This is a genomic window from Vibrio sp. 1F279 (assembly GCF_041439815.1).
GTDB classification, from domain to species: Bacteria; Pseudomonadota; Gammaproteobacteria; order Enterobacterales; family Vibrionaceae; genus Vibrio; species Vibrio tasmaniensis_A.
Genome location: NZ_JBGOOU010000005.1, coordinates 1 through 205769, shown reverse-complemented (window position 1 = coordinate 205769; position 205769 = coordinate 1). Strand labels below are relative to the sequence as shown.

General features: G+C 43.7%; 188 protein-coding genes and 9 pseudogenes. 77 read left to right on the top strand and 120 right to left on the bottom strand.

What is annotated here, in order from left to right; genetic code table 11:
* Positions 1–140 precede the first annotated feature (140 nt).
* Positions 141–1181, bottom strand: a complete 1041-nt coding sequence (locus ACED60_RS06385; protein ID WP_102579818.1) for an AraC family transcriptional regulator — start codon at positions 1179–1181, stop codon at positions 141–143.
* Positions 1182–1369: 188 nt separating this feature from the next.
* On the opposite strand from ACED60_RS06385, the gene ACED60_RS06380 reads away from it, so the two are divergent.
* Both ACED60_RS06380 and ACED60_RS06375 read left to right on the top strand, forming a co-directional pair.
* The gene (locus ACED60_RS06380) at positions 1370–1705 is read left to right on the top strand and encodes a DUF805 domain-containing protein (RefSeq protein ID WP_029189200.1); all 336 of its coding nucleotides are present in this window, start codon (positions 1370–1372) and stop codon (positions 1703–1705) included.
* Positions 1702–2229 carry a hypothetical protein gene (locus tag ACED60_RS06375; RefSeq protein ID WP_016769326.1) on the top strand — a complete coding sequence of 176 codons (528 nt, stop codon included), beginning with the start codon at positions 1702–1704 and terminating at the stop codon, positions 2227–2229. The genes ACED60_RS06380 and ACED60_RS06375 overlap by 4 nt, the downstream gene beginning before the upstream one ends.
* Before the next feature lie 257 nt (positions 2230–2486).
* Here the strand turns inward: ACED60_RS06375 and ACED60_RS06370 are convergent.
* Positions 2487–2656: pseudogene (locus ACED60_RS06370) on the bottom strand (IS630 family transposase); the annotation flags it as partial.
* A 165-nt stretch (positions 2657–2821) separates the two neighbouring features.
* On the opposite strand from ACED60_RS06370, the pseudogene ACED60_RS06365 reads away from it, so the two are divergent.
* A pseudogene (locus ACED60_RS06365) lies at positions 2822–3469 on the top strand (HAD family hydrolase).
* Between the two features lie 310 nt (positions 3470–3779).
* Here the strand turns inward: ACED60_RS06365 and ACED60_RS06360 are convergent.
* The 3 genes from ACED60_RS06360 to radC all read right to left on the bottom strand — a co-directional run bounded on the left by ACED60_RS06360 (position 3780) and on the right by radC (position 6350).
* Complete coding sequence (locus tag ACED60_RS06360; protein WP_102537271.1) at positions 3780–5096, bottom strand: type II toxin-antitoxin system HipA family toxin; 1317 nt, start codon at positions 5094–5096, stop codon at positions 3780–3782.
* A complete protein-coding gene (locus ACED60_RS06355) occupies positions 5090–5440 on the bottom strand; it encodes a helix-turn-helix transcriptional regulator (protein WP_017082657.1) in 351 nt (116 codons plus the stop codon). The genes ACED60_RS06360 and ACED60_RS06355 overlap by 7 nt, the downstream gene beginning before the upstream one ends.
* A gap of 424 nt (positions 5441–5864) precedes the next feature.
* The gene (gene radC, locus ACED60_RS06350; RefSeq protein ID WP_102257500.1) at positions 5865–6350 is read right to left on the bottom strand and encodes a DNA repair protein RadC; all 486 of its coding nucleotides are present in this window, start codon (positions 6348–6350) and stop codon (positions 5865–5867) included.
* Positions 6351–6458: 108 nt separating this feature from the next.
* Between radC and ACED60_RS06345 the strand changes: the two genes are divergently transcribed.
* Positions 6459–6584 (top strand): hypothetical protein, encoded by a 126-nt coding sequence (locus tag ACED60_RS06345; RefSeq protein WP_269461136.1) that lies wholly within the window; start codon positions 6459–6461, stop codon positions 6582–6584.
* 169 nt (positions 6585–6753) lie between these two features.
* On the opposite strand, the gene ACED60_RS06340 is transcribed toward ACED60_RS06345, so the two are convergent.
* The 7 genes and pseudogenes from ACED60_RS06340 to ACED60_RS06310 form a co-directional block, all read right to left on the bottom strand.
* Positions 6754–6891 (bottom strand): hypothetical protein, encoded by a 138-nt coding sequence (locus tag ACED60_RS06340; RefSeq protein WP_230851898.1) that lies wholly within the window; start codon positions 6889–6891, stop codon positions 6754–6756.
* Positions 6892–7074: 183 nt separating this feature from the next.
* Positions 7075–7584, bottom strand: a complete 510-nt coding sequence (locus ACED60_RS06335) for a hypothetical protein (RefSeq protein WP_371727162.1) — start codon at positions 7582–7584, stop codon at positions 7075–7077.
* Positions 7585–8091: 507 nt separating this feature from the next.
* Positions 8092–8391 carry a hypothetical protein gene (locus ACED60_RS06330; RefSeq protein ID WP_016799982.1) on the bottom strand — a complete coding sequence of 100 codons (300 nt, stop codon included), beginning with the start codon at positions 8389–8391 and terminating at the stop codon, positions 8092–8094.
* Positions 8392–8407: 16 nt separating this feature from the next.
* A complete protein-coding gene (locus ACED60_RS06325) occupies positions 8408–9181 on the bottom strand; it encodes a ParA family protein (RefSeq protein WP_016799981.1) in 774 nt (257 codons plus the stop codon).
* A 573-nt stretch (positions 9182–9754) separates the two neighbouring features.
* Positions 9755–10012 carry a hypothetical protein gene (locus ACED60_RS06320; protein WP_102560855.1) on the bottom strand — a complete coding sequence of 86 codons (258 nt, stop codon included), beginning with the start codon at positions 10010–10012 and terminating at the stop codon, positions 9755–9757.
* A 76-nt stretch (positions 10013–10088) separates the two neighbouring features.
* Positions 10089–10321: pseudogene (locus tag ACED60_RS06315) on the bottom strand (type II toxin-antitoxin system RelE/ParE family toxin).
* Positions 10309–10566, bottom strand: a complete 258-nt coding sequence (locus tag ACED60_RS06310; RefSeq protein WP_102560853.1) for a type II toxin-antitoxin system Phd/YefM family antitoxin — start codon at positions 10564–10566, stop codon at positions 10309–10311. The pseudogene ACED60_RS06315 and the gene ACED60_RS06310 overlap by 13 nt, the downstream one beginning before the upstream one ends.
* 233 nt (positions 10567–10799) lie before the next feature.
* Here ACED60_RS06310 and ACED60_RS06305 point away from each other — a divergent pair, with 233 nt between their 5' ends.
* The gene (locus ACED60_RS06305; RefSeq protein WP_017091827.1) at positions 10800–11372 is read left to right on the top strand and encodes a DUF2913 family protein; all 573 of its coding nucleotides are present in this window, start codon (positions 10800–10802) and stop codon (positions 11370–11372) included.
* A gap of 143 nt (positions 11373–11515) precedes the next feature.
* Here ACED60_RS06305 and ACED60_RS06300 read toward each other — a convergent pair whose 3' ends face one another.
* The 4 genes from ACED60_RS06300 to ACED60_RS06285 form a co-directional block, all read right to left on the bottom strand.
* Positions 11516–11746 carry a hypothetical protein gene (locus tag ACED60_RS06300; protein ID WP_371727161.1) on the bottom strand — a complete coding sequence of 77 codons (231 nt, stop codon included), beginning with the start codon at positions 11744–11746 and terminating at the stop codon, positions 11516–11518.
* A 267-nt stretch (positions 11747–12013) separates the two neighbouring features.
* Entirely contained in the window at positions 12014–13180 is a 1167-nt protein-coding gene (locus ACED60_RS06295; RefSeq protein ID WP_371727160.1) for a replication initiation protein, read from the bottom strand.
* 685 nt (positions 13181–13865) lie between these two features.
* Positions 13866–14288, bottom strand: coding sequence for a phage regulatory CII family protein (locus tag ACED60_RS06290; protein ID WP_318276423.1), 423 nt, complete (start codon positions 14286–14288; stop codon positions 13866–13868).
* Positions 14289–14487: 199 nt separating this feature from the next.
* Positions 14488–14700, bottom strand: coding sequence for a hypothetical protein (locus tag ACED60_RS06285; RefSeq protein ID WP_102503212.1), 213 nt, complete (start codon positions 14698–14700; stop codon positions 14488–14490).
* Between the two features lie 91 nt (positions 14701–14791).
* On the opposite strand from ACED60_RS06285, the gene ACED60_RS06280 reads away from it, so the two are divergent.
* Complete coding sequence (locus ACED60_RS06280; RefSeq protein ID WP_102503213.1) at positions 14792–15418, top strand: phage repressor protein CI; 627 nt, start codon at positions 14792–14794, stop codon at positions 15416–15418.
* 366 nt (positions 15419–15784) lie between these two features.
* Here the strand turns inward: ACED60_RS06280 and ACED60_RS06275 are convergent, their stop codons facing one another.
* Complete coding sequence (locus ACED60_RS06275; RefSeq protein ID WP_371727166.1) at positions 15785–15850, bottom strand: SEC-C metal-binding domain-containing protein; 66 nt, start codon at positions 15848–15850, stop codon at positions 15785–15787.
* Between the two features lie 62 nt (positions 15851–15912).
* Here ACED60_RS06275 and ACED60_RS06270 point away from each other — a divergent pair.
* A pseudogene (locus ACED60_RS06270) lies at positions 15913–16348 on the top strand (IS5 family transposase); the annotation flags it as partial.
* Between the two features lie 548 nt (positions 16349–16896).
* Positions 16897–17076, top strand: coding sequence for a hypothetical protein (locus tag ACED60_RS06265; protein ID WP_371727159.1), 180 nt, complete (start codon positions 16897–16899; stop codon positions 17074–17076).
* A gap of 205 nt (positions 17077–17281) precedes the next feature.
* On the opposite strand, the pseudogene ACED60_RS06260 reads toward ACED60_RS06265, so the two are convergent.
* Both ACED60_RS06260 and ACED60_RS06255 read right to left on the bottom strand, forming a co-directional pair.
* Positions 17282–18910, bottom strand: a pseudogene (locus ACED60_RS06260) (methyl-accepting chemotaxis protein).
* 293 nt (positions 18911–19203) lie between these two features.
* Positions 19204–19617, bottom strand: a pseudogene (locus ACED60_RS06255) (ISAs1 family transposase); the annotation flags it as partial.
* 146 nt (positions 19618–19763) lie between these two features.
* Between ACED60_RS06255 and ACED60_RS06250 the strand changes: the two are divergent.
* Complete coding sequence (locus tag ACED60_RS06250; protein WP_054543040.1) at positions 19764–20801, top strand: tyrosine-type recombinase/integrase; 1038 nt, start codon at positions 19764–19766, stop codon at positions 20799–20801.
* Positions 20802–20912: 111 nt separating this feature from the next.
* Here the strand turns inward: ACED60_RS06250 and ACED60_RS06245 are convergent.
* The 3 genes and pseudogenes from ACED60_RS06245 to ACED60_RS06235 all read right to left on the bottom strand — a co-directional run.
* Positions 20913–21053, bottom strand: a pseudogene (locus ACED60_RS06245) (L-threonine 3-dehydrogenase); the annotation flags it as partial.
* A 128-nt stretch (positions 21054–21181) separates the two neighbouring features.
* A complete protein-coding gene (gene tdh / locus ACED60_RS06240; RefSeq protein WP_009845596.1) occupies positions 21182–22213 on the bottom strand; it encodes an L-threonine 3-dehydrogenase in 1032 nt (343 codons plus the stop codon).
* A 109-nt stretch (positions 22214–22322) separates the two neighbouring features.
* Positions 22323–23516, bottom strand: a complete 1194-nt coding sequence (locus ACED60_RS06235; RefSeq protein ID WP_017098369.1) for a glycine C-acetyltransferase — start codon at positions 23514–23516, stop codon at positions 22323–22325.
* A 504-nt stretch (positions 23517–24020) separates the two neighbouring features.
* Here ACED60_RS06235 and ACED60_RS06230 point away from each other — a divergent pair.
* Entirely contained in the window at positions 24021–24953 is a 933-nt protein-coding gene (locus tag ACED60_RS06230; RefSeq protein ID WP_004730200.1) for a LysR family transcriptional regulator, read from the top strand.
* Complete coding sequence (locus ACED60_RS06225; protein WP_371727158.1) at positions 24953–25336, top strand: VOC family protein; 384 nt, start codon at positions 24953–24955, stop codon at positions 25334–25336. Before ACED60_RS06230 ends, ACED60_RS06225 begins: the two co-directional genes overlap by 1 nt.
* A gap of 96 nt (positions 25337–25432) precedes the next feature.
* Here the strand turns inward: ACED60_RS06225 and ACED60_RS06220 are convergent, their stop codons facing one another.
* The 4 genes from ACED60_RS06220 to ACED60_RS06205 form a co-directional block, all read right to left on the bottom strand.
* Positions 25433–26968, bottom strand: a complete 1536-nt coding sequence (locus ACED60_RS06220) for a PepSY-associated TM helix domain-containing protein (protein WP_371727157.1) — start codon at positions 26966–26968, stop codon at positions 25433–25435.
* A 111-nt stretch (positions 26969–27079) separates the two neighbouring features.
* Entirely contained in the window at positions 27080–27430 is a 351-nt protein-coding gene (locus tag ACED60_RS06215; RefSeq protein ID WP_371727156.1) for a hypothetical protein, read from the bottom strand.
* A 326-nt stretch (positions 27431–27756) separates the two neighbouring features.
* Positions 27757–28152, bottom strand: a complete 396-nt coding sequence (locus ACED60_RS06210) for a cytochrome b562 (RefSeq protein ID WP_012600383.1) — start codon at positions 28150–28152, stop codon at positions 27757–27759.
* Positions 28153–28323: 171 nt separating this feature from the next.
* Positions 28324–29070, bottom strand: a complete 747-nt coding sequence (locus ACED60_RS06205) for a phosphatase (RefSeq protein WP_009845603.1) — start codon at positions 29068–29070, stop codon at positions 28324–28326.
* A 279-nt stretch (positions 29071–29349) separates the two neighbouring features.
* On the opposite strand from ACED60_RS06205, the gene ACED60_RS06200 reads away from it, so the two are divergent.
* Positions 29350–32373, top strand: coding sequence for an HD domain-containing phosphohydrolase (locus ACED60_RS06200; RefSeq protein WP_371727155.1), 3024 nt, complete (start codon positions 29350–29352; stop codon positions 32371–32373).
* Positions 32374–32403: 30 nt separating this feature from the next.
* Here ACED60_RS06200 and ACED60_RS06195 read toward each other — a convergent pair whose 3' ends face one another.
* Positions 32404–33423, bottom strand: coding sequence for a DMT family transporter (locus ACED60_RS06195; RefSeq protein ID WP_371727154.1), 1020 nt, complete (start codon positions 33421–33423; stop codon positions 32404–32406).
* Positions 33424–33514: 91 nt separating this feature from the next.
* Here ACED60_RS06195 and ACED60_RS06190 point away from each other — a divergent pair, with 91 nt between their 5' ends.
* Both ACED60_RS06190 and ACED60_RS06185 read left to right on the top strand, forming a co-directional pair.
* A complete protein-coding gene (locus ACED60_RS06190; protein ID WP_371727153.1) occupies positions 33515–34429 on the top strand; it encodes a LysR substrate-binding domain-containing protein in 915 nt (304 codons plus the stop codon).
* Between the two features lie 72 nt (positions 34430–34501).
* Complete coding sequence (locus ACED60_RS06185; RefSeq protein WP_004730185.1) at positions 34502–34822, top strand: heavy metal-binding domain-containing protein; 321 nt, start codon at positions 34502–34504, stop codon at positions 34820–34822.
* A 100-nt stretch (positions 34823–34922) separates the two neighbouring features.
* Here ACED60_RS06185 and ACED60_RS06180 read toward each other — a convergent pair whose 3' ends face one another.
* From ACED60_RS06180 to ACED60_RS06150, 7 genes are all read right to left on the bottom strand, one after another.
* Complete coding sequence (locus tag ACED60_RS06180) at positions 34923–36179, bottom strand: peptidoglycan DD-metalloendopeptidase family protein (RefSeq protein WP_371727152.1); 1257 nt, start codon at positions 36177–36179, stop codon at positions 34923–34925.
* 147 nt (positions 36180–36326) lie between these two features.
* Positions 36327–37166, bottom strand: coding sequence for a tetratricopeptide repeat protein (locus ACED60_RS06175; RefSeq protein ID WP_009845608.1), 840 nt, complete (start codon positions 37164–37166; stop codon positions 36327–36329).
* A gap of 119 nt (positions 37167–37285) precedes the next feature.
* A complete protein-coding gene (locus ACED60_RS06170) occupies positions 37286–39064 on the bottom strand; it encodes an ABC transporter ATP-binding protein (RefSeq protein WP_371727151.1) in 1779 nt (592 codons plus the stop codon).
* Entirely contained in the window at positions 39058–40821 is a 1764-nt protein-coding gene (locus tag ACED60_RS06165) for an ABC transporter ATP-binding protein (protein ID WP_371727150.1), read from the bottom strand. Before ACED60_RS06165 ends, ACED60_RS06170 begins: the two co-directional genes overlap by 7 nt.
* A gap of 226 nt (positions 40822–41047) precedes the next feature.
* Positions 41048–41581: a hypothetical protein gene (locus tag ACED60_RS06160; protein ID WP_371727149.1), complete on the bottom strand. Its 534-nt coding sequence runs from the start codon at positions 41579–41581 to the stop codon at positions 41048–41050.
* 12 nt (positions 41582–41593) lie between these two features.
* Positions 41594–43705: an LruC domain-containing protein gene (locus ACED60_RS06155; RefSeq protein WP_371727148.1), complete on the bottom strand. Its 2112-nt coding sequence runs from the start codon at positions 43703–43705 to the stop codon at positions 41594–41596.
* 504 nt (positions 43706–44209) lie between these two features.
* Complete coding sequence (locus tag ACED60_RS06150) at positions 44210–44728, bottom strand: NUDIX hydrolase (RefSeq protein WP_371694646.1); 519 nt, start codon at positions 44726–44728, stop codon at positions 44210–44212.
* Positions 44729–45097: 369 nt separating this feature from the next.
* Here ACED60_RS06150 and ACED60_RS06145 point away from each other — a divergent pair, with 369 nt between their 5' ends.
* A complete protein-coding gene (locus tag ACED60_RS06145) occupies positions 45098–45352 on the top strand; it encodes a DUF333 domain-containing protein (protein ID WP_009845615.1) in 255 nt (84 codons plus the stop codon).
* A gap of 188 nt (positions 45353–45540) precedes the next feature.
* Here ACED60_RS06145 and ACED60_RS06140 read toward each other — a convergent pair whose 3' ends face one another.
* A complete protein-coding gene (locus ACED60_RS06140; protein WP_371727147.1) occupies positions 45541–46419 on the bottom strand; it encodes a YdcF family protein in 879 nt (292 codons plus the stop codon).
* A 375-nt stretch (positions 46420–46794) separates the two neighbouring features.
* On the opposite strand from ACED60_RS06140, the gene ACED60_RS06135 reads away from it, so the two are divergent.
* The 3 genes from ACED60_RS06135 (at position 46795) to ACED60_RS06125 (ending at position 51038) form a co-directional block, all read left to right on the top strand.
* Positions 46795–48165 carry an L-serine ammonia-lyase gene (locus ACED60_RS06135; RefSeq protein ID WP_135380822.1) on the top strand — a complete coding sequence of 457 codons (1371 nt, stop codon included), beginning with the start codon at positions 46795–46797 and terminating at the stop codon, positions 48163–48165.
* Positions 48166–48573: 408 nt separating this feature from the next.
* A complete protein-coding gene (locus tag ACED60_RS06130) occupies positions 48574–50052 on the top strand; it encodes a peptide MFS transporter (protein WP_086027533.1) in 1479 nt (492 codons plus the stop codon).
* 203 nt (positions 50053–50255) lie between these two features.
* On the top strand, positions 50256–51038 hold the full coding sequence (locus tag ACED60_RS06125) for a siderophore-interacting protein (protein WP_371727146.1): 783 nt from the start codon (positions 50256–50258) through the stop codon (positions 51036–51038).
* A 114-nt stretch (positions 51039–51152) separates the two neighbouring features.
* Here ACED60_RS06125 and gntR read toward each other — a convergent pair whose 3' ends face one another.
* The 13 genes from gntR to ACED60_RS06060 form a co-directional block, all read right to left on the bottom strand.
* Positions 51153–52154: a gluconate operon transcriptional repressor GntR gene (gene gntR, locus ACED60_RS06120; RefSeq protein WP_029223991.1), complete on the bottom strand. Its 1002-nt coding sequence runs from the start codon at positions 52152–52154 to the stop codon at positions 51153–51155.
* A gap of 310 nt (positions 52155–52464) precedes the next feature.
* Entirely contained in the window at positions 52465–53196 is a 732-nt protein-coding gene (pepE, locus tag ACED60_RS06115) for a dipeptidase PepE (protein WP_371727145.1), read from the bottom strand.
* Between the two features lie 476 nt (positions 53197–53672).
* Positions 53673–55181: an NADP-dependent phosphogluconate dehydrogenase gene (gene gndA, locus ACED60_RS06110; RefSeq protein WP_371727144.1), complete on the bottom strand. Its 1509-nt coding sequence runs from the start codon at positions 55179–55181 to the stop codon at positions 53673–53675.
* A 3-nt stretch (positions 55182–55184) separates the two neighbouring features.
* On the bottom strand, positions 55185–55682 hold the full coding sequence (locus ACED60_RS06105) for a gluconokinase (protein WP_061023288.1): 498 nt from the start codon (positions 55680–55682) through the stop codon (positions 55185–55187).
* A 118-nt stretch (positions 55683–55800) separates the two neighbouring features.
* Positions 55801–57123 (bottom strand): TRAP transporter large permease subunit, encoded by a 1323-nt coding sequence (locus ACED60_RS06100; RefSeq protein ID WP_065606581.1) that lies wholly within the window; start codon positions 57121–57123, stop codon positions 55801–55803.
* The gene (locus ACED60_RS06095) at positions 57116–57673 is read right to left on the bottom strand and encodes a TRAP transporter small permease subunit (protein WP_017079674.1); all 558 of its coding nucleotides are present in this window, start codon (positions 57671–57673) and stop codon (positions 57116–57118) included. Before ACED60_RS06095 ends, ACED60_RS06100 begins: the two co-directional genes overlap by 8 nt.
* Positions 57674–57738: 65 nt before the next feature.
* Complete coding sequence (locus tag ACED60_RS06090; protein ID WP_371727143.1) at positions 57739–58755, bottom strand: TRAP transporter substrate-binding protein; 1017 nt, start codon at positions 58753–58755, stop codon at positions 57739–57741.
* 200 nt (positions 58756–58955) lie between these two features.
* Complete coding sequence (locus ACED60_RS06085) at positions 58956–59858, bottom strand: multidrug transporter (RefSeq protein WP_371727142.1); 903 nt, start codon at positions 59856–59858, stop codon at positions 58956–58958.
* Between the two features lie 137 nt (positions 59859–59995).
* Positions 59996–60700: a phosphonate utilization transcriptional regulator PhnR gene (gene phnR, locus ACED60_RS06080; protein ID WP_010428770.1), complete on the bottom strand. Its 705-nt coding sequence runs from the start codon at positions 60698–60700 to the stop codon at positions 59996–59998.
* Between the two features lie 68 nt (positions 60701–60768).
* A complete protein-coding gene (locus ACED60_RS06075; protein ID WP_371727141.1) occupies positions 60769–62478 on the bottom strand; it encodes a putative 2-aminoethylphosphonate ABC transporter permease subunit in 1710 nt (569 codons plus the stop codon).
* 21 nt (positions 62479–62499) lie between these two features.
* Positions 62500–63609 carry a putative 2-aminoethylphosphonate ABC transporter ATP-binding protein gene (locus tag ACED60_RS06070; RefSeq protein WP_371727140.1) on the bottom strand — a complete coding sequence of 370 codons (1110 nt, stop codon included), beginning with the start codon at positions 63607–63609 and terminating at the stop codon, positions 62500–62502.
* A gap of 216 nt (positions 63610–63825) precedes the next feature.
* Positions 63826–65247 carry an FAD-dependent oxidoreductase gene (locus ACED60_RS06065; RefSeq protein ID WP_371727139.1) on the bottom strand — a complete coding sequence of 474 codons (1422 nt, stop codon included), beginning with the start codon at positions 65245–65247 and terminating at the stop codon, positions 63826–63828.
* Between the two features lie 184 nt (positions 65248–65431).
* Entirely contained in the window at positions 65432–66442 is a 1011-nt protein-coding gene (locus tag ACED60_RS06060; RefSeq protein ID WP_017104203.1) for a putative 2-aminoethylphosphonate ABC transporter substrate-binding protein, read from the bottom strand.
* A gap of 350 nt (positions 66443–66792) precedes the next feature.
* Between ACED60_RS06060 and phnW the strand changes: the two genes are divergently transcribed.
* The 4 genes from phnW to ACED60_RS06040 all read left to right on the top strand — a co-directional run bounded on the left by phnW (position 66793) and on the right by ACED60_RS06040 (position 71664).
* Positions 66793–67896 (top strand): 2-aminoethylphosphonate--pyruvate transaminase, encoded by a 1104-nt coding sequence (gene phnW / locus ACED60_RS06055; RefSeq protein ID WP_371727138.1) that lies wholly within the window; start codon positions 66793–66795, stop codon positions 67894–67896.
* Positions 67896–69335 carry an aspartate aminotransferase family protein gene (locus ACED60_RS06050; protein WP_371727137.1) on the top strand — a complete coding sequence of 480 codons (1440 nt, stop codon included), beginning with the start codon at positions 67896–67898 and terminating at the stop codon, positions 69333–69335. The genes phnW and ACED60_RS06050 overlap by 1 nt, the downstream gene beginning before the upstream one ends.
* Before the next feature lie 97 nt (positions 69336–69432).
* A complete protein-coding gene (gene phnX, locus ACED60_RS06045) occupies positions 69433–70251 on the top strand; it encodes a phosphonoacetaldehyde hydrolase (protein WP_009845635.1) in 819 nt (272 codons plus the stop codon).
* A 351-nt stretch (positions 70252–70602) separates the two neighbouring features.
* Positions 70603–71664 carry an OmpA family protein gene (locus tag ACED60_RS06040; protein ID WP_371727136.1) on the top strand — a complete coding sequence of 354 codons (1062 nt, stop codon included), beginning with the start codon at positions 70603–70605 and terminating at the stop codon, positions 71662–71664.
* A gap of 143 nt (positions 71665–71807) precedes the next feature.
* On the opposite strand, the gene ACED60_RS06035 is transcribed toward ACED60_RS06040, so the two are convergent.
* Positions 71808–72206 carry an OsmC family protein gene (locus ACED60_RS06035; protein WP_371727135.1) on the bottom strand — a complete coding sequence of 133 codons (399 nt, stop codon included), beginning with the start codon at positions 72204–72206 and terminating at the stop codon, positions 71808–71810.
* Positions 72207–72402: 196 nt separating this feature from the next.
* Here ACED60_RS06035 and msrB point away from each other — a divergent pair, with 196 nt between their 5' ends.
* Positions 72403–73545, top strand: coding sequence for a peptide-methionine (R)-S-oxide reductase MsrB (msrB, locus tag ACED60_RS06030; protein WP_371727134.1), 1143 nt, complete (start codon positions 72403–72405; stop codon positions 73543–73545).
* Positions 73546–73660: 115 nt separating this feature from the next.
* Here msrB and ACED60_RS06025 read toward each other — a convergent pair whose 3' ends face one another.
* Both ACED60_RS06025 and ACED60_RS06020 read right to left on the bottom strand, forming a co-directional pair.
* Positions 73661–75028 (bottom strand): TrkH family potassium uptake protein, encoded by a 1368-nt coding sequence (locus ACED60_RS06025; RefSeq protein WP_371727133.1) that lies wholly within the window; start codon positions 75026–75028, stop codon positions 73661–73663.
* A 27-nt stretch (positions 75029–75055) separates the two neighbouring features.
* Positions 75056–75712 carry a TrkA family potassium uptake protein gene (locus ACED60_RS06020; RefSeq protein ID WP_017098401.1) on the bottom strand — a complete coding sequence of 219 codons (657 nt, stop codon included), beginning with the start codon at positions 75710–75712 and terminating at the stop codon, positions 75056–75058.
* A 184-nt stretch (positions 75713–75896) separates the two neighbouring features.
* On the opposite strand from ACED60_RS06020, the gene ACED60_RS06015 reads away from it, so the two are divergent.
* The 3 genes from ACED60_RS06015 to ACED60_RS06005 all read left to right on the top strand — a co-directional run bounded on the left by ACED60_RS06015 (position 75897) and on the right by ACED60_RS06005 (position 80136).
* Entirely contained in the window at positions 75897–77009 is a 1113-nt protein-coding gene (locus ACED60_RS06015; protein WP_009845641.1) for a mechanosensitive ion channel family protein, read from the top strand.
* A gap of 141 nt (positions 77010–77150) precedes the next feature.
* On the top strand, positions 77151–78686 hold the full coding sequence (locus ACED60_RS06010; RefSeq protein WP_371727165.1) for a mannose-1-phosphate guanylyltransferase/mannose-6-phosphate isomerase: 1536 nt from the start codon (positions 77151–77153) through the stop codon (positions 78684–78686).
* 16 nt (positions 78687–78702) lie between these two features.
* Entirely contained in the window at positions 78703–80136 is a 1434-nt protein-coding gene (locus ACED60_RS06005; RefSeq protein WP_371727132.1) for a phosphomannomutase CpsG, read from the top strand.
* Between the two features lie 120 nt (positions 80137–80256).
* Here the strand turns inward: ACED60_RS06005 and aroG are convergent, their stop codons facing one another.
* The 12 genes from aroG to ACED60_RS05945 form a co-directional block, all read right to left on the bottom strand.
* Positions 80257–81309, bottom strand: a complete 1053-nt coding sequence (aroG, locus tag ACED60_RS06000; RefSeq protein WP_009845644.1) for a 3-deoxy-7-phosphoheptulonate synthase AroG — start codon at positions 81307–81309, stop codon at positions 80257–80259.
* A 687-nt stretch (positions 81310–81996) separates the two neighbouring features.
* Positions 81997–82311, bottom strand: a complete 315-nt coding sequence (locus tag ACED60_RS05995; RefSeq protein WP_009845645.1) for a DNA-binding transcriptional regulator — start codon at positions 82309–82311, stop codon at positions 81997–81999.
* Positions 82298–82630, bottom strand: a complete 333-nt coding sequence (locus ACED60_RS05990; RefSeq protein WP_012600340.1) for a type II toxin-antitoxin system RelE/ParE family toxin — start codon at positions 82628–82630, stop codon at positions 82298–82300. Before ACED60_RS05990 ends, ACED60_RS05995 begins: the two co-directional genes overlap by 14 nt.
* Positions 82631–83128: 498 nt before the next feature.
* Positions 83129–83611 carry a hypothetical protein gene (locus ACED60_RS05985; protein WP_371727131.1) on the bottom strand — a complete coding sequence of 161 codons (483 nt, stop codon included), beginning with the start codon at positions 83609–83611 and terminating at the stop codon, positions 83129–83131.
* A gap of 151 nt (positions 83612–83762) precedes the next feature.
* Entirely contained in the window at positions 83763–84215 is a 453-nt protein-coding gene (locus ACED60_RS05980) for a hypothetical protein (RefSeq protein ID WP_012604275.1), read from the bottom strand.
* A 583-nt stretch (positions 84216–84798) separates the two neighbouring features.
* A complete protein-coding gene (locus ACED60_RS05975) occupies positions 84799–85017 on the bottom strand; it encodes a DUF3820 family protein (protein ID WP_009845653.1) in 219 nt (72 codons plus the stop codon).
* A 12-nt stretch (positions 85018–85029) separates the two neighbouring features.
* Positions 85030–85701: a DUF3313 domain-containing protein gene (locus ACED60_RS05970; RefSeq protein WP_371727130.1), complete on the bottom strand. Its 672-nt coding sequence runs from the start codon at positions 85699–85701 to the stop codon at positions 85030–85032.
* A 96-nt stretch (positions 85702–85797) separates the two neighbouring features.
* A complete protein-coding gene (locus ACED60_RS05965) occupies positions 85798–86151 on the bottom strand; it encodes a hypothetical protein (protein WP_009845655.1) in 354 nt (117 codons plus the stop codon).
* A gap of 151 nt (positions 86152–86302) precedes the next feature.
* Positions 86303–87277 (bottom strand): heme o synthase, encoded by a 975-nt coding sequence (gene cyoE, locus ACED60_RS05960; RefSeq protein WP_371727129.1) that lies wholly within the window; start codon positions 87275–87277, stop codon positions 86303–86305.
* A complete protein-coding gene (locus ACED60_RS05955) occupies positions 87267–88322 on the bottom strand; it encodes a heme A synthase (protein WP_371727164.1) in 1056 nt (351 codons plus the stop codon). Before ACED60_RS05955 ends, cyoE begins: the two co-directional genes overlap by 11 nt.
* A gap of 116 nt (positions 88323–88438) precedes the next feature.
* Positions 88439–89047: a hypothetical protein gene (locus ACED60_RS05950; protein ID WP_371727128.1), complete on the bottom strand. Its 609-nt coding sequence runs from the start codon at positions 89045–89047 to the stop codon at positions 88439–88441.
* Positions 89040–89987: an SURF1 family protein gene (locus ACED60_RS05945; protein WP_371727127.1), complete on the bottom strand. Its 948-nt coding sequence runs from the start codon at positions 89985–89987 to the stop codon at positions 89040–89042. The genes ACED60_RS05950 and ACED60_RS05945 overlap by 8 nt, the downstream gene beginning before the upstream one ends.
* On the opposite strand from ACED60_RS05945, the gene ACED60_RS05940 reads away from it, so the two are divergent.
* Positions 89875–90105: a DUF2909 family protein gene (locus tag ACED60_RS05940; RefSeq protein WP_029203703.1), complete on the top strand. Its 231-nt coding sequence runs from the start codon at positions 89875–89877 to the stop codon at positions 90103–90105. The two genes, ACED60_RS05945 and ACED60_RS05940, sit on opposite strands and share 113 nt — an antisense overlap.
* Positions 90106–90124: 19 nt before the next feature.
* Here the strand turns inward: ACED60_RS05940 and ACED60_RS05935 are convergent, their stop codons facing one another.
* From ACED60_RS05935 to coxB, 4 genes are read right to left on the bottom strand one after another with little or no spacing between them, the layout of a single operon-like run.
* Entirely contained in the window at positions 90125–90991 is an 867-nt protein-coding gene (locus ACED60_RS05935; protein ID WP_371727126.1) for a cytochrome c oxidase subunit 3, read from the bottom strand.
* 38 nt (positions 90992–91029) lie between these two features.
* Positions 91030–91659 carry a cytochrome c oxidase assembly protein gene (locus ACED60_RS05930; protein ID WP_371727125.1) on the bottom strand — a complete coding sequence of 210 codons (630 nt, stop codon included), beginning with the start codon at positions 91657–91659 and terminating at the stop codon, positions 91030–91032.
* Positions 91660–91670: 11 nt separating this feature from the next.
* On the bottom strand, positions 91671–93332 hold the full coding sequence (ctaD, locus tag ACED60_RS05925; RefSeq protein ID WP_371727124.1) for a cytochrome c oxidase subunit I: 1662 nt from the start codon (positions 93330–93332) through the stop codon (positions 91671–91673).
* Positions 93329–94588: a cytochrome c oxidase subunit II gene (gene coxB, locus ACED60_RS05920; RefSeq protein ID WP_371727123.1), complete on the bottom strand. Its 1260-nt coding sequence runs from the start codon at positions 94586–94588 to the stop codon at positions 93329–93331. Before coxB ends, ctaD begins: the two co-directional genes overlap by 4 nt.
* A gap of 540 nt (positions 94589–95128) precedes the next feature.
* Here coxB and ACED60_RS05915 point away from each other — a divergent pair.
* Positions 95129–96853 carry a phospho-sugar mutase gene (locus tag ACED60_RS05915; protein WP_371727121.1) on the top strand — a complete coding sequence of 575 codons (1725 nt, stop codon included), beginning with the start codon at positions 95129–95131 and terminating at the stop codon, positions 96851–96853.
* A 127-nt stretch (positions 96854–96980) separates the two neighbouring features.
* On the opposite strand, the gene ACED60_RS05910 is transcribed toward ACED60_RS05915, so the two are convergent.
* The 4 genes from ACED60_RS05910 to yegD form a co-directional block, all read right to left on the bottom strand.
* Positions 96981–97613, bottom strand: a complete 633-nt coding sequence (locus ACED60_RS05910) for a LysE family translocator (RefSeq protein ID WP_371727120.1) — start codon at positions 97611–97613, stop codon at positions 96981–96983.
* A gap of 150 nt (positions 97614–97763) precedes the next feature.
* The gene (locus ACED60_RS05905; RefSeq protein WP_371727119.1) at positions 97764–98396 is read right to left on the bottom strand and encodes a fumarylacetoacetate hydrolase family protein; all 633 of its coding nucleotides are present in this window, start codon (positions 98394–98396) and stop codon (positions 97764–97766) included.
* A gap of 394 nt (positions 98397–98790) precedes the next feature.
* Positions 98791–99849 (bottom strand): porin, encoded by a 1059-nt coding sequence (locus ACED60_RS05900; protein WP_102249374.1) that lies wholly within the window; start codon positions 99847–99849, stop codon positions 98791–98793.
* A gap of 510 nt (positions 99850–100359) precedes the next feature.
* A complete protein-coding gene (gene yegD, locus ACED60_RS05895; RefSeq protein ID WP_371727118.1) occupies positions 100360–101712 on the bottom strand; it encodes a molecular chaperone in 1353 nt (450 codons plus the stop codon).
* A 424-nt stretch (positions 101713–102136) separates the two neighbouring features.
* Here yegD and ACED60_RS05890 point away from each other — a divergent pair, with 424 nt between their 5' ends.
* On the top strand, positions 102137–102445 hold the full coding sequence (locus ACED60_RS05890) for a DUF1289 domain-containing protein (protein ID WP_009845670.1): 309 nt from the start codon (positions 102137–102139) through the stop codon (positions 102443–102445).
* A gap of 188 nt (positions 102446–102633) precedes the next feature.
* On the opposite strand, the gene ACED60_RS05885 is transcribed toward ACED60_RS05890, so the two are convergent.
* A complete protein-coding gene (locus ACED60_RS05885) occupies positions 102634–102984 on the bottom strand; it encodes a HopJ type III effector protein (protein WP_135383686.1) in 351 nt (116 codons plus the stop codon).
* A gap of 193 nt (positions 102985–103177) precedes the next feature.
* On the opposite strand from ACED60_RS05885, the gene ACED60_RS05880 reads away from it, so the two are divergent.
* Positions 103178–103837, top strand: a complete 660-nt coding sequence (locus ACED60_RS05880) for a PilZ domain-containing protein (RefSeq protein ID WP_371709538.1) — start codon at positions 103178–103180, stop codon at positions 103835–103837.
* Positions 103838–103982: 145 nt separating this feature from the next.
* Here ACED60_RS05880 and luxQ read toward each other — a convergent pair whose 3' ends face one another.
* The 5 genes from luxQ to ACED60_RS05855 form a co-directional block, all read right to left on the bottom strand.
* The gene (luxQ, locus tag ACED60_RS05875) at positions 103983–106556 is read right to left on the bottom strand and encodes a quorum-sensing autoinducer 2 sensor kinase/phosphatase LuxQ (protein WP_371727117.1); all 2574 of its coding nucleotides are present in this window, start codon (positions 106554–106556) and stop codon (positions 103983–103985) included.
* Positions 106556–107650 (bottom strand): substrate-binding domain-containing protein, encoded by a 1095-nt coding sequence (locus ACED60_RS05870; RefSeq protein ID WP_009845673.1) that lies wholly within the window; start codon positions 107648–107650, stop codon positions 106556–106558. The genes luxQ and ACED60_RS05870 overlap by 1 nt, the downstream gene beginning before the upstream one ends.
* A 306-nt stretch (positions 107651–107956) precedes the next feature.
* Positions 107957–108271 carry a GIY-YIG nuclease family protein gene (locus ACED60_RS05865; protein ID WP_009845674.1) on the bottom strand — a complete coding sequence of 105 codons (315 nt, stop codon included), beginning with the start codon at positions 108269–108271 and terminating at the stop codon, positions 107957–107959.
* Positions 108272–108928, bottom strand: coding sequence for a YceH family protein (locus ACED60_RS05860; RefSeq protein ID WP_009845675.1), 657 nt, complete (start codon positions 108926–108928; stop codon positions 108272–108274).
* A gap of 63 nt (positions 108929–108991) precedes the next feature.
* Positions 108992–109192, bottom strand: a complete 201-nt coding sequence (locus ACED60_RS05855; RefSeq protein WP_009845676.1) for a hypothetical protein — start codon at positions 109190–109192, stop codon at positions 108992–108994.
* 195 nt (positions 109193–109387) lie between these two features.
* On the opposite strand from ACED60_RS05855, the gene ACED60_RS05850 reads away from it, so the two are divergent.
* From ACED60_RS05850 to ACED60_RS05840, 3 genes are all read left to right on the top strand, one after another.
* Positions 109388–109702 (top strand): DUF496 family protein, encoded by a 315-nt coding sequence (locus ACED60_RS05850; protein WP_004730049.1) that lies wholly within the window; start codon positions 109388–109390, stop codon positions 109700–109702.
* A gap of 170 nt (positions 109703–109872) precedes the next feature.
* A complete protein-coding gene (locus ACED60_RS05845; protein ID WP_009845677.1) occupies positions 109873–110499 on the top strand; it encodes a D-Ala-D-Ala carboxypeptidase family metallohydrolase in 627 nt (208 codons plus the stop codon).
* A 164-nt stretch (positions 110500–110663) separates the two neighbouring features.
* Positions 110664–110900, top strand: a complete 237-nt coding sequence (locus tag ACED60_RS05840; RefSeq protein ID WP_009845678.1) for a hypothetical protein — start codon at positions 110664–110666, stop codon at positions 110898–110900.
* Positions 110901–110932: 32 nt separating this feature from the next.
* On the opposite strand, the gene ACED60_RS05835 is transcribed toward ACED60_RS05840, so the two are convergent.
* Positions 110933–113524, bottom strand: a complete 2592-nt coding sequence (locus tag ACED60_RS05835; protein WP_371727163.1) for an ATP-binding protein — start codon at positions 113522–113524, stop codon at positions 110933–110935.
* Positions 113525–114338: 814 nt separating this feature from the next.
* Between ACED60_RS05835 and ACED60_RS05830 the strand changes: the two genes are divergently transcribed.
* Positions 114339–115775, top strand: a complete 1437-nt coding sequence (locus ACED60_RS05830) for a glyceraldehyde-3-phosphate dehydrogenase (RefSeq protein WP_009845680.1) — start codon at positions 114339–114341, stop codon at positions 115773–115775.
* 245 nt (positions 115776–116020) lie between these two features.
* On the opposite strand, the gene ACED60_RS05825 is transcribed toward ACED60_RS05830, so the two are convergent.
* The gene (locus ACED60_RS05825) at positions 116021–117100 is read right to left on the bottom strand and encodes a hybrid-cluster NAD(P)-dependent oxidoreductase (protein WP_065112734.1); all 1080 of its coding nucleotides are present in this window, start codon (positions 117098–117100) and stop codon (positions 116021–116023) included.
* Between the two features lie 112 nt (positions 117101–117212).
* Positions 117213–118874 carry a hydroxylamine reductase gene (gene hcp / locus ACED60_RS05820; RefSeq protein WP_012600311.1) on the bottom strand — a complete coding sequence of 554 codons (1662 nt, stop codon included), beginning with the start codon at positions 118872–118874 and terminating at the stop codon, positions 117213–117215.
* Between the two features lie 276 nt (positions 118875–119150).
* Between hcp and ACED60_RS05815 the strand changes: the two genes are divergently transcribed.
* Together ACED60_RS05815 and ACED60_RS05810 are read left to right on the top strand one after the other, a co-directional pair.
* On the top strand, positions 119151–119381 hold the full coding sequence (locus tag ACED60_RS05815) for a hypothetical protein (RefSeq protein WP_029222888.1): 231 nt from the start codon (positions 119151–119153) through the stop codon (positions 119379–119381).
* 53 nt (positions 119382–119434) lie between these two features.
* Positions 119435–120598: a carboxylesterase gene (locus ACED60_RS05810; protein ID WP_012600309.1), complete on the top strand. Its 1164-nt coding sequence runs from the start codon at positions 119435–119437 to the stop codon at positions 120596–120598.
* A 109-nt stretch (positions 120599–120707) separates the two neighbouring features.
* On the opposite strand, the gene ACED60_RS05805 is transcribed toward ACED60_RS05810, so the two are convergent.
* The 3 genes from ACED60_RS05805 to ACED60_RS05795 all read right to left on the bottom strand — a co-directional run bounded on the left by ACED60_RS05805 (position 120708) and on the right by ACED60_RS05795 (position 122925).
* Positions 120708–121322 (bottom strand): LysE family translocator, encoded by a 615-nt coding sequence (locus ACED60_RS05805; protein WP_009845685.1) that lies wholly within the window; start codon positions 121320–121322, stop codon positions 120708–120710.
* 100 nt (positions 121323–121422) lie between these two features.
* Positions 121423–122370, bottom strand: a complete 948-nt coding sequence (locus ACED60_RS05800) for a LysR family transcriptional regulator (protein ID WP_012600307.1) — start codon at positions 122368–122370, stop codon at positions 121423–121425.
* Positions 122371–122463: 93 nt separating this feature from the next.
* Positions 122464–122925: an Lrp/AsnC family transcriptional regulator gene (locus ACED60_RS05795; protein WP_012600306.1), complete on the bottom strand. Its 462-nt coding sequence runs from the start codon at positions 122923–122925 to the stop codon at positions 122464–122466.
* A gap of 243 nt (positions 122926–123168) precedes the next feature.
* Here ACED60_RS05795 and yjeH point away from each other — a divergent pair, with 243 nt between their 5' ends.
* Positions 123169–124434 (top strand): L-methionine/branched-chain amino acid transporter, encoded by a 1266-nt coding sequence (yjeH, locus tag ACED60_RS05790; RefSeq protein WP_012600305.1) that lies wholly within the window; start codon positions 123169–123171, stop codon positions 124432–124434.
* 46 nt (positions 124435–124480) lie between these two features.
* Here yjeH and ACED60_RS05785 read toward each other — a convergent pair whose 3' ends face one another.
* Positions 124481–125938, bottom strand: coding sequence for a PLP-dependent aminotransferase family protein (locus ACED60_RS05785; protein ID WP_009845689.1), 1458 nt, complete (start codon positions 125936–125938; stop codon positions 124481–124483).
* A 90-nt stretch (positions 125939–126028) separates the two neighbouring features.
* Here ACED60_RS05785 and ACED60_RS05780 point away from each other — a divergent pair, with 90 nt between their 5' ends.
* Both ACED60_RS05780 and ACED60_RS05775 read left to right on the top strand, forming a co-directional pair.
* Entirely contained in the window at positions 126029–126688 is a 660-nt protein-coding gene (locus ACED60_RS05780) for a pyridoxamine 5'-phosphate oxidase family protein (protein ID WP_371727116.1), read from the top strand.
* Between the two features lie 83 nt (positions 126689–126771).
* Positions 126772–127674, top strand: coding sequence for an urea transporter (locus ACED60_RS05775; protein ID WP_371727115.1), 903 nt, complete (start codon positions 126772–126774; stop codon positions 127672–127674).
* Between the two features lie 6 nt (positions 127675–127680).
* Here the strand turns inward: ACED60_RS05775 and ACED60_RS05770 are convergent, their stop codons facing one another.
* Positions 127681–128688, bottom strand: a complete 1008-nt coding sequence (locus ACED60_RS05770; protein WP_017097042.1) for an AraC family transcriptional regulator — start codon at positions 128686–128688, stop codon at positions 127681–127683.
* Positions 128689–128822: 134 nt separating this feature from the next.
* Here ACED60_RS05770 and ACED60_RS05765 point away from each other — a divergent pair, with 134 nt between their 5' ends.
* The 6 genes from ACED60_RS05765 (at position 128823) to ACED60_RS05740 (ending at position 135646) form a co-directional block, all read left to right on the top strand.
* Positions 128823–129173: a hypothetical protein gene (locus ACED60_RS05765; protein ID WP_012600300.1), complete on the top strand. Its 351-nt coding sequence runs from the start codon at positions 128823–128825 to the stop codon at positions 129171–129173.
* Positions 129167–130291 (top strand): HlyD family secretion protein, encoded by a 1125-nt coding sequence (locus tag ACED60_RS05760; RefSeq protein ID WP_371727113.1) that lies wholly within the window; start codon positions 129167–129169, stop codon positions 130289–130291. The genes ACED60_RS05765 and ACED60_RS05760 overlap by 7 nt, the downstream gene beginning before the upstream one ends.
* Positions 130292–131128: 837 nt before the next feature.
* Positions 131129–132367, top strand: coding sequence for a cytosine permease (codB, locus tag ACED60_RS05755; RefSeq protein WP_032548041.1), 1239 nt, complete (start codon positions 131129–131131; stop codon positions 132365–132367).
* A 9-nt stretch (positions 132368–132376) separates the two neighbouring features.
* Positions 132377–133654: a cytosine deaminase gene (locus ACED60_RS05750; protein WP_371709548.1), complete on the top strand. Its 1278-nt coding sequence runs from the start codon at positions 132377–132379 to the stop codon at positions 133652–133654.
* A gap of 361 nt (positions 133655–134015) precedes the next feature.
* Complete coding sequence (locus ACED60_RS05745) at positions 134016–134228, top strand: cold-shock protein (RefSeq protein WP_004730009.1); 213 nt, start codon at positions 134016–134018, stop codon at positions 134226–134228.
* A 401-nt stretch (positions 134229–134629) separates the two neighbouring features.
* Positions 134630–135646 (top strand): GGDEF domain-containing protein, encoded by a 1017-nt coding sequence (locus ACED60_RS05740; protein ID WP_371727112.1) that lies wholly within the window; start codon positions 134630–134632, stop codon positions 135644–135646.
* A 265-nt stretch (positions 135647–135911) separates the two neighbouring features.
* On the opposite strand, the gene ACED60_RS05735 is transcribed toward ACED60_RS05740, so the two are convergent.
* Positions 135912–136514, bottom strand: a complete 603-nt coding sequence (locus ACED60_RS05735; protein WP_102249384.1) for a malate synthase — start codon at positions 136512–136514, stop codon at positions 135912–135914.
* Positions 136515–136683: 169 nt separating this feature from the next.
* On the opposite strand from ACED60_RS05735, the gene ACED60_RS05730 reads away from it, so the two are divergent.
* A complete protein-coding gene (locus ACED60_RS05730) occupies positions 136684–138216 on the top strand; it encodes a DUF3612 domain-containing protein (RefSeq protein WP_017097047.1) in 1533 nt (510 codons plus the stop codon).
* A 916-nt stretch (positions 138217–139132) separates the two neighbouring features.
* Here ACED60_RS05730 and ACED60_RS05725 read toward each other — a convergent pair.
* The gene (locus ACED60_RS05725; protein ID WP_371727111.1) at positions 139133–140704 is read right to left on the bottom strand and encodes a DEAD/DEAH box helicase; all 1572 of its coding nucleotides are present in this window, start codon (positions 140702–140704) and stop codon (positions 139133–139135) included.
* A gap of 164 nt (positions 140705–140868) precedes the next feature.
* Entirely contained in the window at positions 140869–142224 is a 1356-nt protein-coding gene (locus tag ACED60_RS05720) for a diguanylate cyclase (RefSeq protein ID WP_371727109.1), read from the bottom strand.
* Between the two features lie 273 nt (positions 142225–142497).
* On the opposite strand from ACED60_RS05720, the gene ACED60_RS05715 reads away from it, so the two are divergent.
* Positions 142498–143706 (top strand): DUF3541 domain-containing protein, encoded by a 1209-nt coding sequence (locus ACED60_RS05715; protein ID WP_371727108.1) that lies wholly within the window; start codon positions 142498–142500, stop codon positions 143704–143706.
* Positions 143707–143803: 97 nt separating this feature from the next.
* On the opposite strand, the gene ACED60_RS05710 is transcribed toward ACED60_RS05715, so the two are convergent.
* From ACED60_RS05710 to ACED60_RS05700, 3 genes are all read right to left on the bottom strand, one after another.
* Positions 143804–144415 carry a class I SAM-dependent methyltransferase gene (locus tag ACED60_RS05710; protein ID WP_371727106.1) on the bottom strand — a complete coding sequence of 204 codons (612 nt, stop codon included), beginning with the start codon at positions 144413–144415 and terminating at the stop codon, positions 143804–143806.
* A 45-nt stretch (positions 144416–144460) separates the two neighbouring features.
* Positions 144461–144730, bottom strand: coding sequence for a hypothetical protein (locus ACED60_RS05705; protein ID WP_065678146.1), 270 nt, complete (start codon positions 144728–144730; stop codon positions 144461–144463).
* A gap of 358 nt (positions 144731–145088) precedes the next feature.
* Positions 145089–146297 carry a NupC/NupG family nucleoside CNT transporter gene (locus ACED60_RS05700; protein WP_371727105.1) on the bottom strand — a complete coding sequence of 403 codons (1209 nt, stop codon included), beginning with the start codon at positions 146295–146297 and terminating at the stop codon, positions 145089–145091.
* 612 nt (positions 146298–146909) lie between these two features.
* Between ACED60_RS05700 and ACED60_RS05695 the strand changes: the two genes are divergently transcribed.
* From ACED60_RS05695 to ACED60_RS05680, 4 genes are all read left to right on the top strand, one after another.
* The gene (locus ACED60_RS05695) at positions 146910–147386 is read left to right on the top strand and encodes a hypothetical protein (RefSeq protein WP_009845706.1); all 477 of its coding nucleotides are present in this window, start codon (positions 146910–146912) and stop codon (positions 147384–147386) included.
* A gap of 285 nt (positions 147387–147671) precedes the next feature.
* Complete coding sequence (locus ACED60_RS05690; RefSeq protein ID WP_009845707.1) at positions 147672–147941, top strand: PTS sugar transporter subunit IIB; 270 nt, start codon at positions 147672–147674, stop codon at positions 147939–147941.
* A 10-nt stretch (positions 147942–147951) separates the two neighbouring features.
* On the top strand, positions 147952–149208 hold the full coding sequence (locus ACED60_RS05685; protein ID WP_009845708.1) for a PTS ascorbate transporter subunit IIC: 1257 nt from the start codon (positions 147952–147954) through the stop codon (positions 149206–149208).
* Entirely contained in the window at positions 149205–149654 is a 450-nt protein-coding gene (locus tag ACED60_RS05680) for a PTS sugar transporter subunit IIA (protein ID WP_009845709.1), read from the top strand. The genes ACED60_RS05685 and ACED60_RS05680 overlap by 4 nt, the downstream gene beginning before the upstream one ends.
* Before the next feature lie 167 nt (positions 149655–149821).
* On the opposite strand, the gene ACED60_RS05675 is transcribed toward ACED60_RS05680, so the two are convergent.
* A complete protein-coding gene (locus tag ACED60_RS05675; RefSeq protein WP_102257520.1) occupies positions 149822–150835 on the bottom strand; it encodes a succinylglutamate desuccinylase/aspartoacylase family protein in 1014 nt (337 codons plus the stop codon).
* A 376-nt stretch (positions 150836–151211) separates the two neighbouring features.
* Here ACED60_RS05675 and ACED60_RS05670 point away from each other — a divergent pair, with 376 nt between their 5' ends.
* The 3 genes from ACED60_RS05670 (at position 151212) to ACED60_RS05660 (ending at position 153932) form a co-directional block, all read left to right on the top strand.
* Positions 151212–152201, top strand: coding sequence for a porin (locus tag ACED60_RS05670; RefSeq protein ID WP_029225491.1), 990 nt, complete (start codon positions 151212–151214; stop codon positions 152199–152201).
* 154 nt (positions 152202–152355) lie between these two features.
* Positions 152356–153246: a DMT family transporter gene (locus ACED60_RS05665; protein WP_017097059.1), complete on the top strand. Its 891-nt coding sequence runs from the start codon at positions 152356–152358 to the stop codon at positions 153244–153246.
* A 68-nt stretch (positions 153247–153314) separates the two neighbouring features.
* The gene (locus tag ACED60_RS05660; protein ID WP_371694606.1) at positions 153315–153932 is read left to right on the top strand and encodes a glutaredoxin domain-containing protein; all 618 of its coding nucleotides are present in this window, start codon (positions 153315–153317) and stop codon (positions 153930–153932) included.
* Between the two features lie 179 nt (positions 153933–154111).
* On the opposite strand, the gene ACED60_RS05655 is transcribed toward ACED60_RS05660, so the two are convergent.
* From ACED60_RS05655 to ACED60_RS05645, 3 genes are all read right to left on the bottom strand, one after another.
* Entirely contained in the window at positions 154112–154246 is a 135-nt protein-coding gene (locus ACED60_RS05655; protein ID WP_012600279.1) for a hypothetical protein, read from the bottom strand.
* A gap of 242 nt (positions 154247–154488) precedes the next feature.
* Complete coding sequence (locus tag ACED60_RS05650) at positions 154489–154839, bottom strand: hypothetical protein (protein ID WP_004731829.1); 351 nt, start codon at positions 154837–154839, stop codon at positions 154489–154491.
* A 122-nt stretch (positions 154840–154961) separates the two neighbouring features.
* Positions 154962–156167: a multidrug effflux MFS transporter gene (locus ACED60_RS05645; RefSeq protein ID WP_012600277.1), complete on the bottom strand. Its 1206-nt coding sequence runs from the start codon at positions 156165–156167 to the stop codon at positions 154962–154964.
* Positions 156168–156275: 108 nt separating this feature from the next.
* On the opposite strand from ACED60_RS05645, the gene ACED60_RS05640 reads away from it, so the two are divergent.
* The gene (locus ACED60_RS05640) at positions 156276–157172 is read left to right on the top strand and encodes a LysR family transcriptional regulator (RefSeq protein ID WP_017100810.1); all 897 of its coding nucleotides are present in this window, start codon (positions 156276–156278) and stop codon (positions 157170–157172) included.
* Positions 157173–157352: 180 nt separating this feature from the next.
* A complete protein-coding gene (locus tag ACED60_RS05635; RefSeq protein ID WP_371727104.1) occupies positions 157353–159197 on the top strand; it encodes a putative bifunctional diguanylate cyclase/phosphodiesterase in 1845 nt (614 codons plus the stop codon).
* A gap of 150 nt (positions 159198–159347) precedes the next feature.
* On the opposite strand, the gene ACED60_RS05630 is transcribed toward ACED60_RS05635, so the two are convergent.
* From ACED60_RS05630 to ACED60_RS05620, 3 genes are all read right to left on the bottom strand, one after another.
* On the bottom strand, positions 159348–160640 hold the full coding sequence (locus tag ACED60_RS05630) for a peptidoglycan DD-metalloendopeptidase family protein (RefSeq protein ID WP_371727103.1): 1293 nt from the start codon (positions 160638–160640) through the stop codon (positions 159348–159350).
* A gap of 245 nt (positions 160641–160885) precedes the next feature.
* Complete coding sequence (locus tag ACED60_RS05625; protein WP_012600273.1) at positions 160886–161185, bottom strand: isoamylase early set domain-containing protein; 300 nt, start codon at positions 161183–161185, stop codon at positions 160886–160888.
* A 123-nt stretch (positions 161186–161308) separates the two neighbouring features.
* Entirely contained in the window at positions 161309–161956 is a 648-nt protein-coding gene (locus ACED60_RS05620) for a hypothetical protein (protein WP_371727102.1), read from the bottom strand.
* A 32-nt stretch (positions 161957–161988) separates the two neighbouring features.
* Here ACED60_RS05620 and ACED60_RS05615 point away from each other — a divergent pair, with 32 nt between their 5' ends.
* The 4 genes from ACED60_RS05615 (at position 161989) to ACED60_RS05600 (ending at position 167223) form a co-directional block, all read left to right on the top strand.
* Positions 161989–162471, top strand: coding sequence for a GFA family protein (locus ACED60_RS05615; protein WP_371727101.1), 483 nt, complete (start codon positions 161989–161991; stop codon positions 162469–162471).
* A 150-nt stretch (positions 162472–162621) separates the two neighbouring features.
* Positions 162622–163296, top strand: a complete 675-nt coding sequence (locus tag ACED60_RS05610) for a YoaK family protein (RefSeq protein WP_009845723.1) — start codon at positions 162622–162624, stop codon at positions 163294–163296.
* 228 nt (positions 163297–163524) lie between these two features.
* Entirely contained in the window at positions 163525–164895 is a 1371-nt protein-coding gene (locus ACED60_RS05605; RefSeq protein WP_012600269.1) for a YjiH family protein, read from the top strand.
* Between the two features lie 456 nt (positions 164896–165351).
* A complete protein-coding gene (locus tag ACED60_RS05600) occupies positions 165352–167223 on the top strand; it encodes a methyl-accepting chemotaxis protein (protein ID WP_371727100.1) in 1872 nt (623 codons plus the stop codon).
* Positions 167224–167389: 166 nt separating this feature from the next.
* On the opposite strand, the gene ACED60_RS05595 is transcribed toward ACED60_RS05600, so the two are convergent.
* The gene (locus tag ACED60_RS05595) at positions 167390–168775 is read right to left on the bottom strand and encodes an alpha-amylase family glycosyl hydrolase (protein WP_009845727.1); all 1386 of its coding nucleotides are present in this window, start codon (positions 168773–168775) and stop codon (positions 167390–167392) included.
* Positions 168776–169058: 283 nt separating this feature from the next.
* On the bottom strand, positions 169059–169337 hold the full coding sequence (gene ppiC, locus ACED60_RS05590) for a peptidylprolyl isomerase PpiC (protein ID WP_009845728.1): 279 nt from the start codon (positions 169335–169337) through the stop codon (positions 169059–169061).
* Between the two features lie 283 nt (positions 169338–169620).
* Between ppiC and ACED60_RS05585 the strand changes: the two genes are divergently transcribed.
* Entirely contained in the window at positions 169621–170535 is a 915-nt protein-coding gene (locus ACED60_RS05585) for a chemotaxis protein (protein ID WP_122046205.1), read from the top strand.
* Positions 170536–170588: 53 nt separating this feature from the next.
* On the opposite strand, the gene hutZ is transcribed toward ACED60_RS05585, so the two are convergent.
* The 3 genes from hutZ to hutW form a co-directional block, all read right to left on the bottom strand.
* Entirely contained in the window at positions 170589–171119 is a 531-nt protein-coding gene (gene hutZ / locus ACED60_RS05580; protein WP_122046204.1) for a heme utilization protein HutZ, read from the bottom strand.
* Positions 171120–171259: 140 nt separating this feature from the next.
* Positions 171260–171781, bottom strand: coding sequence for a heme utilization cystosolic carrier protein HutX (hutX, locus tag ACED60_RS05575; protein WP_122046203.1), 522 nt, complete (start codon positions 171779–171781; stop codon positions 171260–171262).
* A gap of 58 nt (positions 171782–171839) precedes the next feature.
* On the bottom strand, positions 171840–173249 hold the full coding sequence (gene hutW, locus ACED60_RS05570; RefSeq protein ID WP_135380740.1) for a heme anaerobic degradation radical SAM methyltransferase ChuW/HutW: 1410 nt from the start codon (positions 173247–173249) through the stop codon (positions 171840–171842).
* 161 nt (positions 173250–173410) lie between these two features.
* Between hutW and ACED60_RS05565 the strand changes: the two genes are divergently transcribed.
* The 6 genes from ACED60_RS05565 (at position 173411) to ACED60_RS05540 (ending at position 178313) form a co-directional block, all read left to right on the top strand.
* On the top strand, positions 173411–174172 hold the full coding sequence (locus tag ACED60_RS05565; protein WP_371727098.1) for an energy transducer TonB: 762 nt from the start codon (positions 173411–173413) through the stop codon (positions 174170–174172).
* Positions 174173–174174: 2 nt separating this feature from the next.
* Positions 174175–174876 (top strand): MotA/TolQ/ExbB proton channel family protein, encoded by a 702-nt coding sequence (locus tag ACED60_RS05560; protein ID WP_135380738.1) that lies wholly within the window; start codon positions 174175–174177, stop codon positions 174874–174876.
* Positions 174873–175286, top strand: a complete 414-nt coding sequence (locus ACED60_RS05555) for a biopolymer transporter ExbD (RefSeq protein ID WP_009845734.1) — start codon at positions 174873–174875, stop codon at positions 175284–175286. Before ACED60_RS05560 ends, ACED60_RS05555 begins: the two co-directional genes overlap by 4 nt.
* Positions 175287–175461: 175 nt before the next feature.
* Complete coding sequence (locus ACED60_RS05550) at positions 175462–176352, top strand: hemin ABC transporter substrate-binding protein (RefSeq protein WP_017097074.1); 891 nt, start codon at positions 175462–175464, stop codon at positions 176350–176352.
* A 141-nt stretch (positions 176353–176493) separates the two neighbouring features.
* Positions 176494–177531, top strand: a complete 1038-nt coding sequence (locus ACED60_RS05545; protein ID WP_135380733.1) for an iron ABC transporter permease — start codon at positions 176494–176496, stop codon at positions 177529–177531.
* Entirely contained in the window at positions 177531–178313 is a 783-nt protein-coding gene (locus ACED60_RS05540) for a heme ABC transporter ATP-binding protein (protein ID WP_135380731.1), read from the top strand. Before ACED60_RS05545 ends, ACED60_RS05540 begins: the two co-directional genes overlap by 1 nt.
* A 392-nt stretch (positions 178314–178705) precedes the next feature.
* Here ACED60_RS05540 and ACED60_RS05535 read toward each other — a convergent pair whose 3' ends face one another.
* Positions 178706–179167, bottom strand: coding sequence for a TetR/AcrR family transcriptional regulator (locus ACED60_RS05535; protein WP_009845738.1), 462 nt, complete (start codon positions 179165–179167; stop codon positions 178706–178708).
* Between the two features lie 529 nt (positions 179168–179696).
* Between ACED60_RS05535 and ACED60_RS05530 the strand changes: the two genes are divergently transcribed.
* Positions 179697–179996, top strand: coding sequence for a YfcZ/YiiS family protein (locus tag ACED60_RS05530; protein WP_009845739.1), 300 nt, complete (start codon positions 179697–179699; stop codon positions 179994–179996).
* Positions 179997–180032: 36 nt separating this feature from the next.
* Here ACED60_RS05530 and ACED60_RS05525 read toward each other — a convergent pair whose 3' ends face one another.
* Positions 180033–180335: a YnjH family protein gene (locus tag ACED60_RS05525; RefSeq protein WP_009845740.1), complete on the bottom strand. Its 303-nt coding sequence runs from the start codon at positions 180333–180335 to the stop codon at positions 180033–180035.
* 101 nt (positions 180336–180436) lie between these two features.
* Between ACED60_RS05525 and ACED60_RS05520 the strand changes: the two genes are divergently transcribed.
* A complete protein-coding gene (locus ACED60_RS05520; protein WP_017102755.1) occupies positions 180437–181036 on the top strand; it encodes a hypothetical protein in 600 nt (199 codons plus the stop codon).
* A 154-nt stretch (positions 181037–181190) separates the two neighbouring features.
* Here the strand turns inward: ACED60_RS05520 and ACED60_RS05515 are convergent, their stop codons facing one another.
* Positions 181191–182297 carry a 1-acyl-sn-glycerol-3-phosphate acyltransferase gene (locus tag ACED60_RS05515; RefSeq protein WP_029223825.1) on the bottom strand — a complete coding sequence of 369 codons (1107 nt, stop codon included), beginning with the start codon at positions 182295–182297 and terminating at the stop codon, positions 181191–181193.
* A 175-nt stretch (positions 182298–182472) separates the two neighbouring features.
* Between ACED60_RS05515 and ACED60_RS05510 the strand changes: the two genes are divergently transcribed.
* A complete protein-coding gene (locus tag ACED60_RS05510; RefSeq protein WP_017097078.1) occupies positions 182473–183099 on the top strand; it encodes a hypothetical protein in 627 nt (208 codons plus the stop codon).
* A 122-nt stretch (positions 183100–183221) separates the two neighbouring features.
* Here ACED60_RS05510 and ACED60_RS05505 read toward each other — a convergent pair whose 3' ends face one another.
* Together ACED60_RS05505 and ACED60_RS05500 are read right to left on the bottom strand one after the other, a co-directional pair.
* Positions 183222–183713, bottom strand: coding sequence for a hypothetical protein (locus tag ACED60_RS05505; RefSeq protein ID WP_009845744.1), 492 nt, complete (start codon positions 183711–183713; stop codon positions 183222–183224).
* Between the two features lie 22 nt (positions 183714–183735).
* Positions 183736–184257, bottom strand: a complete 522-nt coding sequence (locus tag ACED60_RS05500) for a nicotinate-nicotinamide nucleotide adenylyltransferase (RefSeq protein WP_009845745.1) — start codon at positions 184255–184257, stop codon at positions 183736–183738.
* Positions 184258–184366: 109 nt separating this feature from the next.
* On the opposite strand from ACED60_RS05500, the gene nadE reads away from it, so the two are divergent.
* Positions 184367–185197 (top strand): ammonia-dependent NAD(+) synthetase, encoded by an 831-nt coding sequence (gene nadE, locus ACED60_RS05495; RefSeq protein WP_012600251.1) that lies wholly within the window; start codon positions 184367–184369, stop codon positions 185195–185197.
* A gap of 107 nt (positions 185198–185304) precedes the next feature.
* Here nadE and ACED60_RS05490 read toward each other — a convergent pair whose 3' ends face one another.
* Entirely contained in the window at positions 185305–187146 is a 1842-nt protein-coding gene (locus ACED60_RS05490; RefSeq protein ID WP_371727097.1) for an MOSC N-terminal beta barrel domain-containing protein, read from the bottom strand.
* A 218-nt stretch (positions 187147–187364) separates the two neighbouring features.
* On the opposite strand from ACED60_RS05490, the gene ACED60_RS05485 reads away from it, so the two are divergent.
* Both ACED60_RS05485 and pyrC read left to right on the top strand, forming a co-directional pair.
* Complete coding sequence (locus tag ACED60_RS05485) at positions 187365–187523, top strand: YqaE/Pmp3 family membrane protein (protein WP_008215717.1); 159 nt, start codon at positions 187365–187367, stop codon at positions 187521–187523.
* A gap of 192 nt (positions 187524–187715) precedes the next feature.
* Complete coding sequence (gene pyrC / locus ACED60_RS05480; RefSeq protein ID WP_012600249.1) at positions 187716–188744, top strand: dihydroorotase; 1029 nt, start codon at positions 187716–187718, stop codon at positions 188742–188744.
* A 115-nt stretch (positions 188745–188859) separates the two neighbouring features.
* On the opposite strand, the gene ACED60_RS05475 is transcribed toward pyrC, so the two are convergent.
* The gene (locus ACED60_RS05475) at positions 188860–189765 is read right to left on the bottom strand and encodes a DUF808 domain-containing protein (RefSeq protein WP_017097083.1); all 906 of its coding nucleotides are present in this window, start codon (positions 189763–189765) and stop codon (positions 188860–188862) included.
* Positions 189766–189940: 175 nt separating this feature from the next.
* Here ACED60_RS05475 and ACED60_RS05470 point away from each other — a divergent pair, with 175 nt between their 5' ends.
* Positions 189941–190867 carry a M14 family metallocarboxypeptidase gene (locus ACED60_RS05470; RefSeq protein WP_017097084.1) on the top strand — a complete coding sequence of 309 codons (927 nt, stop codon included), beginning with the start codon at positions 189941–189943 and terminating at the stop codon, positions 190865–190867.
* 203 nt (positions 190868–191070) lie between these two features.
* On the opposite strand, the gene ACED60_RS05465 is transcribed toward ACED60_RS05470, so the two are convergent.
* The 10 genes and pseudogenes from ACED60_RS05465 to xsc all read right to left on the bottom strand — a co-directional run bounded on the left by ACED60_RS05465 (position 191071) and on the right by xsc (position 203325).
* Positions 191071–192678 (bottom strand): BCCT family transporter, encoded by a 1608-nt coding sequence (locus ACED60_RS05465; RefSeq protein ID WP_017097085.1) that lies wholly within the window; start codon positions 192676–192678, stop codon positions 191071–191073.
* 485 nt (positions 192679–193163) lie between these two features.
* Complete coding sequence (locus ACED60_RS05460) at positions 193164–193736, bottom strand: malate synthase (protein ID WP_017064292.1); 573 nt, start codon at positions 193734–193736, stop codon at positions 193164–193166.
* A gap of 235 nt (positions 193737–193971) precedes the next feature.
* Entirely contained in the window at positions 193972–194892 is a 921-nt protein-coding gene (locus tag ACED60_RS05455) for a cache domain-containing protein (protein WP_371727096.1), read from the bottom strand.
* 11 nt (positions 194893–194903) lie between these two features.
* A complete protein-coding gene (locus ACED60_RS05450) occupies positions 194904–196244 on the bottom strand; it encodes a TRAP transporter large permease (protein WP_069595559.1) in 1341 nt (446 codons plus the stop codon).
* A 37-nt stretch (positions 196245–196281) separates the two neighbouring features.
* Positions 196282–196824 carry a TRAP transporter small permease gene (locus ACED60_RS05445; protein WP_017097758.1) on the bottom strand — a complete coding sequence of 181 codons (543 nt, stop codon included), beginning with the start codon at positions 196822–196824 and terminating at the stop codon, positions 196282–196284.
* A 164-nt stretch (positions 196825–196988) separates the two neighbouring features.
* A complete protein-coding gene (locus ACED60_RS05440; protein WP_010431300.1) occupies positions 196989–197990 on the bottom strand; it encodes a TRAP transporter substrate-binding protein in 1002 nt (333 codons plus the stop codon).
* 117 nt (positions 197991–198107) lie between these two features.
* Positions 198108–199592: an NAD(P)/FAD-dependent oxidoreductase gene (locus tag ACED60_RS05435; protein WP_371727095.1), complete on the bottom strand. Its 1485-nt coding sequence runs from the start codon at positions 199590–199592 to the stop codon at positions 198108–198110.
* 48 nt (positions 199593–199640) lie between these two features.
* Positions 199641–200079: pseudogene (locus tag ACED60_RS05430) on the bottom strand (nuclear transport factor 2 family protein).
* Positions 200080–200343: 264 nt separating this feature from the next.
* A complete protein-coding gene (locus ACED60_RS05425) occupies positions 200344–201159 on the bottom strand; it encodes an FRG domain-containing protein (RefSeq protein WP_371727094.1) in 816 nt (271 codons plus the stop codon).
* A gap of 354 nt (positions 201160–201513) precedes the next feature.
* The gene (gene xsc / locus ACED60_RS05420; protein ID WP_004731917.1) at positions 201514–203325 is read right to left on the bottom strand and encodes a sulfoacetaldehyde acetyltransferase; all 1812 of its coding nucleotides are present in this window, start codon (positions 203323–203325) and stop codon (positions 201514–201516) included.
* A gap of 262 nt (positions 203326–203587) precedes the next feature.
* Between xsc and ACED60_RS05415 the strand changes: the two genes are divergently transcribed.
* From ACED60_RS05415 to ACED60_RS05405, 3 genes and pseudogenes are all read left to right on the top strand, one after another.
* Complete coding sequence (locus tag ACED60_RS05415) at positions 203588–204571, top strand: AAA family ATPase (protein WP_371727093.1); 984 nt, start codon at positions 203588–203590, stop codon at positions 204569–204571.
* A 3-nt stretch (positions 204572–204574) separates the two neighbouring features.
* Positions 204575–204940 (top strand): annotated as a pseudogene (locus ACED60_RS05410) (cobalamin biosynthesis protein CobT); the annotation flags it as partial.
* Between the two features lie 78 nt (positions 204941–205018).
* Positions 205019–205769, top strand: a 751-nt coding sequence (locus ACED60_RS05405; RefSeq protein ID WP_371727092.1) for an IS5 family transposase, incomplete at its 3' end; no start/stop codon positions are given.

Genomic DNA, 205769 nt, shown 5'->3' with positions numbered 1-205769 from the left:
CACTAAGATATAAGACAGGAAGTAATTATAAATCAATGCTTTATTGATTTTATTGTTAATTTATAGACTCATCTAAGCGGAGAAGAGCCCTTCATGTACGGCAAAGTTGGCTCTTAGATATTCAATATTAATAGTGAATCTTACTTAGACTGTTGAGCTTTACTTTTACGGTATTCACTTGGGGTCATTCCCACGACTCTTGAAAACTCACGATTAAAGTTAGACTTGGTCTGAAAACCAGAATTCATGAATATTTGCGTAATAGTATCTTGTGACAAATCCAAGGAGTGCTTGGCATGTTCTATGCGATACCCATTTATGATCTTAGAAATATTCTTTTCGTGTACCTGATTAACTGCAATTGAAATTTGTTTTGCTGGTATGCCTAACTTTCGTGTCAGTTTTGAAAGGGTTAGCTCAGGGTCTAAGTAAAGTCTGTCTTGTCGGATTTTGGAGTCTAACAGAGAAGTGATCTCGTGAGCCCTCTCACTGGTCATTACCTGGGAACTGCTTGTCTCGTCATTGTGACTGATTTGTTTAGATTTTAACTCATCTGAAACAGGCGTATTAATACCCACGACAACTACAGCTATCGATAACACGGGTAGAAGAATCAAATGTGCCGCAGTAATGATGTACAGTGAAAATCCACCTTGATTAAAAGTAAAATCTAACGACATGAGCGTGTCTACACACGCTGAAAATATCAGCATCCATCCCGCAATATTCTCCGCTTTCTTTACTCCTTCCCAATTCCCTAACGAGACATTAATCAGTGCTGTTTCTCTTGACGAAAAGCGAATTAGTGCCACTCCATAGCAAGCGTAAATTAAAGTAAGTAGTACATCTAATGAAAGTGCCAACCAAGGTTGAGATACAGCGCTAATTACGACGAATAATGGCGCAACAAAATGCTTAATAGGCAAGGTGCCTAAATCACGATTGGCATGTGCAAACGCATACCACGCAGCAACAGGAATTATGGAGGCCAGAATAGGTTGCGCGATGCTGAAAATGCTAAATCCAAATGTCCAGCGTAAACCAACCATTGCGGTCGTCATAGCACATAATCCTAAAAACATGCTAGCGACTTTACCCTGCTGGGAAAGCTTGGCATAAAGTGATATCGCTAGTAGTCCAAGTAACATGGAAACAACGAACGGGACGGGTATCGCAAGCATAGCAAGTCCTAGATGGATAAATGAGTTCTCACTTTCAGTGAATATCAAGGATAACTCTATGAAATACAATTGAAAACGCAATATAGACCAAAACAGGTTTAAGAACGACCTAAAACCTGTTTTGAGACGTACACACCACTTGTTCCGAGGCAAAATATCATCATCAGTCAAATATTGAGGTGGCATTTATGAAATACTATTTTTTAGCTTGGAAGCGAAGTTTAGACTTTTCTGGTTGTTCGTCCCGCAAAGAATGTTGGATGTTTCTTTTAGTACACACATTAGTAGCGATGGGATGCATTGCGGCAGATATTGCTATGAATATGACAACATGGTTCGACACGATTTATAGCGTTGTAAGTTTCATCCCTATGCTTTCAGTAATTGTTCGTAGACTGCACGATATCAACAAATCTAGTTATTGGGTACTGGTCTTTTTCATACCGATAGTAGGACCGTTTTGGTTAATATATTTGTTAGCTCAATCGACCAATACTAACTTCGACGTGGAGGCTTCAGCATGAAAAAAGTAGCCATTCTACATTTGTTTTTATCGGTCTTTGTTTCAACATCTAGCTGGGCCGAAACTATATCTCCCACAGGTGGTTTTGGAACTCTGTCTGTCGACAACATGACTCAAGGACAACTCCTTTGGCTTAACGGTCGAATAGGAGATGCAATCTACTCATTTACTCTTCAAGATGGAAAGGAGTGCACTTTAAAGGTACCAGTTGCTGTCGGTCGTATCTCTGAGCCAGATTTTGGTATCAGTGAAACTGAAGGTCTAGCCATCGTCGTTATGAGCCAACGCCTCAATGACGCTCTTCTTCAAGGAAAGCGAATAAATAGTGAAGAATGGCGTTTCACCACTAAAGCGTATGATGAAAATATCGACGGGTTGATTATCAATGGAATTAGCTTTGAGGAGGGCTTCGTTTTAAACTCGAAGCGAAAATGGATTTCTTGGTTTCTAAGAGATGAGCAAAACGTTGTTTGTCATTCATCTAAATCGAGTGACTTAATAGGAGAGCCTTTCTCGAGTCAATGAAGGAAATGGGGTCATTGCCACACATTATTTTTTGTAAATCAAAACTAGCTAATTATCTGTGACGTGTTTGGAAGCGTAACAAACTTCGGGGCATTTCTGAGGTAGAATGTACCACGGGTAAAAATTCAGCCTGTGAAGGTTTTGGACAATTATCATTTGAAGAAAATGCTCTAATCGCTGTTATCACCAAGCGACTTTGTCGTTTTTAAGAGCAAAAACGCCTCACATCTGAGGCGTTTCACAGCTAATATACCCAATCAACTTGAAGATGCAGGCTTGAGAACTTGAAATTATCATTAATTCGAGATGTCAAAGAGCCTGCGATCTCTGGAAGAGTCACAGTAAAAAATTGACCTATTGCCGCCTTGAAATCCCGTTTGCTTTTGAAGTAAACATTGTTCCTCGACTTCTCATTCATTACTTTCCATTTAAGTTATCCGAATTCCGCTTATGCACCTATTAGCATTTTAACTTCCTTGCTTTGTTGATAAGGTATTGACTTGTAATTAAGTAACTGAGAGCCGGCATTGTGTGAGAGTTAAAGGCGGCTGTTAGCCGTCTAATAGCGTTATACGAACTCGAAAAATTCAACATGGAGAGTAAATTGAAAAATTATGAAGTCTATCTGTTCGATATGGACGGAACATTAGTAAATTCAGAGCCTTTAAAGGGTAAAGCACTAGCATTGGCTTGTGCCGATTATGGTTCTCAGGTTGATTACAATATCTATAAAGATGTGATGGGAGAAAGTTGGCAAGTCGTGACTGGTCATTTTTTCGCTAATGCAAAAATTGCCCCTGAGCTGACAGAGTTTAATCGTTATTTTCGCGCCCACTATGAGAAAATGCTAAACGACGAACTCGCACTTAATGCTGGTGCTAAAAAGTACATCGAGTAGCTAAAACAGGCAGGAAAAATCTGTGGTGTTGTTAGTTCGGCAGCAGCATGGATGGTTGAGAATATCTTGGCGTCTTTACAATTGGATACAGCTTTTGATCTAGTCATTACCCAAGAGCATGTAAGCAAGCATAAACCAGATCCAGAAGCTTACAATCTTGCGCTAGCAAATTTAGGTGTATCGCCAGAGCAAACAGTAGTATTTGAGGACTCCACAGCAGGCATTAGCGCAGGTAATTCTAGTGGTTGCGACGTTATTGCAGTCAAACATGAATTTAATGGTAAAAATGACTTAAGTGGCGCATTGAAATCCATTAGTGCATACGATGAGGTGTTCGTATAACAAGTATTTAAGGTTTCAAGATACTTTTTCTAATCTTGTATAAACAATTTAGGGCTATAGGTCTAAATCGTTTTTGTCCAGAACCTTTACAGTTGGCACTTCGTAACTCTGTGACTGATGTATCGTTATACTTTTCTATGAAGTGTTGAATTGCTTGTATTTGGTAATCCCTGCTAACAAGCCTCTCATTATAGGAAGTTACTTGCTGGGATCGTCAGCACCTTACAGCGTGCTTCGATTCACTTGTTTGTTAAGTTGATACTTCAAATATTCAGGTAGAGAGCAAACGCTCCCGAAGGAGCGATTGTAATCATACTAGGTTGAGTCTGTGGTTGGACTCTATTTCATCAAGGAACGATGGTTCGACACCTACGTCTCTTGCTATTTCTCGCCATGTTGTCACGGTGGCATGAACCTCACTTAAAATAGCTTCTGCCTCACCTTGTAGCGATGGAGGTACGACTCCTAGTAAGTCTTGTTTGGTAAAATTGTCTCGCTTACCGTTGATCGACATTTGATGGCTCTCTACCCAAGGCGATCCGGGTTTGTAGCTATATGCTAGATCGAATGCTGGCGCGAGTTCCCACTTGTTCGCACTATTGATAACGAATCCCCAGTTTTTTGTGTGGTCATCGTGGTTACGGGCAATCACGTTAAAGGCCATGCGTCTAAACACTTCAAGTGCTGATAGTCGATCAAGTCTCAGTGAGCGCAATAGGGTGAAGAGTTCTTCATAACTGTAACCGCCAGGTTGTTTGAAATCTGCGTGATCCGTAGCGCATAAAGATTGATAATGCACTTTTTCGTTTCCAACGCGGTCAAATCGTTTTGTCATGAAGTGAGCACGCCCGTTTTCTTTTAATAATTCACAATGTGAGATATCGATACCGGCTTTTTTGGCCATTAAGTAATAGGCATATTCCATTAAGCCAAAGCCCTTAGGATCACCAAATACCTCACTAGTGGAGGAGCGTTCGACAACGCCATCAAACTTTAATAGGAAGTGTTCGAAGCCTTTGGGAGCATTTACCTGACCTGAGCGTATTTGCGTGCGATCTGAGTTGACTGCGATAACAGCTTTAGCTCTAGCACCGCCAGCTGAGGTGCCGACTTGAAGGATTCCAGTTAAGGCCTGCTCCGCTTCCTGCTCATTGATGATGGTTTCATCTAGGTTGTTTCTTTCGTCAAGGACGAGTTGCGCCATTGCCACAAGTGAGTCGAATTTAATTGATTCATCTTGTTTTTTATTCGTGTCAGCTAATGCGGGTGTGTACTCAAGAGCTCCCATACCTCGTGAACCGGTATAGAGCAGTCTTTCCAATGCACTGAAAGATTGTGGGTCTCGGCCCTGGCGTGCAAGCCAGGCATTGATTACGGCATTACCAAAGTCATCGGGTAGAGTATCTGCGAAGGCTGCAGGTAGGCCTTTATAGGTTGGATAATTCAGAGTGGGAAAACTAAACGTGCCAGCCTCAAGAGGGAGTCTTTGTGAAATGGCAAACCCAGTTTTTAGCCACTCATCGAAGTATTCAAAGCTAACGATTCCGGTCGTGGCATCTTCAGCTAGAGCGCCGACATCTTTACCGAATATACTGACTTTTGCTGTGTCGTATTTCTTGCCTACCAATCTAAGTCCTCCTCTTTAGGTTGTTGTGGCGTTGAGGCCGGCTTTACCCTTTGGCGTACTTTCCCTTTCATTTTGAGAAGTTGTACTGGGCTAATTCCAGGGTCTGGTAGGAAAGATTCAATGCCTTCCAATGAATCTAACACTCTGAGTACCTTGATGACGTTTATTAGGGTTGATCTACCCTCTATCATATTTTGGTATGTTGACCGGCTGATTCCGGCCTTTTTAGCTAACTGTGCTTGAGTAAGTGACGAACGGTGATCGAGTCTTCGTCTTTCGATTCGACGACCAAGTTCACTGATCAGTGCTTCATCTGACATTGTGTATATATTCGACTTAATCATAATGACCTAAAATTCAATCGTTAATTTAGTTTAATATAGATTATGACTTAAAAGGCAGTCATTACAAATCAATGATAACAAAAAAAACATCAGAGAATGTAATGCCTTTAAAAGCGGTCATAGTGAGAATTTATAACACATAGTGACCGTAAAAAAAGGCATTAAGAGTTCGCTTGGTGTTTATTATACAAGAAAAAGCCCCGCATGTGAGGCTATTAGTCTTAATCCATTAGGGTGCCGTTTGGTGATTCGTCGTAATAGAGAACTCTGAGTAGCTTGTGCTTCTATCTGACTTAACTTGTTTTCCCGCCCGATAGTTGTGTCCCAACCTTCACATAAGTCGCTTTGTAACGCAGTTATGTCCAAAAATGTGTTAAAGGGTAGTCTCCTACCCTGTTTCAATCAGCGGCCATAAGCCGCTTTTTTAAATCCAGCCTCGCTCAGAAAAAGACACCACACACTCAAATGAAACCACAAAGTGGTCCAGTACTCGGATATCAACCAATGCCAACGCATCCGTCAGTTGACGGGTAATGCGTCGGTCAGCTTGACTTGGGGTGGCGTCGCCACTTGGGTGGTTATGATAGAGAATAACCGCACTCGCGTTCGCGGCCAGCGACGCTTTCACGACTTCACGCGGATAGACCGAAGCGGCATTAACGGTACCGTAGAACATCTCTTTGGTGCGCAACACTCGATGTTGATTATCGAGGAAGATAATCCCAAACACTTCAGACTCACAAGCGGCCAAGGACGTTTGACAGAACGATTTCACCAATTCAGGCGAGGTTAATGGCGTTTGTTCTGAGATAAACAGTTTGGATTTGAGAATGCTTGCGGCCTGGTCAAGGATGCCCTTTTCTTCTGATGTGAATAACGAAACATTTGAGTATTGAACAAGTGCTGACATGGTATTTCCTTTCGGTCTTGGTGAGCGTCTGACTGTCCGTACCCAGTTGCAGGTTCTGCAGCGCAAGGGCGCGCAGCGGCGAAGCCTCCCTTGCGTGAGGGTTCTCAAATGGGACGGTTTAAAGGAAGTCGCGACAACAAGCCAAAAGGACAGCCTAAGCCAATATCTCAACCCAAAGTACGTCGCCCAGGTAGAAATGTCCCTTCCCCACCAAGAGAGCGCCCTGCTGGTTAGTCGACTTGCGCCACTCGATAACCTTGGCTACTTAGGACAAGAGCGAACAGGGCCTTGCTCGTCTAAAAACACGAACCGCTTGAATACCGCAAACTGTTGGAATATCGAAACAAAATTCAGACAGATTGATGATCTGATGAGTATTTGAGCCGTCACGCATCTGCCGACTTTAGTCGTCATACAGACAAGAGAGTAAAGCCTTAGCCGACGTGCGATGCTCAGAGGTTGTTCCTATCGTCCTTTCTGCTTTCTTTGCGTAGCCGTAGTCTTCTCGCATCTGTTTAATGGTGGTAGTCAGGTCACACACTGATACTCACCCCCTTGCCTCGGTTGCCTTGCTCTAGTATTAAGGCGTTGGTATACCAACTCATTCACCAAAATTTCATGAACCTTGACGGCCTTACGGTGGAATCAAAGTCGGTCGAATTCACCCAAATCACGTGCATGGATATGTCAGCGGATACTGTAGAACGCACTTTCATGTGACCCCCTAAGCGCCAAAACGCACATCAAAACAAAACCCTGAGCACTTAAACGTCCCCTCTCCCGTTGTCACAAATCGCAACGCGGGAAACACAGAACCGTAAGTGGTGTAAAGAATGATGTGATCCACTCGCTCGTGAAGAAACCATTCACCAAAGCCAGCACCACTTAATTCGATGAAAAAGTCACGGATTTCATGGAAAGCAAAACGACGCGATCCCAATAGCGGAAACTGCTGCTTGATAGCTTCAACGAACCCTTGGTCTTTTAACGCTGCGATATCAGCCTGCTGCTCTGGCGACTGGCGACGACTGAACATTTTTAAACGCTGGATTTTGGAAACCCAATCAGATTTTCTTTTCGCCTCATCACAACACTTTTTGACTTGAGAGCGCAACTTCAATACCGCCAAAGGACTAGAGACATCATTTTTTGGTGAGCTTTCGTGCCCCAGCGGCGAAACGCTGGTCGATGAATTTGAATTAGAGAGAGTTGGGGTTGAGTTTTGTTGCGCCATGAGAGTTTCCTTACTGTTTGAGTATCACTTTTCGGAGCCGCTTGGCTGTCCGCTCTCTCAACATCGTTCTGCTTTGCAAGGGCGCGCAGCGGCGAAGCCTCCCTTGTAAAGCAGGTTGTGGGGAGAAACGGTTAACAGCCTGCATGCCCGAAAATGATGCGAGTGAAAGAAAATCGGCGCATAAGAAAACAAGCCCTTACACGAACTTATTCGAAGACAGAGAGAACAACGAGGAGGGAACGACAAGGCGCTATGACTCTTAGGACAATAACGGGGTTCAAACAAAGCCTAGCCGCAGGGGAACCAAGGCAACGATAAGAGTCATGATTAAAGACACGTTTAAAGTGTTAGTCTTTACAAGGAGAGAAGGCCCAGAACAGGTAATAAGACGCTTCAAGTGTCATGTTCAACCGTGCTAGAAGTTAAGTCCAAACTAAGGCTCTATGAAATGTCTTAAATAGATACAGAGCCTTAAAAGCAAATGTGTATTACATAGGTAATACATATTCAATTCATTTTATTAATCAACTCAACGAGCTCTTCATCATCTATCTTGTCTCGATATAAAGCCAAAGCTCGGTACAGTTTCGCTGCAGACACATTTCTCTCTGTCTGCTCTTGCAGATTTGCTACCCAATCGGTTATCCGTTCTTTATCAGTAAGTGACATTCTAAGAGTCAGAGGAGGCACCATATAAGATGTCGTCACTTTCTTTTTGACAGTCGTAATTCCAGTCGACTTACTTGAACCTTCGTTCTTGTCAGTAGAGATAGCTGTTATAGCTCCTCGTTTTTTCAACTTACTCATATGTATTACCTATGTATTACATCAAATTCAAAAGAAACGCAGCCAGTTTTCGGTAATCGTTATTAACAAGAGAGCCCGATTTATAAAAGCGCACAGGAGAGGAAACGGCATTAGCTTGTCCGACATGCTCAGAACGACGGACAGATACTGGTAGCAATTTATCTTGTACTACCTCCAATTCCTCATCAATGAACTCATTAATAATAGTGTTTCTTGAGTCGACCTCGTTCCTCAGGATCAGATAATTGCCTTCATCCTCCTTAATTTCATAGACAGCTTCGAGTAAAGAGCTAATGCCGTCTAATGAAAATGCACCTGAATCTACAGGGATCAAGATAAGGTCCGAAGCCTGGATTGCGTTAAGAGTCGTTAGGGATAAGTTTGGTGGAGTATCAAGAAGAATGAAATCATAGGTATCACCTAACTTCGCTAATTGCTTTTCTAAAATTCGTTCACGATTAATCTTTGTCAGTGATGTTTCGATGACACGTGATAACTGAACATCAGCGGGAACGACATAGAGGTTTTCAATAGAGTTCCCATTAATCTGTGCAGGTTGAATTAAATCGACAATGGACACAACTTTAGGCTTATCAAACAAAGCAGCCACCGTCTCTTCAAACTTAAAATCACGTTGTCCGGTTAACGTTTTAGAGCAGTTCCCTTGAGGATCGAGGTCAATAACTAACACTTTTCGTTTTCGTGCAAGCTCAGCCCCTAAATTGACAAGAGTCGTGGTTTTTCCAACGCCACCTTTTTGGTTCGCCGCGCTGATGATCTTAGTTTTCATAATAAACATCTCATGTATTACATGTGTAATACACAATATAAAACAAAAAGCACACTGTCAATGTATTACATATGTAATACACTTTTTCTATCAACACTTAAAGTTATTCCCCCGTTACCAGTCGATGATGTCAAGACACTAAAAATCCTAAAGAAAGTGACACCAGCCGCGAGATCACTATCCGTATGAATCAAGTTATTAGGCTCCTCACCAACCAAAACTTCTTGGTTAAGTTAATCCCAACACTAGAATCAAAGTCAGTTCTGAAATTGAAAATATTGTGACTACGACGGGGGACACTGTTTAAGCATGAATCGGATTCATCAAGTCCCGACGCGCCATCGATATTTGGAGCTATCTGACTCACACCAGAAAGACGCGAATTTAAACCCAAAGAATGGCTAAGTTTTGCCTACTGGCGTGATGAGCAGCGCCAACCAACTGGTTGAACGCCACGACAAGATTGAGTCACCCACTGGGCAAAGTCATGGAAGTGAAATCCCACTGTTCATTGCGGCTGTTTGTAGAAAGGTGTTCCCAAAAGAAAATACCCATAATGAATGAGAAGCCCATTTAGTCTTCTACTCTTAACACGACATCGCCCTGCTCTAATAACTCGCCCATCGCTTGTTGGTAAGCTTCTTCGACGATGGTTTGTTCCCAAATATGCTCGTATTCGGGTAAGACTTGTTGTCTAGAGATGGTCGACACCCTGAAGCTTAATGCGCCCTCGATACGATGTCGTCGGCTGGTGATCAGTTTAACCTCCGTCCATGAAAGTACTGGTTTGGCGAGGCGCCTAGATTGGCGTTCCTTTTTCTTTTTCGCCATACTCGAGTCTTAACGGATGTAGACCATCAGCTTATCAGAGGTGGCACAGACGCTTGACTGTTTGCTCATACAAAAATCAACATAAACCTTGCTCCGCGCGCATCACAAACAAGATGTACACCTTGTCCCCGTCTTGCTTGCAAAAAACACGACAAGGGTTGACCACAACTTCTCGGTAATTGAGGTGTTCAACTTTGTCAAAAATATTTTGAATCATCTGCTTGGCCGCAACCAGATATTCAAGGGCAATGTATTTCGCGATATCCTTGAGGTCCGAGCACGCGGCTCACTCCAAATCACTTCAGCCATTTTGACATCTTGTCCTTAGCTTCATCCTGCCTCAAGGACTTGCCTTGTGAAATGGCGCGCTCACCACATGCGATCCCTTCAAGGATAACCAAACGGTTTTGCATAAAATGATAGTCGTCCACATCAACCAAATACGCAGAAGGTTTACCGTGTTCGGTGATTAGCACAGGTTCTTTGGTGTCATGTAAGTCCGCTAGGATTTGGGACGCTTGACGCTTGAGGGAAGTAACGAGCTCGACTTTCATAAGAGTAACTCCAAAATAAGAGTAATAAAGTGATACTGTCATATCACTTTCAAGGTGCCAGGTTTAGCGCAGAGATATTGAGCGTTAAGAATCACTCTTAAGTCATGCTTCTTATGAGTAGGAAACTCACTCAACAACACACAAACAGCAAATGGCGTCACTTTGGTTTCGGCCTTAGAGCCTTGCTATTCTTGTGATAAGATACCCTCACCAGAAAATAATCGATGTGAACAATGTCAGAACATTCATACCACCAACTTCTTAAGTCGACCTTCGAAAACACTCTTCTTCACCTTTACTTCAAAGTAAAAATTTCCAGTCACTTTGTTAAAGAAGAGCAACGAAACAAGATCATCATTGACTTCTTAAAGCCAAAAATCAAACAAGCTCGATATAGCCTTATCAAGAAAAAGCTTAAAACTGTTTGTTTGATGAAGAGTAAGTTTGGCTCAATCGAAAAACACTTAGAAAGCGTTTTATCTCAATATTCAGCGATAGAGAGCAAAAACGACGTTGATAAGCTTTATGCCTTGTTAGAACGCTTTGAGAAGAGCGGATTAGAAACAAAACTTATTGAAGAGACCCCTAAGCAGGAAATGGACGTTGTTTATATCGACAGAGCACATATTGATCATTGCTTCGATAATGAAAACCGTCAGATTGCACCCATTTCGCTGTTTATACATACGAATGAATTAGACAGATTCACTAAGAGCTTAGCAACCCAACCTTATTTCACATATGAGTTGTGCCAAGCAAGTGAAGAGTTGAATAACTATCATTACAAAGTCCACCCAATTAGCTAACCATACTGCTTATCACACACTGTTTAGCCTTAACTGGTCCAAGACTCTTGTGAGTGCTTACCTGTACTTTTCCATCAATTGTCTATCCTGTACCTTAGTAATTGTCCCACAGCTATATGAAGCGCCAACTAACACAACCAAATCTAAAACGTTGGGCACTTCCAGCCCAAATCAAGATGTGTTGTACGCGATTTACCAAGCGGTACTACCGTCCTTTTTTCATCACAATCAAGGCCAATCTTTTGCTCTTCTAGCAGTAAGCTGATCAGATATAAGCCTAACGCTGAATGATCTTGGCCATTCGTCTTCACCGCTACGGCTTCAACAATGAATTCAATTCCTGTTGACAGTGTCTCTTTATCTTTAAAAGACATAACTCCTCCCTTAAGTTACTGTGTAAATATACAGCAATATGGAGCGAGTGAATCCATATTTAAACAAATTGAGACATCAATCACATTGAACAGGGTCATGTCGACTCACCCTTAGAACACATTTCATTTCTTTAAAAAGGAGCTCGCGGACAAAAAGTAAGGGAGAAGATGATTGGATGTCCAATAAATGCAACCTAGTCTTTACTCCATAATTGAATTTACTAAGAGACCTCGTTTTGACTCGATAGTTACTTGTTATTATTCAACTCAAGGAAAAGCCGACTCAAGCACCGCCTTCTTTTTCCCTACTTCATACTCCGCCCTGTCTAACGTTATAGGGGCAGATATCTGATGAACAGCATAATTACCACGAGGCTCTGGCCCATTTCGCCTACTTTCGGATAAAGCAGACTTGACCCATTCAAACAGATAGACGTAACGACTGACGGTCTGGCGACACAAGTTCGCATTACGCGCCACCAAACCAATCGTGAGCTCCTGATTTTTGCGTAACAGAAACAGACAGGCGCGGATAATTCGGCGAGTGGTCTTCGTCCGACGAAGGTTATGAGTTCTTCTGGCCGCTCTACGCTGCCTTTCCTGTAAACTTAATCCACTATCCAACCTCATCACACCTCGCTGGCAATCTGACCGAGCACAATATTTATCCCAGGTCCAACGAGAGACGCTTTTTACCACCGCTAATACCTCACTGCATGGCAAAGACGGCTTACCCACCAAATTGGCATTATTGACATGTGCAAAGCTCTCTACACGGCATTTAAAATTCGTATAGCTGCCCTTTTCCCTTTCTTCGTCGACGATGTCATAAGCGAACCGGCGGGTACGTTCAAACAAAGTACAATTCCGGGAATAAGAAACGTCACGCTCTTGACGAAGCCACGGCCGCGTACTCTCCAGTTCAAGCGAATCCGCTAACTCGTTAAGTTCATAGACACTGCGGTGAAGTTCGGTTGTTTGCCACCAAGGATGAAAGGGCGTTTTGGCAACAGGCCCTGAATAACTCAAGTCCGCCTCCAGTCGCAAGGCTAACGCGCGATAAATGGCTTTGAGGTACTGAATGGGTTTGGAGCGAGCCTGATCGCTGGTACAGACAGGTACAATGGCATAAAAAAGGTGGGCTTTATTACTGGTACGGTTTCGGACAATCATATTGGGGGGCGGCAACCCTTCATCTTGCCAAATGTAGGGATTGGGGAAAGCTCGGTGTTCATGATCAAGATCGAAAACCATCCACGCCTGCATCTCTTTTCGATTGACCTGCATATACGGCCATCTGACGGCGTAGTTTCGAGGCCGAATTAGCATCGCAGTTTTGTTGTCACTGCACCTCGACAAATAAGGCGCTTCCTCAAGCAGCCGGCTCAAACACGACATAGACGAAGACGCAGCGTATTCAGAATGAGCCGTCATCGGCTCGCCCTCACCGTCCGTTGTCCACGTTGACTTCCAGACTCACTCTGGATAAACACCCTTTCCAAGGCCTCGTACGTTACGACCGAGTTGACGCTCTTAGTGGCGCCCAATAAGCCTGTCGAACCTGATGAATCCTTTCCATTCAGGCGTTCAATTGCTAAGTGTTCGTCATTTCCCCTCACCCCGCTTTTCACATGACAGCGGAATGCATCACGCCATTGGTCTTCGCTCACTACCGCTAGATAGAAGACCGCTTCTTGGCTTGTTTGAAGCACCTTACCGCCTATGACCGCCCACTCATGATTATTCATCACGTTTTCCTTGGCTAACAGGCTCTCCTTTGGGAGCAGCCAATGACGTTATTCAGGCTAAGGGCAACGCGTTAAAGCCAACGCTGTCTGACTCTTTGCATTCGCTTTTCAAGACCGAATAAACGAATTCGCAGCCGTACTTGTTCAAACACCCGATTCGAATGCCTTAATTGATACGTTAACCTCATCCACTCAACCAATAATGGCGAAAGTTGACGGTTACATAACTCGCGTCGGATGCGCCTGATATAGCGAAGGCCTCTTCGCTTATCTTCCTCTGTTAATCCATGACCAGACCTTTCAGAAGATGGCTTATGATCCGGAGCAATGAGCATCACCCCTCCGAATGAATACTTGAAACTGATATACCACTAGCGCCCACCTTTCCGCCCTATCGCTTTGAGCAGACCAACACCTTGATTCAGTTTTTCCAAACTATTGAGGAGCAAAACCTGACCGCTGATATTCGCGTGTACGGTCTGAACAATCTCGTATTTCTGTGCCCGAGTAAGCCTAGGCTTTCCTGCATACTCCAAAGCCATTCGAGACAACTCACCCGAATGGGTCGAGCTCTCTAGTGCGCACAAAACAAAGGCATCATCCGTAGTGTTGGGCGGTATATAAGCGGTGACCACCCCAAGTCCAAGAAGTAAGCTGTTTACAATAATGTGATTACCGCTCACTTTGGCGAGAGTGATGGCTTCAACACAACTCAGGACATGAGGCTGATCAGGATTAAGTTTATTCCGCAGCATGGTCGGACTCATCCCTATGACCTCTGCCAGCCTAGCCATATTCTCTGACCTAGCGAACCCGCAACACGCCTCATTAAAGGCTCCTTGTTTTGTGCGAGAAAATTCGCCTATTGAGTCAATTCCATTCATAACCAATACTCAATTGAAGAAAAGTGAAAAAAGAAGCCCAACCAAGAACATTGAACCCCAACGGGCAACGCTCTTTGGTCGAAATAAGGGAAGATAAACGCATGAGCGACTAACCCATTCTCTCCATCGTTTCACGAGTTGCCATTTCTAACAGCATGACCATATTGATTAGCGGGGTTTCTTTACCTTTTGCTTTAGTTTTAATAGGTAAGCGACCATCAGCTACCCAATCCATGATGGTGCGTTTCGGCATTCCGGAGAACTGAGAGTATTGGTCGTACGTCATGAAAGGCGTATTTAGGACTACTTGATATGAGAGCATAGTGATATCCTATTCTGTTATTGAATGTTTAATTTCGGAATGACGAGTTGCACCCCACCATTTCGAACTCAATTGCGATTATTGATCACATATGAATAACAAGCAACTTAAAATAGGCCAAATATCGTATTTGGGAGGTAGAGATATTATCAAGAAGTTGATAGATATCACGAATTCAGACCGCCAACAGGACGTAGCAGACGTATTTGGCATCCCAAAATCAACAATCGCGACTTGGCGACAGAGAAACCTTACTCCCTTTGAAATTGCAGTAAGGACTCATTTGAGCACTGGAGTCTCACTTGAATGGTTACTTCTAGATAAAGGCGAACCGTACCCTAAAACACCAACCCAAAAGCATATTAATAAGAAGAACGAATCGAAAACTCTTTTCGATATCGACTGTTTCTCTATTGACGACGGTAAATTGGTTGGGAAAGGGATACTTGCATTCGATAAAGCTCTTCTAGACGAGTTAGGTGTAAGTAATGTAATAGCAATCAAAGATGGAACTACTACGTTCCTTATAAATAAAGAATCTCACCATGCAGTAAGCGGTACATACCTAGTTGATATGGACGGCCTACTCTCGCTAAACGACATCCAGCGCTTACCAGGCAAAAAACTAGCAATCAGCTTTAACGGTTCGACTCTAACCGTCGAAGAAGATGAAGTAAGGGTTGTAGGTAGAGTTGCGTTAGTGATGGAAAAGCGTTAACTGTTACACTCATCTGTTTGAGAGCACTGCAGTTAATTTGATTAATAGCGTCACCGATACTTAACGAGCCTATTATCACCCTACCCTCGTGAGAAGTTGCACTTGCAAACTAAAAAAGGCTGCCTTATGGCAGCCTTCTTCTTTGGCTCAATGTTGATCGTTGTGCAATCTCTAAGTAGTCCTGAAACATTTTTGGACACTTTCGAGCTAGAAAGTGCCACGTGTAAAAATTCGGCCTATAAAGACTTTGGACAGAAATGGCTTAGAGTTGATGCTCCAAGCCATGCAGTTCGGATAAGCTGAGTTTGGTCAAAATCTAGCTCACAAAAGCCCATCCATACTATAAAAGAAGAAATAGTTATACCTTTACGAAATGCAGCATCGTTTGTATTTTTTTCCACTTCCACAAGGACAAGGTTGATTTCTCCCTATTTTTTCTTGCGCTGTTTTACGCTGAGAACCAAAAGAAAGCTGATCAAGATTTTTTACACGATGCCGAGCTAAATTTATCGACGGTTACAGATGGGGAAGTACTCCCAAATTTACTTAAACAAACACGTCGAAGTATCCTTGAGGTGTCTGGTGATGGCGCTTACGACACGAGAGCGTGTCACGCTGCTATTAAGATTAAGCGAGCCGTTGCGCTTATTCCCCCAAGATAAGGGGGCAGCCTTCTGGGAGCGTGGTCACCCCCGAAATCTCGCCGTGGGTTGCCAGAAGTTATACGGCTCAAATAAGTATTGGAAATAGCGGTATGGGTACCACAGACGTTCACTCTCAGAAACAGCGATGTATCGAGTCAAGCAGCGGCTTGGTGGTCGTATAAGTTTAAGAAATTACAATGCACAGGAGGGTGAAACTTACGCGATGATAAAAGCGTTAAACAAGCTTACTGGGCTAGGTATGCCTGAAACTTGTCGTATTGACTAAGAAACACACGAAACGGGCGGCTCTGTCTCTAAACTGAATTACGCAACAAAGCCTCTCTGCATGTCCAAATTACTCTGTTCTAGCCACTTCTTTGTAAAACACAGTAGCCTTTAAATCGGATGTTGTCATATTTCCCTCTATCTACATAACGCTTGTTATCGGGAAAAGTGCGCATCATTAATTCCATTTATCAAGATCAAGAAATACAGAAACGTCGACTGACTATATAGTTCATAACAGCTAACCTGAGCGTTTGAGGATCTATGCATCCGTGTCAGTATTTCTCAAAGTTATTGTTTTAACAGCACTTATCATCTTATTCATGTATAATGTAATTACTTTAAATTTGTTGATTTTCGGGATTTATATGTTTAGAAGGAATCTTATGGGTTATTGGGACTGTTGCTGGTTGCTCAAACGTTTCGGAAAGTGATGCTCGTTATCTTGATACTTATAGCTTGTGTTACGAAGTTGGTAATAGCGCGCCCGCATACCGCTCTGCAACGTTGGAAGTCGTATCTAAGGAATTAGCTCGTAGAGGTTTAGATATGTCTGATGAGGAATGTAAGAAAGGAACTATTGATTCTCGCCAAGCACGTGTAATACGAAAAGCACAACAGCGAGATGAAGATGCTCAACTAGAGGCTGCATGTATAGCTTCAGGCGGAACTTGGTATATATCCTTTTGTAAAAAAGAGCCCGTTAAAATCGATGTAAATGTATATTAACTCAGATATTGCAAACACAGATGAATAGAATGTGTATGACCATTTACTCTTAGTGATTATGGGGCACTTCTACGTTACGAAGTGCCAACTGTGAAGTGTGATCACCAAGCGATTCTGGACAGAAATGGCTTAGAGTTGATCTTCGAGCTGATTTGATCAACAACGCCACTCCTGATTAAAAAAATCTAAGGCGTAGTGCACCTTTCTATAGCTTGAATGCTCCCATCCTCGATTGAAGATTATGAGCTAGACTACTGATTTCCTGACACGCTATAGCGGTTTGTGAAGTGCCTTCTGCCATTTCTGAGGATGCTGAATTGATATGCTCCACACTTCGATTTAACTCTTCTGACACTGAGTTTTGCTCACTACATGCTGTTGCAATATGAGTACTCATCTGAGCAATATTCTCGACAGAGTGTTCAATCATATCAATTTGCTCTCCAGCCTCATTGACTTGGTCAACACATGTAGCGATACCACTCTGACACTCCCTGCTTGCCTCCCCCATTTTGATGGTTTATTCTTGTAAGTCTTCAACAATATCGACAATCTGCGTTGTAGATTCTTGCGTTCGTTGAGCCAGAGAACGAACTTCATCAGCTACTACAGCAAAGCCTCTCCCTTGCTCTCCTGCTCTAGCAGCTTCTATTGCAGCATTCAAGGCTAATAGGTTCGTTTGTTCCGCAATCCCTCTAATAACATCAACAACAACATTAATGCTACTTGAACTATTTTCTAGATCACTTGCCAATTCATCTGTGTTTTGTATTGTTTTAGTGACCTTATCAATTTCTTGGATTGTTTTATTTAAAATCTCGGTTCCGTGCTTTGCAACTTCAGTTGCTGAGTTTGCTGAGGTAGCTCCACTTTCTGTATTCTGCGCTACCTCGTTAACTGCGGCCTGCATTTCTGTCATGGCCGATGCAACAGAACTCAACTCTAATTGTTGATTTTGCATTCCTGAAGCCGTTTGAGCTGATATTGCACTCACCTCTTCCACCGCTGCTGTTAATTGAATTGTAGAATCACTCACCTCTGAGACTAAAGAATGCAAATTATTTTGCATTGATACTAACTCTTTCAGCAAAGTACCAAGTTCATCTTCAGTTAACTCTCTTTCGTCAATTGTATTATTCAACTGACCTTTAGCTATCTGAGAAGCAAACCATAAAGCTCGATTAACCGGTTTACAAACTACTCGAGATAACAGAACTGACGAAAGAATTATCATACCGATAATGACTAAGGAACCAGCGGCGGCAGTAAGTTTAGTCGATTGAGATTCACTTTGTACTTCTACTTTTAGCTGATTTATAAGCTCATCATTTAAGCTAAGCGTATTGTCCAAGCTAGTAAGAGCTTTTGTATATGTAGTGAAACTAGATAAAACAACTTCATTTGCTTTTTTTGCCTTACCTTGTGCAAGTAAATAATTATATTGCTGCGTTTCAGAAATATAACTATTCCATGTATCTTTAAATACTTTAAAAGAACGCTTTTCTTGCTCACTCAGCGCTAGAGCTTCATACGATAAAATACCTTGTTGAACATTTTCCCTCCATTGTTCAAGCCCCTCTATCCATTCCGCGATTTTGGGATGCTTTGCATTTGACAGAAGCGAAAATTCATCTTTACGAACTTTTGTAATATCAACTTGAATACCTTTAAGCAAGGCAACCGATGGCAGGCTTTTATCAGTTAATATCGCTGTGTTTTTATTCAGTGATAATAAACTCGACATCATCACTACAGAAACAACTGCAAAAACCAGAAATACGGCTAAGTAACTCAACCCAATTTTCTTTACTACACTTAAATCTTTAATACTCATCAATGAACCCACATTTATTCTAAAAATAACGCCATGACTAATGGCACATTACCTACCTTAACAACCGAGGAATGAGAATAAAAATCGTTACGCCCTTATTCATCGAGTGTAATATAGCCGAATATTGACTGAATTAACATCAACTTAGCGTGAATTCGATACAGCAGTTCACTTTTAACTAGAATATGGTGGTATTTTCGTTAAAAAAATAGAGTAAATACCTCAGTTGAATGAGGTTGTATAAAAAACCATAATTTAATGTCAATTGAGCAGCAGGGCGACCGCATGAGTGCCTAGTTTTTCACCGCCTGAGTAAAACCAGCACTTAATACTGCCTCTAGAATGGCTGTATTCATCATGCATCGCTTTTGCTTCCCAACAATGCTTAGCTTAGTTGGCTCTTCTCTGAGCATATTTAAGCTCATATGACGCAAGCAAGATAGATTCTCCGCTCCATGGTCTTTGTATATCTGGCACGCATCACAAACAAGATGTACACCTTGTCCCCAATGCATTGACTCTATATCCCAATGCTCTCTAACTGCCATCGCAGCTTGCTCTGCGCTTAGCACTTTGGAGCTGATATAGTAACGATACTCTAGGTCGATTACTTTTCATTTCTCAATACGGAAGTTTTCAACCATTATAATGCTCTTCAAGTCTTTCCAACGAGAGAAGTTACCTTCCAGTTTTGTACTGTCAAAAACTGCTGTTGCGGATCACAATAACCTATTAGCTTTCTTAGCACTTTGAGATAGGAGCCTAACCTGTGCTTTTTGTCCGATATAAAACATTGTTCTACGTTTCAGCCCCAATTAAACTGTTTTTATATACAGTAATTTTAGGCTTTATTATGTCTATCCGCAATTTAAAAGATGGTTCTACCAAACCTTGGCTCTGCGAATGTTACCCGAATGGGCGAACGGGGAAACGTGTTCGTAAAAAGTTTACGACTAAGGGAGAAGCAAAGGCTTTTGAGCTTCACACGATGAAGGAGATTGACGATAAGCCATGGATGGGAAGTAAACCCGATCACCGTAGAATGAGCGAACTGTTAGACGCTTGGTGGACCATACACGGTCATACGTTGAAATCAGGTAAACAAGCTCGGGAGCTAATAGCCAAGACAATTGAAGAATTAGGGAATCCAATTGCCTCCCACCTTAAAGAACGAGACTATTTAGACTATCGTGCAGCGCGAATACCCTACCGTGGCAAAAATAAATCTATTAAGATTTCACCAACAACACATAACACGGAATTGATTTATCTAAAGGGAATGTTCAAGAAACTGATTAAGTACAATCAATGGAAATACCCCAATCCACTTGAAGCTATCGAAACAATCAAAACAAGTGAGAAGAACCTAGTATATCTAACCAAGCCACAAATTGAAGAGTTCTTAGTTAACCTGAAAAATTTCAACCGAGTCATTACAGTCTCGATTCCACAGCTCATTGTAATTTCTAAGATTTGCTTAGCCACCGGTGCCCGTATAAGTGAAGCTCTAACTCTTACCCGTTCACAGGTAGCTGAATTTAAACTGACTTACACCGAGACAAAAGGTAAGAGGAATCGAAGTGTGCCCATCTCACCAGTTTTATATCAAGAGATCTTAGATATCGCCGTGAGCGACCATGAAATTTTTAACACGAGTTACAAGGACGCCTGGCGCTACATTAAAAGAGCTTTACCAGAGCACGTACCGAGTGGGCAAGCGACGCATGTTCTACGGCATACCTTTGCTTCGCATTTTATGATGAACAAAGGGGATATCTTGGTGTTACAGCGTATTCTTGGCCATACTAAGATCGAGCAGACAATGGCGTATTCTCATTTTGCTCCAGAACATTTGATACAAGCTGTCCACCTCAATCCATTAGAGAATTAATGGCGACAAAGTGGCGGCAGACACTGTAATCGACCGTTATTTAGCGGTTTTATTCGTAAAAAAGGCGACAGTTTTCACTGTCGCCTTTTGCTATTTAGAGCCTAATTTTTTCTATTCCCAATCAAGGATAACCTTGCCAGAAAGCCCACTACGCATAGCATCGAAGCCAGCTTGGAAATCATCAATTTTAAAGTAATGAGTAATGATTGGTGATAGGTCTAACCCTGATTGAATCAAACTTGCCACTATATAAAAAAACAAAAATAACCATTAAATATCAATAGATTATGCTGATTATCAATTAAAAATGGCTACAGAATGGCGACAAAAAAGGCAACAGTTTTACCTGTTGCCTTCTGATATTCAAAACCGGTAGTAACTTACTCCCAGTCTAAAATCACCTTACCAGACATACCAGAACGCATCATGTCGAAGCCTTTCTGGAAGTCGTCCACTTTGTAGTGGTGAGTAATGATTGGTGTTAGATCTAGGCCAGATTGAATCAAAGAAGCCATCTTGTACCAAGTTTCGAACATCTCACGACCGTAGATACCTTTGATAACCAAGCCTTTGAAGATGACTTGGTTCCAGTCTACCGCCATGTCTGATGGTGGAATGCCTAGTAGAGAAATCTTACCGCCGTGGTTCATGTTAGTCAGCATGCTGTTGAACGCAGATGGGTTACCAGACATTTCTAGGCCTACATCGAAGCCTTCTGTCATGCCAAGATCCGACATTACGTCTTCAAGCTTCTCTTCCATCACGTTTACTGCGCGAGTCACACCCATTTGACGAGCAAGATCTAGGCGGTATTCATTTACGTCAGTGATTACAACGTGACGAGCACCAACGTGCTTCGCAACAGCAGCAGCCATGATACCGATTGGACCAGCACCAGTGATTAGCACGTCTTCGCCTACTAGGTCGAAAGAAAGCGCTGTGTGTACTGCGTTACCAAACGGGTCAAAGATTGATGCTAGATCGTCAGAGATTTCTGCAGGGATCTTAAATGCGTTGAACGCAGGGATCACAAGGAACTCAGAGAACGCACCAGTGCGGTTTACGCCAACACCGGTTGTGTTACGACAAAGGTGAGTACGGCCGCCACGACAGTTACGACAGTGACCACATGTGATGTGGCCTTCACCAGATACACGGTCGCCGATTTCAAAACCACGAACTTCTTGGCCGATGCCAACAACTTCACCCACGTATTCGTGACCTACCACCATAGGTACTGGAATTGTGTTTTGTGACCACTCATCCCAGTTGTAGATATGTACGTCTGTACCACAAATTGCAGTTTTCTTAATACGAATAAGAAGATCATTATGACCCATTTCAGGTTTTTCAACCTCGGTCATCCAGATGCCTTCTTCAGGCTTAAGCTTAGAAAGTGCTTTAATTTTCATAATGTTATCCAGTTCATCTCGCCTAACAGTAAGGCGAGAATCAAAAATCTATATGTTCTATTGGGTGTTGTTCTATCTAATCAAAGGATGCAAAGGCACCCCTTTAAAATTAGATGATAGCCATGTCTTTACCAACTTGGATGAACGCATCAATTGCGCGATCCAGTTGCTCACGAGAGTGCGCAGCAGACATTTGCGTACGGATACGAGCTGCGCCTTTTGGTACTACTGGGAAAGAGAAACCTACCACGTAGATGCCTTTCTCTAGTGCGCGCTCTGCGAATTCAGCCGCAACTTTTGCATCACCCAGCATGATTGGGATGATTGCGTGGTCAGCACCGCCCATAGTGAAACCAGCTGCTTCCATGCGAGTACGGAAGTGAGCAGAGTTTTCCCATAGTTGAATACGTAGGTCGCCAGATTCCGCTAGAAGATCTAGAACGCGGATAGACGCCGATACGATTGCAGGTGCAACAGAGTTAGAGAATAGGTATGGACGAGAACGCTGACGTAACCAGTCGATTACTTCTTTCTTACCAGAAGTGTAACCGCCTGAAGCGCCACCCATTGCTTTACCAAGCGTACCTGTGATGATGTCGATACGGTCAACAACGTTGTGGAACTCGTGAGTACCTGCGCCGTTTTCGCCCATGAAGCCAACTGCGTGAGAGTCATCAACCATCACTAGTGCGCCGTACTTATCAGCAAGGTCACAGATAGCAGGAAGGTTAGCGACTACGCCGTCCATTGAGAACACGCCGTCAGTTACGATAAGCGTGTGACGAGCGCCCGCTTCTTTAGCTGCGATAAGTTGCTGCTCTAGCTCTTCCATGTTGTTGTTCGAGTAACGGAAGCGCATTGCTTTACACAGACGAACACCATCAATGATAGATGCGTGGTTTAGAGCATCAGAAATGATTGCGTCTTCTTTGCCTAGAATCGTTTCGAATAGGCCAGCGTTTGCATCAAAGCAAGATGTATAAAGGATAGTGTCTTCTTTACCAAGGAACGTAGATAGCTTTTGCTCTAGTTCTTTGTGAGAGTCTTGAGTACCACAGATGAAACGTACTGAAGCCATGCCAAAACCGTGCTGATCCATACCATCTTTAGCTGCTTCGATAAGAGCTGGGTGGTTAGCAAGACCTAAGTAGTTGTTTGCACAGAAGTTTAGTACTTCTTCACCAGTCGAGATAGAAACCGCTGCTTTTTGTGCAGAAGTGATAATGCGCTCAGACTTGTAAAGACCTTCTTCTTTAACTTCTTCGATTTGAGTTTGAATCTGTTGGTAAAATGCAGAAGACATTGTCTATTCCTTCCTAATTATTATTCAGCAGCATCGCGCGCCGCATTATGTAGGGGATGTAAACGATTTCAATTCGATCATTTACACTGTAAAACTTATACCCCTATTCTAGTTGAACATCCCCTTCTCGATTATCCCTTTAGTTGGAAAAACATTAATGAATCGCAGGCACGAATAATGGTTCATCCCAGTGACACAGGGCACATAAACGCGTCTTACCTGCTCTTTTTAACGTCAAATCCCCTTCCGTTTGTGTCTAATTTCACTTTCATATCAGATCTCTATTTTTCATCTCAGAACGATATGGTGATGATTATCCGCTTCTCTTAGAATGTGCATCAGCAACTCCGCTATACAGATGAAAACCAATGAGATGAAAAGCAAAACACGCCAAGCAGTCAGAGCAATCACGCCAAGTGATTAATGAAATTGATTCACAAATCAGAAGAGATCACTCACAATTGTCAATAAGCTCACCGTTGCAACTAGCCCTACTGGACACTTATGATTAACCCAAAACTCATCGCCCTACTTCCCGATCTCGCCTCGTTTATCTTAGTTGTGAATGAGGGTAGCTTTACCGCCGCAGCAAAGCAGCTAGGCGTGACACCTTCAGCGTTGAGTAAATTGATCACACGTCTAGAAAAAGCACTCTCAGTAAAACTGTTCGAGCGAACCACTCGTACATTGATCATCACGCAAGCAGGCCAGTTGGTATACGATCAAAGCGTGGTCATGATTAATGCGGCGCAACAAGCGGTTGAGCTTTCTACCTCTGACCATACTGAACCTGCAGGCTCTATAACGGTAGCAGCGCCAGAAGCCTTCTTGAACTCCGTGCTACAGCCTTTCGTTGTGCCATTTTTAAATCAGTACCCTGAGATTCAACTCAAGTTAAGAGCCGCCGATGGCGACATCGACATATTGCGCCAAGGCATCGACATTGCCTTTCGCCTTACCGACAAACCTGACGAGAGTTTGGTATTGAAAGAGCTCGGAAAAACAAACCTCGTGTTATGTGCGAGCCCCGACTATTTAGATGCCAAAGGAATCCCTCACCACCCTACCGAGCTGTCTGAGCACGACTGCTTATACCTTGCAGAAACAGATAAAGACCACATTTGGGACTTCCTTAAAGATGATGAGTTTTACACAGTCCCCGTCAGCGGACGCTACGCTGTGAACCACTCTCAGATGCGATTGAAAGGTGTTAAAGAAGGGCTTGGTGTGGGTATTTTCCATGACTTCGTAATTCAAGATGCATTGGCTGAAGGTTCTGTGGTGCAAGTACTGGAAGATTGGACCATCAAGAGTAATTACCATGGCGCTATCGCGATGCAGTTTGCTCAAACCAAGTACATGCCTGCGCGATTGCGTGTGTTCATTGATTATGCGATGGAACACTTGGGTGACAAGCTGGCAGGAGAAATAAACTGATGCTGAAAGGAATACACCACGCCGCCATTATTTGCTCAGACTACGAAGTCTCTAAACGCTTTTATACGGAAGTTTTAAAGCTTGAAGTGATTGCAGAGAATTATCGTGAAGCGCGCCAATCGTACAAGCTTGACTTAGCACTGCCTAATGGCGCTCAAATAGAATTATTCAGCTTCCCTAAGGCACCTGAAAGACCAAGCTTTCCGGAAGCTCAAGGGCTGAGACATTTGGCTTTTTGTGTTGATGACGTTCAATATGCCAAAAGCTATTTGGAAGAACAAGGCATTGAAGTCGAACCGATTCGAGTTGATGAATTTACGGGGAAATCATTTACGTTTTTCGCAGACCCAGACGGCCTGCCGCTAGAGCTGTATCAGCTCTAAAGCTTTATCAAATCTAAAGCCTTCCTCCCAGAATAAGCGCTCGCCTGATTAATAAAACGGACCTTCTCAAGTCGAGAAAGCCCGTTTAAGTGTCAATTAACTCAATGCCGTCTTGAATTTCTCAACGCGTGAAAACAGTAACCAATCCAATAGCATTGCAGTCACAATCGTTGCACCCGCCAGTGGAAACAGTACTGAAATAACCACGACCGTCACCAAGCCTGCCTTCCAAAGCCCTGCATCACCAAACTTTGGTGGTGTACCAAGCTTTCTTTGACCTGAAGGTCTGCGCATCCACCACATCACAGCACCAGTCACAGACACAACAATGAACGCCAAGCAAAACAAGGCATTTAGAAGCTTGTTGATGATGCTGATGTCACCTTGATGCAATGAAATACCCACAGCTAACGTCTTGGCAATGACGTTATAATCTTGCCATGTCACCTCACCCAGAATACGACCTGAGTATTGGTCGAGGTGCGTGGTACGATCCTGCGTTGGATCGATGATGTCACCGCCCATAGTGTTGGCTGTGACCGTGTAAACACCCGTTTCTGAACGCGGGAAATTCACTTTATAGTGCGTAAAGCCAAGTGAGTATGCTTTTTCAATAACGTCATCAATGTCGAAGTTGCTTGCTGACAACATATGTTGAGAGTGATCTTCACCCATCTTAGAGTGATCATGAGGTTCAGTCGCCTCTTCCACATGATGAACGTGTTCTGCTGGCTTATCTTGAGACAAAGGCAGTGGTGTTTGCTCCAAGTTCCAAGGAAGCTCTTCTTCTGAGCCATGGTTAAGAGATGCATGAGTTTTGTCTGAAAGAGGAATATCGTCCCACATTTGAGCAGGGAAAGTGCTCCATGCTTGAACAAGCTTACCGCCCCAAAAACCAGTCCATGCCAATCCAGATAGAATAAACAACAACAGAATAAGCGATAACGTACCACCAATATTCGCATGCAGATCACGCATAAAAATACGCGTTCCTGAACCAAATCGAAGCTTAAGAAAACCAGCGCGGCTCGCGTTATCTCTCGGTAACCACAAGTAAATGCCACTGACGAGCAACAGAATAGACAAGCTTATTGCGACTTCAATCAGGTAATCACCCCAATCACCAATCAACAAAGTGCCGTGGATGTCATTCGCCAGTTGGTACAGGCTATCGCTACGCGGAATCTCTCCGACCACTTCGCCCGTATATTGATTCACCGTAGCGAAGACCAATGAGCCGTCTTCAAGTGCTACCGAAAAACGGTTGGCCAGATCAGGCGTTTTACTCGGTACAAATTGTGTCACCGTACCTTGTGGGTAGTGATTTTGTACGGCAGCTAATTGTTGTGACACCTTGATCAGTTCGCCCGATGCAACAATTTCAATGGCTTCGTGATGGAAAGCGAGTTCGATTTCATCATCAAACAGCATCACCAAGCCAGTAATACTCAACATCAACATAAACGGGATAACGAATAGCCCAGCATAGAAGTGCCAGCGCCAAGTGAGGAAGTAGAGAGTTTTATTGCGGTCTTTGCTTTTTATATTGGTTTTCGAACCAGTTGTTGCACTGCTTTTAGACTGCGAAGTTGCTTGTGCTTTCGCAGGGGTTTGAGATTCATTTCTCAACATTATTATTTCCTTTGACACACGCAAACATACCTTCTGAAAGATCAGAAAGTAATTTGAGCATGTTTAACTTTACTTAATACTTTATTTTTTAATTATTTTAGTGGGTTAGGTTTAAGCAGTAACAAAGGGAGGGCCGCGCGGGGCTTGCCTCATATAGCGTTCGCTTAGAGCCAAAAAAGCGTAGCTGTCTGAGACAATAGAACTCAGTCGAGTTGTCAGTAGTGTAGTTGGAAGTTCATCTTGGTGAAACGTGGAAAAATGGCTAAAGGGACACGGCTTTCCTTTATGAGTATTAGGTTCACCTTCTTCAATTTGAACCCGTTCAAAGCCATTGACCGTACATAACGACGCCCATACTCCCGCACTATTACCATGAGCATTGATAACAGGCATTAATGTCACCAGCACCCAGCTTAATGCTGTAGCAAGTAACATGGAGAAGTTGAACGAGGTTCGGCGCATTATTCCAAATCTTTATAAATTTCCCTTATTATGAGGGACTTGGAATATAGGTAAACGTAAAGATTAACAGCAAGTTAAAAAATTGAAGCTAACGCACACTCTTTTTAGTTAAAAACTAGTTACAACCAAAGAGCCAAAAGAATGTTACGCGTCTATTAGCAGTAAAATGTCTAGAAAAATAGCAGTAAACTGTTTAGAGAAACGACAATAAAAAACGCCGCCTTACACCTTCCCCTAAAGAGGGTAATGTAAGACAGCGTTTTAGAAATCGAATCTTGAGGTTTTGCTCTTTGTTACGTATCTAGCAAACTCAATTGATTGGCAAATTAACCGAAGATCTTGCTCCAAATGCTTGGATTACGCTTCTCATGGTACTCTTCACGAAGGCCGTCAATAGTACGAAGTTCCTGCTGTGCCGACTCTAAGTCACCTTGGTCTAGCTTCTGCTCAATGCTATCCAATGATGCACTGATCTTTTTGAAACCTTCCATGAAGTTATCTTCTTTCTCTATTGGGTAAACACCCGTTTTGAGCTCTGCCACTAGCGTATCTAAACGAACGATAGGCTTTTGCATCTCTTCAATGCTTTGAGCTTCTGCCGCTTGTTTGAACGCAAGCTTCATTTCTTGCATGTTTTTCTTAAGGTCAACATTAGCAAATGCGTTGCCAGACAATACTGAAGCAGCGATTAAGCCAGATAAAAGGATTGAGCGAGTTTTCATTATTTCTCCAAGTGAAGCGGTGTCTTTGAAGTTAGAGCCATCATTATTGTACTGTGGCACTTCGACTTTATTATTTTCGGCTAGTGTATACAAAAATCCGTCGGGCACAAAAATTGATTGTGTCGAAATGCAAACTAGCTAGCTAATTACTGACAAGTACCGGACAAACCATCACTCAAATACCGAAAACTCGGCAATCGATTGACGACCACGTAATACCAAAAAGGCTAGGAATTGCTGTGGTGAATGGGTAATCACTTTACTCGAATCCACGCCCACCTCACCAAGTAGTGAAGACACGAGATCCAACCCACCCACATCTATGCAGAAATGCGCATCGCTACCTGTCGTAATAAACGCACCTTTCGCTTTAGCAATTCTTGCGATCTCGTAACAACGATCAACACTGCCAACGCGGCTATTGCCTTTAAGCGTGGTGTTATTAATTTCGATTGCTACGTTATGTTCCGCCGCACATTGAATCACAACTTCAAAATCGAAATCAAAATTTGGGTTGCCTAAATGACCAAGTGCATCAACACGACCGCCTTTAATCACATTCAACAATGCTTCTGTATGAGTAGCAACATCCGACGGGCGAAAAACGGGCTCGTGGAAGCTGGCAATCACCCAATCTAGATTCTTATCCACACTCGGATGAATGTCGATTTCACCCTGTGTGTTCATGATGTTTGACTCGACACCTCGAATAATAGCGACATCTTCAATAAAACGAGGGAGCACACGTTGGTTACTGAAGAACCAATAGTGTGGCGCGCCCGGCATAGACTCGGAATGGTCGGTCGTACAAAACATAGCTAAACCGTTTTGTTTTGCCGATTTTGCATTCTCGATCAACGTGCTGTAAGCATGACCACTTGCGTATGTGTGGGTGTGGGTGTCTACTTTTAGTTCCATGAATCAATGCCCTCTTCGCTCGGTCAAAAAACGTGCTTAAGAAATGAGTGCTTAATAGCAACAATTCGACCAGTTTATCAGCTGAAAGTGACAATTAGCACCCAAACATAAAGGTTTATTGCTGGTTCATTTACACGACACGGGAATACGTGGCTAACCAGAAGACGCTGACACTTTTCTTATCTAAATAAAATCGAACAGACTCGGTAATTACGCCAATTTTTTGCAACCTACCCAAGTTCGTCAATACTTAAACCAGTCTACAAACTGGAGTGTTAGATGAGAAGAAGACGATATCCGCTGAGTATCCACATCACTAGCCTTTTCTTAATTTTGACCACTCTTGTCGGTACCGTACTGATTTCGATAAGTTATCGGCACTCTCAAGAACTGCTTTTAGGCACCGTGCGCGAAGTCAGTAATGAACATCTCGATAAGCTGGAATCGGTATTTAAACAAGCTATTGCCCCAGTCATCACAACCTTAAACGTGATGGCAGTGAGCCCGTTTGTTGCTCATCAAACCTCCTCCGTCGAAAAAGAATCTTGGCTTGCTTTGGTCGATATCATCTTCAAACAAAATACCAATTTAGTTGCTCTGTTCTATGGCTCTGAAGATGGCGATTTCCGAATCTTTCGTCCTCTGAGTTCCATTAAACAGAGAGCCGACAACAACGCTCCCGCGAAAGCGACCATAATGATCAGCAGCACCAATCTAGATGGTGAAAACTTTATTACCTTTCTCGATGGCGCACACCAAGTGATCAGTACCCGACAAGCCGAGAGTAAGTTCAACCCCACGACTCGACCTTGGTTTCGTAACGCAAAGCCTGACGGCTCAATACAACTCTCTGAGCCCTACCTGTTCTATTTCTTGCAAACCAATGGCATTACGCTTTCTAGACGTTCATTGGATGGCAAGCATGTCGTTGGTGCCGACTTCACGTTGAAATCTCTCTCTTCCCAGATCAGTGAATTGGCCTACTCTCCGCAAACCCGACTCGCCTTGTTCGATCAACATTTCAATCTTCTCGGCCAACATCAACTTGATCTATCGATTCCCAAGCTTACCTCCCAGCCTAACAACACAAGTAAAACTGAGAAAACGAATAACCAAACGACGGGGAAACTCTCTGGCAGTGAGCAAGACCAAAGCTTCTTTAATGTGCCCAAACGTGAACAGTTGGAAGCATTGAAAGCATCCGTCATAGCACCACTTATCTCCGACGAGGAGAAATTAAACCTCAACCTAAAAAACGTTGAATACAACCTAAACACTTGGGCATTAACACTAACGCCTGTTGAGCTCACTCAGAATGTCACTTTATATTTGGCAGAGGCTACGCCACACAATGAGTTGCTCTCTGATCTTATCTCGATGCGTGACAAGCAAGTCGCCGTCGCGATTGGGATGTTGTTCATCTGCTTCGCTATCGTATGGTTTGTTGCTAATCGACTGTCTCAGCCGCTTAATACGCTGATGCAACTCACCGACAACATCGCTCGATTTGACTTCAGGCGTACTCATTATCCCAAAAGCATGATTCAAGAAGTGGCTAACCTCGCTCATTCGATTGAGCTGATGGAACACACGCTTCATGATCTGATTACACTACTTCGAGACACGGCCGGGAATCAGGAATTTTCGATATTAGCCAAAAATATCGCTCATCAAAGCTATTTGATTACCAAAGCAGAAACCATCGTCCTCTTCACTCAATCAAAAGAGAAAGATGTGTTTGATACGGCCGCGAACCTCGCCATTCTTCCCTTTAAGGCCGACATCAATGACTTCATCAAGCACACCCCTTGGTTGCTGTGCCAGCTTAAATCTGGAGAAACCATCCACTTAAACCGAGAAGACAATGTTCTCAACTATTACCAAGATTCGATCTTCAATTCAGATCTGTACCTGTTTCCACTATTAAACCGTGAGAAGTTGTTGGTGGGTATCGTCGCAATTGGCTATGAAAGACCGATTACCAAGATGCAGGCAGACAAGCACGCCTTCTTACGAGAACTGCTCAGTTTTGCGGAAATAGCCAAAGATAACATTGACCAAATGCAGCAACAAAAAGACATGCTTAACGCCTTTATCGAGTTGATTGCATCAGCGATTGATACCAAATCACCTTACACGGGCGGGCACTGCCAACGAGTGCCTGAACTGACCAAATGGCTGACTCAAGCAACCATTGATGATGATCGTTATTACCCGCAATTCTCATTGGATAGTAAACAGTGGGAAGAGTTAATGCTCGCCGCTTGGCTTCATGACTGCGGCAAGGTAACCACACCTGAGTATGTCGTAGACAAAGCGACAAAACTTGAAACCATTTACGACCGAATCCACGAAGTGCGAATGCGTTTCGAACTGTTAAAACAACAGGCTGAAACCGACTACTGGAAAGCCATAGCGAACGGAGCGCTTCAAGAGGATCAGCTTAAGATCCTCGAACAAAGCTTGTCAGAATTGGATGAAGAATTTGCCTTCGTTGCTGAATGCAATCTTGGTGGAGAGTCGATGACGGACGAACAACTAGAACGCTTAGACCGAATAGCCAAGCGCCAATGGAAACGCACACTCGACGATCAGCTAGGGTTATCTTGGTCTGAAAAAGAGAGATTCAATGCACAACAAGACACGACAGAGAAGAGTGAAGCTGAACCAGCAAGAAAAGACCAAATACTACCGGTTATGGAGCCGCTACTTGCCGATAAACCCGAACATAAAATACCTTGGGATAATGACTTTAACCCAGCCAACGTGTGGCAAGAAGCGTTTGTACTCAAACCTGGTGAAGTCAAGTACAACCAAGGTGAATTGCACAATTTGAAAGTACGTCGCGGTACCTTAAACGACGAAGAACGCTTCATGATAAACGACCATATCATTCAAACCTTCACCATGCTCAACAAGCTACCTTATCCATCTTATCTCAAGAACATTCCTGACATTGCCAGCGGACACCACGAACGTATCGATGGCAAGGGTTACCCGAGAGGCTTAAGCGAAGACCAGTTACCTTTGCCGTCTAGAGCGATGGCCATTGCCGATGTATTCGAAGCGCTCACCTCCAGTGATCGCCCATATAAGAAAGGCAAACTCCTAAGCGAATCACTCAATATCATGACCGACATGGCCACCAGCGGTCATATCGATCCAAAACTGTATTTGCTGTTTTTAGAAAACAAAATCTATGACAAATACGCTGAGCGATTCCTAGAGACTAAACAGCGTTGCGAGATTGAACCAAACGAACACATCGACCGAGTAAAAGAGTACATTCGTTCATTGTTCTAGGCTTTTGTCTGTAATCTTCAGCCTCAATGTTTAGCTTTTAACGGCAGAGTCCAAAACCGCAGCATCTGCTACAACCACAGCAGATCGAGGTGTTTGCTTGGCTTTTGCTTTGCTGTGTCTTTTAGCCAATAGAGTATTGGTTATGCTCGCCACGACTATCAAATTGATGCCGATTAACTGCTGAGATGAAAACACGTCATCAAAGAACAAGCTCTGCCATAACGCACTGAACAGCATGTTCGTGAAAATTAGGGGAGCCAACTGAGAACCGCTGTCTGCCAACTTGTACGCTTTCGAGCGGAAGATTTGCGTGTTAATAGTAAATAGAGCCAATCCAAAAGCGCCAAGCCCAATCCAGCGTAAGCCTTCAAAAGATAGCAGAGCCGAAAAGGTTCCATTGCCCGCAGCACTCTCAAGCATATCTGGATCCGCAGATACTGAAGTAAACACAACCATTGGTATCACAATGATTGCCGCGACCAAGAACGTCCACGCGTTAAGCTCTGCGGGTGTCAGGCTAGTCTTGGATGCTCGATACAAACTCACTTGTGAACCCGAATTAAACACACCCGCCAATAACCCTAGCAACAACGCTGGCCTAAAGAACTCTGAACCAAATTCAAACTGCGACCAGTCCCCAGCCATCATCGCTACGCCGACAAAGGTGACAACTAAACAAATCACTGTGGTTGTATGAATTTTGGTTCCAAACATTAATTTTTCTAACAAAGGAATGAACAGAGGGCCAGTGCTGAACAACACCACACCTTCAACCAGCGTTAGGGTTTGCAAAGACGTTAGGAAACACCACTGGCATGCCACCATAAAAATCGCACGCATCACTAAAGGTTTCCACATACCGAGTGAAGGTTTCGTGATTTTGTACAACATCAAAAATAGGAATAAAAACAGACTGGGTAACAAAAAACGCACGAAACTCAATAATGAAACGGGCATTGATACCGATAGATACTTGGCCATTAAGCCACTTAAAGACAAACTGAACGTCGACAACAACATGAAAGCCGTCGCCTTGGTAATATCAGACATAATTATCACCTCCTATGACAGTTATTTTAGAGGCGTGACGTGATGAAAAATAGCGAGTATTATTAACCACAACTGTAAGGAAAGCTTACCAATGAAGAAACTCGTTCCACTTAAATCCGTTTATGCTTTCATTGCTGTCGCCGAAACAGGCAGCATGACCGAAGCCGCTCGCGTGTTGTACGTCAGTCATTCAGCGGTAAGCCAAGCCATCAAATCACTAGAGCAACTGGTTAATAAACCGCTATTTCAGCGAGTAGGTCGTCGTGTTGTTCTTAATGCCGCCGGTAAGCGATATTATCGAAAGGTCGCGCCTGCACTTGAGCAAGTGATAGAAGCCACCGAAGAGCTTGCCAGAACGCCTAACGATCACCGCATTACCCTCAACATGGTCAACTCGCTCGCAATGCACTGGTGGATCCCTCGAGTCCCCGAATTTCAAGCATTTGCTCCCTCACTTGATATCCGTATTTCGACATTAACCGGCCCTTTCGATATCGAACAAGAAGGTGTCGATATTGCCCTCGTACATGGCAAGCCAAACGAATGGGAACAATATTACAGCGAAAAGCTCGGCGACGATGACCTGGTCTTGGTGTGCAGCCCTGCTCTATTGAAAAACCAAATGGGGTTAAGCGTTGAACAACTTGTGAAACAAAACCCAACCATTGGTGCCTTTAACCCAAGGCGACAGCATGACTGGCAGGTGTGGTGTGATCATTACCAAATACCCATGCCGACGTTCCACAGTAACTTGACGTTCGATGTCTCGATTCAAGCCGTGCAAGCTGCAATTCGTTCATTAGGTGTGTTGGTAACGCATCGCTTGTTTGTGAAAGATGACATCAGCCATGGGATGCTAGTAGAGCTGGGCGAACCCGTCGCGAACCCACACCAAGATTTCTATTTTGTTTGCCCAAAAAACAAATTAAAACAAGAAAGTGTGCTAAAACTGAGAACATGGTTGAGGCATGAATTCACTCGCTCAGAGACAAAACTCAGCAAGTAGCCAGTCACCTAGTAACCAACCAACTAGTAACAACTCATCTAGTAACCAACCATCTAACTTACAGAGGCCATTATGATTATTACCACCACTCAATCTGTTGAAGGCAAACGCATTGTCGACTACAAAGGGGTTATCGCCGGAGAAGCCATCCTAGGGGTTAACGTATTCAAGGATATGTTTTCAGGTATTCGCGACTTCGTCGGTGGACGTTCTGGCACCTATGAAAAGGAACTGGAGAAAGCACGTAACTACGCATTCAAAGAGCTGGAGCAGAAAGCGATTGAAGCGGGTGCAAACGCAGTGGTTGGTGTCGATATCGATTATGAAGTCTTAGGAACAGGTAATGGCATGTTGATGGTATCAGCCAGCGGCACAGCGGTTGTCGTCGCTTAATCGAATCTGAAATCATGTGATTCAATAAATGCTTATTCCAACGTTCGGTTTGTTTATCACCAGAAGGTTGGAATAAGGATAAGCCGTGGCTGAAGTGAATTTAACTCGTTCTGCCTTCTTGCTCAGAGATGATCTCATCAAAAGAGGCAATTCGAGCGAGGAACGCCCCCTTGTCTTTCGGTAATATAGAGCTTGCCAAAGGCAGGTCAGCCTTCATCGCGTCGACCGCCCTTCCACGTACCAACACTTCAAAATGTAAGTGAGGCCCTGTTAAACGGCCTGTTGCACCCGACAACGCAATTTCCTGCCCACGCTTAATCTGTTGCCCTTTCTTAACCAAGAATCGACTCAAATGCAGATAACGAGTTTTGTAAACACTGTTATGTTCTATCACTATGTATTTCCCTGCGTATGGATGGTCACGAAGTGCCACAACCCTACCGTCTCCCGTTGAATAAACGGGTGAACCCACAGGTGTGGCGAAATCAGTGCCATTATGTGGTGATATACGTCCAGTCACAGGATGCTTTCGGAATGGGTTGAATGATGAAGTGATTCTTCGGAATTGTTTGTCTATTGGGTATCGATTGAAAGCTTGTTCAAGGCTATTTCCTTCTCGGTCATAGAAACGTCCATCCGCAGCAAAAAAAGCCGCCACTTCCCTATTTCGTAGCTTGATAGAAACCCCTTGCACTTCAGTCTTACCCGTTAAGTGACCTTCCGTGTATTGCTCTTTAACCAAAACATTAAAGCTGTCGCCAGCTCTGAGATCTTTGGAGAAGTTAATTTTATCTTTCAGCGTTCGAGTGATATTGGCTATCTGGGCACTGGTTAAACCGGCCTTGTAAGCTGAAGTGGAAAAACTACCCTGCACCGCACCTGCGTACAGCTTTTCTTTCCATTCCCCAGGAGTCTCGATGAACTGATAACTAAAACTACCGTCATCATTTTCTGTATAGACAGCTTGTTCAACCAAGCTCTCATGGTAAATCAATTCGACTAGCTGCTTAGAGTCACTATCCAACAACAACTCTAGATGATCACCAGGCTTGATCGTGTCCAGTTTCAGTGATTCTAGATCGGCCTCAAGTATCTTTTGAGCCGTTCCGTAAGGGAGTTTCCAAGAGGTAAATACATTACTGAGTGTATCCCCAACTTTGACAAAATAATGAACTCTTACCAGAGAACTTGGCTCAACGTTTGAATTCGATGGCTTCTCATCCGCCGAAACCGCACCTTGGTAAGGTGTTATTTTGATAGCGATGTCTTCTGGTGGTTCAGGAGAAATAGAAAGATATAAAGCAAGTGAAAATGCGCTGATAGCAGTAACAATCAGGCCAGTACGGAGGAACTTCATAAAAATACTTAACGGTTATTACAATGAATCTTTCAAATGTTATAACATAACAATTAATTCAATAAAATAAGCGAAATGTAAGAAACCGTTCCGTAAAAATGATTAAAAGCATAGTAAGCGTACGAAGCTCACCATGCCATTAAATAATTACTCTTCACAAAGCGCTTCAAAACGATCTAAGCCGCGTAGCATCTCAAAATCTGGCTCTTCAGCTAGCAACTCTCGCATTGAGCCACTGGCTTCGATAGAGCGCTCTAAGTCGTCGATTGCCTGACCTTCAGCACCTAATCTTGCATACGAACAAGCTCGTTGGTACAAGGCGTGAGCATTTTGATCATCCACTTCCAATACACGGTTACATAAGCTCATTGCCCAATGGTATTCCTGCATGTCCATTGCGGCATCAGCTTTATAAGTGAGCGCCTCTAAATCACCAGGGCGGACTTTTAAGATCTCATCGTAAATTTCAATTTTTTGCTCGGCGGTTTGAGCATTTTGCGCTCTCAACCATAAGTTGTGTATTTCATTGATGATTTCAATTTCTCGGTTGTTCTCTGAGATAATTCGAGTCTTACGCTTTAGATCCCTTTCAAGAACGTTAAACTTCTTCTCGTACTCTTGAGCGATAGAATTCAATCGCTGGTCAGCCATCTCTTTGGTTGTGTGCTTGAGTTCTTTAAGCGATTGCCACCCAACTAATGCGATAAGTGAAGCGACACCCGCAATAATGTAGAAAAAATAGGTTACAGTCACGTTGGCGTAATTCAGCGATTTGTCCGCCACAGCGAGCTCACGGTCGGTCATCTGAATAGTCAAACGTCTTTCAAGATCTTGTTGGTCCATTCTTAGCTGCTTCAATTCATCCAAGATATAGCGTTCCATCAACGGTCGATCTAAATAGTCCAATTCTGAGTACTCAACCTCTTCGCTTGCAAAACTCATCGTGCTGAACACCGAGATAACTGCAATCAATAAGATTCGAAGCATTATACATTCCTTATATGTTTCATCTTTAGGCTAACTGTATCTTGTAATAGTCATACAAGCTAGGAAGTCGACAAGTTTGGCTTATTCGTATTAGTTAATAGTTATTTATAGCTCGATAGTCACTCACTTCTACAATCGATTCCTCCAACCACGGACTCTTCCAACAATCCTGCATAAATTCCATTGTGTGCTATTAGCTGTCGATGATTACCTTGCTCAACAATTTCACCCTTTTCCAACACCAAAATCGTATCTGAGTGACGAACGGTACTCAAACGGTGTGCAATCGCAATCACGGTTTTTTCCTTGAAAAGGCGCTGCATTGCTTTTTGAATTAGGTCTTCGGTGATTGAATCTACCGAACTGGTCGCCTCATCAAGCATCATCAATTGACCACCCTGTGCAACCGCTCTAGCGAACGAGATAAGCTGCGTTTGCCCTACAGACAAGTTGGATCCGTTCTTTTCCAAGTGGAAGTCATAACCTTGTGGCAATTGTTCAATAAACTTATCGGCATAAACATAGCGCGCAGCCTGTTCAACCTCAGTTCTAGATAGATGCGTTTTACCCAGCGCGATATTGAATTGGATGGTCTCTTCAAATAAGTGCACGTCTTGCATCATCATTGAGAACAAATGAGCAGAGTCTTCGCTTGAGATCTGAGACAGCTCTAATCCATTCAACAAAATGCTGCCTTCATAGTCTTGGTAGGTTTTAGAGATTAGACGCAGAACCGTCGACTTACCTGACCCCGTCGAACCTACAAGCGCGATTTGATGCCCTTTCTCCAATAAAAACGATACATTATTTAGAACATAAGGAGAGTCGTCTTTGTAACGGAAGCTCACGTTCTTAAACTCTAGGCTCACAAACTGTTCGAGCTGTTTTTCAACCTTGCTCGATAGCAACAGGTTGCGCCCTTCTTCTTCAGTCGGCTCAACAAACAGCTCTTCAATATGGTCAAACGCTGCAAATGAACTCTGAATCGAAGCAATCTGCGAAGTAAAGTCACGGATCGGAACAAACACTTTCTCTAAGGTGTTGATGAACGCAATTAGCACACCCAACGTGAGTGCCCCTTCTATCACTTGCTCAGAGCCATACCAGATCATAATTGCGATGGTGATAGAGGTGATGCCAGAGATAAACGAGAACAAAATCGCATCGTATTTATTTATCTTTTTCTGCGCTCTTAAAAACTCATCGGTATAGCCTTGGTAACGCTGTTCTACTTGATCTTCCGCTCGGTACATCTGAACGGTTTTCATACCAAATAAGACTTCTTGTAAAAAGCCAATACCACGAGCGAGCGAAGAACGAGTCACCTTGTACAGTTCACGAAGTCGGTTTCTCACATACACCGTCAAATACATCACAGGCGGCATAATGATCAAAACAATCATCGTTAATTGCCAATCAATGAAGAACATCATCACCAACAGAGCAATGGTATTGATACTGTCCTTCACTAGACCAACAACCGATTGAACAAACGTCTCGCCGATGGTTTCCAAGTCGCTGGTTAGTCGTGAAAGCGTGACGCCAATCGGTGTGTTATCAAAATAGCTGCGTGGTAGTTTGAGCACACGAGCAAACAACACTGAGCGCATGTCAGTTATCGTGTATTGCCCGGTTTTACGCAGGTTGTACGAATAGGTGGTATCCACCACATAGCTCGCCACCAGCACGGCAACGAGATAGAAGACGTATTCGAGCAGACCATCCATATCCCCATGACTCAGGTGAACATCGATCACTTGAATGATCAGCCAAGGGAACAACAAGCTCGTGATGACAGAAAGAGGAAGCATAGCGATGCCCAGAATCGCAGAGCCTTTGTATTTCTTAGCAAACTTAAAAAAGTGCTTGAGGTACTTGAGATCAACACCTTTTAACATGCTGCTGCCTCCGTTTCATTCTGCTGTAACTGCCATGTATCGTAATAGTAATCGCACGTTTTCAATAACGTCGCGTGGTCGCCCTTCGCAATCACCTTACCTTCGTTCAACACGATAATTTCATCCATATATTCAAGGGCATTAACACGGTGTGAAACCACAAGTACCGATTGATTTTCCAAGCGCTTAAACAAGCCCTCTAAAATCTTACGTTCTGTTTCATAGTCGACAGCCGATAGAACGTTGTCCATGATGATCAGGTCGGTGGGTTGCAATAAAGATCGCGCAATGCTCAAGCGCTGTTTCTGACCACCCGACAACATGATCCCTTTCTCACCGACTAAGGTTTGGTCGCCATGCTCAAAACGTGTAACGTCATTGGCTAACTGACTCAGTTCTAAAACCTCATCAACCTGACTCTTTGCCAAGTCAGTATCTAAGCTACCGAAGCGGATATTGTCTTCGACGGTTGCAGAAAACAGATAAGGGTCTTGCGTCACGGTTTTCACGTAACGGCGCAAATCACTGCGCGAGAAGCTAGTGACATCTCTTTCGCCAAGAAAAACCGAACCTTCTGGTACATCCAAGTGATGGTTCAAGCAATTCACTAATGTCGTTTTACCCGCTCCGATTCCGCCTAGCACACCCACTTTCTTACCTGCTGGAATGTCAAAGCTGATGTCATCGAGAATCAGACGCTCTTCACCTGAATAGCTGAAGCTGAGGTTGCGAATAGAAAACGTTTTTCCCTTCAGAGATTCAACATCTAACTCAGTGAGCTTATCTTCATCAAGGTCTGGAACTTTGGCATTAAGAATGGTTTGTACACTTTGAATACCCACCATGCCACGCTGATAAATGGTCGCGATTCTGCCAAGCTGCATCAATGGCATAGCGAGCAAAACCGAGTAAGTCAGAAAGGCAGTAATCTCACCGAGGGTTAGCTCTTGTCTCATTAACATGTAGCCACCGAGCCCAAGAATGATGATTTTCATCAGGTCATTGGCGTAGTCGAGTACTGGCATAAAGAAGACTTGAATACGTGTAATTTTAAGGCGGCATTCAAGTAATAACTGATTCAGCTTTTCAGTTTCAGCTTTCACCCAAGGTGACATCTGCTGGCTCTTAATCAAATCAATCCCAGACAGGTAACTCATTAGCTGAGCAGACAGGTTTTGCAGACGTTTCATGTGCTCTAAATGCAGCGTTTTCATACGCTTGAAGCCCACCCGAAAAATCACAAAAGCGATTGAGATAGGAATAATCGAATACAGTGTGAGTTCTGGCGATATACGCCACATATAAAGAGGTGTCAGCGATAACGCGAGTAACGCATTGAAGAACTGAAGAAACCCCACACCAAACATCAGTCGGATGCCGCTAAGGTCATTATTCATGATTGAAATTAGCCGACCAGATGCAAAACGTTCATGAAAGCTGCTCGGTAAGCGATTCAGCTTTTGTAGAAGTGTACTCTTTAGTGCTGCTTCTGTAATTCGCCCCGGATTAAGCGCATAGATACGAGACAGAATTCTCACCACCACCATGGCAACCGACATGCCGACCACGATCCAAACATAGGTTTGAAGCTGCTGATGGCCCGTTGTTGAAGCATCCTCAATAAGATCGATGGCAAGTTGGATATAACGAGGTATCTCTACCTGTAACCAGTTAACGAGAAAAATGAACACAATCGCCAGTAAGTACGAGGTGCGATTCATGCGCAAATAATGGGCAACAAACTGTCTTTTATTCATAGTCTTCTTTGTTTAGGGCAGGCTCACCGAGTTTTGGTGATTTCGTAAAGCTAGAAACGAGCGTCACTTAAGTAAAGATACACCTAAAACACCGGATTGATAATATCACTCCATTCATTTTATACAGGTTATCTCAGGTCTCGATGTTAGAAAAATTCACAACAAAAGCGCCTAAAACAACGTTACCGCCTAAATAGCGGTAACGTTGTTTGGTAGAAGATAAAGATTAAAGAATCACGTCTACATTATCGTCCTCAATATTTACAAGGAGTTTCACTTCACTTCCCATTGCCGACGGATACCAGACTTCAACCCATACTTTATCTACATGATTGGGTAAAAGGAGAGTTGCAGAGAACTCAATATCTTGATTGATTGGGCTCCTCAGCACTTGTGAGGTGTAATCGACAACATCACCATTGAACTCTGTATAAATACTCATAAAACCTCGAGAACTTTGCGAGCTTGCTACGTCAACGTTTACAGACACTTCTCTCTCCGTAGAAAAATCAAAACCTTCCGGTATAGATAACTCAGATGATTTAATAGACTGCGGTATCACTACTGGAGCAGGTGTCACCACGTTATTGCTACCAACGGTCGAATTACTCGGAGGAGTGACGGAGACCGGAGCCGTAGTATTGCTCGGAGGAGCGACAGTACTTGGAGATGAAGCGGTACTATCACCTCCACCTCCGCCGCCACAAGCTGAAAGGAATACAAAGCCTACACCACTCAAAATTAGTTTGATTGTTTTCATAAATCCTCCTGATTAATCTTCCGTTGACCAAGTTTTGTTGGCGTTAGGGTTTTGGTACCACGTTGGTTTTGAAGCACCGCCTGATGTAGCCCACTCAGCAAACTCGGGGGACACCTCACTAACATCAATGTATTCTGATGGATGATTCCAAGGTGATGAAATTAAGATACCCCAAGGCATGTTTTGTGTCGTTCGGTAGTATTTATCACTAGACGGGTCTGAATCATCTTGTGCAATACCATAGAAATCACTCACTAACGTGCCACGCGACGTTGGTGGGAAGTCCGCAGTATGGATTTCTAAGTCTTTCCCCGGCGATGTAGAGAAACTGTCACCATGGTAATAACCCGCGCCCGCACCAAAGATGAATGGGTCGAAGCCACTTAATGGCATCAGTGAACTCGCTGTGGGCTCGCTTCCAGAAGCAAACGGCAGAGAAATACTGAACGTCATTTGGTCAGCTTCTAAAGTCGGACTACAAGAAGGATTAGTACGGTGGAACATACACTCACCGTTAATCGGCAGATCATTTTTTAGGTTCAACGACGCGACAACAACGAGGTCTCCCCCTGGCGATGCAACACTTTTGTCTTCCCCCGTAAACGGCGAAATATTTACCCGAGTCGCGCCATTCTTTTGCACTCGAGCCGTTTGAAGATCGACATCTGACTCATCGAAGCCATCAAGCTTCCATCCCAGTCCATTACCATAAGAAGCACCGTAGGCCATTATGGTTCCCGTAATATCCATTCGAAGCACTGCGTCCTCTTTACTTAAAATGGTGGTACGGTAGTAAACCACAACGTCATTTAAGTCGAAGTCACCAACTTCTGGCCAATTATCTTCGAAGGCCGCAGTATAGTAATTCGAATGTTGAACCGTTGTGCCAGGATCCGTAACGTTAAACACGTAGTCCTCAACTTCACCATCACCAACATAACCGTCACTCGGAATGTTAGGGCTACTCGCTAAACGGAATCGAGTTTGTACGCTCCCAACGACAGCATCATCACCCACTCGAATTGGGACGACTTGGCTTCCATCTACAACAGAATGATTTTTTAATATCTGCTCGTCATCCTCAAAAGATCCATTCATATCCCAGTCAGCCCAAGCTTGCAGATAACCACTCCCCACAACGTTGACATTAATTAAACTGTCTAAGCCGACTTCAAGATTCGTCAACAGTGCAATTCCGTCATCATCATTTCCGCCAACATCCAAATCATCGCCGTTGGATGATGCACCAGGTTGGCCATCTGTATCGGCATCAACACTAGCACCTAAGTACAGTGTGGAAGATATCGCATGCTCAGCACCGTTACTCGCCTGCAACGTTCCATAACTATCAGGAGCGTCACCAAAATCAGATTCATCTGAACTTTCTATTGGCGTAGTAAATCCAGATAAGTCCCAGTTACCGTCAAATGCCGAGAAAATCGGGTTGGGGAAACTACTGCTACTGCTCGTAACCGTTTCAAATTGTAGAGTTACAATCGAGGTATTCTTGTAGGTGAATTTTACAGCACCGGAAGTGTCGGTTTCCGAATAGTTCGTACCTGGCCCGGTGAATAGAACCGACGTTCCATCGGCACTCTCTTCCGCCGTCAAACTCGCGCTAGCACTACCAAGTTGATAACTGTAGAAACCTTCACTTTTAAACACTCTTACTTGCTCCGACTGCACGGGTTCGCCATCAATGTCATAGCCAATCATGTCAAATTCGGGAAGTGTATAAGGCACTGAGAACGTACCTGAGAGTCCATCCGTACCATCATAAAATTCAAAGGTATAGGTTAGACCTGCAGAGCCCGCAGAGTTAGTTTGATAGAGAAAACCAATATCTCCTGAGGGTTGTGTTGCACCAACTTTGTAGTTAGGAGCATGAAACAAAAATGTCGCATCACCGAACACACTACTAGACACTTTGGCATCTATTGTTTTTCCATCATGTGTACCAACGTTGAGGAAGTGCATCGAAGATCCATCATAGGTTGGCCCAGCCCAGGAACTGCTGCCGTTCGTCGCCTCTACATGATTTGAAAAGTCCAGATCTACCGTCGTTGCATAGACAGGGACACTGGCAACTGCCGTCATAAGATAAATAACTTGCTTGTATTTCATAGTAAACCTCGACTTCTTCTTCGCATGAGCGATTTCCTTGAAAAGTGTGTGAACTCTGAACGGCAAGTTAAAGAAGCGTCTCAGTTAACTCTGAAACAAACTATTCGCATCTTTGTTGATTATGTTGATGCCGATAAAGCGAGCTGCTTAATACAAAGAAGCAAAAGAGAAGCCAAGTTTCCGATCGTTTTAAAACCACCGTATAACATTGAAAAATAAGACTTATTTTTCTAAATTAAAATTACAGTCAGAATGAAACGGTCTTTTCTTCAAAATAAGAATCAATTTGATGAGAGGTTAGTCAACTTGAAAGTCTGTTAGATAAGGAAACGTTCTATGCTGGTTGGAAACGGATAGGTTGTTTACGGACTGGAGGCGTTTTGCTTAAAACTAAAATTACGATGGGTTAGCTCAACTAAAGGAGGGAGGAATTATTGTTGGTTCATGGTGAACAAAACTGTTTAAAACATTCTACTTTTAAACAGTTTTGATTTATTAAAAGGGTTACAGCATTTCCTTTGCGATTAGATGCAGCAAAAAGGTTTCACGTTCAATGCTCATGCCTTTTTTAGGGCTCTCAACCATGGTCTTTTCGTTGTGAGCGATCGCTTCATGGATATTCATCCACACCGGTTTCATCCCGTTTTTCACTTCGTAGTCTTCGTAAGCTGTTTCGCCAAGCTCACGATCAATCTTGCATGAGTAGCAGTAAGAAATCATGTGCATTATATCCGCGTCATCTTTATACCAAGGACGAAACTCTTCAAAAATACCGAACGGTTTAATACTGTGAATGTTCTTCGCACCCGTTTCTTCTTCAAGCTCACGGACCATACCTGCGATCACATCCTCACCGTCATCCAAACCACCACCAGGAATGGTGTAGTCGTGATAACGCTCTGTATAAAGCATCAAAATGTCTTCGCCATCTAACACAATCGCACGTGCAGCATTGCGCTTATATACCGTCTTATTGTCTAGGTGATCGATATCAGGGTGAATAGTGGTTTTTAGGTGTCTCATGATTCTGACTGCTCTACTGAATTTGGCGGCATCATATCATAATCATCAATAGATTCGACGTTCTCCGTCCCCTGAAAGAACACATAACCTCTGCTTTTGATCGCTGTTCCCCCACTGCTATCTAGTAGAAATAACCATCAAGTAGCACCTTATTGACGGAGGCCGTTCCTGTTAGAGCACCAGCTATGCCAGCATGAACAAACACTCAAAAAGCAGTAAAAATATCGAAATATCAACCTATTTCAATATCTTGACCAAATTAGAACAACCTTTTCTGAAATCTAAAATATACTAGTTTCATAGAGCTTCTAATCTGGTTCTGTAGAACTTAACGCATTCGATTATAGAGTTATCACGTAGGAGATAAACATGAAGAAAATTGGTTTGATGGCTGTATTTGCCGTTGTGTTGGGCGGTTGTGCAAACGACTATGCAGAATATAGCGAAGGCCAACGTGTTTCAGTGGCTAACCCTGCTGCGGTTTATTGTGTTCAACAAGATGGTGAATTAGACACCGTAACTGAAAACAATCAACGCACTACTTATTGTGTATTTGATGACGGTGAACGTATCGAACAGTGGGAATACTACCGCAACAACCATGAGCAAAAAGAAGAAAGCTAAGCTGCGACATCGTGAACTGTTGACGTCACACCTATACACGACATTAACCCTTCACGAATACCACCCATCACATGACATTAGGTAAACTGTTCGCTATCGAGCGGTCGGTTTACCTTACTATACACATCACCTTTATACGCAAAGCACCTTTTGGCTACCTACCTGTATTACTAATATTGGTGTTTTCGCTATCTCCACCAGCGATGTGTGTGATCTGATTCTGGATCTAAATAACGATTCAATAAAGTCAGGTTAGTATCGAGCAATGCTAGGTACTCCCTAACTTTTTCTATGTCGATTCCGACTGGGGTATTTTGGATGCAGGTCTCCAATACTGGAAGCAAGCTTTCTACGATATCAAAATGAGATGAACGCCCGACTAAATCCTTTGCCGCTAGCAAGGCTTCCAAAGACAACCTTTCTGGCTCTCGTCGTACTGAATCCAAATCCCTCTTAAATGCACCCACAGAGACACCTTCAAGATAGACTCGGTAGGTCGTCAGAGCATCCATTAACAGAAACAATTGCCCTTGCTCTGTTTGATGAGGGTATGGCACTGCGACATGAGCCTCTAGCTGAGGATCTATTTGTAGTTCCACTCCAAGTGCAGAGCACTTCTCGACCAAAACCTTAAGCAAACCTTGCTCGTCCATCAGCGATTGAATCTCGAAGATACGTTGTAAGTGGTAGTCATTAGAAACGAACGTCACCGTCACACGCTGCCCGCGTGTAAACAGCCCACTTTCAATCATCTCTGAGGCCAAGTTTTGAATGTTCTCAACCGTATTTGTCGAATGCTGCTCAAGTAAAACCGCCCCTATGGGAAACGGATACTCACGTTGATTTTCAAGCTTTCGAAAATACTCGTGCATCACATCGGCTTCAGAAACGGTTTGGCCTTGTGTCACCCCACCACAGAACGCCACAGCCGTTTGCTGGTTCGACTCTTCAGCCAAAGGCCCCAACAGATACTCAACTAAAGCATCAACTCGACTGATTCCTTCATTAGTCAATTTATTCTCATTAAGTCGCTTACCTAGCACAATAAGGAGGTGAATAATGCTCATTTTATGTTCAAGTCTCGTTTTAGTGATTAGATGGAGTGAATTATGTATACAATACTTATTAACAAAAGTATTTTGAAATTCTTACATGTTGCTCTCAATAATGCTCACTATTGATAGCAACATCTCGGGTCATACAAGAATAGACGTGTCGCTTTAAAGCAAACATAGCACGCTCTTGTATTTCATCGCTCTATGCTTGTTAACACGAGTTTCAATAAAAGAGACCTTTCAAGCAAAGAGCCAGCTCAATCGAATAACTGTTTCAGCCAAAGAACTGCTTCACCCAAAGAACAGGTTCACTCAAAGAAGTGGAACTAACGAAATACAAATTTTACACAGAGTTCGTTCATCGAACCGTCTTCACAGGAAGTTACTATGCTGTCTATTTTTGATATCTACAAAATTGGGGTTGGGCCGTCCAGCTCCCACACAAATGGACCAATGATCGCTGGGTTTAACTTTACCCAAAAAATTGATGCTCAGCTTACACAAGTAGAGCGTATTCAAATCGACTTATACGGCTCGTTATCATTAACGGGTATTGGTCACCATACAGACAGAGCGACCTTATTAGGTTTACTCGGCAACCGCCCCGACACCATTAAAATTACCAGTGCTAACAAAGCAATGCGTAAAGCAATTGAAGATAAGTCTCTACTGGTTAGCGGTAACCATGAAATTCACTTCGACGTAGAAAGCGACTTGCTGTTCCATAAAACCAACCTTCCGCTGCATGAAAATGGCATGACCATCTCTGCTTTTGACGCAAGCGGTAGTCTTTTAGAGATGGAAACATACTACTCAATTGGTGGTGGCTTTATCGCAACCGCTGATGAACTACAAAACGGCAAGCAAGAAGCAGAAACGCAAGTTGAGTTCCCTTTTACTTCTGCTGACCAGCTACTTGAATTGTCAGAGCAACAAGGACTTAGCCTTGGAGGCTTAATCCTGCGTAATGAAGTGTCTTTCCAAGGTATGGATGTGATTGACCAGAAAGCCGACCAAATCTGGAAGGTGATGTCTCTGTGCATGCAGCGAGGCTTCGACACCGAAGGCATACTAGATGGCGGTCTAGAAGTGACGCGTCGAGCCCCTGCTCTTTTGAAAAAGCTTGAGGCCAATGCTTCGATTGAAAACGATCCAATGGAGATCATGGATTGGATTAACCTATTTGCCTTTGCTGTAAGTGAAGAAAACGCTGCGGGTGGACAAGTCGTAACATCGCCAACTAACGGAGCGGCTGGCGTTATCCCTGCGGTACTAATGTACTACCACCGCTTCATCAAAGAGCTAGACACCAAGCAGTTGAAAGACTTTTTAGCAGTCTCTGGCGCTATTGGCATCTTGTACAAAACCAACGCTTCGATTTCTGGTGCAGAAGTGGGTTGTCAGGGCGAAGTTGGCGTATCTTCATCAATGGCTGCAGCAGGCTTAACCGCCCTACGCGGTGGTAGCAACGAACAAATCTGCATCGCAGCTGAAATCGCTATGGAACACTCACTAGGTATGACATGTGATCCAATCGGTGGGCTTGTTCAAGTGCCATGTATCGAGCGCAATGCAATGGGCGCAATGAAAGCCATCAACGCATCACGTATGGCGCTGAAACGCACCAGTAAGTGTCTTATCTCGTTAGACAAGGTTATCGCAACCATGTACCAAACAGGTAAAGACATGAACAAAAAGTACCGTGAAACGTCCTTAGGTGGCTTGGCCGTGATCCACATGGCTCCTCCTTGTGAATAACCGCTAAGAACACGAGTCGAGAAAGCCGCTGTAGAGACAGCATTCTCGTAAACGTCGTTTTCGATACCCAAACAGAGCCAGCCACCAAGCTGGCTTTTTATTGGCTAAAATCCAACAGCTAATTGAAAGTGATGCTCACTTGAATATTTTACAAGATTACCACCTGTAACTTTCCTTATTTGGCTTGCGGATTAGCAACAAATAAATCTGACCGACATTTACACAACCATCCACCAGCAAAATCTAATATTGCATATTTAATGCATGAGAAAAATGAATCGCCCGATAAGAAAAGATATAGAGAGCAAAGTAACGAACACAGCAAATGTTTCATTTTATGTATTGCTATTAATGATATTATAATTGGGTAATTACACTACATATAAACACAAATGTTAGAATAAAATAATGTGGAATAGATTAAACAAATCAATGATGTTCTGCCAAATGATGTTCGGACTTTCGTTCTATGGCGTCATGGTGATCTTGACTCGTTTCTTCCTTGAAGATCTGAACTACAACGAAGCCGACACCATGATGGTTGTTGGTGCTTTCTCTGCAATCGGACCGCTATTTGCTATCGCAGGCGGTTTCATCGCCGACAAATTTTTAGGCGCATACCGATCATTGACCATTGCCTTTCTCGGATTCGCAAGTGGTTACGGTCTACTGGTACTCGGTGCCGCAGCGACTAATGTTCCAATGGCATTATGTGGTATTGCTTTAGCGAGTTATGCGCGTGGTTTGATGTCCCCTTCTTACCCAAGTCTTTACAAACGCACGTTCAAAACTCAAGAAGATTTCGAAAATTGCTACCCAATCAACTACTCAGTAAACAATATTGGTGCTCTATTAGGTCAATACCTGTTCCCAATGCTAGTGCTAGTTGTCGGTTTCCACGGTGGCTTCCTTCTTTCAGGTGTTCTAGCAGGTGCTGCACTTCTGATGATGCTCTTTGTTCGCAAAGGCCTTGTTGAAGCAAGTGCTGAAATCGACCAAAAACCAGTTAGCACAAAAAACTGGGCTGCGTTCCTCGGTCTTTCTGCTGCAATGATTGGCTTGGTATTTTTCATGTTCTCTAACATGGATATTGGTCAGAACATCGTTTACGCGATCGGCGCGGCAGCAATCATCTACTTTGTCTCTTTGATGATGAAATCGAAGAAATCAGACATGCTGAAAATGGGTACTATCTTAATCATCACATTTCTGACGACATGCTTCTTCGTGTACTACGGCCAAATGATGACGTCGATGACAATGGTAGCGATCAACACAATGCGTGGCGATCTACTCGGCTTCATCCCTGTAGCCCCGGAAGCTTCAATGGCAATGAACCCACTTTGGTGTATGGTTGCAGGCCCTATTATTACGGGTATCTTCTCTAAGCTAGAAAAGAAAAATATTCACTTCTCTACCGCAACCAAAGTAGGTTTCTCTTTCATTCTGACGGCGATCGCTTTCGGTATCTTAACGATGGCAGTAACGACCGTAGGTGAAGACATTCTGATTCGCCCTGAAGTGTTCTTAGCAATCCACTTCTTCCTAGCATTTGGTGAAGTTATTGTTGGTTCTATGGTTGTAGCCTTCATTCTGTCTGTTGCACCTAAGCACATCGAGAACTTCTCAGTAAGCTTATTCTCTGTAGCAATCGCAATGTCAGGCATTGTTGGTGCCGTATTTTCAACGTCTATTGCACTTGAGAAAGGCCAAGAGATCACACAAGAGATCGTTCAAACGGTTTACGGTGATTACTTCCAAATGCTGACTGTTCTAGCGGTTGTAATGGTAGGTATCGCAATGGCAGCATCGTTCATTATTCGTAAGATGCTAGACGCAGCGAAAGCCGCAGATGAGACGATCGAACTAGAGCAAGCAAACAGCTAATTCTGCTCACGTTAAATAGCTATAACACTTCAAGCCCTTTAGTTTTCTAAAGGGCTTTTTTGTCGGTATGGATGCCAGGGTAAATAAATTGGTGATTCAAGTTACGTTGCTCTGTGTAAATCAAAGTAAATGATAACTATTAGTATTGAGTGTTTTTTAGTTCAGGATTATGATGTCGGAATCAGAACCTAAGAGAGCCTTATATGAGCAAGCCTAGCCCTATCACATTAACTGTTACTCAAACCTCAACCATTACACCGAACATGCAGCGTATAACGCTTAGCGGTGAAGGATTAAGTAAGTATCCAACCGAATGTGCCGGCGGCTACATCAAGCTTTTGTTCTCGCCACTCGGCACCACTGATTTAAGCCAACTGAACGAAGGTGAGCGCCCAACCATGCGCACTTACACCATTCGTCAGTACAACCCTTCAGAGAAGTTTATTGAGGTTGATTTCGTTCGCCACATCACTACAGATTTGCAGTGTGGTTTTGCAGCAAGGTGGGCAATGAACGCGAAAGTGGGTGACACAGTTTCAGTGGCTGGCCCAGGTTTAATTCAAGGACTTAACCTAGGGTCAGACTGGTTCTTCTTAGCTGCAGACATGACATCCCTACCTGCGCTTTCTGCAAAAGTAAAATCGCTTCCAGAGCACGCAATAGGTCACGCCGTCATCCAGATCAATTCAGCAGCAGATAAACAAACGCTTGAAGCACCTAAAGGTATAAAAGTCACTTGGTTGATTGAAGATGAAACTGAAGAAACACTTTCACAAACGGTTCGCAATTTAGAATGGTTAGACGGTCAGGTTTCAATTTGGGCAGCGTGTGAGTTTGAAAGCATGCGCGAGCTGAGACAATACTTCCGCAACGAAAAAGAAGTCGCGAAAGAGAACATCTACATCAGCAGCTACTGGAAACGTGGCGTCACTGAAGACGGCCACAAAGTGTTGAAGCAACAAGATGCTCAAGCTTTAGCGGGTTAAGTCTGTTACTACATACATCTTTTTGCCAGATAAATAAAAACGCCCTTAGCGAAGTTCATCTCGTTAAGGGCGTTTTAGTTTGAATCCAATGAAGAGCAAAGCCGAAGTGTAAGATTAAATACTCTCTCCCACTTCAATCTCGTAACCGAGATCCAGCTTCGCCACCCATTCTTTGTTGCCTTGTAGACGCGCTACAACTTGCTGTGCAGCGACTTTACCGATCTGCTCCCTAGGTGTTACGACAGTCGCTAAACGCGGCGTCATCGCCACTGTGATGTCGTGTCCGTGGAAACCCGCAATCGCCATCTTCTCGGGTACTTGAATACCACGTCGTACGCATTCGTAAAAAGCACCAATGGCCAAATCATCGTTAGTACAGAAAATACCATTCACTTCAGGGTGCTTATCAAGCAACTCACCAATCAGTTTTGCGCCTAAAGTAAACGAGGACGCGTCTTCCGTTTGCAGCGTTACTGGCGTTTTGTCGGCCTCTTGCATCGCATGCTCATATCCCGCCATTTTCAAGCGAGTACGTTCATCCATTCGAGCAGCCAAATAAGCGATATTGGTACGCCCTCGATCGATCATGGTTTTAGTCATCGCTCTAGCCGCTTCAAAGTTATCAAAGCCCACTGCTTGTTCAATACGGGGAGACACCGAATCCATAATTTCAATCACAGGGATAGAAACAGTCTGCAGCATTTTACGCGCTCTATCAGTGTGCACATTTTCTGACAGGATAATCGCGTCAACGTTGTAAGAAAGCAGCGAAGCGATGCTTTGCTCTTCCAGTTCTGCGCTATAGCCATAGTGGGCAATCATGGTTTGGTAGCCCGCAGGCGCGGTAACTTGTTCAATGCCACGGATAACTTCGGCGAAAACTTGGTTAGTTAACGAGGGAACAAGAACACCGATAGCATTGCTTTTTGCGTTAGAAAGAATGTCTGGCGCACGATTAGGGATGTAACCTAACTCGTCTACTGCAGCGCTGATCTTATCTCGCAGTGCTTCTGATACCTGTGAAGAGTCTCTTAGACAGCGACTGACGGTCATTTTGGTTACACCAACTAGGTTGGCAACATCTTGTAATGTGGGACGTTTTTTCTTACTTAGCATACTGACAGCATCATGGTTACGATTAATGTTACTGGTAACATAGTAACGAATTTCGACTACTTTAGAAGAACTAAACACCTAAAACTTGATATCAGATCATAAACACACACGTCGCTTTACCACTAATAAAACTAACAATACTTCTTTTCGAAGACGATGTTCAATAAGTTCTCAACTTACACTTGATGTGTATATTACGTATTAAAAACCCCAACCTTGGATGATCAAGATTGGGGTTTCGTTTAACCCATTGCAATTGCGTACATAGCCAACCCCTATTAAGAGGCAGTAGCCTGTCTCTATTGGTTATCTAGCAACCGATGTCCATCAAGAATGCAAGATCGCAGTCCGCTGCGAACGTTTCAGCAAGTTGACCATGCTTAAAGAGCTTCATTGGCTTGCCTGTCGCGGTGTGGTACGTTAATTTTCCTTCACACACTTGCAGCATCGTCCCTTCAGGGATACCAACAACGACTTCACTTGGGTTCATGCACAAGAACTCTTCAATACGTTCATCACGTGTTTCGCCCATATGCCCAGAAATGGATGCTTCTATATAGTGAGGGTTAATCTGAAATGGCACAAAATTAAGCGCAGGCAAGATAGCAGCACTGACAATTGGCATATCATTAGTAGTACGGATCGTTGGGGTTGCGACATTTGTTCCCGCACTCCAACCAATAAACAGCTTACCTTTGTTGATCACAGCATCACGCATCGGTGTTACCAAGCCTAGGTCGTGAAGCATACGGTTAAGTACCCACGTATTACCGCCACTAATGATGATACCATCAACCTCTTTCAAGGCTTGCACTGGGTCTTCGGCTTCATGAATACTCACCACTTCGCAATCATATTCATCGAACACTTGCTGCAATTGCTGCGTGCGATCTGAGTATTGCCCTCGAATCATTGCGAATGGAATAAACAACATTTTTTTAGGCTGAGTCTTTTCCATCATTGGACGAATCCACTCTTTACCATACTCTAAAAGTGATGTGTCACCTGGTAACTTACCGTTACTAAATAGCATTACATTCATTACAACCTCACTACAATTTGCAAATTTACTATATATTATTTTGATATTCTCTTGAACTACAGCGCTTGCTGCTTTCAAAGACTCTACGGGTAAGTATTCATAAATTGAGGGGAAGTAATGTGCGCCAGTAAACAAGTTCGGAAAAGGAATGACCTTTTGAAATAAAACAGTCCCGTCATAACCATAACGCGAAAGAATTGAACGCATTTCTATTCCAGCATTATTGTAATAATCGAAATCATTAAACATCTTTTCAATTTGGGGAAAATTTTTCTATAACAACCATGAAGTAATCAAGGGAATCTATTATCCCCACAACCAAAGGTGCGCAACCTATGATAGTCATGTTGAGATGATGGTCATACGTTATGGTGACGTCAGTAGTTAATAGATTTGTTCAACATTGTTCGACATGTTTGTTTTGGTTTAAAACGAATAAAAATAACGCTCTCTTATTTGAGGGCGTTATTGATTGTTTAAGCGTTTACTTTTACTTCAGTTCTCGGAGACTGACTCCAAGTGACATGGAATTTTTCGGCTTCCTCTCTATCGACTCGCGAATAGGTATGAGAACCAAAATAGTCACGTTGCGCTTGCAATAAATTAGCTGGTAACACTTCACAGCGCAAAGAATCAAAGTAGCTTAATGCTGAACTGATCCCCGGCATCGGCACACCATACAAAGCTGAGTTAGCAACGGCGATACGCCAAGCAAGCTCACGCTCTTCCACTTGTTTGATGAAAACCTCATCAAACAACAGGTTCGCCAGCTCACCATTTTGTTGATAAGCCGATGTAATACCTTGTAAGAATGCTGCACGAATAATACAACCCGCTCGCCAAATCTTAGCAATTTGAGTGAAATCGAGATTCCATCCCTCTTTGTCTGACGCTGTTTTCAGTAAATCAAAACCTTGCGCGTAAACAGACAACTTGGCGCAATATAGAGCATCGTGAAGCTCAGAAATAACCTCGGCTTTATCCAGCTGACTGGCATCAGCAATATTGCCTTTTAGAAGCTGACTACCTTGAATACGTTGTGATTTTTGACCGCTCATCGCACGTGCATAAACCGCCTGTGCAATGGTTGGAGTTGGGCACCCTTCCTGAAGGCTGTTAACTGCTGTCCATAAGCCTGTGCCTTTCTGGCCAGCCTTATCAAGCACAACATCAACAAATGGCTTACCCGTTGCCAAATCTTCTTGTTGAAGAATGTCGGCACTGATTTCCATTAGGTAACTATTAAGTACACCAGTATTCCATTGCTCAAAGACTTGCCCAATCTCTTGAGCTGGTATGTCAAGCACATCACGCATGAAATGGTACACTTCGCAAATAAGCTGCATGTCGGCATATTCAATACCATTGTGTACCATTTTCACATAGTGCCCTGTACCAGAAGGACCAACATACGCAGCGCATGCTTCACCCGCTTCAAACTGACCAACAGGTAGTCCATTAGCATCCACTTTTGCAGCAATCGCTTCCCACATCGGTTTCACATATTGCCAAGCTGATTGGTCGCCACTCGCCATCAGCGCAGGGCCAACACGAGCGCCTTCTTCACCACCAGAAACGGCGGTGCTAAAGAAGCGCAGTTTGCCTTTGTAGCTCACTTCACGCGCCTCGGTATCTGTCCAAAGGCTGTTGCCTGTATCGATAACAATGTCGTCATTTTCTAAGCCAGCATCAAGCAAGCTATTGACGACGATATCGACAGGTTTTCCAGCAGGAACCGACAAAGCGATTACACGCGGCTTCGCTAGCCCTTGCAGCACATGCTCAAGGCTAGCCCCTTGTGTGAACTGACCTTTACCAGTAAACGATTCATTAAGCAGCTTCGCTTCTGAACTGGCACGTTCAACGTTGTCTGTATTCAAATCAAAGCCAGCAACGTTAAAACCGTTATCAAGTAGGTTGAGTGCGAGGCTTTTGCCCATCACTCCTAAACCAATCATCGCAATATCGTTTTTTAACTGAGTCATGGTTTAGCCTATCTGCTTAATTTGTTTGAGTGCACTTTCTACTACCTGTTCGACATCTTGTGAGATATCAACAAACAACGCATCGGCTTCATTCGGTTCAACCAAGGTTGCGAACTGGCTTTTTAACATTTCTTGACCATTGAAGTAATGGTTCTCGCGCGCTTTGTGGCGGTTCCAAATGGTGTCGAAGCTACCCTGTAGGTACACGATAACTAAACCTTCATTATTCTTTCGTAGAATGTCGCGATATTGAGGTTTCAATGCAGAGCATGCAATCACAGCACTTGGCTGTTCGATATATTGCTTATTCAGTGTTTCTAGCCATCCTTGACGATCTTCGTCAGTCAGCGGAATACCTTGACGCATTTTTTCTACGTTGCTTTGCGGATGGAAGTCATCGCCATCAAAGAATTGAAGATCTAAAGCCTGTGCGATACGGCTACCAATCAGGCTTTTCCCGCATCCAGATACGCCCATCACGAGTATTTTTTTGCTTTTCATAAGGCAAGCCTTCCCTAAGCCCCAACCAAAACAGGGGCTGACAATCGAATCTAATAGTTAAACTTGTGTTGCTGTTGATAGGTTCCTGAACGTTAAACTCGCTCTGGGACCTTCGCTGTTATTGCCACCAAAGCGCGAGCTGTGGGAAGATAATAACCAGTGCCAGCACCAATACTTGAAGTGCAATGAACGGCAGTAGTGAAGAGAAAATCTCACCTAAGCTGATGTCTTTTGGTGCGACCGATTTCAGGTAGAAAGCCGCTGGACCAAATGGTGGTGACAAGAACGACACCTGCATGTTTAGACAGAACACAACGCCGAACCAAACTGGGTCGAACCCAAGGCCAGTAATGATTGGAACGAAGATTGGCATTGTTAGAAGTGCCACACCTACCCAGTCAAGGAACATGCCTAAAACCAGCAAGATAGCCATCATGATTAGCAGTGTTACTGTTGCGTTACCGCCACTGAGCGCAAGGATGGTTTCTTCAACAAAATCAATACCGCCCATCAGGTTGTAAATACCAACCAATGCACTAGCACCGATACCAATCCACATGATCATGCCGCAGGTACGCATGGTTGCGATGGCACTCTCTTTCAGCATGTTGAAATTCAACTCACCACGGATAAGCGCACTGATCATAATACCAACCACACCCAAAGCAGACGCTTCTGTTACTGAAGCGATACCCGTGTAGATACTACCTAGAACTGTTGCTACAGAAAGCAGTGGGAAGAACAGAGCCTTGAAGTAGCTTGGCTGATTTGCGATGTCTTCTTCTGTCTCATCATCACTCGGAAGAGGAGCCAGAGAAGGATTCAGCTTACAGCGAATCAATACGTAGCCGATGTAACAGCCCGCAAGAATAAACGCTGGCAAGAAAGACGCTTTGAACAGGTCTCCAATCGATACGCTGGCTGTCATACCGTAGATGATCAGTACGATACTTGGCGGAAGCATAGTACCAAGTGCGCCACCTGCACAGGTTGTACCGATAGCCAGCTTACGGTCATAACCTAAACGAAGCATTTGTGGCAGTGCAAGAATACCCAGTAGTACCGTTTCACCACCGATAACGCCTGACATCGAAGCCAATAGAACCGCGACTAATAAGGTTTGGACTGCCACACCACCACGAACTTTACGGCCGACAGATTTCATTGCATCAAACAAATCGCGAGCAATGCCCGAACGGTCTAATAAAGCCGCCATCAATACAAACATCGGTACTGCTAAGAACACATAACCAGAAGCAAAACTGTAGGTACGGCTTGCGATCAACGGTAAGGCATCAGGGCCAAACCAGCATAGAGTGAAGAAAATCGCGACAAAGCCTGTTACGAACGCTAGCTGCATACCGGTCAGTAGCAAGCCAATCATCATAACCAGCATGAGCAAGCTGCCCCATGCGATACCAATAGAAGATAAATCAAACATCGTCATTCTTCCTTAGACCCATCAACTCTTGGATTAGGTGCAATACAAACTGGACAACAAGAACACACAAAACGACAAAAATCAGGCCTTTCAGCAGCGCAGGATAAGGCGCGTTTAACACTGACCCTGATGTTTCAAGACGGAATTCACCCCAAGGTGCAAACCATGCTTCCTCTGCGGTGAAGTAAGCCGCATAAGCCAGCATGCCAGCAAAGGCCAAACCCACAATGTGGTGAACAAGATTAAGATATTTGCGTGCTTGGTTAGACACTGAATCGTAGATAAGAACCACACGTACATGCTTATTCGCAGCAAACGCGTAGATGCCACCAATAATGAATAAAGAACCACCGATGAAAGAAGCTGTTTCATGTACCCATGTGGTCGGGGCATCGAATGCGTAACGCATCACAACTTCATAAAATGAAATCAATACAGTAAAGATAAAAAACCAGCTCACGAGATTACTGAACTTTATAACAAAACGATCAAGCGCATTTCTTGGTTGCTCGTCGTTTTCAGCTGGGGCATGGGGAGTTTTGTCTGTCATGGGCCAAATTTCCTGGGAGAATACGGGAGAGCAATGCCCTCCCCCGTCAGTAAACTAAGTTTAAATTACAGTAAGCCGTTTTCTTCTAGGAACACAGTCACTGAGGTGTAAACTTTCCCTGCGTTATCAGAACGCTCTGCAAATACTTTCCATTGGCCTTTCGCGATTTCACGGAACTTCTTACGCTCTTCTTGAGACCAATCATGGATAGTGATTTCTGGGTTCGCTTGAGCTTCTTTCAGTGCCGCTTGGTCAGCCATTTTCAGCTGAGTCGTCATGTCGTAAGAGAAGTCACGCACTGATGTTTGCAGCATTGTTTGTAGATCAGCTGGCATCTTGTCCCATTTCTCCTGAGAAATAGAGATATCGATAAGCGGTAGTGAATGGAAACCCGGTTGAACTGGGTGTGTTGCAATGTCGTTCATGCCCGCTTTTTGGTTGGTAGAGAATACCGTGTAGTCCGCTGCATCAATTACGCCTTTGCTTAGGCCAGTAAATACTTCAGAACCTGGCAGGTTTACTGGAGTCGCACCCGCGGCTGCAAATACTTGTTGTACTAGGCCTTCAGGCGCACGCAGTTTAAGACCTTTAAGATCCGCTACACCGTCGATTGGCTTTTTAGAAATGAATGATTCAACGCCGGTTGTTGAAGCACCAACGAACTGAACACCGTAAGGCTTGTACAGTTCAGTCATTAGCTCATTACCACCACCGTAGTTCATGTACTGAAGCAGTTGTGTAGTGTCTGACCATGCGCCAACCATGTTACCGATAAGACCAAATGCTGGATCTTTACCAGAGAAGTAACCTGTTGCTGTGATGTGACCATCTAGGATGCCCATTTTGATCGCGCCTAGCGTTTCTGTGTGCTTAACCACAGCGCCTACAGGCAGAAGATCGATATCAATACGTCCGTTAGACATCGTCTCTACGCGCTCAGCCCACTTCTGCTGAACCTTGAAGTTCAAGTCACCAGAAGGGTCTGAAGATTGAATTTTAAGTTTAAAGTCTGCAGCCATTGCTGAAGTAGCAAATAGACCAGTGAGGGAGGCAGCAATCAGCGTTTTAGTCAGAGCTTTCATTTGGGTATCCTTATGAGTTTCACAGAGTCCGGTTTGTAATTATATGTTACCGGTAACGTTGAGGTGGATGTTACCGGTAACTTTACAGCCTTGTCTATGAGAAGGATCACATCTTTAACATTAGTAAAACGTTTGCTATCAATAAGAAAAATGCGACTGAAAAGTCACATTATAGGTTGGAGGTAGGATTTAATTTCTTTTTAAGTCAGTGAGATAACTAAACCTGCAATGATAAAAACGACGCCTACACCGCGAGTGGCGTGCCACTTTTCCTTTAAAAAGTAGATCCCCATCACTACGCCGAAGATGATGCTTACTTGCCTTAGAGCGACAACCAAGCTGACATTTTCAGTCATGGTCATCGCAAACAGCACCAAGCCATAGGTCGAAGCCATCATGATGCCAGCAAGTGTTGCTCTTTTACGCAATAACCAAGCATTATGAAATTCGGTTTTTTGATTCGACACGAGCAACCACAGGCTCAGTGGAATCACAATCGCCCAAAACTGAATGCCCAAATAGAAGATCGCGGTGTGCTTGTTAGTTATAACTGGTGTGCTCAAAGGATCGAGTAACAGAAGCGCTTCTTTATCAATGATGGAATAGCCCGTGGTACCAATCGCCGCGATTAACGCCCACAGTACGCCAAGGTTGAGATACGCTTTTAACCTAAGATCTGAAAACTTCTTAAGTGGTACAAACAAACAACCCAAAGCAATCAAGGTGAAGCCAAACCATTGATTAGGTGACAGCTCATAGCCTATCAACACAGTGCCTAAACCCACCATCAACACGGGCAGTGCTCTTGCCATTGGGTAAATCACGCCGATATCAGCCTGTTTATAGGCTGCGCCCAAGCCGATCAAATAGATGATTTGGCAAATCCCGCTCAAGAAAACCAGTTGCCAAAACGGAAGTAAGATATTTGACAGTCCAACGCTGTGAACATACCAGATCAAGTAAGGCGTCAATATCGCGGCAGCGGCAAAGCCAGAGGCTAAGAAGAAAGACGAGCCCGAGCCTTGATTAGATTTACCTAGAACGTTCCAACCCGCATGAAGCAAAGCCGAAATGATCACGATTACAATCGCAGAGAATTCCATTTCATTCCTAAATTCTTGATGAATTAGCACAACGGCTGACAACAGGTGATAAAAAAGGCCTCCGAATAAGAGACCTTTGAGCGTTTCAATTGGGCAATCCTGCATAATTGCAGATATGCCAACGTTATAACGTATGACTAGCGCTCTAGCTGTGCGATCGACTCGATGCTGATCGCGTCATGACGCCAATATTCAATATCGCAATCAATCAAATCACCGTCTTGATTGTAATTAACACGCTCAACCACCATAGCCGGAGAACCCGAAGTCGCGCGCAGTGCTTGCGCTGTTTCGCCCAGCAATGATGTTGTGCTCACACGATAACGTATCTTCTGATACACCACGCCAAAGTGCTCTCGGTATATGTCCGTCAACGACTTAGACAAGTCGTAGTCAAGCAAGTTAGGGAACAGTTCAGGTCGAATGTAGTTGGTCACATACACAACTGGCCTATCTTCAAGGTAACGAACTCTGTCTACTCGATAAACATCCGAAAAAGGTTGTAGCTCAAGAAGCCTAGTTGCTTCCTTGGTTGCTAACATGCCTTTAGCTGCCACTAATTCTGTTTTCGGCTTACGGTTCTGCGACAGAGCCATATTGGTGAAGTTCAGTGTTTGTGTTGGATCGTAACGCAGTGGCGCAGGAGAGATAAACCAACCACGTCGGTCTTCTCGATAAATTCGGCCTTCCGCTTCAAGTGAAGACAAGGCTTCACGTAACGTAACTCGTGTTGTATCAAACGATTCAGCCAGTTTGCGCTCCGCAGGCAGCTTCTGTCGTGGTGTTAACATCCCCGACTCTATCTGCTCTACGATGACATCTTTGATTTTTACGTACTGCACTTCATTTCCTTTTATTCTTGTTCTTGTCGTCAGCCACTCCTTGGCCAACTGCAATATAAAATAGTTCGTTAGCGTTTACGCCAAGCCTGGGTGCGCTTCTCGAATAACTTGTTGATTAACATATGAATCAACTTCGCGCTCGCTGCCGATATCATGATCATCACCGCCATGGCAGCTGCTGCACCCGTTTGTCCCGCATCATCCATATTCAGTACTGAAACTGACGCAGGTATCGTATCGGTAGAATACAAGAATACTACCGCAGATGTCGTGGTAAGTGCATTAATAAACAGGTATGTCGCAATATCTAAAATCGCAGGCAGACATACGGGTACCGTCACCTTAAAGAACAGCTTGTATTGCGGTAAGTTTACCGAAGCCGCTGTTGCTTCAATTTCAGAAGGCAGCTGTTTTAATGCGGTTAATGCCGTCATGTGCCCTACCGTGTAGTAGTGAACCACGGTATTAATCACCAAGAACGCCATCGTGCCATACAAGAAGTTGAGTGGATTACTCAAATCATTGAAGTAAAAGATATACCCCAAGCCCAGCACCATACCCGGAACGGCCATCGGAACAACACTGAGCATTTGCATCGCTTGACGAACAGGACCGAAGGCGCGGCCTTTCTCAATGCAGTATGCGCCTAGGAAAATCAGAACAGTACCAATTATCGCAGTCCAAGCACCAAGCGTTAACGAGTTGAAGAATGGCGCCCAACCATAAGTACTCATTTCTGCGAAGTTATAGTTGTTTAGCGTTAGCGCTTTGTTCCAAGGCCAGAAGGTAACCATCGAACCGTATATCGCCATGCCCAACACGATAACCACAGCAGCAGAGATGATGGTGCAATAAAGGAAACATAAGCCATCACGCAGAGAGCTAGGTTCAGGTTGGTACGCGACAGAACGAGTATCAAACAAGCTCTTCTGTTTCTTTTGAACCCAGCGGTCAACGGTAAACGCAAGCAACGCAGGCAATAGCAGTAAGATACTGGTTACCGCACCCATAGAGAAGTTCTGTTGACCAACCACCTGCTTAAAGATGTCAGTCGATAACACGTTGTAGCTACCACCAATCACCTTCGGAACACCAAAGTCACAAACCACCAACGTAAACACAACGATCAGGGTGCTGATCAAGCCGTATTTTGCCGCAGGTAACGTCACCATGAAAAAGGTTTTTAACGATGAAGTATTGAGTGCACGTGCTGCCTCATAAAGGCGAGCGTCAGAGGTTCTTAATGAGGTGGTCAGAATCATCAAGGCGTGTGGAAACGTCCAGAATATCAAGCCCAGTGAGATACCAATCAAGCCATAAACCGAGTTGCCACCCAAGACTTCTTTAGCGATACCTTGGTTACCAAATAAGAAGATAAGACTGATTGCAGGAAGCAGTGACGGAGCAAGAATAGGCGCAGAACCCAGTACTTGAAAAAGTCCTTTAAAAGGCATGCATGAACGAGTTAGCGCATAGGCATAACCAAACGCCAAGACGCCCACGACAACGGTCACTAGCAATCCAAGCGTGAAGGTATTGCCTACCGACTGCCATAAGCTTTGAGACGTAAAATACGTAGCGAAATTCTGTAATCCTACAAATTCACCGTCTGCGTTCTGAACGCTTTTTTTCAACATTGCCCACAGTGGCATCAGAATAAACAGCGTCATGACCACAGACAAAAAGGCCAACAGCCCAAATAGGATTACGTTGTCTTTACTTAATCGAGCCAGAAAAGGTTGTACTCGTCGTTGAATTAGCAGCTTAGATTGCATCATTTGAGTCGATTCCATGATTATTTACGCCGCCTCGTCTTTCATCACTTGCAGGCTTTTCAATGGGTAAGCTCTAAGGCCATCTTGATCAAACGCCACGTAACGAATATCACTGCGACGCAGCTTCAATCGGTTGAACTCTTTGACTGATACATCAACGATGATCTCTTTCGCCGTTGAGTCATGTTGCAATTGACACTCAACACGATAAAACGCCCCGAGGAACTCGCTTGATACGATTCTCACGGGTAATGACTCACTAAAACGATCCACAAACTGAATTTGCTCTGGACGAACGGCAATATCGAAAACATCACCAAGTTTTGGAGTGAGGTTCTCTAAACCCGGCAACGGTAACATTGACTCAGCAATACGTATCTTGCCTTGCGCTGCGACAGAAGCTTGAATGAAGTTCATGCTGCCAACAAACTCAGCCACAAAACGACTGACGGGTTTTTGGTAGATCTCTTGTGGGGCACCTACTTGCTCAATGACACCATGGTTCATCACCACAATTCGGTCTGCCATCGTTAAGGCTTCATCTTGGTCGTGCGTCACCATGATAGTGGTGATACCCAACTTGCGTTGCAGTTGGCAGATCTCGTCACGCAGATGTGTTCTTACCTTCGCATCCAACGCAGACAGCGGTTCATCGAGGAGTAGCAAACCTGGAGACAACGCTAATGCGCGAGCCAGAGCAACACGCTGCTGTTGTCCACCAGACAGCTGATTTGGGTATTTTTGGCCAGAAGTTGGTAAACCAATGGTTTCTAACCAAGATTCTACCGCTTCCAGAGCTTCTTTGGTCGACACCCCTTGGTTCTTCAATCCAATTGCGATGTTCTCTTCCACAGTCAGGTTTGGAAATAGAGCATAAGATTGGAATACGATGCCAAAGTCGCGCTTTTCTGGTGGCAAGAAGGTCGTATCATTACCGTTCTGCTCAATAGAACCTGAAGTTGGTAAATCTAGACCTGCAATCGCACGTAATAAGGTGGTTTTTCCACAGCCGGACGGGCCAAGAAAACAGACGAACTCACCTTTATCTATCGATAGGGAGATGTCTTTTAACGCTGTAAATTGGCCAAATTGCTTTACAACGTTTTCAATATTCAAATAAGTTTGGTTGCTCATACTACAGCACTCTCTATATGGTATATACCAAATTTAAACTGAGAATATTGCAGTTGAGTGACAAATTTATAGAAGCTAAATGACAGTTATATTGCAGAAATAATAAGCGTTAAAGATTGCTATTTAATCGGCATTAAAAGTTAGTTCAGAAAGCCCTCAATGACTAGCCCATTAGTCACTGAGAGCCTTAGTGTGTACCTCTAATTTAAATCTTATTTATGATTCAACCTTGTCGGCTTTACCTGCCGCACCCGCGAGCTTTGCCAATTGCTTATCCAGCCACAATGGCGTGTTACCAGAATCTTCCGCGTTCTCTTTTCTTCGAACAGCATCTCTAACCATCATTGCCCCAACCCAACGGAATGGCTCTGGCGGGAAATAGCCTCGTGGACCGCTAGTTAAACCACTACGTGTCCATTCGTTATCATCTCCTAACACCATTGAAGACGAAATTTTGCCTCCCATGCGAGTTTGAGCCACACCATTACCTGAGTAACCGAGCCCATAATAGATGTTGTTTTGGCCTTTTAGATTACCGAAAAATGGCAATCCTGTGACGGATCGGTCAGAACCGCCCGACCAGTTGTAATCGAATTCATTCTGCTCCAGTTTAGGGAACAATTTCTGGAAAGATTGATTGAGAATCGGTAGGTAGTTAGTCGTTTGGTTGAACATGCTTTCAACCTGATTCGCAAACGAGAATTTATTGCCGCCTTTGCCCAACATGAGTCGTCCGTCCTGGGTATCTCGGTAGTAGTGGACAAAGATACGCGAATCCACCACCGCCGCCCCTTTCTCTGGGCCAAATTGCTTGATCTTTTCAGGAATAGGCTTGGTCACCACCATATCTGAAGAAACAACCACTATGCTGCGTTTGAACTCTTTAAAGTGATCGAGCATCCATGCATTGAGCGCTAAGATCACTTTATCGGAAGTTATCGTCCCACCCTCAGTTTGGACGCGAACTGGTGAGCCGTAATCAAGAGAAGTCATCTCTGTATTTTCGTAAATTTCGACACCCAGTTCGAGAGCGACTCGGCGCAAACCTCTAGCCAATAACGCAGGCTGCACACTGCCCGCGGCTTCTGAGTAGTAACCCTCAATGTGGCGATCAGATCCCGCTTTATCAGCCAAAGAATTGTCGCACTTCTTCCAGCTATTGATACCCTGCTTAACCAGCTCATTAACAACAGGCTCCATTCCACCCTTTTGAGCTTCATTGGTCGCCGTGTAGTAAGTTCCGCTGCGATATAGATGCGCGTCAATGTTGTGTTCGTTACAGAAGGCTTCGATCTCGTATATAACCTTTTCCGACTCCTTAACCAACCATTTCGCTTGTTCTTTTCCGTAGAGCTTTTTCAGCGTTGGATACTTAGTTGACCACGTCAACATGCAACCGCCGTTCGCACCAGAAGCACCGCTACCACATAGGCCTTTTTCAATCACGACAACATGTTTTTCGGGTTGCTGTTGTTTGATTAAAATCGCCGTCCATAAACCCGTATAGCCACCGCCAACAATGGCGATATCACAGTTGACGTCTTTTTGGAGCGACTTCGCCGAATCTAGCCCCTCATTGATGTTGCCAAACTCTTGCTCTAACGCTTGCTTGAACCAATATGAGTAGTGCTTTGTCATTTGTTGTACCTTACTTAAAACCTAAAGGCGTAAAACTAAAAAAGGAAGACCGAAGCCTTCCTTTACTGATTTCTAACTTCTAATGAGCTGCATATCTAATGGACTACGTGTCTAATAAACTATGTGTCTAATAAGCTCAGTAGATAATTAACTAAGGAGCTCATGAACTAAAAAGCCCGGCAGATTAAGATTTTGGCTCTGATTTAGCATCAAACTTCTCAGACCATGTTTTAAGTACATCAGCACGTTCGCTGCCCATGCGAGCGAAGTCCATTTTTGCCATGTTCTTTTCTACATTAGGGAAGTTCTCTGCTTTGCCTGTCACATCTTGGTGACCAACAACTGGGTACATTTCGATGTAAAGCTCATTTGCCGCTTTAGAAATAGACCAATCGATAACACGTTGTGCTGCATCAGAAGGCTTAACAAGGCCTACCGCTTCAGATTCCCAGCCGATGCCTTCAGGCGTAATAACTGAAAGTGGAGCGCCTTGAGTTTTCAGCTTAGCGCCACGGCTCGCCATAGAAATACCGATAGCGACTTCACCCATACCGGCTTGAACACATGGCTTAGAACCTGAGTGCGTGTAGTGAGCAATATTTTGGTCTAGCTTCTGCATGTAGTTCCAACCTTGGTCTTCACCCATGTTTTGTAACCAAGCCGAAACCTGCATGTAGCCCGTACCAGAAGATGCTGGGTTTGGCATCGCAATGTGACCTTTATAGATAGGCTTAGTTAGGTCATCCCAAGACTTAGGTGCCGGTAGGTTCAATTGCTTAGCAACTACTTCGTTGAAACAAACCGCATTGAAGAATGCGTCGTTGCCATACCAAGCTTGAGTGGACTGTGGGTCGTTAAGGTTTGCACGCAGCGCTTCTACACCTTGAGGCGTATAAGGTTTCAGAATACCCTCTTCTTTAAGCAAAGCCATAGACGAGCCCGCAAGGCCCCACACCACTTCTGCACGAGGGTTGTTTTTCTCGGCCAATAATTTTGCCGTCATGATCCCAGTTGAATCACGCACCCACTTGATGTTGATGTCTGGGTTTTCACTTTCAAATGCGTTCTTGTATTTCGCTAAAATGTCAGTTTCAAAAGCGGTGTAAACCGTCACTTCCTGTGCTGCATAAGCATTACCAGCTAGTAGAGTAACTAATGCTGCAAGTGATCCTTTCATAAAACGGTTTTTCATCATTTTCTCCAGTCAGGCCCGATGCCAAGGTTAGGAATTGCAAAGGTTAAAGTTGTTAAGGCTAGAAGCTCCATCTAGAGGCTTCTATATCCATAAATTCATTTAGGTTGTTAGTACACGCCTTTACATTGGTATGTACCAGATGGCGAGTATTAACCTAATCGACTTTTATGACGGTTAAATGAACAAAAAATGGCAATTTAAAGATCGGAAAATTTCTCAACACAAGTGACAAATTTGAATGTGAAGCTTTTGTGAAAATAACGTTTGGGCTATTTACGACCGTTTAAATTGGTTGTTAAAGTAACTGCAAATATTGGTATAGTCCAGAATACAAATCACGAGAATTGAACATGAGAAACGAATACCTACTACTGACACCGGGTCCTCTATCTACTTCTGAAACCGTTCGCCAAGCGATGCTAAAAGATTGGTGTACTTGGGATGATGAATACAACAAAGACGTTGTTGAAGTGATTCGTAGCAAGCTAGTGACTTTGGCGACTAAGCAAACGGGTTATACAAGCGTACTAATGCAAGGTAGCGGCACCGCTTCAGTTGAAGCAACAATCGGTAGCGTTATCTCTAAAAGCGGCAAGCTTCTTGTTGTTGACAACGGTGCGTATGGTGCTCGTATTGCTCAAATCTCAGAATATTTAAACATTCCATGCCATGTCGTTTCCCCAGGTGAAACATCACAGCCTGACTTGAACGAAATGGAAACGGCATTGGCTATGGATTCAGACATTACTCACGTTGCGATTGTGCACTGTGAGACCACTACGGGTATGTTGAATCCAATCGAAGACATCGCCAAATTGGCAAAACAGCACAACAAAACCGTCATTCTAGATGCGATGTCGAGTTTTGGTGGCATCCCTATGGATATTGCTGACTTAGGTATCGATTACATGATCAGCTCGGCAAACAAATGCATTCAAGGTGTACCTGGATTCGGCTTTGTTATTGCGAAGCAATCGGAACTGGAAAAATGCAAAGGCCAAGCTCGTTCATTAAGCCTTGACCTGTTTGACCAATGGCACTGCATGGAAAGCAACAATGGTAAATGGCGCTTCACCTCTCCAACTCATACAGTGCGTGCTTTCTACCAAGCTCTACTTGAATTGGAGCAAGAAGGTGGCATCGAAGCTCGTCATAATCGCTACCAAACCAACCAAACCACATTGGTTGCAGGTATGCGCTCTCTTGGCTTTGAGCCACTGCTTAATGATGATCTTCATTCACCTATCATTACTTCTTTCTATTCTCCAACTCATAGCGATTACCAATTCAAGGAATTCTATGACCGTTTGAAAGAACAAGGTTTTGTGATTTACCCGGGCAAGGTTTCAAACGCAGACTGCTTCCGAATCGGTAACATCGGTGAAGTGTATCCGTCAGACATTGAAGCTCTCATTGGCGCAGTGAAAAACGCTATGTACTGGGACATCAAATAATGACAACGACCAATCAAGAGCCAGTTCTAAAGGCAACGTACTTTCGAAGCGAAGGCGATGTGAACACCACACCAGCACGCGAAAAATGGAACGAATCGCTAAACGATGATGCGACTCAAGCGATGTTAAAGCGTGACTCTGACGTGTTTCTTCATCAAGCCATGTCAACGCCTTGCCTAGACACACTTGAAGCAGCCGAAGGCATCTATATTCAAGATGCGACGGGCAAAAAGTACATGGACTTTCACGGTAACAATGTTCATCAACTTGGTTATGGCCACCCACACATTATTAATAAAGTGACTCAGCAAATGGCGTCGTTGCCATTTTCACCACGTCGCTTCACCAATGAAACTGCGGTTCAGTGTGCTGAGAAACTCACACAGATCTGCGGTGGTGATTTGAATCGCGTGTTGTTTGCTCCCGGTGGCACATCAGTGATCGGCATGGCGCTCAAACTAGCTCGCCATGTCACCAACAATTTCAAAGTAGTGTCATTGTGGGATTCATTCCATGGCGCGTCACTTGATGCGATTTCAGTGGGTGGCGAAGCGTGTTTCCGCGAAGGCATGGGGCCGTTAATGGCTGGCGTAGAACGTATTCCACCAGCGGTTTCCTATCGTGGTGCTTTCCCGCTCAATGACTCTTTTTCGCTTTGCGGGCAAAACTCCGGCGATGCGAACGAGACCGCACGTGATGTTCACTACGCCGATTACCTTAAGTATGTGATTGAAAAAGAAGGTGGCATTGGTGCCTTCATTGCAGAAGCAGTTCGTAACACAGACGTGCAAGTACCAAGCAAAGCTTACTGGAAGCGCATCCGTGAGATTTGTGATAAGCATAACGTCATGTTGATCATCGACGACATTCCAAACGGTATGGGTCGCAGTGGCGAATGGTTCACTCACCAAGCTTTTGATATCGAACCTGACATTCTTTGTATCGGTAAAGGTTTTGGCGGCGGCTTAGTTCCAATCGCAGCCATGATCACTAAAGACAAATACAACACGGCAGCGCAAGTATCTCTTGGTCACTACACCCACGAAAAAAGCCCAATTGGTTGCGCGGCAGCACTCGCCACCATGGAAGTGATTGAGCAAGAAAATTTACTTGAAAAAGTGCAAGAAGACAGCGCTTTTGTACGTGAACAACTGCTTCAAATGAAAGATAAGTACCCAGTCATTGGTGACGTTCGCGGCATCGGCCTGCTCTGGGGGGTGGAATTGGTCACCGACCATATCACCAAAACCCGAGCGTTCGATGAAGCAGAAGCCGTACTTTATCAATGTCTGAACGATGGCCTGAGCTTTAAGGTGTCACAAGGTAACGTGATTCAATTGAGCCCGCCATTGATCATCAGCCGCAGTGAACTAGAAGTCGCTCTGTCTATATTCGAAAATGCGATAGCAAAAGTCTGCAAAGATTTTGAATACCTTTAATTCATTATCTAAATCAACATTTAAACCAATAAGCTAAAACAATCATTCGTCCTTCCAATAACTTGAACTGGGAGTGACACAAAAATAGGACACTATTATGAACACGACATCACCTATCCAAGCGGTTATCTTTGACTGGGCAGGCACTATCGTTGATTTTGGATCATTTGCTCCAACCAGCATTTTCGTTGAAGCATTCAGACAAGGTTTCGACTTTGATATCGACTTAGCAGAAGCGCGTGAACCTATGGGTATCGGCAAATGGGACCACATCCAAGCGGTTGGTCGAATTCCAGCTGTCGACGCTCGTTGGAATGCTCAATTCGGACGCTCGATGACCAGTGAAGACGTTGATGCGATCTACTCGGCATTCATGCCTCTTCAGAAAGCAAAAGTAGCAGACCACGCAGCACCAATTTTAAACGCGATTGAAGTCGTGAATAACTTAAAAGAAAAGAACGTAAAAATCGGCTCTTGTTCTGGTTACCCACGAGAGGTGATGGACGTACTAATTCCAGCTGCAGCAGATTACGGTTATCTTCCTGACAACGTAGTTGCAACTGACGACTTACCGCAAGGCGGTCGCCCTGCTCCATTCATGGCACTTAAAAACGTCATTGACCTAGGTGTGACGAACGTCGCTGCGTGTGTGAAAGTGGATGACGCAGCACCGGGTATCGATGAAGGCCACAACGCAGGCATGTGGACAGTAGGCCTTGTACTATCAGGCAACGAAGCAGGCTTAACCTACCAAGAATATGTGGATGCCGACGAAGCGACACTTGCAGTTGCGCGAGAAAAAGCAAGCATTAAGCTAAACAAATCAAACCCGCACTACCTGATCGATACCATCGCCGACTTACCTAGAGTGATTGCAGATATCGAAAAGCGTTTGTTAGCCGGTGAGCGCCCGTAACAGCTAAAGCTCCGCTCCCCCCTACAACTCAGACTATGTAGCCAAATAATCCGTTCACACAAAAAGATGAAACCTCGTACCGCCTTAAAATGATACGAGGTTTCATTGTTTCCAACATTTAAGACAACAATTGATCAACAAAAAAGCTATAAATAGCGCCTTGAAAACTATGAATACCAACAATCCGATTGACTATCATACGCAATCAGACTAACAATATATTAGTAGTACTTTAAAAGCTCTACCTGAATCAACGCCTTGATTTACTTACGGTCGCAGTGTCTTAGCCAGTAAGTTATCGCTTTCCAGGCCAGTTCAGATAACAATAAAAATTAATCCAAGGATAAGATTATGAAAAAACTTTCTAAAATCATGTGTGCTGTCGTCGCAGCTTCCGGCTTAGCGGCAGCTCCTTCTATTGCTGCAACCACTTATGTTGGTGCAAAAGTGGGCATGGGTTGGCTAGATAGTGCCTGTGTCGATGGCGTTAAATGCGAAGATGATTCTGTTGCGGGTGGCCTTTACGGTGGCTACAACTTTTCTGACAAGTTTGCTCTTGAACTGAGCGCAGACTACCTAGGAGACTACGATACAAGCTTTAATAGCACAGGAACTTTGAAGCAATATAGTGATTCAATCGTCGCTATCTCTCTGAGCCCTATGTATCGACTCGCTATCCAACAAAAATTTGATATCTTCTTCAAAGCCGGCCCAGCTTACATCATGCACGATGACGAAGATGACGTAGTATTGTCTCTTGGTATCGGTGCTGAAAAGCAATTCGCTGAAGACTGGGCACTGCGTGTTGAATATCAATACTTCGATGATTTCGATGATAAATTCGTGCAAGACTTAAACTCTAACCTTGTTACCGTTGGCCTTAGCTACAACTTTGGTACAGGTAACACAACGGCTTCAGCAGCAGCCGCTTCTGCAGCCGTTGTAACACAGGCTCCTGCAGAGCCAATTGCCGAACCAGAAGTCGTTGTTGTTGAAGAAGAAGTTGTGGTTACTAAAGCGAAAACTGAAAGCTTCTCTCAAGGTATGTTTGAGACAAACAGCACTGAATTATCTTCAGAAGGCAAAACTGCATTAATGCCATTAGTTGAAGTACTGCAAGCTCACCCTCAATCATCAGTTAATGTTGTTGGTCACACTGATTCAACAGGTGCGGCAGAGTACAACATGATGATCTCTAAGAAGCGTGCTGCTGCTGTAGCCGCATACATTGAAGAGCAAGGCATTGAAGCGGACCGCATTACAGCTTCAGGTGAAGGGGAAGAAAACCCTGTAGCATCAAACGCTACAGCTGAAGGTCGTGCGCAAAACCGTCGTGTTGACGCAACGATCCCAAGCTTCGAATACCAAGAAAAAGCGCAAATGGAAGAAGTTATCGTAGAAACCGCTGAATAATAGCACTCTACCTTAATTAAAATAATAAGGGCGGAGCACTTTCAAGTGCTCCGCCCTTTTCTTTATCAGGCTCTCCCCATATGCCGTCAGCTATAAGTAGAAGCCGTAAAAATCAGTCTACCGCCAAACTGTACAATCAGAGACTAGACTATTTCCCAGCTGTGGGTCACCTCTACACCAGCACCCAGCATTAAGCATACTGAACAGTACTTTTCTAATGAATCCGCACAGACCTTAGCTACAAGCTCGGGATCAAGATCATCACCAGATACTTCAAAATGAATATTAATTACAGTGAAAATTTTTGGTGCCGTTTCACGACGTGTCGTTTCAAGTTTTGCATTACAGCCTGTGATGCTTTGGCCTGCAAATTTCAAGCCATCAACCACATCAACAGAGCTACAACCGCCAGCCGCCATTAACACCATTTCCATAGGGCTTGGCGCGGTAGCACCGCCACTGCCATCCATAACGACAGAGTGACCTGATTGAGATTGACCTAGGAATTTAAAGCCTTCGACCCATTTAACTTCTGCTTGCATGTTGTTCCTTAGATGTACGGAAACCGCCATCATTATCTATTATATCAATAATGGACACCCTACTACTGGTAGCATTTATGAGCAAGATTTTCTGTTTGAGATATTTTTTTCATGAATAGTGTAATTTTTTCCATCTAAACCCTGTCTCTATTCGTACATTCAAAATCGAATGAGAAAACGTCAAGATGAGGTATCTATGAATAAATTATCTAAAATATTGGTATCACTCGTGGTTGCACTACCACTGACTTCGCTATTTGTAAGCCAGACTGGCACTGCCAATACAATGGATAAAGCGATGGATTCAGGTAAAAGTGAAATCGCGACACTGGCTGGTGGTTGTTTTTGGTGTACAGAATCCGACCTAGAAAAACTGACCGGCGTCACTGACGTTATCTCTGGTTATTCCGGTGGTGAATTAGAAAATCCAACCTACAAACAAGTTTCCTCGGGTAAGTCTGGACACATCGAAGTGATCAACGTGACTTACAATCCAGATGTAGTTAGCTATGAGCAGGTACTTGACCAATTCTTCAGACACATCGATCCAACCGATGATAAAGGCTCATTCGTAGATAGAGGTCCTCAATATCGACCTGCTATTTTCTATCATAACCAAGAGCAAAAAGACGTTGCTCAGAATTTCATGATGGAAATAGACAAAGCTCAGATCTTTGGTGAGCCACTAAAAACAGAGCTGATTAAGTTTGAAAAATTCTGGCCAGCAGAAGAATACCATCAAGATTATTACAAGAAGAGTAAGGTTCGTTATAACTACTACCGCTACGCTTCTGGTCGTGATCAGTACCTAGATAAAATCTTCGGTGATGATAGAAAAGAAAATCCGAAAACGATCCGCCAAATCATCGATGGCAAAAATGCGACAGCTAATGCTAAAATATACACCAAGCCGTCTGATGCAGAGATCAAAGCATCTCTAACTTCACTGCAATACGATGTCACACAAGACGACGCAACAGAGCGCCCATTTGACAACAAATACTGGGATAACAAGCAAGAAGGTATTTACGTTGATATCGTAACGGGTGAGCCTTTGTTCTCTTCAAAAGACAAATACAAGTCAGGTACAGGTTGGCCGAGCTTTACACAACCAATCAGCGAAGCTTATGTGGTAACAACTACTGACTACAAGCTACTTTACCCAAGAACAGAGGTTCGCAGTAAATTTGGTGACTCTCACCTAGGGCATGTATTTAAAGATGGTCCAAAGCCAACAGGTTTACGCTACTGCATGAATTCAGCCGCTATGCGCTTTATCCCAGCAGATAAATTGGCTGAGGAAGGCTACGAAGAATATGTAGAAATGTTCGAAGGCTAAGAACTCAGAAACTGACTATAAACCTCTGAACCTCTAAAAAACAAAGCCAGCATATTCGCTGGCTTTGTTTTTCTAACGCACTAACAAGAAGGGTTAACTTAGCCTGTTAACCTTACTAACCTGTTAGCACCGTATCTTCTGGGTATTTCAACAAAGAAGGTTCTGGACGAGCTAACATGTACGCCAAAGTGAGAGGACCAATACGTCCGATTACCATCACCACAATCATAATGTATTTGCCCGGCTCAGTGAGATTTGCAGTGAGTCCCGCTGTTAGACCGACGGTTGCAAAAGCAGAAATCACTTCAAACATCACGCGGTCAAACGCGGCTTGCTCAGTGAGCATTAACAAAAACATTGCGGTGGTTAACAGTGCTCCACTTACCACAATAATGGCCAATGACTTTGTTACAGCTTGCCAGGTCACAGTACGTTTAAACATCACTACATGCTTTTTCTGACGTAAGAATGTCCAAGTTGCTACAAAAGCGACCGCAAATGTCGAAACCTTAATACCACCACCAGTTGAAGTTGAACCAGCACCAATCAACATCAGTACTATCATCACCAACAATGCAGGCTGAGTGTACTGAGACAAATCCACACTATTAAAACCAGCAGTACGAGCACTCGCTGACTGGAAAAATGCCGCCAGCCACTGCCCTTGTGTCGACAAGCCCTCCATCGTCGCTGAGTTACTTCTCTCCAATAACCAAAACATCACCGTGCCCACCAACAACAGCGCTGGTGTCGCTGTTAACATAATCTTGGTATGTAAATGTAGGTGTCGAAAACCTTTACGCCAGTTACTCGATAAGTCGCCGACGACTGTAAAACCAAGTCCACCAAAAATAAACAAACCTGCTAATGTAAATATCACCAGTGGATCGTCAACAAAACTCATCATACTGTCTGAAAACAGCGCGAAGCCTGCGTTATTGAATGCAGATATAGCGTGAAAGAGTGCATAAAAGCTTCCCGTTGCCCATCCCATTTCTGGAACCCAACGGAAACAGAGCAACACAAACCCAACAAACTCCGCCACCAATGCAAAGATGATGATCTTCTTCACTAACTTACGAAGGTTAATCTTACGATCTTGTCCAAGTGCTTCTTTTGCCAATGCTTGTTGTTTAAGGCTTAATCGGACACCAAACATATAGAGCAGTACCGCAGACAGGGTCATCTGCCCTAACCCACCAACTTGCATCAAGAACATCAGTAAGATTTTTCCAGCCAAGGTGAAGTGCTGACCAGTATCGACAACACCTAAACCTGTCACACTGATCGCTGACGTGGCAGTAAACAGTGCATCCGTAAAGCTTAGCCCTGTCACCGAGAACACAGGCAGCGTCAGCAAGATTGCTGAGGGGATAAGAACACCTAAGAAGCTCGTAAGGATAATCTTAGGTTCAGAGCCTTTGCGTTGCTTCTTATCACTTTTAAGGGTGTAGAAAGTACCTTTTCGTTTTACCGAATTCATACTGTTACCTTACTTACCAATTACCAATTACCAATTGCGTAGCTTTCTAGATAAAGTCTCTTTCGGCCCAGCGATGATCACCACATCCCCAATTTCTAAACTCACATCCAGTTCTGGTGCTTTCGTTAAGTTCGGGCCTCGCTTAAAGCCAAGTACCTCAACACCATTTTCTTTACACAGCTTAAGGTCACCAAGTTTCTTACCCAACAAATTAGAACCAATAACGATTTCCGTCATCGCTAAGCCACTGCCAAGGTCGATAAACTCAAGAACGCGTCTATCCAACATTTTACGCGCGACACGAATACCCATGTCTCGCTCGGGCATAATGATGTGGTCAGCACCAATCTTAGAGAGAATCTTGCCGTGGAACTTATCATTCGCCTTCACCCAGACTGCTTTTGCGCCTGATTCTTTAACGACCAACGTTGTGAGAATACTGGAATTAACGTCAGATCCAATCGACACCATCACCATGTCGTATTCATCGAGCCTTAACTCTTTAACTGTCTCTTCGCTTGTACAGTTCGCAACAATCGCTTGAGAAACAAAAGCCGCCGCATCTTTCACTCGCTCTTCATCAATATCAACGGCGAGTACCTGTGAGCCTGAACTTTGTAGCTCTTTACAAACAGAGAGACCAAAACGTCCCAAGCCAATAACTGCATATTGTTTGTCACTCATTTATTACTCCACTTACAAAGCTACGTAGCATCGAAAACAAATAATGAAATTGTCTTCATACAAAAAAACGACTATATATCCATATAGAGATACAATTGTCAGCTAATCGCTTGATTTATAAAGGTAGAGAACAAAAGTGATTTCTGCTAATTTCTAACCCACTATTTCTGCGGCAGTACACACAATGAATGAATTCATAACCCAAGTACAAACCTACATTAACCAGAGCCATAGTGATTGGGCAAACAGCGTCCTATTCATCACTATTGCGAGCTTTCTCGCTTGGGTCGCTTGGCGAATTATCCATAATCGCTTAGAAATTCTGGTTCAGAAAACCCCATTCCACTGGGATGACCTACTGCTAGAGGCACTAAAAACACCTGTCAGTACGTTACTCTGGTGTTGGCCTGCAACTGTCTCTGTGGGGTTAATCCTTCAAGACCAGTTTGGTAATGAAATTAATTGGTTAAAAACACTTAAGCACATATTGATTATCTGTACCTTCGTTTGGTTTACCTTGCGAATGATCACCAACACTGAAGCGTACGTCTTAGAACAAAAAACCAGAGACGAAACCACAGTACAAGCTATCGCTAAAGTCGCTCGCTTGTTCTTTATGGTGATGGGCGGCCTGACCATCATGCAGGCATTTGGTCTGAGCCTATCTGGCTTACTCACCTTCGGTGGTGTGGGTGGCTTAATCGTCGGTTTGGCAGCAAAGGATCTACTGTCGAATTTCTTTGGCGGCATGATGATTTACTTCGACCGTCCTTTTAAAGTCGGTGATTGGATACGCTCACCAGACCGCCAAATCGAAGGTACAGTCGAACGCATTGGTTGGCGCATGACCATCATTCGCACTTTTGATAAGCGACCTTTATACGTGCCAAATTCGGTATTCAGTAACATTGTGGTGGAGAACCCATCAAGAATGTTGAATCGCAGAATCAATGAAACCTTCGGGCTTCGTTATCAAGATGCAGACAAGCTGGCTCTAATTGTTGATGAAGTTAGATCCATGCTCGAAACACACCCTGACATTGATGCAAAACAGACGCTGATCGTTAACTTTGATAAGTTTGGTCCATCAACCCTTAATTTCTTTATCTACACCTTCACCAAAACGGTTAACTGGGTGAGATACCACGAAGTTAAGCAAGATGTCCTGCTGCAGGTGTTGGCGATTATTCATAAGCACAATGCTGATATCGCCTTCCCAACACAAACACTCAAGATCGATCCTCAAGATTTTGGCGAAGCTCAAGGTATGGTCATTTCCAACTCAGAAGGTCATTAAGAAGCACATCTATATTGCTTATCGTTTATAGCTTGTCGTTAAGTCGATGGGTTATCGATAAGTAAACTGGTTATCGATAAATAAACAGAGTGAAGCGTGGTAACATGGCGCCAGTATTCAAATACACCTAATTACCACTCTATGATTTTACCTGTGATCCTAGCTGGCGGCTCCGGAAGTCGCCTCTGGCCTCTGTCTCGCGAACTTTACCCTAAGCAATTTCTCAATATTGCTGGCGAACAGTCGATGCTTCAGCAAACACTTCAACGCCTGCAAGGTCTTGAGGACTATCTAACGGATAGCAAGTGCGCAACTCCATTCATTATCTGTAATGAAGAACACCGCTTTATTGCCGCTGAACAAGTTCGCGCCACTAAAATCCAACACAGTGGAATCCTTTTAGAGCCTGTCGGTAGAAATACAGCCCCAGCTATTGCGCTTGCTGCCCTACAGGCTCTAAGCAAATCAGTGGATAAAAAATCGAACGAATCTGACCCTATCTTATTAGTGTTGGCGGCCGATCATCACATCGCTAAAACCTCTGAATTTCAACAAACAATTAGCCGTGGTGTTGGTTACGCAAAACAAGGCAAACTGGTGACATTCGGTATAACCCCGAATGCTCCAGAGACTGGTTATGGCTATATCAAACAAGGCCAACCACTTCCCTCTAGCCTGCAAATAGAAACCAACACTACAGTGCAATCAGTCCATCATGCCTACACCATTGAATGCTTCATAGAAAAGCCTGATAAAGCAACTGCAGAAGAATACATACGTTCAGAGCAATACTTGTGGAACAGCGGCATGTTCATGTTTAAGGCATCCCGCTACCTTGAAGAACTCTCTAAACACCACCCAGAAATATTAGCGGCTTGTCAGTTAGCTCTTTCAAAACAAAATACCGACCTCGACTTTATCCGTATCGAGGCAGAAGCATTCAAAAATAGCCCAAGTGACTCTATCGATTATGCCGTGATGGAGAAGACCTCACACGCCGCAGTGATCCCGATGGACGTTGGTTGGAATGATATTGGTTCGTGGTCTGCTATCTGGGATGTAAGCGACAAAGATGAGCACAATAACGTCATTGAAGGTGATGTATTAACCGTCGATTCTCAACACAACTACATTCATGCGGAAAATAAGCTGGTCGCGACTGTAGGTGTCGACAATTTGATCATTGTCGAAACTAAAGATGCAATATTGGTTGCGAACAAAGACAAAGTTCAAAGTGTTAAGTCGATTGTTAGCCAACTGAATCAGGCTGGTCGAACGGAACATGTCCATCATCGCGAGGTCTTTAGGCCTTGGGGTAAATACGACGTGATCGATCTAGGCAAACGAGACAAAGTGAAGCGCATTACAGTCAACGTTGGCCATAGGCTTTCGTTGCAAATGCATCACCATAGAGCAGAACATTGGGTAGTCGTGGCTGGCACTGCGAAAGTAACCAACGATGAGAAAACGTATCTAATCGAAGAAGATCAATCCACTTACATTCCGTTAGGTCACATACACAGCTTAGAGAACCCTGGCGAGACACCTCTTGAAATGATTGAGGTTCAAACTGGCTGTCACTTAAGTGAAGACGATATCATTCGATATCAAGACAGCTATGGGCGAGATGTTCGAAGCGAACAAGCTTGTCCGCCTCAGAACAACGAATCGAAATAGAAGCGGCGACAATTCAATGAAACCAACATTAGATCTTAGCTGCTTTAAGAACAACGACATTCGCGGCATCATTGGTGAGCAAATCAATGAACCGTTTACCTACCTGCTTGGAAAAGCATTTGGAGAATACGCCCTATCCACGACACCTGAAGCCTCATTCGATGGCTTGGCTCAAGTGGTGATTGGTCGTGATAACCGAGAAACGTCCCTTTCATTACAAGAAGCCATGACCAAAGGCTTAATCGAGTCTGGAATAACCGTCGTTGATCTTGGAATGACAGGGACTGAAGAAGTCTACTTTGCAACTCGCCACCTTGGCGCCATTGGCGCCATTGGCGGAATCCAAATTACGGCAAGCCATAACCCAATTAATTACAACGGAATGAAATTGGTCGGCTTGGACGCTAGCCCGATAAGTAAAAACAGTGGGTTAGATGAAATCAAACGACGCATTGCAGAGCTTAATCAAGAGCTGAACTGCAATTTACCGTTCGTTCATGCACAACCAAGTAACTCTAGTAGATCGACCAGTATTCTCGCCCCTTATGTAGACCACCTACTCTCTTATATATCTCCTTCTGAGCTTTCACCTATGAAAATTGTGGTGAACGCAGGGAACGGTGTCGCAGGGCGTATTATTGATGATTTAGAAGCTCGCTTTGCCACGCTCGATATTCCGATCACCTTCATCAAGGTTCACCATACTCCTGACGGAACATTCCCTAATGGCATTCCGAACCCATTGATTAAAGAAAACCAAACAGCCACCAGAGACGCCGTTTTACAAAGCTCGGCCGATCTTGGTATTGCGTGGGATGGTGATTTTGACCGCTGCTTTTTCTTTGATGAAAAAGGCAATTATATTGAGGGTTACTATATTGTCGGGTTGCTCGCTGAAGCATTTTTGTTAAAAGAGCCGAACGCCACTGTATTACACGATATGCGCATGACATGGAACACAATTGAAATCGCTTACAAACGTGGTGGAAAAGCGATTGGGATTAAAGCGGGACACGCACTTATCAAAGAGAAGATGCGTGAAACGAATGCGGTCTACGGTGGTGAGATGAGCGCACACCATTATTTTCGTGATTTTGGATATTGCGACTCAGGAATGATTCCTTGGCTACTGGTTATTGAACTAATGTCGAAAACCCAACAGTCTCTTTACCAACTGACGAGCGCAAGTATGGATAGATTCCCCTCATCCGGAGAGATCAATCGCAGAGTATCCAACCCAGAGGAAGTCATGGCTTGTGTGTTATTGCACTACCGAGATAATGCCGTTGAGATCGATCACACAGACGGGATCAGCATGAATATGGACACATGGCGCTTCAACTTAAGAAAGTCTAATACCGAGCCATTAATACGCCTTAATGTAGAAACCAGACAAGATAGAGCTTTGCTATCACTTAAAGTCGACGAGCTACTGTCTTTTCTTATTTAAGAGTCCAAGGCGCTTTCCGTTTAAAACTAAAATCCACAAAAAAGCCCTTACTAGCGATTGCTAATAAGGGCTTTGAATTTTCAGCAGCTTAATCGCCGACTGTAATATGCAATAATCAGTCTATTTGTTACGACGTGCTTCAACAGCATCTGCTAGTTGGCGAAGTACTGTTTCAGTATCTTCCCAACCGATACATGCGTCAGTAACAGATTGGCCGTATGTCGCCGCTTTACCGTCAACTAAATCTTGGCGACCTTCAACAAGATGAGATTCAATCATCACACCAAAGATGGCTTTGTCACCGCCTGAGATCTGTGCACTTACGTCATCAGAAACGTTCATTTGGCGCTTGAACTGCTTTGAGCTGTTCGCGTGGCTGAAGTCAATCATCACCTTCTGTGGAAGACCTGAAGCTTCTAGCTCTTCTTTAATCTTACCAACGTGCTCTGCACTGTAGTTTGGCTCTTTACCACCGCGTAGGATGATATGACAATCAGGGTTACCTGCGGTTTCAACGATCGCTGAGTGACCGTATTTAGTTACCGACAAGAAGTGGTGCGAAGCACTTGCAGAGCGAATTGCATCTGTTGCGATCTTGATGTTGCCATCCGTACCATTCTTGAAGCCAACTGGGCAAGATAGGCCTGAAGCCAGTTCACGGTGAACTTGAGATTCTGTCGTACGTGCGCCAATTGCGCCCCAGCTGATTAGGTCAGCAACGTATTGCGGCGTAATCATATCTAAGAATTCACTCGCCGTAGGCATTCCCATATCAGTTAGGTCAAGTAGTAACTTACGTCCTAGACGAAGACCGTCATTTAGTTTGAACGTGTCGTTCATGTACGGGTCATTGATTAGGCCTTTCCAGCCAACAGTGGTACGTGGTTTTTCAAAGTAAACACGCATTACGATTTCAAGGTTATCGCCTAGTTCGTCGCGTAGCACTTTCAAACGTTTACCGTACTCAAGCGCAGCTTCTGTATCATGAATAGAACATGGGCCAACAATAACAAGTAAGCGATCATCGCTATCTTCTAAAATATTGTGGATCGCTTTGCGGCTTTCAAAGGTTGTAGAAGAAGCAATTTCTGTCGCTGGAAACTTTTCTAAAACAGCAACAGGGGGTAATAACTCTTTTACTTTGTTAATTCTTACATCATCAGTCTGGAACATTGCTTACTTCTTCCTATTTTCTATCCTTGAGGCTGAATGCACGTTATCTCACGTCACTTTCCATCAGCATTTATCTTCTTGTTCCCTGTAACTTAACTAGTAAAAACCACAGTTTCAATCACTAATTAAAAAAAAACGCAATTTATTTTGTGTTTTATATTTAAAACACCCTGTATAACATTATTTACACGTTATCGATCGTGCAGTTATCAGACACAGTAAGAACACAGCTCTTCAAACTATCCTGGCTAGATAATGTCTTACGCAACGATAGATAAAAGCTCTTTACCACACTACAGCCTTTACAAAACGCATACACAAAAAATAGAGAGCTAAAGACTTTTCGTCACATAGAGAAAAAATGGGAACTAGCACCACAACCTTGGTTTGGATGTTACTCATCGAAGAATAGAACCGATCAAATTTGGCAATTTCTGCGCAGGAACGGTATATGGAGAATTGTACAGGCGAAACAACAGAAGATGTGACGACGAAAGAAACGAAGAACAGCTAACTGGTTGATAAGATTGCTATCGCGACCTTACCTTGGCCTCGATCGTCTTGTGAAAAGCCTCAAAGCGATGTGCCCTTCAAACTCAATTACACAATTTATTTAATAAAGTGGCTTCGGGCTTGTTCAACACTCGGGATTTAGTGTTGGCTGCGCAACACCCTAGCCCTTATTTGTTATAGCTCAGCGATGTGCGAAAGAGTTTCCGGATGACGCTGAACCAATTTTAGAAGGGTCACAGCTTGTCCATTTGGTGCGCTACGCCCTTGTTCCCAGTTTTCTAATGTTCGGGATGATGTATGCAGTAAACGCGCAAACACACCACGCGACATATTAAACTGTTCACGGATACTCACGATTTCATTAGGTGAAATATCTAACTCACTGATATCGTTAACTTGATGAGTTTTAAGAGTGAGTTTACCCTCTGAATGCTCTTTAGCCTCAACAAGAGCAGTACTTAACTCTGCAAATAGGTCACGATTGCTCATTACGCCACGCCTCCATAAAAGCCTTTAATTGTTTCTTTTGATCTGCAGTTAAATCGGACATTTCATTCTTGCCATAAATTGTCAGCAAGTAGAAACGACGCTTTTCATCGAGGAAGTAATAGATAACACGAGAGCCGCCACGCTTGCCCTTACCTTTACTTGCAACTCGAATCTTTCGCAAACCACCTGTACCTTGAATCACGTCCCCCTGTTTTGGGTTAGACATTAACTCAGCTTGAAAAAGCCTAAACTCATCATCGCTGAGATATTCATTACGGTACTTTTCAAATATGGTCGATTCGACAAATACACTTTTCATACACAGAGTATACGCAAGTGACGTACACATAGCAAAACTATACGTGATTAACGTAGTTATGACTTTTCAGAAGGTGAATCTGACCTGAGCTATAACGCCTGCATACCCACAGCCGACAGCGAAACTTGCACCCACATCTGCACATTATTAGGTAACAACACTCAATAAACTCGGTCACGATGCCCAATTTATGGTTGTCGATTTTGACATGCGTAGAAGTGAGCCGCCCCACCTAGCCGAAGGCATCGAAAATAAGGGGAATGGCATTGACGAAAACAGAGGAGATGTGACGACGAAAGAAACGAAAAACAGCTAACTGGTTGATAAGATTGCTATCGCAACTTTACCTTGGCCTCGCTCGCCTTGAGAAAAGTATCAAGGCGATGTGCCCTTCAAACCCAACCGGACAATTTACTTAATAAAGTGACTTCGGGCTTGTTCAACACTTGGGATTTAGTGTTGGCTGCGCAACACCTTAATCCATATTTGTTATATGCATTATTTTAGAACAAACCCTTTATCGAGATACATAACCTCAAATTGATTTCCTTGGCTAAATAATTCAGTGCATATGCGCTTGTAACTAGCGACTAATCCATCACGTTCAGGAGAACTTTTAGAGTTAATGGTAAAATAAAAGCGATTAATACCAAGTTTATTTCCAATAGCTACGCCTTTTAAAAGAGTATTTATCGCATATCCTTGACGCTTGATTGACTCATCCATCACTACGGCAAAAAAGTGAATTCGACTCATCGATTTTTCCCAGTAAAAGTAGCGAAAGCCTAAAATATTCCCTGATTCATCCTCTACGGTTAACACATAATTTAGTTCCTTTTTAGCCGAGGCTGGATCGGCCTTTTCTAAAAAGTTCGTATGACTATGCACATAGGAATAGAAGCCCTGTGAAACACTTTCTGTCATACGCGAGTCGTAGTCGCTTTCCAATAAGTCATGTGCCAAATACTGTACTATTTTCATCTACTTCCTCTTATGTACGATTGTGCCAATGCATATAACGCCCAATTAAGTAGCTGACAACGCTACCAATACACTAAAATCTACCACCAATATCACTGAAGCTAAACCGTACTGAAAATGCTAAGCGTTGACAGTCTGCTTAAATTATTTGTTAGCTTAAAAACACCACTGCATTATTTAACGCATGAATACCAAATGTAACCCCAAATGCCGCTTTAAATGATTTTTGACGCCAAGTTAAATAGGATATTGAAAGAATAAAAAACAAGAAAAGTACCCCAAATCCATTTGGCACGCTGTTAAAAGTATGTGCTGCGCCCCATGTCAGCGCGCTAATTACTGAAGTCATCACTACTTCAAAATTAAACATTTGTATAAGCTTTAATATCGGAACCATTAGAAACGTTTCGACAGCCGGGGCTAGAATAATCAAAAATAATAATGACGATTCCTGTCTACCATTCGGAGCAACAAGCTCAGAACCCCATATGTATGACGCAGCGAATACTAAAGGAAAAGTCACACAAGCATGCAATAGATATGATTTCACTACATATCCGATTTCATTTTGGTTTGTATTAAATAAAAAACTAAATATTTTCATGCCCACTTCCATGTTTAAGCTAACATTTTAATATCGTGCAAGCACGAATTCATCCGATCAATATATCAAAAAGGTTGCTTATAACCAACTGAATGCTATGCATTTAATATAACAGTGGGTCTAAACATTCAGGGTGAAAACGTGCAAACCCACAGTGCCGCCTATGTAACGCTCATTATTACCCACAAATACCATTATAAATCAACAACTTAATATCAACTCATCGTTAAATCCGTGCTCAATCAGAGTTAAAAACTACTCTTCTTTAGGCCATGATTTATTCACTAAGCAATAAACTGTCTGTGTACAGGTCACTGAGGGGAAGGTAAAGCTAGTCGATTCTGACTTGTCATTAATGAACATGGTGGATGACTAATAATTAATAATGAAGACGAGAGCTTTGAGGAAAAGTGTTAAGGGGGCGATAATACAGCTACAGCGACTCTTGTGGGTTAAATTAGAAAGGCAAGATTCAGTTCTTGCCTCTTTATCGAATGTTCCTCAGAAAATCACCACTACTCGTCACTTAGGTGTATGGGTTTTGGTTTAGAACTTTGGGGGGACGGACTGGGACTAATTAAGGTTAATAGTCATATTTAAGCGGTTGCACCACAGAATCTAAGCCCTCAATCTTGAGAGCTAAACATAACTGCATTAAGTCGCCCAACTCACCTTGTGGGAAGCCCTTTTTATCGAACCACAGCAAGTATTCTTCAGGCAGGTCAATCAAGGTGCGGCCAGCGTATTTGCCAAATGGCATTTGCATTCTGGCTAGCTTAATTAGGTTCTCTTTCTCTAGCATTACAAGCTCTTTCTAGACGTCGTCGATGTTCTGTAGAGTATCACCTAAACGTTCAACCCAATAGTTGATCGCATCTTTGGCATCATCTAGCGAATCAATCATAGTAGAAAAGTCTTTGTTACCCGCTTCGCGGTCGATGGCTGCAAACAACGGTGTGCCGTCTTGCGCATCACTGACCAATAGCTCAACACTGGCGCTCCCAACGTTGGTGTGCTCGCCTGTCGTCACCTTAGATATAGTCGACATCGCAAGGCCAAACGGCAGCACACTGCTTGTCACGGCTAAGATCGGGTTGGGCGTTTCAACATTACTTAAGGCAATACTCAAACGTAGCGTGTTCCCTGTTGGTTCATCGACAATCATTTTATGAGGCGATATTTTCGCTTCCAAACGACTCACCATATGATCTGTGAGCTCCTGAACGTCTTCCTGATCTAATGTGCCTTCTTCTGCTAACACAAAGATTTGGTCGATCACCACAGAGTCATAAGCGTCTAACTTGGATTTCAAACGTTGTTCGTCACGCAGCCCTATCCTTGCCCAAACTAAATCAACGCCTCCATCAGGGCCAGGCCGAAAATCTTCATAACTGGTGAATTTAGTAGCGGTTTTAATTGGGCCGCCTGCACAACCAAACAAAAACATGCTGGTTGCAACAAGCAAAAGGACTTTTAAAGGTTTCATAACGCACTTAAGTAAATCAAAGAATTAACTGAGTATGCCATACCCTAAGTGAAAAAGTTGTAGAAAATGATATGAAACTCAGAGCTCGATCTAAAATCAATGGTTCTGAACGGTATGTGCATACTCCACGATCACCTGATTGCCTTCGATATAAGCATTTTGGATCTCACCATCAACACTCATTCTACTTTTCAGATAAACCACTTTAGGCCCGGATTCATTGTCTTCTTTAAGTGAAGGGAGCACATTCCTTGGCTCCAAATGAAGCAAACGACAGAAGTGACTAACGAAAGACATGGTTAATGCTTTCTCCCCTCTTAGCACTCGCGAAAAATCCAACTGGTTCATTCCTAGCTTTTTTGAAAACTCCATCTGCGTAATTCGCATTCGAGATTTTTGTGACATCCACGTTTGGTACAAAGCATCTCTATCTTGCTCAGTGAATTCCATTACCGGTTCCTTTATATAATTCATACCAATCAATTGTCCGGCTTTTCATACATGTCATGTCAGGATTTGGTTAGTGGAAACCAAAGGTTTGGTTTTGATATGGGAATAACCTTGTTTGATCTGTACAGAGCTATCAGAGCTATCAGAGCTATCAGAGCAAATAATGATCCGCCAACAAAGCAACAAACAAGATCATAAGATGATAAATGGAGAACTTGAAGGTCTTCATCGCCATGTTAGGTTCATCACGATACTTAAGTACCCAAGCGTGATAAACAAACCCGCCATTTAACACCAATGAAGCACTTAGGTATATCCAGCTGCTCATGCCGACCAACACCGGCAATATACACACTATGCTGAGCAACAAGGTATAGAGCAAAATAGAAGTCTTGGTGTATTCGATTCCGTGGGTCACAGGCAGCATGGGGATGTTCACTTTTGCATACTCGTCACGACGATGAATTGCCAACGCCCAGAAGTGCGGAGGTGTCCAAATAAATATGATCATCACCAATAACCAAGCGTTTGAATGAAGCTCATTAGTAACTGCCGTCCAGCCCAATAGCGGAGGCATAGCGCCAGCGATCCCTGCTATCACGATGTTTTGCGGCGTCGCTCGCTTCAGATACATGGTATAAATCACTGCGTAACCCAACAAGCTTGCAAAGGTTAACCAAGCGGTGAGTTGATTGACCCATACCACAAGCGTGACGAAACCAAGTAAGCCGATACCCGCGGCAAAGCTGAACACACGCACACTACTCAGTTCACCGGATGGTAAAGGGCGTCGATTGGTTCGAGTCATCTGGCCGTCGATCTTTTTATCGATTAAATGGTTAAACGCTGCTGCCGAACCTGCCATTAACCCTATCCCAATCATCCCGAACAGAGTTTGTTGCAAAGGCAATCCATTCGGCACAGCCAAACACATTCCAACCAATGCAGTTAGCAGCATCAAAGCCACCACTTTAGGCTTGGTCAGTGTTAAATAGACCTTCCAAACAGCTTTGTTTCTTTCCGCCATTTCATTGCTTAAAGCGATATCATTACTGATTGCTATCTTAGGACTTGAGGCTACGTCTTGAACCACCACTCCATGTTGTGTTGACGTTCTACTGACCATGATTACCTCCTTGTAATATACTGTTTTTCACCAAGCTCTCACTCGGTTTGCGTTGCCACACGACAAAATTGGTGACAACCATGCTGATGAGCAGCATCGCTGCGACTAGGCTATGCAAAACCGCGACTGAGATTGGCAGGTGAAACCATACATTACTGATCCCAAGGCTGATTTGAGTAAACAATACTATTGCGACAATCACGCTCAGCTTTTTTTGAGGCGCTTGGCCAAATTTCCATAGCTGGTACACGACCATTAGCACCGTCAACGTTGCCACAATAGCCCCGAACCTGTGCATGACATGGATGGTGAGCCTTGCGGGATATTCCAACACACCAAACTCATAGTTATCATGGCCGTGTTGAGCAAAATCGAACGCATTTTTGAAGTCGAGATAGCTCATCCAGTTACCTTCACATATGGGTAACTGTGTACACACCAACGCGGCATAGTTCGACGATGTCCAACCACCAAGCAGTATCTGCCCGACCACAATGAGTAGCCCAAAGAGCGCCCAAGCTTTAAGTGATGAAGTGTACGATGCCTCACCAAAACGGCTTTGGAATTGAGACAAACGACAGTAGAGCAAACACAACAGTGACAACAGCGTGAAGCCCCCCATCAAATGCGCCATAACCACAACGGGCATCAACTTGAGAGTCACCGTCCACATTCCAAGCAATGCCTGAAATATCACGGTTGCCGAGATAAGCAACGGTAGTCCAGCTGAAGTGATGTTCTTCTTAATACACCAAGCAACAACGACAAAGATAAGCAGCCCTAATGTTCCTGCAAAGTAGCGATGGATCATCTCTATCCACGCTTTGTCTGCTTCGAGAGCACGTTCTGGAAATTGTAGATTGGCTTGATTCACTGCTTGGGCATCAGAAGGAACGGTTATCTTGCCGTAACACCCTGGCCAATCAGGACAGCCAAGGCCAGCATCCGACAAACGGGTATAAGCGCCGAGCACAATCACGGTAAGGGTTAATAAGATCGTTAATCTCATCATGTGTATGAGTAAATCAGGGGCTCTATTCTGCATCATTTATCTCCCTATATTTATTCCCTTTTCGCTAACAACACTCAGCATTAACGCAATTTGCTACAGCCCACCAACTCAAGCTCATCAATTCCAGCTTATCAACTTAAGCTAATTAACTACCCAACTCGTGACAGCTTAAGCAGCTTTCTTAGATCATGAATCATGCCTTTAGATTGCCCCACTAACTGAGACGGGTCAGAAACGCTTTTGTATTCCATAACCAACTGCCCGAGTGGGTCAATAATGATAATCGAAGCAGGCGAAAACTCAGTACTTAACTGATCACCACCAGCTAACAAAGATAAATCCGGCTTGTTGAGCGAACCCGACAACGAATTACCTTCTGAGACAAAAACAACGGCAGTCACTCGCTCTTTGTTTTTCCCTAACGCTAAGTAGCTTTGATTCAAATAATGAAGCTGTTGTTCACACAAGCTTTCGCACTCCATCGGTGCGATATAACCCACTAACCACCCTTCTCCAGCCATGGGTACCGTTACTCCGAAATCCGCAAGCGTGGTTCTTGGTTCTACCAATTCGCCTGAGTTAGTGACACCTGAGGTATACCAATTCTGGTCTAGCACAGTTTTGGCGATAATGGCTGGCAAAGCGAAAATTAAAACAAGTCCAATTAACACCAAGCGCCCTTTAGTACGACGGCTTCTGAGCTCAGCCATGTTTGCCTCGGTAATTTCCCTGTTCACTTGTGCTTGAGATTTATCCATCCTTATTCCTCGTGATAGGTGTTGCTTTTAGGTACCGATAGCCAATCAACATCGTCAAAAACAAAAGTACCGCAGCCATAACAAACCATTGAAATGAGTAACCAAAATGCTTCTCAGATTTCATCGCCGTTGGACGCCATAACATTTCATAGGGCCATGAATCTAAACTCTGAGGTTGGAAGACAAAGGGCAGCACTTCTTGTCCTGTATACTGTGATAGCGCTGCTATGTTTAGGTTTTGGATTCTATTCGGTGTCGTATTTTCTAAACCCAACTCATGACTTAAAGGATTCACCGAGCGTGTATACAAGCGCCCTGACATTTTGGTTGGTACAGTGATACTTCCTAATTGCGGTAGTTCTCTTCTGTCATTACTTGCCGGAACAAACCCAAGATCGATCAACAACTGTTTTTCAGCCACTAAGGACTGGTATCCATCTTCAAAGCGAACCTCACCCAACATGTAAATCACATACCCTACCGTTCCTTGGCTTATCTGGTTGTCTAACAAGAGCATCAAGTCGCTCGTATTGACTAATTCAACATCAGCCTTTAACCCGTTTAGGGTTTGAGGATTTAATGACTCTTGACCAGATAAATCCAGCTCTCGCAACTCAGAAATAACGACACCTAAAGGTTGTGACGAGAGCTGTGCTCTCTCAGCTAATTGCTGTTCATAACGTAATTTCTCGTTACCACGATCGAGTTGCCACAAACCTAGCTTGATTAAAGCGCCGACTGAAACCACAGTTAAAACAACCGCTATCCAAAAACCTTTACTGCGGAACTTGTGTTCATCATCAATCAATCGGTTTGGAGTTATCACTATGGCGTCATCTACCTTTGTGTTGTTGTTTAAAATTGTATTGGTCGCTTTGCTGTTTTTTATCGCTTTCAATTTGATGAAAGGCCTAATCCAAATCGCCTCGGGCAAACACAATGGAAAAAGGCTCAGTCACTTCTTGGGGCGTCGTGTCATGTGGTCAGCCGTTGTCGTGCTACTTTTATTACTTGCTCTGGGATCAGGAGTGATAACTCCCAACCCTCGCCCCTATTAATCCCCTATAGACTCAACCGTTAAAGCACATAGACAAATACAAACAGGCCCAACCAAACCACATCAACAAAGTGCCAATACCAACTGCCCGCTTGGAACGCAAAGTGGTCTTTCGCAACCCTTGCCAGCAACACAATCAAAAAGATCGTCCCTAAACAGACATGTAAGCCATGAAACCCAGTCAGCAAAAAGAAGGTATTACCGTAGATGCCAGACTGAAGTGTCAGCCCCATCTCTTGATAAGCGTGAAGATACTCTTCAACTTGGAAGAACAAGAAGAAGCCAGCCAGAACAATGGTTATCTCCAACCAGACGATCAAAGCCATACGCTTATTTTGCTCAAGACTGATATGTGCCATGTGCAGCGTCACAGAGGAAAGCAGCAGAATAATGGTGTTCTTAAGAGGGATACCTTGCCAAGGCATGGCTTGTGTCGTTACGCCATCAGGGGTAGTCGTTAGTGGCCATATTGATTGGAACATCGGCCACAATACTTCATGGGTCATTTCATTATTGCCCGCACCACCAATCCAAGGCACAGAAATCATGCGAGCATAGAAAAGCGCGCCAAAGAAAGCGCCGAAGAACATGATTTCAGAGAAAATAAACCAACTCATTCCTTGTCTAAAAGAACGAGAAATCTGCTCAGAATAAACTCCACTTAATGATTCTGTGATCACATTACTAAACCAGCCTGCGAGCATGTAAAGCAGCACTGCAAACCCGACTAACAACACCGCTTTGCCAAATACACCACCTGCGGCGTCGGTACCCATGTTTTGCACCGTCAAGCCAGCGCCAACCGCGACCAAAAACAGCGCTACAGCACCCACCAATGGCCAGTGACTTTGATGTGGAACGAAATACACTTCCTTTTTAGAACTCATCGCTCAACTCCTTATGTTGATACTGGTTCTGTAAATTCCTAGTTACTTGCGAGTACGTTAGGCTCAGATTTATTGGCCGCAGCACCCACCTCATTCGTGATATTGAATAATGTGTAAGAGAGCGTCAGCGTATGTATCGATTCTGGAATATCTGGCTCAATGTAAAATATCAAACCCATTTCTGCGCTCTTGTGCCCGTCCAATGGCTGCTGATTAAAGCAAAAGCATTCCATCTTATTGAAGTAGGTTGCCCCCATACCTGGAGAAACCGACGGTACGGCTTGGCCAACCAATGAGGCTCCAGAAAGGTTTTTGGCAATGTAGTTAGTTTGAACCACCTCACCAGGATGAACCTCTAACACTCGAACTTCAGGCGAAAACTGCCATGGCATATCTGGCTTGATGTGGGACATGAATTCGACTCGAACCGTACGAGAGTAGTCTGGCTGCATTCCCTGAGGTTGCACCGCTGAAACAGTATTAGTTTTGCCATTGATGCCTAAGGCCTCACACATCACATCGTAGAGCGGCACCAAAGCGAAACCGAAGCCAAACATCACAACCACGCTCAACACCAAGTAGCCCGTCAGCTTTTTGGTCGATCGCTTATTAGACAGGCGCTTAGGTTGTTTTTTATCTTGATTGGGATCGCTTTGCTTATCACTCATGGTTCTGCCCTCTAATCCACTTTCGGCGGATGAGTAAAGGTGTGGTGAGGCGCAGGGCTTGGTACTGTCCATTCTAGCCCTTCAGCCCTATCCCAAGGCTTGCTTGGTGCAGGCTCTCCGCCTCTTACGCACTTAATAGCCAGCCATAAGAAAATCAACTGAGACAACCCAAAGGCAAAACCACCAATCGACACCACTTGGTTAACATCAGCAAATTGAATGGCGTAATCTGGAATACGACGCGGCATGCCCGCTAGCCCTAAAAAGTGCATAGGGAAGAACAGTACATTAACTGAGATTACCGACGTCCAGAAATGCCACAGACTGAGCTTGTGATCGTACATATACCCAGTCCACTTAGGCAGCCAATAATAGGCAGCAGCCATAATTGAGAACACGGCGCCTGTCACCAGAACATAGTGGAAATGAGCCACAACAAAATAGGTATCGTGGTATTGGAAATCCGCAGGCACGATAGCAAGCATCAATCCAGATAACCCACCAATCGTAAACAAAACAATAAAGGCAATCGCAAACAGCATTGGGGTTTCAAAAGTCAAAGCACCCCGCCACATGGTCGCCACCCAGTTGAAGACTTTCACACCGGTCGGCACCGCAATCAGCATAGTGCAATACATGAAGAACAATTCAGCAAATACTGGCATACCCGTGGTGAACATGTGGTGCGCCCAAACCAAGAATGACAACAATGCGATACTACAAGTCGCGTACACCATAGAGTGGTAGCCAAACAGACGCTTGCCACTGAATGCTGGAATGATGGCTGAGACAATACCAAAAGACGGCAAGATCATGATGTACACTTCGGGGTGCCCAAAGAACCAAAATATGTGCTGGAACATCACCGGGTCCCCACCACCAGCGGCATCAAAGAAGCTAGTACCAAAGTATTTGTCGGTCAGCACCATGGTAACCGCACCCGCGAGCACGGGCATCACGGCTATTAATAAGAAAGCGGTAATTAACCATGTCCATACGAACATCGGTAGCTTGAACCAAGTCATACCCGGCGCGCGCATGTTGACTATGGTTACGATCACGTTAATCGCCCCCATGATCGAACTGATCCCCATAATATGAACTGAGAATACGAATAGCGCGGTGCTGTCTGGGCCATAAGTTGTTGAGAGCGGAGCATAAAATGTCCAACCAAAACTCGGCCCGCCTCCCTCAGTAAACAAAGATCCGATCAAGATTAAAAATGCAAAAGGCAGAATCCAGAAACTGAGGTTGTTCATTCTCGGCAACGCCATATCTGGAGCACCGATCATCATCGGAATCATCCAGTTAGCCAAGCCCGTAAAAGCGGGCATTACTGCGCCAAACACCATGATCAAGCCATGGACTGTGGTCATCTGATTGAAGAAATCGGGCTCAACGAGTTGTAACCCTGGTTGGAAGAGCTCAGCACGGATCACCATTGCCATGGCACCACCCGTTAAGAACATCGCGAAACTGAACCAGAGATATAATGTTCCGATGTCTTTATGATTGGTTGAATACAGCCAACGAGCCCAGCCTTTAGGTGCCGCATGTGAGTCGTGATCATCAACAGGCAAATCATTATTACCCAATGTGCCTTCTGCAGAATGGCTCAGTGCTTGATCTTCTGCTGGAGCCGATTTCACCGGCTTATTGATTGGTGAACTCATAACTGCTCCTTAGCATCGTTTTGTGCTTCATCCATTAAGCCTTGCGTTTCATCCGTTGAACCTTGCGTTTCGTCCGTTGAACCTTGTTCGTCAGAAGCTTGTTCCCCGCCTTCTTGCTTGGCTTTATAAGCGTTGATATCTGAAGCCTGAACAATATCGCCGGTGTTATTACCCCAAGCATTTCGTTGATAAGTCACTACCGCTGCGATCTCTTTCTCGGTTAACTGATTATCGAATGCTTGCATCGCCGTCCCGCCACGACCATAAACAATGGTGTCGATATGAACATCCACATCGCCAAGCGCAATAGGGCTTCCTTTTATGGCAGGAAATGCTCCGGGAATACCTTCGCCGTTAACTTGGTGACACACCGCACAACGAGTTTTATACACCTCTTCGCCAATGGTATTGAGATCTTCCAAGGAAAGTGACGCATCTAATGCATCTTGCGCGGCTTGCTGTGCGGCTACCGCCAATTCTTTTTGTTCGGCTAACCATGCGTCATACTCAGCTTCTTCCATCGCATGCACCACTATCGGCATAAAGCCATGAGCACGACCACATAACTCAGCACACTGGCCTCGATAAACACCGGGCTCATCTATCTTTGTCCAAGCCTCATTGATAAAACCCGGAATGGTATATTTCTTAACGGCAAAAGCTGGCACCCACCATGAGTGAATAACATCATCGGAAGTCATCAAAAATCGGACTTTGCGATTGATAGGCAGTACAAGTGGCTTATCAACTTCTAACAGGTAATGCGCGCCTTTCACTTCAATTCCTTCAATCTCTTTGTCACTGGTTGCTAGGAGGCTGAAAAACTCAACGTCTTCACCAAAATAGCTGTAATGCCATTTCCATTGTGACCCTGTGATTTTAACGGTCAGATCTGATTGGGATGTGTCTTCCATCGCTATCAAGGTTTTAGTGGCGGGTATCGCCATAGCGATAAGGATAATAATAGGAATGATGGTCCAAAGAATTTCTACTTTCGTGCTTTCGTGAAAATGGGCAGCAACCGCCCCCTTCGACTTTCTGTGCCTCAGAATCGAATAGAACATCACTCCAAAAACAACAAAAGCAATCGCACAGCAGATATAGAAGATCAGCATATGAAGCTCGTATACCTTACCGCTGATCTCAGTGACACCTTGAGTCATGTTGTATTCACTGCTTGCATGCACCAAAGGCGACACCAAAACCACAACAAAACTTTTCAAAAGCCACGCTAGCCTAACCAGTAATCTTTTCAAAAGATCTCTCCTTATCCTTCCTAATTGGATACTTGCGACCTAAATGTCGTTGCGAGCTCTGTTTCGTTACGAGCTATATTCGTTGCGAGCTACGTTTCATTACGAACTACATGTTATTACGAGCTATGTGTCATTCCGAGCCAGACAACATTCATTGTTATTCCAGCTGAACATGAAAAGCTGAATCTCAATCTACAACTCACATGGAACTAGCCTGTAAACGGGATGCTGACCTCATCTCAACTTAAGAACCAATACGGATCATAAGCGTTGGAAGTTTCCACTAAAGATTCAAAAACGACGAATTTGTTAAGTTTTGTTATATTTATGTAAGAGGCTAGTTAGTGATATCCAATTGTTCAAGGTAAGTTTACTTATTAAACAGTCAATTATTTGAAGTGGCTTTACCCATATGCCTTCCCCTTACTGTTGGGATTTATTTTAAATTGAGTTTTACGATTGCTTTCATAGAAATGATAATCAGTATCATTTAAATTAAATCAACAGAAAGACACCCCGATATTAAAAGGTTTAGTGATTATGCAAGATGCAATGAACTGGTTAGCGAGAGACCCAGACCCAAGAACTCGTGAAGAGCTTCAATACCTTATCGATGAGGGAATGCACGACGAACTTGAAGACCGCTTTATTCAACGATTAGAATTCGGAACGGCGGGACTGCGCGGCAAAGTCGGATGCGGCCCAAATAGAATGAACCGCTTGGTCATACAAGAAACGGCCACAGGCCTTGGCCACTATTTAATTGAACATGTCGCAAATGCCTCTATGCGTGGTGTAGTGGTTGGCTACGACGGCCGTTTAGATTCAAAGCAATTCGCGATTGATACAGCTTCTGTACTCACCGCTTTAGGTATTAAGGTTTACCTAACTTCGAATGTTGCAGCGACACCTATCGTTGCCTTTGGTATTGAGCACTTCAACGCGGCAGCGGCGGTTGTCGTGACGGCGAGCCACAACCCGCCGGAGTACAATGGCTTCAAAGTGTACTGGGAGAATGGCGCTCAAATCATTCCCCCTCATGATGCAGGCATTGCTGCTGAAATAGACATCGCATCGACCAAGCCCATCCCATTGATGAGCCTTAGTGACGCTGAAACACAAGGTAAGTTGGTATGGTTAACTGAAGGCTATTATCAAACGTACCGCGCTGCGATCAACCAGAGCCCACACGTGAGTAAAGAGAGCGAATCGGCGAACACCACCATCACCTATACCGCTATGCATGGTGTCGGTGCACAAATGGCGGAAGATCTACTTCATGATTCTGGTTTCCATAAGGTGTTCAGTGTTGCCGAACAGAGAGAGCCAGATGGTCACTTCCCAACCGTGAACTTCCCCAACCCGGAAGAAAAAGGCGCTATGGATCTTGTGGTTAACTTAGCAAAAAGTGTCGATGCCGACATCGCTTGCGCTAATGACCCAGATGCAGACCGATTTGCGGTTGCCGTTCGAACCGATGATAAAGTCAGAACTGAAGATGCTTCCTATAAAATGCTCACGGGTGACCAAGTGGGTGTGTTATTCGCGCACTACTTGCTATCAAAGCCACACACTAAAAACCAGTTAGTTGGTAACAGTATCGTATCTTCAACTCTACTTGAGAAAGTGGCTCAATCCCATGGTGCGACTTACTTCCAAACGCTGACTGGCTTTAAATGGTTAGCGAATATTGGCATGCAATTAGAAGATGAGAAAAACGAGTTCTTGTTCGCCTATGAAGAAGCATTAGGCTACACAATTGGTACTCAGGTACGAGACAAAGATGGGCTGTCTGCTATCGTCGTGTTTGCTCAACTGGTTGAGGAGTTAAAATCTCAAGGGCGAACCGTTTGGGATCTTCTCGCTCAAATTTCATTTGAACATGGGGTTCATACCAACGCGCAGCGAAGTATTGCCCTAGACCCAGATTCACCATCGATTGGTTCTAAGCTCCGCTCAGCACAGCCTAAAGCGATTAACGGTGTCGCTATCTCTGTGATTGAAGATCTGCAGTCTTCTTTACGCTTCGTCATTGGAGGCAATACTGAAGCCATTAACCTGCCTGCAAGTGACGTACTCATCTATCACCTCGAGGATGGTTCACGCATTATCGTAAGACCTTCAGGTACAGAGCCAAAAGTTAAGGTTTATTATGAGACGGTAACAAAGTTCGAAGGGACAGAAACCTATGACGATACTCGCAAGCGCGGTGAAGAGTACATGGATAAGCTCATCGAACAACACCAGAAAGAGCTGAACTCTTAGCTCATCATTCTTTCAAAACATCAGTTCAATGAAGTACAATATGTAACTGATAGACATAAAAAATGGACGCTCGAAGCGTCCATTTTTGTATCGGCGGCCAACCCCAATAAACTGTTTGAGTTGCAGTCTACGAGGTAAAGAAAGAAGACAACATCCACACCGCTAACACGATGAAAACTCCGCCCATCACTTTTTGCTGATAGGTACGAAACTTAGCATTTTCTACCAAAGATTTACCAATAGTACCCACTAACGCCACAAGTAAAAAGTTGAACGTCAAACCTAGCACATTCAGCAATAAGCCCAGAACGAGCATCTGCTCACCCGAAGTCGCTTCAATACTCGTCGATACAAACTGCGGTAAGAACATCACGAAAAAAACCAACGCTTTAGGATTAAGCAGGTTACTAATAAGTGCTCGTTGGTAGTACGCTTTTGCAGCACGGTTGTCGCTTAACTCAGGCGCACCGCCCTGTTCTGTTCGAAGACAATCCCACCCCATCTTTAATAAGTATGCACCGCCTAATAGATGAAGGGCTTTTAAAGCCACTGGACTCATCGCAATCAATGCTGAAACGCCCATTGCTGCCAATACTGTCAGGATAATTCCAGAAGTCGCATTACCTAAGCTCGCAAACACACCGACTTTACGGCCATAGCTCATGCTTGAGCTTGCGATGAGTAACATATCAGGGCCTGGTAAAAGGAGAAGAGCTACAACGGCCGTCAGGTAAACAGGTAGGATGGTTAAATCGATCATGGGTTTCAGTATTGATAAAAATGGAGGCGAATTTTATATCAATTACTAACACCCTTCCAGATGCAATCAGTTGCTAGGTATTAAATTGATCGAATTAAACACCATCAATGAACAGTAAAACCAATTTATTAACTAAATACAAAAGACTAATTAACGTGCTACCCACTCGATCTCAATCACAGTGGTTTCGCCACACTTTAGACGACCAAGGAAAATATCACCTTGATGTACCTCTCCAACACCTTTCGGAGTGCCCGTCATCACAACATCACCGTCAAGCAAAGTCGTATAAGAAGATAACTCTTCGAGGATGGTCTGTGGGGAATAAAGCATCTGTTCAACATGCCCTTTTTGAACGCGGACACAGTTAATAAATAACTCTATGTTTAAGTCAGAGAGGTCCAAGTTATCTATGGGAGCAAAGCGACTAAAAACAGCAGAACCATCAAAAGCTTTAGCACGTTCCCAAGGCAGACCTTTTGCCTTCAAACTACTTTGTAACTCGCGTTTGGTAAGGTCTAAACCTAGCCCCACGGCAGAGTATTCACCGTTTTCAACAATGAAGCAGATTTCAGCTTCATAATGTAACGTTTCTTGATGGAAAGATGATAGAGAAGACGTAACGCTAGTGCTCGGCTTATTAAACACCACCATAGAGTCAGGGATAACATTATTAAGCTCTTCGATGTGATCAACATAATTGCGCCCAATACACAGTACTTTGCTGGGTGTTGCTGTTCGTTTCGAATTCATCAATTGCTCCTGATCTACAACGCTGCTCATAGTTTGTCCCTAAACTGTTTTTTGGAGCGCAGAGTTTACCGCAACATTAAAAGAGAATCTTCGACAAGATGGTTACCAATATCTAAATTCTGATCTTTAGCTCAATTAAATGATTTAAATACTTTTATTCGAAGATCGCGACGTATAAGAACTGATGACAAGAGCCATAGCTGCATAGATCATCGCTGCGTAGACCATAGCTACGTAGATGAAATGAATGGCTGGCTGGGTAACATGAAGGAAAAGCTAAAACAGATGCGTATAGAACGAAAGCAGCCCTCTCAAACCAAAAGGCTTGAGAGGGCTTAGCATGGTGTCTAGGACAGTATCCGAAAAGGTAAATTTAAGAAGTAAACACTATGCATAATAGTGGTCAAACTAAATGAGTCGCGACTTATAGGTAGAAACGAGCACCAATAGTCCACTTGTCGTCAGTTTTTCTGTTGTCTGCATCGTTTAGATCAAACTGATAGCCAGTGTAGCCAACAACATTACTCGTAAAGTTGTATTCAGCTTGTAGAGCTAGCTCTTCACGGTCAGTTTGTGTTGCCGCGCCTTTCGTCGCTTCGCCTTCAACAACTTCGTAGTTAACGCTTAAGTTTAAGCTGTTCGCTAAAGCGTAAGCCGCTAGCAATTCATATGCATCACTTTCTTCAAGGCCTACGTTCATGTTTTCGTTTGAAGCGTAGATACCTGCTAGGTATAAACCTGAGCCGTAAGAACCGTATGCAGCAGAAACTAGGTGAGATTCAGCCGTCTTAGAAACACCACCCTCTTTGAAGTCACCAGTGTTGAAGGCATAACCCAATTTAACACCAGCGATTGAGTAACCAAGAGTCGCTTGAATACGATCATCGTACGCAACTGTTGTACGAGAGTGAATGATATCGTTGATATCTGTGTCATCGTAAACGTCTGTCGTTACTGTGTTACTACCCTGCCAACCTAGACCAAAGCTAAGCTCACCCGCTTCACCAAAATCAAATCCGTTGCGGTAACTTGCCATTTTGTCTGCACGACCAGTACCTAGCGCACCGTGGTTGTCGTATAAGAAATCGTTCGCGAAAGCGATCGGCATATCAGTAGCTGAAGCTACATCGTAGTATGGCGCCCACTGCGTACCTGCAACAGCACGACCTAGCTCATCATGAGTTAAACCTACGTAACCAAGACGAGTAGTAAACGACTCATCACCACCGTTTAGGTAATTAAGCGCCCATTCGCCTTTAGCGTCAGCTGTGAAGCCATTACCTAATTCTTGCGTAGCATTAAAGTTGATACGTGGTGAGTTTGTACCAACATCCGTATCGCCTTTCTCTGAACCATTCAGGTTTACAGAAACGTGACCACCAACAGAGAAGGCTGTACCGTCTTCGTTATAAAGCTCTACCGCAACTGCCTGTGTACCAAATACTGCACCAGAAATTGCTAGCGCTAAAAGTTTCTTATTCATTGTCATATCCATTTGTAACTGGGAGAGTGATTCCATAACAACCTCGTACTTACGAAGAGGTTGTTACCTGCATTTAACAAGTGGGAAAACACTAATATACGACTGACAAAAAAGTTGCATTAAAATATATAAAATAAAAAAAATCGTGCTATAAAAACAAAAAATACCATTAAAAACAAAGCATTAAAAACAAACCTCCAGCTAATTTTTGGTATTCTTTGATATAAAAACCTTTGATTTTTTGATTTTCCAATCATAAAAACAGCATTAGACACTTAAGCTACAAACGACTTTCCAGACCATTCTGCGACATACCATTAACTTAGAAACATCCTGTAACATAATGAGCCGTACTGAAATATTTAGCCTTGTGAAACAATTCCCAATTTGAACTAGGATAAGTTGCTTTATTAATTATTGGCTATTGCTTTATTGAAAGTTCACTAGAGAAAATACAAAAAAAGGGCAACCAATCCGTGACTGGTTGCCCTAATACAAGTTAGTACATTCTTATTTGAAGCAAACCTCAGCCCAACGTGCTAGGCCTGAACTTACGGAACCAAAATAGTTACCACTCACAATTGGCACATTCGGTACGGCTTGTTGTACTGCTTCTCGAAGAATAGGAGAACGGGCAGAACCGCCCGTCATGTAGATGACATCTGGCTTTTTCTGACCTTGTTGAATCGCTTCTTTAACCAATTCAATCATCTTAGATTTTGGCGTGTCAATCGCTTCTATCATCTGGTCAACGGAGATATCCACTTCAATCAGCTCTGATGCAACATTGATTGCTGTTCGATATTGGGAGGATTCTGCCAATGCAATCTTGGCTTCTTCCGCCCGACGCACAATGCTGTAACCTAAAGTATCGTGATAGACCTTCATTAAACGGTCTAACTTTTGAGGCTCTGAAGCTTCTTTACGAAGTAACTTTAACGCGGCTAGGTTTTCCCTTGAATAGAAGTTTTTTTGAGCTTCTACATTGTTTATCGCAATTGGATTCCAGAATTGAGTCAACGGCATATCGATACCCGAAATACCCTTACTACCCATACCGAAAGGTGACATCAATTGTTTGAAGGCAAGGTAAATATCAAGATCATTACCCCCTACCCTTTGTCCACTGTGTGCTAACAAGCTTTGGGTGCGGTTCGCTTTACCAGACCAACTTGGCCCCATTTCTAACAATGAGCAATCGGTGGTACCACCACCAATATCGACAACCAATACCGTTTGGTTCTCAGTCAGAGTACTTTCGTAATCAAGGCCTGCAGCGACCGGTTCAAACTGAAAAGCGATATCAAGGAAACCTGCACGTTTGGCTGCACGTGAGAGTATATCTTCTGCTTGTCGGTTTGCTTCTTCACCACCACGACCGTGGAAGTTAATTGGTCGCCCAATAACAGCTTGTTTGATCGGCTCTTGAGTCGTGATTTCAGCTTGATGCTTGATATTCGCCATCATGGCGCACACTAAATCTTCGAAGAAACTCACCTGAACATCATGCAATCCACTGGCACCAAGGAAAGACTTAGGGGACTTAACGTAATAAACGTCACGAGGGTCTTCCAAATAAAGGTCCAATGCAGCCTGACCAAATGCCATGTCTTCTGGCACTAGGTCGATACTCTCTTCTCGGTTCAGAGCGATAGCACGTCGCAACACCTGCTCACCAATCGCATCACTCGGTTTGATATTCAAATGGCGAAATAGGTACTCAGAAACGCTCTCACGAGTAGGTGCAAATACCGTTGAGGGAATATAATGGTTGCTACCTTCTAATGGTAACAGGCTTGGTTCTCCATCAACCATCGCCGCGACAGAACAGTTCGCTGTTCCATAATCAAACCCAATAAACATAATATCCCCCACTCAACAAAAGGGGCGAGATGCTACATGAAAAGCCTTTAAATTACGAGGTCATTTGTCGATTTTACTTAGGGTCTGTTGACCTTTCGTGGTTAAATTTTTGTTCGAGATAGAATCGTTTTAGGCGCGGCAAGATGTATGTAGCCTAGTCATTCTAAGTAAATACATCTTAACAAAGTATAAAACGATTCTAACCGAACCCTTCGGGCAGCCTTTGTGGTTCATTTCTACTGTGTTATCGGCTTCTCATGTAGGCTAGCTACACTTCAAAGCCTCTGCCTTGTAGAAATTTCCCACAAAGTGCTGCAAAAATCAGCTCGAAAGATCAACAGACCCTTGTGTTTTTGGTTTGATGACTCTTAAAAAGGAAACAAATATGCTACATTTCAGCCCAAATGAATCATGGGTTAGATAGATGAAAACACCTTGCCGAGCGGCTTGTAAAAATAATGGCGGAATGTGCAGTGGCTGCTTTCGAACAATGGATGAAATTATAGGTTGGAAAGGCTTATCTGAAGACGAACGAACGTCAGTCATGGATAACCTTAGTGGCGAGAGTTCGACTCACCAATGTCCGCAGTGTCATGAGCCAGCTCAATGCGATATTAGTGCGGGTAAAGAGACGTGTTGGTGTTTTGAGTTAGAGAAGCGTGATACTAGCAACATTCCAAAAACTGGTGCGTGCATGTGCCGTAAATGCCTGTCTGCCTTGCCTATTCAGTAGCTTACGAACCTAGTCAAGAGTTTTCATACATAATCAACAGCTTGCAAACATAATCAATAGCTTACAAAGCTACTCAGCAGCTTACGAGCCTGTTCATCATATACAAAAAAGCGAGAGGTTGTTCTCTCGCTTCAAGATACGACATTAAGTTTCGACCCACTACTTACTAATAGTTATCTAGTTAGTGGTTACTTCGATTTTGCAATCAGCGCAGGCTGAGAAAATTGTATACCGCTCCAGCCATGAGTCATGAAGTTACGAATATTTTGATGGTCAGTGTTCTCTGGAAAACCTAATACGTCATTACGATAAAATTGACCAAAACAAGCAAGTGTTTGCTCTGCAGATAGACCTTGCTCTAAACCAAAAGCAAAAATCTTACACGAACCATTATTCTGCCCAGCGGCATTCACTACATCGCCATTACGAAATTCACTCTCAGCAAAATCATAATGAGCTTCTATCACTTGTATTGTGTCTTCAAATTGCACGCTTTCTGGGGTATCAGCCAGAGTATTTAATAAGGTTTGCAGTTCCATTTAATATTTCTCCATCAAGTACATATCTGAAGCAGTGTATCTTGTTTTTCAGCAAGAGTAAGCCGTTGTTTCCTTGAATCCGTTATTCATTTTTTTGACGTCCATGACTAATTACTTCAATGAAACTAATGACATAGTTTTATCAGAGCGTTATATTATTTTATCAAACGATCAATATTGTTTAGTAACGAATATGCATAAAGACAGAAGGTTAGAACTGTTCAGATACCTTAAACCAGGTACAAAAACAGTGGGTGTATTGGAGTTTGGCCTAGATGACTCAATCCAGATCAGCACACTTTATATCGGACACAAAGAAGATCAGTACCTTATACTTGAACTTTCAAAAAAAGCGACCGAAGCACTAACGCTAAGAAAGCTCATCAACGTTGATATTATTGTTCGTGCTATTACCGATACTGAACTTGGACACATTGTCGCGTTTAAGACGACTGTACTGGCCCACATCACCTCGCCAGCACACCTTATCTTCCTTCGCCCTCCCTCAAGCTTTGCGAACAAACCGATCCGTGAACATGAAAGGTATAAGATGCGTCTCAGCTGTGAAGTCACCGTTGATACTCTATCACTAGATGCCACTCTGGTTGATTTTTCAGCTTCAGGCTGCGGTATCTATCTTACTCAACAGTCAGATATCGATGTGGGCTGGAAGATAAAAGTAAATTCCAATTTAAATGAACATTTGGATGACGATCTGGTTTACACCGTGGTGAGCAAGAAAAGGCAAAAACAAGGCTGGCTATTAGGCATTCAGTTTCCTCAACACCTAAATATGAGTGATGAGTTGAAAACGCTTCTGTTGGAACAAGCTTTTGTCACTGGCTCTATCTAAATACACGCTAACAGGAATACAAGCTAAAGGGAATACAGATACAAAAAGAGCTCTTACTCAGCTCGAAACCCGTAAAACTTATTCAATTTTATCAATTAGATGACACCATTTACAACCAGTTAAAGAGCACCATTTAATCTTCAGCTTAATGCTGAGTATCAGCCCAGTACAATTGTTTGAAATGAACAAAAGCTTTGTGCAACGACGCTTCTTTTATCGGTTTTACGATCACGTAATTTGCTCCAGCAGCCATGAATCTATCTCTTGTTGACTCTTGAGCATCGGCAGTACACGCATAAATCGGAGCTGTTACGCCAATTTGCTCTCTTAGTTGCTGTGTGGTTTCAATCCCACCAAGATTAGGGAGTTGATTATCCATTAAGATAAGATCGTAAACCGTGCTTTTTGCTAGCTCTATCGCTTCCAAGCCACCTTTTGCCCAAGTAACCACCATCCCATACTTTTTGCAAAATGCCTGTGCGATAAAGGCGTTGGTGTGATTATCTTCCACTAGCAGCACTTTCAACGAACGATTAAACAACGCCTCAGGCTCCATGTCGGCTTGTTTCTTAACGTCGGCTAACAGAGGCTTGGAGTGTAACTCCACTGGGATTTCTACAATGAACTCAGACCCCAGATCTTTAACGCTTCGGACTTGAATGTCTCCCTCCAGCATATCGACAAGGTTCTTTACAATCGTAAGTCCAAGTCCTGTACCACCATACTCCCGAGTCGTCGTTTCTTCTGCTTGAACAAAAGGTTCAAAAATAGCATCGATCTTACTCTCATCAATACCGATGCCACTGTCTTTTACTCGAACAATCAAGCTAGCGTAATCAGTATTCAAGATACTTTCGATTTCAAAACTGACGGAAATACTGCCTTGATGTGTGAACTTAAGGGCGTTGCTCAGTAAATTAAACATGATCTGGTTCAAGCGAACCTGGTCGGTGTTTATTTCGATGTCATCAACCAAGTGATTCACAATGGTGAACTCGACGGATTTATCCTCACAAAGTGGGCGATAGATGCTATCTAAGGTGTTAACCAACTCTCCTAGAAGGAAATCTTTCTTCTGAATATTGAATTGTCCCTGCTCTATCTTAGAGAAGTCCAAAATATCGTTTAGTACCGCCAATAGATGTTCTGCACTATGACAAAGTACATCAACCTGATCACGGTTATCTTCACTGTGTATTGAACGTTTAAGCAACTGAGAGACACCGAGGATACCATTCAGTGGCGTACGAATTTCGTGACTCATTTTAGCGAGGAAGTCTGCACGCACACTGGCAAGATGCTCTGCCTCTTCACGCGCTCGATCTGCCTGTCTTTCTGCTTCTATAAGTTTAGTAATATCTTGACCTTGCACCACCACACCGCTGATGCCGTGTTCAACACGGATTGCAGACATGTTCCAGCGAAAAACCTTCTCGCCGATTGGCACATTAATACCCGTTAGTTTCGAGCCTTGAACCACCATCTGGATATTCGGCAACATACGGAGCTCAAACTCTCGAGCCATTGCACCATAGTTATCATCTTCATCAAATAGCGCCATACGAGCCGCTGGGTTCATCTGAATTAAGTCACCTTTTTCGGACCAAACCAAAATTGGCGAATGCGCAAAATTAAACAGATCTTGAAATTTTTGGTGTTGCTCAGATAAGCGCTCAAAAGTATCTTCCAACGTGCAGCCAATGTGGTGAAATTCGAAAATATTTGAACCATCAAACTTGCTGAACTCTTCATTGCCACTTGCAGAGCGAGTGAACTCCATTAACTTATCAAGTTCTGCCGCGACTCTTCTTTGAATCCAAGCTCGCGCAAGGAAAGACATGATGATGATCACCACAATCATAACAATGATGGTACGTTCATAATTGTCTTCGAGTGCAATGAGGTTAGTGTTTTTCTGGATCGCGCGAATGGTTAGAGGAGTTTCAACAGCATTGATCTTAATGGTTGCAATAGTGACGAAATGACGAGGTAGTTGCTCATACGTTTTATAACTGAGGACGTCTTTTATCGTATAGCTTTCGTCGCCACTGAATGTCGATGTCACAGGAGTACCATGCGCTTCAATGACGATATTTTCGCAATTACTGCCTTGCTGGATAGATTCAGCCAATGGAAAGTTGTTGTCTAGAACAATAGCAACATAAAGCTGCCCTAGAACTTCACCAGTCTTGTTATCAACAATAGGCGTTCGTCGAGCCAACAAATGACGCTTACCGATATCCGTAGTCAGCTGGATGAAGTGCCAGTTACTGCTAAAAGCGACCTCATCAGATATATGTTTTAAACTAGATTCATCCAAACCATAGAACTGCCCATTGCCATCTTCCCAAGCTAAACCATTATAAGTTGAAACAAAACGCAAATCAGGAGCATAATCAGGCTCACGTTGGTCAACACCATAAAAAAAGTAGCTCAGAGCCTCTTCATTGTTGGTATCAAAATACTCCCTTAAAGTTTCACTGTGTGAGCTACTGTCTTGATGGATTTGCAGCACTGACAATCGATAATCGAACATGTTTTGGATCAAGCTAGAAGTTTGCTTAACCGTTCTATTCGTCTCTTGCTTAACGATCCTACTGCTTGTTTCGTAGTTATGAATAAGCACGCCAAGCGCCATCACGCCAATCACTAAAATAATGATACGCGTAATTAATTTGGCTAAAGTGTTCTTTGGTGTAATGGCGTAGCTTTTTTTCATTATTGGTCTGAGTACCTAAATGCTCGCTGCTTAAGTTCTAAAATACGATCTGGAGAATCCTCTTTAGTCACAATTTCAAACTCACCTGAATAAACGGTAGGAACTTCCAACCCGGTAAGATCCCATTTAATTGCCTCTGCCATCGCAATACCCGTATCATCATTCATGCGCATGACCGTAACATCTAAGTCGCCCCTTGCTATAGCTTCCAATTCTGCAGAGCCGCCTCCCCAGCCATTAACTAAGACATCTCGACCAGATTCTCGAATAGCTTCTGCTGCGCCCAGAGCAACATCCGTTGAGCATGCATAAATAAAGTTTAGATCCTTATCGTTAGCTAGGCTGATTTTAGCTGCTTGGTAACCGCTCTCTTTACTTGATTTTGTGTAAAACGACGACTTAAGAGCAAAGTTAGTATCAGAATTCACATCATGGATAAAGGTATCTCCACGAGCATCACTAATATAACCTTCAGAACGATATAACACAGAATACTTGCTGTCCGGTTCACTCACTTGTTTGAAGTAATCCGCTAGCTTTAAACTCCCCGTCATATGGTCGAAACCCACGTACATGAACGGCTGCCTATCGGCCCATGCACGTACTGGTGTGGTAATATTTTGCAAAATCAACTTGGTGTCCGTTGAGCTCAACACATGTTCAATAAACTTACGGTGTCGCGTCGTCTCTAACGTGAAAATCAAATAATCCGTTTTATTTTCAATCGCTTCTTGCAAAGAGATACTCTGCTGAGAGGGGTTAGCATTATCACGAGTAAAAACCTGATTTATTTGATAATTGATCCTCAATTTATCTAGGCGTTTCTCAAAGGCTTGGATATTACGAACCCAATAATCAGAGATCTGTTGCCCCGGGTACACAACTGAAATCGTGATAGGTTCATCCTGAACTTGCCTCAATGGCACAGGGGGATTTTGCACAGCTTCAACCATTTTATCGGTCAATGCTTTTTGCTCTGGAAATTTAGTGAGGTAATCCTGATATTCCCAATAGCCATTCAGGACGTGGGTACCGTGGGAGAGAGCAGACGCAGAAAACACGGCAACTCCCAATAATATAAGTAAACGTTTCATATTTTTCTCGTTTTATATGAGCTACTTTGGCTCATTTTTTTAACCTAGCATGACACCATCTCTTTGTATGGCTGAAAGGTATTATGTAGGACAACGAGGATAAATGATAGCGTCTAATACTAATTGGAATGTCATTCTAAATGTGCAGTGTGTAAATTTGGAATAGAGACTAAGATTAATGAGTCCTAAGATAAAACAACTCAATTGAAAGTAAAAACATTACCATTTAATCAATAACTTAAGTGGTAACCTTGCAACAATTCACGTGACTAACATTCAGCCGAGAATAAGAACTCTAACGATAAGTTACGATACTGGAATATACTGAATTTTGTCTTGTTGCCACTCAATAATTAGTTTGAGTGATACTAATTTTTCTTTACGAGATTTAGGTAATTGTTTGATCGCGTATTCGGTCTTTAACGCCTCACTTTTTGACCCAACACCAATACTCCAAACCAGCTTAAGTGGGCCTTTACCTTTTAAGGCTTTTGCACCTTTGCCCGTTTGATGTTGTTCGAATCGACGTTCTAAGTTATTCGTCACTCCACAATAAAGGGCATTGTGTCGATTGCGGATCAAATACACGACCCAATCCGCATTTTTGTCAGATTCCGACATTTAAAGCAGTGATTCAACCAGAGCCTTAAGCTCTGCCACTTCTTCACGTAAGCTCGCGACTTCTGATTCAAGTTCTTCAAACTTTTCACTGGTTGCAGATGATGAAACAGCGCTTACCGATGCCGTCGCAAACGCTTCAATGTCTACTTCGCCGCTCAGTAAGTGTTGGTAGCGTGATTCTCGTTTACCCGCTTCTCGTGGTAACTTCACGACTAACACACCCGCTTCTCTTGCCGCGAGTTTTTCGAGTATTGATTCAACTTCTTTCACATCGCTAAAGTTTGCAAGACGACCAGTTCGAGTACGAAGCTCACCCGGGGTTTGGGCCCCACGAAGCAGCATGCAGCAGATGATTGCACGCTCTTGCTCTGTAAATTGCAGATCACCAAATTCAGTGTTGCAGAAACGGTGCTGATACTTATTAACTCGGCTGTTGAAGCTGCTTTCATCGCTCACCATACGACGTCCTATCAAACCATCAACCGCATCTAAAACGTCTGACTCAGACAGAGAGAGCACTGGTTCACGGTTACTCTTTTGATTACAAGCCGTTGTTAAGCTATTTAGTGTCAGTGGGTAATGATCTGGAGTAGTCACTTCTTTCTCGATCAAACAACCGATAATTCTCGCTTCAATTGGGGAAAGTACTGTGTTCATCGTTTTTCCTTTTTATTATTTTGATAATTCCATCTCAACATTTAACAATGCAGCCAGTCATGGCTAATGCTCAGACAAAATCGGTACTCGTTTCTTTCTGCCTTGTTCATCAATCATTATGATCTTAGAACGATTTAGCTCTATTTCCACGACTTCCAAATTAGTGCGCTCTTGTACATACGCATCACGAAGCTTATTTTGTTCTGCCGAAGATTCAACGACATCGTCGCCCAAATCTTCTGTTTCCAATTGTTGTTGATTCATTTCACATGTCGTATCAATGCAGTATCTAGATGGGATACTAACTTGAACGGTAAGATAAAAACAATCACACGTTAGAGAGAGTGACGAATAATTAAACAACCTTACTTTTGCTTTGATCTAAATACTGTTACATCATCAATTGATGTGCTTTAATCAGAACCAGACAACGTATTTGACGATTAGGAAAAGGAATCTATGAGCAGCGTATTTGAAATTGTTAACCAAGCACGACGTAAGAACAAACTTAAGCGTGAACTTTTAGACAACGAAAAGAAAGTTCGTGACAACCGCAAGCGTGTCGACCTTCTTGATAACCTACTTGATTACATCAAGCCAGAGATGACTCACGACGAGATCCTAGGCATTATCAAAAACATGAAAGCTGACTACGAAGACCGCGTTGATGATCACATCATCAAGAGTGCAGAGATATCTAAAGCTCGTCGCGACATCAGCCGTCGTATTCGTGAACTAACAGAAGAAGACAAGCAAACTCAAGGTAAGAAGTAATCTAACCTAAAGAATTTACTTGCAACAATGTTAGTAACCCACTCTTTGTAGTGGGTTTTTTTGTGCCTAAATTCCGGCGTCTATACTTAATCGAACGTAATATCCTTAGTGTACGTAAGTAACTAGGTGAACGTTAATAACTAGGCGAACCTAAGCGATGGAGAGACTTTATGTACGGAAGTATTCTGATTACCTTGGCACTATCAACAACGCAACCTTACCCTGAAAAATTTGAGAAACTTTATACCGAAGAAACCGAAATCACTTATGACGACCTCGTAGTCGATGTTCATGGCTACAAAGTTCCCACGAGATCAGCATTTCGAGGTTGGATGCTCCTTAACCACGCCCAAGATCAAGTCAAGGCGATCGGACAGCAACTCAAAGATAACGGCATCACCCAAAGCATGCCTCTGCACTTAGTCTTGTTGCAAGGCACCGACTGGGCAATGAGCAACACCACTCTGTTTACCCTACCCAATAAAAAGCATGTACCAAAAATGATTAATACCCTTAAGTACATTCAACAATATATTGAGCCTGAGATTGGCGTTGTTATTCCTGTGTCTGGAGAAAGAACCGATATCTACAATAAGCAAGCGGGTGGCGCACTGCGAAGTAAACACTTAGAGTTCTGCGCTTTAGACTTAGTGCCTGCTAATGATATTACTCGCGAAAATCTACACGTGAAGCTTAAAAAGATTCATGCGGAATTTGGGCAAAAGAATAACGTTGGACTGGGTTTGTATTCTGGTGTTCGATTCCACATCGATACTTGTGGATTCAGACAGTGGTAAGAACACAGATGGGTCATAGAGACACACAAAGAAACAGAGTCATTACGACTTAAAAATAGAAACAATAAAATTAAACCATTGATTTAATGATAAAAATATAACTGGAACGCTAATTGCTATTGATAACAAGTATCATAATTATTAATGGCAATTAGGAATTCAATATGAAGACGATGACTCAACGCTTTCAAACTCTACTTTCTGTTTCAAATTTCAGTTTAGCGATCACCGCCTTGCTAATGCTACTCAGTATTATTGTTGCTTATCCGATGGCCGATTACTTCTCACTACCCATTCAAATTTTCGCACACATCAGCACCATATTAGTGGCCGGGTTACTAAAAATCAGCTACGTAGGCCGCTGTGTTGCACAATACAGCCTTGGGCAAGAAGTACGCTAAATCACACAGCGCTAGCCTTGATACTGGGACCATTAGACAATATCAAGGCTACTGAAAAGATCATACAGTTGGTGGGATTTATAAGGTTTCGGCAAGTAGGCGTTCATGCCTGCTTCAAAGCAATTTTTGATGTCCTCTTCTAAGACACTAGCGGTTAAAGCAATAATGGGTAGTGGTGGGGTTTGTTGATCTGTCTCCCACTCTCGAATCACACGAGTCGCCGTTATACCATCCATAACTGGCATCATGCAGTCCATTAGAATGGCATCAAACTGAGCGCCCTGGGTGATGACATCGACCGCCTCTTGGCCATTGCTGGCAATCAAATATTCATAGCCCGCTTGCTCAAGGAAGAAGCTCGCTATCTTCTGATTCATCAGGTTGTCTTCAACAATCAGAATACGTCGATTCAGAGAACGAACTTCTTCATCTTTTACTTCCACCGTCGGTGATTGTACTTCACCGGCATCAAGCGATCGTAGGCTGTTTAAGAAGCGTCTACCCAAAAATGGTAATGTATGGGTCGAGTGAACCGTTTCTGTGATTAGATTGGTTTTAAATAGGTGATGCTGGCACACAATAACGCGAGTCAGCGGATACAACGCCTTTAACGCCTCAAGATCTTTCCTCATAGAGTGATGCAGCGTGTGACAATAAAGTACCAAGTCACTTTCTTTCAGGCTCTCACCAAGATCCGAAATGGATGACACAACATTAGGTCGAACATTTAAGCGCTCGCACTCTTTGACCAATTGATCGAGGTAATTGAAAGAATTCGAAATAATTGTCGCACGGCTTAGGTTATCGAACGTTTGAGCGTGAGCCTCGACCGTGTCTACGTACAAACAAAAGGTGAATGTAGAGCCTCCTCCTTTCACTGAGCGTGCGGTAATATAGCCGCCCATCAAGTCAACAAGCTGCCGACAAATCGCAAGCCCTAGCCCTGTACCGCCGAATTGGCGAGTAATACTGCCATCTTCTTGAGTGAAAGGTTCAAAAATGGACTCTAGCTTCTCTGGCTCAATCCCAATCCCGCTATCAGACACACTGCATTCAAGCTTACCTCGCCCCAAAGACATCGGTGTATAAGCAATATCCGTTGTAATCGTGCCTTTTGAGGTAAATTTAATAGCATTAGACAGCAAATTGGTTAGCACTTGTCGAACACGATACTCATCGAAAAACAGCTGTGTTGGGGTTTGAGCATCAATGTTGATATCGAGTTCAATGTCTTTACTGATCGCTTTCGACAAAATTACGCTCACAGAGTCGTAAACCGCTTCTCGCAAATCGGCATTATGCGGCGACAACATTAAGTTACCCGACTCTATCTTAGAAAGATCGAGAATGTCATTGAGTAACACCAACAACGAATGTGAAGACGACTCGATATCCTCAAGTACCTCTTGTTGGTTAGCACTCAGTTGACTCTGAGATAAAATTTCCGCCATACCGATAATTCCATTAAGCGGCGTACGTATTTCATGGGACATGTTCGCTAAAAATGCACTCTTGGCCTTGTTAGCCGAAATTGCATCTTCTTTTGCTATTATCAGCTCTTTGTTGTGATGATAGTTACGTTCCATTACTCGATTGAGGGTTTCAGTAAACTCGGCAAGTTCATCGTTACCTTGAATATGAATCACCTTAGGCTTGCCGTAACTATCCGCGCATTCAGACACCCCTTTCAAGATAATCGATAAGTTTCTATTTAAGCGCAAAGATGTCGCGACACCAAGCCATAACAAAGCACCTGAAACAACAAGGATAAGCAATGTCATAACCGCCGTTTGCCTTTTCTGTAGCGCTATATTTTTTGTCAAATCAAACTTTAATTGATCGGTATAAGCACCAACCGCCTTTGAGATCGCCAGCTTCTTTCGCTCTAAACTTTCCACATGTTCATATATTTCAGGTGCTGAGAAGTCACCTTTGAGAAGCCGAGCAGTAAAACGGTCTTGAAATTCATCTTGGGAGAACATGTTTAACAGTTGGCTAATTTCCAGCGAGTGGCTGTCTGATCGTAAAAACGTATCTAGCAGCTGTTGTTGCCTTTCTAAAGCACCAACATAGCTCAATAAATATTGATCGATCAGCTCTGGAGAACGATACAAGCGGTAACTCAGCCACGCTTCTCGCTGAGTCCAGAACACGTAGTGAGTAAGATTGATAAACATCGCATCTGTTTGGCTGATCTTTTCGTCCACTATATTGGCACGATATTCAGACAGCTCCATTAACACGCCTTTTAACAGGTCAAAGGCTCGTTCTGTTTGCTGTGCGTTGCTGACAGTAATCTGTGATGCGTCGCTGTCAATACTAGTGGTTACCCGCGCGAGCTTCTTTAACACACTCTTTAACTCAATCAACTGCGGCTCGACAGTCCAACTGTTGTCGAACTGTTGAAGCTGTATTTCGTAATGAGCAAGCCTATCCACTTCCGCTTGCAGCTCTAAAAACAACGGACCTTTCTCTGGCGAGTCTTTAGACAGCACTAACCATTGATAAGCACCACTTGAAACAGCATTAAAAGATTGAAGTGCTTCCACCTTAATTCGCGTTGCTTCAAGGTGATTCATCTTCTTATCGTTCTTGAGCACTTCATTGACTGTAAACCCAAACATAATGAATACAGAAACTGTTGAAAGAAAAATAAGACGCCATCTAATTGACATATTTATCATTTTTATAACGACTCCTTTCCCGATAGTATTTTTACCTAGCCCAATATAAGAATAGGACATTAACAGGAGTTATTGATCAAATTGAATATGAACAAATGACATTATGAGCTAATCATGGGAATTGGCGTCAGTCGTTATCCACGTACAGGATTTAAAGAGGAAGGTCTGTTTTAAACAAGTGAAAGGATAAGGCTATGCCTCTAGATGACAGCAAGTCACTGCTCTAGAAACCAATAAACACCAAAGTTAAGTCAAATTTGTGAGATCTAATCGTTTGCGTCACTAACTTTCTGTACTCAAACTCAGCTTATTCAAAAGTCGAACAAGAAAACTCGCTGAATACCTTATCTGTCGTTTACTTTTTAAGTGTAACTAGTGCTAATGATCACATCTTTAATGATCGCAATTCCCTTTATTACACATTATGTTTTGATCTGAGTATTTTTTGGCGAAAATTAAGTGCTACAGACTGTTAAAGTCAATAGCCTTTCTTGACACTAAAATCTTAATTTATGACCAATTAAAAGCCAATTTTCAGACAATTAATCTGCATTTATTTTTCCTAGCAGAATAACTCGTCGTACCTTACAATCCTGCCACATAAAAATTACAAATTACACACAAGGCATATCAAGCAAATTTAAGTGGCGTTAAAGACCACCAAAGCTTAGATAGCTCAACTCCCCCAATGCACTCATGGCTACCCTACATTCGCTATGATTGCAGACATTAACGTGAAAGGTCCCGAGTAAAGATGAGTCCCGAAAAGCACCTCCTAGACTGGCAAACTAGTCAAACTATTGCTGAATCAATCGCTCCTACTTTAGGTCAGTTGTACCGCCAAAAAGGCGTTGAAGTTATCCTCTTCGGTAAAACACTGGTTAACGCAACAACTATCGACATCATCAAAGCTCACCGCATCGCAAAACGTTACACAGGTTCTCCGCTTACCGCAGAACAGACTCAACCCATCATTCAACACCTTCTCTCTATGGACTTGTCTCCATGTCGTATCGATGTTGGTCGCCTTGCTCATACATTCTGGCAAGATCGCGAAGACACACACGGGTTGGATGATTTCCTACAAACTGCACTTTTAGAATCGCTTGAAGGCGAGGCGATGACAGAACCTCGCGATGTTGTATTGTACGGTTTTGGTCGTATTGGCCGCTTGCTTACTCGTCTATTGATCGAGAAAAGTGGCCCAGGTTACCCACTGCGTTTACGTGCAATTGTTGTTCGTGGCGGCAAAGATGGTGACTTAGAAAAACGTGCAAGCTTGCTACGTCGTGACTCTGTTCATGGCCAATTCAACGGCAGCATTGTTGTAGACCAAGAACGTAAAGCGATCATCGTTAACGGTAACTTCATCCAAGTTATCTACGCAAACAAGCCAGCAGAAGTGGATTACACATCTTACGGTATCGAGAATGCACTTGTGGTTGATAACACAGGTGTGTGGCGTGACGCTGAAGGCCTAAGCCAACACGTTGCGTGTAATGGCGCAAAGAAGGTTCTACTGACTGCGCCAGGCAAAGGTGAAATCAAGAACGTTGTATTTGGTGTAAACCAAAATGACATTCAACCAGAAGACACGATCATCTCTGCTGCAAGCTGTACAACCAACGCGATTACGCCAGTATTAAAAGCGGTTCACGACAAGTTTGGTGTCCTATCAGGTCACATCGAAACGGTTCACTCATTTACCAATGACCAAAACCTAATCGATAACTTCCACTCAGGTGATCGTCGTGGTCGTGCTGCTTCATTGAATATGGTACTGACATCGACTGGTGCTGCTAAAGCGGTATCAAAAGCGATGCCAGAAATGGAAGGTAAGCTAACAGGTAATGCGATTCGCGTACCTACGCCAAACGTTTCAATGGCAGTAGCAAACCTAAACCTTGAGAAAGGCACAAACAAAGAAGAGTTGAACGAATACCTGCGTGAAATGGCGCTATCTTCAACTTTATCTGCACAGATTGATTACACCGACTCAACCGAGATTGTATCTACCGATTTGGTTGGTTCTCGCCACCCAGGTGTGGTTGACGGTGTTGCAACTATCGCGCAAGACAACCGCGCTGTTCTTTACATTTGGTACGACAACGAGTTTGGCTACAGCTGCCAAGTTGTTCACTGTATGGAACAGATGATGGGTGTTCGTTACAAGACATACCCTGAAGTTTAAACGACTTCGATCTTGTAACTAACTCAGCGCAAACGGCTCCACAACATAATAATTATATCTGCGAAGTCTGTAATGGGCTTTGCAACCCTTCTTGTTTTACTCCCCCGTATAAACAGGAAGGTTGCCACTTAGATCTGCTCTCTCTATCTGATCTAAGTGGCCTTTTTACATCTGTTACTTTAATTTTGGTCTCTATTATGCCAACTTTGTTTTTACCGTTCTAACAAAGCTCGACTTCACATCTGCTACAGCTCAACCTCAACATCTGACTGAATCGTACTCGAACACGCAAGGACATAACCTTGCTCAATCTGTTCTGGCGTCAATGTTTCTTGGCTGCTTGATTCCACTGAACCTTTGGTTACCTTGCACTTGCAAGAACCACAAATCCCACTGCGACAAGCAATAATAATCGGAACGCCAGCTTTCTCTAATGAATCAGCCAATGGTGTACCCGCTTCCGCTTCTACTTCTGCGCCAAATGCAGGAACAAACACCTTAACGGCACCATTTGAATCTGCAGACGCTTCCGCTTGTGACTCTTCTGAAGCTGTATTGCTATTGGCCAATGAATCCGTGTTTGGGTTCGCTGGCGTGAAACTTTCTTGATAGAAATTTTCCATGTTGAATTCTAGTTCTTTCAGGTAGCTTTCTATGTTTTGCATAAAGCCAACTGGGCCGCACAGATAAACAGTTCGGTCTAAAATATCTGGGCTTAGTTTTACTAACCAATTCTTATCTAATCGACCTTGAGGAGCTAGTGTTCCTTCACTGTCTTTTAGCAGCAATTTAAGATTGAAGTTGCTGTGCGCCTCATCTAATTGATGCAGTTCTTGAAAGTAAATGGTCTCACGCTTATTGCGTGCCATGTGGACGAAGTCGATCTCAATATCACTACCTTGAGCCAGCCAATATTTTGCCATCGCCATCACAGGTGTAATACCGCAACCTGCACTCACTAACGTCACTTTTTTCGTTGCTGTCGGCATGCAATCAATACAGTTAAACGCGCCAGCAGGCTTCAATACTGAAACCTCATCACCTTCATCAAGCTCATCAACAATAAAGTTCGAAACCAAGCCACCTTCCACACGTTTCACCGTGAGCTTCAGGCGATTATCTTCAGGACAAGAAGCCACAGAATAGGCGCGATAATCGGTTTTCGTCGGCATATCTAAACCCAGAGTAATGAATTGCCCTGGTTTAAAATTGAAATGTAAGTCTTGTGGAATACTGCCAAGTTCAAAGCTGACCGTATCTGGCGTCTCGTGCCATTTCTTTAAACACACTAAATTGATTGAATCGCTGTCCGACCATGCATACATAGTTCACGCACCTTACTGATGATTAAATGACTAAAGATTTAAATCTAAAAAGCCTCGCAGCTGTTTGTTTTATTAAAAACGTCACAACAACGAGGCTTCAGGTTGGCTTAAATTAAGCCGCTAAGATTGTTTTAAGATCTTGTTCTGGCGTTGAAATAGAACGCATATCGAACTCGTCTTGCATAATCTTAAGTAGGTTTTCAGTTAGGAACGCAGGTGCTGTAGGGCCTGTGTAGATACCTTTCACACCTAGAGCGAACAGAGTAAGCAAGATAACGATCGCTTTTTGCTCGAACCAAGATAGAACCAGCGTTAACGGAAGTTCGTTGATACCACAATCAAACTCTTGAGACAGTGCGATAGCAAGCTGAATCGCAGAGTAAGCATCGTTACATTGGCCAACATCTAACAGACGTGGGATACCGTTAATGTCGCCGAATTGGTTTTTGTTGAAACGGAATTTACCACATGCCAATGTCAGGATTACTGAATCTTCTGGCGCTTGAGCTGTGAAGTCTGTGTAGTAACTACGTTCAGATTTGTCACCGTCACAACCACCCACTAGGAAGAAGTGTTTGATGTTGCCTTCTTTCACTTGCTCAACAACCGCAGGTGCCGCTTCCATCAGCGCGTTACGACCAAAACCGACAGTGATCATTTGCTCGATCTCGTCGTGTTTGAAACCTTCTTGCGCTAGTGCACAATCAATTACTGCGCTGAAATCGTCGCCTTCAAGGTGATCAACACCCGGCCAGCCCACGATGCTGCGTGTAAATAGACGGTCTGCGTAAGAACCTACATCAGGGTTAAGCAGGCAGTTAGACGTCATTACAATTGCGCCAGGGAAGTTAGCGAATTCTTTTTGCTGGTTCTGCCAAGCGCTGCCGTAGTTACCCGCAAGGTGTGGGTACTTGTTTAGCTCTGGGTAACCGTGTGCTGGTAGCATCTCACCGTTAGTGTAAACGTTGATGCCCTTGCCTTCAGTTTGTTGAAGAATCTTTTCTAGATCATGTAAGTCGTGACCAGAAACAAGAATACAGTGACCTTTTTTAGTCTTCACATTCACGGTTGTTGGTTGAGGGTGACCAAAGGTATCTGTCTCGCCTTTGTCTAGCATTTCCATTACTTTGTAGTTCATCAAGCCAATCTGCATTGATGTATCAAGTAACTGTTTTAGATCGGATGGATCTGTACCTAGGAACGCCATGATTTCATGGTATTCAGCAAAAATAGCGTCATCAGTTTGACCAAGAACACGAGCGTGCTCCATGTAGGCTGCCGCACCTTTTAAGCCGTATAGGCAAAGAAGACGAAGACCAATCACATCTTCGTGTTGAGAATCGTGACCACGGTTTACAGCAGCTTGAGGCGCAAGTGCCAATAGCTCTGAAGAATCTGTTGGAAGATCGAACTGTGCTGCTGCAGAAAGCTCTGGAATTTCAAAACCAATCAATGTTGCTGCTGCACGAACTTTTTGCTCTAAACGCTGCTTGAATTCATGAGACTGTTGTGCGAATTCGATAATACGAGCAGGGTCGAAGTTAACGTTAGTCAGTGTTGCGAAGAACGCTTTTGGCGCCCACTCATCAACTTCTGTATCAATAACATCGCAAGCGCGACCTAAGCTTGCCCAAAAAGAAACGCCTTGAAGAGAATGCACCAACACGTCTTGAAGGTCGGATACTTCCGAGGTTTTTCCACACATGCCTTGTGCGAAAGAACAGCCTTTTACGGTTGGGGTTTGAATTGTTTGTTCACATTGAATACAGAACATATAAGGGGCTCCAGTAATTTTTTATTAGCTGTAAGTACTTTGCTTACAGTGACTTATTCCAACCCCTATAGAGCATCAAGCGTGCCAAATTTTAAGTTATTGATTTTATGGAACTTACTGTTATTCCATAATTTTAGTGCGTGATTATGACTACATATAAACTCTCAATCCACACACACCTGTGTCATAGTGACTCTCTGATATTTATTAACGGTGTTCATGTTTCGTTCAGAATGGAAGCGATATAGTAACAACATAGAGAAAAGAGGAATGAATATGAAAAATATATTAGTTACGATTGTTGCGTTGTTTACTGGCCTATTGGCGTTATTCACGAGCTTGATTCTTGCTATTCCTTTAGCTATTGCAGCTTTAATCACTGGCAAGCGCATTCAGAATCAAATGAAAAAACAGGGTTTCGGAGCTCACATGAACACACGTCAATCATCTACCAGTGATGCCGGTGTTATTGAAGGTGAATACGAAGACCTTTCAAGCAGAAAGTAATCTAAACTTCAGTTTCAGACATAGTAAAAGAACAACAGAGACAACATCAAAAAATGCATAGAAATACCATTCTAACGCTACTCGCCTTAACGACTTTAAGTCTCGTTGGTTGTTCCAACGAGACAACGATACCTGCTTACGAAACATCTCCAAACTTGCCTGAATATCAGCAAGACAGCTTTGATGCCTACGTCAATGAAACTCAAGATTGGTTATTGAAAAACCGTGTATTCATGACCAAAGACAAGCAGCTAGAGATTCGACTCAATTCACCCACCGAATACAAACCTGCGGCACCTAACGGTAAGGCAGTTTTATTGGTACATGGTTTAGGTGATTCTCCGTACTCATTTAAAGACATCGCAACGCACTTAGCAGAACAAGGCTACCTAGTGAGAACGGTATTGCTACCGGGCCACGGCAGTCGTGTCGGTGACTTAATGCAACCAAGCTTAGAAGATTGGCAAGGTGTTGTAGCTCATCATACGAAGCTATTGGAGCAAGAGTATGATTCTGTGTGGCTTGGCGGTTATTCAACAGGTGCGAACCTTGTGACTTCACAGGCGATGAACGATCCTAAGATCTCTGGGTTACTGTTGTTCTCTCCTGCGTTTCAACCGAGCTCTTCTGCAGTTCAATATGCGGAGCTAGCAAGCTATTTTGTCACTTGGGCGGATCAAGATCCTGAAGACAATGTACTTCGCTATAACTCACTGCCAATGAATGGTGCTTCGGTTTACTACCAAACCTCAGAAGTGGTTCGTGAGGGCCTTCAAGACAAACACTTTGATAAGCCCGTGTTTATTATGATGAGTGAAGGCGACAGTGTCATTGATACCCACTTCGTTCAGCAGGCATTTACGGAATCCATGCCAAACCCAAATAACGTGTTGATTTGGCAAGGGGAAACCACACTTGACGATCCTCGCGCTGTTCAATACAGCATGAAGATCCCAGAGCAACGTATTTCGAACGGCTCTCATATGGGTTTACTGTTCTCGCCAAGCAATCCTTACTACGGGATCAATGGTAGCGAGAAGATCTGCTCCAATGGTCAAGAGGAAGGTTTTGAAGCACAGTGCAACGCGACAAGTGAAGTGTGGTACTCAGCGTGGGGATATCGTGAAGAAGGTAAAAACCATGCGCGTTTGACCTACAACCCGTACTTTTCAGATTCCATGGAAAAGCTCGATGCGGTGCTGAATTCAGAAGGCTAACAAGCTCAAGTCTTTCGAAACCAATCCATAGAAGTCAAAAAGGCTCAATAGATAACGTCTAGTGAGCCTTTTTAATGGATATCGTTTCTTACCAATATATGGACTACCGCTATATCGTCCACACCACGCGCACAGCGAGCAAAATCAACACCACGCCTGATAATCGATCGATCAACTGCGCTTTTGCTCGAATGCGCTCTACGATCAACGGGCTAGAGAGCACCAAAGTGATAAAGGTATACCAAAGGCCATCAACAATCAGCGGCGTTGAGACAATAATCACTTGATTGCTCAGTTCATTACCTAACGCCACAAATTGGCTAAATAGAGCGATAAAGAACAGAGCGATCTTAGGGCTCAAGATAGAGATCAAGAAAGCTTCGCGAGCAGACTGCATGTAGCTCATCTGTTCACCCGCTTCCAATTTCGCGGCAACTCCACCTTTCGAACGCAACGCGTTTACACCGAGATAGAGCAGATACGCGGCACCCGCTAAACTGATCCCTTTGAACAACATTGGTGATTGCTCAAGCACAACGGCTAAACCGACAATGGTTGCGAACGCGTAGATACCTATACCCGCAGCGTGTGACCAAGCTGCGATAAGTCCGTTCATACGGCCACCAGCCAAACTGTGCTTAGCGATCATCGCCAAGCTTGGGCCCGGAGACATTGCACCCAATAAGCAAATCGCTAATAAAGAAAACCAAATTGTTACTGTCATCATTCCATTCCTAGTAAAACAAAGCGTTCCAGCTGAACACTCTACAATTAATACTCAATACTTAGCGCTTACAATAAGCCGCAGTAGGTATTATTTGAAATCAAAGATTATCATCACTGGTATGATTTGAAATCATACTTATATTGTAACTCGACTTTTGGATGGCTTTAAACGCTTTCTCTCGAGCCCATTTATGGGCAGAGTCGTTGTCATACTTAGGATGCCACATCAGCCAATAGGTATGCATTTCTGTCTCAAACGGCAGCGAAAAGTAAGCGACATCGAGATGTCGACCCAAGTTGTAAGCAATATGCTCCGGCACAATCATCAAGTAGTCGTCTTGCATTAACACGTTTCCCGCCGATGAAAAGAACGGTACCTGCAATGCGATTCTGCGTTTATGTCCCTGTTTCTTTAACGCAATATCCGAATAGCTGTCTTTGTCTCCCCCACCCGTGACTTTGATATGTGAGTAATTCACGATGTCTTCCGAGCTTATGGCTGATTGCTTAGCCAGCGGATGAGAGGCTCTCATCAAACACACCGACTTATCCTCTCCGAGCTTGATACTTGAGACATGATCTGGCTTTTTGGGGAACATACTCGACGCCAAGTGAATACCTGATTCATTGAGCGTTTCAAGAAAGTTAGGCTGCCACAAACGATAAGCCAAGTTGATATGGGGCGCGTCCTTCGACACCTCGGACACAATAATGGGCAAGATATACTGAGCAACATAATCACTCGAAGCCAACACCAATTCACCTTGCCAATCTTGTGGATCAAATGGCTTGTCATCTAAGAGGTGGTCAAACTCGCCCAGCAAGTCATCGAGCTTGCCTTTAAGCAACAAAGCACGGTTGGTTGGAACCAGTTTGTTCCCATCGCGAACCAGAAGAGGATCACCACATAGATCTCTAAGCTGAGCCAGTTGACGGCTCACAGCCGACTGCGTGATGTGCAGACGCTGAGCTGTTCGACTGACATGGCACTCTTCAAGAAGCACATGCAGCGACCGCAGTAAATTTAAATTGATATTACCTAACATCAGCAACCTTAGAGCCAATAAAAATAGAGTGAGTAACAATAAGTTGAGTAAGTACGGACAAATGACGACACGGTGAAGGTAAGCGGTATTAACTCAAGACATATTAAAAGACGAAGTTTGCTTGTTGAAGAATTCAGTTAAGACAGTATGAGTCATAAGATGTCGAAGTTCAGGATAGCCTTGCAGCTGGTCGCGAATTTGGTTCAAACGCTCCATGCTTTCAACTTCAACATAAAGCATCATGTCGGTCTCACCGCTGATAGAGTGACACCACTGCACACCATCAATAGCGTAGATATTTTTAGCGTAAGACTCACAATTATGGTTACTGCTCGACATGTCAAACTTCAAAGAGATATAAGCGCCAACGTTCTTCGGTAAATCAGGCTCGGTCACCTGTGCACTATATCCTGTAATGATCTTATCGTTTTCCAGCTTCTTGATTCTGGCGTTCACTGCAGAGCGAGACAGGCTGACATCTCTGGCGATATCGCTCACTGAGCATCGAGCGTTAGTTTTTAGAATATCTAAAATTTGGCGATCAAATTTATCCATGCTTCTGATTTTTTCCATTTATTGTTCTATTTATAACGCCTAATTTGACACAACTTTCCTACTTATAACAGCCATTATGACCGCCGACACTTTCACGCTTAATCAAATTAATACCGTTAAATTGACGGTGTCTTAAGACGTTTCGCTAGCTGTATTATTGATGTCGACAATGTATGCTTTCAATCTCAGCCTCACAAGACTGCACCATAAAACCGATATCAAAGCCAATAGCAAGGACAGCGAATGACGCAACTCAAACAAGAAATCACGCTTATTTCAGGAATTGGACAACTCTCTACGACCTTGCTTGGCACAGGATTGTTTATGATCCCAGCTATCGCAGCAGGCATTGCAGGGCAGTTATCGCTATTAGCATGGTTAATCCTGTTTATCGCCATTTGCCCGATTGCACTAACCTTCGCAGCATTAGGGAAACGCTACCCCAATGCAGGAGGCACGGCCTATTTTGTGCGCCAAGCATTCAGCGAGCGATTAGAAACCAGTGTAGCTTGGTTGTTTGTGAGTGTTATTCCTGTCGGTATTCCGGCGGCGATTGCATTGGCAGGTGGCTTTGCTCAACAACTATTACCAGCACCACTCGACACACCATTAGGTGCTCAATCCTTTACCATCGCTCTGCTTATTGCCGTCAATTTGATGGGCAGTAAGTCTTCAGGCCGCTTGCAAACCGTGATTGCCTTGTCGATTTTTGCTTTAGTCAGCGCTTTTGTCTGGAAAGCCGACATCACAGCAGCTGACATCGCAGTTCCGACTATGACATCCGATTCAATGTGGTCTATTGGTGCAGCACTGGCGGTTATGTTTTGGTGCTTTGTAGGAATCGAAGCCTTTGCTCACATGGGAGAGGAATTTAAGAATCCACAGCGTGACTTCCCCATCGCCATCATTACCGGGTGTTTCGTTGCAGGCTTGGTGTACTGGGCTTGTTCAGTGGTTATTATCAAGCTAGGCGCTTATGGTTCGCCGGAATTTGATGCTGCCTCTATCCCGTGGGTGACAGAGCAACTGTTTGGCAATGGCTTTAAAACCGTCATCAGTGTACTTGGCTTCTTTGCTTGTTTTGCTAGCCTAAACCTTTACACCCAAAGCTTGTCTCGCATGATTTGGGCTCAAGCTCGCCAACACACTCCGACCAATAAAATGGCGCAGCTCAACAGCCGTGGCGTACCACTTTATCCAACCTTAGCAATCGGCTTTATTGCGCTTATTTCGTGTGTAATCGGCGAGCTGTCTAATTTGGATCTCGAATTCTTTCTTAAACTCGCCAATGGTATTTTTGTTCTAGTTTATCTGCTTGCGATGTTAGCGGCCTGCCGATTACTGACTGGCGCATCGAGATACACAGCCATGATTTCACTGGTCATCTGTACCTTGGTGTTTATCTGCCTAAGTTGGTCGATGCTCTATGCAGTGACTGTTTTTGTGACATTGTCACTCCCTTGGCGCAAATGGTTGGGTAAACCCACCGTCTCTATCGACAAGTTGTAACTCGATTAGTGATGAATCAGAAAATTGTAAACAAGCCCTACCAATATTACTGATAAAAAAGCCGAGCGATCTGTTTGATCTTCGGCTTTATGTCAGCCAGTCGGATATTACCAAACCCCAGCACTGCACCACTCCAATCACGAGCATCACTTGATCCATATTCATAAAAGTCAAAAGGACGAATGATGATATTTTCAAACTCTGCTCTACGGCTCCACTCATGTTCAGATATCCCTTGATACCACTTCACTGTCACATGTAGCCCAGCAGCCTGACTGATCACTTCAAGATCGCCATGAAACTCACTTTTAATCGCTTCTATCATCGCTTCATGCTTGAGTTTGTATGAACGACGCATCTTTCTAATATGGCGCAATAAATCGCCTTCACGTACAAAGTCCGCCAGCGCTTCTTGTGTATGTGAGGCCGTGTCTCCAGTGAGCGCATCTTTAATCTCAAGACACTTCGCCACCAGACTTTCTGGCACCACCAAATAACCTAGTCGCAAGCCATTGAACATCACCTTACTCAGGGATCCGACATAGATGATGCGATCATCGAACCCTAACTTTCCCGCTAACCCTTGCATGCTGGTATAAGGGCGATGAGCAAACTGAAACTCACTGTCGTAATCATCCTCAATGATCCATGACTGATGTTGATTGGCCCAATCGATCAGTTTAAGTCGTTGCTCGGTATTCAAGGTCGTGCCCATTGGGTATTGGTTACTCGGCGTGACATACAGAGCCTTGGCGTTACTGGACAGCACTTTTTCAATATCTAACCCAACCTTTTCACGCACACTCACACCGTCTAGCTCTAGCCTCAACAGATCGATGATTTTATGCACTTGTCGATAGCCGGGCTCTTCCACAAGGATTTTGTCCCCCATAGCTAACGTCGCCATCAAACCAATTGAGATGGCTTGCTGCGCACCTGCGGTGATGATAATTCTATCGGTACTGCAGTGAACCGAGCGACTACTCGCAAGATACCCGCTCAATGCTTCCCTCAAGGCCAAGCTTCCCTGAACCTCTTGATTTCCCGCTATGTTCTGACGTGTAGAGTGACGTTGCAGCAGCCTCTGCCATTTCGCAAAAGGGAACGCATCTAAGTCAGGAACTCCGGGGGCAAAGCTGCGGTTAATGTCGTTAGGTGTCGCTATGTTTGCAGCCGGTTTACTGACTGTTTGTTTAACCTTCGGATCCTGAACACTGTTTGGCTGAGACAAACTTAGAAAGTGCTCTGGTTGTTCAACCGAGACATAAAACCCTGAGCCTTGCTTACTCTCGATATAGCCTTCGGTGACCAGTTGCTCGTACGCATAAATCACCGTATTTCGACTTACCGACAGTTCTACGGCCAACTTACGCGTTGAGGGTAACTTACTGCCCTTACTCCATAAATCTTGAACAATCTTTTCTCTGATCGCATGAAACAAGGCGGTTTGACGCGTGTCATGTTGCTCGTCTAACTGTAGGTCACCGACATCAATAGGCTGCATAACTGGATCCAAATAGTGTTTAAAAGTGGCTCTATTTAATAGACCAGTTAATCGCTACATTAATCAAAAGGCAATGATTAAGGAGCGATTATGTTATCTAGCACGAAAAAAACCACGATTAAAAAAGGGGCTCACAAAGCCGTATTTGAACAAGAGAAACTTCATCAAATCATAGATGAGAGCTTAATCGCACACATTGCATTGCAAGGCGAACATGGACCAATGGTTATTCCAATGCTCGCGTGGCGAGTGGATGATATGGTCTACATCCATGGTGCTAAAAACAGCCGCTTGTTGAAAGGCTTAAAAAAAGGAGAGCCAACCTGTTTAACGTTCACTTTGTTCGATGGTTGGGTGTTAGCTCGTTCGGCATTTCACCACAGTGCGCATTATCGTTCTGCAGTGGTGTTGGGGTCATTTTCAGTCATCGATGACAACCAAGAAAAAGATCGCTTATTGAACATCTTCATTGAGCAAATCGCGCCGGGAAGAACCGACGAAGTCAGGCTCAGTAATGAGAAAGAGCTCACCGCCACCGAGCTATTGGCGATCCCTTTAACAGAAGCCTCCGTGAAGATAGGTAAACATGGAGTGAATGATGATAAAGCTGATATGGATATCCCGGTATGGGCTGGCGTATTACCTTATCGAACGGTCGTTGGGCCATTAGAAACCGTTCCAGAGCAAGAAGGCATCATTGAAACACCAGATTACCAACAAGCCTATGGTGAGCGCTGGTATCAGAATTGATACGCAAAGATGGTCAACTTAATAAAATTGCATACAATCTGAGCTACAAAAGATTCAACATAGCAAAAGAATGTAGTCAGACGATGAGAACGAATAAGGATATTCTACCATTTGAAGGCTTGCTCAATGGCATTGGGCAAGTCTATTTCACTCCGTCGGTCATGACGTCGTTTCTGCTATTGTTTGCCATTTCTATTGAGTCACTTGCGCTGGCTTTTCTTACCTTGTTTGGCGCCAGTTGCAGCTATGGATTTGCCTTACTGACCAATAAACCGTCTCATGATATTGAGAATGGCATGTATGCGCTAAATGGCGCTTTAGTTGGTTTATTTATCGGTAACTTTTTTGGTGTCACCCCATTTTTGGTTGTAGTGACAATGTTAGGCGTATTACTCACAGTACCTATTGCCCGCATCGTATTCAGTTTTAAGAAATATCGCGGTTACACTAGTGCCTTTATCCTCACCAGTTGGCTGATTTATGCTATCCAATCAGCCTTGGATCTATCGGCATTTTCTCCATCCAACTCCGCATTGATACCCATCATCAGTCTTGAGGTAGACTCGTGGTTCAGCTTACCAACAGCGGTGCTCCCGTTATTGAAAGGGATCAGCCAAGTCAGCTTTATCGATAATGCACTATCGGGTCTAGTCATCTTGGTTGCCATCGCACTCAACAATATCAAGCATGCGCTATGGGTAGTACTCACAGTGTTAATCAGCACTGTTTTTAGCCACATGATTGGCGCTTCTGGCGCGCTAATTGAGCAAGGTCTTTACGGGTACAACGCCACTCTTGCCACTCTAGCACTTGTGCTCTATCCGCGAATTCCTTGGCCGTTAATCCTATTAGGCATGCTGTTGAGCTGTCTCATCACACTTGGTTTTCATGAACTGTCACTGCTACCACTTACCGCGCCTTTTGTCCTTAGCACTTGGATAATCGTTTACCTATCCACTCATTTTAAAAAGCTAGATGAAGACTAATGATGATCAGTATTGACTATCAAAACGCTCAATATACTGCTTAGGCGTCAAACCTCGATGTTTCTTAAACATCCGATTAAAGCTCGCGACGTTGGTATAACCTAACCTCTTCGAGACCTCTTCCACTGGCACTGAATACATCAGTAGCTCTACCGCCACGTTGCTTAACGCATACCCCATAATGGTAGAAAAATTGATGCCCGATTTATGCAAACGGCGTTGAAACTGCTGCTCAGAGAGCCCTAATAAACTGGAAACCTTGTGAAGGGTTGGTAAACCAAAGTGGCGACTGTAGTTGATCATCTCATAGGTGACCTTATGTTCATCACCAGCATCTGGCATGTTTAGATAGTTATCCAAGTCATGAAAGTTCATCGCCAGATTTGCTTTACTGTTCGATAGTGATTGATTGATGGATAACCTCGATTCACTCGGGATCCAAACCTCTGTGCGAGGCTGTCCCCATTGAATCGTACAGCCGAAATATTCATGGTAGAGGTCAACATTCTCTCGACGACCTGCTATTGAAACCGCAACGGGTTTAAAGTCATCACCCAAATATCGACGTAAAATCTTCATAATGAAAACCGCGACTCTTATTGAGTCATGCACTTTACCCGTTTCTGAGTAAGCAGGATTGTCGTAGCACCATTTAATCATTGTCCCTACCTGTGCACCGTATAAGAACGCACCAGACTGTAAACAATGCAGGCCGATGTTCACTCGGCGGATCGTAGAAGCAAGATCATGTCCAGAAAAAAACCAGTTGGTTAACGGGCCTAATTTTTCAATATCCACTCGGTCAGACAGTTTCAGAATAATATCTGGATCATTAGTTTGCTGTTCAAGAAACCCATACCATTTATCGACTTCATTGACCGGAATAAGATTCATTGAGTTAGTAAACACAGACTTCGGAATACCTAAACGCTCCGTATTAACCACAGGGTTTGTGACAGCGTGTTGATAAATACCCAAAATCCCTAACGCTCTTAAGAAGTTACAATTGTTCATTAGTCGCTAACCCTTAGAAAGGAGATCATAGATCAAATCATATAATTGCCATTATCGAAGTAATTAGTAAATTTACAACCTGTAAATCCAACTTCCATCACACTCGGCGTTCAAATTTTACTTAGGGTTGATCAATGAGTTTACTAAGTGTCCCATTTGTTGGAACAGGCGCAGACACCGCATTACACGTCGTAGCTGGCGTTGTGTTGGTCGCAACAATCGCAGCTGCATGTTACGGCTTTTGGCGTGTTCATGAATTACCAATCAATAAAGCCCACAGTAAAGAGCATCACCAGCTCGGTTTAATCACAGCTTTAACTTGGATTGGCTTCATATGGCACTGGGTATGGGTACTTGCCGTCATTTTAGCGTTTGTTGATATGGAAAAAGCCATCATAAACCTGAGAGACACATGGAAAGCACCTGCGGAACCAACAGAACAACAAGTTAAGAATGATCAAGATGGGGAGAGCCAAACATGTTAGAAGGCTTAGCTCTGTGGGCACTGTTCATCTATCTACTTAGGCTTATTGGTATGCCATGGAATAAGGGCACCAAAGCATTTTCTTATCTAGGTGGTACATCATGGTTATTGTTTGTTTGGGTTGGACTCATTAACTACACGCCGATGGATCTCTCTGGAGGTTCAGTCGTTCAATCACCACACATTCAGCTACGTCCAGATTCAACCAATGTGTCAGGCAAAACAACCAAGGTTCACATTAGACCGAACCAAGACGTGATTGAAGGTCAGCTCATTTACGAAATTGATGACACCAAATATGTTATTGCGAGAGATAAGGCTAGCGTGCAACTTGAATCGGCGAACGTTGCTTTAGATACCGCTCGCCAAGAAGTGAGCATCGCTAAAGTAAGCTATCAGTCAGCGCTTGAAGATATCAAAGCCTCTGTCGCTCAGATAGAATCAGCAAAAACAGATCTTGTTCTGCAATCTAAAACACTTGACCGTTACCAAAAGCAAAACAAAGTGGTAGAACATACGATTACTGAGACTGACATCGACCAACAAACGGCAAAGGTAGACTTGGCAACGTATAACGTCACCACGTTGGAATCTCAACTGAGTAAGAAAGAAGTTGATGCTGAGAACGCGAAGTTAAACATCCACAAGGCAGAAACCAACGTCAGTAAGAAACAAACTGAGGTAGATTCGGCAAAAGCAACATTGGCTCAAGCTCAATGGGATTTGAACAGTACCAAAGTAACGGCGCCGACTGACGGCTTTGTAACTAATTTCATTCTTCGTGAAGGACAGCGAGTATCAATGATGCCTCGTATCCAAATGTACACTGAAGAAAAATACGTGTTAATGCGAGTGAATCACCAAGCTATTCGTAACGTAAAAGTGGGCCAGCCTGCTGAGTTTGCAACGGCGGTATACCCAGGCAAGATATTCTCCGCAACCGTAGAAGGCATTGTTGAAGCGACGGGTGAAGCACAAGCTAGCCTATTCGGTATTGATGAACAAGTTCGTGTCACCACAGGTCGAAACCTTCAGAACAAGCACCACTTTGTCCACTTAAAAATTGACGAGGCGGAAGGTTACGATATTCCAGTCGGCTCTGTAGGGTTAGTTGGGTAAGCGGTGAGAAGCCGATCAGCTTTATGGCGTTCCTAGACGTAATACGCGGGATCATCATTAGAATGAAGTCCCAGTTATACTTCTTCTACTCGATCTAATACTAGTTTTAGATAAACGATACAAAGCCCGTGAGATCTGAGATCGCACGGGATTTTTATCTATTTTACCGTTAGTTGCAGACAGTGCAGCAAAAATCAAGAAACTAAGCAGTATTCAGTATTCAGTATTCAGTATTCAGTATTCACTTTTATCGTTTATTCCTTAATGACAAGCAACACAAATCGCAAAATGCAATTGCAAAACGCAACTACCAATTTACAAAATGCAAATAAACCGTTCAAATACGCACCAAATTGCTATAAAACACCCATTTTACATTGCTTTAAAAGTTGGCACACTAACTGCAATGTACATATTGACCCTTCTTAAGCCGAGGGTCACCTAGCCAACTGACGTTGTTAGTGAACCTTTCTTGTTCACGATATATATAGGCCAATTGCGAGTATTGCGATTGGCCATTTTTTTGCCTGCAATTTAAGAAACATCGTCCATCCAATATACAGACACTCATTCATAGCCATAATCGCCAGCATTCATAGTGAAGTTCAATTCTGGCTCATCACCTATGCCATAGAAAACGTTTTCTAATTATTTTTTAAGAATAAATATGAAAAGTAACCTTATGTTTTAAATGTCTATTTTTAACATAACCGCCTTAATAGAGAGCTTATTGACAAAACTAGCATTGACTATGTTATTTATATCACGATAATGCGCACGTTTGCCTGCAATACGGCGACCGTTAATTTTAATTTTGAACAATTGCGGAGGTAAAAAATGGCTGCGGATAATAACTACAGTCTAGGGCCGGTTCCTACATCGGCTAGGAAAGGAGTTGCTTCACTCACCATGGTAATGCTTGGACTCACTTTCTTCTCTGCAAGTATGTGGACAGGTGGTTCACTCGGGACAGGTCTTTCATTCAACGATTTCTTCCTCGCCGTTCTCATCGGTAACCTAATCCTCGGTATTTACACTTCTTTTCTTGGCTACATCGGCTCATCTACTGGCCTCTCTACTCACCTTCTTGCTCGTTTCTCTTTCGGTACTAAAGGCTCATGGCTTCCTTCTGCGCTACTTGGTGGTACACAAGTCGGTTGGTTTGGTGTGGGTGTTGCGATGTTTGCTATTCCAGTTCAAAAAGCAACGGGCATTGATACCAACACCTTGATTATCGTGTCTGGCTTGTTGATGACGGGTACAGTGTACTTCGGCATTAAAGCGCTAATGGTGCTTTCAGCGATTGCAGTGCCTGCGATTGCGATTCTGGGTGGTTACTCAGTACTGACTGCGGTAGACAGTGTTGGTGGACTAGAACAACTGCAACTAATTAAACCAGAGACACCAATGGACTTCTCAATGGCTCTTGCAATGGTTGTAGGTTCATTTGTTAGTGCGGGTACGCTAACGGCCGATTTTGTTCGCTTTGGTAAAAAGCCTGCGAGCGCAGTATTAATCACAATGGTCGCGTTCTTCATCGGTAACTCACTGATGTTTATCTTTGGCGCAGCCGGTGCAGCAGCAACAGGCCAATCAGACATTTCAGATGTGATGATTGCACAAGGGTTACTGCTTCCAGCGATCATCGTGCTTGGCTTGAACATCTGGACAACCAATGAGAATGCACTTTATGCATCGGGTCTGGGTTTATCTAACATCACTGGTCGCTCAAGTACTACAATGTCTATCATTAACGGCATTATCGGTACGATTTTCGCGCTTTGGTTATACAACAACTTCGTTGGTTGGTTAACCTTCCTTTCGCTGGCGATTCCACCAATTGGTGGCGTAATCATCGCCGACTTCTTCGCGAACCGTAAACGTTACAAAGATTTTGCAAATGCAGAGTTCCAAACCGTAAACTGGGCTGGCATTATCGCGGTAGCAACAGGCGTAGCCGCTGGTCACTTCCTACCTGGCGTTGTTCCTTTGAACGCAGTGTTAGGTGGTGCAATCAGTTACCTCGTGCTTAATCCTCTATTGAACAAAAAAGCTCTGAAATCTCAGGCCGCTTAAGGACACACTATGACAACCTTATTAATCAAGAACGCGAAACTTCAAGACCAAGAGGGCTTGAAACAGATTCTGATTGAAAATGGTCAATTTTCTCGCATTCTCGATAATGACGCGCAAATCAATCATCAAGGCGACACCCTTGATGCTGAAGGTGGCATTGCAGTTACTCCTTTCTGTGAACCGCACATCCACCTAGATACTACTCAAACTGCTGGTGAGCCTAACTGGAACATCTCTGGCACTTTGTTTGAAGGTATTGAGCGTTGGGCTGAGCGTAAAGAACTGCTATCAATCGAAGACGTAAAGTCTCGTGCCAAGCAAACACTGAAATGGCAGATAGCTAACGGTGTTCAACACGTTCGTACACACGTTGATGTGTCAGACCCAACACTCGTTGCGTTAAGAGCGATGGTTGAAGTTCGTGAAGAGATGAAAGAGTGGGTCGACATCCAGATCGTTGCATTCCCTCAAGAAGGCATTCTTTCATACCCTAACGGCAAAGAGTTGCTTGAAGAAGCAGTGAAGATCGGCGCTGACGTTATCGGTGCTATCCCTCACTTCGAATTCACTCGTGAATACGGTGTTGAATCTCTGCATTACGTGTTCGATCTTGCACGCAAGTACGACTGCCTGATCGATGTTCACTGTGATGAGATTGACGATGAACAATCTCGCTTTGTTGAAACGCTGGCAGCCCTTGCGCACAAATTCGAAATGGGTGAGAAGGTAACGGCAAGCCATACCACAGCAATGGGGTCTTATAACGGTGCTTACGCATCTCGCTTGTTCCGTCTATTGAAGATGTCTGGTATTAACTTCGTGGCTAACCCGTTAGTGAATATTCACTTACAGGGTCGCTTCGACGACTACCCGAAACGTCGTGGCGTAACGCGTGTTAAAGAAATGCTAGCAGCAAATATCAATGTGTGTTTCGGCCACGATGATGTGTTTGACCCATGGTACCCACTAGGTACAGCGAATATGCTTCAAGTTCTGCACATGGGACTGCACGTAACGCAAGTGATGGGCTACGACCAAATCAACACCTCACTTGATTTGATCAGCAAGAACTCAGCACGCACACTGCATATCCAAGACAACTACGGCATTGAAGAAGGTAAGCCAGGAAGCTTACTAATTCTTCCTGCAGATAACGGTTTTGATGCAGTACGTCGCCAAGTTCCAGTGCAGTACTCTATTCGCCACGGAAAAATAATCGCAGAGACTCAACCAGCTAAGACTAAAATTAATTTAGATAAGACTGAAGATATCAACTTCAAACGATAATATCGTCTATACTAACGAAGAAAAGGAGGCTTAGGCTTCCTTTTTACTTTGTCATGGCGTGTAACTTTATAAACCTATCAGCTGTTGTAGGTAGTTTTTGTTAACGAGCGCAACATGACAAAAAAACTCGCTGATTTATCAATCAATGAGTGTACAACCCGAAAGACTGTGTTAACATGCACTCGCTCTGTTAGCCGGAGTTATTTAAGTTAGATGAATAGTAAAAAATGACATGTAAAATCGTTACCCGTTTTTGTAAGTAGTTTTTCCTTATTTCTTAGCAATATTAAATAATTCAATTATCAGCGCATTGCAGTAATGCAATCAACAATTTAGAAAATTTATGAATAAGGGACAAATTATGTCTAACACAAATACTGGCACTGTAAAATGGTTTAACGAAGAGAAAGGTTTCGGTTTCATTTCTCAAGACAACGGCGGCGCTGACGTATTCGTACACTTCCGTGCTATCGCTTCTGAAGGTTTCAAAACTCTGAAAGAAGGCCAAAAGGTTTCTTTCGAAGTTGAAAACGGTCAAAAAGGCCTACAAGCAGCAAACGTTGTTGCTCAATAATTAGCTTTTAGCTAAAAAGAATTTTAAAGCGCTGATTTTTATCGGCGCTTTTTTATGCCTGAAATAAAACTTCCACTGAGTTACTATCGCTTCCACACTCACCCGTGTTACCCATTTTCGGCAGAGTGTTTGAACAAGCTTGGCTAACCCATTATTGACCGCGATTGGTATTACAGCCCCCCTCACCAACAGCCGCCCCCCCCAAAACCGGACCTCTCCTCTTTGGTTAAATAACGCCCTACTTATTGTTCGATATAAATATGCAATCGATTTCCATAATGAAAATGAGTTGTTTGCCCAATCCTCATCCATTAATTATATAATTTTTAAAGCAAAGATCGGTAAAATCCGCTAATCTTGGTCGCAGTGGCTTAGTTAGTTTGGTATCTGCAGTAAAAATCATGAAAAAAGACGAATTTCAAAAATCCACCGCAAATCTAAAAAAAGCGGTGCCTCTTATGATGAAGAACCGGGTGTCTACTACACCTGCAAATTACGCACTTTGGTACACCTATGTTGACAATGCTATCCCACAGCTGACAAAAGACATGGATGGTATCTTGGAATACTATGGCATTTGTCCTCCAGCCGTTGGTGAGCAGCTTTACAATAATTATGTTGCTAGCAAGTCTGAAACGAATATCAATGACCTCCGCGCCAATTTAGAATTGTTGGTCTCGGAAGTTTCGAATTCGATGAATGACACACTGAGCGATACCTCTGCTTTTTCTGAGATGATTGATAAAAGCTTCGAAGATTTAGCCCGCGTTGACAATGAAAGTTTATCGATCGATGAAGTCATGTCTTTAGTTCGTCAGTTAGTTTCTGAATCTCGTCATATTCGTCACTCTACTCAATTTTTAAATTCTCAGTTGAATTCTGCGACATCAGAAATCACTAAGCTAAAGTCTCAGCTAGTCGAAGTGCAGAAAGATGCACTCTTTGACAGCACAACGACACTCTATAACCGTCGCTCTTTCGACCGTGATATAGAAACCTTGTGTGAAGCGAAACAACCTCTGTGTTTAATTCTTCTCGATATCGATCATTTTAAAAACTTCAACGACACTTATGGCCACCTATTTGGCGACATGGTTCTTAAAGGCATTGCGCGCAAATTAAAACAAATGTGCCGTGAAGGGATTTCTGCTTACCGATTTGGTGGTGAAGAGTTCGCGATAATCGTGCCAAACAAATCATTACGCATTGCACGTCAGCTTGCAGACACCAACCGCCGCTCTCTAGAAAAGCTATCGATTAAAGATCGTCGTAGCGGGCAACAGGTAGGTAGCATCACCGCATCGTTTGGTGTTGCTGAGCTTGAACCCGGTGAATCGGCACAATCACTGATCGAACGCGCTGATAAGCTACTTTACGAAGCGAAGTCACTTGGTCGAAATAGAGTGATGCCGCTGTAGTCTGCAATCATCTAAACAAATTTACAGTTAAACGGCGTACTTACTAAACCCTGACTTCTAGGCTCTAGGCTCTAGGCTCTAGGCACAAAAATAGACTCGTAATTAACATCGAAAGCAAAAAGCCCCAATCAATAACCAGTAGGTTAATCGTTGGGGCTTTGTCGTTTATGCATAGTCGTCAGTGTTTAATGCTAAATACATTCAGAGTGTTTAACACTACACTGGTTCTACATCTTTCATAAATGCCAAAGATGTAGCTGTGACATTAAAGGGCGTAGCAATAATTAAGACAGTAATCTTCACCGCTCTTAGCTCGGAACTCTTTGTCTTCGCTGCATGCTTTTGGTTTACCCTTCTCATCACCTTGAACTAAGCTGATCCAGTGACGTATTGCTGTAGTGATGCCTTGACGCTCAGTATTCGTTTGTACCACTTCCATTGGTGACTGGCCAAAAGTAGTGCATGACTCTAACTGAATATCGTCGATATCGACCAATTCAATGCACCCCGTCCCTTTATGACAACCAAACATCACTTCTAAATGGCTTCCACTGCTATCTCGGAACAAGATTGAGTCTGGGTCACACTTCTCACCCATGTAAGCTACAAACTGCTTAGGATGCTTTAGACCGCTGTGTTGGCCATCTTTGAAATAAGCCATGATATGGCGGTAATCAACTACGTAGCTCGTTACATCTTGATGTGAGCCGTTCTCTAATGGAAACAATCTATCTAGCAGTTGTTTCGCTTTGAGTTGCTTCTCAGTTTGCTGTTTGGCACTGATAGTCTCCACGGCAAAGACAGCTTCAGCGATAAATGGTTTTGTTTGTTTTTGGATTTCTGTTTTATCGAATGTCAGCATATTCATAGTCTTTCCCTCTTGACCAACCCGGTGAACATTCACCGATTTTTATAGCAAAAATGTGTCCTAGAGCAATTACTCCAAACTAACGTTTAACTTATTTGTCATTTTGTGAATTGCTTAGTTTGTAGACTAGCGCTTTTTTCCTACAATTTCACAACAAAAATTTTACAATGTGAATTTTACAAATATGGCCTTGTCAAAAAGTTTAGTTCGTCAGTCTCATTTCCTAGGTACGAAAATACGTAACCTAAGAAAACGTAACCATTTAACGATGGAAGATTTGTCTGCGCGTTGTATTAGAATCAACCCAGAATACGCACCTTCCGTTTCTTACCTTTCAATGATTGAACGTGGAAAGCGCGTCCCAAGCATCGATATGCTAGAAGTAATCGCGCAGGTCTTTCAGAAGAACCCAACCTGGTTCCTTGACGACGAATCTGAACAACAAGCCATTGCTCCTGATAAAGGGAATCGTGGTGGGATAAGTGGCATGGCACTCGAGCCTAGCTTTCTTTTCTCCAACGACATCCTGCAAATTGCAATTCCAGAGATGCTATCGCAAACGGGGATCTCAGGCCGCCAGTTTGCACACCTCTTAATTCGAGCACACCAAGAAAGCAATCAGAACCACTTCCCTGACCTTGAGCGCGCAGCTGAAGAAGTTGGCTTGAAACGTCTTAACCTCAGCGTAGAAGACCTTATAGACATCGCTAGAAGCCTAGGAATTAACATCCGTTGGGTAACACGCACACCGAAAGACGTTGTTGATGAACTCGGAATTAATGCCAAACAGCTAGTCACTTCGTTCTTTGAACCTCCTAGCACAATCTTCTTAAATGAAATCCTGAAAGAGTACCCCACTCGTCTGAAATACGATTTATCGGTCTATATTGGCCATTGTATTCTGCATAGCAAAGAAGGCTTAAAGAGTGTGTTGTCGGTCGGCAACAACAACACATGGGACGACAACCAGGTTTCAGGCTCTTCGCAACTTAATTCTCAAGATATTCTTCAAGCGTGGCGAGACTTTGAATCTAGCTTCTTTGCTGGCGCACTTCTTTGCCCGAAAGTTCCATTTAGACAGTTGCTTGACCGCACTGGTTACGAAATCGACGTTCACAAAAGAGCGGGGGTTTCCCCCTCTGTTGCTATGCGTCGAATGACGGTAGTATCGCCCTACCCTCACTGGCACTACTTTGATGCTTATGGGCCAGGGAAACTCAAGGCGGTGTACCGCGGGAACGGGATTCCACTGCCTTGGGGAAATATGAGAACTGTTGCCGACCCATGTCAACATTGGGCTGTGTTCCGTCGATTGTCAGAACCTCGCGCAGGGAGTTCGGCTCAAATATCTATTTTAAATGTGGGTGATGAACCAAGAATCTACTGCTGTGAATCAATCAATATGACGGATCCTGCAGGTAACAATCGCGTATTGTGTGCAGGCATAGACCTTAACCCTGCAATTGATGCACAAGGCGGTAATTCAAGAGACATTGCAGAGCAACTTAAAGCATCATGCGTTAACAATGGTGGCTCGGTGGTAATCCCGCGTAACATCAAGAAAGATCTCACGACAATAGCCAAGATTCTAAATATAAATTGGATTGAACGTGGGATTGAGACAGAGGCTAGGCTTATCTGCTCCCGAGGTGGAGAATGCCCGCGCCAACCAAGCTGTTACTCAAAGTGTGGTGAGTGTTAGCGCAAGAATGGTATGAGCATGATTAGTAAATTGTCGTGCTCTGCTTGTTTTGCTTGATCTAACTGCACTTAATAATAAGTGTAGTAATAACAATTAATAAAAAGTAATACCAACAAGTAGAACTCAAAATTCAGGCAAAAAAAAACCAATCACAAAAGGGTGATTGGTCATATATTTTGTGTGAACAATATGGGTTCACTAACAACGTCAGTTGGCTAGGTGACCCTCGGCTTAAGAAGGGTCACTATTACTAATGCACTATACGTGCCAACTTTAAACATACGTATTTACTACGCATCTGAACACGTATTCGCCATAAATGCTTGTTTGTTTTGCAAACTGAAATTGCAAATTGCAAAACCCAACAAATCGCTAGTGACTATGTTGTTATTAATAGATCATTAAAGATTAATTTCTCTTCCTATAAATACCTACTTTTCAATAAATTCGATAGCTTCAACTCTGAAGAAACCTCTTCTTGTTTGCTTAGGGCGTGTTGATCTTTCGAGCTGATTTTTGCAGCGAGTTGCTGGGTATTTATACAAGGCAGAGGTTTCGATGTGTAGCTAGCCTACATGAGAAGCCGATAACGTAGTAGAAATGACCAGCAAACGCTGCCCAAAGGGTTCAGCTAAAAGCGTTTTACTCTTTGTTGAGGGAGATTTGCTTAGAATGACTAGGCGACTTCCCCCTCGCCGCGATTAAAACACTTTTAGCTCGAACAAAATTTAACCGCGAAAGGTCAACACGCCCTAATTACACCCATAAAAAAACGCGAACATTGAAATTCAATATTCGCGCTTGTTCGAGTTCGATAGCAGGAAATCGTCAATGAACGAGAACCCTCTTACGAAGCGATCTCGTTACATAATCTTTGCAAAGTTATCTGCTCAACGCTCTGTCTACCAAAGAGCTACTATTTCTGAGATGCAGGCTTAGAACGGCTTCTAGATGGCGAAGGTTTGTTACCTGTAGGCTTATTACCTGCTGACTTGTTAGACGGTTTGCTCGAACCATTACTTCCACCGAAACCAGACTTTTTAGGTTTACCTGCACCACCTGGCTTGCCAGAACTATTCGTAGAAGGCTTATTACCGCGCTTATAGTTGCTGCCATTATTTCTTAAAGACTTATCATCACCAGCAGCTGCAGAGTTGCTGTCTGAAGCTTTGTTGCCTGAGTTAGGCTTACGCTTTGGAGCAGATCCATTACCTGCTACATGACGCTTGTTCTTGCCTGCTGGCTTATGGCCGCGAGCATTCTCACCAGAACGTTGGCCATCCGAGTGTTCGCGTGTCTTTTTCGGTTTCTTAGGCTTAATCGGACGCGAATCCAAGCGAGATTCTGGTAATTTGTTTACGGGTGCAAAACCTTCCAGTTCACGACGCTCCAGTACTTGTTGAATAAGGCGTTCAATACCGAATAGCTCACCCACTTCATCTGCACAAACCAATGAAATTGCTTTACCAACTTCACCAGCACGGCCAGTACGACCAATACGGTGAACGTAATCTTCTGATACGTTTGGAAGGTCGAAGTTAACCACTTGAGGAAGTTGTGGGATATCAATACCACGAGCAGCGATATCGGTCGCTACGAGTACTCGTACCTTACCGGTTTTAAAGTTCTCTAAGGCTTTAGTACGCGCGCCTTGGCTCTTGTTACCATGGATAGGAGCAGAAGTGATGTCTTGCTCTTCAAGGAAACGAGCAAGCTTGTTTGCACCGTGTTTTGTTTTGCTGAACACCAACACTTGTCGCCAATCATTATCTTTGATCAGCTTAGCTAGCATTGGCGCTTTTTTCTTTTTATCTACTGGATAAATACTTTGTTCAACAGTTGGTGCTGTTGAGTTTGCAGGGCTTACCGAGATCTCAACTGGGTTATTTACTAAGCCTTTAGCCAAGCTACGAATATCATCAGAGAACGTTGCAGAGAACAGTAAGTTTTGACGCTTCTTCGGTAGGAAAGCCAAGATCTTACGGATGTCGCGGATGAAACCCATGTCTAACATGCGATCAGCTTCATCTAATACTAGAATCTCTAGCTGATCAAAACGCACTGCATTTTGGTTGTATAGGTCAAGTAGACGACCCGGTGTTGCCACCAACACATCACTGCCTTTACGAAGTTTTTGCATCTGAGGGTTAATTTTCACGCCACCAAACACGACCGTAGAAGTAAGCGGTAGGTTAAGACCGTATTTAACTACGCTGCCATTCACTTGCGCAGCAAGTTCACGGGTAGGTGTTAGCACTAGTGCACGAACTTGGTTCTGACGTACGCGAGGGCCTTTTGATAACATTTCAAGAATAGGTAGCGTGAAGCCAGCAGTTTTACCTGTACCTGTTTGAGCAGCGGCCATTACATCTTTGCCCGTTAGGACAGCTGGTACGGCTTTCTCTTGGATTGGTGATGGCTTATCGTAACCTTGTGCTTCAATAGCTTTAAGGATCGGTTCAGAAAGGCCAAGGGAGGTAAAACTCATAGATTATTTTCTCAGTTGAATAACATTTAGTATGAGCAACGCGCAGAAATAAGTCGTTGCTACAGCTTTCGCTCATCAATAGGATTGATAAGGAGCAAAGCGCGGTATTCTGAGGCTTTTCCCCACATTCAGCAACTAAATTCTAATAGCAGATCCAATCCAACCTATAAAATTTGTCGTTTCTGTTCGTACATTTTTTCATCAGCCGCTTTGAGTAGTGCATCGACACCACTGTAGTTATTGTTGTGAATTACCCAACCAACGCTAATTCGAAGATAAATCGAGTGCGTATCATAAACAACAGGTGTGCTACATATCGCTCTTCGAAGTTTAGCTACAATCGAAGAGACATGTTGATCATCAATGATGCGTGGTAACAAAACTAAGAACTCATCACCACCGATTCTCGCAACGATATCTGAACCACGTAACTCACTCTTAATGCGATTAGCACACTCAATAAGCACTTGATCGCCAGCCGCATGACCAAAAGTGTCATTGATCGCTTTAAAGCCATCCAGATCGATATTTACCACAGCAAAGGTTCTTGCTCTCTGCTTTTGGGTGACTTTGAACGCCTGCTTTAGGCTGTACATAAAGTATCGACGATTAGGTAGCATGGTGAGTTCATCATGCATAGAGCGACTATCTGCAATTCGGTACAGGCGATAAATAGTAAAGAAGGCAAACGCCAGCACTAACATTATGGTGTAACCCACCAACCTTACTGCTTGAATTCGATACCACTGCACATCCATCAACACATGCTCATTACCAGAGAGAGCAAGGTACCAACCACCGTATGGAAAGCTCACCTGTTCAGTCACAAAAGCATTATCAAATACGTCCTGAGAGCCATAAAAGACCGCGCCATCTTTACCCGAACTGTTTGCACCGCGAATCGCGAGTTTATACTTGTTTTCGAGCATCCCAATTCCGACATCTTCAAACAGCTCATCTAAACTAATAACGGCACTGGATACACCCCAATAGTCTTCGTTAAAAGGCGGGTCTCGAAAGATCGGAGTTCGCGTAATGATAGCTTGGCCACCTTGAAACAGCTCAAAAGGACCAGCAATAAAGGTGTTGCCAAGATTACGGGCTATCTCAACAGACTCCCATTGGTCTGGATAATCACGATAATTAATACCGAGAATCTGCTCATTGCCTTCCATAGGGTAAACAAAGTTTAGAATGTCGTCTTTGGCTAGCCCAATAAGACGAATATGGAAACCATCTTTAATAATACTTTCAGCAATCTTGTCCCAATTTTTCACCTCACCATCAGGGTTTATGGTCACTAAGGTCGAAAAATTATTGAGGATATACATATCTGACACGATCGCGGCTTCGATTCGAGAACGAATGATCGATAGCTGCTTTTTTGCCTCAGAGTAGGATTCATCTTTCAGGTAGGATAACTCTTTAGAGTGAAAAAATTCGATAGCACTCATTACCACTAAAAAAAACAGTAAAGATAATAATTTGGCAGGCCATTGCTTGCTAGAACCACTTGGCATTCAGACCCCCTAAACCTTTTTGTTCTTAAATTTGCTCATATCAGACTAACTCTTTAAGTATGCCGTTAAGCTATTTAAATACATACACTTAGCCTAGTGCTCATTTCATTATTGAGTCATTCATCACTTAAAGTCCATTAGACACATTGATTACTGAACCAAATATCGAATCAATCTTATTAAAGATTACAATGTATTGACCAAAACCTTACATTGAAAGATTCATGAGTGTTATTTTATATTCACAATTAATCAGCTTGGTACCTTACGAACATGAAGCTAAAAACGCTAACTCTGTGCACATTGTTATCAATCTCAGTTGCGGTTGCGGTTCACGCACAAGCTACTTCAGATACGCTAACGGCTTTTGACACACAACAGACTGTTACTATACAAGAGCCTGTTAACATACAAGCAACAATCGTACCAAATGTTCAATCACAAGCTGGTGTTCTCGACTCTCAAGAGCAATCTTTTAAACAATCCGCCGATCTGATTCGCACAACCTACGAAAGCCAACTTTACACTCTGCCTGCATTCAAAGAAGGTCACTATGGTTTGCGTATGTATCGACAAACATTAGACGACAAATATTCTGCCGCGGTATGGAGTGACATGGCACGTGTAGCAAGTAAGCTCAGCCGCCTGTCGAATGATGTTCACACCATGGAACAAATCGTACTGTACTCAGAAAAGCGTGTTGCTTCCTATGTTGGCGACAGCGATGAACGTAGTGTTCGACGCTACAACATCACCAAGCACATGCCAGAATATCTATATCTTGGTGTTGACCTTCTCGGCTCTATGGCGCGCGCCAATGAGTACGGTTTAGAACACAAGAACGATGCCAAACTGCGTGAAATCATTCGTCGTTATGACTTTTCACGATACGTGACCAATGAAGATATGGTGAAAGCGTGGGCAGCCCAACTCGCTAATCAAGTTTACTGGCTACGCCAATTGGGTGAACAAGATGTCGTTGATGAATTTGTCGATACCTTCAAAAAAGCCTACCCAGACGATAAAGACAAGAAGCTTTCAAGCCAGCAATACGGCAATAAAATCTATGGTATGACACATGTGATTTTTGGAGATTCTGAGTATTACCAGCACCAAGTAAGCGAGCAAGAACACCAATGGATCTACGATTACTTCAGAGAAAACATCGATACGATCCTGTTACGAGCTAAAGAGGATGTGATTGCTGAGGTTGGGTTGACTTTCTTATTAGCCGGTCTAGAGAGTGACTCGGTTGTAGAGAAAACTAGGCTCGCAATCCAGGCATCTATCGATAAGACAAAAGGCATGATCCCTTCGGTCACCGGTGATTTTGATCTCAAATATGGAGAGCACCGCAACGTACTCGCTATCATGCTACTCGATTGGCAGCAAGTGAACGAAGCACCAACTTATGAAGGTAACCCTAAAGTGTTTACTAACATCCCTTACGGACTAGTTGAAAATCAACCGCTGAAGCACTAGCAGTAATACTTAAGTTGATTTTAGAACCCAAAAAGCCGCAAACCTCTCAAGGTCTGCGGCATTTTTAACTCTTACCACACCAACACTTGATTCAGGCTCAGGATACGGCTTTGTTCATCACTATCGTGAAATCCCCTTCTGCGTATCCTTCTATCAAGGAGACATCGTCACAGAGTGTTTTACAAAATCGATATACGCCTTGAGGGTGATAACTCATCAAGGTATTGCGTGAAGGATATTGGCTTGAATTGAGCAGATTAAAAATCACCGTCTGATTCGCTAGTCCAAACATACGAGTAATCATGTTAGTCAGATAATCCGAGTCGCGAGAGATGTAATTCAATGAGCCACTGGCTATAACTACATCGTGTACCTCAAGGCTCATTTGGCTCATATCACCCGACAAAAACCGACAACGATCTTCTGTATAGCTCTGTTTCGCCTTCTTTAAAAAGCCTGCGTGTTGGTCAACGCCGGTGTAAGATTGAATGCGATAGATGCTGGCGAGCAACTCAAACAGCTCGCCATAGCCACAACCCAAATCTAAAATACTCTTCTTTTCAAAGTCAGCCGAACGAGCAATCACTTCAAAGCGACATAATTGGCTCTCTTCGCTGGTCCACCCTAAAGCTTTAGCCTTATCGCCATTCGCTCGGTTAGCCTGTTTGCGATGATAGCGATACACTTTCCAACGATCGAGCCAGTGCATTCAAACAAATCTCACTTCAATGAACATAAGTACGCCTCATTAAACTTAGACGTCGGAATTTGAAGAAAAGAGCCCACCGATTTTATAACCGATCGCATAGCAAACCACGGCGACAGTCACAAACACCAAAGCTGAGAAGACATAAGCCACCGATGCAGCAACGCCAGTGCCCCATACTACGCTAAACACTAAACCGAGATACGCTTCTTGCGGCCACTGATAGATAGGAAACTGAGTACCACCAGCAATAAGATAAACCATCGCAAACAAGCCAATGAAGGTAGCAATAAGACCGATGAGAACGCGCATGTTCATAGAGAGACCCTTGATAAATTTGAGCTTGGTTGCCGTATTCTTAGTCGGAACGGAATATTCTTATTCGGAACCGAGTGTTCTTAATAGAAACCGGATTTTCTTAATTGAAGCCGAATGCTATTAATCGCAACCTAATGATATTCAAGTATATCGGATAAAACAGGCTTGCTCTATTACTCTTCCGAGTGAGCCTTATACACCGCATAGCAATAAAAGTGGTGGTTCAAAATCTGAATCAACTTAACGAGCAGGCACAAAAAAGCGGACACCCTTCTCACGTTAAATCCGCAAGAAAGGTGCCCGCTTCAACTGAATTTAGGCGCTTGAACTAAATTTAGGCGCTTGAACTCAATCTCGCTTAAAGCAGGATGAAGATACCCGCTAAACACGCACTCATTAGGTTTGCTAGCGTACCAGCAGCGACTGCTTTCAAGCCTAAGTTTGCCACTTCAGCACGACGCTCTGGTGCCATAACACCGATTGAACCCAGCTGAATAGCAATAGAACCAATGTTAGCAAAACCACATAGAGCAAAAGTGACGATGACTTGGCTATGTTCAGATAACAGCGCTTTGTTCTCAACGAAGTCGATGAAAGCAACAAACTCGTTCATTACGATCTTCTGACCAATGTAAGAACCCGCCATCAATACTTCATCACTTGGGATACCGATCAGCCATGCTAGTGGTGAGAACAGGTAACCAAAGATAGCTTGCAGCGTAATACCGGCAAAACCGAACGTCTCACCTAAGCTTTCTAGGCCAGTGTTCACCATCGCAATTACACTCACGAATGCAATCAACATAGTACCGACAGCCACCGCGACTTTCATACCGTTCATCGCGCCGCTTGCCAGTGCATCGATCACGTTGCTTTGGTCAGCTTTATCGAGTTCGATATGGTCGTAGTCACTTGGTGTACTGCGCTCAGGAACGATGATCTTCGCCATTAACAGACTACCCGGAGCTGCCATGAAGCTTGCTGCGATAAGGTATTTAAGTTCAACACCTAAACCAGCATAACCACCAAGTACACTGCCCGCTACCGACGCCATACCACCTGCCATTAAAGCAAACAGTTCCGAACGAGTCATAGACTTTAAAAACGGACGAATAAGAAGAGGAGACTCACCCTGAGAAAGGAAGATATTACCTGTCGCTACCAAGGATTCAGCTTTGCTGGTGCCCAGCAGTTTTTGCACCGCTCCGCCCAAGATTTGAATCACTTTTTGCATGATACCGAGGTAGTAAAGTGCAGAAATCAGAGCACTGAAGAAGATAATGATTGGAAGTACGCGTATCGCGAAAATGAAACCTTCAGTTGCAAGGTCGCCGAAAAGGAATGCGATACCAGCGTCTGCAAAACCAAGCAGGCTAGAAACGCCATTACTTAGGCTTGTTAGCGCCAATTGGCCCCAAGGGAAATACAACACCAAAGCAGCGAAGCCGATTTGAAGTAATAGTGCACGAGAGACTGTTTTCCAGTTAATCGAAGAACGACTTTCAGATAGCAGGTACGCACAAGCAATCAGTGCAAGAACACCGACAAAACCAAATAGAATATTCATAATGTGTCCTAGTAATCCTTAAAGAGTGAACATGAGCCAAACGAATGACATCAAAGGAATAGGACAAAGAACCGCAAGCAAAACGCTACGCGATGAAGGAGCTAACAGGGTTAGCGAATGTAACAACGAGTTGTTCATGTAAAAATCACCTTATACAAGCAGTGGAACGTAGCTGGTCCGGTCCGTGGGGTCATTCACATATCCATGTGACGGCTTGTATTGGCTAAGCACCGGCTTAAAACCGGAAAAGAAGTATAAACAGTTAAGTGAGACTTTCATCACATTTTTCAACGCAAACGATCGCGCGGTCAAGGATTAAACAAAACGCAGTGTTTATCGTCATTTTCGTTCTTCAAAAACTGTAAACAATCTGTATAAGGTTGAATTTGGAATGTTAAGTCCTTAAGCGTATGAGCGTAACCTCTCGGTTAATTCTGTGTGATTATTACCACTTTTCTGTGTTCTCCCTCATTTACTATGACTTCAAGATTCATCTTAAGTTTAGATGCGTATATACTTTGCATTATCTCCCCCCATTCATTATCTATAAAACGAGAAGAGCTGATCAGATATAACAGCCATTGAGACTAAGAGAGGAAACACGTGAAGAAAATGGAAGCTCCGCACGACATGAACAATGGAGCTAGATTCAAAACAAATAGACACGGCTATGTGACAGTAGTTGAGTATTATAATACCTATACCGTTATTGTCGCGTTTGAAAACACCGGAAATATCCGCGCTATCAGTGCGGCGAAATTACGTACAGGTCAGTTAACCGATCGCTCTGTCGCACCTGAATCAATTATGATTGGTGAAAAGGTTGAATCCGTTAAGCATGGAATATTAACGATTACCCAAGTTGAATCTGAAAATATTGTGGTTCTGACCAATATCAATAATGAAGAAATTAGAATGTTATTGCCTGCCGTACAGAAAATGAAAGATAAAACCGAAGAAATAGATGGTGAAAATGTTACCTCGCCAAAACCGACTTCTCTTAGCCAACTAACTAAAAGAAATAAAAAGACCAAAGACGTTAATAGCATGCTTAAGAAAATGCTTACCGACTACGGTCGATACGATTAATTCTCTATTTTCTTCAACAGACCCTCTATATATTTACATTCCAATAGATAAATACATTCCCCCCCAACCTTTCTCAATAGATACGTTGCATATTCGTGTGAAAAGTTAAATTTGATCAAAGTCTCACTCTGGATCTTTACCACACACAAGCGAGACCTCCGTCACAATCTCATTTTAGCTTTGTGATGGAGATCTTATTGAAATCTCAATATTTCCATTACTATGCTCCCACACAATAAGAGAACGCAGTTTCTCAACCCCTAAAATCCAATTGAGACAAATATTATGAAAAAGATTCTTGTAGTTTGCGGTAACGGCCTTGGTACTTCACTAATGATGGAAATGGCAGTGAAAGAAGTGGCTAAAAAAATCGGTTTCGAAGCGGAAGTTGATCACGAAGATCTGTCATCAGCTGCATCAAGCAACGCGGATATTTGGGTAGCAGCAACAGACGTTGCAAACCAACTGAAAGAAGGCGGAAAAGAGAACATAATCAGCCTTAAAAATATTTTTGACAAAGCATCAATCGAAGAACAACTAAAAACTTTCATGTAAGGTCAAAATTATGCAGAACTTTTTCGAATTCATGCTCGGCTTATTAAAAGAGCCAGCAATCATGGTAGGCTTAATTGCTTTCATTGGCCTTGTTGCACAGAAAGCTGATATTTCCACCATTCTAAAAGGCACAATTAAAACCGTAATGGGTTTCCTAATTTTAGGTTTTGGTGCTGGCGCTCTTGTTGGCGCACTAAATAACTTCTCAGTTGTATTTACTGAAGCATTCGGCGTAAGTGGTGTTATTCCAAATAACGAAGCAATTGTTGCATTAGCACAAGAAGCATTCGGTTATGAAATGGCTCTAATTATGTTCTTCGCATTCGTTGTGAATATTTTATTGGCTCGTATTACTCCTTTAAAATATATTTTCTTAACGGGTCACCACACAATGTTCATGTCTATGCTAGTAGCGGTAATTCTGTCTACAGCAAACATTGAAGGCACAGTTCTAGTCGCAATCGGCTCTATCATTGTGGGTACATTAATGGTTGTGATGCCAGCGCTAGGCCAAAAGTACACTGAAAAAGTGATGGGTACTGATCAACTGGCTATTGGTCACTTCTCGACACTGTCTTACATCGTGTCTGGCTTCATTGGTAGCAAATTCGGTGACACATCAAAATCAACAGAAGACATCCAAGTTCCTAAAAGCTTAATGTTCCTGCGTGATACGCCAGTAGCCGTAGCAACAACAATGGCTATCTTCTTCATGCTTGCGTCTATTATTGCGGGCGGCGAGTTTGTAGAAACAGTATCAAGCGGTCAAAACTGGGTTGTATTTACCTTCATGCAATCTCTAATCTTTGCTGGTGGTGTTTACATCGTATTACAAGGTGTGAAGATGCTAATTGCTGAAATCGTTCCTGCATTTAAAGGTATCTCTGACAAACTAGTACCAGGAGCAAAACCTGCTCTAGACTGCCCTATGGTATTCCCAGTAGCACCAAACGCGGTACTAATCGGTTTCCTTTGTTCTTTCGCGGCTGGCCTACTAGCAATGGCAGTTCAAGGTGCACTTGGTTGGACAATCATTGTAGCGGGTGTGGTTCCACACTTCTTCGTAGGTGGTGCGGCAGGTGTTTACGGTAACGCGACTGGCGGTCTACGTGGTGCAATTCTAGGTTCATTCACGCAAGGTCTGTGTATCTCTTTCCTACCAATGCTACTACTTCCAGTACTGGGTGGTCTTGGGCTTGAAGCAACAACATTTGCTGACTTCGACTTCGGTGTTGTTGGTCTGATTCTAGGATGGATTGTTTCATGAGCCTATTCGATTTAATCGGTAACCAAGGCGTTATCATCAACTCTGAAGAGAACCTAACGGTTGATGCTGCGATTGATTTAACCTGTTCAACACTGTTAGCAAGCAAGAAAATTGAAGCAAGCTATGTTGAAGCTATCAAGCAAAAGCACAAAGACATCGGCGCGTACTATGTTCTAGCACCAAAGATTGCGATGCCTCATGCTCGTCCTGAAGATGGTGTGAACGAAGCATCACTGCAGGTGACAGTATTCAAAAAGGGTGTTGATTTAGAGTCGGAAGACAACGGTGACGTTTACCTTTCAATCACTCTGGCAGCGATGGACTCAGATAGCCATATCCATACTATTATGGCGCTATCAGAGTTGTTCCAAAATGATGATGACATTGATGCCATTATCGCAGCGGAAACAGAGCAAGAGATCATCGAGATCTTAAAGCGATACTAGTTACGCTAAAAGCTGTTACTCCAGAGAAAAGCTATCAGACCGAGCCCTGCTCGGTCTTTTTTTTACACGTTTCAAATGACGATGCACCAGATTAACAAAGAGATGCCCGCCGAAGAGCTTTTCAACTCAGAACTTACCAACTACAGAGCTTCTCACCTAAAAGCATCTCAACTCAATAGTCGACAGACAAGCGCCCCCGGCTCCCTTAATGCATCCACGTTATAGCTAAGTACACGTCCGGCAGACGGCGCATGATAACGACGACATTCGTTACCAAAAGCGTCGTATTGAATCGCCAAAAGATCATCTTGCTCTACGCTTTGTAAAAGCTCGACATGAGGCAACACAAATCCACCAATATCAGCGCGGATAGACACCACATTATTGCCCTCTATCCAATCTATACTTGGCAGTGGCTTTTTGTCTCGTAAACCTTCAGCATCAAGCATCTCGTAGTAAGAAAGAATATTAAAAACACCATCTACGGCTCGTTGAATCATGTCAGGTTGAGTAAATTTCCCCATCCCGACTTCCACTGTAATGCTCGGAATTCCACTTCGATTCCAGACCGTTTCAAGAATACCCGGATCGCCGGGATCATTAAGAACACAATCGGGCTGCATTAACCTCGCCATCTCCAAACATTGCTCTACTCGGTAATCAGCAAACACATAAAGTGGATACACCGCACCACGAGTTTGGGTATGTAGATCAACAGCAAATGTCGCGTTGTGTTTGAGTAAGCGATCCCACAGAGATGCGACGAATCGCTCCGCGGCTAAGCCGTGTGCATCCCCCGGAAAGAGTCGATTAAGGTTGGCAGGGCAAGAGCCCGGATCCGAAGAGATAAAATCGCGGCTGTGGTTAAGCAAGCCAGACAAATTCACAGTTGGTACAACTGTCACCGTGCCTTTTAATGTGTTGCCTACTAAATCTCGGATAATTTGCTGAGCAGCCAACACACCGTTTAGCTCATCACCATGAATCCCGGCAGTGATCAGCAACTTCGGGCCGTCTTGACTGCCTTTGAAAACAGAAACCGGCATGTTTTTAGGTTGCCCTAACCCATCACTGGTTACTTGAAACCAAAACTGATGCTCTCCAATCGGTAAGTCTTCAACATTTAAGGCGCCAATAACCTGCCTACCTTGTAAAACATCGCCTAAGTACTCTGTTTTCATCCAACGTCTCCATCTTGTTGAGCAAAATTTATTCTTTTCTAAGTTTTGGCATCATAGAGGATATCTTAATCAGTACAAACAGTTAATAAGATGAAGAAGCTCTAACCTCACCATAAGGTTCACCCATATCATTATCACCTCACCCAAATAGAAACTTGAAAAAGTAACCGAATAAGGAAATACGAGTGGTATACCCATTCACAAACCACTCAGGTTCCTGAAATAAAAGTGCAATAAAATCAACACTTAAAAAGTTCCCTATTCACGAAAATGTAATTTTACAGAAATGAAAGCTTAATTTAGCTGCTCTAGATTAGTTTCATATCGAAACGGAGAGCGCATTGCTCACGGATTTTAAAATACAAGGTAAGTGATTATGAAAAAGGCAGTTCTAGCTTCTGCAGTGGTAGCGGCACTAGTTTCAGGTTCATCGTTAGCAGCAACGGTTTACAGCTCTGATGGTACAGAACTTAAAATTGGCGGTCGTGCAGAATTCCGTGGTGATTTCATTGGTTCTGGTGGTGCTGAAGTTGAAGGTTCAATGAAAGATAAAACTCGTTTCCGTTTAAACCTTGGTGGTAAAACAGAACTTACAGATACTGCAACGGCATTCGGTTTCTACGAAGCAGAGCAAGACACAGGTTCTGATAAGTTTGAAAACCGTTACATGTACGCAGGTGTTGATTTTGACGGCCAAGCCGTTTCTGTCGGTCGCCAAGATATGGCTTCAGTTATCGTATCTGACTTTACAGATATCACTGAGTTTTCTGGTGTGCAGCAAGCATTCGGTGCAGCTTCTGATAAAGAAGATGGTGTGTTTGCATACCGTGGCGGCTTTGATGCCCTGCAACTAGAAGCCACTTACCAAACCAACAGCAAAAAAGACTCTGACGGCTACGGCATTTCTGGTGTTTACTCACTGCCAATGGGCTTAGATCTTGGCCTAGCCTACTCAGGTGAAGACCTAGGGGAAAATAAAGGTAGCGCAGACCAAATCCTTGCCGGCCTAGCGTATTCTCTAGACAACCTGTACTTAGCTGCAACTTATTCAACAGGCGACCTAGATGATAAAGCGACAGGTACCGATGCTAAGTCATTCACTGCTATGGAATTTGCAGCGCAATACAAATTCACCAAGCAAGTATCTGCTGCAGTCGTATATACTTACCAAGAAGATGAAATCAACAGCGGAGCAAAAGTAGACGCTGTCGACGGTATTGAATTAGCTGGTTACTACAAACTAAACAGCAATTTCCGCACATACCTTTCTTACTACGTTAACGGTTTAGACGAAGTTAAAAATGCAAAAGGTATCGTGACAGCTGGTGAAGACACACTTCGCCTAGGTGTCCGCTACGATTTCTAATCTAAATCGACTTTAGATAGAGACTAGAAAGGTTGGGCGGTTGCTCAACCTTTTTCATATTCAAATATTCTGACCAACTTCATCAATGCTTTTTCTGGTTAAGTGGTGCTAAATCCGTATCATAGGTGAACCACATCAAATAATTAGAAGCATCATGTCACAACACCATCCGATCCAAGGCGCTAGCTGGATGCTAACCGCAGGCCTAGCCTTTGCCGTTATTAATAGCCTAACTCAAGTCGCTAGCATTCATTTCGGACTTACTTCTACCACCGTTGCCGTCATTCAATACGCCATCGCGTTGTTCGCTATTCTTCCTTATCTGAAAACGCTGGGCATTCGCCGCGCGCTAAAAACCGACAACCTAAAGTTGCACGTATTCCGTGTCTTCTTGTCTGTTATTGGTATTCAACTTTGGATATGGGCATTGGCTTACCCAGTACCTATTTGGCAAGGCATTGCCCTTCTCATGACGTCGCCATTGTTTGCAACCATAGGCTCAGGACTTTTCCTCAAAGAGAAAGTTGGGGCTGCTCGCTGGGGCGCGACCTTAGCCGGCTTCGCTGGTGCGATGGTGATTCTAGAGCCGTGGGCAGAAGACTTTAACTGGGCAACACTGTTACCGGTTGGCGCGGCTTTCTTCTGGGCATGCTACTCACTCATGGTGAAAAAACTCTCTTCGCAAGACAGTCCTTCAACCATGGTGGTGTACTTGCTGCTATTGATCACACCATTTAACATCCTGCTTGCCGCGCCAGATTGGCAGACTCCAAGCGGCGGTACAATTTGGGCTATCTTGATTGTTATCGGTGTTATGACGGCACTCGCTCAATGGGCAATTGTAAAAGCCTACTCAGTTGCTGATGCTTCGTTTGTGCAACCTTTTGACCACGCGAAATTACCGTTAAATGTTCTAGCGGGTTGGATTGTATTTAGTTGGGTTCCACCGGGTCGTTTATGGCTAGGGGCTGCTATTATTATTGCGTCAGTTGCATTTATTACCCATTGGGAAACGAAAAAACCGGCGAAAATAAAGAAAGTTTAGGATCGATGAAATAAATAGTTCGACTGTCCGTTCTATATGGATAAGAGAATTCAAACGAGGCCGTAAGCATGAAGAAACCAGTCAAGATTACACTATACCGTTGGGCAGGCAGCTGGGGTCCATTTAAAGTTAATATCCCATGTGGGGAATGTACCCTTACCAAAGACATTCTTAAGGATACTTTTGAGAATGAATTATCAGGTGTCGATGTCGAACTGGAAGTGAAAGATTGGTTGTCTCACTGGTGGGAGCCGCTAAAACTGGGTTCTTGGCATGCTCCAATCCTTGTTGTTGAAGGCAAGGTTGTAAGCCAAGGCGAAGCGCTTAACCGCGGTGTGTTAGTTCAATCTGTGATTAAAGAGTGGACCAAACGCGACAGCCTAAAAGGCAACATCGTTTATGGTAAAGCGACCTGCCCATTCTGCGTTAAGGCCAAGAAAATGCTTGATGAAGCGGGTGTTGAATACCAATACCACGATGTCGTAAAAGACAGCGCAGCTTTGTATCGTATGATTCCAGAGGTCAAAGCGCACATTGGTGAGAAAACACCAGTAACCGTTCCTCAGATCTGGCTCGATGGTAAATACATCGGTGGAGCAGACAACTTAGAAGCATGGATGAAAGAAAATGGTTTAGATACCATTCCAAATAACGTTGTCGACCTGTCCAACCAATCGGCAGGCTAAACTCACACAGAGTTACAAATCCGATCGTGAATTAATCAGTGTTTTTTGTGTCCATCCACAACAAAACGAGCGATGACCTTCATTAATCGCTAAAACGCAAAAGGCCTTAAACTGAACTAGCCCCAATAGTTGGACACCAGTAAGTTTAAGGCCTTTTTAAAATCCGTTTTTGAAAATGCTTATTTCGCCATTTTCTTCATCATTCGCTTAATGAATGATGCTTTTTTGGGCTTTGGCTTGCCATACAATGCTTCGTGCATCATGTTTTTTGCTACCATTTGACCAAGGTATGCGTGGCCTAGTTCGTAATTCATGCTTATCTCCGCACATAATCGATTTTCTTATGCGCGGATTCTACACTTAAAGCGCCCAAAAACAAGATCTAAATCACACTTTTAGTGTAATGTCACCAGTAAGTTACAATTCAAATTTTCATTTAAACATCCATAAAAAAGCAGCTCAAGAGAGCTGCTTTAAAAATAGTTTTTTAGAAACCTAATTGCTTAGAAATCAACCAACATGAAGAAATAACTTAGAAAACAAACAGTTAAGAAAACTAGCTACGCTTTGGCTGTCTGTAAGTTTTACCTGCAATTTGGTATGTGTCTTTTTGCTTTAATTCGAACATAGTTTCAAAGAACCAAGCTGCAAATTTGATTAAGTCATCGCCTTCATTCATCACATGTTCGATGTACTCTTGCTCTTCGCCTTGTTCATTTTCTTGAAGCGTCACGTGGTAAATACGCTTTTCGCCTTCAACTTCAGCTAGCGCAAATTGACCTGTTAGTGATCCAGCAGCCTCAGCGACTTCTGTATCCTCATTGGATTTCAATAACTCAAGTGCTTGAGGCAAGCCATCTAGTGCGCAGATAGCTTTTACCAGTACTTCAAATTCATTTTGCTGCATGTTTATTACCTATTAAATGGACGCTGGTATTGTAGAAAACCATCCATACAAATACAACGTATTAACGACTGTATGCTGAACTATAGCGAGCTAGCTGTTTAACTGGTCTGTACTTCAGCTGCTTAACTGTACTCAACTTCGGTAGCTGTGGCTTTCTTATTCATTCTCGTTGAAGACCAAAGTACTGTAGCCATACAAGCGCCAATAATCAGATAAAACACGCCGAGCTGTAGGTGAGTCGTCACCCAACTCTCGACTAGATATCCACCAAGTAAGCCCGCCAAACACATCTGAATTGAACCTGACAGTGCCGACACCGCGCCCGCTTTCTTCTTATGAGGTTCTAATAGCATACTGATCGATAGAGGGAAGGAGATACCTTGAGCGATAGCTAACCACGTAAATGCCCACACTAAGTTAAAGATGGATAACTCATGAGTAAGTAACCAAGTCCCTGAAGCTAAAATGATCAAAATCGCAAGACTCATCAATTGTGGTGTACTAAACCTACGATTGAGCAAGTTCAAAGCCACGCTACCAATCAGTAAGCCAGCCGAAGGGACTATCATCAACGATCCGTATTCAGCGGCTGTCAGCCCCAATTGCTCTTGCATTAAGAATGGAAACAGTGATAGCGACACCAAACTCGCCATGTAACTCATCCAATTATAACTGGCACTGGTCAACACTTGGCGATTCGTCAACAAACGGCCGTAGTTCTTGACCACTTGACTGACTTCAAAGCGGCTCTTTCCGTATGGTAAAGTTTCATGAAGAACAAAGTAGCCGAGAGTGAATATCGCCAGTAAATACACAAGAACAAACAGGAACACCGCCTGCCAACCGAGGTGGAATGAGATCCAACCACCAAACACGGGCGCAATAATCGGCATGATCGAAGCGGTGACCGAAATATAAGACAGTGCTTTGGTCAGTTGAAGGCCATCATAGCTGTCGCGCAGCACACTTCGCCCAAGAACCGAGGCACTACCCGCCCCTAGACCTTGCAACAAGCGACCAACCTCTAACGCCGTCATGTTGTCGGAAAAAACAACACAAACAACAGTACCAATCAAATAAACACCCTGACCTAACAAGAAGATAGGTCTTCTCCCCACGGCATCGGACATCGGCCCATAAAATAGCTGAGACAAGCCAAAACCCACAAGAAACAGCGTAACGAGCAGCTGTACATCTACCTGAGTCACACTTAAGTCTGAAGCAATTAGCGGCAATGATGGTAAATAGATACTCACCCCCACCTGTCCTGTAGCAATGATCATCATGGCTAAGAGTAGCGGTGTTTTTTTAAAGGTCGATTGGCTCAAAAAATTCCCTATTCGTTTGTTATTTGTTCATCAGATGAGTTTACATTCAAAACCAATAATTGATAATTAGCTAAATTGGAATTTAATTAAGTCCCAACAGGAAATAATATGGATTGGATTCTTAACGTAAAAAGTTATGTAAAAGTGGTGGAAGAAGGCAGCTTCAATGGCGCAGCACGTAAACTCAATACCACCAGCTCAGCGATCAGCAAAAGAGTGAACTGGTTAGAAGAACGTATCGGCACTCAACTATTAAAGCGCACCACGCGCTCAATCAGCCAAACCGAAGCGGGAGCTCTCTTTTATCTGCGAGCCAAGGATCAGCTCGATAATTGGCAATCGATTATTGATGAAACTCGATCGGTTAACCAAACGCCTGCGGGCCTGCTAAAGATTGGCGCAACCATTGCTGTTGGTTCTAAGTTTCTCGTGCAATACATGGACGACTTCTTAGAAAAGTATCCAGACATTAAAGTACAGCTTATCACCACCACGCCAGGTCAATTACCTGAGCTTGGCTTGGACCTGGTGATCAGTCGTGAACTGGAACAACTCAACTCGTTAAGCTTCAAGAAAACACCACTGTTTGAACACAAAGCCAGCTTTTATGCCGCTCCCAGTTACTTGGCTAAACATGGTTATCCCATCAACGAGCAAGATTTAGAACAACACAACTCCTTAATATGGGGAGAGCGTCCTATTCGTGAAGTCACGCTAACTAAAGGACAACGCATCACTTTGAACGGTAACTTTGCGACCACCAATCCTGAGGCTTTGTTTCATGCCGCGAAGCGAGGAATGGGCGTACTGTTAACCATCAAAGCAATGATCAAAGAGGATCTTAAACAAGGGACACTGGTTCCAGTATTACCAAATATAACAGCCGACGAAGTGATGGTTTACGCGTACTACCCTAAGCTTGACTACTCGCATACACGAACCAAGCTATTTTTAGACCACCTAAAAGATAGGCTAGACAAAGAAAGAAATAGTCAAGTTTTGTGAAATATATCGCACTAAATTTGAAAAATCACACAACACGACCAATAATAAACTAGACGCATATCAAGATTATTAATGCAAGTTGCATTGTTAATATTTAAGACAGTGCAGCTACAAGATCGTATACACAAGATCATACACATACAGCTTACACACGATTCTGGTTGGCTACGGATGGTGACTATGACTCAACATACACGCAATAGCATGATAGACACAGAGCACATTGGGCGCTTACTCAAATTGGAAGGTATCGACCTTTTAGAGTCTGCCGTGCTTACTTTGCATCAAACCTTCGGTACTCAATACACCAGTATCATTGAGAAAAAGCACTTTCCCGATCAAATGGTTCCTTTGGTAATTGCCCATTCTGACCATGTACTGCATGACAAAATAAACGCACGCCATGGTCACATATACCAACAAGCCGTTAATCAAAAACACCCAGATTGCTCATTTGCTCAGTATATCGTTCAGTCACTCCCAACATCAGCATTTAGGCAAGAAATCACCTCACAGAACTCAATCGCTATCCCAGCACGCAGTCAAAGTGGCGAAGTCATGGGTGTGCTTTTCTCAACCTTTAGTTCGCCTATGAGTACAGATCAACAACAAGACGTGATAAAACACCACCAGTTGTTCGCAGATATCGTCATTCACACCTTGCGTGAAATGTGGTTCAACGACCGTTCTGAGCAACTGGTTAATCAACTCAGCTACGAAGTATCACACGATAGTCTAACTGGGCTATTAAACCGTAGCTGCTTATCAGACACCTTGGAATCGATCACTCAGCAGAGTGTCACTCCCTTCACGCTCGCTCTGCTCGACATCAATAGCTTCAAAGCCATCAATGATATGCACGGTAATTATATTGGCGATAAGGTACTTCAGTTCGTTGCAGAGACCTTGCGCCGAACCTTGCCCGACAACAACCTGACGTTCCGGACGGCTGGCAATGAGTTCGCATTCATTACCTATCATTCAGACCCAATAGCGGTTTGCGAACAAATTCTGGATAAGATAAAGCAAGGTTACACTAGTATTGATATCAAAATCGATTTCGACGTCAGCATCGGCATTGCCCGGTCAGATGGAGACAATAAAGACGTAGAGCAAATCATCTTCAACACCAGTTTGGCGCTAAAAGAGTGCCAGCATAGTCAAGATACTCATATTCAATGTTACGACACTCACCTAAGGGTTCGTTACCAAAGGAAAGCCGAGTTAATCGCCGCCTTACGAAGTGAGCTTGATAGCACCATATCAGACAGTCAGGCACCTAATGACAATGGAATGTACGTGGTTGTACAACCAATCGTTGATCACATTGATACACGATGGGATTACTTCGAGGTGTTAACTCGTTGGAAAACCACAAGACATGGCGACATCTCGCCAGTGGAGTTCATTCAGGTAGCGGAAGAATCGGGGTTGATTGTGGAACTAGGTGAACGGATCATCGAATTGGTATGCCGCGCTAAAACAACATTGGAGCGAGGCTTAGGCTACAAAGTTAAGCTTGGAATAAACTGCTCCGCTCACGAGCTTACCGATTCTAAGCGTTATATTTCCTATCTCACTCGAACGATTGAACAGCATCACTTTAAAGCAAACGAGTTTGTCATTGAGCTAACCGAAACCGTGCTGTTATCTCCAACTCAAGAAACAAAGTCAGCACTCGACTTTCTAAGGGGACAAGGGTTCACGATCGCTCTAGATGATTTCGGTACTGGTTACTCAAGCTTAAATTACATTCATAGCTACCCTATCGATTGTATTAAGATTGATGCCACCTTTATTCGAAACTTGCTGACAAACTCAACATCCGAAAGTGTTGTGTGGTTGATTGTTCAACTGGCACACAGACTCAATGTGTCATTGGTTGCGGAAGGCGTTGAGAAGCTTGAGCAATTAGAAAAGCTGCACGCAATGGGGTGTGACAAAATTCAAGGATACCTCTACTCTCCACCTATGCGACCAGAAGCTATCGTTAGCTACGTCACTCACTCAGAACCTCTATCCTAAACGCCGTTCACTACCTCAACCTAAAATCAAAAAGCCGCGAGCGTATCACTAAACATTAAAGTATTTAGTTCTGCACTCACGGCTTTAAAGGCTACATCATTACTCGCAACCATCTAGCTAACGGTTACCTTGACGGCATACAGTCAGCTATTAGCTATTATTCGATTGTGTTTCTAAAGCTTTCTTTAATAGCTTGTCGGCTTCATCTCTAGCGGCTACGAATGTCGCTTTTTCCTTTTTAGGTACGGAATCGGCCATCGGAATATTCGCTTTCATTGCATTGACAGGACGACCACGTTCGATCAATTCGTAATGTAAGTGCGCCCCCGTCACTCGGCCCGTTTTACCGGATAAGCCAATACGCTGACCACGAGATACCGTTTGTCCTTTACGAACGAGGATCTTACTCAAGTGTAGGTAGCGTGTTTTGTATGTGCTGCCATGCTGAATCACCACATAGTTACCAGCATATGGGTGCTTACGAGTCATGATCACTTTACCATCACCTGTTGCTTGAACGGGTGTGCCAATTGGCGTCGCGAAATCTGTGCCGTTATGCGGAGAGACTCGCCCAGTCACAGGGTGTAAGCGCTTAGGATTAAACTGAGAACTTTGACGCCAACCACGGCTCACCGGGTAACGTTGGAAAGCGCGTTGTAAGCTATCGCCATTGGCATCGTAATATTGTCCGTCAGTGTGTAAGTACGCTGAAACAACACGGTTACGGTTCATGATCTTGATCGCTTCGATTTCACGTTTCCCGGTTGCAACACCATCAACGAATTGCGCTTTTTGAAGCACTTCAAACTGATCACCCGCACGTAAGTCTCGGCTGAAATTCAGCTTATCTTTAAGAAGAGTCACAATATGGTCAATCTCAATACTGTTCAGGCCAACTTTGTTCGCTGACATCGAGAAACTGCCATGGATATCGCCCACTAAAGGCTTTTGCTTCCATTCACCCGGAATAGAAATGTCTTCGAATTCGTAGCTGCCGTCATCAAGCAGTCGATAAACCACTTTGTCCGCGACACTAAATTGAAGTTCCATTTTTGAAAGGTTGCCCGTCGCTTCGTCACGCCAAAAACGTAATGTATTACCCGGACGAAGCGTGTCTAACGCAAGGAAGTTCAAATCGGTTTCCATCACGCTCATCATCGAGTTATAAGAAAACCCAAGCTGAGTGAAGATGCTACTTAAGTTATCGCCTGATTGAATTTGATATTCAAACGTCGGTGGCTCAATAACGGTAGCAGAAGGAGGTGACAGAATTGACTCAATAACGGTTGAGTCTGGCAAATCAAGATCGATCGTTTTCGTCAGATTTGATTGTGAATATTGCAAAGCAACACTAATCGCTGCAATAAGTGGCAGTCCTAAAATTGCTGCTTTTTTTACAGGTGAAAGCTCAGCAAACGGAAAGGAAAATATTTTTGAATACACGGTAAACAGGTCTTTCTACGATATAAAAGCACAGGATATGCTTTTCAGGCGTATAAATCATCATTGCATTGTCATAATATGATGTGAATCTGCGCAATCTCGGCTAAGTCATTGAGTTACCGTTAATGAAATAGGCACAACTCAAAAATTTAATGAACGAACGATTTAGACATTAAAAAGCAGAAACATCTAGCTCCTGCTTTTTAATTAATTCATACTATTTCAATTAAGTCGTGCTATTTCAATTAAACGTTAACTGTCGATACCAAGCAATTATCTTCACCAAATTCATTCGGGATATAACGATCAGCATTCGCATCGTTCACCCATTGTTGATCATCAACTAAGTAGCGAAATTGAAACTCGCCATCTTTCGGAAGACGAGTTTTAAACTTGTAAACCTTCCCTTTCGCCAGTTTTTTCATTGGCGTCGCTTTCCAATCCAGAAAGTCAGCAACGATTGATACAGAATTAGCTTCTTGAGCTTCTAGCTCGAAAGTCACTTCAACTTCATCTTTCGTCTTAAAAAAACGTTTATTAATCATTCGCAAGCTCCATTTGTAAAGTAAGCAGACACAAAGCTAAGTGTGTCTAAATTTCATTCATCTACTTAAGATAATATGTAATTTAGCTCACATAAACAACAGTTCCTTGCTCTAACAAAAACGTCATTGCTGATCAATTGATTGCGTATTGAAAGAAAAACTCATTAACACCTTTTCAGATTGCAATTCTAGAAAAGATTGTTCCGCAGAATGTCGAGTAAAGCCGATAAAACCTTCCCCAGAGAGTTTGCTTTGTGAATCGAGCAGCTGAGTAATCTCTAAAGTTTGGATTCTCACACGGTCACCAAGAAAGAATTGGTCAACTAACACGACGCGGCTTCGATGCTGGTCATGTTTAAACAGGCCAATATAATAGAAAACGCCACTGCCTTGGTTAGATACCCACATAGGTGCAACAAAGAAACTCGCCTTGCCTAACGTGACACTTGAAAGGTTGTTGGTGTCTACGGTGACCACACCACGCTCAACACCGGAGTCATACCGCCCAAACGCGATTGATCTTGGTCCATCGACTTCATTAATAAAGGCGTACGCGTTGGTTTCAGGAACTTTGATTGTCCATGGGTTAGTCGTCTTCAAATCAAAAACGGTTTCAACAACAGGGTCATAACTGACTTGAGAAGAAGGAAACTTCGCCAAGATCTCTTCGTCACTTAAGCTAAAGCGATAAATACCCGCCAGTATCACCACAACCAACATGACAATAGGAATCAGTAAAATCAGAGGTATAGGTAAGATTTTCTTTTTCATGAGCAATTATATTCTTTTGTTTTCATCCAGTTGTGCAGACCATAAAGGGCTTTAGTATAATTATCAATACAGGGTTAACCAGAAGTGGAGCATGGATGGATATCAATCATATTAAAGAGAGAAATATCAGAAGTTGCGAATGCCGCTGTGGAGCCGTCAATTTAGTCTGCAGAGGCGAGCCTCAACGCACCTCCGTATGCCATTGTTATGAATGTCAGAAGCGCACCGGAAGTGTGTTCGGGGTTCAGGCTCGATTTCCCATAGAACAAGTGACACTCAACGGAGAGGTCACCTCCTTTTCACGTATCAGTGACACGGGCAATGAAGTCACCTACCAGTTTTGCCCTAAATGTGGCAGTACCATGCTATTGCAGTCGGTTGCCGCCGCCGATTTTTATGTCGTCCCGCTCGGACTATTTAAAGAGCAAGACTTTCCGCTACCAAGCTTTTCAGTCTACGAAGAACGCAAACACGGATGGGTCAAATTTGACCACCAGATGAGTCACTACAACTAGCCTGTTACTGACCATTTTCTCTATAAAGCAACAGTATTGGAACAAACTGCAAGACTGTTGCCTAAGATCAAATACCAACGTTCTACAACGCTAGCGTATCTTTTCGCTAGCGTTATAATCTGCTCCTCTTTTTAACCCAGGGTGAACCACATGATTTCTAAACTACCTCGCTGGGTTGAATACGGCGCCTTACTGTTAGCGGGCCTTGCTGGCAGCGTTAATGCTATTGGTTTACTCGGCTTCCAACATCAAGCTATCTCCCATATTTCAGGCACCATGTCTTTACTTGGCAGCAGCCTGCTCACGCCGACTTCAACTTCTATGCACCTCCTGCTAATCATTATGAGCTTTATGCTAGGTGCCGCGTTCAGCGGATTCTTTATCGAAAATCAAGCATTGAAGTTAGGACGCCGTTACGGTGTTGCGCTATGTATTGAGGGTGGATTGCTGTTCTTGGCGCTTTGGGCACTGTTACAAGGCTACACTTCAGGCCAGTATTTCGCTTCAGCCGCGTGTGGGTTGCAGAACGCAATGATCACCACCTATAGCGGGGCGATCATTCGCACCACACACATGAGCGGGATCATCACAGACCTTGGGATCATGATTGGCGCACGCTTAAAGGGGATGCCTTTTGACCGCCGTAAAGCCAAACTTCTTATGTTCATCGTTGTTGGCTTTCTGTTTGGTGGTTTAAGTGGTGCTTGCCTGTTCCAGCGCTTTGAAATTTTGGCACTGGCTTTCCCTGCCTCTTTCGCGTTCATTGTCGCGTTTAGCTACTGGCTCTACCTAACTTATCGAACTGAAGCCTCAGTAAATTTATAAACGCCTAGTAATAACCATGAGAATATGTAACATCTGCAACACTTTATTCTAAACTCATGTTGTGTTGCAGAATAACCTGTGTGAATATTTAGCGATATTTGATGAATAGTATTGCAAGTGATATTAATACTCGGTAATCTTGCACCCAATGAGAAAATACGGATGTTTAGAGAATAAAAATGCCAAGGATGTGGCTTTTTTACATGTAGAAATACGAGAATAATTAACATGTCTAACAACACGAATACTGCTCAACCAGAGAAATCTAAAGGCAGTTTCTGGGTTTTCTTAATCCCATCTCTGATTGGTTTGTTCCTCTTCATGGCGCCAATTAGCTACCAAGGTGATCTCACGATCCCTGTCGCTATTCTAGCCAAATCAATTCAAGCGGTTTTCGGTGAGTCTCTAGTTGCTATTATCACTGCAATCGTTGCCTTCATGTCTGTAGCTTCCGTGTTAAGCACCATTTTCAAACCTACATTCATTACATCGAATTCATTTCTAAACGGCCTTTTCAACCCATCTCCACTGTGGTTGTTGGTTCGTATTATCGGTGGTGCTGCAGCATTCATGGCTTTCTTCCAAGTTGGCCCTGAGTTTATCTGGGAAGAAAACACCGGTGGTCTCGTGTTAGAGGGCCTATTGCCGACTCTATTTTCAGTATTCATCTTTGCCGGTTTACTATTACCACTTCTACTTAACTTCGGTTTGTTAGAACTGTTTGGCACCTTACTAAGTAAAGTGATGCGTCCAATCTTCAACCTGCCGGGTCGTAGTGCTATCGATTGTATGGCTTCTTGGTTAGGTGACGGCAGCGTTGGTATCCTGCTTACAAGCAAACAGTACGAGAAGAAATTCTACACTCAACGTGAAGCCGCTGTTGTTGGTACGACTTTCTCAGCAGTATCTATCACGTTCAGCCTTGTAGTGATTGCTCAAGTAGAACTAGAGCACCTATTCCTACCCTTCTACGCAGCAATCTGCTTAGCAGGTATTGTGGCCGCGGTAATCATCCCTCGCCTTCCTCCACTGAGCATGAAGAAAGACACCTTCATTGATGGTACAAAACCTCACAAAGATGCTGATGCAATCCCAGCGGGTCACTCGACTTTCTCTTGGGGTCTTGAACTCGCGGTAAATAAGGCATCACAAGTGAAGTCTGCTAAGTCTGTATTTGGTGAAGGCATTCGTAACGCAGTCGACATGGTATTCGGCGTTCTTCCTGTTGTAATGGGGCTAGGTACAATGGCATTGGTAATTGCAGAATACACCTCTGTGTTCTCATTCCTAGGCCAGCCTTTCATTCCATTCCTTGAGCTACTTGGTGTACCTGAAGCGGTTGCAGCGTCTGAAACCATTGTTGTTGGTTTTGCGGATATGTTCATCCCAGCGATCCTTGCCGCTTCTATCGACAACGAGATGACTCGCTTTGTTATTGCAGCAATGTCGGTAACTCAGCTGATCTACATGTCTGAAGTGGGCGCTCTGCTTCTAGGCAGTAAGATTCCCGTGAATATCCTTGAACTGTTTATTATTTTTATTCTACGTACGTTAATTACACTTCCGGTTATCGCTGGTGTAGCGCATCTAATATTTTAAATTAGACGCACTGATACAGTGTAATAAATAACCTGATTTATAATAGCCTCACTTTTGTGGGGCTTTTTTTGCCTAATATATTCACTCTCCGGTTTAAAATACATACACTCTCCTGTTTGAAATATCGCCAATATACGAATTGAGAATATCATTTGATTTCATATTAATTCCCTTACACCTCTCCCTTATATAGTAAATCATACGCATATTAGCCTAATTAATACCCTCCTCACTTTGTTTGCCTTTGATTAAGCCAACTCTTTAACTCATTGAACCAAAAAACAAAAGTAGCAAGTATGTAATTAACTGAGTTTTACGTTGTGCGGGTTGTTGTGTTTTTGTAGTCTATTTTGTGAAATTACATTCAAGTAAATCCCAACAATGTCGATATATATATAATTACAAAAACACGATTAGCTTTAGTTTTCGCAAAGCTTGTGAGAAGAGGAAAACACAATGAAATTTAGCCATAAGGTGGTTGCAGCATCATCAGCCTTGCTATTAGTGACAGTATCATTGCTTTCAATACAGCAACTTTACACCGTAAAAAGTGCTGTAGAGAACCACGTCAATGCAAGCCTGAAAGAGATGGTCTCTGGTATTAAGAACACCGTAGCATCAGAGATGAATGCTAAGAAAGCACTGGCTCAGTCGACGACTGAAGTCATTGAAATCAACCCTCAAGATCGTACCTACGTTCAAAACATCCTAGAAAAGCCAAAACTTAAAGGCAGTTTTCTCGCGGTTGGTTTTGGTTATGACGCAAACGGTTTCGTGATTGAGAATGATGACGGTTGGGACGCGGGGCCAGATTATGACCCACGAATCCGCCCTTGGTACATTGATGCTAAATCCAAAAACAGTTTAGTTGTGACAGCTCCTTATGTGGATGCATCAAGCAAAAAAGTCATCATCTCAGTGGGTACGCCAGTTAAAGACAACGGCCGCTTTACTGCGGGTATGTTCTACGACCTAGAACTGACCAACCTTGCGACCTTGGTAAACCAAGTGAACTTGTTTGACGCGGGTTACTTATTCCTAGTCACTGCCGACGGCACGACGATTGCTCACCCTAATGCTAAGAACAATGGCGAAACGCTATCAAGCTACCTGCCACAAGCGACTATTCGCGAGGGATCTCAACAAATTGAAGTCGACGGTAAAAAGTTCCTAGTGAACTTCACTCACATCCCAAGTGAAGATTGGTACATCGGCGCAATACTTGATGAAGAGATCGCATTCCAAACGGTTGAAGATCTGAAAAACAGCTCGATAATCTACTCTTTAATTGCGGTTATTCTCAGCATCATTGCATTAACCGTCCTTATTCGTGTGTTAATGCGCCCGCTTGAGACGCTTAACCAAGCCATTCAAGATGTTGCGAGCGGACAAGGTGACTTAACTAAACGTCTAGATACCAATACAGATAAAGAGCTCTCTGACCTTGCGAAAGGCTTCAACACCTTTACTGAAAACCTGCAAAATCAAATCATTCAATCCAAAGCGATTGGTGTTGAGATTAAACGTGGCACTGAAATCACAGTAAAAGGCGCGGGTGAGTCAGCGAATGCGATGAATACTCAGCTGCAAGAGCTTGAACAGCTAGCCACCGCAATGAACGAGATGGCCGTTACCGCAACGGAAGTAGCAAACAACGCTCAAGGCGCAGCAGCCGCGGCTCGTGAAGCTGACGATGCGACACTAGACGGTACATCTGTAGTAAGTGACACGACTCAAGCGATTGATAACCTTTCAGCACGTATCGACCAAGCGGTTGCAGAAGTACAAGTACTTGAATCAGCAACAGCAAATATCGAGACGATTCTTAAAGTAATCAACGATATCGCAGACCAAACCAACCTACTTGCATTGAATGCTGCTATTGAAGCGGCGCGTGCTGGTGAATCGGGCCGTGGTTTCGCTGTCGTTGCCGATGAAGTTCGCACACTAGCGCAACGTACTCAAGAATCGACCACAGAGATCCGCAACATGATTGAGCAGCTCCAAGCGGGTGCAAGCTCTGTATCTAACGCGATGAATCAAAGTAAAGACACAGCCACTGACGCCGTTGAACGCGCTCAGCAAGCAAACTCTTCACTTGACCGCATCCGCGACGCGATTCAGCGCATCTCTGATATGAATATTCAGATTGCTTCAGCAGCTGAAGAGCAGAGTTTAGTAGCGGAAGAGATCAACAACAACACAGTTAAGATCAAAGACCTTTCAACACAGGTATCGAACGCAGCTCAAGACGCAAACACAGCAATGCAAGTTCAAACTGACAATGTTCGCCAACAAGACGAACTATTAAACAAGTTTACGGTTTAACCGCCTTAGCGTTTAGCTAACTAACACCTTGTTTAACTAACACCCTGTTTAGTAAGCAATAAACAGCTTTAAATAAAAAACCCCGCTTACTGGTAATCAGTAAGCGGGGTTTTCTTTTCAAGGTTTTCTTTGCAAAATTTGCTTTCTAACTCGTAACAGGCTCGAGCTAGTTGGTCGTCAGCATCATGCACTGGTTGGATTCAACCTTAATAGTTAAGTCCTTACCAACACATTCGAACACTTCGCCAGACAACAGATCCGTCACAGCGCCTGTCCAATTTAATGAGGCCGTCTTGCTTCGTTTCGATTTATTAATCACCACAATGCCTTTGTCGCCACGAACAAACACCAACAAGTCATCATTGGCTTCAACCACCTGCATCGCTTCGCCATGAACATGGTTATGGAATTGAATCATGTTTTTCATATAAGGCGCTTGCCAGTCGTTAAGCCAACGAGGTTGGCCACTCTTGTCCAGAATACCGCTGGTGCTGAGCTCACTGTAAACAAGCGGCACACCGCCATCTCGTCCAAGAATAAAGGCGTGAGCTAATTGCTCGTCGACTTCATCCATCACATGTTCCAAAAACACCTCGTTATTTGGAATGTCATGAGTGACAGCAAAAGTGATCGCTCGCATGTTCGACAGAGCTTGACCAAAACAGTATGGGTTGATCAGAGACTTAAAACTGCCCTGCTCTTCAAAAGCTTTGAAGATGGTATTGAATAGCGGAAAATCATACGCCCCTAAACGAGTGTGTTTAAGGTAAGGCTCGAGGAACAGTTCGTACTCTTCTTTGGTTGCACCACCGTCAGTAATGATCTCGCCAAAGATATGCATTTCTTCACAGATATCATCAGTCCAAACCTTACGTAGATGTGACAGTGTCATGTGTTTCGCTGCGTCGATGCGAAACCCTTTCACACCAATCACTTTCAAGGCTTTTAGGTAAGCTCGCTGCTGTGTAACCACATTGTCGTTGTCTAACAGCGTTGGCAGGCCTGGATCGCTTGCTCCACCAGTAATACGTCCGTTTTGCACCTCCCAAGTGTCTTTCCAGTTCTTGATACCAAACGCTTCGACAAAGTCGTTCTCATCAAACAAAGGTTTAGAAAGATCACCAAACAAACGAACGGATTCGTAATACTCAGAATCTTGTTGGTAAGACGCCATGTCTTGTTGATTTGGATACGTCAAATCACCGCGAATACTCGACTCGTTAGCCATGTGGTTAAACACAACGTCCACATAGGTACGAAGCCCATGTTGCTTTAACGTGTTCACCATTGCAGTGAAGTCTTGCGTATCACCAAGCTGATTATCGATCACACGATAATCTTGGGGTTGATAGCGCTGCCACCATTGGGTACCTGTATCTCGATCACAGCCTTTAGGCCCTCGTAACGACTTCATTGCCGGCGAGACTAAAACAGATTTATAACCCAACTCTTGAATCAGAGGGGCGTTCTTCATTACGTCAGCGTAGCACCAGTCAAAAGCATGCAATATAACATCTGTCGCTGGGGTGCTTAACATAGCTGAACTCTCCATGTTGTTCTCCTACCAAACTCGTTTACAGCTTTCTAGATAAATACAAAGGCTAAAAGGCAAAGCTGCATAAATTTCCTTAAGAATGGTATTTATTATATGAGTTACTCATTAAAACCCCTCCTCCTCCCACCGATTAGTCAAGGTGGATAGTTAAGGGCGTAGCGCCAATTATCGCATAACGTCCGGGATGAACACTCAGCCATAATGTTTTTAAATGCGCCCAAAAATGACAAAAAAGGAGCGTATCTACGCTCCTTTTATTCAATCTAACACATATTAATGACTAAGTTCGGTAAAGAACCTTCACTACGTGCCAGCCAAATTTTGTTTTTACCAGATGTGGTACAAGTGTCTCGCCAGAGAAACAAATCTTATCAAACTGAGGCACCATTTGACCTTTTTTGAACTCGCCTAGGTCGCCGCCCTTTTTACCAGATGGACAGGTTGAATGCTTCTTCGCTAGCGTTTGAAATTTAGCGCCCTTTTTAAGCTGCGTCATGATGTCTTCTGCTAATTCTTTATGCTTCACCAATATATGAAGCGCTGCTGCTGTTCTTGCCATGATAATTCTCAGTTTGTTGCGGTCAGTTTATTTGTGATGATTACGTAGAATTCATCAGAGTACTGACTGTTGTAATTCAGCTTACGGCTAACGACTTGTCGACAAAAGTCCATCAAACGCCTGCGTTTAGCGTGATTTTAACCCAAGAATCATCATTCTTCACTCTATAACCGAAAACAACCCCCTTAAAGATCTTTAAAAACCGCATAGTGACTTGCTGCGGATGCCATTTCCCTTTAAATTAATCCTTATAGATTAAGCGCGTATTAAGTAGGAGCCACTTATGGCCAAACCGATAAGTAAAGCGAGTCAGTCACAGGGAATGCTGATGTTCAAGTTATCCCTCACTCAAAGTTTTGCGATAGGCACGCTTAAGGTCAGAGAAATCGTTCCTTTCCAGCCAATGACCCAAATCCCTTACTCTCATCACCATGTGATTGGTACCGTCACGATTCGCGATCTTACGGTTCCAGTTATTGATATGTCCGCAGCTATTGGGTTTCGGCCGATCACACCGACTGAATACCAAGACTGTGTGCTCATCGTGACAGATTGCTTAAGAACCGTTGTAGCATTCTTGGTTCGTTCGATTGATAAAATCATTGAATGTGACTGGAAGAGTATTGAGTCGCCACCCGCAAGTGTAGGAACCAATGTGTTTGTTACCGGCATTACACGTTTTGAAGATCGTATCGTGCAGATGCTCGACGTAGAGTTATTACTTTCTAAGATTTACCCTGCTTATGAAAACGCACATATTCCGATGCTGACTGATGTCGAAAGAGAACGCCTAAAAGCGCTGAATATTCTACTGGTTGATGACTCTTTGATTGCACGAAAGCAGCTGTCTGATGCCTTAGACAGCATCAACATCCCTTATAGCATTTGTAACAACGGTTTAGATGCTATTGACCTGATGCGCCGTGAAGCTAGCAAAGGCACTGCAATTGATCTTCTCGTGAGTGATATCGAGATGCCCGGACTCGATGGCTATGAACTTGCATTTGAAGTACAAAACGACAGCGCACTCAGTCATGCCTACTGTATTTTACATACTTCACTATCCAGTGAGATATGTGTTGACCGAGCCAATCAGGTGGGAGCACATGAAGCGCTAGAGAAATTCAATGCAGGCGAATTAATCGAAGCCATGTTGCGCGGAGCGAAAGTCCTAAACGACGCGGCTATGACTGCTTAGACACAAAAAAGCCCTCACATTAGAGGGCTCCTAAAGTAATCCGTTAAACGAGCTTACTCGTTAGACACTTTTTTGTGACCTTCTTGCAGGTGAACGAAATCCACTAAGTCGTCGCCAGATACTTGGTATGCCTGACCGAAACCTTTTACGAACAGGCCACTCTCTGCTTTAAGGTTGAATAGAGAAAAATCTTGAAGTTGGCTTAAACCATCAATAATCTCACCAAAACGTTCTTGCATCTGGCCAATAACTTGAGTCCAAAGCTCCGTTTCACGCTCTACAACACTTGCTTGTGCATCAAAGGTTAGACGCTTACGTGCATAAAGCTGCTTAGAGCTCTCTTCATCTTCGATCATCATCAAAGAGACTTGTGGGTTCGCTTTTAAGTTACGAGCATGACGAGCAACGTCAGAAATTAGAACAAAGTAACCTTCTTGGTTCTGTACGAAAGGCGCGTAACTTACGTTCGGGCGACCTTCTTCATCAACCGTTGCAAGTTGAAGGGTACGGCGCTCTTGGCGAAATTCTTTAATTTCTGGACCTAGGCGACCTTGTAGACGTTCTTGTTTTACTTGCTGTTCCATTGGTAATTCCTTTCTTCACTTTCTCTGATTTATTATTTTGCTCGAGGTTGAGCGATCATTAGCGAACTAAACGATCCTCGAGCATTGATGTTCTGTTTAAACGAGTTAGCAACCTTATTTAAGCTTGCCGTTAAGTCTGGTTAAGCTTTTTCTTTTAGTGCGTTAAAGCGTTCAACTTGGTCGGCAATAAGTTCACGCTTTTCATTGCGACCTAGGTAGATCTTAAAAATGTTCTCGCCTGTTTCACTGAAGAAACCGAAGTAATGACTTTCTCGCCCCATGAACGCCTTGCTCACCAAACCAATATGTTTGATGTTATCCAGTTTTAAGTGGCCATGCAGCTCGCCTTCTTTACCCATCAGATTGTAGTAACCACGCGCGACTTTGCCTTTAGGGAACGGCGCCTTTACTTCGAAGATTGAGCCAAATGAATGCATAATTGTGGTCACTGGGCCCCAACCTACCAAACCTTCTAGAATATCTTGAGCACGGCTGCCATCTAACATCACCGCCATGTCTCCAGGAAAAGCAGCGACAACTTCAACCTCTGAAACACCTAGCTTCTCAGCAATCGCTGTAGGAAGCAGTTTTGGTTCTTCTTCTAGAATGCGTGCGACACGTTGTTCTAAAGTTTCTGTCATTGCGAATGTTGTATCTGTCATTGAATAAGTTTCCGTATAAACGAGTGATTTACGTAAGTTATAAACTAAAAATTCGAGATTAAGCGTGCTTCAAACTTGCATGCGGGTGAGCACCCAAGCCAGAGGCAGTTGGTGCTGGATGCAAGGTCTGATACTCAGTGTTAAGCACTTGAATCACACTCTGTGCAAGACTTACCGCCCAGAAGCTGCCAGCTATAGTCAGGCTCAGGTAATCTTCCGAAAGATCAACTAGGCCATTCTTTTCCCAATGTGAAAACAGAGGCTTCAGGTAGTCAAACGTGTCTTGCCCCATAAAACTCGGCAACGTACTTCTTCTTACAACACCAGAATCAAAACCGGCTTTCAATGAAGAGAAGATTGGCTCTAGTGAGCTTTGCTTGGTCATCATGGCTATTGGCAATTGACCTTGCTTTATAGACTCCATGTAGCTGTCTAAAGTTCGATGTTGCATCACACCATGACCACCGATGTTGCCACCAGCGCCACAACCAATGGGTAGAACTTCGGCATAAGTTTTCGCTAAGCTGTTGTAAATGCTGCGTTCGCGGTTATCACGAGTCCAGTGATTCACGCTCAGTTGCTTAACCTTGTGCTTTGCCATGAACTCAACGCCCGCCAAGTACATACTCGCCTTATCTGGCGTATTAGCCGGTGGTGGGATTTTTCCTTTCTCAACAAGATTAAGCATAGGCGCGTTGCCTGAAACAATCAGTTGGTAGAGGTCAATACCGTGTGCGCCAGTCGACATGTAGTCTTCTAAATCTTGTTGAAACACTTCCATAGACTGGTGTGGCAACCCGTATAGCAAATCAAGAACGATAGGCGCTTGTTCAGTGCGACTCAGTGAACTGATACGTTCCAACACAACTTCTCGGTCATCCAAGCGCTTAGCACTGCGTCGAACTTGAGTATTGAAACTTTGAATACCAAATGAGAAACGATTGAAGCCACCTTCCAGCGAACGATCAAACATCTCGTCGCCAAATCGATTAATACGCCCTTCTAAGGTCATTTCCACATCGTTCGCTAATGGGAAGTATTGACGAATAGCCTTGCCTAACAGCTCAACTTGTAGAGGAGATAAATCGGTGGGTGTTCCACCACCAATATAGACGGCGTGAAATAGTCCTGACTGAGCCCAAGAGGTTTTAGCTTTTTGCTTTAGCTCAACCATCAGTGCATCAAAATACTCATCCACTAATTTACGGCTTGCGGCATTTTGGAAGAAATTGCAGAACGTACAACGCACGCGACAAAAAGGAATATGGATATACAAACAACGTTTATCCTGTTTCTTTCCTTCACTCAGCATCAATTCATCAAAGATTTCCAATTTCTTGCTCGGGTCGACCGGGATTGAGCTTCCCCCAGCATGTGCAGATTGCTTTTTGGCAAATGCAAAACGAAGTGGGTCTGGGCTAGAAATGCCCAGAATTGATTCGTCAAACTTATATATATCAACGCTCATATAACCCCTTCTAAACACTTATATAGCAAAGCCTGGAAGACTGTTTGCTAAAACTGAGAGAATCATAAATAGACGCAAATGATAATGCAATTGATAATTGATCTTATTTAGATTCTAAGCAATAATCCGATACATATTTTAGATTTGGTGAAGGATTGAATGTGAACGTTCCTAGATATGTTATTGCAGGCGGTGCATCGTTAGTGATTCATGCGGCGATGTTATTTGTCGCTCAAGAATCCAAAGTCTTTGCAATGCCTGCAGGTAGCCAATCGAACACGGTATCGATCAACTTCACTCCAAAGAGCGTTCCCTCGCACGCTCAGCAAAAAACCGTTACAGAGCCAGTTGAGCTTGAGCCAATCAAGGAAACGGTCTCACACCCAGAACCTAAACCTGTCGAACCGAAAGCAGTAGAGCCAAAGCAAGCCAAACCTGCACCAAAGAAAAAAGCGATCACCAATAAGCCTCAGCCCAAGAAAGTAGAGAAAAAGGTTGTGGAGAAGACAGTCGAGAAGAAGCCGATTCAAAAAAAACCGGTGACTCAACCAGAAAAGATGGCCGACAAAAAAGTCGATAAAAATATGGACGAGTCCGCCAACCAACCTCGACAAGTTAACCAAGGCGTATCTAACCAAGAGCCGTTGTTAATCACTAGGCCCTCTTTTACAGCTCGTCCAACACCACCAAGCTACCCACGCCAAGCAAGGTGCCGAGGCGTTGAAGGTGTCGCAACTTATGAGGTCTGGTTAGACGCTGAAGGAAAACAAATTAAACAGGCATTAGTCAACTCATCAGGCGCACTAATGCTCGACAACGCAGCCTTGAAAGCCATTAAGAAATGGAAGTTCTCACCTCATACTGTAAATGGTCGAGCAATTGCTCACCGTGTGCAAATACCTGTTCGTTTTAAGTTGGATTAACCATGCAACAAATCAGTTACTTACAAGATCAACTTGGCCTAATGACATGGCCTCTTCTTATCTGCTCAGCATTAACAGCAATGATCATCGCAGAGCGTATCTTCCAAGTCATGCTAAGCATTGGGGTTGGCAAACGCGCTATTCGTCATGAGCTCAATCAGATTTCACCAACCAATAGCAAAGAAATCGAAGCATTAGCACAATCTATTTCTGGTAAACGACCTCTTCTGTACAAGGGCGTGTCGATGCTGCTTGCTCACCACTCTTTCTCAAAAGGTTTACGTGAAGATGCAGCAGGGATTTGGCTACAAGAGAAACGCCACCAGCTTCACGCAGGTTTAAGACTGCTTGGCTTGATCGGCGTCATCAGCCCGCTAATTGGCCTGCTTGGCACGGTACTTGGGCTTATTGAGATGTTTAAAGGCGTTGCCGCTACAACAGGCAGCATCACGCCTAATGATTTGGCAGACGGTCTTGGATTAGCAATGAGAACCACTGCTGCGGGTTTGATGATTGCGCTTCCTGCTATTTCAGGAGCTCAACTACTCGGGTTATGGGCCGATCGAGTGCTAGCTCAGTTAGAACACACTCTGAATTATGTGAATGTTTGGCTAGAAGGCATGTCGATTCAAACGAATCAGTCTGACGATACTCAAGGTACACCCGTCAGCAAAGCCTCTATCGGTGATGTGAGCCGAGCATGATTAAAACGCCCCACTCATCTCAAACACAGAGCTTAGTTCCGGATTTAACACCCTTACTGGACATTATATTTATCGTGATGGTTTTCCTTCTACTGACAGCATCAGTGAAGTTGGAGTCATTAGAAGTGGAGCTTCCGAGTTCTGATATTAAAAACGTTTCTGAAGTTCATAAAGATTCGATTAGCGTCAATATCTTAGATCACGAACCTTACTGGGCGATCAACGGCCAAGAGTACATCGACTGGGAAAACTTCAAGATCGCACTGTTAGAAGAAACAGGCACATCGGATAAGAAACCGATCATCATTGGCGCCGATAAAGCAGCTAACGTCGAGAACTTAGTGAAGTTGTTGTCGTTCTTACAAGAAAACGGTATTCCAGCAACCCAATTACTCACGGAGGAAGGCTAGAACGACTCTTAAATTTTCATGAGACCTAGCACCTTTTATGAGATTGGACTCTTTATTGATAAGACCAAATAACCAAAGCCAGCTCTCTATCGATTCAAATTCAACATGCGGACAGGCTGATCACAAAGCATCTTCGCGATTACTCTCCATCAAAAGAAAGTACAAATAAATTATTATGAAAGACTTAAAAGTGCTCAATAAATTAAAGAACAACAAACATTTACTCGCAATCGCCGCGATGGGGTTGGTACTTGCAGCACCTATCGCCAATGCTGACGACGCAAAACAACTTAGAATCATCAGTGCTGGCAGCGCCGTTACCGAATTAGTTCTTGCTCTGGGTGCTGAAGAGCAGTTGATTGCAATTGATGTGACCAGTCACTTACCTCAATCAAAAAAGCTGCCAAAGATTGGTTATCACAGAAACCTTTCTGCAGAAGGATTGATTGCCTTATCGCCAACGACGCTCATCGGCTCAGATGAGATGGGGCCAGACAACGCCATTTCTCAATTAAAATCTGTGGGTATCGATGTCGAGATCGTTAACACCGAAGCAAACGTTGAAGGGCTGCTAAAGCGTATCGACCAAATTGCAAAGATTACCCATACCGAAGCTCACTCACAGCAAGTGAAAGCCGAAGTGAATCAAAAAATTGCGGCACTGAAAGCTAACCAAGTACCCAACAACGAAGCGAAGAAAGTTCTGTTCCTATTACTGCATGAAGGCCGTCCTGCAAATGTTGCTGGCGGTGAAACATCACCCAACGCGATCATTGAATTGGCTGGTGGTGTTAACCCTGCGGCTAAAAGCCTGACCTCTTACAAACCACTGTCGATGGAATCACTCGTTGAAATGCAGCCTGATGTCATCTTAGTGAGCGGCCGTAGCTACCAGAAAATAGGCGGCGCTGATGCCATTCTTAAATCGTTACCTATGCTAGCGGCAACGCCAGCAGGCATGAACAAGCAAATCATTACCGTAAAGGGCAGCGCTCTAGTTGGAGGGCTTGGTCTTGAAAGCCTCTCTGAAGCAAAGCGAATAAACGCACTTATCTATCCGCTATAACTTATTTACCCGTTATAACTTATCTACCCGCTATAACTCACTACCCTATTTTTACTGTTACTTGCTCAATCCTCACTACCGCGTCGCTTTCGTAAAGTCGGCTACGAGGATTGAAGCTAGTGATAGACATTGAGGCTCTTTATGTTGTTACGATCCGTCCCACTAAAAACATCGATGTTAGGCTTCGGCGCTATCCTAGTCTTAACCGCGCTGTACTCGGTCACCGTTGGGCCTATGGACATAAGCTTAGCTGACAGCGCAGCTAGCCTATTCCAACTCAGCAATGACTTAGCTCCCCACATCAATTTGGTGATTCAAGAGATCCGTTTACCGAGAACCATCTTATGTATGCTAATAGGCGCGATTCTCGCATTATGTGGTGCCGTCATGCAGGGGCTATTTAGAAACCCGCTTGCTGAACCTGGGATCATCGGCGTCTCTGCCGGAGCTGCATTAGGCGCGGCGTTGGCTATTGTTCTTTTCTCTGAACTTTCACTGCAATACCCTGCTTTTATGAACTTTGCGGCCGTGCCAGTATTTGCCTTTTTAGGTGGCGCTTTAACCACCCTGCTAGTTTATAAGCTAGGTACGGGAAAATTCGGTACCTCGGTGACCATCATGTTATTAGCGGGTGTTGCGATCAGTGCATTGTCAGGCGCAGGTATTGGCTTCTTGAATTTCATTGCTGATGACCAAATGCTACGTGATCTTTCGTTGTGGTCGATGGGGTCTTTGGCGGGCGCTAAGTGGTCCGGCATTTTACTTGCTGCTGTCACACTCGTTGGATTGTTTGTTGTTTTCTACCGCCAAGCGATGTCATTGAATGCTCTATTACTGGGCGAATCAGAAGCACAACACCTTGGCATCCCAGTACAGAAACTCAAGCGAAAGCTCATTCTACTTACTGCGGCAGGCGTTGGTATCACGGTTAGCTTGTCCGGCATGATTGGCTTCATCGGACTGGTTATTCCTCATTTAGGCCGCATGTTGGCGGGCCCAGATCATCGAGTACTACTCCCATTGTCTGCGGTATTAGGCGCGTTATTACTAACAGCTGCAGACATGTTCTCACGCGTCGTACTTGCACCAGCAGAGCTACCAGTAGGCATTGTCACGGCGATCATCGGCGCTCCATTTTTCTTGTATCTACTATTTCAACAGAAAGGGAGAATCCTTTAATGTTTCCTGCAGCGTTAAAAGCAACCGACATCGAAGTGAAGTTCGACAGCAAAGTGATTTTAGATGGCGTTTCTATTGAGATTGAAGCGGGAAAGGTGACTACACTGCTTGGGCCAAATGGCGCAGGTAAAAGCACGCTGCTCAAAGCTTTATGTCAGGAGATATCGAGCACTGGTGATATTCAGTATTTTGGACACACCAAAGACAAGTGGTCTTCTCAAAAGTTGGCTAAGCACTTGGCGATGCTTCCTCAACATAGTACGTTGACCTTCCCTTTTCTGGCACACGAAGTTGTCGAGCTTGGTGGTATCCCGTTGCAAGAGTCCAACAAGAAGCTCACTAGCATAGCTAGCCAGAAAATGGATGTTGCCGATGTGTCTCACCTAAGCAAAAGGCTCTACCCTTCTCTATCTGGCGGTGAAAAACAGCGTGTTCACTTGGCTCGAGTGCTAACCCAACTTCACTATTCTGGTGACCAATGTATCTTGATGCTTGATGAACCCACATCAGCACTGGATCTTGCCCATCAGCACAACACGTTAAAGATCGCGAGAGAGTTAGCCGACAACCACAACGCAGCGGTTATCGTAGTTTTACATGACTTAAACCTAGCCGCTCAATACTCAGATCGATTGATAGTTTTGAAAGAGGGAAACTTAGTTTGCGATGGCTGCCCTTGGGAAGCACTTAAGCCTTCGATGATTGAAGATGTGTACGGCTACACAAGTATTGTCGAAAAGCACCCAACCATGAACTTCCCCCAGGTTCATCCCGCACAATAAGCTCGATTAAGAACAGGTTCGTTTTGAGTATTCGCTTTCTCTAACAACCACACCATTCACCGCCTCGATTTCTTCGAGGCTTTTTATTGTCTCACAGTCCCTCTCTCGCCTTAAAATCAATTTTGTTAGTTACCATGGCAATACCCCTTAAAACGGCTCACCTTGAACGTTTGAGGCTCTAGAAATAAACACCATCAGTTAATGTTAGTAAGCTTTTAGTTACTCAGTAAAATGCAGGCGAAACCCTAATCATCTAAAAAGAAAAGAAATAACCTTACTCAGCACAAAGACAAGATAACGACAACGGTGTGAGAGCTAGAGAAAAAAGGAAGAAAAGTGAAACTACAGGTACAAAAAAAGCCCCCTCAGGAGCTTCTTTTATTGCGTGTTGATTATTGGCTCATATGAATCAATGATTTACCAATCAACCACTCTAATTCTTTACCACTAGCATCACCAAACTGAGTTTCAGTTAGCTTGTACAAGCGGTCGATACCGTTTGCCGCGAACTCATGTGCATTCTCAGCAGTAACGATATGATGGAAAAGTAAACGTAAGATCGCTAGGAACTCAGCATCTTCAAGTGCAGCAACCCAGCTAGCCGAAAATGCATCAAGGCCATTTTCAAAGTCAATGTGTTCCATGAACATCTTGAAAATACGACCGTCTAGAGCAGCAGTAAAATCCGTTTTCTTTGGAAAGTGATGACTTATACCTGTACGAGAAACGCCTGTTTGTTGACTCAACGTCGTGTATGACATTTTGTCGTAACCCAATCTCAATAGTTGGTCTACAACGGCATCCATGATCTTCTGGATCGTGATTTCTGTATCTTCTTTACTACGCTTTGGCATATTCAGGTTCTTCTCTTTGTAAATCCATCTAACTCAACCGAGTGAAGTCAGAATGAAAATCGTTATCAGCATTATGTGAGCAAGGTATTTTTTCGCAAGTATTTCCATTAAATACCCACAAATACTTTGTACGAACAATTTTACAGTGTTGCCTCTTTGGGCACTTTGTTTAATTATTCTTCGAAAATCACCTTACAATCCTAAGTCGATAAGTTTAAATAACTACTTAGAATATGAAATACCCAACGAAAAATTCATTGTATAAATAACTGTCAAGCGATAGATACTCTTATAAAATCAATCCTGGCGCAACTAAGTGAATGATATTCTGACAAATAAATAACGTACCTCTTCAGGAAAACGTGATATTAATCACATACATATTTATCGTCGCGAATATACATATTCATTAAATATCCTATCAAACAGCATAGCATACTAGTAAAAATTAGTTCAAAGATTTTGATTTTTGTAGATACAGTTCAAATTGCTCGCTAGAATAACCGCAGACTTTGTAAGAGGATTATTTATGAGCCAAGATATTGGTAACAATGATGTATGTGAGGCTTGCGGCTGCGCAGGTGAAATCGGGTTTATCATTAAAGAAGGCGACGATGTTGCCGAAGTAACGGTTTACGGTAACTCTAAAGCACTCATTGAAACTGAGTTTGCTAAGTACGTTGAGCTTGCTAAACAAGTGTCTAGCAACGTTGAGTTTGAAGCATCAGAACTGACAGAAGAAAGCACAGAATTAAATGCTCGCTTTAAGTTTGAAGTCAGTGCTGAGAAGATTATATTCGAACTTAAGACTCGCTCTCTAGCACGTTAATATAAGCACCAACACTCATACCAATGAAAGACGAGTTTATTTCTCGTCTTTTTTTATAATCTCAATCCACCCTAGAGCACCATTGGTCTCAAAATCGTTTTCGGCAGCACATCGAATCAACACCCCTGAAACTTCAACGACCGCACCTAGGCTATAGGCCTTATCATCATAATAACAAACTCGTTGCTGTGAACCACTCTGAGTGACGACGACTGCAGCCTTAGCGGGCGTTGATATTATTTTATTAGCATTCGCTGATACTGAACAAAATACAGAAGTTACAATCACAAAGCCTTTTAGAATTTGACGCTTTATTTCAATCACAGATTCGCCTTTCATTGTGTTCTATTCTTTTTTACCGACCAACAAATGAGTAAAACACTATGCGAGAATAATTTTTTCATTATAGTGTTAACGTCTATCGTAATAAGAAGCTTGTTATGCTCCGAATAATTGTACTTATTATTGGTTCTTTAACCATAACAAATGTGACTGCAGAACCACTCGATCAGTATCAAATATTGAACCATCTGGATAATTACGGAAACTTATATTTACGAAATAAGCCCTATACATCACTACCGACAGGATTGGTCGTCGATGGCAATTTAAATATAGAAAACACCGCAATCACTCGCCTTCCCAAAGGGTTGGAAGTTAACGGAAGCCTTAAAGGCGGTAACAGCCTACTAGCCCGAGTTCCATCGGGCGTAAAAATAAAAGGCTACGCCGACTTGATAGGAAGTAAGATTACCCGTTGGCCAAGAGGTGTGAGAGTGGGTGGATTCATCAACCTCACTGATACCCCCCTAATACGGCTTCCCAACGGCTTTAGAGTGAAAGGAGACCTAAGTGTGATCCGTACTCCTTTAACTGAGCTGCCAAACGGGATAGTGGTTGATGGCGATTTATATATTGGCGGATCTGCAATTACAGAATTTCCCGATACCATGACGGTCAAAGGCAATATCTACCTAGGTGGTAACACGATTACCACGTGGCCGACCCAATTAGATCTTGGTGGTGCTGTTGCTCGCTAACCTGCCGTTCGATTGATTGATTGATTGATTGATTGATTGATTGATTGATTGACGGTAATAGCAGTACTTAGAAAAAGACACCTATACCGCTATAAAAAAAGGAGCCTTAGGCTCCTTTTTCAATTCAATCAACGAACTTGTTTGCTAACGCTCGTTAACCAATATTCTTCACTGGGTTCGCATAGCTATCGATCAAGTACTGACGAGCACCTTGTGGCAAACTCGATAGTTTATCTTCAAACTCTTGCTTCACCGCAGCTGTAATCGACTCGTCTTCTTTTTCTGCAGCCAGTAAGTTCACAGGAAATAGTTTGTAGTTATCATGGATCTGGCGGTCAATCTCTTGAGCAAGTGCTTCAGGCGTATCGAAATCTTGGTCAATAACCTGACCAAAACCAACATGAACACGCCCTTTATTACCGATGATGCCTTGAATGATACTTTCGATATCTTCAAACTCACCCTTTTCGTAACTGCCGTTTACGTCTTTTTCAAAAAGCTCTATTGCTTTCGCGGTGTCACATGGATCGTTTTCGTATGAAATAGCCACAGGAACGATCTTCAATGATTTCACGTACTCAGGAAATACGATTTTTTGCTTACGCCCTTCAACATGGAACATCTTCAGAATTGCTGGCTCTGTGAAGTCATTGCCGTCTTTTGCACGACCTTCTTTCTGAGCGATCCAAATAGAGTTACCTGTTTCTAGAGAGTGCTTAATGTACGAAGACAATTGTCCAAGCGCTTTCATCATTTCACGTGGCCCTTTTAGAGAACGCTTTACGATGAAGCTTTTGTTCAGACGCATCAATTCAGTCGCACATGGCTTCTTTAGTAGGTTATCACCAATGGCAATACGGCAAGTTTGATGATTTTTCAGATGCAAAGCGTAATTAACTAACGCTGGATCCATAGCAATGTCACGATGGTTTGATACAAACAGGTACGCTTGGTTCGCATCCAGTGACTCTAAACCCGTGTATGTCACCCCTTTGGTGGTTTTAGCGAGCGTATCGCGTAAGTACTTTTTCACTTCGATCTGAATGGATTCAACGCTAGTCAGCTTGCTCCATTTCATTTTCAAGTACACTCGCAAGATCGGGCTCATTAACGCTTTGAACCAAGACGCATGGTTTGAAAAACGATAGTGCAAGATCGCACTGATAAATTCTTCATCATTAATAAGACGGTTTAGTGCCGCTGGAATTTCATCATCGCCGTAAGGACGAATATCAACATATGGATCGGTTGGAGAGGTCATTTTTTCATTCATATAATAAAAAGCTGGCTCATTCTACGCGTTGTTTTGACTTATCGCAGCTACAGAGCCCATACTTTTGACAAGGTCAGACCAGAAACATCGAAAATGCCCTGTTATTATTGGCATTCTTTAAGATTAACGGTAATCTTGACGCCCCAAGACTAAGGTACTATCTATGAACTTCGCTATTGAATATACATCGGCTTACTTTTCACACCTGGTGATTACACCACGCAAAAAAGTACTTAAGCATAGCCTTGTATCGGTTCAAAGTGGTTTGGTTTTGATTAAGCTGGGCAAACAAGAGTATGCCGTCGAGCCAGGTCAGAGCGTCTGGGTTCCATATGACTGCCTAACATCACTGACCTACTTTCCAAACACACAGGTCAATCGTGTCGACTTTTCTGTGCGCTTGACGGATTCATTCCCAAGACAAGCGGGATACGTCACGCAAACGAACCTCTCTTCTGCGTTGCTAGAAAAGCTAGAAGTTACTAAGTCTCGTAGTCTAAAAACGAATAATACTGAGCAAGCGTTTAAAGATATGCTTTCTGTATTGAAGCAAGAAGTGTTGTCGTTTAAACCACTGCTTTGTGAAAGTGCTCTGTCTCAGCGATTCAATCAGTGGAATGTTGATGATTCGAACTTACCGCAAGAGCACACATTGGTGATGGTAATGCGCGAGGCGAAGAAACGCATGCAATCAGGTCAGAAACGTACTCTTGTGATTGATGACCTGTTCTCAGGTAAAGAAGAAGAGTTCGAGCAACTGTGCATGCTCGTGTTTGGTGAAGATTTATAGCTTGGCGGTAAGTGAGAGCTGGTATTAAAACTAGCAAGCCAAATACTAAAAAGCCGCAAAAACTCAGTTTTCGCGGCTTTTTTAATTCTTAGCACTTAGACAGAAAAGAATGAACTACCTGTCTAGAATGGCAGCTCAACCTGCATCATTAAGTCTGCATCACTAGAGTCATGCCAACGGTAATCAAAACGCATACGCGGCTGCCCTTCTACTTTATCACCAAAACCTATGCTCAGCTGAAGACCATGGTTCATCAACCACTCTTCTGTCGACATATTATACTGTTCATCTTCCAGCTCTTCTGGAAACCACATACCGAGACCAACATAGTTAGACTCAAGGCTCTGAGTTAACAAAGGCGCATCTTTGCTTTGAATAACCCAATCAGACCAGTAATCAGGCTTAGTTTGAGGTTCTGGTTCGCTTAACCCACTAAGCTCCAACATACTTTGGCCGAAAGCTTCAAGGCTCGTAGAAAAGTCTAAACAGCTATTTTCGTCATCAGAAGTCAGCATTACCGAATCTAGGCTAAAAAAATCACACTCAGCATATGCAGGTAAACTGCATGCTGCAATGATCATCGTCGCTGGTATCGCGCGCTTTAGCATAGTCATCAGACCTCTTGAGTGAGTGAATCTACATTATTGTATACAGTCCACTATCTTGCAATATCTTTGTAACTGACTTTGTACTCAGTTTTGCAACATCGCTTCCACTTATCAGCGCATTGCGGATATCAGTACTACGAATTTTCACTTTTTCAGGGCAAGCCATTACAGACCACTGCTCAGTAATCTCATCTGATTTATAAAAAGATGAGAACTTAAAGAAGTTGTCAGGACCTATAACGAACGTGAGTTCCGCATCACGATGTAACTTCTGAAGTGCGCTGAGCACCGCATAAGTCGTTACGCTTTCACCTGGAGTAAATAGGCTCTTTTCGACCAAAGAAAGCTCCACTTGCTCCAATGAAAGATCGCTAATAAATGCGTTAACTAACTGACATCTCGTATCAAAGTCTAGCATCTCTTTTCCCCAAGCATGGGCAATACTTGGAACGAGCAGGATTTTGTCAAAGTGAGCCAATGAATCAATCACACTTTTATGCCCTAAACTCGGTGGATTAAACGCACTACCGAAAATGGCTATTTTTTCCATTACTTATTACTGCCTTCTCTTTCTAAGCTTGTGCAAAGAGGTTTTTAAATCGGATGATTTAGGTATGATAACACTAGATTTTTAATTTGCTTGCAGGAAAGGAATACGAATGGAACAGTTAATTCGTGACGAAATGCGCGTACTACCTTCAATTGACCCTCACTTCGAAGTGACTCGTCGTGTGGAGTTTATCAAAACGAAACTTCAACAGTCAGGATGCAAATCACTGATCCTTGGTATCAGTGGTGGTGTCGACTCAACAACCTGTGGCCGCTTGGCACAGATGGCCGTTGATAGCCTAAATGAAAGCGCTGGTAGCGACGAGTACCAATTCATCGCGGTTCGTCTACCTTACGGTGAACAAAAAGATGAAGACGAAGCACAGCTTGCTCTCTCTTTCATTCAGCCTTCTCAATCTGTTTCTGTCAACATTAAAGCGGGTGTTGATGGGCTTCACGCTGCATCTCACGTTGCTCTTGAAGGCACAGGTCTACTACCAACAGATTCAGCAAAAATCGACTTTGTGAAAGGCAACGTGAAAGCTCGTGCTCGCATGATCGCACAATACGAGATTGCTGGTTACGTTGGCGGTCTTGTGATTGGTACTGACCACTCAGCGGAAAACATCACTGGTTTCTACACTAAGCACGGTGACGGCGCATGTGATTTAGCACCACTATTTGGTTTGAACAAACGCCAAGTTCGTGAGCTTGCAGCAACGTTGGGCGCTCCAGAGCAACTTGTTAAGAAAGTACCCACTGCTGATCTAGAAGAGCTTGATCCACAGAAAGCCGATGAAGCAGCATTGAACCTTTCTTACGATCAGATCGATGATTTCCTTGAAGGCAAAGCCGTTTCTCAAGACGTATCCGATCGCTTAGTTGGCATCTACAAAGCAACACAGCACAAGCGTCAACCAATCCCAACGATCTACGATTAATTTTTGAATTAGCTCAGAATCAAAAAGGCCGGAAGCTCATTTACGAACTTCCGGCTTTTTCTATTTAGTGTTTTTTAATGCGTTTTTCTTAATGATCTAACGAGTCGTTAATCGACAACTTCGATATCGGTTTGAGGCACGCTACAACACGCCAAGATCTGCCCCATATTACGTTCATGATCTTGCAATGCAGGGACATCCGGTTGATGAACTTGTCCGGACTCAAGCGTCACTTTACACGCTCCACAGAAACCCGCACGACAACTTGAAGCAATAGATACCCCCGCGTACTCTGCTTGCTCTAGCAAGGTTGATTGATTATTACCTTCGAACAGGTAGCCGTTCACACTTAACTGCAGTTGCTTCACCGCTTCCTCGGTCGATTGAGCCACACCAAACGCTTCTTGATGGTAATGCTGAGGGTTGAGTCCCATTTGAATCAACAGTTTCTTTGCATTATCCATAAAGCCGTCAGGGCCACACACGAACGCTTGGCGCTTGTGTAGATCTTCAATTTTAGCGACATGCGACACGCTTAGACGCCCAGATAAACCATCCCACTCTTTGGTTGGTTGGCTTAATGAATAAATCACACGAAAACCCGCATGCTCACTGGCGATCTTATCAATTTCAGCTTGATAAGGGATGTCTTCTTCACTGCTGCATTGATGGTAGAAAACCAAATCATCAATTTGACCATGGTCGGCTAAGTAACGAAGCATCGATAGCATTGGAGTAATGCCGCTGCCTGCAGACAAAAGCAGTAACGGATGAGTTGGATTCGCTTCTAAGTAGAACGCACCATCTGGATTCTGAGCAACTAGAGTATCACCCACTTGGAAGTGATCATTTAACCAATTAGAGATTTGACCATCGTCCACTCGCTTCACTGAAATCGCTAAACGACCCGCTCGTGAAGGGCTAGAAGATAACGTGTAACGACGAGAAACCTTCTCGCCATCAATCACCATCTCAATCGGCAGATGTTGCCCTGGCTGATAACTTGGCAATGAATGGTTTTCTTTGGCAGGCTCTAACCAAAAGGTCGTAAAGTCACGAGCGATCTCTTCACGCTCAACACACGTTAAATGTAACGACTCAACCCAAGTGTCTTCATAGTGTTCTTTCTCTTTGGTTTCGAGTACTTCAACCACATCACCCGCTTTAACCAAACCTTCATTTTTAGCCACAAGATTCTGACCAAAGAAAACGCCACCACGCTCGTTAGCTCTGAATGTAGAGAAGGTATTAAGAGGCTCTTTTGTTGATCTAAATTCGCCACGCTCAACATCAACTGTCGTTAGGATACAACGCTCGCAAGGCTTCACCGCTTCGAACTCAACCTCACCGATACGGATACGCTTCCAACCATCTTCAGCAAAAGCTTCTGTATTCGAAACAACAAAGTTGGTCCGGAACTGATCCATAGAGTGAACTTCAGGGCTGCGGCGATTAAGCTCATCTAGAGAGGCTTGGCTGATCACTAACATTGGATAGCCGTCAGCGAAACTGACATTATGGCCAAGCTTTTCACGCACTCGATTCGATTGCTCACCAGAAAACAGCAACTCAACACGAACTCCGAGCACATCACTGAACCAATCATCGGCTTCATCATTGGTGGTGTAAGCCGTAAAATTGTCTTTCCAAACCGTTGCTGGTGCTTCTTGCATCTTGAAATTTGCATACTTTAGACGCAGCGGCTCTTTACCTTCATAAGTAAAGATCAAACCGTCTGGTTGCAGGCTTGAAGATACCTTGACCATTTTCGGATACTTACGCGCTGTCACCATTGAGCCATCAGCCAGTGCCAACATAAAACGTCTGTCGAAAGTAAGACCCTGTTTTTCGACCCAAGCAGAAGAGAGTGCGATCCCGCCCACTGATTTAACCGGAAACACATTGATTTGAGATAAAGAGGGAGCTTGATCTAAAGGTGACTGCGACATAACGATTCCAATGTTTTGTTGTTTGTCCCAATGCTAACAAATGGTTATAAATAGATAAACTGGCAGGCATTAAACACTTGATACTAAGCTAATATCTTGAGATGTTTAAATCACTGCCTTGTATACATTAAGACAGCAATGCATTAACACTCTCTATACGTTCTATAATATGAACACGGTTATCGCATTGAACTTTCATTGAATAAAAAGGATTTATCATGAACAAACTCGTCATTATCATTTTATGTGTATTGCTTCCGCCCGTTGGTGTGTTCTTCGCTCGCGGTGCAGGTAAAGATTTGCTGATTAACATCGTCCTGACCTTCTTCTTCTGGGTTCCAGGAATGATCCATGGTCTGTGGGTAGCCACCCGCTAACCCTTATTAACAAATAGATACCGAATAAAATATCCATAAAAACAAGCTCCTAACCCTGAAGAGTTAAAAATAGGATGAAATGAAAGTGCTTTTCCACTATCATCCTGTCGCCTAAACGTAAGCGATTGCTTTCACAGATTTCGCTGAGTTTAGGCTCCAACTACATAACACTTCAAATGGTGGGAGCCTTCAATGACACAACTTACGATTACTCGTCCTGACGACTGGCACGTTCATCTACGCGATGGCGAAGTATTAAAAGATACAGTCCGCGATATCAGCCGCTACAATGGTCGAGCGTTAATCATGCCAAACACCATCCCACCGGTAACCGATACCGAAATGGCTCTTGCTTACCGTGAACGCATCATGGCAGAGCAGCCAAGTGAACAGTTCCAGCCTCTAATGGCACTTTACCTAACAGACAACACAACACCTGATGAAATTCGCAAAGCGAAAGAATCTGGCGCTGTTGTAGCGGCGAAGCTATACCCTGCTGGCGCAACGACAAACTCGGATTCAGGTGTAACTTCAGCTCAAAAGATCTACCACGTACTAGAAGCGATGCAAGAAGTGGGTATGTTGCTGCTTGTACACGGTGAAGTAACGGCTCACGATGTTGATATCTTTGACCGTGAAAAAGAGTTCCTAGACACGGTTCTAGCACCGATTGTTAACGACTTCCCTAACCTGAAGATCGTTCTAGAGCACATCACGACTGCAGATGCAGCGACTTTCGTTAAGAACGCTAACGAGAACGTAGCGGCAACCATCACAGCTCACCACTTGCTTTACAACCGTAACCACATGCTGGTTGGCGGCATTAAGCCACATTTCTACTGCCTACCTATCCTTAAGCGCAACACACACCAGTTAGCACTTATCGAAGCGGCAACAAGCGGTAGCAAGAAGTTCTTCTTGGGTACCGATTCTGCGCCACACGCGAAAGGCGCTAAAGAGTCAGCATGTGGTTGTGCAGGTTCTTACACAGCACACGCTGCGGTTGAACTGTACGCTGAAGTATTCGATTTAGAAGGCAAGATTGAGAACTTGGAAGCGTTTGCAAGCCACAATGGTCCGGATTTCTACGGCATGCCACGTAATGCAGACACAATCACGCTCGTTAAAGAAGAGTGGAATGTTGCTGAAACCATGCCTTTCGGTTCAGACATCGTTGTGCCAATCCGTGGCGGCGAGACGATTGCTTGGGCTGTAAAATAAGCGCTTGGGCTGTTAAGTAAACGCCTCCATTTAACGAAAAAGGGTCACCATAATAATTATGGTGACCCTTTTTTGTTTCGATGAAAGACTGTCTTATTATAAAAATAATGAACGATTACTTACCGCGTATTTTTCCAATCGCAGTCCAAACAACAACGACAATCAATCCAGCTAAAACCCCAATCACACCATTTAATAGCGTCGGTACCACCGCTGTCGCAATCGTATGTCCACTAAAATCCATAATAATCGGTTCAATTAAATGATGAATCGCAGGAACGTTGTGCACCACAATACCGCCACCAACCAAGAACATCGCAGCTGTACCGACCACAGCAAGCATCTTCATCAGCTTTGGTGCAAAGGCGACTAACCCATCACCCAAACGGGTTTTAATGGTACTGCCATTCGACGTGCGCTGGAGATAGAAACCTAAATCATCCAGCTTAACGATCCCTGCCACTAAGCCATAAACACCAATCGTCATCACAACGGCTATCAAACTCACGACAAGAATCTGAGTAAGGATACTTGTACCCGTTACGGTACCTAGCGCAATCACAATGATTTCCGCAGATAATATGAAGTCGGTACGAATCGCGCCTGAGACCTTTCTCTTCTCATATTCCTCTATGGATTCGCCAGTACTCGTATCCTCTTCCTTCTCGTCATGTTGATGAGTATGAGGAAAGAGCTTCTCTAAGATTTTCTCCGCCCCTTCAAAACAAAGAAACAGACCACCAATCACGAGAAGTGGCATGATCAACCAAGGGATGAACGCACTGATCAATAATGCCGCCGGAACCAAAATCAACTTATTTTTAAATGAGCCTTTTGCGACCGCCCATACCACTGGGATTTCTCTTTCAGCAGAAACACCTGATACCTGCTGAGCGTTAAGGGCTAAATCGTCACCCAAGACGCCTGCGGTTTTTTTAGCTGCCACCTTAGACATCAGTGCGACATCATCCAACACGGTTGCAATGTCATCTAGCAGTGTTAATAAACTTGCTCCAGCCATTTTATTGTCTCTTTTTAAAGGATTGAACCATCGATGAAATGTAACATCATCAATTCACTCATCAAAGTTATGAGTCTGTAAAAAATAAAGTCACAAGTTGTGTTTTCTATTGCTGTCTCTGTTAGACAGGAATAATCTGTCTCAATCTTTCACGAACATAAAAGAAAAAGTATAGATGAAAAGTGAATCTACCTACCCAATTGGTAAGCCAGGACAAAAGTGGCAACAAGCAGAACGTCAAGCATGGTTAGCTCAAAGAACGGTTAAGCGTGAATACCAACAAGAAGTTGTGCCAAAGATTAAAGCACTTGCAGACCGTTTTGATATCGAACAATACGGTGCACTGAGCTACGACGAAGCTCGCTTCCCACTTTTCGCAATTAAGAGCAAAAACTGGGACGATTCAAAGCCGACCATTCTCGTTACAGGTGGCGTTCACGGTTACGAAACCAGTGGTGTGCATGGCGCTATCAAATTTGCAGCGACCCAAGCAGAGAAATACACAGTGCACTTCAACATTGTAGTAGCACCTTGTGTAAGCCCTTGGGGTTACGAGGTGATCAACCGCTGGAACCCAAATGCTGTTGATCCAAACCGCTCTTTCTATGACGGTACACCAGCAGAAGAATCAGCAAACCTACGAGCTTTAGTGGCCTCTTTGCCAGAAGTATTGGTTCACGTTGACCTGCATGAGACGACAGACTCTGATGAAACTGAATTCCGACCAGCACTCGCGGCTCGTGATGGTATTAAGTACATCGAAGGTATGATTCCAGATGGTTTCTACACGGTTGGCGATACTGAAAACCCGCAACCAGAATTCCAAGCGGCAGTAATTGCTTCAGTAGAAAAAGTAACGCACATTGCGCCTGCGGATGACGAAGGCAAGATCATTGGTTCAGACGTCACTCAACACGGTGTGATCAACTACCCAATGAAGAAGCTTGGCTTATGTGGCGGCGTGACCGACTGTAAGTACGGAACAACCACAGAGGTTTACCCAGACAGCGACAAAGTGACTGACGAAGAGTGTAATGACGCTCAAGTTGCAGCGGTAGTCGGTGCTTTGGATTACGTAATTCAACATGAATTGAACGCGTAAGCTATTAGCTAATAGCTGCTCCCTAAAACTAAACAGAGCCACAAGTGACGATTCACTTGTGGCTCTTTTTTTTGTCTTTTCTACTTGTCTTTGATTTCTTCTTGGGCATAAAAAAGCTCCCTTGCACACAGTACAAGAGAGCTTTGAAATAACACTGAATAAGGAGTAATTAGCGAACTATATACTCCCCATATTCGATTACTTTATTTAGCGGTTTCGCTAACGTTTTCTTGTGCTTTATCTACTTCAGTCAGTAGACCTTTCAACAAGCTAAAACAGCCAATCAGAAGAATGATCGTAAACGGCAGTGCAGCAATGATCGTGATCGATTGCAGAGCTTGAATAGATTGAGTACCACCAATCCACAACATCACCATTGCGATAGCGCCTGAGATAACCGCCCAAACCACTTTCTGTTTCACTGGCACTTCTAGTTTACCACCCGCTGTCATGCCATCGATAACGATAGAGCCTGAGTCTAGCGTTGTAACGAAGAACACAATGATCAGTGCGACTGCGAGAACTGACAGAATGCTACCGAACGAGTAAGCATCTAGCATGTAGAACAAGCTTAGAGATACGTCTGTAATGCCTTGGTCGAGGCCAAGTTGTCCCACATGGTTAATTACTTGCTCGATAGCTACGCCACCGAAGATCGACATCCAAGCCGACGTTACCAATGTTGGGATAATCAGTACGCAAAGTAGGAACTCACGAACCGTACGGCCCTTAGAAATACGCGCTACGAACATACCGAAGAATGGTGCATACGCAACCCACCATGCCCAGTAGAACACAGTCCAGCCATGCAGCCATGTTGTGTCTTCACGACCCGCACTTTGGCTCAAAGCTACGATGTTTTTCACATAGCCCGTTGCCGCAGTCGCCACAGAATCAAGCACTGTCGTAAAGTTCAATACAGCGATAAGACCAAGGAATACGAACGCAATAACCATGTTCAGGTTACTTAGGAACTTAACACCACCGTCCATGCCACGCATAACAGAGATGATCGCCAAGCCCATAATCAAAACGATAATTGATTGCTGAAGGTAGATGTTGTTTTCCAAGCCAAATACGTGGCTAATACCACTTGCTGCTTGCGTACCACCTAGGCCTAATGAAGTCGCAAGGCCAAACAGGGTAACCAGTACCGTTAGTACGTCGATCACATCACCTGTTTTACCCCAAACTCGTTCACCCAGTATTGGGTAAAACACAGAACGCATTGATAGCGGTAAGCCTTTGTTGTAAACAAAGTACGCTAGACAAAGCGCCGTCATGCCATAGATAGCCCACGCATGAAAGCCCCAGTGGAATACGGTTGCACCTAGTGCCAGTTCACGGCCTGCTTCTGTAAAAGGTTCCGCATCTAATGGTGTGCCGAACCAGTTAGTGAAGAACGCGGTTGGCTCAGCAACGCCCCAGAAAATAAGTCCGATACCCATACCGGCTGCGAATAACATCGCAATCCAAGATGACATCGAATAGTCCGCCGTCGCGTCTTCGCCACCTAGGCGAATCTTACCCAACGGTGAAAATGCTAGAACAACAGCAAACGCTAGCATGATGTTAGCTCCCCACATAAACAGGAAGTCAAACTTTGATAAAACAGCACCCTTAATAGAATCAATAGCAGCTTTAGCATCTGCTGGAGGAAGAGCAAGAAGAGTGATGATGAAGAGAAGAGATAAGCCTACTGAGGCTATGAAGACGGTATTGTGGACATCCATGCCCCATTTACTGACGTTATCTTGACCAACTTGATAGTCAGTAGAATCGATACTGTATTTTTTTGATTTAAAACTCATAAATTATGATGTTCACATATCCGAATCAACGAATATAAGGACGCTCTCCATATCCAATTACTACTTGATTGGCTCGCCGAACCGCCTAAATAAAAGGCAATAAAAATCACAATAGTTAGTGATAAATGGACTTACTGGCTCAATCCCAAGGCGCACATTATAGCACAGCTCAAAGCATTTTGACTGAGTTTTAGCTCAATAGTCACCCAAACCACCGTTGATAGTGATAGTTAACCCAATAAAAACAGAATAAAATAAAAGAATAAAAACGTTCAAATACAAAAATTTAAATTAAAATGACGAACCGTAAAATTACATCCAAACTTTTTGCAGATAATTTTAATAATCAGCCAATTTACTTATAGCTCTAATAAAAAAGCCCCGCTATAGGGGCGGGGAAGTTACCAAAGGTAAAAGAGAAATCAGTGTTCAAATGTCAGTGCTGCGTCTCACAGATCAGCACTGCACATTTCAAAGACAGTACGTTAGATTGCGAAGCAAAAACCGAGGTTATAGTCTTCACCATTTTTCGCCGTGAACTCTTTGTCTTCACTTGATGCATTCGGGCGGCCACTTTCATCGCCTTTTACTAAGCTCACCCAGTGACGGATGCCAGAAGAACGGCTCGCCTCAGTTTGACCAAACGTGGTGCATGTCTCTAATTGGATATCTTGAATATCAACCAACTCCAGGCGGCCTGTGCCTTTACGAGCGCCGATTGTCACTTCAACGTGCGTACCGCTTTCATCACGGAATAGGATTGCTGAAGGCTTAGATTTATCACCTGTGTAAGCCACAAAGTGTTTAGCGCGTTTCAGTCCAGTATGTTCGCCATTCTTGAAGTAAACCTGAACGTGTCGGTAATCGATCTCGTAGCTCACTACATCTTCATGTGAACCCGTCTCTAGAGGAAATAGAGTATCAAGCAACTGTTTCGCCATTTTTTGTTTTTCGAGTTGCTTGTCTGCTTTCACCATTTCGACGGCAAAGACAGCTTCAGCAATAAATGTTGAATGGTTTCTGTGAAGTTCTGTTTTGTCTAGTGTCAGCATATTCATAGTCTATCCCTCGTACGGCTTTAAATTTCATTTAGGTCAAACATCCCAATAGACCCTTTTCAAAATTGTTCTTTACTGTGTGGTTTCCATGTTTTTCATACTACTGTTATTTTTGAAACAATTTCACAACAAAAATTACACAGTGTGAATTTTACTAAATTGCTTTTTACACAAACCGGCATTTCGAGCCCCCAGCCCTTTATTTAACTGGGTTGAGGGTTCTGTAGAAACGCATTTACGTGTTGTTTGAATTTGTGTAATAACCCACCCCAACCAACTTATTGTCGATAACTCGATAGTAAGTGTGCTTAGTTTCCACTTTGCTCGACAGCGGATTTAACCATCGATAAGTGTAAACGCCACGACCATTTTCTTTGGCTAGATTTAACATCTCAGTGAGAATCGGCTTATCGTCAGGGCTTAGAATTTCGTTGTGTGAACGCCCAACAAGCTCAGGAGACACGCCATGCGCGAGCAGTTTTCCAGAGCTCATATCCATCACAAACACATATAAGTCTCCTTCTACAAAACTTCCTTCGGCGTCATTGAACTCCGTTAAACTCTCTTGTTCTGACTCCACTATCGCGGTCATGGCTCTCGCCAATAAATTCTTAGCCTCAGCAGCACTGGAACGTTCTGGGTAATAACCCACAGCGACAATCACATCGCCGACACGCTCAAAGAAAGTCGTTTTCGGCTCACCCATGTGATCGGTTGGGTTGGTCCAGTGATACTTCACTTCACCAAAACCCTTGTGTACCGCTTTGGTAATCATTTCACGGAAAAAAGGATTGCCGTAAACGTCTTGGGTATCCAACACACTGTCGCCCACCAGCACCATAGAAGATCCGCCACTGGCAAGGAATTGGCCATCAATACCAAGAGCAAACACATAGAGCTCACCGTCTATATATTCGGCATCACTCATGAAGTCTTTCACGCTGTCGTCACCTTCTTTTTGAACGTGCACCACCGCTTTCGCCAACAAGGTTTTAGCTCTTCTTTCAGCGTCACTGACCACATGTGGCTCAGAGATATCGAGCACATTGACTGGCTTTATCTCTTTCTCGACTTCTGAATGCTCTGCACGTAATCCAATGCCGCTGACCACAGCAAACAAGGCGCAACTTATAAGGATTATTCTGGATAGATTCATCGTTGTGTCTCCTAATAGCCGACTAAGGACGGTAGCCAAAGCGTGATTTGTGGGAAGAAAGCGATAACGAAAACGCCTACGACAGATGCAAGTACAAAGGGATGGATCTTCGCGGTGATCTGCTCGACCGTAGAGCCACCGATCCCCGAGGCGACAAAGATATTTTCACCGAGCGGTGGTGTAGCAAAACCTATCGAGAGCGTACACACCACCACGATACCAACGTGGGTAGGATCGGCGCCCAGCATGTACATGATTGGCAACAGCACTGGCACAATGATCATGATCGCCGCCAAGGTTTCCATGAACATGCCGATGAACAGCAGCAAAGTGATCGTTAACGCCCACACCATGTACATGTTGTCGGTAAAGCTGAGTAGGGACTCGGCAACCACTACTGGGATTTTTTGCTCAATCAACAAACGTCCGAACACGGTGGCAGCAAAAAGGATTAACAATACACGCCCAGTGATCCATGTGGTGGTCGACAAAGATTTCATCACGCTTTTGAACGATAATTCTCGGTGAATAAACATACCCACAAATAGCGAATAAAAAATCGCCACAACCGCAGACTCTGTTGGTGTGAACATACCGCTGTAGATACCACCAAGAATCAGGAATGGCGCTAATATCGACCATAAACCGCGACGCAAGTAATGCCTTACATCACCAAACGACCATGTTTCGGTTAGCCCTTTATAGCCTTCACGCTTAGCAATGAAATAGTTAGTGACCACTAGCGTCGACGCCATAATGAAACCCGGCACAACCCCAGCAACAAACAGTTTTGGAATAGACAAAGAAGCAAACTGCCCATGCTGAGCAATGGCTTCTGGCGGTGCCATTAAGCCCATCGCAGAAATGCCGAAAATAACCAAAGGAATGGATGGCGGAATGATGATGCCCAAGCCACCTGATGCGGCCGTTACTGCCGATGCGTAGCTCTTATCGTAGTCTCGCTTAACCATCGCGGGCACCATTAACATACCCACCGCGGCGGTTGTTGCAGGGCCTGAACCCGAGATAGCGCCAAAGAAAAGACACGCCATTACCGTTGCCGCGCCAAGGCCACCCGTTACGGGCCCGGCCAAGCTTTCGGCGATATCCACCAGACGTTTGGAGATCCCCGCCGCCTCCATTAGTGCGCCAGCAAGAACAAAGGCTGGCAGCGCCATTAATGGGAAGTTACCCACCGAAGTAAACGCAATTTGTACCAAAGCGATGGGATTTTTGTCGAGCAACATATAGGCCGCCATTGAAGCGCCGGCCAGTGATACTGTGATTGGTGCACCCAGAATTAACAGGGTTAAGAAGCCACCAAATAAAATTAGAGTTAAATAGGATTCCATTATTACATCTCTCTATTACGACTATTCTCTGTGATGACTACTGCGCTGACTTTTGTGCCGTCATTTTTCGCAGCTCTTTGACTTCTGGATCTTCGTTGGTTGCGCCTTTGAATAAACGCTCGTAGTTGTTCCAGATAATTCGAATCATCATTAGGGAAAACGCGATAGGTAAAATCATGTAGAAATACTTCATCGGGATGCCTGTGGTTTGAGATTTCCAAAACAGGTTCATTTTGTTAAACACGAAGTCGTAACTGAGGTAAACAAAGTAACCGTTGAAGCAGAGCCATAAGAAGTCAGCGATGGTTTCGCTAACGGTTTGTACGATTGGCGGAAAGAATTTGAAGTGAAAGCTCACTCGGTTATGAGCCGACATTTTGGCCGCTACAACAGCTCCCAAGTAAGCAAACCAAACGAACATGTAAGTGGCCACTTCATCACCCCAAGGTATGGAGTAATCAAAGAACTGACGAGTAATGATTTGTGTGAATAGCAATAGGACAAAGCTTGCGAGCAGCAGACAACAGGTATATTCCTCAATGTTGTTAAGGTGCTTTTTTATTGTTTTAGCGACTGACATATAACCTCCAATGTTGATTTCCACATGACAACCAGTCGCTCACGGTCCTAAAAAGATCAGGTACAGAACAGATCAACGAGTAAAGCCATGTAAATGCCCTATCTCACTGTTCTATCGCTAGGTGATTAAGTAGCGGAGAACAGCAGATAGGGCGTATCTAATTGTTACTTTCTACCTAGTAACTCAAGAACGTCGTCTAGCTTGTCTTTGCCTCCAATGCTTGAGTAGAACTTAGGCCAAACTGACTTAGTCACCTTGCTGATCCACTCTTGCTCGTTGTCTGCTGGGTCGGTGAAGACCATGCCTTTCGCTTGTAGTTCTTCACGGATTTTGTTTTCAGTATTCTCTAGATAAGCAAAGCTGTGCTCTGTCGCTTCCTGACCCGCTTCAAGAATGATCTTTTGCATCTCTGGAGTCTGTTGTTGGAAGACCGTTTCACTGACGATTAGCGGCTCAAGCGAGAAGATGTAACGCAGGTTTGTTACGTACTTTTGTACTTCATTGAACTTCATCGCATGAACAGTGATGTATGGGTTGTCTTGACCATCAACCACACCTTGTTGCAGGCCAGTAAATGTCTCTGACCATGCCATTGGTGTTGGGTTTACGCCCCATGCCTGATAAGAAGCAATCATGATTTCGTTACGAGGAACACGAATCACTAACCCTTTTAGGTCTGCTGGCGAAGCCACTGATTTTTTAGAGTTGGTTAGAACCCTAAAACCAGAATAAGCCCAACCGACAATACGCACACCAGCATCACGAATCGTGTTATCGACTAAGTCTTGGCCTACTTGGCCTTGAGTCAATAGCACCGCTTCTTCTGCACTTTGAATAACATAAGGCATGGTCAATAGACCAACCGTTGGAGAGAAAGGCGTCACGTTGTTGATCGCCAATACTGAGAAGTCGAGAAGGCCGATTGCCGCGTCGTTGACGGTGTCTTGCTCGTTGCCCAATTGACCATTCGGGAACAGGTCGATTTTGACTTTACCGTCTGTTTTTTGCTCCATCAATTCAGAAAATGATGTCGCTAATTCCCACTGCGTACCACCAGCAGCATCGCCGATAGCCATTTTAAAATTTGCTGCTGCCGCGGTATGAGATAGCATCGCTGTTGCTACAATTGTGACGCCAGCAATAATTTTATTTTTAATCAATTTCATAGTCTTAACCTTTCATATCATACAGACGTCCTGCCTGTACTTTGCTCACAAGGTGACCTGGTACAACTTTCCTGGTCGTAGTTCTATTTCCCTATTTTGGAAACAATGTTCGAGTAGTTAAAGCACTTCATCCTTTAACGAATACCACTGATAAAGGAACTGTTGCCCTACTCTTCGAAATGGTGCAAACATCTCAGATTCCACCACTTCCCTCACGTTGGGGAACGGAAGTTTTGATTCAAATATTGGCAAGTCAAGCTTATGACCTTCACCTGCGATCCACTGGGCAAGGCGCTTGCCTGCTTGAGCGGAGTACATCACACCATTGCCGCCATACCCTAGTGCGTAGAATATGGATTGCTTTGGATTCGGCTGATAGATTCTTGGCATCATGTCGTGGCTAACATCCACCCAACCCCACCATGAATAATCGATTTTGATCTGATCGAGAGAAGGGAATTTTCGGGTTAAATCCGCTCTCAACATATCTTCGTATTTCTTTTCAGGTGCATTCTTGCCACTGATGGCACTGCGTGTACCAATTTGCACTCGGTTATCCGGTAACAAACGGTAGTAATGACGCAGAATTCTGGTATCAGTAATCACCTGATTGGTTTTAAAGTTACACGCGGCGATTTCGTCTTGAGTTAACGGACGCGTCACCATCGAGTTAGAAAGTACGGGGAATAGGCGATTCTTGAGCTCTGAATGCAAACCTTGGCTTGTGTATCCGCCGGTACAAACACCGACAGAACGAGCCTTAACCACACCACCTGGCGTTTTCAGGTAATGCACACCGTTACGTGTTTCCCAACCCATCACAGGGCTTGCTGGGTGAACTTTTACACCGAGTGCTCTCGCCTTTCTTAGATAACCAAACGCCAGTTTCCCAGCATGGATACCAATACCTTCTGGCTCATGCATTGCGCCTGCCGCTTCTTGATCACCAACGTAATCACGTTTTACGGTTTCCGCATCTAAGATCTGCGCATCGTAATCGAACGTGTCACGCAGCAACTTGGCTTCTTTCTCGAGTGTTGCCATCACTTTTGGACGGTGAGCAACGTATAAGTGGCCACCCGGCTGCGGGTCACAATCAATGTCTTTGATTAGAGATTTAAATGTGTTCATGCCATCGACGCATTCGCGGTGCATTTTTAGCGCGGTTTCGAGTCCCCAGCGTTCAATCCACTGAGAACGCTTCAAACGTCCTGACGCACACTGAGCCTGACCACCATTTCGGGTACTGCAGCCCCAACTCATACGGTTAGCTTCAATCACAGTCGCTTTAATGCCGTACATTTCAGCAAGGTGTATCGCGGTACTTAGGCCTGTGTAGCCTGAACCGATTATCGCCACATCGACATCCATATCCGATGTAATTGGGCCATCATCTTCAGGTGGTGCACCTGCGGTATCTACCCAATAAGTCGGGGCGTATTCCTTACCGTGACCGGGGCTCTTGTCTTTAAGTGGATCGTATTTTGGATCGTATTTATCTTGTGCTTGGGTGCTTTCTTGTGCTTGGGTGCTTTCTTTTGCTTGGGTGCTTGTCACCTTTGGCGGCACATCGGCTGCCGGTTGTTCCATTACTAAACTCATAATTCGACTCTCCTAGTCATAACACGTGAACGGGGTGCGATTTCGTGTCTAGCTCTTGGGAGTATTGCTGGGAGTCAAAAGAGGTCGTGTTTTACGGAAGGCATTTTTTACGCTGATTTTTCCCTCTTTCAGGGTAAACACATCAACCATACGAGCTTCGATGACAGTGCCATCAGGGTTAGTTGCAGAGAACGTTGATTCACTCACTGCGCGGGTCACCACACACAAAGTGGACAGGGTCGCTCCAAGCTGCATCTGGAAAGTTCTGCCAAACCAATTCAAAGCTATTGCGAACGGCTTCGTACCCTTCGATAGTGTTTCCAAGTTCGCCTTCTCCTGCCACGGTGTGGAAGACACAGTCTTCGGTCATAAACGACATTAGCGCTTCAATATCATGGTTATTCCATGCATCACTAAAAGACTGTAAAAAGGCGGTGTCGACTTGGTTTTCCAGCACGAATGTCGCTGCATTGGTTTGCATATTCATATTCCAGAATCCTTTATGTTTTCGTTATTGGTTTAAATTTCAGTAGCTTTGCGCCACTTTTTTATTAGAGTGTTTAAACTAGATCTGTGAAATTTAACAACTTGATAACAAGCTTCGCCACTCTAACTTCGAGTTACTTTATAAACAATCTTTAAGCTCACAGATTTCATCTTTTTATAAATTAATTAGTGTTCTAATTTTATTTACACAGTCACTCACTAGATTTATACGAGGTCTAAATAAAATAATTATAAATATTAGACTTTAGTCGAAGTCAAAATCTTGATGGTACTTTCTGCCATACTGTTCAAGCTGGCGATCATGAGTATTAACTTGTAATTCGATATTACCCTCACCTTTATTAATTGCTTGATTGTTATCTACATGGGCTTCATTTTTCAAATCAGCCAGTTTCTCTTCAATATATTCTGTCGGTTCATTTAAAACATTCATGGAGGTTAATTCCTTTATCAGGTTTACTTTCGCTGATGGAAGAATATGAACGGACACTAGACCGTTTGAATATTCTTTCTCATCGTACAAAGGCTGAATGGCATCATTGCCACCTTCCTTAAATGGGTGAATGGAATACCACTTATCTTTTCGTTGCTCTTGCTGATCACAATCAGCCACATTGAATATCTGAGTTCTATTCAGGTCACATGGTGAGTTAAAAACACTAACCTTATGATAATCAATGGCTTTAATAATATTGATACAGTCTTTGCTTTGGCTATGACACACAGACCACAACGCATTTACCAGGTTATCTGTCCACTCAAGTAAACGGGTTGGAAACCCCTGTTTCTTGGCTAAACACATCAATAACCAATCGTTTATCTCGTGTGCATTCAACGAATGCCCGCCATAAATTCTCACGGTCGAGAGAAGCTCTTGTTCGACACGGCGAATATTCTTTCGATTTGAGCGACCTAAGCTTGGCATCAGGTTATTATTTTCATAATCACACACGTTATAAATCAAATCACGATGCCCACTACACTCAGCAATGAGTGAATCGATTATTTCATACAGCTCTTCGAGTGAGCTTATATAACGTTTATTTTTCACAACATTCATACAATAAGTCGCTTAATTTATATTCGGTAAAGTTAAAGCATTAATAATCACGTTAATCAATGGTTCAATTGGTATCGTTGTAATTATTGAAAAATGATAATAGGTATATATCTTCGTCAAAGATGACCATTTATGGATCCATTAGTTAAGGATCGAACAATAATAATGAGTGACAAAATTTATATAGCTAGAACCACTTATGTACCGACGGAACATTTAATTAGTGTTCTAATGTTTAAGTAGAAATTATTGAACTAAGCGTTTACGTTCTTCACTTAAGCACTTTGCCAATACCCGTTAATATTGCCCGACCACGCTCTTTATAATGCGGTGGCCGGACAAACTTCCTATGACTTATACGTAATCTTTGTATTTATCTAGGAAACGAACCGGTGTTGATAGTGCATCTCGGCGGAACGGGTCGCCCAATTCCTGAGTACACATGATTTCAATGATGGTTGTTTTGCCTTCGTTCATCTGCATGTCGATGGCTTTTTGCAAGGTTGGACCTACATCTTCTAGCTTATCAACCGTGATACCTTCAGCACCCATTGCTCGTGCAATCTCTGCAAAGCTTTGGTTTTCAAGTTCACCGGCAACAAAGCGTCGGTTGTAGAAGTCGACTTGGTTCTTCTTCTCTGCACCCCATTGACGGTTGTGGAATACCACAGCTGTCACTGGAATGTTATGGCGAACACATGTCATGGTTTCCATCAGGCTCATGCCCCACGCACCGTCGCCTGCATATGAAATAGCGGGACGATGAGGTGCCGCAGCTTTCGCACCAATGATGGTCGGGAATGCGTAACCACAGTTACCGAAACTCATTGCAGCAAAGAAGCTGCGTGGTTTTTCAAAGCGTAAGTAGCTGTTTGCCACTGAGTTGATGTTACCGATATCCGTCGAGACCATAACGTCTTCAGGCATCGCTTTTTCTAGCTCACGCAGTACTTGGCGTGGGTGTAGGTATTCACCACCAGAGAACGGAGTCTCGTGTGAGTTTTCCTCAATCATATCTAAGCTGAACGAGTCACGTTCGTGTGTCCACTCATCAAGCTCTTTTTCCCAAAGTGCTTTTTCTGTAGCGACGGTATCTTGGCGAGCGCCTTTGTTGTCATCACACAACAGTGCACGACCTTCCAACCTTTCAGATAGAGCAACCGCTGCTGCTTTTGCATCACCACAGATACCAACCGAAATCTTCTTAACCAGACCAAGCATCTTGTTGTCTGCATCAATCTGAATGATTTTCGCGTTCTTCGGCCAGTAGTCCATGCCATGTTGAGGCAAGGTACCAAATGGACCAAGACGTGTACCCAAAGCGATAACCACATCCGCTTGAGCCATCAATTTCATTGCTGCTTTCGAACCTTGGTAGCCTAAAGGACCACACCATAATGGGTGACTCGCAGGGAAAGAGTCATTGTGTAGGTAGCTGTTCACTACAGGTGCACCTAGTCTTTCTGCTAATGCCGCACACTCTTGAACTGCATCAGCCATTACCACACCGCCACCGGAAATGATGACTGGGAATTTCGCTTCAGCTATCAAGTCTGCTGCTTCATTCAGAGATTTCTCACCACCAGGACCACGGTCTAAACGCGCTGGTTTAGGGATTTCAGTTTGAGTTTCACCGTAGAAGTAGTCACGAGGAATATTTAGCTGAGTTGGACCCATTTCGCTCATCGCACGGTCGAAGCATCGGCCTGTGTATTCCGCCATACGATCTGGGTGCGTTACGTGTCCTTGATACTTAGTGAACTCTTGGAACATTGGAAGCTGGTTACATTCTTGGAAACCACCTAAGCCCATTGTTTTAGTGCCTGTCTCTGGCGTCACAATTACGACCGGGCTATGTGCCCAGAACGCAGCTGCAATTGCTGTTACACAGTTACTGATACCCGGGCCATTTTGTCCGATGACTACACCGTGGCGACCCGATACACGGGAATAACCATCTGCCATGTGGGCAGCGCCTTGCTCGTGTACTACTGGGACCAATCGAATGCCAGCAGGAGCAAAGATATCCATTGCGTCCATAAATGCCGACCCCATGATGCCGAACATATCGGTAACATCATTAGCAACCATAGTTTCAACGAACGCTTCTGATGGTGTCATTGTTACTGTGCCGGAAACAACCGTACGTTTTTCTTGCTCGCTCATTCTTCCATTCTCCTTGAGTTAACCAAAATTTCATTTTTCGGAATGAATTGTCTCTTTTTCGAATTCATTTTCACCTTAGTAGTAGAATTTTTGCGCGTCAACTTTTTACATTAAATTGGAACAATTCACTCCAATTAATAAAACTGGATCACATTATTGGTAGTTTTTCGTACAAAAAGTGCCGTTAACTTAACTGGAGCTGTTAATAATCGATGACATATCGCGATAGCAGCGACAAGAGATGAGCTATATAGAGGGAAATATGATGAAAGAGGCGGAATTGGTACCAACGCAGCCGGTAAGCGTGAGAGAACGCTTTGGCATCGACAGTAACCTAACGGTGATGGCATTTGAACATCCGGGTGAATATGTGCCGAGAGTCGATCCTAATTACTGTTTTGACCCCGAAGTGACGCTGGCTATATTGGCAGGGTTCACCTCCAATCGTCGCACATTGATACAAGGCACGCACGGAACGGGCAAGTCTTCTCACATTGAGCAAATTGCCGCGAGATTGAATTGGCCGTGTTTGAGGATCAACCTAGACGGACACCTGAGTCGATTGGATTTCATAGGTAAAGACAGCATCGTCATTAAAGACGGAATGCAGGTAACAGAGTTTAAAGAAGGCATTCTTCCTCAGAGCATTCAACAACCCATCGCACTGGTGTTAGATGAGTACGACGCTGGTCGTCCTGACGTGATGTTTGTGATTCAACAACTATTAGAGCAAGACGGGAAATACACCTCTTTAGAACAAAACCGAGTGATCACACCTCACCCTTCTTTTCGCCTGTTTGCTACCTGCAACACGCTTGGCTTGGGTAACTTTTCAGGTTTGTATTCGGGTACTCAAGTGCTTAACCACAGTCAATTAGATAGATGGAACATCATCGCTACGCTCAACTATTTAGACCCACAACATGAAACCAAGATCGTGTTATCCAAGCTTCCAAATCTGAATAATGAAAGTGGCCGACAACTGGTTGAGAAAATGATCGCCACCGCAGGATTAACGCGTAACGGGTTTCGGGCTGGCGACCTTTCAACGGTGATGTCTCCGCGAACGGTGCTCACTTGGGCTGAAAATATCCAAATATTCGACGATGTTGCGACGGCATTTAGGCTTTCATTCTTAAATCGCTGTGAAGACGAAGAAAAAGAACTGGTTAGCGAATACTATTTCCGTTGCTTTGGTGAAGATTTAGAAACGCCTACTCAAAACTATTCCCACTCGGAGTCGTAAACCATGGCCAATGTTTCTTCCCAGCAGAAAAAGATCCTCGATCTTGGCGTGTCTGTCGCCAGAGCAATCAGTGGCGAACTCAATCTGAACTATCGGGGAGAACGTCTCTATAAAGGCAATAAGCCCTGTTATTACCAGTCCGCACATACTAACGATCTCACCTTTGTGTCTCGCCACGAGCTAAAAAGCAGCAAGCTATCGATGCAAGGTAAGATCGATTCATCGGCACTGCGACTATTGCTTTCAGACGCTGACCTCCATTATTCATTGCGCCCTCAAAACGAAATAGAACGTCTGCTTTACGACTTCTGCGAACAGGTCCGAATTGAATCTCAAGTCCCGCCTTATCTAAAAGGCGTGACCACCAGTAGGCTTTGTTGCGTAATTCAATGGAACTAAATCAAGAACCTACGATCTGATCAGCTATCTCCACTCTCTCGTAGTCCTATGCCTAAGCCTCGTTACAAAACAACCAACTGGAAGCAATACAACCAATCACTCATTAACCGAGGTTCTCTGACCTTTTGGATTGATGAAGAAGCAATAAGCGGGTGGGCGCAAAGCAAACAGAATAAGCGCGGGAGGCCGCGTCGGTTCAGTGATTTAGCTATCACGACAGCACTCATGGTCAAACGAGTTTTTTCTATGCCATTGAGAGCGCTTCAAGGATTTATCGACTCGATATTTAGGTTAGCTCATGTACCGTTAAGTTGTCCGCATTACACCTGCATCAGTCGTAGAGCCAAGCAAGTTGAGGTTTCATTTAAGACTAAAGCGAGAGGAGCAATACAGCACCTAGCCATTGATGCTACTGGCCTTAAGGTTTATGGCGAAGGTGAATGGAAAGTGAAAAAACACGGGACGGATGGCAACCGTAGAGTCTGGCGAAAGCTTCATATTGCCGTCGATACCAACACTCATGAGATCATTGCCGCCGAGCTAAGTTTATCGACGGTTACAGATGGAGAAGTACTCCCGAACTTACTGAAACAAACACGCCGAAGTATCCTTGAGGTGTCTGGTGATGGCGCTTACGACACAAGAGCGTGTCACGCTGCTATTAAGATTAAGCGAGCCGTTGTGCTTATTCCCCCACGAGAAGGGGCCGCCTTCTGGGAGCGTGGTCACCCTCGAAATCTCGCAGTGGGTTGCCAGAAATTATACGGCTCAAATAAGTATTGGAAAGAGCGGTATGGAT

Excerpts from the sequence above, each read along its gene's own strand:
- ACED60_RS05500 (WP_009845745.1), bottom strand. The coding sequence starts at position 184,257 with ATGGAAAAAATAGCCATTTTCGGTAGTGCGTTTAATCCACCGAGTTTA.
- ACED60_RS06005 (WP_371727132.1), top strand. The coding sequence starts at position 78,703 with ATGAAACCAACATTAGATCTTAGCTGCTTTAAGAACAACGACATTCGC.
- ACED60_RS06130 (WP_086027533.1), top strand. The coding sequence starts at position 48,574 with ATGTGGAATAGATTAAACAAATCAATGATGTTCTGCCAAATGATGTTC.
- ACED60_RS05540 (WP_135380731.1), top strand. The coding sequence starts at position 177,531 with ATGTTTCCTGCAGCGTTAAAAGCAACCGACATCGAAGTGAAGTTCGAC.
- ACED60_RS05455 (WP_371727096.1), bottom strand. The coding sequence starts at position 194,892 with ATGAATCTATCCAGAATAATCCTTATAAGTTGCGCCTTGTTTGCTGTG.
- ACED60_RS06095 (WP_017079674.1), bottom strand. The coding sequence starts at position 57,673 with ATGACAGACAAAACTCCCCATGCCCCAGCTGAAAACGACGAGCAACCA.
- ACED60_RS06085 (WP_371727142.1), bottom strand. The coding sequence starts at position 59,858 with ATGGAATTCTCTGCGATTGTAATCGTGATCATTTCGGCTTTGCTTCAT.
- ACED60_RS05700 (WP_371727105.1), bottom strand. The coding sequence starts at position 146,297 with ATGAATATTCTATTTGGTTTTGTCGGTGTTCTTGCACTGATTGCTTGT.
- ACED60_RS05550 (WP_017097074.1), top strand. The coding sequence starts at position 175,462 with ATGAAAGACTTAAAAGTGCTCAATAAATTAAAGAACAACAAACATTTA.
- ACED60_RS06215 (WP_371727156.1), bottom strand. The coding sequence starts at position 27,430 with ATGCGCCGAACCTCGTTCAACTTCTCCATGTTACTTGCTACAGCATTA.
- ACED60_RS05835 (WP_371727163.1), bottom strand. The coding sequence starts at position 113,524 with ATGTTTGGGTTTACAGTCAATGAAGTGCTCAAGAACGATAAGAAGATG.
- ACED60_RS05690 (WP_009845707.1), top strand. The coding sequence starts at position 147,672 with ATGAAAAAGATTCTTGTAGTTTGCGGTAACGGCCTTGGTACTTCACTA.
- ACED60_RS05985 (WP_371727131.1), bottom strand. The coding sequence starts at position 83,611 with ATGAAAATAGTACAGTATTTGGCACATGACTTATTGGAAAGCGACTAC.
- yjeH (WP_012600305.1), top strand. The coding sequence starts at position 123,169 with ATGACGCAACTCAAACAAGAAATCACGCTTATTTCAGGAATTGGACAA.
- ACED60_RS05465 (WP_017097085.1), bottom strand. The coding sequence starts at position 192,678 with ATGAGTTTTAAATCAAAAAAATACAGTATCGATTCTACTGACTATCAA.
- radC (WP_102257500.1), bottom strand. The coding sequence starts at position 6,350 with ATGTCAGCACTTGTTCAATACTCAAATGTTTCGTTATTCACATCAGAA.
- ACED60_RS05660 (WP_371694606.1), top strand. The coding sequence starts at position 153,315 with ATGAAGAAACCAGTCAAGATTACACTATACCGTTGGGCAGGCAGCTGG.
- ACED60_RS06170 (WP_371727151.1), bottom strand. The coding sequence starts at position 39,064 with ATGTTAAAAGGTGTTGATCTCAAGTACCTCAAGCACTTTTTTAAGTTT.
- ACED60_RS06180 (WP_371727152.1), bottom strand. The coding sequence starts at position 36,179 with ATGAAGTTCCTCCGTACTGGCCTGATTGTTACTGCTATCAGCGCATTT.
- ACED60_RS06330 (WP_016799982.1), bottom strand. The coding sequence starts at position 8,391 with ATGAGTAAGTTGAAAAAACGAGGAGCTATAACAGCTATCTCTACTGAC.
- gntR (WP_029223991.1), bottom strand. The coding sequence starts at position 52,154 with ATGCTAAGTAAGAAAAAACGTCCCACATTACAAGATGTTGCCAACCTA.
- ACED60_RS05815 (WP_029222888.1), top strand. The coding sequence starts at position 119,151 with ATGAAAAATATATTAGTTACGATTGTTGCGTTGTTTACTGGCCTATTG.
- ACED60_RS05600 (WP_371727100.1), top strand. The coding sequence starts at position 165,352 with ATGAAATTTAGCCATAAGGTGGTTGCAGCATCATCAGCCTTGCTATTA.
- ACED60_RS05530 (WP_009845739.1), top strand. The coding sequence starts at position 179,697 with ATGAGCCAAGATATTGGTAACAATGATGTATGTGAGGCTTGCGGCTGC.
- ACED60_RS05665 (WP_017097059.1), top strand. The coding sequence starts at position 152,356 with ATGTCACAACACCATCCGATCCAAGGCGCTAGCTGGATGCTAACCGCA.
- ACED60_RS06010 (WP_371727165.1), top strand. The coding sequence starts at position 77,151 with ATGATTTTACCTGTGATCCTAGCTGGCGGCTCCGGAAGTCGCCTCTGG.
- ACED60_RS05890 (WP_009845670.1), top strand. The coding sequence starts at position 102,137 with ATGAAAACACCTTGCCGAGCGGCTTGTAAAAATAATGGCGGAATGTGC.
- ACED60_RS05975 (WP_009845653.1), bottom strand. The coding sequence starts at position 85,017 with ATGCTAGAGAAAGAGAACCTAATTAAGCTAGCCAGAATGCAAATGCCA.
- hcp (WP_012600311.1), bottom strand. The coding sequence starts at position 118,874 with ATGTTCTGTATTCAATGTGAACAAACAATTCAAACCCCAACCGTAAAA.
- ACED60_RS05885 (WP_135383686.1), bottom strand. The coding sequence starts at position 102,984 with ATGGAACTGCAAACCTTATTAAATACTCTGGCTGATACCCCAGAAAGC.
- ACED60_RS05965 (WP_009845655.1), bottom strand. The coding sequence starts at position 86,151 with ATGGAATTCACTGAGCAAGATAGAGATGCTTTGTACCAAACGTGGATG.
- ACED60_RS06200 (WP_371727155.1), top strand. The coding sequence starts at position 29,350 with ATGAGAAGAAGACGATATCCGCTGAGTATCCACATCACTAGCCTTTTC.
- ACED60_RS05680 (WP_009845709.1), top strand. The coding sequence starts at position 149,205 with ATGAGCCTATTCGATTTAATCGGTAACCAAGGCGTTATCATCAACTCT.
- ACED60_RS06105 (WP_061023288.1), bottom strand. The coding sequence starts at position 55,682 with ATGAAAAGCAAAAAAATACTCGTGATGGGCGTATCTGGATGCGGGAAA.
- ACED60_RS06100 (WP_065606581.1), bottom strand. The coding sequence starts at position 57,123 with ATGTTTGATTTATCTTCTATTGGTATCGCATGGGGCAGCTTGCTCATG.
- ACED60_RS05710 (WP_371727106.1), bottom strand. The coding sequence starts at position 144,415 with ATGCACTGGCTCGATCGTTGGAAAGTGTATCGCTATCATCGCAAACAG.
- ACED60_RS05950 (WP_371727128.1), bottom strand. The coding sequence starts at position 89,047 with ATGGATAAATCTCAAGCACAAGTGAACAGGGAAATTACCGAGGCAAAC.
- ACED60_RS05780 (WP_371727116.1), top strand. The coding sequence starts at position 126,029 with ATGTTATCTAGCACGAAAAAAACCACGATTAAAAAAGGGGCTCACAAA.
- ctaD (WP_371727124.1), bottom strand. The coding sequence starts at position 93,332 with ATGAGTTCACCAATCAATAAGCCGGTGAAATCGGCTCCAGCAGAAGAT.
- ACED60_RS06135 (WP_135380822.1), top strand. The coding sequence starts at position 46,795 with ATGCTGTCTATTTTTGATATCTACAAAATTGGGGTTGGGCCGTCCAGC.
- ACED60_RS06300 (WP_371727161.1), bottom strand. The coding sequence starts at position 11,746 with ATGTCTTTTAAAGATAAAGAGACACTGTCAACAGGAATTGAATTCATT.
- ACED60_RS05770 (WP_017097042.1), bottom strand. The coding sequence starts at position 128,688 with ATGAACAATTGTAACTTCTTAAGAGCGTTAGGGATTTTGGGTATTTAT.
- ACED60_RS06160 (WP_371727149.1), bottom strand. The coding sequence starts at position 41,581 with ATGAAAACAATCAAACTAATTTTGAGTGGTGTAGGCTTTGTATTCCTT.
- ACED60_RS05995 (WP_009845645.1), bottom strand. The coding sequence starts at position 82,311 with ATGAGCAATCGTGACCTATTTGCAGAGTTAAGTACTGCTCTTGTTGAG.
- hutZ (WP_122046204.1), bottom strand. The coding sequence starts at position 171,119 with ATGGAACAGCAAGTAAAACAAGAACGTCTACAAGGTCGCCTAGGTCCA.
- ACED60_RS06165 (WP_371727150.1), bottom strand. The coding sequence starts at position 40,821 with ATGAATAAAAGACAGTTTGTTGCCCATTATTTGCGCATGAATCGCACC.
- ACED60_RS05445 (WP_017097758.1), bottom strand. The coding sequence starts at position 196,824 with ATGTCAGTCGCTAAAACAATAAAAAAGCACCTTAACAACATTGAGGAA.
- ACED60_RS05655 (WP_012600279.1), bottom strand. The coding sequence starts at position 154,246 with ATGAATTACGAACTAGGCCACGCATACCTTGGTCAAATGGTAGCAAAA.
- ACED60_RS06090 (WP_371727143.1), bottom strand. The coding sequence starts at position 58,755 with ATGAAAGCTCTGACTAAAACGCTGATTGCTGCCTCCCTCACTGGTCTA.
- ACED60_RS06220 (WP_371727157.1), bottom strand. The coding sequence starts at position 26,968 with ATGTTGAGAAATGAATCTCAAACCCCTGCGAAAGCACAAGCAACTTCG.
- ACED60_RS05840 (WP_009845678.1), top strand. The coding sequence starts at position 110,664 with ATGAAGACGATGACTCAACGCTTTCAAACTCTACTTTCTGTTTCAAAT.
- msrB (WP_371727134.1), top strand. The coding sequence starts at position 72,403 with ATGAATAAATTATCTAAAATATTGGTATCACTCGTGGTTGCACTACCA.
- ACED60_RS06075 (WP_371727141.1), bottom strand. The coding sequence starts at position 62,478 with ATGATGCAATCTAAGCTGCTAATTCAACGACGAGTACAACCTTTTCTG.
- ACED60_RS05785 (WP_009845689.1), bottom strand. The coding sequence starts at position 125,938 with ATGCAGCCTATTGATGTCGGTGACCTACAGTTAGACGAGCAACATGAC.
- ACED60_RS06015 (WP_009845641.1), top strand. The coding sequence starts at position 75,897 with ATGAATGAATTCATAACCCAAGTACAAACCTACATTAACCAGAGCCAT.
- ppiC (WP_009845728.1), bottom strand. The coding sequence starts at position 169,337 with ATGGCAAGAACAGCAGCAGCGCTTCATATATTGGTGAAGCATAAAGAA.
- ACED60_RS05980 (WP_012604275.1), bottom strand. The coding sequence starts at position 84,215 with ATGAAAATATTTAGTTTTTTATTTAATACAAACCAAAATGAAATCGGA.
- ACED60_RS05955 (WP_371727164.1), bottom strand. The coding sequence starts at position 88,322 with ATGCAGAATAGAGCCCCTGATTTACTCATACACATGATGAGATTAACG.
- ACED60_RS05805 (WP_009845685.1), bottom strand. The coding sequence starts at position 121,322 with ATGACAGTAACAATTTGGTTTTCTTTATTAGCGATTTGCTTATTGGGT.
- ACED60_RS05505 (WP_009845744.1), bottom strand. The coding sequence starts at position 183,713 with ATGACTATGCTAAAGCGCGCGATACCAGCGACGATGATCATTGCAGCA.
- ACED60_RS05930 (WP_371727125.1), bottom strand. The coding sequence starts at position 91,659 with ATGAGTGATAAGCAAAGCGATCCCAATCAAGATAAAAAACAACCTAAG.
- ACED60_RS05685 (WP_009845708.1), top strand. The coding sequence starts at position 147,952 with ATGCAGAACTTTTTCGAATTCATGCTCGGCTTATTAAAAGAGCCAGCA.
- ACED60_RS05795 (WP_012600306.1), bottom strand. The coding sequence starts at position 122,925 with ATGGATAAATTTGATCGCCAAATTTTAGATATTCTAAAAACTAACGCT.
- ACED60_RS05585 (WP_122046205.1), top strand. The coding sequence starts at position 169,621 with ATGGCCAAACCGATAAGTAAAGCGAGTCAGTCACAGGGAATGCTGATG.
- ACED60_RS05475 (WP_017097083.1), bottom strand. The coding sequence starts at position 189,765 with ATGGCTGGAGCAAGTTTATTAACACTGCTAGATGACATTGCAACCGTG.
- phnX (WP_009845635.1), top strand. The coding sequence starts at position 69,433 with ATGAACACGACATCACCTATCCAAGCGGTTATCTTTGACTGGGCAGGC.
- ACED60_RS05720 (WP_371727109.1), bottom strand. The coding sequence starts at position 142,224 with ATGCCAAGTGGTTCTAGCAAGCAATGGCCTGCCAAATTATTATCTTTA.
- ACED60_RS06235 (WP_017098369.1), bottom strand. The coding sequence starts at position 23,516 with ATGTCTTCTGCATTTTACCAACAGATTCAAACTCAAATCGAAGAAGTT.
- ACED60_RS05620 (WP_371727102.1), bottom strand. The coding sequence starts at position 161,956 with ATGAAAAAGAAAATCTTACCTATACCTCTGATTTTACTGATTCCTATT.
- ACED60_RS05765 (WP_012600300.1), top strand. The coding sequence starts at position 128,823 with ATGAGTTTACTAAGTGTCCCATTTGTTGGAACAGGCGCAGACACCGCA.
- xsc (WP_004731917.1), bottom strand. The coding sequence starts at position 203,325 with ATGAGCGAGCAAGAAAAACGTACGGTTGTTTCCGGCACAGTAACAATG.
- ACED60_RS05510 (WP_017097078.1), top strand. The coding sequence starts at position 182,473 with ATGAACTTCGCTATTGAATATACATCGGCTTACTTTTCACACCTGGTG.
- ACED60_RS05845 (WP_009845677.1), top strand. The coding sequence starts at position 109,873 with ATGTACGGAAGTATTCTGATTACCTTGGCACTATCAACAACGCAACCT.
- ACED60_RS06385 (WP_102579818.1), bottom strand. The coding sequence starts at position 1,181 with ATGCTTGCGATACCCGTCCCGTTCGTTGTTTCCATGTTACTTGGACTA.
- ACED60_RS05705 (WP_065678146.1), bottom strand. The coding sequence starts at position 144,730 with ATGAACATGCGCGTTCTCATCGGTCTTATTGCTACCTTCATTGGCTTG.
- ACED60_RS05935 (WP_371727126.1), bottom strand. The coding sequence starts at position 90,991 with ATGAGTTCTAAAAAGGAAGTGTATTTCGTTCCACATCAAAGTCACTGG.
- tdh (WP_009845596.1), bottom strand. The coding sequence starts at position 22,213 with ATGAAAATTAAAGCACTTTCTAAGCTTAAGCCTGAAGAAGGCATCTGG.
- ACED60_RS05415 (WP_371727093.1), top strand. The coding sequence starts at position 203,588 with ATGATGAAAGAGGCGGAATTGGTACCAACGCAGCCGGTAAGCGTGAGA.
- ACED60_RS06265 (WP_371727159.1), top strand. The coding sequence starts at position 16,897 with ATGTCTGATGAGGAATGTAAGAAAGGAACTATTGATTCTCGCCAAGCA.
- ACED60_RS06050 (WP_371727137.1), top strand. The coding sequence starts at position 67,896 with ATGACAACGACCAATCAAGAGCCAGTTCTAAAGGCAACGTACTTTCGA.
- ACED60_RS05425 (WP_371727094.1), bottom strand. The coding sequence starts at position 201,159 with ATGAATGTTGTGAAAAATAAACGTTATATAAGCTCACTCGAAGAGCTG.
- ACED60_RS05435 (WP_371727095.1), bottom strand. The coding sequence starts at position 199,592 with ATGAGTTTAGTAATGGAACAACCGGCAGCCGATGTGCCGCCAAAGGTG.
- ACED60_RS05855 (WP_009845676.1), bottom strand. The coding sequence starts at position 109,192 with ATGAATCAACAACAATTGGAAACAGAAGATTTGGGCGACGATGTCGTT.
- ACED60_RS06125 (WP_371727146.1), top strand. The coding sequence starts at position 50,256 with ATGAGCAAGCCTAGCCCTATCACATTAACTGTTACTCAAACCTCAACC.
- ACED60_RS06305 (WP_017091827.1), top strand. The coding sequence starts at position 10,800 with ATGTCAGAACATTCATACCACCAACTTCTTAAGTCGACCTTCGAAAAC.
- ACED60_RS06145 (WP_009845615.1), top strand. The coding sequence starts at position 45,098 with ATGAAGAAAATTGGTTTGATGGCTGTATTTGCCGTTGTGTTGGGCGGT.
- ACED60_RS05460 (WP_017064292.1), bottom strand. The coding sequence starts at position 193,736 with ATGAATATGCTGACACTAGACAAAACAGAACTTCACAGAAACCATTCA.
- ACED60_RS05440 (WP_010431300.1), bottom strand. The coding sequence starts at position 197,990 with ATGAAATTGATTAAAAATAAAATTATTGCTGGCGTCACAATTGTAGCA.
- gndA (WP_371727144.1), bottom strand. The coding sequence starts at position 55,181 with ATGACTCAGTTAAAAAACGATATTGCGATGATTGGTTTAGGAGTGATG.
- ACED60_RS06020 (WP_017098401.1), bottom strand. The coding sequence starts at position 75,712 with ATGAGTGACAAACAATATGCAGTTATTGGCTTGGGACGTTTTGGTCTC.
- ACED60_RS05825 (WP_065112734.1), bottom strand. The coding sequence starts at position 117,100 with ATGTATGCATGGTCGGACAGCGATTCAATCAATTTAGTGTGTTTAAAG.
- ACED60_RS05675 (WP_102257520.1), bottom strand. The coding sequence starts at position 150,835 with ATGAAAACAGAGTACTTAGGCGATGTTTTACAAGGTAGGCAGGTTATT.
- ACED60_RS06375 (WP_016769326.1), top strand. The coding sequence starts at position 1,702 with ATGAAAAAAGTAGCCATTCTACATTTGTTTTTATCGGTCTTTGTTTCA.
- ACED60_RS05485 (WP_008215717.1), top strand. The coding sequence starts at position 187,365 with ATGAACAAACTCGTCATTATCATTTTATGTGTATTGCTTCCGCCCGTT.
- ACED60_RS06280 (WP_102503213.1), top strand. The coding sequence starts at position 14,792 with ATGAATAACAAGCAACTTAAAATAGGCCAAATATCGTATTTGGGAGGT.
- aroG (WP_009845644.1), bottom strand. The coding sequence starts at position 81,309 with ATGTTCCAGACTGATGATGTAAGAATTAACAAAGTAAAAGAGTTATTA.
- ACED60_RS06205 (WP_009845603.1), bottom strand. The coding sequence starts at position 29,070 with ATGGAACTAAAAGTAGACACCCACACCCACACATACGCAAGTGGTCAT.
- ACED60_RS05545 (WP_135380733.1), top strand. The coding sequence starts at position 176,494 with ATGTTGTTACGATCCGTCCCACTAAAAACATCGATGTTAGGCTTCGGC.
- ACED60_RS06190 (WP_371727153.1), top strand. The coding sequence starts at position 33,515 with ATGAAGAAACTCGTTCCACTTAAATCCGTTTATGCTTTCATTGCTGTC.
- ACED60_RS06060 (WP_017104203.1), bottom strand. The coding sequence starts at position 66,442 with ATGATGAAAAACCGTTTTATGAAAGGATCACTTGCAGCATTAGTTACT.
- phnW (WP_371727138.1), top strand. The coding sequence starts at position 66,793 with ATGAGAAACGAATACCTACTACTGACACCGGGTCCTCTATCTACTTCT.
- ACED60_RS05635 (WP_371727104.1), top strand. The coding sequence starts at position 157,353 with ATGACTCAACATACACGCAATAGCATGATAGACACAGAGCACATTGGG.
- ACED60_RS06035 (WP_371727135.1), bottom strand. The coding sequence starts at position 72,206 with ATGCAAGCAGAAGTTAAATGGGTCGAAGGCTTTAAATTCCTAGGTCAA.
- ACED60_RS05625 (WP_012600273.1), bottom strand. The coding sequence starts at position 161,185 with ATGATTAATAAACGTTTTTTTAAGACGAAAGATGAAGTTGAAGTGACT.
- ACED60_RS06230 (WP_004730200.1), top strand. The coding sequence starts at position 24,021 with ATGATTAACCCAAAACTCATCGCCCTACTTCCCGATCTCGCCTCGTTT.
- ACED60_RS06195 (WP_371727154.1), bottom strand. The coding sequence starts at position 33,423 with ATGTCTGATATTACCAAGGCGACGGCTTTCATGTTGTTGTCGACGTTC.
- ACED60_RS05850 (WP_004730049.1), top strand. The coding sequence starts at position 109,388 with ATGAGCAGCGTATTTGAAATTGTTAACCAAGCACGACGTAAGAACAAA.
- hutX (WP_122046203.1), bottom strand. The coding sequence starts at position 171,781 with ATGACAGATACAACATTCGCAATGACAGAAACTTTAGAACAACGTGTC.
- ACED60_RS05610 (WP_009845723.1), top strand. The coding sequence starts at position 162,622 with ATGATTTCTAAACTACCTCGCTGGGTTGAATACGGCGCCTTACTGTTA.
- ACED60_RS06070 (WP_371727140.1), bottom strand. The coding sequence starts at position 63,609 with ATGAGCAACCAAACTTATTTGAATATTGAAAACGTTGTAAAGCAATTT.
- ACED60_RS06355 (WP_017082657.1), bottom strand. The coding sequence starts at position 5,440 with ATGATTAAGTCGAATATATACACAATGTCAGATGAAGCACTGATCAGT.
- ACED60_RS06310 (WP_102560853.1), bottom strand. The coding sequence starts at position 10,566 with ATGAAAGTCGAGCTCGTTACTTCCCTCAAGCGTCAAGCGTCCCAAATC.
- cyoE (WP_371727129.1), bottom strand. The coding sequence starts at position 87,277 with ATGGTCAGTAGAACGTCAACACAACATGGAGTGGTGGTTCAAGACGTA.
- ACED60_RS06285 (WP_102503212.1), bottom strand. The coding sequence starts at position 14,700 with ATGCTCTCATATCAAGTAGTCCTAAATACGCCTTTCATGACGTACGAC.
- ACED60_RS05725 (WP_371727111.1), bottom strand. The coding sequence starts at position 140,704 with ATGAGTTTTACCTCCCTTGGCCTTTCTGAACCGATCCTTAAAGCTATT.
- ACED60_RS06025 (WP_371727133.1), bottom strand. The coding sequence starts at position 75,028 with ATGAATTCGGTAAAACGAAAAGGTACTTTCTACACCCTTAAAAGTGAT.
- nadE (WP_012600251.1), top strand. The coding sequence starts at position 184,367 with ATGGAACAGTTAATTCGTGACGAAATGCGCGTACTACCTTCAATTGAC.
- hutW (WP_135380740.1), bottom strand. The coding sequence starts at position 173,249 with ATGAGCGTTGATATATATAAGTTTGACGAATCAATTCTGGGCATTTCT.
- ACED60_RS05515 (WP_029223825.1), bottom strand. The coding sequence starts at position 182,297 with ATGACCTCTCCAACCGATCCATATGTTGATATTCGTCCTTACGGCGAT.
- ACED60_RS05870 (WP_009845673.1), bottom strand. The coding sequence starts at position 107,650 with ATGAAACGTTTACTTATATTATTGGGAGTTGCCGTGTTTTCTGCGTCT.
- ACED60_RS06185 (WP_004730185.1), top strand. The coding sequence starts at position 34,502 with ATGATTATTACCACCACTCAATCTGTTGAAGGCAAACGCATTGTCGAC.
- ACED60_RS05740 (WP_371727112.1), top strand. The coding sequence starts at position 134,630 with ATGAAAAAAGACGAATTTCAAAAATCCACCGCAAATCTAAAAAAAGCG.
- ACED60_RS06345 (WP_269461136.1), top strand. The coding sequence starts at position 6,459 with ATGGGACGGTTTAAAGGAAGTCGCGACAACAAGCCAAAAGGACAGCCT.
- ACED60_RS05940 (WP_029203703.1), top strand. The coding sequence starts at position 89,875 with ATGGCGTCATCTACCTTTGTGTTGTTGTTTAAAATTGTATTGGTCGCT.
- ACED60_RS05560 (WP_135380738.1), top strand. The coding sequence starts at position 174,175 with ATGCAACAAATCAGTTACTTACAAGATCAACTTGGCCTAATGACATGG.
- ACED60_RS05970 (WP_371727130.1), bottom strand. The coding sequence starts at position 85,701 with ATGAAACCTTTAAAAGTCCTTTTGCTTGTTGCAACCAGCATGTTTTTG.
- pyrC (WP_012600249.1), top strand. The coding sequence starts at position 187,716 with ATGACACAACTTACGATTACTCGTCCTGACGACTGGCACGTTCATCTA.
- ACED60_RS05830 (WP_009845680.1), top strand. The coding sequence starts at position 114,339 with ATGAGTCCCGAAAAGCACCTCCTAGACTGGCAAACTAGTCAAACTATT.
- ACED60_RS06150 (WP_371694646.1), bottom strand. The coding sequence starts at position 44,728 with ATGAGACACCTAAAAACCACTATTCACCCTGATATCGATCACCTAGAC.
- ACED60_RS06335 (WP_371727162.1), bottom strand. The coding sequence starts at position 7,584 with ATGGCGCAACAAAACTCAACCCCAACTCTCTCTAATTCAAATTCATCG.
- ACED60_RS05990 (WP_012600340.1), bottom strand. The coding sequence starts at position 82,630 with ATGAAAAGTGTATTTGTCGAATCGACCATATTTGAAAAGTACCGTAAT.
- ACED60_RS05905 (WP_371727119.1), bottom strand. The coding sequence starts at position 98,396 with ATGAGCAGCGTTGTAGATCAGGAGCAATTGATGAATTCGAAACGAACA.
- ACED60_RS05520 (WP_017102755.1), top strand. The coding sequence starts at position 180,437 with ATGCTCCGAATAATTGTACTTATTATTGGTTCTTTAACCATAACAAAT.
- ACED60_RS05880 (WP_371709538.1), top strand. The coding sequence starts at position 103,178 with ATGCATAAAGACAGAAGGTTAGAACTGTTCAGATACCTTAAACCAGGT.
- ACED60_RS05450 (WP_069595559.1), bottom strand. The coding sequence starts at position 196,244 with ATGGAATCCTATTTAACTCTAATTTTATTTGGTGGCTTCTTAACCCTG.
- ACED60_RS06175 (WP_009845608.1), bottom strand. The coding sequence starts at position 37,166 with ATGCTTCGAATCTTATTGATTGCAGTTATCTCGGTGTTCAGCACGATG.
- ACED60_RS05775 (WP_371727115.1), top strand. The coding sequence starts at position 126,772 with ATGAGAACGAATAAGGATATTCTACCATTTGAAGGCTTGCTCAATGGC.
- ACED60_RS05900 (WP_102249374.1), bottom strand. The coding sequence starts at position 99,849 with ATGAATAAGAAACTTTTAGCGCTAGCAATTTCTGGTGCAGTATTTGGT.
- ACED60_RS05750 (WP_371709548.1), top strand. The coding sequence starts at position 132,377 with ATGACAACCTTATTAATCAAGAACGCGAAACTTCAAGACCAAGAGGGC.
- luxQ (WP_371727117.1), bottom strand. The coding sequence starts at position 106,556 with ATGAAAAAAAGCTACGCCATTACACCAAAGAACACTTTAGCCAAATTA.
- ACED60_RS05650 (WP_004731829.1), bottom strand. The coding sequence starts at position 154,839 with ATGCAGCAAAATGAATTTGAAGTACTGGTAAAAGCTATCTGCGCACTA.
- ACED60_RS06155 (WP_371727148.1), bottom strand. The coding sequence starts at position 43,705 with ATGAAATACAAGCAAGTTATTTATCTTATGACGGCAGTTGCCAGTGTC.
- ACED60_RS06225 (WP_371727158.1), top strand. The coding sequence starts at position 24,953 with ATGCTGAAAGGAATACACCACGCCGCCATTATTTGCTCAGACTACGAA.
- ACED60_RS05860 (WP_009845675.1), bottom strand. The coding sequence starts at position 108,928 with ATGAACACAGTACTTTCCCCAATTGAAGCGAGAATTATCGGTTGTTTG.
- pepE (WP_371727145.1), bottom strand. The coding sequence starts at position 53,196 with ATGAATGTAATGCTATTTAGTAACGGTAAGTTACCAGGTGACACATCA.
- ACED60_RS05715 (WP_371727108.1), top strand. The coding sequence starts at position 142,498 with ATGAAGCTAAAAACGCTAACTCTGTGCACATTGTTATCAATCTCAGTT.
- ACED60_RS05605 (WP_012600269.1), top strand. The coding sequence starts at position 163,525 with ATGTCTAACAACACGAATACTGCTCAACCAGAGAAATCTAAAGGCAGT.
- ACED60_RS05490 (WP_371727097.1), bottom strand. The coding sequence starts at position 187,146 with ATGTCGCAGTCACCTTTAGATCAAGCTCCCTCTTTATCTCAAATCAAT.
- ACED60_RS05865 (WP_009845674.1), bottom strand. The coding sequence starts at position 108,271 with ATGTCGGAATCTGACAAAAATGCGGATTGGGTCGTGTATTTGATCCGC.
- ACED60_RS06210 (WP_012600383.1), bottom strand. The coding sequence starts at position 28,152 with ATGAAAACTCGCTCAATCCTTTTATCTGGCTTAATCGCTGCTTCAGTA.
- ACED60_RS06140 (WP_371727147.1), bottom strand. The coding sequence starts at position 46,419 with ATGAGCATTATTCACCTCCTTATTGTGCTAGGTAAGCGACTTAATGAG.
- ACED60_RS06065 (WP_371727139.1), bottom strand. The coding sequence starts at position 65,247 with ATGACAAAGCACTACTCATATTGGTTCAAGCAAGCGTTAGAGCAAGAG.
- ACED60_RS05555 (WP_009845734.1), top strand. The coding sequence starts at position 174,873 with ATGATTAAAACGCCCCACTCATCTCAAACACAGAGCTTAGTTCCGGAT.
- ACED60_RS05535 (WP_009845738.1), bottom strand. The coding sequence starts at position 179,167 with ATGCCAAAGCGTAGTAAAGAAGATACAGAAATCACGATCCAGAAGATC.
- ACED60_RS06250 (WP_054543040.1), top strand. The coding sequence starts at position 19,764 with ATGTCTATCCGCAATTTAAAAGATGGTTCTACCAAACCTTGGCTCTGC.
- ACED60_RS05670 (WP_029225491.1), top strand. The coding sequence starts at position 151,212 with ATGAAAAAGGCAGTTCTAGCTTCTGCAGTGGTAGCGGCACTAGTTTCA.
- ACED60_RS05760 (WP_371727113.1), top strand. The coding sequence starts at position 129,167 with ATGTTAGAAGGCTTAGCTCTGTGGGCACTGTTCATCTATCTACTTAGG.
- ACED60_RS06320 (WP_102560855.1), bottom strand. The coding sequence starts at position 10,012 with ATGGCGAAAAAGAAAAAGGAACGCCAATCTAGGCGCCTCGCCAAACCA.
- ACED60_RS06325 (WP_016799981.1), bottom strand. The coding sequence starts at position 9,181 with ATGAAAACTAAGATCATCAGCGCGGCGAACCAAAAAGGTGGCGTTGGA.
- ACED60_RS05470 (WP_017097084.1), top strand. The coding sequence starts at position 189,941 with ATGAAAAGTGAATCTACCTACCCAATTGGTAAGCCAGGACAAAAGTGG.
- ACED60_RS05695 (WP_009845706.1), top strand. The coding sequence starts at position 146,910 with ATGGAAGCTCCGCACGACATGAACAATGGAGCTAGATTCAAAACAAAT.
- yegD (WP_371727118.1), bottom strand. The coding sequence starts at position 101,712 with ATGTTTATTGGGTTTGATTATGGAACAGCGAACTGTTCTGTCGCGGCG.
- ACED60_RS05745 (WP_004730009.1), top strand. The coding sequence starts at position 134,016 with ATGTCTAACACAAATACTGGCACTGTAAAATGGTTTAACGAAGAGAAA.
- codB (WP_032548041.1), top strand. The coding sequence starts at position 131,129 with ATGGCTGCGGATAATAACTACAGTCTAGGGCCGGTTCCTACATCGGCT.
- ACED60_RS05525 (WP_009845740.1), bottom strand. The coding sequence starts at position 180,335 with ATGAAAGGCGAATCTGTGATTGAAATAAAGCGTCAAATTCTAAAAGGC.
- ACED60_RS05640 (WP_017100810.1), top strand. The coding sequence starts at position 156,276 with ATGGATTGGATTCTTAACGTAAAAAGTTATGTAAAAGTGGTGGAAGAA.
- ACED60_RS06040 (WP_371727136.1), top strand. The coding sequence starts at position 70,603 with ATGAAAAAACTTTCTAAAATCATGTGTGCTGTCGTCGCAGCTTCCGGC.
- ACED60_RS05735 (WP_102249384.1), bottom strand. The coding sequence starts at position 136,514 with ATGAATATGCTGACATTCGATAAAACAGAAATCCAAAAACAAACAAAA.
- ACED60_RS05915 (WP_371727121.1), top strand. The coding sequence starts at position 95,129 with ATGCAAGATGCAATGAACTGGTTAGCGAGAGACCCAGACCCAAGAACT.
- ACED60_RS06380 (WP_029189200.1), top strand. The coding sequence starts at position 1,370 with ATGAAATACTATTTTTTAGCTTGGAAGCGAAGTTTAGACTTTTCTGGT.
- ACED60_RS05800 (WP_012600307.1), bottom strand. The coding sequence starts at position 122,370 with ATGTTAGGTAATATCAATTTAAATTTACTGCGGTCGCTGCATGTGCTT.
- ACED60_RS05910 (WP_371727120.1), bottom strand. The coding sequence starts at position 97,613 with ATGATCGATTTAACCATCCTACCTGTTTACCTGACGGCCGTTGTAGCT.
- ACED60_RS06290 (WP_318276423.1), bottom strand. The coding sequence starts at position 14,288 with ATGGCTAGGCTGGCAGAGGTCATAGGGATGAGTCCGACCATGCTGCGG.
- ACED60_RS05810 (WP_012600309.1), top strand. The coding sequence starts at position 119,435 with ATGCATAGAAATACCATTCTAACGCTACTCGCCTTAACGACTTTAAGT.
- ACED60_RS05595 (WP_009845727.1), bottom strand. The coding sequence starts at position 168,775 with ATGGAGAGTTCAGCTATGTTAAGCACCCCAGCGACAGATGTTATATTG.
- ACED60_RS06295 (WP_371727160.1), bottom strand. The coding sequence starts at position 13,180 with ATGACGGCTCATTCTGAATACGCTGCGTCTTCGTCTATGTCGTGTTTG.